Origin of the sequence: Anditalea andensis, from assembly GCF_000714815.1 — a bacterium.
Classification (GTDB): Bacteria; Bacteroidota; Bacteroidia; order Cytophagales; family Cyclobacteriaceae; genus Anditalea; species Anditalea andensis.
On record NZ_JMIH01000022.1, the window covers coordinates 230,685 to 395,493 of the forward strand.

At 40.5% G+C, this 164,809-nt stretch carries 152 protein-coding genes, 1 tRNA gene, 2 pseudogenes and 1 riboswitch (1 of these 156 running past the window's edge); of the genes and pseudogenes, 72 read left to right on the plus strand and 83 right to left on the minus strand.

From position 1 onward, the window contains the following. The 3 genes in view from EL17_RS13785 to EL17_RS13795 are tightly spaced (at most 33 nt apart) and all read right to left on the minus strand, a layout consistent with a single transcriptional unit that may run on beyond the window. A protein-coding gene (locus tag EL17_RS13785) for a dicarboxylate/amino acid:cation symporter (protein ID WP_035075114.1) crosses the window boundary here: on the minus strand, window positions 1-14 show its 5' end (the start). It extends 1,345 nt beyond the left edge of the window; only the first 14 of its 1,359 coding nucleotides appear in the window; the start codon lies at window positions 12-14; the stop codon falls past the left edge of the window. Between the two features lie 33 nt (window positions 15-47). Continuing rightward, entirely contained in the window at window positions 48-1,124 is a 1,077-nt protein-coding gene (aroC, locus tag EL17_RS13790) for a chorismate synthase (RefSeq protein ID WP_035075116.1), read from the minus strand. Window positions 1,125-1,127: 3 nt separating this feature from the next. Then, a complete protein-coding gene (locus tag EL17_RS13795; RefSeq protein ID WP_035075118.1) occupies window positions 1,128-2,561 on the minus strand; it encodes a BatD family protein in 1,434 nt (477 codons plus the stop codon). A 116-nt stretch (window positions 2,562-2,677) separates the two neighbouring features. Here EL17_RS13795 and EL17_RS13800 point away from each other — a divergent pair, with 116 nt between their 5' ends. Then, a complete protein-coding gene (locus EL17_RS13800; RefSeq protein WP_035075120.1) occupies window positions 2,678-2,869 on the plus strand; it encodes a hypothetical protein in 192 nt (63 codons plus the stop codon). Window positions 2,870-3,011: 142 nt separating this feature from the next. Here EL17_RS13800 and queG read toward each other — a convergent pair whose 3' ends face one another. Both queG and ruvB read right to left on the minus strand, forming a co-directional pair. After that, window positions 3,012-3,944: a tRNA epoxyqueuosine(34) reductase QueG gene (gene queG, locus EL17_RS13805; protein WP_035075122.1), complete on the minus strand. Its 933-nt coding sequence runs from the start codon at window positions 3,942-3,944 to the stop codon at window positions 3,012-3,014. A gap of 69 nt (window positions 3,945-4,013) precedes the next feature. Beyond that, window positions 4,014-5,054 carry a Holliday junction branch migration DNA helicase RuvB gene (ruvB, locus tag EL17_RS13810; protein WP_035075123.1) on the minus strand — a complete coding sequence of 347 codons (1,041 nt, stop codon included), beginning with the start codon at window positions 5,052-5,054 and terminating at the stop codon, window positions 4,014-4,016. A 199-nt stretch (window positions 5,055-5,253) separates the two neighbouring features. Here ruvB and EL17_RS13815 point away from each other — a divergent pair, with 199 nt between their 5' ends. The 3 genes from EL17_RS13815 to EL17_RS13825 are packed head-to-tail and all read left to right on the plus strand — an operon-like array spanning window position 5,254 to window position 7,797. Further along, window positions 5,254-6,312: an FAD:protein FMN transferase gene (locus EL17_RS13815; RefSeq protein ID WP_035075517.1), complete on the plus strand. Its 1,059-nt coding sequence runs from the start codon at window positions 5,254-5,256 to the stop codon at window positions 6,310-6,312. After that, on the plus strand, window positions 6,312-7,073 hold the full coding sequence (locus tag EL17_RS13820; RefSeq protein WP_035075125.1) for an SAM-dependent methyltransferase: 762 nt from the start codon (window positions 6,312-6,314) through the stop codon (window positions 7,071-7,073). Before EL17_RS13815 ends, EL17_RS13820 begins: the two co-directional genes overlap by 1 nt. Beyond that, window positions 7,063-7,797: a ZIP family metal transporter gene (locus EL17_RS13825; RefSeq protein WP_035075129.1), complete on the plus strand. Its 735-nt coding sequence runs from the start codon at window positions 7,063-7,065 to the stop codon at window positions 7,795-7,797. The genes EL17_RS13820 and EL17_RS13825 overlap by 11 nt, the downstream gene beginning before the upstream one ends. A gap of 101 nt (window positions 7,798-7,898) precedes the next feature. Here EL17_RS13825 and EL17_RS13830 read toward each other — a convergent pair whose 3' ends face one another. Together EL17_RS13830 and EL17_RS13835 are read right to left on the minus strand one after the other, a co-directional pair. Then, window positions 7,899-8,474, minus strand: coding sequence for a TlpA family protein disulfide reductase (locus EL17_RS13830; RefSeq protein WP_035075132.1), 576 nt, complete (start codon window positions 8,472-8,474; stop codon window positions 7,899-7,901). Then, a complete protein-coding gene (locus tag EL17_RS13835; protein ID WP_035075520.1) occupies window positions 8,475-9,866 on the minus strand; it encodes a DUF4403 family protein in 1,392 nt (463 codons plus the stop codon). It lies immediately after the preceding gene. 194 nt (window positions 9,867-10,060) lie between these two features. Here EL17_RS13835 and ytxJ point away from each other — a divergent pair, with 194 nt between their 5' ends. The 3 genes and pseudogenes from ytxJ to EL17_RS13845 all read left to right on the plus strand — a co-directional run bounded on the left by ytxJ (window position 10,061) and on the right by EL17_RS13845 (window position 13,618). Beyond that, window positions 10,061-10,396: a bacillithiol system redox-active protein YtxJ gene (gene ytxJ, locus EL17_RS13840; protein WP_035075134.1), complete on the plus strand. Its 336-nt coding sequence runs from the start codon at window positions 10,061-10,063 to the stop codon at window positions 10,394-10,396. A 435-nt stretch (window positions 10,397-10,831) separates the two neighbouring features. Next, window positions 10,832-11,125: pseudogene (locus EL17_RS24360) on the plus strand (carboxypeptidase-like regulatory domain-containing protein); the annotation flags it as partial. Between the two features lie 39 nt (window positions 11,126-11,164). Beyond that, complete coding sequence (locus tag EL17_RS13845; protein ID WP_394332167.1) at window positions 11,165-13,618, plus strand: outer membrane beta-barrel protein; 2,454 nt, start codon at window positions 11,165-11,167, stop codon at window positions 13,616-13,618. 630 nt (window positions 13,619-14,248) lie between these two features. On the opposite strand, the gene mnmD is transcribed toward EL17_RS13845, so the two are convergent. From mnmD to EL17_RS13875, 5 genes are all read right to left on the minus strand, one after another. Next, window positions 14,249-14,935, minus strand: a complete 687-nt coding sequence (gene mnmD / locus EL17_RS13855; protein WP_035075141.1) for a tRNA (5-methylaminomethyl-2-thiouridine)(34)-methyltransferase MnmD — start codon at window positions 14,933-14,935, stop codon at window positions 14,249-14,251. Continuing rightward, window positions 14,935-15,423 (minus strand): 2-C-methyl-D-erythritol 2,4-cyclodiphosphate synthase, encoded by a 489-nt coding sequence (gene ispF, locus EL17_RS13860; RefSeq protein ID WP_035075144.1) that lies wholly within the window; start codon window positions 15,421-15,423, stop codon window positions 14,935-14,937. The genes mnmD and ispF overlap by 1 nt, the downstream gene beginning before the upstream one ends. A gap of 29 nt (window positions 15,424-15,452) precedes the next feature. Next, window positions 15,453-16,694 (minus strand): M16 family metallopeptidase, encoded by a 1,242-nt coding sequence (locus EL17_RS13865; protein WP_035075146.1) that lies wholly within the window; start codon window positions 16,692-16,694, stop codon window positions 15,453-15,455. A gap of 101 nt (window positions 16,695-16,795) precedes the next feature. Further along, window positions 16,796-16,999, minus strand: a complete 204-nt coding sequence (locus tag EL17_RS13870; protein ID WP_035075148.1) for a heavy-metal-associated domain-containing protein — start codon at window positions 16,997-16,999, stop codon at window positions 16,796-16,798. Window positions 17,000-17,110: 111 nt separating this feature from the next. Continuing rightward, window positions 17,111-19,288 carry a heavy metal translocating P-type ATPase gene (locus EL17_RS13875; protein WP_035075151.1) on the minus strand — a complete coding sequence of 726 codons (2,178 nt, stop codon included), beginning with the start codon at window positions 19,286-19,288 and terminating at the stop codon, window positions 17,111-17,113. A 177-nt stretch (window positions 19,289-19,465) separates the two neighbouring features. Between EL17_RS13875 and bshC the strand changes: the two genes are divergently transcribed. The 3 genes from bshC to EL17_RS13890 are packed head-to-tail and all read left to right on the plus strand — an operon-like array spanning window position 19,466 to window position 22,102. Further along, the gene (gene bshC, locus EL17_RS13880) at window positions 19,466-21,037 is read left to right on the plus strand and encodes a bacillithiol biosynthesis cysteine-adding enzyme BshC (protein ID WP_035075153.1); all 1,572 of its coding nucleotides are present in this window, start codon (window positions 19,466-19,468) and stop codon (window positions 21,035-21,037) included. After that, a complete protein-coding gene (locus EL17_RS13885) occupies window positions 21,015-21,584 on the plus strand; it encodes a 5-formyltetrahydrofolate cyclo-ligase (RefSeq protein WP_035075155.1) in 570 nt (189 codons plus the stop codon). Before bshC ends, EL17_RS13885 begins: the two co-directional genes overlap by 23 nt. A gap of 32 nt (window positions 21,585-21,616) precedes the next feature. Next, complete coding sequence (locus EL17_RS13890) at window positions 21,617-22,102, plus strand: hypothetical protein (RefSeq protein WP_084166228.1); 486 nt, start codon at window positions 21,617-21,619, stop codon at window positions 22,100-22,102. Window positions 22,103-22,190: 88 nt separating this feature from the next. On the opposite strand, the gene EL17_RS13895 is transcribed toward EL17_RS13890, so the two are convergent. Then, window positions 22,191-23,318 (minus strand): PQQ-dependent sugar dehydrogenase, encoded by a 1,128-nt coding sequence (locus EL17_RS13895; RefSeq protein WP_035075160.1) that lies wholly within the window; start codon window positions 23,316-23,318, stop codon window positions 22,191-22,193. Window positions 23,319-23,573: 255 nt separating this feature from the next. On the opposite strand from EL17_RS13895, the gene EL17_RS13900 reads away from it, so the two are divergent. Beyond that, entirely contained in the window at window positions 23,574-24,695 is a 1,122-nt protein-coding gene (locus tag EL17_RS13900) for a sugar phosphate isomerase/epimerase family protein (RefSeq protein ID WP_035075163.1), read from the plus strand. 507 nt (window positions 24,696-25,202) lie between these two features. On the opposite strand, the gene EL17_RS13905 is transcribed toward EL17_RS13900, so the two are convergent. The 19 genes and pseudogenes from EL17_RS13905 to EL17_RS13995 form a co-directional block, all read right to left on the minus strand. After that, window positions 25,203-25,787: a precorrin-2 dehydrogenase/sirohydrochlorin ferrochelatase family protein gene (locus EL17_RS13905; protein ID WP_035075166.1), complete on the minus strand. Its 585-nt coding sequence runs from the start codon at window positions 25,785-25,787 to the stop codon at window positions 25,203-25,205. A 34-nt stretch (window positions 25,788-25,821) separates the two neighbouring features. Beyond that, complete coding sequence (gene cobA, locus EL17_RS13910; protein WP_035075168.1) at window positions 25,822-26,601, minus strand: uroporphyrinogen-III C-methyltransferase; 780 nt, start codon at window positions 26,599-26,601, stop codon at window positions 25,822-25,824. Beyond that, window positions 26,598-28,697 carry a HEPN domain-containing protein gene (locus EL17_RS13915; protein WP_035075170.1) on the minus strand — a complete coding sequence of 700 codons (2,100 nt, stop codon included), beginning with the start codon at window positions 28,695-28,697 and terminating at the stop codon, window positions 26,598-26,600. The genes cobA and EL17_RS13915 overlap by 4 nt, the downstream gene beginning before the upstream one ends. 51 nt (window positions 28,698-28,748) lie before the next feature. After that, on the minus strand, window positions 28,749-30,005 hold the full coding sequence (locus EL17_RS13920; protein ID WP_035075172.1) for a sulfate adenylyltransferase subunit 1: 1,257 nt from the start codon (window positions 30,003-30,005) through the stop codon (window positions 28,749-28,751). A gap of 52 nt (window positions 30,006-30,057) precedes the next feature. Next, window positions 30,058-30,957 carry a sulfate adenylyltransferase subunit CysD gene (gene cysD / locus EL17_RS13925; RefSeq protein WP_035075175.1) on the minus strand — a complete coding sequence of 300 codons (900 nt, stop codon included), beginning with the start codon at window positions 30,955-30,957 and terminating at the stop codon, window positions 30,058-30,060. Window positions 30,958-30,966: 9 nt separating this feature from the next. Beyond that, a complete protein-coding gene (locus tag EL17_RS13930; protein ID WP_035075178.1) occupies window positions 30,967-31,665 on the minus strand; it encodes a phosphoadenylyl-sulfate reductase in 699 nt (232 codons plus the stop codon). 233 nt (window positions 31,666-31,898) lie between these two features. Further along, window positions 31,899-32,174 carry a DUF2061 domain-containing protein gene (locus EL17_RS13935; protein ID WP_035075181.1) on the minus strand — a complete coding sequence of 92 codons (276 nt, stop codon included), beginning with the start codon at window positions 32,172-32,174 and terminating at the stop codon, window positions 31,899-31,901. Between the two features lie 76 nt (window positions 32,175-32,250). After that, window positions 32,251-32,667: an RrF2 family transcriptional regulator gene (locus EL17_RS13940; RefSeq protein ID WP_035075184.1), complete on the minus strand. Its 417-nt coding sequence runs from the start codon at window positions 32,665-32,667 to the stop codon at window positions 32,251-32,253. Between the two features lie 124 nt (window positions 32,668-32,791). Next, window positions 32,792-33,379 (minus strand): porin family protein, encoded by a 588-nt coding sequence (locus EL17_RS13945; protein WP_035075522.1) that lies wholly within the window; start codon window positions 33,377-33,379, stop codon window positions 32,792-32,794. Between the two features lie 269 nt (window positions 33,380-33,648). Beyond that, window positions 33,649-34,014 carry a response regulator gene (locus EL17_RS13950; protein ID WP_051720009.1) on the minus strand — a complete coding sequence of 122 codons (366 nt, stop codon included), beginning with the start codon at window positions 34,012-34,014 and terminating at the stop codon, window positions 33,649-33,651. A 195-nt stretch (window positions 34,015-34,209) separates the two neighbouring features. Further along, window positions 34,210-35,599, minus strand: a pseudogene (locus EL17_RS13955) (sodium-dependent transporter). Between the two features lie 35 nt (window positions 35,600-35,634). Next, the gene (locus EL17_RS13960) at window positions 35,635-36,576 is read right to left on the minus strand and encodes an SDR family oxidoreductase (RefSeq protein ID WP_035075187.1); all 942 of its coding nucleotides are present in this window, start codon (window positions 36,574-36,576) and stop codon (window positions 35,635-35,637) included. Beyond that, window positions 36,560-37,396: a peptidylprolyl isomerase gene (locus tag EL17_RS13965; protein ID WP_035075189.1), complete on the minus strand. Its 837-nt coding sequence runs from the start codon at window positions 37,394-37,396 to the stop codon at window positions 36,560-36,562. The genes EL17_RS13960 and EL17_RS13965 overlap by 17 nt, the downstream gene beginning before the upstream one ends. Window positions 37,397-37,398: 2 nt before the next feature. After that, the gene (hemC, locus tag EL17_RS13970; protein WP_035075192.1) at window positions 37,399-38,334 is read right to left on the minus strand and encodes a hydroxymethylbilane synthase; all 936 of its coding nucleotides are present in this window, start codon (window positions 38,332-38,334) and stop codon (window positions 37,399-37,401) included. Beyond that, a complete protein-coding gene (gene rimK / locus EL17_RS13975) occupies window positions 38,334-39,242 on the minus strand; it encodes a 30S ribosomal protein S6--L-glutamate ligase (protein ID WP_035075194.1) in 909 nt (302 codons plus the stop codon). Before rimK ends, hemC begins: the two co-directional genes overlap by 1 nt. Continuing rightward, complete coding sequence (locus tag EL17_RS13980; protein ID WP_035075197.1) at window positions 39,239-39,685, minus strand: ATP-dependent zinc protease family protein; 447 nt, start codon at window positions 39,683-39,685, stop codon at window positions 39,239-39,241. The genes rimK and EL17_RS13980 overlap by 4 nt, the downstream gene beginning before the upstream one ends. Further along, the gene (locus tag EL17_RS13985) at window positions 39,682-40,818 is read right to left on the minus strand and encodes a DNA polymerase III subunit (RefSeq protein WP_035075200.1); all 1,137 of its coding nucleotides are present in this window, start codon (window positions 40,816-40,818) and stop codon (window positions 39,682-39,684) included. The genes EL17_RS13980 and EL17_RS13985 overlap by 4 nt, the downstream gene beginning before the upstream one ends. A gap of 21 nt (window positions 40,819-40,839) precedes the next feature. Next, on the minus strand, window positions 40,840-42,039 hold the full coding sequence (locus EL17_RS13990) for a GlmU family protein (protein ID WP_035075202.1): 1,200 nt from the start codon (window positions 42,037-42,039) through the stop codon (window positions 40,840-40,842). A 73-nt stretch (window positions 42,040-42,112) separates the two neighbouring features. Next, window positions 42,113-42,358, minus strand: a complete 246-nt coding sequence (locus tag EL17_RS13995; RefSeq protein ID WP_035075204.1) for a type B 50S ribosomal protein L31 — start codon at window positions 42,356-42,358, stop codon at window positions 42,113-42,115. Between the two features lie 190 nt (window positions 42,359-42,548). Here EL17_RS13995 and EL17_RS14000 point away from each other — a divergent pair, with 190 nt between their 5' ends. The 8 genes from EL17_RS14000 (at window position 42,549) to hemB (ending at window position 51,372) form a co-directional block, all read left to right on the plus strand. Continuing rightward, the gene (locus EL17_RS14000; protein ID WP_035075206.1) at window positions 42,549-44,222 is read left to right on the plus strand and encodes a hypothetical protein; all 1,674 of its coding nucleotides are present in this window, start codon (window positions 42,549-42,551) and stop codon (window positions 44,220-44,222) included. Between the two features lie 151 nt (window positions 44,223-44,373). Beyond that, window positions 44,374-44,763 carry a DUF485 domain-containing protein gene (locus tag EL17_RS14005; protein WP_035075209.1) on the plus strand — a complete coding sequence of 130 codons (390 nt, stop codon included), beginning with the start codon at window positions 44,374-44,376 and terminating at the stop codon, window positions 44,761-44,763. Window positions 44,764-44,838: 75 nt separating this feature from the next. After that, window positions 44,839-46,377: a YifB family Mg chelatase-like AAA ATPase gene (locus EL17_RS14010; RefSeq protein ID WP_035075212.1), complete on the plus strand. Its 1,539-nt coding sequence runs from the start codon at window positions 44,839-44,841 to the stop codon at window positions 46,375-46,377. Window positions 46,378-46,592: 215 nt separating this feature from the next. Then, the gene (locus EL17_RS14015; RefSeq protein ID WP_035075528.1) at window positions 46,593-47,795 is read left to right on the plus strand and encodes a porin; all 1,203 of its coding nucleotides are present in this window, start codon (window positions 46,593-46,595) and stop codon (window positions 47,793-47,795) included. Between the two features lie 173 nt (window positions 47,796-47,968). Further along, the gene (locus tag EL17_RS14020; RefSeq protein ID WP_051720010.1) at window positions 47,969-48,664 is read left to right on the plus strand and encodes an ABC transporter ATP-binding protein; all 696 of its coding nucleotides are present in this window, start codon (window positions 47,969-47,971) and stop codon (window positions 48,662-48,664) included. 19 nt (window positions 48,665-48,683) lie between these two features. After that, window positions 48,684-49,235, plus strand: a complete 552-nt coding sequence (locus EL17_RS14025; protein ID WP_035075216.1) for a redoxin domain-containing protein — start codon at window positions 48,684-48,686, stop codon at window positions 49,233-49,235. 12 nt (window positions 49,236-49,247) lie between these two features. Next, on the plus strand, window positions 49,248-49,973 hold the full coding sequence (locus EL17_RS14030) for a hypothetical protein (RefSeq protein WP_035075219.1): 726 nt from the start codon (window positions 49,248-49,250) through the stop codon (window positions 49,971-49,973). 430 nt (window positions 49,974-50,403) lie between these two features. Continuing rightward, on the plus strand, window positions 50,404-51,372 hold the full coding sequence (hemB, locus tag EL17_RS14035) for a porphobilinogen synthase (protein WP_035075221.1): 969 nt from the start codon (window positions 50,404-50,406) through the stop codon (window positions 51,370-51,372). Window positions 51,373-51,612: 240 nt separating this feature from the next. On the opposite strand, the gene EL17_RS14040 is transcribed toward hemB, so the two are convergent. Together EL17_RS14040 and dnaK are read right to left on the minus strand one after the other, a co-directional pair. Then, window positions 51,613-51,987, minus strand: a complete 375-nt coding sequence (locus tag EL17_RS14040) for a co-chaperone GroES (protein ID WP_035075224.1) — start codon at window positions 51,985-51,987, stop codon at window positions 51,613-51,615. 147 nt (window positions 51,988-52,134) lie between these two features. Beyond that, window positions 52,135-54,072: a molecular chaperone DnaK gene (gene dnaK / locus EL17_RS14045; protein WP_035075226.1), complete on the minus strand. Its 1,938-nt coding sequence runs from the start codon at window positions 54,070-54,072 to the stop codon at window positions 52,135-52,137. A 296-nt stretch (window positions 54,073-54,368) separates the two neighbouring features. Between dnaK and EL17_RS14050 the strand changes: the two genes are divergently transcribed. Next, a complete protein-coding gene (locus EL17_RS14050; RefSeq protein WP_035075229.1) occupies window positions 54,369-55,178 on the plus strand; it encodes an MOSC domain-containing protein in 810 nt (269 codons plus the stop codon). A gap of 41 nt (window positions 55,179-55,219) precedes the next feature. Here the strand turns inward: EL17_RS14050 and EL17_RS14055 are convergent, their stop codons facing one another. The 7 genes from EL17_RS14055 to truA all read right to left on the minus strand — a co-directional run bounded on the left by EL17_RS14055 (window position 55,220) and on the right by truA (window position 62,184). After that, window positions 55,220-55,981, minus strand: a complete 762-nt coding sequence (locus tag EL17_RS14055) for a DUF6733 family protein (RefSeq protein WP_035075232.1) — start codon at window positions 55,979-55,981, stop codon at window positions 55,220-55,222. A gap of 454 nt (window positions 55,982-56,435) precedes the next feature. After that, the gene (gene hemE / locus EL17_RS14065; protein ID WP_035075237.1) at window positions 56,436-57,473 is read right to left on the minus strand and encodes a uroporphyrinogen decarboxylase; all 1,038 of its coding nucleotides are present in this window, start codon (window positions 57,471-57,473) and stop codon (window positions 56,436-56,438) included. Between the two features lie 112 nt (window positions 57,474-57,585). Further along, window positions 57,586-58,116 (minus strand): hypothetical protein, encoded by a 531-nt coding sequence (locus EL17_RS14070; protein ID WP_035075239.1) that lies wholly within the window; start codon window positions 58,114-58,116, stop codon window positions 57,586-57,588. A 101-nt stretch (window positions 58,117-58,217) separates the two neighbouring features. Beyond that, window positions 58,218-58,727: a hypothetical protein gene (locus tag EL17_RS14075; RefSeq protein ID WP_035075241.1), complete on the minus strand. Its 510-nt coding sequence runs from the start codon at window positions 58,725-58,727 to the stop codon at window positions 58,218-58,220. A 3-nt stretch (window positions 58,728-58,730) separates the two neighbouring features. Next, entirely contained in the window at window positions 58,731-59,312 is a 582-nt protein-coding gene (locus tag EL17_RS14080; RefSeq protein WP_035075535.1) for a hypothetical protein, read from the minus strand. 221 nt (window positions 59,313-59,533) lie between these two features. Then, window positions 59,534-61,306, minus strand: coding sequence for an ABC transporter ATP-binding protein (locus tag EL17_RS14085; protein WP_035075244.1), 1,773 nt, complete (start codon window positions 61,304-61,306; stop codon window positions 59,534-59,536). A gap of 122 nt (window positions 61,307-61,428) precedes the next feature. After that, a complete protein-coding gene (gene truA, locus EL17_RS14090) occupies window positions 61,429-62,184 on the minus strand; it encodes a tRNA pseudouridine(38-40) synthase TruA (protein ID WP_035075247.1) in 756 nt (251 codons plus the stop codon). Between the two features lie 1,149 nt (window positions 62,185-63,333). Between truA and EL17_RS14100 the strand changes: the two genes are divergently transcribed. From EL17_RS14100 to EL17_RS14110, 3 genes are all read left to right on the plus strand, one after another. Then, window positions 63,334-63,813, plus strand: a complete 480-nt coding sequence (locus EL17_RS14100; RefSeq protein ID WP_035075253.1) for a DUF4293 domain-containing protein — start codon at window positions 63,334-63,336, stop codon at window positions 63,811-63,813. A 104-nt stretch (window positions 63,814-63,917) separates the two neighbouring features. Continuing rightward, complete coding sequence (locus EL17_RS14105; RefSeq protein WP_035075256.1) at window positions 63,918-65,021, plus strand: hypothetical protein; 1,104 nt, start codon at window positions 63,918-63,920, stop codon at window positions 65,019-65,021. Between the two features lie 269 nt (window positions 65,022-65,290). Then, window positions 65,291-66,394 (plus strand): trans-sulfuration enzyme family protein, encoded by a 1,104-nt coding sequence (locus tag EL17_RS14110; protein ID WP_035075258.1) that lies wholly within the window; start codon window positions 65,291-65,293, stop codon window positions 66,392-66,394. Window positions 66,395-66,981: 587 nt separating this feature from the next. On the opposite strand, the gene rocD is transcribed toward EL17_RS14110, so the two are convergent. Continuing rightward, window positions 66,982-68,259, minus strand: coding sequence for an ornithine--oxo-acid transaminase (rocD, locus tag EL17_RS14115; protein ID WP_035075261.1), 1,278 nt, complete (start codon window positions 68,257-68,259; stop codon window positions 66,982-66,984). A 159-nt stretch (window positions 68,260-68,418) separates the two neighbouring features. Here rocD and EL17_RS24260 point away from each other — a divergent pair, with 159 nt between their 5' ends. The 5 genes from EL17_RS24260 (at window position 68,419) to ftsY (ending at window position 70,406) form a co-directional block, all read left to right on the plus strand. Then, entirely contained in the window at window positions 68,419-68,517 is a 99-nt protein-coding gene (locus tag EL17_RS24260) for a DUF5522 domain-containing protein (RefSeq protein ID WP_316932666.1), read from the plus strand. 102 nt (window positions 68,518-68,619) lie between these two features. Further along, window positions 68,620-68,862, plus strand: a complete 243-nt coding sequence (rpmB, locus tag EL17_RS14120; RefSeq protein WP_035075265.1) for a 50S ribosomal protein L28 — start codon at window positions 68,620-68,622, stop codon at window positions 68,860-68,862. A 26-nt stretch (window positions 68,863-68,888) separates the two neighbouring features. Beyond that, entirely contained in the window at window positions 68,889-69,071 is a 183-nt protein-coding gene (gene rpmG / locus EL17_RS14125; RefSeq protein WP_035075268.1) for a 50S ribosomal protein L33, read from the plus strand. A gap of 42 nt (window positions 69,072-69,113) precedes the next feature. Further along, window positions 69,114-69,266: a DUF4295 domain-containing protein gene (locus EL17_RS23140; RefSeq protein ID WP_084166229.1), complete on the plus strand. Its 153-nt coding sequence runs from the start codon at window positions 69,114-69,116 to the stop codon at window positions 69,264-69,266. Between the two features lie 180 nt (window positions 69,267-69,446). Continuing rightward, entirely contained in the window at window positions 69,447-70,406 is a 960-nt protein-coding gene (gene ftsY, locus EL17_RS14130; RefSeq protein ID WP_035075275.1) for a signal recognition particle-docking protein FtsY, read from the plus strand. A 233-nt stretch (window positions 70,407-70,639) separates the two neighbouring features. Here the strand turns inward: ftsY and EL17_RS14135 are convergent, their stop codons facing one another. From EL17_RS14135 to EL17_RS14145, 3 genes are read right to left on the minus strand one after another with little or no spacing between them, the layout of a single operon-like run. Further along, a complete protein-coding gene (locus tag EL17_RS14135; protein WP_035075278.1) occupies window positions 70,640-71,995 on the minus strand; it encodes an FAD-dependent oxidoreductase in 1,356 nt (451 codons plus the stop codon). A 20-nt stretch (window positions 71,996-72,015) separates the two neighbouring features. Continuing rightward, entirely contained in the window at window positions 72,016-73,296 is a 1,281-nt protein-coding gene (kynU, locus tag EL17_RS14140; protein WP_035075537.1) for a kynureninase, read from the minus strand. Between the two features lie 30 nt (window positions 73,297-73,326). Further along, complete coding sequence (locus EL17_RS14145) at window positions 73,327-73,839, minus strand: 3-hydroxyanthranilate 3,4-dioxygenase (RefSeq protein ID WP_035075279.1); 513 nt, start codon at window positions 73,837-73,839, stop codon at window positions 73,327-73,329. Between the two features lie 100 nt (window positions 73,840-73,939). On the opposite strand from EL17_RS14145, the gene EL17_RS14150 reads away from it, so the two are divergent. The 4 genes from EL17_RS14150 (at window position 73,940) to EL17_RS14165 (ending at window position 76,373) form a co-directional block, all read left to right on the plus strand. After that, complete coding sequence (locus EL17_RS14150; RefSeq protein WP_035075282.1) at window positions 73,940-74,923, plus strand: dipeptidase; 984 nt, start codon at window positions 73,940-73,942, stop codon at window positions 74,921-74,923. 162 nt (window positions 74,924-75,085) lie between these two features. Then, the gene (locus EL17_RS14155; protein ID WP_035075285.1) at window positions 75,086-75,274 is read left to right on the plus strand and encodes a hypothetical protein; all 189 of its coding nucleotides are present in this window, start codon (window positions 75,086-75,088) and stop codon (window positions 75,272-75,274) included. Continuing rightward, entirely contained in the window at window positions 75,271-75,642 is a 372-nt protein-coding gene (locus tag EL17_RS14160) for a hypothetical protein (protein WP_035075288.1), read from the plus strand. The genes EL17_RS14155 and EL17_RS14160 overlap by 4 nt, the downstream gene beginning before the upstream one ends. A 119-nt stretch (window positions 75,643-75,761) precedes the next feature. After that, window positions 75,762-76,373 carry a hypothetical protein gene (locus EL17_RS14165; RefSeq protein ID WP_035075291.1) on the plus strand — a complete coding sequence of 204 codons (612 nt, stop codon included), beginning with the start codon at window positions 75,762-75,764 and terminating at the stop codon, window positions 76,371-76,373. A 102-nt stretch (window positions 76,374-76,475) separates the two neighbouring features. Here EL17_RS14165 and prmC read toward each other — a convergent pair whose 3' ends face one another. The 3 genes from prmC to EL17_RS14180 form a co-directional block, all read right to left on the minus strand. After that, entirely contained in the window at window positions 76,476-77,321 is an 846-nt protein-coding gene (prmC, locus tag EL17_RS14170; RefSeq protein WP_035075294.1) for a peptide chain release factor N(5)-glutamine methyltransferase, read from the minus strand. A 63-nt stretch (window positions 77,322-77,384) separates the two neighbouring features. Beyond that, complete coding sequence (locus EL17_RS14175) at window positions 77,385-77,783, minus strand: hypothetical protein (RefSeq protein ID WP_035075298.1); 399 nt, start codon at window positions 77,781-77,783, stop codon at window positions 77,385-77,387. Further along, a complete protein-coding gene (locus EL17_RS14180) occupies window positions 77,783-78,067 on the minus strand; it encodes a hypothetical protein (protein ID WP_035075301.1) in 285 nt (94 codons plus the stop codon). The genes EL17_RS14175 and EL17_RS14180 overlap by 1 nt, the downstream gene beginning before the upstream one ends. A gap of 148 nt (window positions 78,068-78,215) precedes the next feature. Between EL17_RS14180 and EL17_RS14185 the strand changes: the two genes are divergently transcribed. The 6 genes from EL17_RS14185 to EL17_RS14210 all read left to right on the plus strand — a co-directional run bounded on the left by EL17_RS14185 (window position 78,216) and on the right by EL17_RS14210 (window position 85,798). Then, a complete protein-coding gene (locus EL17_RS14185) occupies window positions 78,216-79,403 on the plus strand; it encodes an RsmB/NOP family class I SAM-dependent RNA methyltransferase (protein WP_035075304.1) in 1,188 nt (395 codons plus the stop codon). 255 nt (window positions 79,404-79,658) lie between these two features. Beyond that, on the plus strand, window positions 79,659-80,120 hold the full coding sequence (locus EL17_RS14190; protein WP_035075307.1) for an ABA4-like family protein: 462 nt from the start codon (window positions 79,659-79,661) through the stop codon (window positions 80,118-80,120). 10 nt (window positions 80,121-80,130) lie between these two features. Further along, window positions 80,131-80,910 (plus strand): hypothetical protein, encoded by a 780-nt coding sequence (locus EL17_RS14195; RefSeq protein WP_240485999.1) that lies wholly within the window; start codon window positions 80,131-80,133, stop codon window positions 80,908-80,910. A gap of 261 nt (window positions 80,911-81,171) precedes the next feature. Then, a complete protein-coding gene (gene guaB / locus EL17_RS14200) occupies window positions 81,172-82,650 on the plus strand; it encodes an IMP dehydrogenase (RefSeq protein ID WP_035075310.1) in 1,479 nt (492 codons plus the stop codon). A 56-nt stretch (window positions 82,651-82,706) separates the two neighbouring features. Further along, a complete protein-coding gene (locus EL17_RS14205; RefSeq protein ID WP_035075540.1) occupies window positions 82,707-83,303 on the plus strand; it encodes an LOG family protein in 597 nt (198 codons plus the stop codon). A gap of 62 nt (window positions 83,304-83,365) precedes the next feature. Next, entirely contained in the window at window positions 83,366-85,798 is a 2,433-nt protein-coding gene (locus EL17_RS14210; RefSeq protein WP_035075313.1) for a DUF4982 domain-containing protein, read from the plus strand. A gap of 99 nt (window positions 85,799-85,897) precedes the next feature. On the opposite strand, the gene EL17_RS14215 is transcribed toward EL17_RS14210, so the two are convergent. From EL17_RS14215 to EL17_RS14255, 9 genes are all read right to left on the minus strand, one after another. Continuing rightward, complete coding sequence (locus EL17_RS14215) at window positions 85,898-86,524, minus strand: response regulator (RefSeq protein WP_035075316.1); 627 nt, start codon at window positions 86,522-86,524, stop codon at window positions 85,898-85,900. A 320-nt stretch (window positions 86,525-86,844) separates the two neighbouring features. Further along, complete coding sequence (gene secDF / locus EL17_RS14220) at window positions 86,845-89,814, minus strand: protein translocase subunit SecDF (RefSeq protein WP_035075319.1); 2,970 nt, start codon at window positions 89,812-89,814, stop codon at window positions 86,845-86,847. Between the two features lie 137 nt (window positions 89,815-89,951). Beyond that, window positions 89,952-90,311 carry a hypothetical protein gene (locus EL17_RS14225; RefSeq protein WP_035075322.1) on the minus strand — a complete coding sequence of 120 codons (360 nt, stop codon included), beginning with the start codon at window positions 90,309-90,311 and terminating at the stop codon, window positions 89,952-89,954. A 143-nt stretch (window positions 90,312-90,454) separates the two neighbouring features. Then, window positions 90,455-91,075: a uridine kinase gene (udk, locus tag EL17_RS14230; RefSeq protein ID WP_035075324.1), complete on the minus strand. Its 621-nt coding sequence runs from the start codon at window positions 91,073-91,075 to the stop codon at window positions 90,455-90,457. A gap of 54 nt (window positions 91,076-91,129) precedes the next feature. Further along, window positions 91,130-91,708 (minus strand): non-canonical purine NTP diphosphatase, encoded by a 579-nt coding sequence (locus EL17_RS14235; RefSeq protein WP_035075328.1) that lies wholly within the window; start codon window positions 91,706-91,708, stop codon window positions 91,130-91,132. Between the two features lie 260 nt (window positions 91,709-91,968). Next, window positions 91,969-92,511: an FKBP-type peptidyl-prolyl cis-trans isomerase gene (locus EL17_RS14240; protein ID WP_035075331.1), complete on the minus strand. Its 543-nt coding sequence runs from the start codon at window positions 92,509-92,511 to the stop codon at window positions 91,969-91,971. Beyond that, the gene (locus tag EL17_RS14245) at window positions 92,511-93,059 is read right to left on the minus strand and encodes an FKBP-type peptidyl-prolyl cis-trans isomerase (RefSeq protein ID WP_035075334.1); all 549 of its coding nucleotides are present in this window, start codon (window positions 93,057-93,059) and stop codon (window positions 92,511-92,513) included. Before EL17_RS14245 ends, EL17_RS14240 begins: the two co-directional genes overlap by 1 nt. Before the next feature lie 84 nt (window positions 93,060-93,143). Further along, the gene (locus tag EL17_RS14250; RefSeq protein ID WP_035075337.1) at window positions 93,144-94,073 is read right to left on the minus strand and encodes an FKBP-type peptidyl-prolyl cis-trans isomerase; all 930 of its coding nucleotides are present in this window, start codon (window positions 94,071-94,073) and stop codon (window positions 93,144-93,146) included. Next, window positions 94,060-95,100 carry a DHH family phosphoesterase gene (locus tag EL17_RS14255; protein ID WP_035075340.1) on the minus strand — a complete coding sequence of 347 codons (1,041 nt, stop codon included), beginning with the start codon at window positions 95,098-95,100 and terminating at the stop codon, window positions 94,060-94,062. Before EL17_RS14255 ends, EL17_RS14250 begins: the two co-directional genes overlap by 14 nt. Window positions 95,101-95,286: 186 nt before the next feature. On the opposite strand from EL17_RS14255, the gene EL17_RS14260 reads away from it, so the two are divergent. Further along, window positions 95,287-95,709: a nucleoside-diphosphate kinase gene (locus EL17_RS14260; protein WP_035075342.1), complete on the plus strand. Its 423-nt coding sequence runs from the start codon at window positions 95,287-95,289 to the stop codon at window positions 95,707-95,709. Between the two features lie 652 nt (window positions 95,710-96,361). Here EL17_RS14260 and EL17_RS14265 read toward each other — a convergent pair. From EL17_RS14265 to EL17_RS14275, 3 genes are all read right to left on the minus strand, one after another. Beyond that, complete coding sequence (locus tag EL17_RS14265) at window positions 96,362-96,598, minus strand: Kazal-type serine protease inhibitor family protein (RefSeq protein ID WP_035075344.1); 237 nt, start codon at window positions 96,596-96,598, stop codon at window positions 96,362-96,364. Between the two features lie 112 nt (window positions 96,599-96,710). After that, a complete protein-coding gene (locus EL17_RS14270; protein ID WP_035075347.1) occupies window positions 96,711-97,778 on the minus strand; it encodes a lysylphosphatidylglycerol synthase transmembrane domain-containing protein in 1,068 nt (355 codons plus the stop codon). Window position 97,779: 1 nt separating this feature from the next. After that, window positions 97,780-98,529, minus strand: coding sequence for a segregation and condensation protein A (locus tag EL17_RS14275; RefSeq protein WP_035075350.1), 750 nt, complete (start codon window positions 98,527-98,529; stop codon window positions 97,780-97,782). A 177-nt stretch (window positions 98,530-98,706) separates the two neighbouring features. Here EL17_RS14275 and dxs point away from each other — a divergent pair, with 177 nt between their 5' ends. The 4 genes from dxs to EL17_RS14295 all read left to right on the plus strand — a co-directional run bounded on the left by dxs (window position 98,707) and on the right by EL17_RS14295 (window position 102,626). Further along, the gene (gene dxs, locus EL17_RS14280) at window positions 98,707-100,629 is read left to right on the plus strand and encodes a 1-deoxy-D-xylulose-5-phosphate synthase (protein ID WP_035075353.1); all 1,923 of its coding nucleotides are present in this window, start codon (window positions 98,707-98,709) and stop codon (window positions 100,627-100,629) included. A gap of 71 nt (window positions 100,630-100,700) precedes the next feature. Beyond that, window positions 100,701-101,489: an alpha/beta fold hydrolase gene (locus tag EL17_RS14285; RefSeq protein WP_035075543.1), complete on the plus strand. Its 789-nt coding sequence runs from the start codon at window positions 100,701-100,703 to the stop codon at window positions 101,487-101,489. Between the two features lie 203 nt (window positions 101,490-101,692). Beyond that, window positions 101,693-101,977: a hypothetical protein gene (locus EL17_RS14290; protein ID WP_035075356.1), complete on the plus strand. Its 285-nt coding sequence runs from the start codon at window positions 101,693-101,695 to the stop codon at window positions 101,975-101,977. A gap of 187 nt (window positions 101,978-102,164) precedes the next feature. Further along, complete coding sequence (locus EL17_RS14295) at window positions 102,165-102,626, plus strand: IPT/TIG domain-containing protein (RefSeq protein WP_035075358.1); 462 nt, start codon at window positions 102,165-102,167, stop codon at window positions 102,624-102,626. Window positions 102,627-103,325: 699 nt separating this feature from the next. On the opposite strand, the gene EL17_RS14300 is transcribed toward EL17_RS14295, so the two are convergent. The 8 genes from EL17_RS14300 to EL17_RS14340 form a co-directional block, all read right to left on the minus strand. Further along, window positions 103,326-105,722, minus strand: coding sequence for a TonB-dependent receptor (locus EL17_RS14300; protein ID WP_035075361.1), 2,397 nt, complete (start codon window positions 105,720-105,722; stop codon window positions 103,326-103,328). Window positions 105,723-105,799: 77 nt separating this feature from the next. Next, window positions 105,800-105,897, minus strand: a riboswitch (TPP riboswitch). A 401-nt stretch (window positions 105,898-106,298) separates the two neighbouring features. After that, window positions 106,299-107,363 carry a fatty acid desaturase family protein gene (locus EL17_RS14310; RefSeq protein WP_035075366.1) on the minus strand — a complete coding sequence of 355 codons (1,065 nt, stop codon included), beginning with the start codon at window positions 107,361-107,363 and terminating at the stop codon, window positions 106,299-106,301. Between the two features lie 228 nt (window positions 107,364-107,591). Further along, window positions 107,592-108,116: an AAA family ATPase gene (locus tag EL17_RS14315; RefSeq protein WP_164675089.1), complete on the minus strand. Its 525-nt coding sequence runs from the start codon at window positions 108,114-108,116 to the stop codon at window positions 107,592-107,594. Next, window positions 108,106-108,726 (minus strand): nicotinamide riboside transporter PnuC, encoded by a 621-nt coding sequence (pnuC, locus tag EL17_RS14320; RefSeq protein WP_035075370.1) that lies wholly within the window; start codon window positions 108,724-108,726, stop codon window positions 108,106-108,108. Before pnuC ends, EL17_RS14315 begins: the two co-directional genes overlap by 11 nt. A 121-nt stretch (window positions 108,727-108,847) precedes the next feature. After that, window positions 108,848-110,791: an OmpA family protein gene (locus EL17_RS14325; RefSeq protein WP_035075372.1), complete on the minus strand. Its 1,944-nt coding sequence runs from the start codon at window positions 110,789-110,791 to the stop codon at window positions 108,848-108,850. A gap of 52 nt (window positions 110,792-110,843) precedes the next feature. Continuing rightward, window positions 110,844-111,332 carry a hypothetical protein gene (locus EL17_RS14330; RefSeq protein ID WP_035075374.1) on the minus strand — a complete coding sequence of 163 codons (489 nt, stop codon included), beginning with the start codon at window positions 111,330-111,332 and terminating at the stop codon, window positions 110,844-110,846. 113 nt (window positions 111,333-111,445) lie between these two features. Continuing rightward, a complete protein-coding gene (locus EL17_RS14335) occupies window positions 111,446-112,237 on the minus strand; it encodes a (Fe-S)-binding protein (RefSeq protein WP_035075376.1) in 792 nt (263 codons plus the stop codon). Between the two features lie 64 nt (window positions 112,238-112,301). Next, window positions 112,302-113,639: a 4Fe-4S dicluster domain-containing protein gene (locus EL17_RS14340; protein ID WP_035075378.1), complete on the minus strand. Its 1,338-nt coding sequence runs from the start codon at window positions 113,637-113,639 to the stop codon at window positions 112,302-112,304. A gap of 101 nt (window positions 113,640-113,740) precedes the next feature. Here EL17_RS14340 and EL17_RS14345 point away from each other — a divergent pair. The 6 genes from EL17_RS14345 to EL17_RS14370 all read left to right on the plus strand — a co-directional run bounded on the left by EL17_RS14345 (window position 113,741) and on the right by EL17_RS14370 (window position 117,821). After that, window positions 113,741-113,813 (plus strand) — tRNA-Phe (locus EL17_RS14345). A 288-nt stretch (window positions 113,814-114,101) separates the two neighbouring features. Continuing rightward, on the plus strand, window positions 114,102-114,599 hold the full coding sequence (locus tag EL17_RS14350; RefSeq protein WP_035075380.1) for an RNA polymerase sigma factor: 498 nt from the start codon (window positions 114,102-114,104) through the stop codon (window positions 114,597-114,599). Continuing rightward, complete coding sequence (locus EL17_RS14355; protein ID WP_035075382.1) at window positions 114,583-115,014, plus strand: hypothetical protein; 432 nt, start codon at window positions 114,583-114,585, stop codon at window positions 115,012-115,014. The genes EL17_RS14350 and EL17_RS14355 overlap by 17 nt, the downstream gene beginning before the upstream one ends. A 4-nt stretch (window positions 115,015-115,018) precedes the next feature. Then, window positions 115,019-115,552 (plus strand): DUF4252 domain-containing protein, encoded by a 534-nt coding sequence (locus tag EL17_RS14360; RefSeq protein ID WP_035075384.1) that lies wholly within the window; start codon window positions 115,019-115,021, stop codon window positions 115,550-115,552. A gap of 23 nt (window positions 115,553-115,575) precedes the next feature. Further along, window positions 115,576-116,049, plus strand: coding sequence for a DUF4252 domain-containing protein (locus EL17_RS14365; protein WP_035075386.1), 474 nt, complete (start codon window positions 115,576-115,578; stop codon window positions 116,047-116,049). A 614-nt stretch (window positions 116,050-116,663) separates the two neighbouring features. Next, entirely contained in the window at window positions 116,664-117,821 is a 1,158-nt protein-coding gene (locus EL17_RS14370) for a DUF4221 family protein (protein WP_084166230.1), read from the plus strand. Window positions 117,822-118,322: 501 nt separating this feature from the next. Here the strand turns inward: EL17_RS14370 and EL17_RS14375 are convergent. The 5 genes from EL17_RS14375 to EL17_RS14395 form a co-directional block, all read right to left on the minus strand. Beyond that, window positions 118,323-119,708, minus strand: a complete 1,386-nt coding sequence (locus EL17_RS14375) for a mercuric reductase (protein WP_035075390.1) — start codon at window positions 119,706-119,708, stop codon at window positions 118,323-118,325. 14 nt (window positions 119,709-119,722) lie between these two features. Continuing rightward, window positions 119,723-120,010 carry a DUF427 domain-containing protein gene (locus tag EL17_RS14380; RefSeq protein WP_035075392.1) on the minus strand — a complete coding sequence of 96 codons (288 nt, stop codon included), beginning with the start codon at window positions 120,008-120,010 and terminating at the stop codon, window positions 119,723-119,725. Window positions 120,011-120,145: 135 nt separating this feature from the next. Beyond that, window positions 120,146-120,856 carry an SAM-dependent methyltransferase gene (locus EL17_RS14385; RefSeq protein WP_035075394.1) on the minus strand — a complete coding sequence of 237 codons (711 nt, stop codon included), beginning with the start codon at window positions 120,854-120,856 and terminating at the stop codon, window positions 120,146-120,148. 120 nt (window positions 120,857-120,976) lie between these two features. Then, the gene (locus EL17_RS14390) at window positions 120,977-121,744 is read right to left on the minus strand and encodes an alpha/beta fold hydrolase (protein WP_035075396.1); all 768 of its coding nucleotides are present in this window, start codon (window positions 121,742-121,744) and stop codon (window positions 120,977-120,979) included. Window positions 121,745-121,937: 193 nt separating this feature from the next. Beyond that, window positions 121,938-122,654, minus strand: coding sequence for a pyridoxine 5'-phosphate synthase (locus EL17_RS14395; RefSeq protein WP_035075398.1), 717 nt, complete (start codon window positions 122,652-122,654; stop codon window positions 121,938-121,940). A 63-nt stretch (window positions 122,655-122,717) separates the two neighbouring features. Here EL17_RS14395 and EL17_RS14400 point away from each other — a divergent pair, with 63 nt between their 5' ends. From EL17_RS14400 to EL17_RS14450, 11 genes are all read left to right on the plus strand, one after another. Next, window positions 122,718-123,167: a GatB/YqeY domain-containing protein gene (locus EL17_RS14400; RefSeq protein ID WP_035075401.1), complete on the plus strand. Its 450-nt coding sequence runs from the start codon at window positions 122,718-122,720 to the stop codon at window positions 123,165-123,167. Window positions 123,168-123,173: 6 nt separating this feature from the next. Further along, window positions 123,174-123,719, plus strand: coding sequence for a CvpA family protein (locus EL17_RS14405; RefSeq protein WP_035075403.1), 546 nt, complete (start codon window positions 123,174-123,176; stop codon window positions 123,717-123,719). Further along, a complete protein-coding gene (locus EL17_RS14410) occupies window positions 123,703-124,317 on the plus strand; it encodes an anthranilate synthase component II (RefSeq protein ID WP_035075405.1) in 615 nt (204 codons plus the stop codon). Before EL17_RS14405 ends, EL17_RS14410 begins: the two co-directional genes overlap by 17 nt. A gap of 839 nt (window positions 124,318-125,156) precedes the next feature. Further along, a complete protein-coding gene (locus tag EL17_RS14415; RefSeq protein ID WP_035075544.1) occupies window positions 125,157-125,822 on the plus strand; it encodes a CBS domain-containing protein in 666 nt (221 codons plus the stop codon). Window positions 125,823-125,901: 79 nt separating this feature from the next. Beyond that, window positions 125,902-126,777, plus strand: a complete 876-nt coding sequence (locus tag EL17_RS14420; RefSeq protein ID WP_035075545.1) for an NAD kinase — start codon at window positions 125,902-125,904, stop codon at window positions 126,775-126,777. A 101-nt stretch (window positions 126,778-126,878) separates the two neighbouring features. Further along, window positions 126,879-127,640, plus strand: coding sequence for a type IX secretion system protein PorG (gene porG / locus EL17_RS14425; RefSeq protein WP_035075414.1), 762 nt, complete (start codon window positions 126,879-126,881; stop codon window positions 127,638-127,640). An 81-nt stretch (window positions 127,641-127,721) separates the two neighbouring features. Further along, a complete protein-coding gene (locus EL17_RS14430; RefSeq protein ID WP_035075416.1) occupies window positions 127,722-128,459 on the plus strand; it encodes an isoprenyl transferase in 738 nt (245 codons plus the stop codon). Window positions 128,460-128,577: 118 nt separating this feature from the next. Continuing rightward, window positions 128,578-131,310, plus strand: a complete 2,733-nt coding sequence (locus tag EL17_RS14435; RefSeq protein ID WP_035075418.1) for a BamA/OMP85 family outer membrane protein — start codon at window positions 128,578-128,580, stop codon at window positions 131,308-131,310. Between the two features lies 1 nt (window position 131,311). Continuing rightward, window positions 131,312-131,845: an OmpH family outer membrane protein gene (locus tag EL17_RS14440; protein ID WP_035075428.1), complete on the plus strand. Its 534-nt coding sequence runs from the start codon at window positions 131,312-131,314 to the stop codon at window positions 131,843-131,845. 23 nt (window positions 131,846-131,868) lie between these two features. Then, a complete protein-coding gene (locus tag EL17_RS14445; RefSeq protein WP_035075430.1) occupies window positions 131,869-132,414 on the plus strand; it encodes an OmpH family outer membrane protein in 546 nt (181 codons plus the stop codon). A gap of 239 nt (window positions 132,415-132,653) precedes the next feature. Next, window positions 132,654-132,854: a hypothetical protein gene (locus tag EL17_RS14450; protein WP_035075431.1), complete on the plus strand. Its 201-nt coding sequence runs from the start codon at window positions 132,654-132,656 to the stop codon at window positions 132,852-132,854. Window positions 132,855-133,209: 355 nt separating this feature from the next. Here EL17_RS14450 and EL17_RS14455 read toward each other — a convergent pair whose 3' ends face one another. Beyond that, a complete protein-coding gene (locus EL17_RS14455; protein ID WP_164675090.1) occupies window positions 133,210-133,632 on the minus strand; it encodes a hypothetical protein in 423 nt (140 codons plus the stop codon). 680 nt (window positions 133,633-134,312) lie between these two features. On the opposite strand from EL17_RS14455, the gene EL17_RS14465 reads away from it, so the two are divergent. Together EL17_RS14465 and EL17_RS14470 are read left to right on the plus strand one after the other, a co-directional pair. After that, on the plus strand, window positions 134,313-136,685 hold the full coding sequence (locus EL17_RS14465) for a TonB-dependent receptor (protein ID WP_035075434.1): 2,373 nt from the start codon (window positions 134,313-134,315) through the stop codon (window positions 136,683-136,685). Between the two features lie 93 nt (window positions 136,686-136,778). Further along, entirely contained in the window at window positions 136,779-137,708 is a 930-nt protein-coding gene (locus tag EL17_RS14470) for a DUF4249 domain-containing protein (protein ID WP_084166231.1), read from the plus strand. Window positions 137,709-138,141: 433 nt separating this feature from the next. Here EL17_RS14470 and EL17_RS14475 read toward each other — a convergent pair whose 3' ends face one another. From EL17_RS14475 to EL17_RS14505, 7 genes are all read right to left on the minus strand, one after another. Further along, on the minus strand, window positions 138,142-138,750 hold the full coding sequence (locus EL17_RS14475; protein WP_035075437.1) for an alpha/beta hydrolase: 609 nt from the start codon (window positions 138,748-138,750) through the stop codon (window positions 138,142-138,144). Further along, on the minus strand, window positions 138,743-139,693 hold the full coding sequence (locus EL17_RS14480) for a ring-cleaving dioxygenase (protein WP_035075438.1): 951 nt from the start codon (window positions 139,691-139,693) through the stop codon (window positions 138,743-138,745). The genes EL17_RS14475 and EL17_RS14480 overlap by 8 nt, the downstream gene beginning before the upstream one ends. A 94-nt stretch (window positions 139,694-139,787) precedes the next feature. Then, the gene (locus EL17_RS14485; RefSeq protein ID WP_035075440.1) at window positions 139,788-140,303 is read right to left on the minus strand and encodes a YceI family protein; all 516 of its coding nucleotides are present in this window, start codon (window positions 140,301-140,303) and stop codon (window positions 139,788-139,790) included. Window positions 140,304-140,385: 82 nt separating this feature from the next. Continuing rightward, the gene (locus EL17_RS14490) at window positions 140,386-140,835 is read right to left on the minus strand and encodes a MarR family winged helix-turn-helix transcriptional regulator (RefSeq protein ID WP_205623559.1); all 450 of its coding nucleotides are present in this window, start codon (window positions 140,833-140,835) and stop codon (window positions 140,386-140,388) included. 456 nt (window positions 140,836-141,291) lie between these two features. Next, window positions 141,292-142,878 (minus strand): amidohydrolase family protein, encoded by a 1,587-nt coding sequence (locus EL17_RS14495; protein WP_035075444.1) that lies wholly within the window; start codon window positions 142,876-142,878, stop codon window positions 141,292-141,294. A gap of 269 nt (window positions 142,879-143,147) precedes the next feature. Next, window positions 143,148-145,670 (minus strand): ABC transporter permease, encoded by a 2,523-nt coding sequence (locus EL17_RS14500; protein WP_035075446.1) that lies wholly within the window; start codon window positions 145,668-145,670, stop codon window positions 143,148-143,150. Beyond that, a complete protein-coding gene (locus EL17_RS14505) occupies window positions 145,663-146,340 on the minus strand; it encodes an ABC transporter ATP-binding protein (RefSeq protein WP_035075448.1) in 678 nt (225 codons plus the stop codon). The genes EL17_RS14500 and EL17_RS14505 overlap by 8 nt, the downstream gene beginning before the upstream one ends. 167 nt (window positions 146,341-146,507) lie before the next feature. Here EL17_RS14505 and EL17_RS14510 point away from each other — a divergent pair, with 167 nt between their 5' ends. From EL17_RS14510 to EL17_RS14520, 3 genes are all read left to right on the plus strand, one after another. Next, the gene (locus EL17_RS14510) at window positions 146,508-147,188 is read left to right on the plus strand and encodes an arylesterase (protein WP_035075450.1); all 681 of its coding nucleotides are present in this window, start codon (window positions 146,508-146,510) and stop codon (window positions 147,186-147,188) included. Window positions 147,189-147,394: 206 nt separating this feature from the next. Then, on the plus strand, window positions 147,395-148,273 hold the full coding sequence (locus EL17_RS14515) for an HAEPLYID family protein (RefSeq protein WP_051720012.1): 879 nt from the start codon (window positions 147,395-147,397) through the stop codon (window positions 148,271-148,273). Between the two features lie 204 nt (window positions 148,274-148,477). Continuing rightward, window positions 148,478-149,641 carry a hypothetical protein gene (locus EL17_RS14520; protein WP_035075452.1) on the plus strand — a complete coding sequence of 388 codons (1,164 nt, stop codon included), beginning with the start codon at window positions 148,478-148,480 and terminating at the stop codon, window positions 149,639-149,641. 49 nt (window positions 149,642-149,690) lie between these two features. Here EL17_RS14520 and EL17_RS14525 read toward each other — a convergent pair whose 3' ends face one another. Continuing rightward, window positions 149,691-152,726, minus strand: coding sequence for an AAA family ATPase (locus EL17_RS14525; RefSeq protein ID WP_035075455.1), 3,036 nt, complete (start codon window positions 152,724-152,726; stop codon window positions 149,691-149,693). Then, window positions 152,723-153,952: a metallophosphoesterase family protein gene (locus EL17_RS14530; RefSeq protein ID WP_035075457.1), complete on the minus strand. Its 1,230-nt coding sequence runs from the start codon at window positions 153,950-153,952 to the stop codon at window positions 152,723-152,725. The genes EL17_RS14525 and EL17_RS14530 overlap by 4 nt, the downstream gene beginning before the upstream one ends. Before the next feature lie 391 nt (window positions 153,953-154,343). Here EL17_RS14530 and EL17_RS24195 point away from each other — a divergent pair, with 391 nt between their 5' ends. The 7 genes from EL17_RS24195 to EL17_RS14565 all read left to right on the plus strand — a co-directional run. After that, window positions 154,344-154,880 carry a septal ring lytic transglycosylase RlpA family protein gene (locus EL17_RS24195; RefSeq protein WP_035075458.1) on the plus strand — a complete coding sequence of 179 codons (537 nt, stop codon included), beginning with the start codon at window positions 154,344-154,346 and terminating at the stop codon, window positions 154,878-154,880. 438 nt (window positions 154,881-155,318) lie between these two features. Further along, on the plus strand, window positions 155,319-155,513 hold the full coding sequence (locus tag EL17_RS14540) for a hypothetical protein (protein WP_035075460.1): 195 nt from the start codon (window positions 155,319-155,321) through the stop codon (window positions 155,511-155,513). 130 nt (window positions 155,514-155,643) lie between these two features. Next, window positions 155,644-156,696, plus strand: a complete 1,053-nt coding sequence (locus EL17_RS14545) for a DUF4221 family protein (protein WP_240486000.1) — start codon at window positions 155,644-155,646, stop codon at window positions 156,694-156,696. Between the two features lie 100 nt (window positions 156,697-156,796). After that, window positions 156,797-157,129, plus strand: coding sequence for a hypothetical protein (locus tag EL17_RS14550; protein ID WP_164675092.1), 333 nt, complete (start codon window positions 156,797-156,799; stop codon window positions 157,127-157,129). 349 nt (window positions 157,130-157,478) lie between these two features. Further along, on the plus strand, window positions 157,479-158,555 hold the full coding sequence (locus EL17_RS14555; protein WP_035075468.1) for an efflux RND transporter periplasmic adaptor subunit: 1,077 nt from the start codon (window positions 157,479-157,481) through the stop codon (window positions 158,553-158,555). Between the two features lie 4 nt (window positions 158,556-158,559). Then, the gene (locus tag EL17_RS14560) at window positions 158,560-161,595 is read left to right on the plus strand and encodes an efflux RND transporter permease subunit (RefSeq protein WP_035075471.1); all 3,036 of its coding nucleotides are present in this window, start codon (window positions 158,560-158,562) and stop codon (window positions 161,593-161,595) included. Next, a partial coding sequence (locus tag EL17_RS14565; protein ID WP_084166232.1) for an efflux RND transporter permease subunit occupies window positions 161,592-164,809 on the plus strand: 3,218 nt, incomplete at its 3' end. The genes EL17_RS14560 and EL17_RS14565, both read left to right, overlap by 4 nt.

Below are 164,809 nucleotides of genomic sequence, written 5' to 3' on the forward strand. Positions count from 1 at the left end.
ATTCTTTTTAACATTTTATAAGGTATTATTCTAAAAAGGTAAAGGTTCTAGAGCTTACTCGATCTATTTAATAAAAGATAATCTGCCAATACCAGTGCTGCCATGGCTTCTACTATCGGGACTGCCCGAGGTACCACACAGGGATCATGGCGACCTTTTCCAGATACGGTCACAGGATTCCCGCTTTCATCTATGGATTCCTGATCCTGCATGATGGTGGCTACTGGTTTGAAGGCTACGTTAAAGTAGATGTCCTCTCCATTTGAAATCCCTCCTTGAATACCTCCCGAATAGTTGGTCTTGGTCCTTACTTTATCCCCTTCCAAATAGAAGGCATCATTATGCTGAGAACCTCTCATTTCTATGCCTTTAAATCCACTGCCATATTCAAAGCCTTTGACGGCATTGATGCTCAGCATGGCCTTGCCCAGTTCGGCGTGTAATCTGTCAAATACTGGCTCTCCGAGTCCTGCAGGTACACCCTTGGCTACACAGCTCACGATCCCCCCTATAGTGTCCCGGTCTTTACGGACCTGGTCGATATGGGCTATCATCCGCTCTGCCACCTCCTGATCGGGACATCTTATTATATTAGATTCTGTGAGGGATAAATCTAATTCCTGATAAGATTTGGACAGCGACACTTCCCCCGCCTGGCTGACATAGGCCTGAATCGAGATATTATGGTGAAGAAGGAGAAGTTTGGCTATAGCACCAGCAGCCACCCTAGCAGCTGTTTCACGGGCACTACTTCTACCTCCTCCCCGGTAATCTCTGTTTCCGTATTTTTGGGCATAAGTATAGTCTGCATGAGAGGGACGGTAACTTTCCGCTATATGGGAATAGTCTTTGCTTTTCTGATCGGTATTTCTGATCAACATGGATATAGGCGTACCGGTAGATAAGCCATCAAAGACACCTGAAAGAATCTCTACTTCGTCCTCTTCTTTTCTTTGAGTGGTGATTTTGGACTGGCCTGGCTTACGTCTACGGAGTTCATTCTGGATAAACGTTTCCTCTATGGGCAATCCAGCCGGACAGCCGTCTATAATTACCCCCAATGCCTTTCCATGTGATTCTCCGAAAGTACTTATTCTAAATATTCTACCAAATGAATTACCCATTACCTATCTTTTCCTAGCGATCAGTACAGCCAGTAAAATTACAGCTGCGATGAGAAGTATATTTATAAAGGTGGAAAAATAATACTTATATCGCTGGTTTGAAAGTTTATTGTCCTCTACTTCTATTAAGTCGTATATTCCGCCTAGTCTAGTAGAAGATATTGCTTGGTTTACTCTGCTTTCTCCGGAAATAGCCAAAGTGGCACCTGGTCTTAAGGTATCGTATTTTTCCATGACCGGGTTAAAATAGATCCATTCGAGATGGTTGTTCATATGAATTTCCCCGGGCTCATGCAGTGTCATAAAATAACTGAAATCTTTAGAGCCTGTGATTTTGCCCCTACCTCTGTTGATCTGCTGTTTTACATTTGGGTCATAAGCATTCAGTTTTTGGAAATCTGATTTTCTCGGTGCCTGTATGGCATTAATATTTCCTTCTCCGGTAATACCGAAAGTATAAGTGATACCTTCACCTGTTTCCGCATCTTTTCGGACAAAACTTTCATTTAATCTATATACACCCACATTTACTTCATTTCTTAATGGGTGGGGCGGTAAAGGTTTTACCTGTATTCTCTTACCTGTGGTATAGAAAGTCTTAAAATCTTCCTGTCTATTGCTGCCAAAGAAAGTAGGGTTTTTGGCCACTCTGAACTTGATCATCTCCCATCCTACCTGGGGGAGGTCAATATGTCCTTCTGCAAATGGGAAAAATGAAGCCTCATATACCTTAAATTTTGTCCAATATTTGCCATTGATTTCTATCCTTTCAGGCTGGATATTGGTGATATTGAAGTTTTCCTCCCATGCATTGGTTGGTTTGATCTTACGGATAATTTCTTCAAGTTGTCTTCCAGGCTCGTGAAAACTGAAGGGCGCCTGGTTTGATTCTGACATGTAAAAAGCAAGAGAAACATTAAATCCTTCACCCACATACACAGATTCTTTGTCCAAAGTCATGGCAAAGAAGGCATCATCTTCTATTTCCACATACTCAATTTCTTCGGTAGGGCCAAAAAAATCGTCAAAAGGATCTCCCACTCTGCGTTGCGGTGCCCTGCTGTCTCCTACGGTAATCCTTTTTCCTTGTGATTTGGTTACCTGACCATTTACAGTCATTGAAAAATTTTCTAAAGTAAAGGTACCCTTTCGCGTAGGTTTATAGTATTGGATCACGCTGTTTGTACTTGTCATTTGGCCATTTATGAGGTTCATGGAGGAAGACTGGGAGATACCTTGCTTTTGAAATCCAATTATTTCTGGAAATTGGTCATATGATTTTATTTTTTCGTCAGAAATTGTTATTTTTATACTGAATGTTTCATTTAACCCTATTTCATCTGGCCCCAATTCGATGCCTATTGCCTGACCTTTGGCATTTAAATTGATAATGGAGAAAAAAGATACTAATAGGTAAAGAAATTTCGTTGTATTCATATATTGGCTTTACTCTTATAAACTGCAAATTAAGAAGTATATTTTATTCCACGAAGGATAAGGGAAAGCTAGTATGAATTTTTAATATTATTTAATATAAACCAAATTAAGTAGCCATGATAGAATACGTTAAGACCATTTTATTGAAGGTGAGTTTTGACAAAAAGCTTTTCGAAAAAGAGCTGAGAAAAGGCATAAGTTTATTGGTTCCTGGTGAAGTTCAGGAGTTTAAAGATTGGTGTTATACCCACTTCTCCAAAATTTACGAACCGGTTCTCAACAAATACTTTACAAAGCTGTCTGTTTAAATAACTCTTAGAGCCTCCCCAAAAGGGAGGCTTTTATTTAAATCTACCTTATGATGTTATTATGGAGCATACCGAAGCATAAAAGTTTATTTTTTTTTGGATCATACACTCCCCTTTAATTTTTTTCCAGGTATAAAAGTAGTCATGGTTTTAAAAAATCAATATTTCTTTTCAGCCCCTGTAACTTTGTCCTTTTTACGGCCGATTTTTGAAATATTTTTCCGAAAGTTTCAGCAGTTATTTCTTCCCAATCCTTTACTGTCATATTCTTTAAATCCGGATGGGGCAAAAATTTGGGTTCACGATTTGGTTTCGCGAATCTGTTCCAAGGGCAGACATCTTGGCAGATATCACAGCCAAACATCCAGTTTTCAAATTTACCTTTGGCTGATAATGGTAACTCTTCTTTTAATTCTATGGTAAAATAGGAGATGCATTTCGATCCGTCTACTACTCCCGCCTCTGTGATGGCATCAGTAGGGCAGGCATCCACACACCTAGTACAGCTGCCACAGTAATCTTTGGTGCTTGGGATGTCCGGTGTGACTTCCAGATCAATGATAAGTTCTGCCAGAAAGAAAAATGATCCCATGCTCCGGTTCAGTAATAAGCTGTTTTTGCCCAGCCATCCTATGCCGCTGCGCTGGGCCCACTGTCGCTCCATCACGGGAGCAGAATCTACAAATGCCCGACCACCTATCTCTCCGATCTCTTTCTGGAGTACGCTGAGCATAGCATTCAATTTTTCCTTTATTACAAAATGGTAATCTCTGCCATAGGCATATTTGGCCAGCTTGAGGTCTTCAGGACCAGAAGGCAGCTTTTCTATAGGGTAATAATTATATATGAGGCTGACTACCGTTTTTGCTCCATCTACCAGCAAAGTAGGATCCAGCCTCTTATCAAAGTGATTAGCCATATAAGCCATCTGACCATGATAGTTTTTATTTAGCCAATTTTCCAATAATGGAGCTTCCTTTTCCAAAAATTTAGCTTTTGCTATACCACAAAATTCAAATCCCAGCCCTTTGGATATAGATTTGATAATGGAGGCATATTTATCTGGCAGACTCATTTTGGGAATGGCGGTTATATCTTATTTCATTTTTTTTGAGCAGAAAATAGGTACAGAATGTTCCTGGTATCACACATTATCAAAGAGCGATCCGCTTCCTGCACCAAAATTTGGTTTTATGTTCAGGTGTTTAAAGGCCATTTCAGTAGCCATTCTTCCGCGGCTGGTTCTTTTCAAGTAGCCTTCCTGTATAAGAAAAGGCTCATATACCTCCTCTATGGTTTCTGCTTCTTCTCCGCACGCAGTGGCAATGGTGCTTAAACCCACAGGACCTCCCTTAAATTTATCTATGATGGTCATCAAAATCCTATTATCCATTTCATCTAGCCCGTTTTCATCCACATCCAATGCATTAAGTGCGATTTTGGAAATGTCAAGGGTGATTTTTCCCGTACCCTTAATTTCCGCAAAATCACGTGTTCTTCTGAGCAGGTTATTGGCTATACGTGGTGTTCCTCTGCTTCTTCTGGCTATTTCGTAGGCAGCCACCTCATCTATGGGGGTGGCCAAAATACTGGCAGATCTGATGACTATAGTGGTCAGCAGTTTGGCATCATAATATTCCAATCTGGCATTTATCCCAAACCTGGCCCGCAAGGGGGATGTAAGTAGTCCTGACCGTGTAGTAGCTCCGATGAGGGTAAATGGATTTAATGAAATCTGAACCGACCTGGCATTGGGACCAGAATCCAGCATGATGTCTATCCTGAAATCTTCCATGGCTGAATACAGATATTCTTCCACCACAGGGTTAAGTCTATGAATTTCGTCTATAAAAAGCACGTCACCATCTTCCAGGTTAGTCAGCAGTCCCGCCAGATCTGATGGTTTGTCCAATACTGGGCCTGAAGTGATTTTTATATTTGATTCCAGTTCGTTTGCTATAATATTGCTAAGGGTCGTTTTGCCCAAGCCCGGAGGGCCATGTAACAAAACATGGTCAAGAGATTCTCCCCGTTTTTTAGCTGCAGATACAAAGATTTTAAGGTTTTCAAGGATTTTATATTGGCCTGTAAAGTCATCAAAACTAAGCGGTCGTAATGCTTTCTCTACCTCTCTATCTGAAGAACTAAGGCTCTCACCATCTCCACTTAAGTAGTCTTCTCTCATTTTTACTTATTTTTAAATCCTTATCCATAGCAGATTCAGGTACCCATGCATATGGACTGGATTACAAATATAAAGAAAAGGACAGTGGTTTATTGCATTGGTTGGTAAAGGAACTTATCAGGTATCAGCTGCTTTCTATCTTACAATGATCGTCTTTATTAAAAATATAAATTAACTTTGTGAAAATTTTAAAATGAGCATGGGAGAAAATGCGAGAAAGAATATTATCTATTCTATCATCTTATTATTAATAGTATTTATTGTTTTCCTATACAGACAGAATCAACAGGATCCAAACCTTCCTGCAGATGAGGTAGCTAGTAACAAAATAGTCATCACTGGGCAGACTATGGGGACTTCCTATAGGGTAGTGTATCTGGATGATCAGCGTAGAGCGTTTAAGCAGGGCATAGATTCTGTCCTAGTGGATTTTAATCAGTCGTTATCCACTTATGTACCAGATTCTGAAATAAGTAGGTTTAACAGCAGGGATACTTTGCAGATAGAGACTAATTACTTTATTTCAGTTTTGCAAGGGAGTAAGCAGGTATTTGAGGAGACCGGGGGTGCATTTGACCCTACCATAGGTCCACTTACCAATATATGGGGATTTGGCCCAGAAGGCGCACAGTTAAAAGACAGTGTGGAGATCAGAGAAATACTTCGGACAGTCGATTATAACCTGGTTTCTTTTGATCAGGACATTGCTTTCAAATTGCGTCCAGGAGTACAGCTGGATTTCAGTGCTATAGCGAAAGGATATGGGGTAGATGTGGTGGTGGACTATTTGGAAAGCCAGGGAATAAAGAATATGCTGGTAGAGATAGGTGGGGAACTGGTAGGCAGAGGAGTAAATGAACATGGAGAACTCTGGAAAATAGGGATCAACAGACCAGATGAAGAAGGAGCAGCTGATGAAATCTTTAGCATTATCGCATTACAGGACCAAGGGTTGGCCACTTCTGGTAATTACAGAAACTTTTATGTAAGAGATGGAGTGAAATATTCTCATACCATAAGCCCATTTACAGGTTATCCGGTCAGGCATGGGCTTTTAAGTGCTACAGTACTGGCAAAGAACTGTATGATGGCAGATGCTTATGCTACAGCGTTTATGGTGATGGGCACGGAGGCATCCATTGCGCTGCAGCAGGAACTGGGTAATATAGAGATATTCTTAATATTCAATGATGAAGAAGGAAATATCAATACGTATATAAGTGAAGGCCTTAAACCATTTATCTCTACATTAAATTAATGGAAGAATTAAAAGAGGTAAAAGAAGGATGGTTTAGCACATGGTTTGACTCTCCATATTATCACCAGCTATATAAGAACAGGGATGCACAGGAGGCTAGAGATTTTATAGATAACTTAGACCGCTATTTCCAGTGGAAGCCTGAAGATGCTATTCTGGATCTGGGCTGTGGAAAAGGGAGGCACAGCATCTATCTAAATCAAAAAGGAGCCAAGGTGACGGGTATAGATCTTTCAATCCAAAATATAACTTTTGCCAATAGATTTAATAATGATAGATTGACTTTCTCTGTCCATGATATGAGAGAGGTTTTTAATAAAAACGCCTTTACACATGTGGTAAATCTTTTTACCAGTTTTGGCTATTTTACATCAGAAGAGGAAAATCTCTCGGTGTTTAATTCAGTCTATGAGAACCTCGTCCCAGGAGGATATTTTCTGATCGATTATCTAAACCCCCATAAAGTCATCAGAGAATTAATAGTAAAAGAAGTAAAAGAAATAGAAGGTATAAATTTTAATATTGGGAGGAGGATAGAAGAAGGCTATATCATTAAGGATATAGTATTTAAGGCTGGGGGACTGGCTCACTATTTTCAGGAAAGGGTTCAGATCCTCCAAGAGGAAGAGTTTAGGACTTACTTGCATCTCACAGGGTTTAGGGTAGAAGCAGTCTTTGGGGATTATAAACTAAACCCTTTTGATGTGGATAACAGTGATCGAATGATTTTTATAGCTAAAAAAACCATGCATGTTGATTAATTTTATTCTTTTATTTTTAGCAGCATTGGCTGCTGGCTTAGTAGCGCTGAATATTCCAAAATGGAATGAAAACAGCTTTAAGCTGGTGCTGGTATTTGCAGGCGCCTATCTTTTTTCCATTACTATTTTACATATTTTTCCTGAGCTGTTTGCCGATAGAGGGTCTGCTTATTATATGGGCCTTTATATCCTTTTAGGGTTCCTTCTACAGCAGATTTTGGAATTTATGTCTTCAGGTATTGAGCACGGCCATATCCACCAGCATCCGGGAGGAGAAAAGAATACTGTCTTGACATTGATGATAGGACTTTTTTTGCATGCTTTTTTGGAAGGGACCTTACTTTCAAAACAGCCAGAGCTTTCGGGGCATCACCATGGCAGCGAAACGCTTTTAATAGGGATCATTGTTCATAAAATACCGGAAGCATTTGCATTGACGGCGGTTTTGTTGACGAGAATGAAAAAGAAAATGGTGTTAGTATTATTGGTTATTTTTGCATTAGCCTCACCATTGGGCATGCTTTTTACAGGTGTGCTATATGATATAGCGCTTATAGATCAACGGACGCTAAATATTTTATATGGACTTGTAGCAGGCGGTTTTATCCATATTTCCACTACCATTATTTTTGAGAGTAGTCCCCAGCACAGGTTTCAGCTCAAAAAACTCCTTATTATAATATTTGCGGCCTTGCTGGCCATTATTTCGGAATACATCATATAATTCAACCATTATAATCCTATAAGAAGATATAGGTTCCAGGCTGCAATAAATCGGGGGGGTGATAAATGAATCAGAACATATTGGCCCAAAATTATCCTGAACTAATTTTTGAGATAATTCTTGATTTCTCTTTGCAAGCGGGGATGACTGGGGTGAATGGCCTGATTGTTTAGGATTGTTCCGTCTTTTGAAATGATCACATAGCGGGGAACAGCCGTGACGATTCCTTTAAAGTTCTTTTCCTCATATTCTGTATAGACAAAAGGATAGATAGGATTTTGTTCATCTGTACCCATCCAATAACTGCCTTTCACCCAGTTTCTGTCTGAAATGTATTTTTGCCAAAACGACTGCTGCTCATCTATGGATATCTTTAGGAAGACAACTTCATCTTCTGCAAATCTTTTAGATAGAGCTTCAAAGTAGGGGGTCTGCTGAATGCATGGACCACACCAACTGGCCCAAAAGTCCACCACTATAAGCTTACCCTGAAAATCACCAAAGCTGTATTTCTCCCCAATGTTATTTATAAAATAGCCTAACGGAACTGTTTTGCCATTTTCTACAGTGGTCATACTGGCTATTTTTTCTTCCAGATCTTTCGGGACCGACTGGCTTAAAGCTTGCTCTGAAATCATGCAACATATCAAAATGGCCAAAATAAATATGTTTTTCATTTATAAATCATTGATCCGTACGTCTAACCTGCCAGTAGAATTTAAATATAACCGGATATCCTGCTGAGTGGCATAAATTCCCAATACATCCAATTTAGGGTTTTTTATAAATATAGAAGCAAAATCAGTTTGGATTTGATTGTGTTTTTGGATTTCAGACTTGGCTTCATCCAGATATGCGCCTATGGGATAATATGCTCTTTTCTTCATCTGAGTTAGGATCTGTCCCTGTTTCAGCCATCCTGCATAGTTTGCCAGTACATTTTTTGTGTTCAAATCAAAGTCGATGTCTTCAAAATAGATAGCCTGTTTTTGTGGATCATAAGCTGGTTTACCTACTAAATATATATCTCCATTGATATCCTTTTTGCCAGATCTCTTTGCTGTAAAATTCATTTTAACCAAAGCTCTATCACCAAAACTTTGAGAGGAAAAACCCCTGGGAATGAGCTGGGTACTTTTATCTATAGTGATAGGTTCACCTACCAATTCAGCATTTAGATATTGGTCTATAGCTTCATATCCCACCCTTAAAGGAAGCGTAATGTCTATTAGGTTTTGAGTGTTATCATTGGGGCTGATTTTGGGTAATACTACTGGTCTGACTGATGGAGATTTTCCTACTTCTGAAATAACTTCTCCTTCAAGGCCCAGGTTTAAACTTAATTTGTTATTGACAGTGGATATGTTGCCTACTTTTACGGTATGAGGTCTGGTAAATACATAGCCATCGATCCCACTTTGCGCAAACCGCACAGGTTGGCTGAAATTTTTCCAGGCATCTTCCATAAAGCTTCTAAAACTAAGCCCTTTAAAGTTGCTATTATTTAACTGAGTGTTAAGCATGTTTTGAAGATGCTTTCTGATCAGGGGATCAAAATCAATGGCGTAACCTAAAAATTCGTATCTCATAGACCTTCCCCATCCGTCTATGGTGATATTTTGGAATGATAGATCATAGTTTTCTCCTATCACCGGTGTAAAGCTAATTTCTGGATTAAGGACTTCATCGTATGGAATGGCTGTGGAAATAAGCTGTCCTAATAATTTTTTCTCCACTTTCAAGCTTCCTTTCAGCCGGAGAGGGATTTGTAACTTTAAAGCATGATCTCCTTTACTGCTCAGTTTGGCATCTCCCATTTTGGTCACCTGAAGGTCAGTGTTCAGACCGCTGCCTACTGATAGGTCTTTCTCTTCAAAGAGTAACCCTTGAAATTCCTTATTCAGGTTTTTTTCTAACTGTTGGAAAGATATTTCCAATGGGAAATTAATGGAAGACGTGGCAGAAGGTAATTCTATAGGATCCCCTGAAAACTTAGGCTTATCAGGATTGATTTTTTTACAGGAAGCAAATGCAGATATAAAAACTAAGGCAATTAAAATTTTTTTCATCAATCTAGGTTTTCGATTTACAAGGATAACGAAATGCCTATAAATAAGATAGCGTAAAGGTGCATCTTTTTTCTTGTTTTTTGTTAAATGGTATAGGGGAAGTGACATGCATTTATTTTATGCTGCAAAGCATATGTAAGCACTATTTTTGTTTATAGAAACCATATATACAATAGTAATTAAAAAATAGAGATATGAATTGGGAAAAATTAGAAAGTCTTGCTCAATTAGAAGAAATAAAAAAAGAGAGCCATGATAAATCTGTGTTAATATTTAAACATTCTACCACCTGTTCTATCAGCAGCATGGCATGGGACCGGTTAAACCGCAATTGGAAAGAAGAAGATACCATTAATATTAAACCTTATTATCTTGACCTGCACTCCTATAGAGAGGTATCCAATAAGGTGGCAGAAGAGTTTGATGTGGTACACCAGTCCCCGCAGGTATTGCTTGTCCAAAAAGGTGAAGTCAAATATGCCAATAGCCATATGGGGATAAACTATAAGGAAATCTTATCTAAAGTATAATTAAAGTATAATATTTAGCCTGGTGTTTTTGCATCAGGTTTTTTTAATTATGAGCAAAAGGAGAGCTGTTGCATTTTACAATTGCTGCAGTACCTTTTGATTTAAAATAAGGGAATCAGATAAATTGTAAAGTAATTACTCTAAATCTTATGGTAGATTCTTTTTGATTAATATCAATTAAGAACCATCTAAAAAGATATTTTTCCTTTTAAAATTTCGCCCATATAGAAATTAAACTTTTTGAGGGCATTTTGGTCTAACCCCTACATTTGTGCGCTCGTAATTGTCGCAGCAGATAAATAATATGATCATTTAAAATACTATCTCTCAGCTGGATTTATAAGTCTCTGATAGACAGTTGTCATAACATAAATATATATGATTATTTCTACTATAAGGGTTTGGCTGACGTTATTTTTAATAGGGACTGTGGGCATGAGTGTAGGTCAGCAGCGTGGAGAAGGGAGGGAGATCAAGGGAAGCGTAATGGAAGGAAATACAGGCCAGCCTATGATAGGGGCAAACGTAGCAGTAAAATCCCCCGCTGACTCCATCCTGGTTTCAGGTATTACGGATGTAAACGGTAACTTTACAGTGGCCCGACCCGTAATGCTGAACGTAACTGTTGAAATTTCATATCTGGGGTTTGAAAAAATCCAAATTAACTTAAGCCGTGATGACAATCCTGACCTAGGAATACTTAAGCTAAAAGAAGACAGTAAGCTTCTGGACGAATTTGTTCTCCAGGGTCAAGTGCCGGTAGGAGAGATGAAAGGGGATACTACTTCTTTTAATGCCAATGCATTTAGGACCAGAGAGAATGCTGTAGCTGAAGATCTGGTTAGAAAAATACCAGGGGTCACTATCCAAAATGGGGAGATCCAGGCGCGTGGCGAACAGGTACAGAAAGTGTTGGTAGACGGTAGGGAATTTTTTGGAAACGACCCATTTCTTGCCTTAAGAAACCTGCCTTCTGATGTCATAGACAGAGTAGAAATCCTGGATCAGCGATCTGACCAGTCCAGGCTTACAGGATTTGATGATGGAAACTATGCCCGTACCATCAATATAGTGACTAAACAAGATAAAAGAAATGGCCAATTTGGTAGAATCTATGGTGGATATGGCACAGATGACCGTTACTCTGCAGGAGGAAACCTCAATTTTTTTAAAGGCAATAAAAGAATTTCCGTCATAGGCCTGTTCAATAATATCAACCAACAGAATTTTTCTTCCCAAGATCTAGTAGGGATTGAAGGTGGTGGTGGCCGTGGAGGTCAGGGAGGAGGTCGGCCAGGGGGCGGAAGTAATAATTTTGCTATTCCTCAGGATAATGGAATCATAACTACTAATTCACTTGGATTAAACTATAGTGATAAATGGGGAGAAAGAACCAATGTAACCGCCAGTTACTTTTTCAATTCTACTCTAAACAATGTGTCCCAGTTGACTAACCGGGAAATCATCCTTGCCGATGATAACCGACAATTGTATCAGGAGGCTTTATTGAACAATAACAGAAGTAATAATCACCGGGTAAATAGTAGAATAGAATATGACATTAACGATAAAAATGCCATCATCATAGCTCCATCATTCACAGGGCAGTCCAATACCAGTTTTAATGATCGTGATGCCATCAATCTAACCGGGGTCCTTGATCCTCTCAGTGAGGCCAGAACAATCTCTGATGCTGATTTTGATTCCTATAATTTTTCCAACAATTTTACTTATAGGTATAAATTTGACAAGATAGGAAGGACTATTTCTGCCAATATATTTACTGCCTATAATAAGCGGGATGAATATACCGCTCTCATTACTTCTACCCGAGATTATGTGCGCAATGCTTATGATACCTTAAACCAAGAAACCTTTGCTCTGAGTGATGGATTTAACTATAGGACAAATATAACCTATACAGAGCCACTTTCAGAGAGAGCTATAGGGACACTAAGCTACCAGATAGGGAACAACAAATCTTCTGCTGACCAGCGTACCTTCCAGCTGATCGCTGAACAAGGGATGATGGTACTGGATACTGCTTTGAGTAACCAGTTTGACAATAGGTTTATCACCCAGCGCGCCGGTACAGGATACCGATATAATAACAAAGGGCTCAATGTAAATCTTAGTGTGGATTACCAAAATGCTGCACTTGACAATTCAAGTATATTCCCCGTAGAAGCTACTTTCCAAAGATCATTTCATAATGTACTGCCTTCTATGAATATCATGTATCGGAAAGAAAATGGCACATCCATCCGGTTAAGGTACAGAACCAATACCAATGAACCGAATGTGCAACAATTACAGAATGTCGTCAACAATGCTAACCCACTACAGATGCGTACGGGTAACCCTAATCTGGGGCAGAGTTTCAACCACACCATTTTTGCCAATTTCTCTAAAATGAACGTTGAAAAATCAAAAACTTTCTTTGTTTTCCTTTTTGCATCTATGACGGATAATTTTATTGGCAACAGTACATTTATTGCCCAGCAGGATACTGCCATTAGTGAAGAAGTGGTTTTAAGAAGAGGGGGCCAGTTGACCTCTCCGGTAAATCTGGATGGTCAAATTAATAGTCGTTTGTTTATGACCTATGGTGTACCGGTAACCCCTTTAAGATCCACTTTTAATATGAATTCCAGCGTCAGTTTTAACAGAACACCAGGTATAATCAATGAACAATTGAACTTTAATGATAATATTGGTCTGAGTCAGGGTCTCACACTTACTAGTAATATAAGCAAGGATGTAGACTTTACCCTGACAACAACTGGTACATATAGCATCATCAACAGTTCCCTTCAAACCAATCTGAATAACAATTTTTATATTCAAAATTCTACCTTGAGAATGTATTATTCTCCTAACAATGGGAAGTTATTTATAGCCAATACGGTCAATAATGCTTTGTATAGAGGTTTGTCAGAAGGGTTAGACCAGTCAGTATGGCTATGGAACATAGAAGCAGGAATGAGGTTCCTAAAGGACAACAAAGGAGAGCTAAAGCTGAATGTGTTTGATTTGCTAAAGCAAAATAACAGCATCAGCAGAAATGTATCAGATGTGGCCATAGACGATGTCTTTACCCAGGTGCTGACCAGATATGCCATGCTAAGCTTTACCTACATCATCGGTAACTTCAAACCACAGGAAAGACAGGAAGGCGGTCCAAGCCAAAGGATGAGACCGGGTGGAGGGAGGACTTGGTAAGAACACAATAGCCACCTGGAAGTGTGATACTTTCCATTAATAATGACATTGCAGATATCATTTCATTTTTTTTTAAATATTAATTTTTACTTAAAAACAAGTTTATAGGTAAGATTTTATTTTTGAATTATGATTCTTAGTAAATTTTTTAATTGTACAATACTGAGATCAGTGGACTGTCTTTTGATGGTTAGACGCATGGATGTGCCATCAAGAGGTGCTTCAGAAGGCGGATAATCATAAAAATAGATTTGATTATTAATATTTTTCACTAAAATATAAATTTAAATAGGCAGGATTAGCTCTGAAATATTCTATACAGATGGGAGTATATAAAACTAAACCTTTCATAGATCATTTTTGACCCGAACTGTTTTAGCTGAATATTTAAATAGGATAGGTTCCCCCCCCCCAATCATATGATCCCAATTCCTTGAGTTTTTGATTAGTATAAAGGCAGTCAATGCAATTTTTAAGGTTGCGGCCACCGTATCAGCCTCAACACATCGCATGGCTTCATGGATCATTTAGTCAGATATTATGGCTTTAATTTTCATAGCTTAATTCTTTTATACTAAGATAGGATATACTATCGTGTAAAAGTTATCTGATATGAAATTATTCTATTATTTACGCCGGCTTAATTGCCCTTGTCATCTCCTTTTTGCCTGGGGGGCCTGGATGAATTTGTACCTCTAAACCTAAATCTTTTAAGTCTCTTCTTACCTGCGCTTTGGCACAGTAGGTGACCAATACCGCGCCGGGGTTCATTACCTCTACCACCTTGGAAAGCATCTCCTTAGTCCAAAGTTCGGGTTGCTTGCTGGGGGCAAAGGCATCATAAAATATGATATCAGCATCATAAAGCTGCACTTCCTCTAGGGTATTGCGGTCTTTTTTCATGTTGAAATATTGGGAAACTACAGTTCCCTGATCCCAGGAAGCATCATGGAGTAGGGCAAAAAATGGATGGAAATGAGAGAGATTTTCATCCATTCCGGTATAGTTTAATTGCTCGTAGATTCCTTTTTCAAGAGGGAAAGGCTCGATGGTATGGTATAGGACCGGTGTCTGGTTTTGCTCTGCCCATATTAGTGTAAGCCATGCATTCAGCCCAGTACCAAAGCCCACTTCAAATATCCGGATAGGCTTTTTATTTCTGTTTTGACTGGCCCAGTATTCCAGACCATACAGTAAGAATACATGGATAGATTCTCTGTAGGCTCCATGGAATGAATGGTAAGTCTCATTTAGAGAAGGCACGTAGAGAGAATTAGAACCATCTTCAGTAGTGATAATTTTAACTTCTCTTTCCATTAATTCTCTTTTGTTTGGATCAAGGCTACACAATAAGCTGACACTCCTTCTTCCCTTCCCACAAATCCGAGTTTTTCCGTAGTAGTAGCTTTTATCGAAATCTGTGAGGTTTTCACTTCCATTACATCCGCAAGGCACTGTTTCATCAAAGGAATATGAGGGTTCACCTTTGGCTGCTGAAGGCAGATGGTTGTGTCAATGTTTCCCAGTTCATACCCGTTGTTTCTAAGAAGTTTCATCACTTCTTTCAGTAGAATTTTACTGTCTATGCCTTTGTACTGTGGATCTGTATCTGAAAAGTGGAATCCTATATCACGAAGGTCTGCCGCGCCCAGTATTGCATCGCAAATCACATGGATAAGCACATCTGCATCCGAATGCCCAACAGCCCCTTTCTCGTGAGCGAGTTTAATGCCCCCCAGCCAAAATTCATAGCCTTCTTGAAGCTGATGTACATCGTATCCAAATCCTATCCTAAAATTATTCATAATGTCTTGATTGTTTGAATTACCATTAATTATTCCTTTGTTTTTTTATAATATAAAACAGAAGAATTCTCTTCTACCATTAGCTCATTAGCTACAGTAATAATGTTTTCGGCTGGGATGGCAGTTTTCTTTTCATATTCCTTTAGATAAAGATCCGTATCTCCCAAATGGGTATAGTATGCCAGGTTCATAGCCCTGTTCAATAACTGGACAGCTTCAAAAGTCTTCATGGCTTCAGCTTGGTTTTTTACTTTTTCTAGCATCGCGGGGGATATTTCACTTTTTAAAAAGTCCCCTATCACTTCATCGAGCACTTTTTCTGCTTCCTCTGCTGTATGCCCTTTTTCCATTTTCCCATTGAAGACCATCAGTCCGGGATCTACATTTCCCATCACATAGCCACTGCAGGAAGCGAAAATGTCTGTGTTTTTTACCAATTTCTGCTCCAGTATAGAGGATCTGCCAAACCCCAGAATGTCCGTAATCAGATCACATTCCAAATACTTTTCTTCCAGCCTGCCGGGTACATGATATACCTTATATAAGGCATCCGTAGGTACATCTGCGTGTATGGTAAAAATTTTTTTCTTCTGCTGGGGAAGTTCCATGGGGATGGTGTTTTTAGGAATATTCCCAGCGGGTATATCACCAAACCATTTTTCGGATAGCTCCTTCACTTGTTCTATAGTCACATCACCGGCCACTACCATGACAGCATTATCCGGACGGTAATGTGTGAGAAAAAAATCTTCCACATCCTGCCGCTGATAATTTTCTATATCTGTGATACTCTGGCCTATAGTGGGCCACCTGTAAGGATGTACATCATATGCCAAATTTCGCATCAAATGAAAGGCATTTCCATAAGGCTGATTTAGGTATCGCTGCTTAAATTCCTCTATGACTACTTTCCTTTGGGTCTCTATGGTTTTATCACTCAGATTTAGGTGAAGCATTCGGTCTGACTCTAGCCAAAAAGCCGTTTCAAGATTTATAGCAGGTAGCGAAGTATAATAATTGGTGATATCAGTATTGGTAAAGGCATTACAACTACCTCCGACCTTCTCCAAAGCTGTATCAAAGGAAGGTACATTTTTTGACCCACCGAACATCAGGTGTTCGAAGTAATGGGCGAGACCGGTTTTCCCTACTATTTCATTACGAGATCCTACTTTGTATAAAATGTTCAGTACTGCCATTTTGGTAGTATGGTCCTCATGGACTACTACTTGTAAACCATTATCCAGTACAAATTTCTCGTATGCTATCATTTATCGGTTTTAGATTAACAAAGAACTGCGCCCACAGAAGGACGCAGTTCGGTTAAAAACAAATTTAATAAAATAATGGATAATCGATAGGAATTGTTTTTCTAAATTGGCTCTGCAGTATATCCTGCCCCTTCTATTGTTTTAATTACCCGGTGTATATCAGTTTCCCCTTTTACGGTCAATATCCTATCCGGATGTTTAAGATCTACCTGCCAGGAGGTGTTATCAAGTTTATCAAGATGCGGCTTCACTGCTGTTTCACATGCTCCGCATTTAATATTGGTTTTAAAATTGAGTTCTTTCATAGCTTTATGATTTGATTTTAATTGGTTATAGGGTTAATTACATACTTATTAAAATATCCTTATAGGAGAAAATAATAGATCATGCTCGGTTTCATAGTATGGATGTTCAGATTATTTTAAACGCAAACTATTAGTGACTACCGATACCGAACTCAATGCCATAGCTGCTCCTGCTATCATTGGGTTCAGTAAAAAACCAAAGGCTGGATACAACACACCTGCAGCTATAGGAATACCTATGAGGTTATAAATAAATGCCCAAAAGAGGTTTTGGTGGATTACGGATACGGCTTTATTTGAGAGATTTAAAAACTTGGGGATCTGCATCAGGTCAGAATGGATCAGTGTGACTTTAGCCACATCCATAGCTATATCAGATCCATGGCCCATAGCTATGCTGACATTTGATAATGTAAGTGCCTCACTATCATTGATACCGTCTCCAGCCATGGCTACAAGATGCCCTTTTTTCTGTAGAGTTTTTACATACCTGGCTTTATCCTCCGGCATCATCTCCCCTTTATACTCCTTTATCCCCAGTTCATTTGCGATATGTCTAACTGTCTTTTGCTGATCACCAGAAATGATATGTACCTGTATCCCGAGGGCCTGAATTTTTTTTATCGCCGCTTTGGAGGTTTTCTTTATAGGGTCAGCTATCGTGATAAAGCCAATCATCTCATGATTACGGGCCACATAGATGATTATGTTGCCTTTATCGAGCTGTGTGCTAACATGGGTTTTAAAATTTTCATTATATCCAATACCCTGAGTCTTTAGCCATCCTGCTTTACCTATCCAGTATTTGTCTTCTTCTATTTGGGCACTTACACCATTACCGGTATGGGATTGGAAAGAGGTAATGGGCGGGGTGCTATAGGATCTATAATGATCCACTACTGCCAGAGCCAAAGGATGCTCACTCTTGGCTTCTATAGATTTGAGGATACCGCCTATCTGTTCTTCGTTTATTCCTTCAAAATGGGTGGCTATCACTTGAGGCTTTCCTTCGGTGACTGTCCCGGTCTTATCCAGGAGCAATGTATCTATCTCCTTTCCCTGCTCAAGACTTTCTGCATCTTTGATGAGCATGCCCAACTTAGCCCCTTTGCCTATAGCTGCTATGACAGCGGTGGGAGTAGCTAAACCGAGTGCACAGGGACAGGCTATCACCAGCACGGTGATCATGGACAGCATGCCCCTCAGCCAGCTGTCTTCCACCCCCGAAAAGCCCCATATCAAGAGAGTAATAACAGATATTATCAATACGATAGGAACAAAAATCCCTGCGATCTTATCCACCAGATACTGGACAGGTGCTTTGCTTCCCTGCGCCTCTTTGATTCTTTCTATTATCTGGGCGAGTAAGGTATCCTTGCCTACCTGTATAGCGGTAAATGTAAAGCTGCCCTTCTCATTAATAGTGCCTGCAAAGACTTTAGCCCCTAGAATTTTCCGTACTGGAAGGGGTTCTCCTGTGAGCATGCTTTCATTGACAAATGATTCTCCGGATACCACTTTTCCGTCGAGCGGGATTTTCTGACCAGGTCGGATGATGATTTCCTCGCCTATCTGGACCTCTTCCGTCTTTTTAATGGTCTCCTCACCGTCTTTGGTTACAGTCACCTCATGGGGCTGGAGTCCCATCAGTTTTTTTAATGCTTCACCTGTACCTGCTTTTGCCCCGGTCTCCATCAGTCTTCCGAGCAGTATAAAGAATATAATAATGGCTGCGGCTTCAAAATATACATGGGGCTCTAAGCCTCTGCTTATCAGCCATTCAGGGAAGAAGGTGTTAAATGTACTGTAAACATACGCGATACCAGTACTTAAAGCCACCAATGTATCCATATTGGCTTTAAAAATTCTGGCCTGCTTATAAGCATTGATAAAAAACAACCGACCAAAATACAGGAGGACCGGGGTGGTCAGCACCCACATGATCACATTACCAAACGGCATGTGCATCCAAAACATACCGATCACAAATACAGGAAAAGCCAAAACTCCTGCAGAAATGGTGTTGAATTTAAGTCTCTTGTATTCCTCATCTTTCATCCTTTCAAGCTCTTCTGCTTGGATGTCTTCTATGATGAGGTCATATCCTTCGTGTTGGACTACCTCTTTCATTCCTATCAGATCCAGCTCATGTACAGCCGTCACCATGACAGAGTGAGTGGCGTAATTTACTGTGGCAGAAGCCACGCCCGGATGCTGTTTCAGGGCGTTCTCTACATTGACAGCACATGCCGCACAACTCATACCGGTGATAGGAATTTCTTTTTTCATCGCTTATCTTAATTGTACAAAATTAACATTTCAGGCATCTAAATGCTTTACATAATTTTGGATATATTTAAACAGTCTTAAAACCATTGTTGTAATTACAGGAAATTTGCGAACTTTAACACGTGATCAAAAGTTAGAGGTCTCATACTCTTGGTTAATTCCTGAATTTTATAACACATGCAAAAAACTTCTATTGATCCGGACTGTACCGGACAGTTTTCTACATTTTTTCTGGACTATATTTATCAAAAGGAAAATCTTAAGCCTTTTTACAAGCTTTTCCCAAAAATTGAAAATTTTAAACAGGCTATAAGAGAAAGAAGTTTTCCCCAGCAGTACCGGGAAGTGTTAGCAGGAGTGCTTGAAAACCAATATGCAGAAGCGGGATTGGAATCTACTTCGATAGGTTTATTAAGGGAAAGCAATACCTTCACAGTTACTACAGGTCACCAGCTTAATTTGATGACCGGGCCTTTGTATTTTATATATAAAATAGTATCTACCATTAATTTGGCCGAAAGACTAAAGAGGGAGTACCCGGATTTTAATTTCGTTCCGATATACTGGATGGCCACCGAGGATCATGATTTTGCTGAGATTAATCATTTTCAGTTAGATGGGGAGAAATACATTTGGGATTCTACGCAAAAGGGCGCTGTGGGGGAATTTGAAATTGATGAGAACCTAAAGCAGTTAATTAAGAATAATCGTTTTATACCCGATTTTTTTAAAGCAGCCTACCTGGAATCTAAAAATCTAGGTGAAGCAGTATTGAGGTATGTAAATCATCTTTTTGGTGAGAAAGGCCTAGTGGTAGTAGACGGAAACCATCGAGATCTTAAGAGGCTTTTTGTGCCGGTGATCCAGTCTGATTTGCTCGAAAAAAAAGCCAATGATCTGGTGCAGAAGAGTACTGCATCACTTGAAACACTTGGCTACAAATCACAGATCCACCCACGCGAAATTAATTTTTTTTACCTAGACAAAGGTCTTAGAGAAAGAATTGTTCAACAAGACGGCCATTACCAGATTACCAATACTGATCTGAAGTTTAGTTGGGAGGAAATAGAGAGGATGATCGAATCCACTCCTGAAAAATTTAGCCCTAATGTGGTGATGAGACCGCTGTATCAAGAAACGATTCTGCCAAACCTAGCATATCTGGGGGGACCTGCAGAAGTGGTTTATTGGCTTCAGTTAAAGGAAGTTTTTGATTTCTATGGTACTGATTTTCCTATGTTGATGCCCAGAAATTTTGCTATGGTGATTGATACCAATACCAAAAGAAAAATTAAGAGTCTTGGATTGACCCATCAGGAAATTTTTCAGGACTTTGTATTGTGGAAAAAACAATATATTGAACAGCATTCCAAGCTGGATGTGTGCTTGGTATATGAAAAAGAAAAAATTAATGAAGTCATAGAGCATATGAAGAAGGATGTGGAAAAGGTAGATATGACCCTTCAGCGCAGCGTGGAAAGCATGAAAGTAAGAATAGATAAAATCATTAATCATTTTTCAAAAAAAATCCGTCGTGCAGAAGAAAGAAATTACCAAGATTCAATTTCAAAAATGATAGCTATACATGCTGCCTTGTTTCCTAAAGAAATACCTCAGGAAAGATTTTTCAATTTTTTACAGTTTTATCTTGCAGATGAAAATTTTCTGCAGCAGCTCCACGACCTGTTTGATCCTTTAGATTACCGCTATATAATATTGGAAAGCGATGGAAAGGAAAAAAGAGCTTAGGAGCTTATACCGGACTAAAAGGAAACATTTATCCTTAGATGAAAAGACTAAGTTTTCTTTATCTATAGCCCATAAAGTGATGGGATTTCTTGATGCTCATGCCCATATCACACATGTCCATATTTTCCTATCAATTAAAAAATTAAATGAAATAGATACGCTACCCCTGATAGATAATTTACTTAATAAAAACATAACTTTGTATACTTCGGTAACAGATTTTCAGATGCGGCAGATGAAGAATGTTAAACTGGGGACTCCATTGGTCATCATGGAAGATGAATTTGGGATACCAGTGCCGGGTTTAATCGAAGAAGCCGAGGTAGATGATATTCAAATGGTACTGATTCCGCTTTTGGCATATGATTTGGAAGGGAATCGGTTAGGTTATGGGAAGGGTTTTTATGACCGGTTTTTGGAAGCATTACCGCAAGAGGTTTTAAAGGCGGGAGTCTCTTTTTTTCCACCGGAGAAGGAAATACCTTCAGAGATCCATGACATTAAACTGGATATTTGTTTTACTGCCACAGAAGTTTATCAATTTTAATTACTTATTATTTTACGTTTAAATTTTATCATATGATGTTTAAGAAATTCATGTTTGCTGTCATCATGATGGCGGGATTAAGTTTAGGGCAGAAAGCCATGGCTCAGGATTACAATACCGCTTTAGGTTTAAGAGCTGGAAACAGCGGGGGAGTTACGATCAAACATTTTCTATCTGATGCAGTGGCATTTGAAGGGCTTATCCACAGTAGATGGAGAGGTCTCATGGTAACTGGGTTACTAGAGGTACATAGAGATATCCCAGAAGCCAGAGGTCTTAGATGGTATTATGGTGCAGGGGCTCACGTAGGATTTTATAACGCCAATGCCAGAAGAGATTGGGGAGATAGGAATAGGTCTTATACCACCGTGGGTATAGACGGTATCCTTGGTCTTGAATATACTTTTGTGGAGATTCCTCTTAATTTATCTTTTGATTGGAAGCCTGCTTTTGATGTTATTGGGTATACTGAATTTTGGGCCGATGGATTTGCTCTTTCTGTCAGGTATACTTTCTAATTTTTATATCCATACAAATCAAAAAGGCGGAGAATTTATCCGCCTTTTTTGTTTTGTTACACTTTTAATGTGATGGTGGGGATATTGGTCAATCCTGTGGGACTAACTTAACCAATAAACCAGGGCTTTCGGTGACGACATATATATAACCATCTGTACTCTGGGCTACATGTCTTACCCTTCCTATATCCTGAAGCAGCCTTTCTTCCGACCCAAAGGATGTTCCATCTAGGGTCACTCTGGCTACATGCTGATGAGCCAATGCTCCTATTAAAAGATTCCCCTTCCAACCAGGGTATTTATCACTGGTTACCAAAGCCATACCACAGGGCGCAATGGATGGATCCCAGTAATGAACTGGAGGTTTGATCCCCTCTTTTTCTTGTATATCCGTAATCGTACTGCCGTCGTAATCTATTCCAAAAGTCACTAGTGGCCAGCCATAGTTTTCTCCTTTCACTACTAGATTTAATTCATCACCTCCTCTTGGTCCATGCTCATGTTGCCAGATACGGTTATTTTCAGCATCATAGACCATTCCCTGAGGATTTCTGTTTCCGTATGTCCAGATGGATGTGATTGCATTGGGTTCATTTACAAAAGGGTTGTCATCCGGTATACTTCCATCCAGATTGATTCGATGTATCTTTCCATGGGAATTGGTCAGGTCTTGGGCATTTTCTTTTGTGCCTCTTTCTCCTGAACTAAAGTATAGATAATCCTCATTATCAAATACTATCCTTGAGCCAAAGTGGACCCCGGCACTAGATGCCGGGCTGGTTACAATAAGTTCTTCCTGATCTACCAGGCTGTTGCCATCTACTCTGGCCCTCATAATGGTAGTGGCGCCACCTCCTGACATAGGCTTGGCATAGGCTATATATACCCAGCCTTTGTGTAGCTGTATATCTAAAAGACCACCCTGCCCTCGAGCGTAGACGTCCGGCATACCTTGGATTTTATTACCGGTATATTCGTCATTTTCGAAGATGAGAATTTCACCTTTTCTTTCTGTTACTAGCATTCTTCCGTCTTCCAGCCATACCATTCCCCAGGGATTTTCTAATGCTGAATATAATGTGTCTACTGTAAAATTAACCTCCTCAGGTTTATTGTTTTCTTCTGTTACGGGCAGATTATTCTGATTTTCCGAACAGGATATGCTGGCCAATGATAGGCAGCCTGCTAGCAAACCTAGGTAAATATTGTGTTTCATGTTTATAGGGTTTGAATTTAAAAGGTAAATGATATCTCGCATATAGGATAAACATAATGTGTGATGTCTCTTCGTGCTTGATTTCTTCTATCTCATATTTATATATCCACAAGATAAGAAAATTTTGGCTGCGAATGTTTTAGATATTTATTTTAACCATCCTTTAATTAGGAAGAACAATAATGGTAAGAGGGATTTGACCAACGGGCAGTATTTTTTATCTTTAGGTTTTATGGCTAAAACTAATAGACTGACATGAATAACCCTATCTGGATCATGACCTCCGCATTTGATCACTTAAACCTGGATCAAGTGATAGAAAAAGCAAAGGAAGTAGGTGTGCAGGGGCTGGACGTATGCATTTTCCGCAAAGACGGGACACGTGATGATTTTGTAGCCACCCATATGGATTATGATCATTTTACTCCAGACAGCGCCAAGGAGATATTGAATAAATTTAATGCTGCCCACCTAAAGTTATCGATAGGTGCTTTTGACAATCTGATAGGTGGAAATGAACAGCAAAAGATAAATAACCAAAATCACCTACTGAAGCTGATCAGAATGGCTTATTTAATGGGAGGAAATGATAATGATGTTACCGTGGGCACTTTTGTAGGGTATAACCATGAACTGGGTATGCAGGACGGCGGTTTTGAAAAAAACCTTGAGGAATATGTAAGGGTTTTTAAGCCGATCATCCAATATGCAGAAGACCTGGGTGTCACTATCCTGTATGAAAACTGCCCCATGGAAGGATGGAATTCTGCAGGCCTCAGTAGTACATTTAATAACCTGCCGGGGGTATTGGCTGCACGTAAGCTGATGTATGAACTGATCCCAAGCGAAGCTCACGGGGAAATCTACGACCCCTCTCATGATGTATGGCAACATGTAGATCCCACTGAAGTTATTCGCCATACAGAACTCGCCCGTCTCAAAAGGATCCATGTGAAATCTACCCGGAAGGGCAACAGTGTATTTTGGGGGAATTTATATCCTATGCATAAAATTAAACAAGATCTAGCTGATCGGGCAGGAGTGCCCACCGCACAGAGCAATTGGGACCGTCACCACTATGAAGCCACTCTTCCTGGGTTTGGTGGAGGTGACAGCATGGATTGGAGGAGCTTTATCAATACCCTGAATGAAAAAGGTTATAGTGGTCCATTTGAAATAGAAAATGAAGCAGCATTAAGTAAAGGAACAGGGAATATGGGGGCTACCATGCAGGGATGTAAGGCGACGGTTTTAAATTTGGCCCCGCTGATTTGGGAATTGACTGAAGAAGGATATGCCTATAAAAATGGCAGGATGCTTTTGCAAGATCTGGATAGAAAGGATATTCCGGTGAGGAGGATGGAGGATTTTTATTAATATGATTTTCTAAATCTTTTGGAGGAGATACAGATGCTAGTGTATTAATATAATTTTCATTAATAACCGTTATAAAATCGTAAATAAGTATTCTTTATTAAATAATGATTTAGGATAATTTAATGTAGGTATTAAGGATCCCCTGTAAATTGAGTCTTCTTTTGGTGAGAATTAACATAAAAAAATCTAAATGCCCATATAAGAGGTGGAGGCTGATATAGAGAAGCGACTAATAAATTATATATTTACTGAAGATAGGGATATATGCCTTGTACATCTTTACCAAAGTCCATAATATTAGTAAAGATCAAGGACTTAAAATGCTCAGAATAATCAGAATAGAAGGGTTATATTAAATCGATCCTAATTATTTAAGAATATATTTATTGGAGAGTTTTAGGATTTAATGCTCCGGAACTTTATATGAATAAATGGTAGTCATTCATGATAAAAGGTGAGAATATATTTGCTTAATAAACTGTATGTCGAATATATTTATTAATTAAGCTATATTACCTTTCCCTTCTCTACCAAAATCTCAGTAATATCGTTCATTGCTTTTACCTTATACTCAAAATCACCTTTCAAGGTATCACGGTAGGCATTCAGATTATCCAGGAGGTCATTGATCTCTTCGGGAAGGACCTCTTCGAGCAATTGCCGAAGGCGCTTGGCCGTAGTAGGGGATTTGCCATTGGTACTGATAGCAATTTTGAGATTTCCTTTTGTGACAATACCTCCAAGGTAGAAATCACAGTATTGCGGTGTATCGGCCACATTCACCAAGAGATATCTTTCTTTGGCTTCATGATGTATCTGCTTATTGATTTCGGGAAAATTGGTAGCTGCAATGACTATGTGTTTACCGCCAAGGTATTTCTCATCATAATCATCTACTATCAAAGTAACGTTCTTTGCATGTTGGGCAAGTTCCTTCACCGGATCTGAAATTTCTTTGGAAACCACTGTTACGTGGGCGTGGGGACTGGACTTGAGCATAAAACTTAGCTTTTCAAATCCTACTAGACCCGCGCCTACCAAAAGCACGTTCAACTGGCTCACTTTTAAAAATATAGGAAACAATTCATTCATATCAATTTTCTTTAAAGGTGATTAGTTTATCTGTTCATGCAACCCTAGTTTCTGCGTAGGCTACTTCGCGGTAGACTTCCATTAGCCGTGGGCTTTCTTTCACCACTTCCCCTATGATAATGATGGCGGGAGTGCCTACCTTCGCTGCTTCGGCTTTTTCCTTAATATCATCTATCACACCTGCTACTATTTTCTCATCCCTAGTGGTACCACTTTGGATGATGGCGATGGGTGTGTCCCCCCGGTGTGCGGCGGTGAAAGAGTTTACTATTTGCTGCAGCTTATTTACACCCATCAGTACTACCACCGTAGCCGTGGACTGTGCCGCTAAGTATAGATCAGAAGACATCTTGCCTGAGGAAGTAGTCCCTGTGATTACCCAGAAGCTTTCAGAAATACCGCGCTTAGTCACTGGAATACCGGCAGCAGCGGGTACGGATATACTCGACGTAATACCCGGTACTACGGCAGTCTCTATACCAAACTGCTCAATATAATCAATTTCTTCCGCCCCCCTTCCAAAGACGAATGGATCACCACCTTTAAGCCTGACTACGTGACCATGTTTCTGTGCATGGTATACACAGAGCCTATTGGTTTCATCCTGCGGGTTTCTTTTACTGTTGTTCCTTTTGCCCACGTATATTTTCAGAGCAGAGTCGGGGGCATGGTCCAGTAGACGCTTATCTACCAGCGCATCATATAGCACCACATCCGCTTTTCCCAATGCCAATATGCCCTTAAAGGTGATCAATTCCGGGTCACCAGGCCCGGCACCTATTAATGTAACTTTTGGTTTTACTGTGTTTTTCATGCATTCACCTCCTTACCTCTATATTCATTCATATGCCTAAATACTTCCATCGCCTCTTTAAGATACGCTTGGGCAAAATTAGCACTAGGTTCATTGTCTTTCATTTGATAGGTGATCTCACTGAAAGTTTTTCCTAGGTTTAGTTTGGATGTACCTATAAAAGCCTCATCAAACTGGCTAATGATATTGGCATAAGAATTAGTACTGATGCCTTCTGATAGCAATAGGGCCTTGGCACCGTTTACTAATCCTGTGTAGGTTTGATATATGCTGTCAGCATATTTATTTTCTGCATAGCTGTCTTCAGCGTTGGCCAATTTTTCTCTGGCTTCTAGCAGAAGGGTGGATACGAGATCTATGACTACACCGGCGCACTCACCTACCCCTACTTCTTTTATATAGGTTTCATTGTTTCCCCAGTCTATAAAGTCTGATTCCACGATATCGTCAGTAGAAGATAGCGGTTTCAGAATGTCATAGAAGTACTTCTGTTCCATGTGGTCATAGTATTGGGGGAAAGTTTTTTCTGCTCCATTGGCTTCAAAATCATCTAACAGTACACGGAGTGCCTGAGGTCCTCTTTTGCTTGGGATTTTGATTACCTTATCTGCAAAGACTCCTTCTCCGTTGCCCAATATCCTTCCACCGAGCAGCACTTGAAGTGCAGGCACTACTGAGTCACCTACTTTTATAGACATGCCCTGAAATCCTATGGCAGCCATATTGTGCTGTCCACAGGCATTCATACATCCGGAGATTTTGATCGTGAGGTCTTTGTTGAAAAGATAGTCTGGATATTCTTCAATAATAACTTCCTCTAATACTTTAGCAATGCCGGTACTGCTGGCTATCCCCAAGTTACAGGTATCTGTTCCTGGACATGCGGTGATATCCCCTAGGCTATTGTATCCATGGTCTCCCATTCCTATTTTAGTCAGTTCCTGATAGAAGAATGGTATAAGTTCCTTCTTGACATCCCTGATCAATATGTTCTGCCTCAAGGTAAACCTGATTTCATTATTGGCATATTTCTTTACCAGATCAGCAAGCGCCCTTGCCTGATCCAGGTAAAAATCTCCGAGCAAAACTTTTATGCCTATACTTACAAATCCTTCTTGCTTTTGAGGAAGTACATTGGTGATCTTCCATTTTTCATACCCTAGACTGGTAGGTTCGTCTACTGCTGGTATTTGTGGATCTGGAAGGGTCTGTAGTGCTTCATAGCTGGCGTGGTCAATGGGATAAGACTTATGTGGCAATGATTTTTGCTCCTCCTTCACTAGGCCTAAAAATGCCTCTACTCCTATCTCTTTAACCAAAAACTTCATTCTGGCCTTAAGCCGTTTGGTTCTCTCTCCATGTCGGTCAAAAACTCTTAATACTCCCTCTATGAAAGGGATAAGTTGATCTACCTCCAAGAAATCCGTAATAGGATCCGCATGACGTGGTTGGGATCCTAATCCTCCACCTAACAATACTTTAAAACCCCTCTTTTCTAATCCATCTATGTTTTTTATTTTAGGAATAAAACCTAAGTCATGTAGGTAAGAAAGTGCTGAGTCATCATCACTGGAAGAAAAGGCCATTTTAAATTTTCTTCCCATTTCCTGACAGATAGGATTTCTAAGGAAATATTTAAATGTAGCTTCTGCATATGGCGTTACATCAAATGGCTCATTTGGGTCTACCCCAGCAGTTTCAGATGCCGTAACATTCCGTACTGTATTCCCGCAGGCTTCCCTGATGGTGACATCGTCCTTGGCCAGTTCCGCCCATAGCTCGGGAGTCCTGTCCAAACTTACAAAATGGATTTGAATGTCTTGTCGGGTAGTGATGTGAAGCCTGCCTATGGAATATTCTTCAGACACTTCACAGATTCTTTTAAGCTGCTCAGAGGTGGCTCTTCCATAGGGTAGTTTGATCCTCACCATCTGCACGCCGGGCTGTCGCTGTCCATAGACGCCACGTGCCAGTCTCAAGCTACGGAATTTTTCCTCATCGATCTGCCCGTTTCGGAAAAGGGCAATCTTTTTTTCTAATTCTAGTATATCTTTTTCTACTACCGGATTTTCTATTTCAGTACGGAAACTTTGCATGGTAGGTGGTTTAATAGGTTCTAAGTATGAGTATGTGGGATAAGTGCCGGCCTAATTTATAAAGCCGACACTTACCGTGTCTAAAGTAGCTTCGTCTATCAGGATAAAGCTGCCATTGTTTTTATTGTTTACATAGGAATCAAAGTGGATAGGTTTACTTAGCCTAAAATTAACTTTGCCGATATCATTCAGTGATAGCTTTTCTGTAGCCTCTTCTCCGCTAAAATCGGTATGGATTACACTCTCTATACTGTCCACTTTGGCCAGTACACTGTTAACTCCATGCTGTAAGATAAGCTTGGAACCTACGGTCAGGGGTTTTCTGTTTACCTGACAGATGATGGCCGACAGTTGTTTTTCGGATGTGGGGAGCTCATCTGATTTGACCAGCATATCGCCCCTGCTTACATTGACCTCATCTTCTAAAGTGATGGTGACTGAACTGCCTGGCAGGGCTTCATCATATTCTTGATCAAAAAACTCGATGGTTTTAATTCTGCTCTGAGTAAACGATGGCAATACCGTGATATCGTCGCCCACAGCTAATCTTCCGCCATGCAATTTTCCTGAAAAACCTCTAAAATCATGGTAGGAAGAAGTCTTTGGCCGGATCACATACTGCACCGCAAAACGAGCTGCTGTACTTTCCTGTAAGTCCGAAGGTTCCAATACCTCCAGATGATCTAGCAGGCTGTTTCCTACATACCAGGACATTTTTTCCGATTTCTGTGCGATATTGTCTCCATTAAGCGCACTGACTGGGATAAAAGAAATCTGATCGGAGGTATAATTACTTTTTTTGATAAGGACTTCAAAATCTTCTTTGATTTTTAAGTAGGTCTCTTCATCATACTCTACCAAATCCATTTTATTGATGGCAACTACTATATGACTCACCCTTAAAAGATTGTTGATAAAGAAGTGCCTATAGGTCTGCTCGATTACACCTTTTCTGGCATCTATCAGGATGATGGCCACCTGAGACGTAGATGCACCAGTGACCATGTTTCTGGTGTATTCCACATGACCTGGTGTATCTGCAATGATGTAATTGGCCTTTTCTGTAGAAAAATATATATGGGCTACATCTATAGTGATGCCCTGTTCACGTTCTGCTACCAGTCCATCTGTAGCAAGGGAGAAATCAAGGTAATCAAAACCTTTCTGCTTAGAATTACGCTGAATGGCTTCTATCTTATCAGTGGTCAAAGAATTGGTGTCGTATAACAGTCTGCCTATTAGCGTACTTTTGCCATCATCTACTGAGCCTGCGGTTGCTATTTTAATAAGTTTTCTATTATCTGTCATGGCTGGAAGGTCTTTATTTCAATAATTTATAAATCAATTGTATCAGAGGTAATTAAAAATATCCCACTTTTTTACGGTTTTCCATGGCTGACTCCGATCTTTTATCATCTATCCGGGCGCCTCTTTCAGATATAGTGGAGGCTCTTATCTCTTCTACTACTGCATCAAGTGTTTCTGCCTGAGAAAAAACAGCTGCTGTACAGGTCATATCCCCTACTGTTCTGAACCTCACCATTTCTTCCAAAACCTGTTCATGCTGTTCTCGGTAAACATGTTCATTGGCTGTCCAGATCATACCGTCTCTCATAAACACTTCGCGTTTATGGGCAAAGTAAATAGATGGTATTTTTATCTTTTCTGTTTTGATATATTCCCACACATCCAGTTCCGTCCAATTGGAAATAGGAAAAACCCTTACATTCTGTCCTTGATGGATCCTTCCATTCAGCATATCAAATAATTCTGGTCGCTGGTTTTTTTCGTCCCATTGGCCGAAATCATCCCGAACAGAAAAGATTCTTTCCTTTGCCCGGGCCTTTTCTTCGTCTCTTCTGGCACCACCTATACAGGCATCAAATTTAAACTCCTCTATAGCATCCAATAAGGTGGTGGTCTGCAGAGTGTTTCGGCTGGAGTACCTTCCTTTTTCTTCTCTTACTTTTCCCTGGTCTATAGCGTCCTGTACATTTCTTACGATTAGTTCAAGGCCTAGCTCCGCCACTAATTGATCTCGGAATTCAATTGTTTCCGGAAAATTATGCCCTGTATCTATATGAAGAAGAGGAAAGGGAATTCGCGCAGGATAAAAAGCTTTTTGAGCCAATCTGACCAAGGTAATTGAATCCTTGCCACCGGAAAAAAGTAATACAGGTTTTTCAAACTGTGCCGCTACTTCACGTATGATGTGGATGGATTCTGCTTCTTTTGGATTTGGTATGAATATGTTGCTCATTTTATTAGATTATTTTATATGTAAACCACATTCTTTTTTTGAATCTTCCCACCACCATCTTCCGGCACGAGGGTTTTCCCCGGGGGCTATTGCTCTGGTACAGGGGGCGCAGCCTATGCTGATAAAGCCTTTGTCATGAAGCGGGTTATAGGGGATTTTGTTGGTTTGGATATATTCCAGCATTGCATCATATGACCAGTCCAAAAGTGGATTGTATTTAATGACTTTATTGCTATCATCCCATTCCAGCTTATGCATCTGACTGCGGTTTGCATTTTGATCAGCCCTAAGTCCGGTTACCCATATCACCGCTCCCTGTAATGCTCTTTTAAGAGGTTCCACTTTTCTTACATAACAGCAGTTTTTTCTGTTTTCGGTTGAATCATAGAATCCATTTATACCTTGGGCGCTTACCAGATTTTCTACGGATGAAGTATTGGGGTAGTATAGTTTTATGCGTGTCTTATATTTATGTTCTGTACGGGCCAGTAGGTCAAGTGTCTCCGGAAATAGTCTGCCGGTGTCAAGTGAAAATATACGGATGTCTAATTTCTGCGTTGCGATCATCTCTGTGATGACCTGATCTTCCTGACCCAATGATGAGGAAAAAACAACATCTCCGGGAAAGAGTTCACTTAAATACTTTAACCCCTCAGCAGGGGAGAGGGTATCGATGACCGGTGCTATTGCTTCAATGTTTTTTTTCATCTGTTTATAATTTGTTTTTCAAAGGGCAGATGTAATCTCGCATTTTAAAATTCCTCCCAGAGTGTGACATTTTTTGAATGTTCGATGCTCTTTTTATAATTGGAGCTCAATGGCCATAACTTTGCCTCTACTGTAAGGTCTGGATGAAAACCTGAACATTTTGCCTGTTTGGTATCATAGCATGAGGTTATTCCGTTTTGTATTTCATCTGTGCCTACCTGTTTTACCAGATCCTAACGGTAATCTTCTTCAGTATCTGCTTCTATCTTTACCTTGGTCATTTTTTCCCAGGCTCTTTCATGTAGATAATACAAAAGTATTTTGCTGACCACTTCCACTGAGCCTATTGAAATCGCCATAGAAAGCTGCCCCGTTATAATATATGATATGATGATAGTGTCAATTGTACCCACAATTCTCCACGATACGGATTTAACAAAACTCTTAATGTTTGTGTCTTCTCCAGTGCGGTCTACAAACCACTTTTTGATGGGTTGATCTAAAATCATAGCTAAAATCGACAATGTTGAATCTGTAAAAGTATACAAATCCTATAAAAAAGATAGGGTTTGTGTAAATTTTTTTTTATTCTTTTTCGAGTATATCAGCTAAGGTTTTGTTTTCCAGTACATTAAGCATTTCGTCTCTCACTTTGATCATCACTTTATTTAACCCACATGTAGCTTCATCTTTACATTCTATACACGGTTCGTAATAATTTATGCTGACACATGGGACCAGTGCTATCGGACCGTCCAATAGGCGTATTATCTTGGATAATGCCACATCTTTAGGGTCTTTGATCAAGTAATAACCTCCTCCTTTTCCTTTTTTGCTGCCTAATATTCCGGCCTTCTTCAGTTCAAGTAATATGTTTTCTAGAAATTTATGAGATATGCCGTAAGCCTCGGATATGTCTTGTATCAAGGCAGGCTTTTTATTACCCACTTTTCCTAAAAATGTCAATGCGTGAAAAGCGTACTTGGTTTTTTTGGATAGCATGTTACAAAAATATAAATTTTATTTACTCCAGGCCGGAATTTCCTGTATAAGTAAATAGAAAAGCTATAATGTTAAAAAAAAGCCCCTTATGAAAAGAGGCTTTTTAGCATTGAGTTTCTGGTTCCTAAAATAACCTGATACCCAGTGATAGGATAATTTGGTTTTGTCTCTGGTCAGTTTGAAATCCCGCTATACTTTCTGCCGTTCTGCCCAAGGGACCTTCATATTTTAGATCAAGTATCAAATTGGCGATATCCAATCCTATTCCGGCTTGATAGCCTATTGTAGAAGTGTTGTAATCAGGGTCTATAATATTGTCCACGTTATCTTTGAGTTCTGAACTGAGCATGAAATTGGCTACCGGACCAGCCTGTATGCGGAAGATGTTAGCCAATTTTAAACCCAGCATTACCGGAACATCCAGCCTATTAAAAGATGCGGCATAAGTTACCCTGTTATTGCCGTCCATCCGGCTTATTTCACCACCTGTATTGGTATATAGTACTTCAGGCTGGATAAAGAAAGTATTTCCCCCCATTCTGATAAAGCCCCCAAGATGGTAACCTATCCTGCTGTCACCGCTGGTATATCCATTTCCGCTGACATTGACATTGCCCTGACTAATCCCTAATTTAGGTCCAATGGAGAATTCCTGAGCCTGTACGCTGCCTAAAGTGAATAGGGCGATCACTGCTATAAATAATTTTTTCATGATTTTTATATGGTATAATTTGAATCTAGTATCTCTCTTTTTCTCTTTGACAGGAGCATGAGGTCCTAATTTGATCATCAATACAACGATAGTAAGCGAAAAAAGATGCTTTATAAAGAAAAAAAATTAAATATTTTTAACAAAAAGACATTTTGAATGACGGAATTTCTTCTATTAAACTGCGTTTTGTCTTATCATATGGTGAAATCATATGAAGGTTATTTATTTCAAACAATATAAAGGATTTACCGGGAAAGCTTGATTTTAAATTAATCTTTTAAGGTTAAACTTTTGATCGTGGTTACAATTTTCTCTACCTCAAAAGGTTTTGAAAATAGGGCATCAAATTTTTTTGATGATTTTGCTTTCATGTGCTCCAAGTTTCCTTGGGTAAAACCGATGATAGGAGTAGATTTGAGAATAGGATGTGCTTTTATTTCTTCCAAAAGTTCAATTCCATTCATTTTTGGCATCATGATATCGGTCATGATAATGTCAAAATTAATATCCTCAACCAATATTTTCATAGCCTCTATACCGTCTTTAGCTAAGGTTACCTGATATTGGTTCTTTTCTAGTAGTTTTTTTAGAATAAAACGATTAATTTCTTCGTCTTCAACTATCAAAATCTTCATAAATCTATATTATAAGCCTGTTTCACGTAAAATATACCACTTGTAAAAAGTTATTTTTTAAACATAAATAATAAAATGGTAAAAATAAAAGGTGGTTTAAGTTTTATATCTAAAAAGTTTTGCATTGAAGAAAAATATACAAAAGGACCTAAAAAAGTCCTTTTGTATATGTTAATAATCATAAATTACTTTAGATCAGCCACCTTCCCCTGGTTGGCCTAATAATCCTACCATATTTAAAAGTACCAAAAGTATTACCACTGGGCATACTATTCTAATAAAAAACACCCATAGTTTTCTTAGGACACCTTTAAAGATGGGTGACCCGAGTTCGATTTCATCTGCATATGCTTTTATTTTAGATACCCACCCAGTATATAGACTCAGCATAAGACAGATCACGACTACTGCTAATGTGCCAAAGAAAAAGTCCATCATATCAAAGAATCCTGATTTGATGATTCCAAAGAAATTGATCGTCATGGTATTGAATACATTGCCTTCAATAGAAGATAATGCGGATGGAATAGACAAAAGCATAGCCGCGCCGCCTATGATCCATGTAGCTTTTTTGCGGCTCCATTTTTTTTCATCTATAAAATAGGATACAGGAACTTCTAGCATAGAGATACTGGATGTAAGAGCAGCTACCAGCAGCAATAGAAAAAATAATGCCCCTATAAAATTACCTCCTGGCATCGCATCAAAAACCTTTGGAAGCACATCGAATACCAAAGCTGGCCCTCCTGCGGGATCCTTTCCCGGTAATAAAGCAAACAGCGCAGGGAATATCATCAGTCCGCCAAGCAGTGCTACGGCACTATCCATACCTGCTATCCAGGTAGAAGATTGTACTATATTGTTAGATTTGGGAAGGTAAGAACCGTAGGTGATCATCAGGCCCCAGCCCACTGACATGGAGAAAAATGCCTGTCCCAATGCTGCCAGGACTACTTCCCCGTTAATTTTAGAAAAATCTGGCTCTAAGTAATATCTAATTCCTTCTTCAGCTCCTTCTAAGGTCACAGCTCAGCCAGCTATAAAAAGGATAATAAGAAACAGAACAGGCATAAGAAATTTTGCAGCTTTTTCTATACCGCCGGATATTCCACCCAATACTATGCCTATGGTCATCAATAAAAACATGAAGCATAACGGAACCACATACATAGGAGTGTCTTGAAACTCCGAAAAATCTATAGGAATATCAATCAGCTCTGTGAAAATATAACCTATGGTCCAACCTGCAATAACAGAGTAATAACTCAAAACGCAAAAGCAGACTAATATACAGAGCCCGCCAGCACTCTGCCAAAACTTGCTTCCCCCCTGTGGTTCTGATAGCTCCGATAGGATTTTTGCCCGATCTTCGACCTAACGCTATTTCATTTAATAAAAGCGGTAATCCTATTAGTAAAACACAAATGATATATACAAAAACAAAGGCTCCCCCGCCATTCTCACCAGTGATGTAAGGAAACCTCCAAATATTACCTAATCCAACCGCAGAACCTGCTGCAGCCATAATAAATCCAAAACTAGAGCCCCATTGGCCTCTATCTGGAGTATCAGAACTCATTGCCATAAAATTTTATATAGATTTTGTTTCAAATTGATAATTCAATTTTTGTAAGAATGAGCTAATTTAAGTTGTTTTGCTAAAATACCAATTCCTTCTGTAAAACTTTTCGGCCTAAAATCCAATTCCCGTATGGCTTTGTCTATAATTAATCCAGTTTTTAAAGGCCTTTTGCCTTTATGTTCCAAGCTAGAGGAGGGGACATTCACTATACAGGACTGATCCAAACCGAAATACTTGGCCGTTAAAACAGCCATTTGATAAGGAGTGATCCTGTCAGGGCCACTTACATTAAATATTCCGTAAGCTTTAACCATTGCGATTTTGATAATGCCATCTGCCAGGTCTTCCGCCAAAGTAGGGGATCTGAACTGGTCGTCTACCACCTGGATTGTTTTGCCTGCTTCGAGTGATGATTTTACCCAAAGGATCAGATTGGATCTGCTCATGTCATGTGATATGCCGTATACCAGCACTGTCCTGACTATGGACCATTTAGATAAGGATGAATTCATGATCGCCTTTTCTGCCAGTAACTTTGAACTACCATAGTAATTGACCGGATTTCCCGTAGCTTCTTCAGTATATGGCCCATCTTCTCCACCAAAAATAAAATCTGTAGAAACAAAGATTAAATGAGCATCTATTGACTGACAGGCCTTTAAGATCAATGATGTAGCTTCTACGTTTTGTTTATAACATTCGGCTTGGTTAACTTCGCAATCATCTACCTGTGTCATAGCTCCAGCATGAATTACGGTGGTAGGTTGAAATTGACGAAAAATTTCTCCGATTGCTTTAGGGCTGGTATGGTCCATTTCCATGTATCTGAAACCAGACCATACTGATGGCAGCCGGCTCCGGCCTTTTCCGGTAGCCAATATCTCACAATCCGCATGGCGTATCAGTTGACGAACTAACTTCTGCCCCAAAAGTCCATTGGCCCCAGTGATCAGTATTCTATAGTTAGTGGGCATATTCATAGCCGTAGTCTTTTGTGATCCGGCTTTTCGCTATTTTATCCACCTTTACCTTCATATAAACAGGTTCTCTAGGTCTATCGGATCGGTCGGTGGGTTCAGCAGCTATTTTATCCAGTACCTCTAATCCCTCTACTACCTTTCCAAAAACGGTATAGGCATTATCCAAATGGGGTGTGCCCCCGACCGTGGTGTATTGATCTATTTGTTGTTGGGTGAGTTTTTTATCTAGATTGGTGTTAAAAAACCTTTCCATTTCTTCTTTATGAGAGAGCATCAGTTGGTTGATGCCATTAAAATCACCAAATTCATATAGCTGTCGGTAATTTTCCTGAAGAGGTTTATTACTTTCCAACTGCGTATACCTCATAAAGGATTCCTGAAGCCTTTTCATATCAGTGGTCAACTCCAGTCGGTCATAAACTCTTCCCTGCACGATATAAAACTGCGTACCACTGGATCTACGGTTGGGGTTAATGTTATCCCCCTGTCTTGCAGCCGCTATATTTCCTTTTGCATGGATCCTGTCTTCCTGAATTTCGGCAGCGACGGTATATTGCTGGTCCTGAGGGGTATTATCCTTTGAAAATACATCACCCCCCTGAATCATGAAATTTTCTATTACGCGCTGAAATTCGGTAGAATCATACCGGTTGCTTTGGGCCAGGTCTATAAAGTTTTGCTTATGCTGGGGTGTATCATCAAAAAGCACTGCATACATGTTACCATGCCTGGTCTCTATGGTAATCAGATAATCTTTTTCTGTAGCACATCCGGCCACCAATAGGACCATAGCCATAAGCTGAAATAATCGTAAAGGCATGATTAATTTTTGATTATAGATTTTATTTCTTTTAATATTCTGTCCCCACCGGCATTCAGTACTTTTTCGGCCAGCATTTGACCAATTTTCTCAGCTTCATATTTACTGCCTCTAACTTTTTGTATGATTCTTTCGGTGCCGTCAAGGCTAACTATTCCGCCTTTAAGTTGCAAATCTTCTCCTGCTACTTCAGCTAAACCATATACGGGTATACTGCATCCTCCTTCCAGAATCCTTAGGTAGCTCCTTTCGGCAGCTAAACGGAAACCGGTATCTGAATGGTGACAGGCTAAAACAATCTTTTCTTTCACATAAGGGTCCATCCCAGTGGATGATTCAATAGCTATGCTACCTTGACCTACGGCTGGAGTGAATTCATCCAATGAGAGTTCGTATCTGATCATCTCATCATAATTCATACGGTGAGCTCCTGCATAGGCCAAAAGCAGTGCATCACATACTCCACTTTCCATTTTGGCTATACGGGTTTGTAGGTTGCCTCTTACCTCCACTGTTTTGATGTGGGGGTAAAAATGTTTAAGTGTAGCCACTCTTCTGGTGGAAGATGTTCCAAGTAAAAGAGGAAGGTCAGGGTTTTGATAATCTATATCTTTTCTATGACTAAGAATAATATCGTTGACTTTTTCCCTTTCAGTAAATGCGATGATCTCAAATCCTAAGGGAAGTGACGACTGCATATCTTTCGCACTGTGTACGGCGATATCTATTCGGCCATCGGCCAACTGCTCTTCCAGTTCTTCTGTAAATACACCTTTACTGCCGATTTTAGCTATCGAAACATCCAGGACTTTATCTCCTTTGGTTTCAATGATCACGATTTTGCTTTCAAGACCTGTTTTTTTTAAAAGGTCTGCTACATGATAGGCTTGGTATAGGGCTAACTTACTCCCTCTGGTACCGATTTTTATGGGTTCCATTATTCTTTTATTTTCCGTGCACTATTTTTCTTGCCAGCAAATTCCTCAATATATTCTATGATTTTACCCGCTATATTGATTCCGGTGGCTTTTTCTATACCTTCTAATCCAGGAGAACTGTTTACTTCCAGGATAAGTGGACCTCTGTCAGATTGAAGCATGTCCACACCTGCCACTGCCAAACCAAGGGCTTTAGCTGCACCTAATGCCGCCTGCTTTTCCGATTTGGACAATTTTATGAGTTCTGCTTTTCCACCGCGGTGAAGGTTGGACCTGAATTCACCTTCTGCCCCTTGTCGCTTCATAGCTCCTACCACCTTACCATTAACAATAAAGGCACGGATATCTGCGCCTTTTGCTTCTTTGATAAATTCCTGTACGATGATCCTGGCCTTCAGCCCATGAAAGGCCTCTATGACTGACTGCCCCGCTTTCTTGGTCTCTGCAAGTACCACTCCCAATCCTTGCGTTCCTTCGAGCAATTTGATGATAAGCGGTGCTCCGCCCACATGCTCTACAATCTGCTTTTCACCACCTTTAGAAAAATTAGTGAAAGCTGTTTTGGGCATGCCCAACCCAGCTTTGGATAGGATCTGTAGACTTCGAAGCTTATCCCTACTCCTGACGATCGCCTGCGATTCTACTGCAGAGAATACACCCATAAGTTCAAACTGACGAACTACAGCCGTACCATAAAAAGTAACAGATGCACCAATCCTAGGAATGATGGCATCTATGTCCGTTAACTTCTCCCCTTTGTATATAATAGAAGGTCCTTCCTGCTCTATGATGAGGTCGCATAAAGAATGATCTACGATTATGCCTGTATGCCCAGCTTCCTGGACTGCCTGCAGTAATCTTTTAGTGGAGTATAAATGTGAATTTCTGGATAATATAGCGACTTTCATGTATTGGGGTTTTTAAAGTTTTTAGAAAGATTTACCTGATCTATATCGACTAAAAACTTACCTTTTAAAGTCTTTCTTCCTATTAGAATGGCATTTCTCATTTTTGACCTGTCGGACAAGGTGAATTCGGCTTCAAATTCTTCGCCAAACATACTCACTATTGTATTCACTTTATATCGAATCTCGGCGACACCGAAAGAATTTTTAACTTTTTTTTGAGTATAATTCGCTGTTTTTATCAGCCGGTCTTTATATTTAATATGTCCGGGAGCCAAAACTTTGAATTCAAGGATGCTTATTCCATCTACTGTCTTTTCTTGTACATATTCGCAGTGGATAGAACTGGTATAGGCACCTGTATCTATTTTCCCAGATATCATGTGTAACCCCCATTCTGGAAGGGTGATTTTTTCTCTTCGGCCTATAATTCTTTTTTCTTTCATATATTTTTGTTTCTCAGCACCCTGGCTATTCCTAAAGACAGGTCAGTAAAGATGATTTTGGCACTGGCGTTTCTTTCCAAATGATAAAAAGCCTGATTTAATAGATCATATATCCGGATGATCTTTTCTTCGGTTAAGGCTTTTAAGGAAAAATTCTCAATAAATGCTCTGTCTGAGGCTGCGGTTCTCATCAGTCCGTCCAACTGGCTTCTTTTTAGCAGACTCTCTCTTAATACCGTCAGACCAGTTAGGAATAGTGCTTTTTGCGCTTCTTTGTCTATTGAAGCAAACTCCTCGCTCATGGTGAGTATTGGATTAATTTCTAATCCAAAGCAAATTCTCATCCAATCCCTGAATTTGACCGTATTTTCATCCTGTATCTGGTCTGCCAGTTGAAAAGCCTCTCTCATGCTGCCATCTGCCAAGGGGGCAATTTGGGCAGCAGCTTCGGGTGTGCTGATGCCCGAAGCAATAAAGTGATCTTTAATCTCCTCATCCCGAAAAGCCCTTACCAATACTTTCTGTGTCCTTGACAATATGGTAGTGAGCAATTTGTCCGGCTGGTTAGAAACCATGAGAAAAAGGGTTCTCTCAGGCGGTTCTTCCAGGATCTTGAGTATAGCATTAGCAGCAGTTACATGCATATATTCAGGAAACCAAATGAGCATGATTTTGTATCCCCCTTCAAAAGACTTTAAAGACAGTGTCTTTATAATCTGTTTTGCTGCATTTTTAGAAATGTTAAGCTGCTTGCCGTCAAAACCATTGTGATAGTTCCAGTCAGAGAGGTTGCCATAGGGTGAGCTAAGGACGAATGAGCGCCAGGGTGAAAGGATATCCACCTTTTTCTTATTATCATCATCTGAAATCAGGCTGCCGGGAACAGGGAAAGTGTAGCCTACATCTGGATGGATCAGTTTTCCCATCTTTAAGCAGGAATCACATTTTCCGCAAGCATCTTCCTCCTCTGGCTTTTGGCAGTTGACGTAGGTAGCCAGGGCCAAGGCCATGGCCAGATTGGCGGATCCTTCCGGACCGTGAAATAGAAGGGCATGGGCAAGGTGATTGGTTTGGATAGCCTTGATCAGCCTTTCCTTGGTTTCCCTTAATCCGGGGATGGATGAAAATAACATCTATAATGGTTTCAGTAAATCTTATAATCCTTTATCCCAGATCCTGTAAGTTTTTGTCAGTTCATAGACTTTTTGCAGGATGGCTTTTTCTGTTTCATCAAATGAGTGCCCGCGGCGTTCCATTACCTTTTCTGCCACTTCTTCAAATTTCCGAAACTGAAAGGTAGAAAAGCCGGCTGCTCCTCCCCAGGAGAAGGAAGGTACGAAATTTCTTGGAAATCCATCTCCAAATACATTGGCACCCACTCCTACCACAGTCCCGGTATTAAACATGGTGTTGATACCACACTTGGCATGGTCAGCCATCATGAGGCCGCAAAACTGAAGTCCTGTATTGGCAAATCCGCCTCTGGTATATTCCCAAAGTTTGACGGAAGCATAATTGTTTTTAAGATTAGAAGTGTTGGTATCTGCTCCCATATTACACCATTCTCCTATGACTGAGTTCCCCATAAATCCGTCATGGCCTTTATTGCTATATCCGAAAATAACAGAATTTGATACTTCACCGCCTACTTTACTGTAGGGGCCTATGGTGGTATCACCCCTCATTTTGGCACCCATGTTTACAGTAGATCCCTCGCATAGCGCAAAGGGCCCTTTGATCAGTGCCCCTTCTTGGATACTGGCATTTTTACCTATATATATAGGCCCATCTTCGGCATTCAGTACTGCTGCCCTGATGTGGGCGCCTTTTTCTACAAAGATATTTTCCTCTTTATAACAGATGGTGTGTTTATCAGCGATGCCTTCAGATGTTCTGTTTTTAGTTAGAAGACTGAAATCCGTTCTTATTTCAGCCGCATTGTGCTGAAAGATATGCCAGTTTTTACTGATTAACCTGTAATCGTTTTTAAACTGTTCAGTAGATTTTCCCTTGATGGCCTCTATAGAAAAACTCTTGGGATCTTCTATACGTGCGGCTAGTAAGGTCTGATCGTGCCATAGAGACTGTCCTTTTTCGAGCTTTTTGATATTATTGACCAATATATCATTGGGACATAAGGCACCGTTGATGAACAGGGATGGTGTATTTTTGAATGAATATTTGTCCCGTAGGTAATCTTGGGTGTAATATCCTGCCTGGACATCCCAGTACTTTTCCCATTTTTCGGCAATAGTCATTATGCCTACTCGGATAGCTGCTACCGGTCTGGTAAAAGTAAAGGGCAATAGGTTACCCCTCAGGGCGGGATCGTCAAATAATATTAAATTATCCATAGCTACAAAAATAAAAAAGTCTTTCGGAAAACAAGTTTCGAAAGACTTTTAAACTCTTTATAGAGAAAAGATTTTAGTTCTTTTTGTATCGTCTGTTGAATTTTTCAACTCTACCAGCAGTATCCAAAAGCATTTTCTTACCAGTATAGAAAGGGTGCGAATGTGAACTTACTTCTATTTTGTAAACCGGATATTCTTTACCGTCTTCCCAGGTGATCGTCTCATTCGTTTCGATCGTAGACCTGGTGATAAATTTATATTCGCTAGAGGTGTCGTAAAATACAACATCTCTGTAGTTAGGATGAATGTCTTTTTTCATGGTATTACCTATTTATAATTATCTCTTTTTCAAATTGGAGCACAAAGTTATTCTTTTTTATAAACTCGTCCAAATCTTTAACGATGAATTATTTAAGCTGCAGGAACGGAACTTTATTATTTTATGGTAAATTTAAGATAAATTGCTATATTTCTGATAAGGTATTTGGACTTTTATAAAACATTGAGATATGAAATTTTTTTCTCTACTGCTGTTTTTATTCCTTGGTATGGTAGCAAATGTACGTGCGCAAAGTGCATATCTACCTATAGATAGAGATTATTATCATATCATAGACAGGTACGTGATAAAATGCGGTCCTTTTTCAGATATGGTTTCCACGGGAATAAAACCTTACCGTAGGGATCATGTCGCTGAGTTTCTTGATAGCCTTTCCAAAAATATATTAAACTTTACCTCAGTGGATCGATTTAATATCTCTTATTTAAAAGATGATAACTGGGAATTTTCAAAGGCCGAGACGAGGGGTAACGAGAATGTATTATGGGGTCTTTACCGGAAACCTGCTGATTTTTATCACTTTAGGGATAAACATTTTGATTTTCATCTTAATCCTGTCATATCTTTTGGGGCAGGTCAGGAGTATGGAGTGGAAAACAGGCGTTTTCGCAACACGCGCGGCCTGCAAATGAGAGGAAGCATAGATAGGAAAATCGGTTTTTATACTTATTTATCCATGAATGAAGTCAGATTCCCCTCCTGGCTAGATGCCTACATCCAGCATAAGGGTGCCATACCGGGGGAAGGTTTCTGGAAGCCTTATTCTCAAGAAGGGTATAGCTATTTTTCAGCATTAGGGCATATCAGTTTTCCGGTGACCAAACATATTAATGCCCAAATGGGGCACGACCGTAATTTTGTAGGAGAAGGATACAGATCTTTGATTTTATCTGATTTTTCCAACCCATATATGTTTTTAAAACTCAATACAAAAATCTGGAGATTATACCTGACCAACTTATGGGGGCAAATGACTGCCGATGTGGTATATAACAGAGGGAGACCTACAGATGCCCGTTATCCTCAGAAGTGGTTTTCCCACCATCGATTAGCTTTTGACTTTGGCCACAAGGTGAATATAGGTGTTTTCGAATCTGTAATGGCCAATAGCTGGGACTGGAATTATTTAAATCCAGTCGTCTTTTACCGATGGGTAGAACATGGCCTCGGCTCCCCTGACAAAGTGATGCTGGGCACAGATGTAAAATGGAATATAGTACCCTCTATGCAGTTATACGGGCAGTTTGTACTGGATGAATTTTTATTTAATGAATTTTTTGGTTTAGATGGTAAGTATTCCCGTCGAAACAAACATGCCCTGCAGCTGGGATACAAATATATAGAGGTATTTGATTTACCAAATTTAGATATACAATTGGAATATAATCATGCGAGACCATATACCTATCAAGAGAAATTTGAATATAGTGCTTTCACCAATTATAGAACTCCTTTGACACATCCTCGTGGAGCTAATTTTAGGGAAGTATTGACGATCATCAGGTATCAGCCTATTTCCAGATTACAACTAAATGCTGCAGGAGTTTATCATTATTTTGGCAAGGACCCTTCCGTTCAAGAAAATTATGGTGGAGATTTACATAAAAACCATAATTTTCTGAATACCGGTATGGGATTATTCGGGCACCGGATAGGACAGGGTGTAAAACACCAGGTAGGGATAGCTTCATTTAACGCTTCCTATATGGTGAAGCATAATTTTTACTTAGATATCAGCCGGGTCCACAGAAGGCATATAGAAATGAATAGGTCCAGTCAAGCCATAAATTATACTCAAATGGGTATTCGGCTGAATATACTAAGGCACGAATATCACTTATAGAAAGTTGAAAACAATTAGCACGGTTATTGAACATCTATACTAGATATTACTTACCGGCTATTTTTTAAAGAAGTATGGGTTTAAACTTTTGTAATAATCAAGAGTTTAATATATAATTTAAGTTGGATGATTAAATAAGAATAATTAAGCTATGAAACAGATAAATACAATATTTCAACTTTTAGTGGCAGTTTTTTTTGCTATTGCATTGATATTTTTCCTTGCTTTTGATACTATCAAAGATACATTAGGTATCAGAGAGCTGACAGCCGGCACCGTGGTGGTATGGATATTAGTAGGCTTGGTCTTATATTTAATTTCATGGGCATTGGATAATGTATATATCAATGGGTTAAAGAAAGATATCCGGCGATTGGAATTAGACAAAAATGAGTTAAAAGCAAAATTATATGATATTGAGCAGGGATCAAAAATCTCCACTTCAGCGGAAAGGCCTACTGAAAAACTTCGAGATAGAAATGATAGCCTGGCTGATGAGAAGGAAAGTTCCAAAATAAAACCAAGACAGAACTATAAGTAGGAGAATATTTTTTTAATAATGATTATATTAGGAGACCGAAAAGGTTTCCTTTTTTTATCTTTAAACTAAACTAAAATGGTAGCAAAGACTTTTGGAAGTGCTGTTTCAGGTGTAGATGCCAAGGTAATAACAATAGAAGTAAATGTGGGGCAGGGTACAAAATTTTTTTTAGTGGGACTCCCGGATTCTGCAGTTAAAGAAAGTCAGCAAAGGGTAGAATCCTCACTGAAATACTTTGGATACCGTATGCCTCGGCAAAAGGTGGTAGTCAATTTAGCTCCTGCAGACATCCGTAAAGAAGGATCTTCTTATGATCTTCCTATTGCATTGGGCATACTTCAAAGCTCTGAACAGGTGGTACTTCCAACTTTATCCGAATACATTATCATGGGAGAGCTGTCTCTGGACGGAGAGCTACGTCCTGTCAAAGGGGTGCTCCCCATAGCCATAGAGGCTAGGAAAAAAGGATTTAAGGGATTTATATTACCTAATTTTAATGCTGCTGAGGCTTCTATAGTTAACAATCTTGATATTATAGGGGTAGATACACTCGAAGAAGCCATTCTTTACCTGGAAGGCAAGCTGGAGATAAAGCCTACGGTGACGGATACGAGAGATATTTTTTATAATTCATTGGATCTTTATGAATTTGATTTTTCCGATGTACAGGGACAGGAGAATATAAAGCGCGCTATGGAGATTGCCGCGGCTGGAGGACATAACGTGATTATGATAGGTCCACCGGGTGCGGGTAAGACCATGTTGGCAAAAAGACTTCCATCTATCCTGCCGCCATTGACCCTTCAGGAAGCACTTGAAACTACCAAAATTCATTCTGTAGCCGGTAAACTCAATTCAAATGCTGCCCTCATCGCCCAGAGGCCTTTCCGATCTCCACATCACACCATCAGTGATGTGGCTTTGGTAGGGGGAGGTGGAAATCCACAGCCTGGGGAAATATCGCTATCCCATAATGGTGTACTGTTTTTAGATGAGTTGCCTGAATTTAAAAGGACGGTGCTTGAAGTCATGAGGCAGCCACTGGAAGAGCGGAAGGTCACAATTTCGAGGGCTAAAGTATCAGTGGATTATCCGGCAAATTTTATGTTGATCGCCAGCATGAATCCATGCCCATGCGGATATTATAACCATCCTGAAAAAGAATGTGTCTGTGGTCCCGGCATTGTGCAGCGTTATCTTAACAAAATAAGCGGCCCACTGCTGGACAGGATTGACTTACATGTAGAGGTGACTCCGGTAAAGTTCGAGGAAATGACATCTCTAAGAAAGGCAGAATCCAGTACCAATATCAGAGATAAGGTCATAATAGGACGGAATAAGCAAACAGAAAGATTTAAAGGTAATCCAGAAATTTATTGCAATGCGATGATGCCATCCCACATGGTTAAAGAAGTATGTCAGATCAATGAAGCTGGGAAGGCCTTATTAAAGACAGCTATGGAAAGACTAGGGCTCTCTGCTCGAGCGTATGACCGGATACTCAAAGTATCCAGGACCATAGCTGATCTAGCGAATAGTGATGAAATAAGGGTAGAGCATCTGGCAGAAGCGATCCAGTACAGAAGCTTGGACAGAGAAGGGTGGGCCGGCTGATGTTAAGACATTGTTAAGCTATAAAGTGGTATTTATGTGATTGAAGGGACATTACAATGTGTTTACGTTCCTTTTTGTTAATTTTTTGTTTTCATATTTTTTAAAATATTACCAAGTAGTAATTTTTTGATAACCTGAAGTTCATCATTAGAATACATTGCCTCCCCAACTTTGTCATGCTGTACAATTATTATTTCAAAAAAACCAATTCTGGTATGCGAATTAAAATCGCTGTTGTCATGATTGGCTTGGTCATGGCTTTTTCTGATGTTTTTGCAAGGGACGCTCAGAAAGATTCTACAAGCTCAGAAAATGTAGTAGTGGAAAAAAAGCAATGGTTCCAATCGATCCAGATGAGGGGCTATGCCCAGATGAGATATAATGGATTACAATCCAATCCTGATCTTAGATGTGTGCAGTGTGACAGGTCTTGGGGCGGGAATGAGGAGTTTTTCTTCCGACGGATCCGAATGATCTTCTATGGTCAGGTGCATGAAAAGGTTTATTTTTATTTCCAGCCGGATTTTGCTTCAGGAGGAAATAATTTTGCACAGATTAGGGATATGTACTTTGACCTTGCTTTGGATGATAAGCAGGAGTTCAGATTAAGGGTAGGCCAATCAAAGGTCCCATTTGGCTTTGAGAACATGCAAAGCAGCCAAAACCGGCTACCTCTTGATCGGAATGACGGTCTGAACAGTGCCGTGGCAAATGAAAGGGATATAGGTGTATTCTTTTATTATGCACCGGAAGAAATCCGTAGGCGATTCAGTTACTTAGTTTCCAGTGGCCTCAAAGGTTCCGGTGATTATGGAATGTTTGGAATAGGCCTGTATAATGGTCAGACTGCCAATCAGCCGGAGATGAACGATAACTTTCACGTGGCCACCAGGTTCACCTATCCTTTTGAATTAAATTCAGGACAGATCATAGAAGGATCGATTCAAGGGTACACTGGTGATTTTGTTATCAACAGAACGCCACAGACAGATCTTGATCAGACAGAGTTCAGGGAATATCGTTATGGGGCCAGCTTTATTCTATACCCACAGCCATTTGGCCTTCAGGCTGAATACAATATGGGACGCGGACCCGAATTCAATCCGGAAACTATGAATGTGGAAGATGCTCCTCTAGAAGGTGGGTATGTGATGGCTTCATATTATCTGAAAAAAGGTAAAGATCTCTTTATACCCTTTACTAGATACCAATATTATAAGGGTGGTAAAAAACATGAGCTCGATGCTACACGACATAGGGTCAAAGAACTGGAGATAGGTGTAGAGTGGCAGCCCAACCGTAATTTTGAGCTCGTAGCCATGTATACGATGTCTGACAGGACTTTCGAAAATTTTACCAATCCAAATAACAGACAAAAGGGTACCTTGTTAAGGTTACAGGCTCAGGTGAATTTCTAAATCAAGTAATTAAGGTTAATAATAATGGAAAGAGCAAAGACTAAAGTTTTTGCTTTTTTTGTGTTTAATCTATGTATAATGAATCTATGGTTTTATAATCAAAAAGGTTTAAGTGGATATAACAGGATACCTAAAATATTTTTCTTAATTTCCCCTTGCATAATATTCAAAAAATGTCCCAAATCGTACTTAGAACCGTTCAGCTTACCAAAAAATACGGTAGCCAGTCCGCTGTAGATAATATCAGCTTCACAGTGGAAGAAGGGCAGATCCTCGGGGTGATAGGTCCCAACGGAAGCGGAAAGACTACCCTTTTCAGCATGCTATTGGGATTGAGAAAACCTTCCTCGGGGAGTATGGAGATCTTTGGTAAGAATAATCCTGAAGAGGTGAGAAAGGAAATGGCCGCCATTATGGATCAGGCAAATTTCTATCTGCGGATCTCGGCTAGGGAAAACCTCACCATCTCTGCTTTGACCAAAGGGGTACCATTAGACAGGGTAGATCCATTACTTTTTGATGTGGGTCTGGAGCATACTGGTAATAAAGCTTTCCAGAGTTTTAGTTATGGCATGATGAAGAGGTTGGAAATAGCAGATGCCCTGCTCACAGATCCAAAGCTCATCATCATGGATGAACCTACTAATGGTCTGGATCCTGAAGGGATACTATTTATACGACAATTGATTCTAGATCTCAAGGCAAAGGGAAAAACTGTGATTATTTCCAGTCATTATCTCGATGAGATAGAAAAAGTATGTACCCACTTTTTGATACTGGGAAATGGAAAGTGTATTTTCCATGGTTCTAAGGAAGCTGTGAAAGAGAATTACGAAACGCTGGAATCGGCATTTGTGAAGAGATTGTAAATAAATGAAAGGGTAAATTATGAAAATGATATTCACATTACTTTTTTCATTTAGCTTAATCCTGCCGGCATACCTGTATCTAGTTAATACCGATGATTTAGCAGAGGATAAAACTGAGCTATATTTAATAGAAGATGTTAGAGCTCAGCTGAATATCATGTTAAAGTTGGAAGATAAGCTAGAAGATAGTGAAATAGTGGTATTGAACCTTTGGGGGACCTGGTGTCAACCCTGTGTCGGGGAAATACCGCAGCTTAATGCTATTGCTAAGGATTATTCAGATAAGGGTTTACGTTTTCTTGCGTTTTCTGACGAGGATCCTGCGAAGTTGAAGAAATTCAATTTTGACAACTTCAAAAAGAGAAGGCCGGACTTAATATTTAATTATGAGCAATTTTTTGGCTATAGGGAAGTGACCTCTTATATCAAATCTTTGAATACGCAATATGAAGGTAATCCTGTTCCTATTCTCTTAAATTTGGATGGTTCTAAAGGGAAGGTGCTGATAGGTGCTTCTGAGGCTTATGATAAGATTATTAGAGATTTTTTAGAAAGCGAGATTAAAAATTAATATAGTTTATTTATGACTTTAAAACAACATTATCAAATAGAGATATATAAACTCAGACGGCCGGATTTTTACCTCTATGCCTTTTTAGTTATAGCTGCCTTTTTATTATTGCCAATAGTTCAAAAATCCTTTACGAGGGTAGATGTTAAAATGTTAGAACTAATAGAATCTGCCGGAAGACTGGGCAGCATATTTTTGGTTTATGGACTTATGGTAGCCTTGCCTAGAGAATTTTACAATAATGTAAACAGAAAAAGGATTTTGAACGGATACTCCAGACAGGATCTTTTCATCAGCCAAATGGTTACTGTTTCCTTATATATTGGCTTTATAATTCTTATCATTTTGGTAGTGATACCTGTACATTGGTTGTTTGGAAGCCTAAGTTTTGGGGAGTATGCAGAAGGTGTGGCTTTCTATAAGGTGATAGGGAGTTTTCTTGCATTAGTGTGCTATGGGATATTGGGATCTTTTCTGGGTGTGATTACAGGCAAACCTCATTGGGCTATTCTGATCTATTGGGGCTGGGGTTTGGTGGAGTTAGCCGGTAGGTTTATGGATATGTATAATATGTCACAGGGCAGAGCAGAGATCTATAAATACTTTATGCCTTTAAATATGTTTTCACAGGTCCAAGCCTATCAGTTGCAGGAAGTGGGACTTTTGGCAGCATTAGTTTTATTCTTAGCGCTGTTTCAGGGCTTGTCTCTTTTCAAATTTCTTAAGGCTGATTTTTAGATGAAATTACTTACGGCATCAGGCATGACAGAAGTATCACGCTTAGATGCCTTGATAACGGTCTGATCTGCGGTGCGAGAGTCCATCATACCTCTTAAAATAAATTAAAAAAGATGAAAAAAGCGATGGTATTAATATTGATTGTAAGTTCAATAGTTTTCTTACTTGGTTTCATTCTTATCAGATCCGAAGGCTATAAAGAAAATCCACCTCAGGATAATGTGGAGTTCCATTATGAGAGGAGGGAGTTTTGAAAAAGCAAAACTGAAAATAATACTTAAAATATGAGTTTGGATAAGAGGAGATTTAATGATTTGACATCATTAGATACTGGATGATTACTAGTGGTTCCTATTTCATCGGTAATCGGTCAGTGGACATCTGACAAATTTTTTTCCTACCTTTGTGCCCATAAACCTAGATCCAGATGATGTACAGAAGACCGCGCAGAAACAGAAAATCAAGTGTAATCAGAGGTATGGTGGAAGAAACCAGACTATCTACCAAAGACTTTATATTCCCACTTTTCTTACTCGGAGGTAAAAATCAGAAAACGGAGGTGAAATCTATGCCTGGTATTTTTAGGTTTTCTACTGATTTGATGCTGAAGGAAGTGGAGAGTTGTATGGAGTTAGGTATCAATGCCTTCGATATTTTTCCAGCTTATACTGAGGACCAAAAGGACAAATATGCTACAGAGAGCCATAATCCCGAAACTTTTTACCTAAAAGCCATCCAAAAAATCAAGGAAACTTTCCCCGAAGCCTGTATCATGACAGATGTGGCTATGGATCCCTATAGCTCAGACGGACATGATGGACTGGTGAAAGATGGTAAAATTCTGAACGATGAGACGCTTGAGATCCTTGGAAAAATGGCGGTGGCTCAGGCACAGGCGGGTGCCGATATCATAGGACCTTCTGATATGATGGATGGACGTGTGGGATATCTTAGGGAACAACTGGATGATCATGGTTATACTGATGTTTCCATTATGTCTTATACTGCCAAATATGCCAGTGCTTTTTACGGACCCTTTAGAGAAGCATTGGATTCTGCACCTAAAATGGGGGATAAAAAAACCTACCAGATGGATCCTGCCAACCTCTATGAAGCCATGATCGAAGCTGATCTGGATACCGAAGAAGGAGCCGATTTCCTGATGGTAAAGCCGGCTTTGGCCTATCTGGATGTCATCAGGCTTTTAAAGGATAATTATAATGTTCCTATAGCTGCATATAATGTCAGCGGGGAATATTCTATGATCAAAGCTTCTGCCGAGAGGGGATGGCTAGATGGAGAGAGGGCCATGTTAGAGTCCTTGCTCAGTATCAAAAGGTCAGGGGCAAATGTGATTTTGAGTTATTTTGCAAAAGAATTTGCTTTGTTGCAAAAATAATAAGGGAAGTGATATAGTTAAGTTTTTTATTGGATAATAAAGCAAATGCAGGTTAAATTATTAAAATTTAACCTGCATTTGCTTTTTTTGGATAAGTAGTAAATTCTCTTTGCTCACATAAATTTATAAGGACAAGACATAAATTGGTTATTGGTGCCATTCCTGATAGGTTTGGTAGCTAATAGGAAGCATCTTTCCAGAGGCAAGGTCCTATCAAGGTATTTGTTTTTGGATACTATTTTACAATTCCTCTTCCCTCTCCAGCATCAACACTGCCTGCTGGGAGACAATGTAAAATTTCTCTCCCTCATACACTATTTCATGTGCCCCGTTCAATAGAAACAGCGCCAAATCACCCTCTTTTGCCTGAAGGGGGATATAGGAAATTCTTTCTTCCTGTTTTTTCCATGGTTCGTTTTCTTCGGAATGGATGGGCAAGGGATATCCCGGGCCAACTTTGATGATATAACCCTGCTGAACCTGTTCTTTTTCTTTTACTCCTGGCGGAAGATACAGCCCACTTGAAGTCTTTTCATCCGCTTTTTTAAGCTTGATCAAAACCCGATCACCTACGATGATGATCTTTTTTAATTTATTTTCAGCTGTTAAATGCATATTGTTAGAAATTAATAAGGTACCAAAACAAATAGGTCAGGATTTTCAACAAATTGAAAAGCTCCTTTCCCCTTGTGGTGAATATAATATTAAAAAAAGGCATCCATATGATATACAGATGCCTTTTTCAATATTTCGGATCAAGAATTACTTGTTCTTGTCTTCATTTACTTCTTCATAGTCAACATCAGATACGCTGTCACCGTTACCGGACTCACCTGAAGCTTGAGCTCCCGGATCAGCACCAGGTCCACCCTGTGCACCGGCGGCGCCTTCAGCACCCTGACTGTACATTTCTTGAGACGCACCTTCCCAAGCTTTGTTCAGATCTTGAATAGCTGGTTCGATAGCTTCCAAGTTTTGGCTTTGATGCGCAGTTTTTAGCTTTTCCAACGCTCCGCTGATGTTTGCTTTGTTCCCCTCAGAAAGTTTCTCGCCGAATTCCTTCAGTTGCTTTTCAGTCTGGAAGATCAAGCTGTCAGCCTGGTTAAGCTTTTCGATTTTTTCTTTTTCAGCTTTATCAGAGGCTGCGTTTGCTTCAGCTTCCTGCTTCATTCTGTTTATTTCATCTTCAGAGAGACCGGAAGAAGCTTCTATTTTTATTTTCTGCTCTTTTCCTGTGCCTTTGTCTTTAGCTGATACATTAAGGATACCGTTGGCATCTATATCAAAGGTTACCTCAATCTGTGGTACACCTCTTGGCGCTGGCGGTATATCAGTGAGCTGGAACCTACCGATGCTTCTGTTGTCTTTAGCCATCGGTCTCTCTCCCTGAAGGACGTGGATATCCACTGCTGGCTGATTGTCAGCTGCTGTAGAGAATGTCTCAGACTTCTTAGAAGGGATTGTAGTATTTGATTCGATTAGTTTGGTAAATACACCACCCATAGTCTCAATACCAAGCGAGAGTGGAGTCACGTCAAGTAATAATACATCCTTCACTTCTCCGGTCAATACTCCACCTTGGATGGCTGCACCTATAGCCACTACCTCGTCAGGGTTCACACCTTTGGATGGTTTTTTACCAAAGAATTTTTCTACTTCTTCCTGAATTTTAGGGATTCTGGTAGATCCACCTACCAGGATTACTTCGTCTATATCAGATGGAGATAGTCCGGCATCACTCATTGCCTTTTTTACCGGATCCAATGACCTTCTTACTAAGCTTTCAGCTAACTGCTCAAACTTAGATCTTGATAGGCTTCTTACCAAATGTTTAGGTCCTGTCTGGGTAGCAGTAATATACGGCAAGTTGATCTCTGTCGAAGATGAACTGGAAAGTTCTATTTTGGCTTTCTCTGCTGCTTCTTTTAATCTCTGAAGGGCCATAGGATCCTGCCTTAAGTCTATCTGCTCTTCAGCCTGGAATTCACTAGCCAACCAGTCTATAATCACTTGGTCAAAATCATCTCCGCCTAGGTGTACGTCACCATTGGTAGATTTTACTTCAAATACACCATCACCCAATTCTAGAACAGATATATCAAATGTACCACCACCAAGGTCATACACTGCTATTTTCATGTCCCTGTTTTTCTTGTCCATACCATAAGCCAATGCTGCTGCAGTAGGCTCATTGATAATTCTTTTTACTTCTAGTCCGGCGATCTGTCCAGCTTCCTTCGTGGCCTGTCTTTCTGAATCATTGAAATATGCAGGAACGGTGATAACAGCTTCTGTTACTTCTGTACCTAAGAAATCTTCCGCAGTAGACTTCATTTTCTGAAGGATCATGGCAGAAAGTTCCTGTGGTGTATAGGATCTGTCACCTATTTTCACCACTACAGTGTCATTAGACCCTTGCTCTACTTTGTAAGAAGCATGCTTTTTCTCGTCAGATACTTCAGAGAACTTCTTACCCATAAATCTTTTTACAGAGGAAATTGTATTTGCAGGATTGGTGATGGCCTGACGTTTGGCAGGATCGCCTACTTTTCTTTCTCCGTTGCCATTGTCCAAAAATGCTACAATGGATGGGGTAGTTCTTCTACCCTCACTGTTTTGGATCACCACTGGCTCGTTACCTTCCATTACGGCAACGCAGGAGTTGGTAGTACCCAAGTCAATACCTATAATTTTTCCCATGACTGTTTATATTTTCTATTGTTAATTTCTTTTTTTATTCTTGAAATGGTAATCATCAATGGATGTGCCAAGGGAAATTGGCATTGATTTTACGTCAGATTGTCAGTCCTGCTGTCATATAATATTGATTTGACTGACAAGATATGGAGATCACCTTCAGTGCATGTCATTATCACTAAAGTTAAAGTAGTTTGAGGTCCGAGAGGCTAGACATATATTTTATTGGAGTTGGCCTTTATTAAGTATATTTGGATAGATTGGAAAAGTGTATCGGTTAAATAAAAAAATAAACAGTCATGAAGTTACGAGACATATATATATACCCTATTAAATCCCTCGGCGGCATCAGGTTAGAAGAAGCTCAAGTAGAGGAAAAAGGGCTGCAATATGACCGGAGATGGATGCTTGTAGATAAAGAAGGGAATTTTCTTACGCAAAGAAAACATGAAAATATGGCCCTCTTCCAGGTAGTATTAAATGATAAGGGTCTGAGAGTGTTTTTGAAAAATGATCAGGAGAGCAACATATTGATCCCTTATGACCTTTGTACAGGAAAGAAATTGTATGTTCAGATATGGGAGGATAAAGTAGAGGCGCAGGTTGTAGATGAGGTAATAAGTAGCTGGTTTACACAGCAGCTTGGAATACCCTGTGACCTGGTCGTAATGCCGGAGTCTACGAAGCGAAAATTAAAACCCCAATATGCTGTGAATGAAGAAACAGTCAGTTTCGCTGACGGTATGCCTTACCTGATCATTGGACAGGCATCATTGGATGATCTGAACAGCCGCTTGCAAAGCCCGGTGCCCATGAATAGGTTCAGGCCTAATTTTGTTTTCAGTGGAGGTGAGCCTTTTGATGAAGACAGGGCAGGAACTATTATGATAGGGGCCAGTCATTTTAAGATTACAAAACCATGTGCCCGCTGTGTTATGGTGACGATTGACCAGACAAGTGGGGAGAAAGGGAAAGAGCCGTTAAAAACTTTGGCTTCATATAGAACGGTAAATAAGAAGGTCATGTTTGGTCAGAACATGCTTTTACTATCTGGCAGTACAGTGAAAGTAGGCGATGAGGTGATTATGGGTTCCTGCCAAATGGATTAAATATACAAAAGGCCGGGAAGATGATCCCGGCCCATAAAAAATTAAAAACTGAATCCAGTTGTAAGTTTAAAAAAGGAATCATTTCCTTCCACTAGGTCAGTTCCAAAGGAGAATCTGGCAAATGGCCCACCGGTAGGTTTGGTGAACTGTATATAGGGACCCAACCACTGGTATGTATCTGTAGATTCGCTAATATTCGATCCGCCGGTATTAATTAAATGCTCATAATGGGCACCAAATGATAAGAAATTAGTGGCTTTGAAGCCAAAGTTTGCCCAATAATGGAGGAAGGAGAGGGTCGTCTGTGTGGGGACGGTCGTCATGTCCCTAAGTGGGGCATAAAAGCCTGCGTATATTTCACCCTCTACAACCGCTTGATCCAACCCAATTGTCAGATTTGGCACTATACCATCTCCTAATACTGAAGGACCTGTGGATCCTGAGGAAAGTAGATTTCCACCCAGGATCCCTATTTGGGGACTGATACTAAGTCCTGGAGCAGGGTTAAATCCGACTCCTATGCCGAACTCTGTCCAGTTTCCCCAGCCTCCTCCACCATCACCCTGAACGCCGCCTCTTCCGCCTGACCATAAGATTCCATAAAATGTAAAATCCACCTCATCAGAGAGGCGGTATGATCCAGTGACAAATGGATAAAATCCAAAAAATTGATCTGAATTTAGAGTTACATCAAAACTGAACCTGTCGTCATCTTGTGCCCATGAAGGTACTGCTCCCAATACCAAGACTAGTATGGATAGCCAAAATGTTTTTTTTGTAAAAAAGGTAAATGTGTGCATCATAATTTTATTTTAATGGTGTAAATAGGTGTGTTTTATAACCAAAAATCAAAGAATAAACACTTTTATTTTTAATTATGATTATAAAATTAACCATAAAAATGAAAAATGCAATAGTTTGAAGAATTTTATGATCAAAAATCAATCATCTATAAATCAGTTGGTTGTTTTTCGTCTGGATGCCTATGATTTATTTCTTTTATTAATTGGAAGCTTCAAAGTTGTAAAGTGGGCAGTATAGGATGTCTGGAGGAAGATTCGTATGATACTCCCTTTATCGTAATTTCTCGTGTGCGGTGTTTCCTAATATAGATTCCATGATATGAAAAAGGTGAGAACGTTTTGTCTAAAAATATTAAAAATCAAAAAAAGGAATGTAAAACTTAGCACCTGGCTGGATGCGCCTTTAAAAGTTAATTTCAGATCAAAAAAAAGCAGCCATTTGGCTGCTAAAGTATTAAGAAAGGCTGGGGCTATAAGATTTCACCGTCTCTATAAAAATTTTCACTTTTTCTGGGTCTATATCCGGATAGACACCATGCCCAAGGTTGGCAATATGCCGGCTCCCTCCAAACTGATCAAGCATATCTATAGTGGCTTTTTCGATTTCTTTGGCAGTGCCGTATAAGGCTGCCGGATCCAAATTGCCTTGAAGGGTTTTGTCCTCACCTATCATTTTCCGGGATTCGGCTATGCCCATGTTCCAATCTAAGCCGATAGTTTCGCAGTTTAACCTGGACATTTCCTCTCTGGCAAAAAAGGCGCCTTTGGCAAAAACAGTTTTGGGAACCTCTGAAATGGCATCGCAGATTTGACTGATATATTTTAGGGAGTATTCTTTATAATGATTGGGAGGAAGTATTCCTGCCCAGCTGTCAAATATCTGAACCAGATCCACTCCAGCAGTGATTTGGGCTTTTAAATAATTGATCGTACTGTCAGTGATCATCTGTAGCAGCTGATGGGACATTTCCGGTTGGGTATAAAGCATAGCCCTCGCTTTGGAGAAAGTCTTGGAGCCAGAACCTTCGATCATATAAGCAAAAATTGTCCAGGGTGCTCCAGCAAAACCAATCAGAGGTACCCGGCCATTGAGGTCTCTTTTAGTATTCTTAATTGCTTCAACTACATATCCTAGATCAGTATTGCCATCCGCTATCCGTAGTTTTTTTAAGTCAGCTGCAGATTTTATGGTATTAGGAAACCAAGGGCCTCGCTTTTCTACCATTTCATAGGGCAGTCCCATGGCTTCTGGGATGACCAGAATGTCTGAAAAAATAATAGCAGCATCCACTCCTAATAGATCTACGGGCTGAATAGTTACTTCAGCGGCCAGCTCTGGTGTCTGGGCCAATTCTATAAATCCACTGACACTGTCTCTTACTGCTCTATATTCGGGTAGAATTCTTCCTGCCTGTCTCATTAACCAAACAGGTGTTCTTTCCACCTTTTCGCCCCTGGCAGCTCTAAGTAATAAGTCATTTTGTAATTGCATGTGGCAAAGATAATTCAGGAAAATTTAAACTGTCTTAAAGTGTTAATTTTAATACTAAAAAAAACCGCCAGGACTATCTGGCGGAGTTATTAATGTATGTAAATTAAAGGGATTACCTTTTTTCTATTTTTTTGAAATCAGCTTCTGTTTTTCCAATAAGTTTAAGGACATCTTCAAGTGAAAGATTGGTATAATCTACCCTACCTGCCGGGTTTACAAAAACTGATGGTATAATTACTATCCTAAAATACTGATTTTCTAACCATTCACTTTCTAAAAGTTCAGGGTTAAATGTCGATTCCAAAAATAGCCTAAAGCTAGATGATGTAAAATCGATCTTATATTGAAGAACCCCTTTTTCAAAAAAGACGGTTTCTGGGAGAGGTCTCCAAATAGCACCTTGATCAGGATCTATTTCCCATCTAATGTATCCCAATACTATGTCATCATCAAAAATAGGAGGTTCAAAATCGTAAATTTCCTGAAAATCGTTAAAAGCGGTAAAATCTAACTCTACTTCAAGTGTTTCAGCCATTGTTTCAGGACCGGGAGGTCCCTGTGGGCCTTCACGTCCGATAGGGCCCTCACAAGCTTGGATGAAGAGGACAAACAAAAATAAAAAAGGAACAATAGTTTTTTTCATGATAGTATGTGTTATTGAAATTAGCTTCTTTTATAGACGAAACTATTTACAAATAGTTTTAATTATTGGTTAAATTGAAGATACTTCAAAACAATGATAACTCATCTCAGTGGGGCCATTACATCCACATGATCTTTTTCTACTACTCTATCTATATATATACCCTGAGTCACTAAGCCATTTTGTTTAGCGTATTGTTCAATTCTTTGCTTTACTTTATTAGGTCCCGGCATAACGAAGCGATGGGATTTGAGACTTGCCACGATCGCGCGCTGAGCTCCTATAATTTTCTCTTCCAAATCTCCTGCCATTTTTTCATGGTATTCTGTACCCACAAATACGGTAATGGTATCTAGCTTGCCGGCAGGTTCTACATAAAAAATAGTGTTCAGCCGGTTATCTGGGTATGACTTAAGCATACCTTCTACTTTTTGAAATGTTAATTTAAGATTCTCATCCTGTGGGGTGCCCCTGTACTCGATGCCGATCAGGTGGATATCATCCACAGGTACTACCCTTATCTCTATCTCATTGAACCCCCCCAGGACATAGTAGAAAGCCATACCTACCAGTATGACCACGATCAGAGATATTAATACCTTGCTTCTCATTCCTTAAAACATATATCTAGCACCGATAGCGCCTTGTAGTTTCAGGTGACCAGGTCTGTCTACCAATTCCATGAACAGTCCTATCTCCGCAAATACACTGATGGGCAGGTTGTCAAAATAATATTCACTGCCCACAAAGCCCTCAGGTCCCAGATCGATATTAGTGCGGGTTTCGCCTAGTAAACTGCCCGGAGCACCTAGGGTAGCGTATAGGTAATCCACCCTTACAGATCTCAGCTGGATCCCCAGTCCCCCATAAGCGACCAAAGTACCTTCTGTAATGTCAAATTCAGCGGTAATATCTTCATGATAGGCAGACCTTACGTTCAGCGAAAAACCATTATAAGTACTGTGACCATTATATACTGAATTGGGTGCAGGTCTGTTTCGGTCAAAGGCATTACGGTAATACATTCCGCTGTTTGACCCTGCCCGGCCAATCATCCCCTCTATAGATATTTTATCATCTAGGAAAGTCTTATAAGTTATACTGAGTGGCTCACCCAGTCTTAAGCCAACCGAATGTTCTTGAGAAAAACCTATCAGTGGTAGGAAAAACAGTACAAGGAAAATAATTTTTTTCATGAGTAGTATCATTACTTTTTTTAATGGTCACACAGCATCTCGCAAATAAAACCCCGATAGCTTTTTAGATTATCGGTTGTCCCGGTGTGGGTGGATTCTGATCGTGATCGATATTATAAATTGATATGGAATATGTGGTTATATGTATTCCTTGAAAACGGCACAAAAATACAGTGTATTGTTTATATATCCACTTAATCACTATAATTTTCAAAGATAACCTAACTGACCATCGACTTTAACTGCATCTGGTGCAAATTAGCGTAGTAACCACCCTGGGATAAAAGCGATTCATGTGTGCCCATTTCCTTAACTTCTCCCTGATGAAGTACGATGATCTTATCAGCTTTAATGATGGTAGATAGCCTATGGGCGATGATGATAGACGTACGGCCTTTCATCATCTTTTCTATGGCGGATTGGATAAGCACTTCTGTTTCTGTATCAACTGATGATGTGGCTTCATCCAAGATGATAATTTGCGGATTATAGACCATGGCCCTTACAAAAGATATCAGCTGTCTCTGCCCTACAGAAAGCGTAGCGCCTCTCTCCATTACATTATAATCCAATCCTCCGGGGAGTCGCTCGATAAATCTCCTGGCACCCACCAGGTCTGCTGCATAGAGCACCTGCTCCCTGGTAATATCTGGATTGCCAAGGGTTATGTTATAAAAGATGGTGTCTGAAAAAAGGAATACATCCTGAAGAACCACTCCTATATGTTTGCGGAGAGTGTTAAGTTCAAAATTCTGGATGTTCTGCCCATCCACTTCTATGCTGCCTTTGTTGATTTCGTAGAAGCGGCTGATCAAATTGATGATACTGGACTTGCCGGCTCCGGTAGCTCCCACCAAAGCGATGGTCTCTCCATGCTTCACCTCTATATTAATATTCTTAAGGACCCACTCTTCATCGTTATAGGCAAACCAGACATTTTTTAAGGATATATCACCCCTGATTTCTTCAGTTGTAAGCGTGCCATTATTGGGGATATGTTCCTCATTGTCCAAAAGTTTAAAGATACGTGAGGAACTTACCACGCCTAGCTGCAGGGTATTATACCGGTCAGCGATCATACGGATAGGCCTGAAGAAAAGCTGCAGGTACATGATGAAGGAAATCAGCACACCTACTTTAAGTTCCATATTAAACACACCCGTTGCTCCATACCATACCACCAAGCCGATGCCTATAGCCTGAATAATCTCTGCTACAGGGAAATATACGGAGTAGTACAGCACTGACTTAAGATGGGCCCTTCTATGCTCGCGGTTAATATCTTCAAACTTTTGGTATTCACGCTGTTCACGGTTGAAAATCTGTACGATGTTCATCCCGGTGATGTGCTCCTGAAGAAAAGAATTGAGATTTGATACTGCATTCCGCACATCATTAAATGCTACTTTAATTTTTTCTTTAAACACGTAAGTGGAAATGATCAGCAGTGGAAGGGTACAGAGGCTGACTAGGGTGAGCTTCCAGTCTATATAAAACATCACTGCCAATATCGTCACCAACTGAAGCAGGTCACCGATGATTGCAGCTAACCCTTCACTGAATACGTCTGCCAGTGTTTCTATGTCTGAGATATTCCGGGTAACCAACCTTCCTATGGGAGTATTATCAAAAAATTTCAGTCTCATCTTTAGCAAGTGCCGATAAAGCTTGATTCTTATGTCCCTAATGATTACCTGGCCTATCCAGCCAGAAAGGTAAGTATGTGCAAACTGGACTATTGACTGCAGTATCATCAGGCCGATCAAAAGATAAATGATCCTAAGAAGTCCTGGCTGATCGCCCATAGCGACATAGTCATCTATGGCTATCTGGATAAACAGCGGTCTGGTAGGGGCCAGTATGGCAAGGGCAAGTGTCAGGAAAATCAAAAAGTAGAATTTACCCTTATAAGGCTGCACAAACTGATACAACTTACTAAGGACCTTTGTATCTATGATTTCCCCGCTTTTTACATTTTCTTTATCTAAACTCAAAATTTTTATGTTTAATATTATCCGCTATGATAATGAGGAAAGGTAAGATTCATTTTCAAATTCTAACCTTTTCTTTTTTCGTCTTCCTGCTATTTACCCAATTATAAATTTTATAGCGAAGTTTAAATATATATATCTTCAGGATAGGTTACGCTGCTTAGAAACAATCCGTGGGCAGGAGCCGATGAACCTGCTTTGCTCCTTTTTTGGCTTTGAAGTACCAACATAAAATCCTCTTTATCCATTTTGCCCATACCCACTTTTACCAGCGTGCCCACGATGGCGCGCACCATTCCTCTTAGAAAACGATTTGCGGTAATATGGAAAATCAAATGATGATCTTTTTGTTCCCAATGTGCCACTTTTATTTTGCAATTAAAATTATTTACATTGGTCTTCACCCTGCTGAAACATTCAAAATCCGTGTGGTCCAAAAGTAATAGCGCCGCTTGGTTCATCTTGTCCAGATCTACTTGGTAGAAGCAGTACCAGGCCTGTTCTTCCAGGAAGGGCTGTTTGCGAAGGGTGATATGGTATTCATAACTTCTCCATTGCGCTTGAAACCTTGCGTGGACATCAGGTTTTACTTTTCTGATAGCATATACGGCGATATCTTTCGGAAGGATGGAATTAGCCCTCTTAAGAAAATCTGCACTGTCTATATCCAGTATCGAATCAAAATGTACAAACTGCTGTATCGCATGCACCCCAGTATCGGTCCTTCCACTTCCCATTACTTCTACCGGGCTGCGTAGGATTTTTGAAAAAGCCAAATTGACTTCTTCCTGTATGGAATGGGCATTCTGCTGGATCTGCCAGCCGTGATAGGCAGTCCCTTTGTAGGCTATTTCAACAAAGTATCGGTATTGCTCGTTCATGAGAGGACAAATATAAGAATTTGGAAGTAATAATATTATTACCGAAATAGGATCGGTATGATTCTAATTTACCAGATAAGGTCAGTATATTGGATTATAACATAAGTAAAGATTGATTTCTGCCTTTGATCCTATCACCGATGATTTTCTTTAGCTTGATGGAAGTAGAAAAGTACTGGAAGCTATGAGCAGATATGGAGAAGGTCCGTATGAATATAATACTAGCATGATAGCTGCATCCTTTAAGCACAAAGGGGAACGATATTATGTTCAAAGTTCAAGTGAATTTTTACTGTATTCCCAAAATTGGTAATTGAGCAACGACTACGTATTTCGCCGTACCATAACATTTTATTCTGGGCCTAAATATAGCGTACCTTATTATCATCTTGAGCTGAATGAGCAACCATATTCTTCTTTGCTAATTTACCTGTTCACTAATTTAAAGCTAAAAGTGATTACAGTTCTCAAAAGCTGATTGATTTTATAATGCTGAAAAAGAATTTTTTGAGTGGGTATTGCCATTCGACACAGCGTTACTTCCCAGTTCAGAATAAACCAATCTGAATTAAGGCCTACCCTATTTTTTTTTTTGGATAGAATGTCAAACTTGCTTTATCTGACATTTAATAGTGGTAAGGTCATAGGAGTATACGATTTGGCAAATGGTTTTTTGTTAGAGAAGAAAATGGATTTTGATTATCAAGAAATTTCAAACACCAATAATTCTCGAAATACGGCGCTGCTCCATTTTGGGGATCAAATGCTTGATTGTAAATTATACAGGACTCACTGAAGGTGCAGAACAGCAGAACAAATAAAAAAAGAAGAAGATCCGGATTATTTATCCTATCAGGCTCCATCACTTTATAGGGTTAATGTTTTGAAGGGAGGGCAGCAACAAAAAAAGGAGGTGATGTTTCCAGCCCATAGTTAACCCCATTCTGAGATAATCCAAATGCCATACAACCTTCTACTACTACATGATAGTGATAAAGGTGATGTGGAACCTGAATTTTACAGTTTTACTACATATGAATTGAAACAACAAAAAAATTGATTTTTTTTATTTTATAAATCCGGTAGTATTAAAGTTCAGGATTTGCGATTATAGACAGAAGGCTGTTATTTTGTCAAAAATTATAAAAAATGATACAACGCGTTCAGACTATTTTCCTATTTCTAGTGGCCGTATTTATGTTAATGGTCTTGTATTTTCCCATTTGGACTCAGATCAACCCTACGATGACTGAGACGGTTACCCTGACAGCCTGGTCGCTTACGGTAACGGACATAGCAGAACAGGGAGTGGTCAACACTACCTCCACCATCTATATAGCTCTGTTGTCACTTATAGCGGCTGTTATTGCTATCTATAGCCTTAGCCAATTTAAAAACAGGAAAAAGCAGATGAAATTTAATATGATCAATTCACTCGTCATGGTCATTACATTGGGAACTATTGTATTTATCTCTATGAATGCCAATGAGGAATTTAATGGGCAGGATACGGGTGCTTATATGGCCGGTTTTTATGTCATTATCTTTGCCATGCTAATGAACATCGTGTCCAACAGATATATCCGAAAAGATGAAATGCTGGTAAGATCTGTAGATAGGATCAGATAAAAAAATAATGATTGGCTTCCATCTGGGAGCCTTTTTTTGTGGCCAGAAGTAGTTATGAAACGTCTAGTCTTATAATGAATGAACACTAGTTTCAACTCTTTATCATGAACATGGATATAAAAGCAAGCAAAGGCAGGATAATAGAGGCAGTGAATGCCTGCGATAATCCTTACCTGCTGCTGCAGATGGAAAAACTGTTGAAAAGGGAGGGTATGCTGGGACCTATAGGGGAAATGGTAGCTGAATTCCCTGTGCTGCTGGAGGAAGAACCTCCCCGTGATAAAATCATCCAGACACACCTTTCTGCACCTGATCAAAACAAACTCAGTAGGTATGACAGTATAGCTACTCCCATATTCTTTTTTTTAGGGCTGATCATGCTGATGCTCGCAGCGGCGATACTGAATGCTATATCACAGGCGGATGTCAATCTTAATGTAGCTATTTTTCAGGGTACAGTGGTGAGGATGTACCTCTTTGGCTGGCTGGTATATGTGGGGGATTTTATTGTCCTTTTGGTCCTGGCCCGCCAGACTCATAGAAAATTGGCCACGGGTGAGTTCATCTTTAGAGTAGCTGCTCTACTTTTCCCCCCGATGCGAATGGCCTCCCGTCATATCCAACAGGTGGAATTGATTTGGATTCCATTATATGGATGGTCGCTAAGCAATGAGGGGCTTCTCAAGCTGATCAAGAGAAAATTTTCTATACCGATGATCGTCATAGCGCTGCTGATCATCCCGGTGCTGCTCATCGAATGGCAGTTTTATGATCAGGTGTCTGCCTATTTAAATACAGACCTGACTTTCCTGCTGGACCTGGTACAGGCCTTTATATGGATGGCCTTTGCTTCTGAGTTTATCCTGATGATATCCATCAGTAATGAAAAGGTAGAATATGCCCAGAAGAACTGGATAGACATTGCCATTATCCTGCTGCCATTTATCTCCTTTGTCCGAACGATCCGGATATTTAAAATAGCCAGGCTTACTCAGTTGGCACGGGGCTACAAACTCCGGGGCCTGCTTATGAAAGCCAGACAGGGATTTGTATTTGCCAGTTTCTTTTATAGAATACTGACGATCAAACCTGATTTTCAGATCAACCGCCTGAGAAAACAACTGGTAAAAAATCAAAAAGAGCGCGAGATGATCGAAGAAGATCTTATCGAACTGTACAAAGCGCTGAAAATGGAAAATAAGATTTAATATTGATGTTCTACTACGGAGATCTCAGAGTTTCACTGAGTATTTTATCAGAATATAAAAATCAACTCAAGTACTTATGCCCACTCCAAATATAGAATCAAAAGAAAAATCATAAGAGGAAATATTTGCCGATATTTGAAAAAAAAATCCAATATAATTGTACCTGGCCCTTTTTAAACGCTGTAGTTAAAAAATGATTGAAATAATCTTATTGATTATAAGAAGCTTTGTGCGAACTTTAGAACACACACAGAAAAAATATTCTTATTATGAAGTTTGAAACCGCAGCCATACATGGCGGCCAGATCAATACCGACAGCCATCAGCCGGTAGTCCAGCCCCTTACTCTTTCCACCAATTTTGTGCACCATGAAGGGTCACTGATATATAGCCGAGCAGCTAATCCAAACCGACTTGCCCTGGAAGCGCTATTGGCCAAACTCGAAAAAGGAGTATCGGCAGCTGCTTTTTCTTCCGGCAATGCAGCAGGAATGGCCGTCTTTCAGGCACTTGCACCAGGCAGCCATATCATAGCCCCGGATGATATGTACCATGGTCTGCGGAAGCAATTGACTACGATATTTGATAGGATTTTGGAAGTATCTTTTGTAGACATGACTGAGGTGGATAATATCAGGAGTGTGATAAAAGAAAATACCAAGCTTCTTTGGCTGGAAACCCCTTCCAACCCTCTTTTAAAGATCACCGATATCAGAGGAGCTTGTGCTCAAGTGGATAGTAAGGAAATCAAAATAGTGGTGGACAATACTTTTGCCAGCCCCGTATTCCAAAACCCCTTGGATCTGGGGGCAGATATCGTCATGCACAGTGCTACCAAATATTTTGGTGGACACAGTGATATCTTGGGTGGGGCTTTAATTACAGGATCTAAGGATGCTTTCTGGGAAAAAATTAAAAATGTACATGAAACAGGTGGGGCAGTACTTTCTCCATTTGACTGCTATTACTTGGTCAGAAGCATAAAGACCCTGGCTTACCGCATGAAGGGACATGCGGAGCACGCCGGGATCATCGCCACTTATCTGGATCTTCACGATAAGGTGGAGGCGGTATATTATCCCGGACTGGTCACCCATCCGGGGCATGAGATAGCCACTACGCAGATGACAGGATTTGGAGGAATGCTATCATTCCTGTTTAAAGGATCGGCTGAAGAAACGGATAGGTTTATTGCCAAACTAAAATTCTTTACCAATGCTACCAGTCTCGGTGGGGTGGAAAGCCTGATAGAAAGAAGGGCAGCTGTAGAAGGCCCCGACAGCAAAACCCCTCCTAACCTGGTCCGCATGTCAGTGGGGTTGGAACACCTCGATGATTTGCTGGAAGATCTGGATCAGGCTTTAATGGGTTAGCGGAAATTTTAAGCACCACCTGGCCAGAGCATCGGGAATTTGGATAGACATATTTGATTTTTAATTTTAAATAATTTAAATCAGGCATAAATATTTCAGTCAGGTAATCAATCACTTAGTTTATGTGGGAATTATTTATAGTATTCGGATGAATTGTTTTTTTATCACTTCCTGCTTTTGCACAGGAGTCTAAAAAACACGCCGAGATTCCTCGAAATTTTCTTGATCAGTGTAATGAGTGGCCTGCCTTGGGAGATTTGCCCAATTTTTGGAGAGAAAAATAGCATAGCCATTCAAAATCTACTCTTTGGACTCGATAAAGTAGAGCGTATGCCCATAGCCAAAGACCCTTGGGAAATTTAATTCTACCATGCCCTTATCCAGTATTGACTTTATTAGCATAACTCAAACCCCTTGATTCAGACCATTAAATTAATAACGATACCTCCTTCAAAAATAAAATTAAAAAGTTGATAAGGTAAGGTTTGTTTACCACAGAGTTATCAGTGCATCACGGATTTAAAGGAGTCATTTTATTAAAAATAACTCTGCCCCCTCTGTATTTAACTCTGTGGTAAAACTCACCCTTATCTCTCAAAATTTGCTATCGTCCGCTCTATGATATCGCAACAATCAAGAATTTGCTCTTCGGTGATGACCAGGGGAGGGGCGAAGCGGATAATGTTGCCATGTGTGGGCTTGGCAAGGAGACCATTTTCTTTAAGGGCTACACAAATGTCCCAAGCGGTGCTGCTGTCCTCGCTGTCATTGATCACCACAGCATTGAGCAGACCTTTGCCTCTTACCAGGTTTAAAATATCAAATTTATCTACCAGTTCCTGCATTTTTTGTCTGAAAAGACTGCCAAGTCTGCGGGCATTCTGAGCCAGGTTTTCATCCCTTATTACTTCCAAAGCCGTCATTGCTATTTTCGCTCCCAAAGGATTGCCGCCAAAAGTGGATCCGTGCTGGCCAGGTTTGATCACACTCATGATAGCATCATTGGCCAAAACGGCAGATACAGGAAAGAAGCCACCCGATATGGCCTTGCCTAATATCAGCATGTCCGGCTGCACATAGGAGTCCTGCTTTTCACAGTGACCCTGGCAGGTACAATTGCCGCAGACGGCCAATAAGGATCCCGTACGGGCAATGCCTGTCTGGATTTCATCGGCTATGAATAGGATGTTATTTTCTTTACAGATAGCAGCCACTTCTCTTAGGTAGTCTTGTGCCGGTGTATAAACGCCAGCCTCGCCTTGAATAGGTTCTACCAGAAAGGCCACCACTTTTTTATTTTCGGACAATACCTCTTTAAGGGAATTTATATCATCATAAGGTATTTTAGTAAAGCCTGGTGTGTAGGGACCAAAATTCTTTTTGGCATTCTCATCATTGGAAAAGGAAATCACTGTGGTAGTCCTGCCATGGAAATTGTTCTCGGCTACTATGATCGTAGCTTCATTTTCAGCGACGCCTTTTCTCTCATATCCCCATTTTCTGGCGATCTTGATGGCAGTTTCCACCCCTTCAGCACCAGTGTTCATAGGGAGCACCTTGTCAAAGCCAAAATATTCAGTGATGTATTTTTCAAATGGCCCGAGCACATCATTATGAAAAGCCCTGGAAGTCAGGGTAAGTGTACCTGCCTGCTCTACTAGGCTTTGAAGGATGCGGGGATGGCAGTGCCCCTGGTTTACGGCAGAATAAGCCGAAAGAAAGTCATAATATTTTTTACCTTCCACATCCCATAAATATACACCTTCGCCTCTGGATAGTACCACTGGGAGAGGGTGATAATTATGTGCGCCATATTTGTCTTCCAATGCTATGGCCTGCTGGCTAGAAGTTATTGTATCCATCATAAATTTTGTAGTTTTGCCCTCAGATACGAGGGAATAAGAATATGCTTAATAAACAAATATAGCCAATCCCCTCTGGATAACTCAATGAATAAGCAAAAGAAGCCCATAAAGCCACAGGAAATTTTGCCTGGGGATTATTATTTTAACGAAAACGGTTTGATGGTTTTTACTGAGCAGTATCATCTCCGACGGGGATTCTGCTGTGGGAGCGGCTGCAGGCATTGCGCATACCGATCAAAGGAGGATGAAAGACAGTAGATTAGCAAATAAATTTTGGATGCTCTTTTGGTAATTCAACAAAAGTTCCGATATTTGCAGACTCAATTATAAAAACGTCTTAAATAATACGAATTATATATCATGGCAAAAGTTTGTGACATCACCGGTAAAAGACCTCGAGTAGGTAATAATGTATCGCACGCGAACAACAAGACCAAGCGTAAGTTCTACCCGAACCTTCATAAGAAATCTTTTTTCATTCCAGAGGAAGATGCTTGGATCACGTTGAAAGTTTCTACGAAGGCGTTGAGAACCATCAATAAAAAAGGTATCTCTGCGGTGTTGAAAGAAGCTCAGCAAAAAGGTAACATTATCATTAAATAAAGATTTACTCTTAAAGATACAGAGCGATGGCTAAGAAAGGTAACAGAGTACAGGTAATCATGGAGTGTACAGAACACAAGACCAGTGGTCTTCCAGGTACTTCCAGATATATCACTACCAAAAACAGAAAAAACACTACCGAAAGATTGGAATTGAAAAAATTCAACCCTATCATGAAGAAGGTGACTGTTCATAAAGAAATTAAATAATTAAAGAGTGTCTTAACCAGACCTCTTTTAAACTATACTCATATGGCTAAGAAAGTAGTAGCAACCCTGAAAAAAGAAGGTGGCGTCACTTATACCAAAGTGATCAAAGCGGTAAAGTCTGACAAGACTGGCGCGTATACCTTCAGAGAAGAAATGGTACCAACCTTGATGCTTCAGGACGCCCTGAAAAAATAAGCTTCTCTCGAACAAGCACTTTGAAAGTCCCATCTGGTTAGCATCGGAATTGGGACTTTTTTGCTATATTCATGCGCGTAATTATTATCCTTCAATTTCACCGGACTATCGGAATTGGAAAATAGGTAAGCTTTTTTGTACTGCTTTCTTTTTCTGTAAAGTTCATCAGTATATAACACTATGGGAATTTTTGGTTTCTTTTCGAAAGAGAAAAAGGAGAGCCTTGACAAAGGCCTTCAAAAATCTAATGAAAATCTTTTTTCAAAACTAGGCAAAGCGGTAGTCGGTAAATCAAAGGTCGATGAGGAGATCCTCGATGAACTGGAGGAAATCCTGATCACCTCTGATGTGGGAGTGGATACGACTATTAAAGTAATAAAGCGCATAGAAGAACGTGTAGCCAGGGACAAATATGTAGGTACAGCGGAATTGGATGAAATTCTTAGAGAAGAAATAGCAAAACTCCTGGAAGAGAACAATACAGACGACCTTGCAGACTTTGACTTACCTGCAGATAAAAAACCTTACGTGATCATGGTAGTAGGTGTGAATGGTGTAGGTAAGACCACTACCATAGGCAAACTGGCTCACCAATTCAAACAGGCTGGCAAATCAGTGGTGCTTGGAGCTGCAGATACTTTTAGGGCAGCAGCAGTGGATCAGCTGATTTTATGGGGAGATAGAGTAGGGGTACCGGTGATATCTCATGGCATGAATACAGACCCTGCTTCGGTGGCTTTTGATGCCGTAAAAAAAGCGGTGGACATGCAGGCTGATGTGGTCATTATAGATACGGCAGGAAGGCTACATACGAAAGTCAATCTGATGAACGAGCTGGGAAAAATCAAGCGGGTAATGCAGAAGTTCATTGATGATTCTCCACATGAAATCCTGCTGGTACTGGATGGCTCTACAGGGCAGAATGCATTTATCCAGGCAAAGGAATTTACAAAAGCTACTGAAATCACTGCGCTGGCTATTACCAAACTTGATGGCACTGCAAAAGGGGGGGTAGTGATCGGCATCTCCGACCAGTTCAAAATTCCGGTTAAATACATAGGAGTGGGAGAAAAAATGACCGATCTTCAGGTTTTTCATCGCAAGGAATTTGTGGATTCGCTCTTCAAAAAGAAAAAATAGATGCCCCGTTTACCGATGAGGTGTTTACGGTACACCATATCGATAATTAATCGATAGAGGCATAAAAAAACCTCCTCTTAAAAGAGAAGGTTTTTTTATGCCTCGGAAAAAAATTAAATGAACTAAGCACTTGTATTATCATCCGTATGATAATGTAATAGATTCCATCACCCTTGTCTGCCACGGTTTATAATGGGGATTTGATTTTTATAATAGGATGGTGACCTGGATATCTATACCATTCTTGCAGTTTCCACTTGGTCTATAATATCTTCATAGTCAAGTTTATCCCATTTATGTGTGATCAGGGGGTCTGCCATTACCTTATCCATGATCCTTTCCTGAATTTTTCCCTGTGCATATGCTTCTGCATAGGGAATATTAGAAAAGGTAACCATGGTATATAAAGGTATCCATTCCTTGGGATAGAGTTCATGAAGTCGTGCCTCTATTTTTTTACGTATGGCAAATTTCGGGTCCGAAACCGCATCCCTCATTTCTACGAAATTTTCCAGCGCCAATTGACTTATGGCATCTGTATCGGGTTTTCTCATTTTTTGGAATTTTTCAAAAATAAGGTCCCATGAAGTAGTGCCAAATTTATCTATCAGCCCATCCAGGACAAAACAATCTTCAAATCCACAGTTCATACCCTGGCCATAAAATGGAACCATGGCATGTGAGGCATCACCTATCAGTAAACACTGATTTTTAACCCATGGAAAGCAATTTATGGTAATTAATGCAGAAGTGGGATTCTGAAAATACTCTTCCTGAAGATGGGGCATCATGCCATAAGCATCATCAAAGTATGTCCTGAATACACTGTCTACATCTTTTTTATCATGGATTTTTTCAAAGCAAACCTTGGTGCCTTCAAACGGCAAAAAGAGGGTACAGGTAAAGGACTTATCTGGATTTGGTAAAGCGATAAGCATAAATTTCCCGCGGGGCCATATATGCAGCGCATTTGGATCCATGGCAAATTCTCCATCTGCAGTAGGGGGTATAGAAAGTTCTTTATACCCATGGGTAATGTAATTTTGGGTAAAATCAAACCGCTCCTGCTTTTGCATAGACCCTCTCAAGGAAGAGTATGCACCATCAGCACCTATGATGACAGATGAACTGATTTTTTTCCTTTCCCATCCTGGGATAGAGAATTTAATCTGCCTTTTATTAATATTGACTTCATCACATCGGTGGTCAAAAAATAGGTTTACACCTAATTTTTCTGCTTCATCTATCAATATCTCATTAAACTTGCCACGTGAAATGGAATAGATAGCCTCACCTTCTTTTCCATAAGGGATAAAGGTGGTATGGCCATGCTCATCATGGATCCTTCTTCCGTACATGGGTATGGCCAGGTCTTTGACCTTATTTTTTAACCCGACTTTTTCTAATGCTTTCCACCCTCTATCACTAAGTGCCATATTTATAGAACGTCCTTCTTCTCGGGTAGTCTGGCCTCGCTTATCCTTTCTTTTTTCAAAAATCGAAACATCCAGCCCTCTTTTTTTAAGGTATATTCCCAGTAGTGACCCTATAAGTCCGGCTCCTAAGATACTGATATTGTTATTTTCCATTTATTCTTTTCTTAATTCGCCTAAACGAACTTGTTTAAAGCTTGTTCAAGGATTTTTGCAAAATTATAAACATCCATGAAGCTATTATATAGAGGCGTGGGTGCCACCCGGATCACGTTAGGATGTCTCCAATCACCGACTATTCCATGCATATAAAACTCATCAAAGACCTCTTTTCCTCCTTTATGAACCAGCAAAGATAACTGACAACCTCTTTCTTTTGGGTTTTCAGGTGTTATTATTTCCAAAACATCCGAATTTGTCTGCTTTATTAAAAACTCCAAGTAGCCGGTTAATAGTTCACTTTTTTTTCTCAGTTTAGCCATTCCAGCTTCTCCAAATAATTCCAGAGCAGCCTGATGTGCTGCCAAAGCTAATATATTTGTATTGGCGAGTTGCCATCCATCTGCACCATACATAGGTTTAAAGCCTCTTTCCATTTTAAACCGCTCCTTTTCATCGTGACCCCACCATCCCGCAAATCGGGGAAGATAGGGGTTGTCGGCATGCTTTTCATGCACAAATATTCCGGAGATATTCCCCGGACCGCTGTTTAGGTACTTATAACTGCACCATGCAGCAAAATCCACACCCCAATCATGCAGGTTAAGTGGCGCATTACCAGCTGCATGCGCCAGATCAAATCCCACATAGGCTCCTGCTTCCTGCCCGGCCTTGGTGATGGACTCCATATCAAAGACCTGTCCCGTGTAATACTGAAGCCCCGCCATCATTACAAGTGCCAGGTCCTCCTGATGCGCGCTGATATGAGCGAGTATGTCCTCAGTTCTCAAGGTATGCTCTCCGTCCCGGGGATAGATTTCTATTATCGCCTCCTTGGGGTCATAACCATGAAATCTGACCTGGGTTTCCAGCGTATACATATCGGAAGGAAATGCCCCTCCTTCTGTGATGATTTTAAACTTTTTTTCAGTGGGCTGATAAAAGGATACCAATAAGAAATGAAGGTTGCTAGTTAGGTTATTCATAGCCACCACCTCATGTTCTTTCGCTCCTACAATGTGTGCAAGAATCGGTTTTGATTTCATACGGGCGCCATACCATGGGTCCTCTCCATGAAAATGACCATCTACAGCCATATCAGCCCAGTTGATTAATTCTTTTTGTAGATGGTCTATAACATTTTTTGGCTGGAGCCCAAGGGAATTCCCGCAGAGATATATGGCTGGGATGCCATTTACTTTAGGGTGATAGAAGCGCTCTTTAAAATGGTTTAATGGATCATTTCGATCCATGTAATGGGCATATGCTTCGGTATATTCGTACTGGGTAGATTCCATGTAGGGCATTTAAAGATTGATCAGACAAAACTATTTTTCCATTACTGTACCGCACGCTGAACAGGTTCGTCGCTGTATATGGGACCAAAACCTTTCCATGATAGGAGGAAGCTGGTGCACGATGTCGGTGACCTCTGCATATTCCTCATGCAGCTTATTGCCGCAGTTTTCACAGTGCCAGATAAACCCGTCCATTTCACCTTTTCGCCTATATCTTTCAAATACCAACCCAATCGTATTGGCGGGGCGTCTGGGACTGTGAGGTACTTTGCCGGGCAAGAGGAACATTTCACCTTCTTTGATAACAATGTCTGTAGGCTTTTCCCCGTCCACTACTTTAAGGGTAATATCCCCTTCAATCTGGAAAAAAACCTCTTCACCTTCATTTACATGGTAATCCTTTCTGGAGTTGGGACCACCCACTACCATGACAATAAAATCCTTATTGTCATGGAACACCTGCCGATTTCCTATAGGCGGTTTTAGAAGGTGACGGTTTTCATCGATCCACTTGGAGAAATTAATAGGTTGAAGTAAGGGCATAATATCGGATTTTTACTTTAAACAAATTCAAGCGCTAAATGTATAAAAATAATGTCATTTTTTGACTTTCTTTGCTATTTGCTCACCTAAACCCGTAAATATGACTTATCCTATTATCGACACCCACTGTGATTTACTTTCTTACCTGGCCAAAGTGCAAGGAGCCGCTCCGGATAGCAGGGACATCCCCTGTGGACTTCCCTATTTGAAAGAAGGAAATGTGAAAATGCAGGTGCTGGCCATCTATACGGATGTGAGGCCGGAAAGTATGGATATAGCTTACAGGCAGGTAGGTGAATTTAAAGCACTGTTGGAAAATCATAAAGAAGAAGTATGTTTGGCAGACAGGGGATTTTTAGCAACCATAGAACAGCAAAAGAAAATAGGTCTAGTCTGTGCTATTGAGAATGCTGCAGGTTTAGCAAATGAAACCGCAAAATGGTCTGACATTTATCAGCTTTTGGATAAAATCATAGCTGACACCGGCAGGCTGGCCTATATCAGTCTTACCCATCATACCGAAAACCGTTTTGGAGGTGGAAATTACACAGATGTAGGGCTGAAAGATGACGGGCGTAAGCTTTTGGATTATATAGATGGCAAGAAGATAGCCATTGATCTTTCCCATACTTCCGACTTATTGGCAGAGGGCATATTGGAACATTTGACTACCAATTCGCTAGATATACCGGTGATAGCAAGTCATTCAAATTTCCGGACTATATGGGACCATAAAAGGAATATCACTGATGAGTTTGCAAAAGAAATCATCCATCGAAAGGGGATAGTGGGGGTCAATTTCCTACGTGCTTTCTTGGACGATGCCACTCCTGAAAGGTTATTTGACCACATCAAACACGGCTTTGCCATAGGAGCAGAAGATTGCATCTGCTTCGGTGCAGATTTCTTTTATACTAAGGATTTTCCGGATAAAAGCCGCCATCCGTTCTATTTTCCGCTTGCAGAAAATGCTTCCAATTATCCGTCACTCATGGAAAGTCTTTCTAATGACCTTCCTGACATGCAGCTCCAAAAATTAGCTTATAAAAACTGTCAGAGGTTTTTTAAGGAGACATGGGTTTGATATATTATCTCCAATATGGCCCTATTTATATGGACTTAAAGATATCACGGTATAAAAAGATAATAATTTACAGTCTTTGTGGCAAAAAAAGCAACGATATATTTATCCAAAAAATGACAATTCTTTAAAGGGTTGTCTATAGTAATATAGGCGCTATATGAAATGAAACAGATTTACAATATATATCCATTACTGTTACTACTAGTGCTGGGGGCTTGTGTAGAGGAAGAACTCCTGACATTAGGCTCACCATTATTGAGGAACAGCAATATGTCTTTATATCCTAATTCGGCTTTACCTTGGAAAGCAAACAATACTGAAGGTATGGGGGTGAGCAAAGAGTTTTTATGACCGGAAATCTATCCTTATATATACAAAATCCGGAGAATTTAGACTTCCAGATTAGGGCTTGGCGCCAATCATATATCGGTCCGATGCCGGTACCAGGTAGCCGCATAGAGCTCAAAGGCTTCCTTAAGGGAGAAAATGTAAAAAATACAAGGATTCCCGAAAGGAATATTTGTTTTTCTTTGAAAGTTTATCCTCATAAAGAAGGAGTCCATCCTGAAAGATATGTTCATTTCGAAAATTCATTCTTAGAGGGGGGGACTCCCATTACCATAGCAATAGAAAGCCTACCTTCAGATGTAAGTTCATTATCAGTGAGTTTAAATTTTCCTATCAGCTTTTCCGGTAAAATTTATTTACACTCAGGGTAGAATAAAATATATATTTGGTTAACCTCCCCTCAGGCCATTTATCCTGCAAAATGAAAGAATGAACAAAAGATTAATAATTATCTTTGCGGTTTCTATCGTTTATAAACTATAAGCTATTCATGTCCTCCCACCACTTTGTAAAAGAGCAGCAAGAACCTGCTTTATTGATTTTGGATACATCAGCTACTTATGAAAGCATCAGTCCCCTGCTGGAGTGGTCTCCCACGGTATTGGTGGCGGAGATGGCCGTAGATACAGTGCTGTCTTGGGGTATTAAGGTGGATGTGATCTTGGCTACATTTGATTATCAGAAAACTAATCTTCATCTTTTAGAAGAACAGTATCCAGTCAAGTTTATGGCAGTGCAGGAATGCCGATATCTGGAAGAAGGGCTACATTACCTGGTAGCTTCCAAACATAGTGCAGTGAACATAATCGGATATGACCATCTCAAGGTATTGGAATTGGAGCAATTTTTAGATTTAATTGATCTGGTGGTAATTGATGGTACGATGAGGTATTTTCCGGTTAAACAGCGTGGATTCAGAAAATGGTATGCTGGTGTTTCCCTACACCTACTTGCTCCAGAAGGGACGCTCGTGGAGATCACCTCGGATGAAAGGATCCAGCATATATATATTACCCGCGATACTTTTGTAAGAGCTCATGGACAAGTGTCATTTCTTGCAGAAAATATGTTTTGGATTGGGGAGATGATGACTGATAATTAAATGCATAATGATGTCTCTATGATGGTAAGGGCAGATCAGGCTATACTATGATTAGCCCATTTGTAAATATTGGCTTTATTCAGGAATTTAATAACTGATCTGCTATGCTTCCCTGCTACCCGACACTATCCTAAATTTGCCATTCAGGTCTTGTAGTGCTTTTACATTTTTAAACCCTAAATTTTCCATTGTCTGTCTGGTTTCTTCTACAAAAGCTTCATTGATTTCAAAATAGAGTTTGCCCCCTGTTTTAAGTGATCCAATAGCCTTTTTGGAGATTTCTCTGTAAAAAAGCAGTGGATCCTCATCTGTTACAAAAAGGGCCAAATGGGGTTCATGATCGAGTACATTGCGGTGCATGAGCTTTTTTTCTGACTCCCTTACATAAGGAGGATTGCTTATGATCAGGTCCAAATCTTGGAAAGGCAGGTCTTCTGATAAAATATCGAGTTGATAAAATTGTACCGCAGCTTTTAATAAAAGAGCATTCTCTTTTGCTACTTTAATAGCTCCTGGACTAATATCAACAGCAAACAGCTTTGCATCGGGAATTTCAAGTGCCAAGGTGATTGGTATGCAACCCGAACCAGTACCAATATCGAGTATTCGGGGTTCAGAGAGTTTAGTTTCTTGGATGATGAAATGGACCAGTTCCTCGGTTTCATTTCGAGGGATCAATACCTGAGGATTTATATTGAACTCCCTTCCGTAGAAAGGGGCCCATCCTAGAACCTGCTGAATAGGTACACCGGTTAAAACTTTTTGAAAAGCCCCTTCTATGGCGGACTCCCCTAGATCATAATATTTGTTTACCAATATATCCTTTCGCGTTGCGCCCAGATATTGTTCCAATAGCCAAAACGTAATGCTGTTTGCCTCCTGCTCCGAATATAAAGGTTTAAGCTGTTCAGAATAATTTTTAAATAATTCTCTGGAGGATGTTGTCATCAAAATAGCATATTAGAAAACAAAGGTATAATAATTTCCCCGATCAAGTCTGTGATTTAATGGTCAGCCCTGGTTTTTTAATTTTTTAACGGTTTCTGTTTTATCGGTTTCCTTTTTGTTAATCCAAAAATAAAATGCCATTGCACCTAACCCATAACATAAAACATCCCACCAATCTTGGGTATAGGTGTCAGATTTCATAGGTAAGATGATTTCGAATATCAGACTGAAATATACCACTGCTATGATTATATGTGTTTTGTTAAATACAAAGTCCGTTTTTAACGGATGAAACCAACGAAATGCCTGCAGGGTAATACCCAAAACAACAGGCATAGCTAAAAGATCATCCAAATAAGCATGAACATAGGGTAGAAAAATTCCCAGGATTCTTTCATTAAATTGGTTGATCCAAAAAAGCAGGCAACAGATTAAAAAAAAAGGGTTTTTAAATATACTCATTAACCTGGAAGGGCTGCGATAACCCACGCTATAAAGGATAGGATAGACATATAAATGACATAGGCCGTATTGCCTATTTTTTTTAATAAGATCATGAGATCACTGTCCTCTTCCCGTATATAAAAGATCCATTTTTCGGCTCTGTCTTGGGCATCCTGCTCTACTTTTTGCTTGTGGAGGAGATCTTCGCCACCTAGGGGTTTGCCACAGTGATCACATGGATCATCCAGTTTCTGGTTCCAGGTGGACCAATTTCCGCAGTGTGGACATTTTTTTTCTCCCATTGATAATTTGCTTTATTAAGATTTCATTGTATTAGGGATACAAATAAGCAATAAACATACCTTTCTGACTCCAAATATCAGGAAGCTTGGTATTGCCCTATTATCGGCATTCATATTTTCCTATCTTTGTACCACAAAAAAGAAATACATGAAGCTTCATTCCAATACTGTATACGGCGTAATCAATGCCATAGATGAGATATTTAATAATGGTAAATACGCAGACAAGGTAATTGAAAAGACCTTAAGGTCAAATCCCAAATGGGGCGCCAGGGACAGGGGATTTATTGCAGAAAGTGTATATGAAATAGTACGTTGGTGGAGATTGGTAAATGTGGTGAGTCCTTCTGAAGACCTCTTCCATGTTTTTGGCACATATTGGTTAATGCAGGGGCATGAGCTGCCTACTTGGAGAGAATTTCAGGGTATTGATCCTTTAGAAGTAAAAGCCAGGTATAAGGCCATTGAAGATAGGCCTACATTGCAATCTATTCCGGATTGGTTGGACCAAATGGGCGAAGAACTTCTCGGAGGCAAATGGGACAGGGAACTGAACACACTTAATGAGCAGGCACCGGTGGTGATACGGGTGAATACGCTTAAAATATCCCGAGAAGACCTAATGAACAGGCTCGAAACAGAAGGCATTCATACCTATGCGCCAAAAGGCTATAAAGATGCTCTGGTCCTTGGCAAAAGGCAGAATATGTTCCGTTCTCCTACTTTTAAAGAGGGCCTATTTGAAGTACAGGATGCTTCTTCCCAGTTAGTAGCGGCTGCACTGGATGTGGAGCCGGGCATGCGGGTGATAGACGCATGTGCGGGTGCTGGTGGCAAATCCCTCCACTTGGCAGCCATAATGGAAAACAAAGGCAGAATACTGTCTATGGATGTGGAAGAGTGGAAACTAAAAAACACCAAACTGAGAGCAAGGCGTGCAGGGGTAAGCATCATAGAGCCTAAAGTCATAGAAAACAACAAAACCATTAAAAGGCTTAAGGAAACTGCCGATAGGGTACTGTTAGATGTGCCCTGTTCCGGCCTGGGTGTATTAAAGAGAAACCCTGATACCAAATGGAAGTTAAGTCCTGAATCGATAGAAAAAGTAATCCAAATTCAGCAGGAGATCATCCAAAATTATGGGGTCATGCTAAAATCTGGGGGGATTATGGTATACGCTACTTGCAGCATCCTGCCCTCCGAAAATAGCCAGCAGGTGGAAAAATTTCTTTCAAGTGAAAAAGGTCAGGGTTTTGAACTTTTAGAAGAGCAAAAAGTATTGGCGCATGAAAGCGGCTTTGATGGGTTCTACATAGCAAAACTCAGGAAAAAATAGTTAATAGAAGCCCTATTGGTAATACAAAGGAATACCTTTTTTGAAAAAATGTTGGTCTTTATACCCTTCATTTTGCGGGATAAACAATCCGAATATATATTGTTCTTTTGAAATTAAAGATAGCGTGCATGTATATGTACGCTATCTTTGTTTCTAGGGGTAAAAATTTTGCGTCCTTATGATCAAATTATTTTTTGGTGTTTTAAGAAGATATTTCATTCCATATCTTTATATTTATTTTAAAAAAAATTGGTCATGGATTTGGATCTGGTTTTTTCTATTGCCAGTGCTTTGGCACTGATTAGCTGGGTAGTCTTGTTTGTTTTTTATGAGAATCCTGTCATTTATCCGGTCCTATTATCCGGTGTAATCTTTTTTTTAGCGGTTCTATACCTTTATTTTATTTCTGTGGGTTTAACGGAGGGTGGAGAAGGGGGCTTTGGAAGTTTGGATGATGTTCGTCAGCTATTTGACAGTGACCATGCCCTTCTAGCAGGATGGATACATTATCTGGTCTTTGATTTATTTGTCGGCATGTGGATGGCTAATGATACTTTTATTCTAAAAATAAATAAATGGCTCCTCCTGCCATGTCTGTTTTTTACTTTTATGATGGGGCCTGTAGGACTATTGTTATACCTGATCGTCAGGGCCATCAGAATCGGAAAGTTTACCCAATATCCTTTTTTCAGGAAATCCAAGAAACAGTTAATTTAAACATATGTTTATGCTATTTCTAGAAAAGAATGCTGCTAGTATATTTATGGGCAAACTATTCTGGAGAAACCGGTTACTTGCTTATTTTGGAGCGGTAAATTTTATGGTTTTTGGGCTATTGCTTATGATTGCTCTCCTGGATCACCGGACTTTTCTAGGTGTCAATTTATGGATCAAGCCCCTAAAATTCAGTTTATCTATAGGTGTTTTTAGCTGGACAATGGCTTGGCTGCTGCATTACCTCCCCCAAAAAAAGGTGAGGCTTATGGCATGGGGGATAGTGGTAGTATTGGGCCTAGAGCAGCTGATCATTACTTTTCAAGCCGCTTTGGGCAAAGCCTCTCATTTCAATGAATCCACTCTCTTTGATGGAGTATTGTTTGGAGTCATGGGTGTGGCAATAGTCATAAACACATTGATCATATTTTGGGCTTTTCTGCTTTTTTTAAAACGCGACCAGCTCCCAAAAGGGTATCTATGGAGTATTAGGTTGGGTTTAGTCATATTCCTATTTGCCGGTTTAGAAGGGGTTATCATGATTGCAGTTGGAGGACATACAGTGGGAGCGCCTGATGGTGCGGAGGGGATTTTTTTTTTTAATTGGGCTCGAAAATACGGGGATCTGAGGGTTTCGCATTTTCTGGGGCTTCATGCCATACAGATTTTACCGCTATTTGCATGGAATTTTAGTCGGCATAAGGTGAGGTTAGTAGCAGTGTTTGCGTTGATTTATTTTTTGCTGTCTGCGGGTACGCTTTGGCAGGCTTTGGCAGGCATGCCATTCATATAGTTTTTATGCTTTGAGGATAATAGGCAATAGCTGTTCCGTATATTTCTAATTTAGCGATGGCTTTGGATTCCCAGCCTCACTTTTTAAGCTTGAAAATATCGGCATCGTATCCATAGTCATCAGCGTGTAGCAGCCAAATTTTATTCCCTTTTCCCCCATTGGGTACAGACTACATGTAATTAATTTTTTAACCCATTGAATTTGATATGAAAAAGTTTGTATATTTGACGGGCAAATAGGGTTACCTAACCAATATTTGCTATGAACAGAAACTCAGATAAATTTATCTACGAAGCACTTACCTACGATGATGTGCTTTTGGTTCCCGGATACTCCGAAGTATTGCCGAGAGACACCAATACCTCCACCCAACTTACGAAAAATATCAGGCTGAACATACCCTTGGTTTCAGCTGCTATGGATACCGTGACAGAAGCCGAACTCGCCATTGCCATTGCCTTGGAAGGTGGATTGGGCTTTATCCATAAAAATATGTCTATAGAGCAACAAGCTGCTCAGGTCAGGAAAGTGAAGCGTTCCCAAAGTGGAATGATACTGGATCCCATTACTTTGAATATAGATGCCAAAGTTCGTGATGCACAGCACATCATGAATGAGTACAGCATTGGGGGTATTCCTGTAGTGGACAGTGAACGGTTTTTAAAAGGTATCATTACCAATAGAGATTTAAGGTTTATCAAGGACCCAAACCGGAATATCAAAGAGATTATGACGGTAAACAATCTGGTCACGGCAAAAGGTGGCATTACTTTAGAAGAGGCTGAAGAGATTCTACAGGAATATAAAATAGAGAAACTTCCTATTATAGATGAAGAAAACCGCTTATTGGGCCTGATCACATATAAGGACATCCTGAAAAGAAAAGATAAACCTCATGCCTGTAAGGATGAGTATGGCAGATTGAGAGTGGGGGCTGCCGTCGGGGTAACAGCTGATATCGCAGAGAGAATAGAAGCCCTGAAAAATGCAGGTGTGGATGTCATCAGTATAGATACCGCTCATGGACATTCTAAAGGAGTAATAGATACACTTAAAAAAATAAAAAGTTTATTTCCTGACCTAGATGTAATCGTAGGGAATATTGCTACTGCCGAAGCTGCCAAAGCGCTGGCTGAAGCCGGGGCTGATGCCGTTAAAGTAGGAGTGGGGCCAGGAAGTATATGTACCACTCGGGTGATCGCAGGTGTAGGTGTGCCTCAGTTATCCGCTGTATTTGAATGTGCTGAAGCCTTGAAAGGTACTTATGTATCTGTTATTGCTGATGGCGGGATCAGGTATTCCGGTGATGTAGTGAAGGCCATAGCGGCTGGAGCAGATTCCATTATGGTGGGGTCATTACTCGCCGGTACAGATGAGGCGCCGGGTGAAATGATCATATTTGAGGGCCGGAAGTTTAAATCCTATCGGGGTATGGGTTCTTTGGAGGCTATGGAATCAGGGTCCAAAGACCGCTATTTTCAGGACGCTGAAGAGAATGTCAAAAAACTCGTGCCGGAAGGAATTGTGGGGAGAGTGGCTTTTAAAGGTCTTGTGGCAGAAGTACTCTATCAGCTGGTAGGGGGGCTTCAGGCAGGAATGGGATACTGCGGTACACAGACGATAGAAGAACTGCAAAAGAATGGGAAATTTGTAAAAATAACCGCTGCAGGTGTTCGTGAATCACATCCCCATGACATCAATATTACCAGAGAAGCTCCTAATTATAGCGCCAAAATGTAATGACCAACAGCTACAGTCAAGTCTTGGCTGTAGCCTGTTCAATTTTATCCTATATTATGAAAAAAGTTACGGTTTACTGCGGTTCCAATAAGGGCAAGAATTCCATATACGAAGAAGGAGCAAAGTGTTTGGCCACTGAAATGATCAGTAGGGATATGGCACTGGTCTATGGTGCTGGCAACGTGGGGCTGATGGGAATCATAGCTGACGAAATGCTAATGGCCGGTAAAACAGTATATGGCATTATACCGCAGAAACTAGTAGATATAGAAGTGGCTCATGTAGGCTGTACAGAGCTTACCGTAGTAGAAACCATGCGTGACCGAAAATGGCTAATGGCAGAGAAAGGAGATGGTTTTATCGCTATGCCAGGAGGTATAGGGACTTTTGAAGAGCTTTTTGAAATCATGACCCTAAATCAGCTTGCATATATCACCAAACCTCTGGCTTTGTATAACGTAGGAGGTTATTATGACAAATTATTGGCTTTCCTACAGTTTGCAGTAGATGAAGGATTTCTCAAACAGGCCCAGCTGGATATGATTATCGTCTCGGATGATCCGGTGGCATTATTGGATAGGATGAATAATTTCCAACCGGTGTATGTAGAAAAGTGGGAAGATCTAGATTTTATCAATAAAAAAGCCGTTTAATCAAAATTCATATAGGATATCGATTCCCGTATCCTTCACTTTAATCACCACAAAAATATCATATGCACTTAAAGCAGTTAGCTGTTTTCTTGGTAATGTTTATGCTTCTGTCTCAACATACAAAAGCGCAGGTGCGAACAGTCACCGAGTTAAATGACCATTGGAAATTTTTTAAAGGAAAGAATGATCAGGCATACCAAAAAGACTTTAATGATAAAAAATGGGAAGAGGTAACAGTACCCCATGACTGGGCCATATACGGTCCTTTTGATAAGGAGATAGATAAGCAGGTGGTCGCGATAGAACAAAACCAGGAAAAAATCCCTACAGAGAAAACTGGTAGGACGGGGGCTTTACCTTACATAGGAGAAGGCTGGTATCGGCAACATTTTGATCTCCCCCATTATAAGGAAGGGCAGAAAGTTATTCTACTGTTTGAGGGAGCCATGAGTGAACCCAAGATTTATTTAAACGGGGAAAAAGTAGGCGAATGGAATTATGGATACAACTATTTCTATTTTGACGTCACTGATCAGTTCGTAGGTGGAAAATCAAATACCCTGGCTGTTCACCTAAGTAATTTAGGACTGTCATCCCGATGGTATCCTGGTGCCGGTCTATACCGTAAAGTCAGTGTGATCGTAAAGAACCAAGAAAGCATAGACCAATGGGGGACCTACATTACTACTCCTCTGGTCAGTGATGAACTCGCCAAAGTTAACATAAAAACAAAAGTATCAGGGGAATCACTTCGGCTATTGACCCATATCCTGGATGCCACTGGGGATACGGTAGCATCTCAGGCATCCACCACTCCATTTTTGAATGAGTTTGATCAGAATATTGCTGTAGAGCGCCCACATCTGTGGAGCCCGGAATCACCCTACCTGTACAGTGCCATATCACAGGTTTATGTAGGTGAAGAACTGAAAGATGAGGTCACTACCCGTTTTGGGATAAGGGAGATTAAATATGAGCGTAACATTGGCTTCAGTCTAAATGGAGAAGTTAGGAAGTTTAAAGGGGTATGTCTGCACCATGATTTGGGACCTTTAGGTACTGCTATAAATATAGCTGCCTTAAGGAGACAAATGGTGATATTGAAAGACTTGGGAGTGGATGCTATCCGTAGCGCGCACAATATGCCGTCGTTAGAACAGCTGGAACTAGCGGATGAATTGGGATTCATGTTTGTAGCAGAGAGCTTCGATGAGTGGGCGAAACCAAAAGTTAAGAACGGTTACAACCGTTTTTTTGAAACCGATGCCGAAAAGGATGTGGTAAATTTAGTTCATGCTACACGCAACCACCCAAGTATCGTGATGTGGAGTTCTGGTAATGAAGTGCCGGACCAATGGGGATCTGAAGGGGTAAAAAGGGCTAAGTGGCTGCAGGAAATTTTTCACCGGGAAGATGGAACCCGTCCGGTCACAGTAGGTATGGACCAAGTTAAAGCCACGATGGAATCGGGATTTGGAGCCGTACTGGATATCCCAGGGCTTAATTATCGAACCCATCTTTATGAAGAGGCATTTGAAACTTTTCCTCAAGGCTTTATTTTAGGTTCTGAAACTGCATCCACTGTTAGTTCCCGTGGAGTATATAAGTTTCCTGTGGAAAAAGGCATAGAAAAGCAATATGATGATTTTCAAAGTTCCTCATATGATTTGGAGTATTGCAGCTGGTCTAACCTACCCGAAGATGATTTTATATTGCAGGATGATAAGCCTTGGGTAATAGGAGAATTTGTCTGGACTGGTTTTGATTATCTGGGAGAACCCACGCCTTATGATGAAAAATGGCCTTCCCGAAGTTCATATTTCGGAATCAGCGATCTGGCCGGTCTGCCCAAGGACCGGTATTACCTCTACCGTAGCAGATGGAATACCCAGGATGAAACCCTTCACCTGCTTCCACACTGGAACTGGGAAGGAAAGGAAGGGGAAAATGTTCCTGTTTTTGTATATACGAGTTATGACAGTGCGGAGCTATTTGTCAATGGTAAAAGCCTGGGAATTCAGAAAAAACATCACGAAACACCACAGACCAGGTACCGGCTGATGTGGATGGATGTAAATTACGAGCCAGGAACTTTAAAAGTGGTAGCCTTTGGAAAAGATGGGAAGCCAGCTGCTGAAAAAGCCATTCATACTGCAGGTAAGCCTTATCAGATAGTAATGGAAGCAGATAGGACTTCCATCAAAGCAGATGGCAAAGATATTTCATTTGTAACTGTTTCTGTGGTAGACAAAGATGGCCATCCGTGCCCTACTGCTACTGATCAGCTTACATTCAAAGTGAAGGGTAAAGGAAAGTATCGGGCTGCCAGTAATGGAGATGCCACTTCTCTGGAAATGTTTCACCTGCCTACCATGAAGCTCTTTAGCGGTAAGCTAGTGGTACTCGTACAGTCCACTACCGAGCCAGGCGATATAACCCTATCAGTCGATGGGAATAACCTGAAATCTGGCACGGTTAAGTTAATTTCAGAATAAAGGTCTCTTTACATAAAAATGGCCGGCATATTTATGGTAGGAGGATAATGGCCTAGAGTAGATTAGTTGACAATTAGGGCAGAAAGCATCTGCCTATATTTACAGATTCATATCCATCGCTTTCTTGAGCAATTCTACACCAGAATTCACGTCAAGTTTGAGATGGATATTTTTTCGGTGGGTTTCCACTGTAAAGATACTAAGGTTCAGGTTTTCAGCGATTTTTTTATTTCCTTCCCCATTTTTGATCATCTTTAGGATCTGCAGTTCTCTACGGGAAAGTTTATACTTTTCTTTGTATACATCCGTATAAAAGTCATCGGTAACTTGCTTGAGGGTGTTATGAAAATTCATCACATGGCGGTTTTCAAATACTTCCTTTATGGTATAAACGAGTTCATCAGGATCAGCATCTTTGAGCACGTAAGCTTTGGCTCCTGCTTTTTGACACTTTTTATATATTTGCTTTTCCTCATACATAGTAAGTACGATGACTTTACACTTGGGACAGACTAGTGTGATTTGTTCAATCAAATCTAAGCCATCCATTCCTGGCATATTGAGGTCAGTCAGTAGGATATCAGGATCATTTGATTGGACAAAGGAAAGTACATCCTCACCATTCTGGAATATTCCGGCTATATGGAAATTTGTTTCTATTTCTAAAAGATGGGCGATACCGCTGGCAAACATCTTGTGATCATCCACCATTACAATCTTGATCATCCTAAAAATTTATAAAATTAGTGCTCGTTTACAAGCAATATTAGTTTGATTTTATTGGCTATCCCAATATGGCTTAATAAAATTTCTTACATACATGACTATCTGTTGTGCTTTGACCCACCCCACAGTAAGAGCTGTCTTATTAGTGATGGTAGACGTATATAGCTTTCTTCAGAAGAAAGCTTACAGTCATTCGTGTCATTATATAACTTATTAAAATGGTGTTCAGTTGGGCCTGGCATCTAAAAGCAAAAATCAACATGCTAAAAAAAAGGCGCTGATAAATCAGCGCCCTTATATAATTTGTCTAAATAGAATATTTAAGCTACTTTTTGAGCTTCTTCAGCAGCTAATTTTTCCTGAGCTATTTCTCTTTTCATCAGATCCACGACGATAGGGGATGCTATATATATGGACGAGTAAGTACCCACCAATACACCGATCAATAAAGCAAAGGCAAATCCTGCCAATACTTCACCGCCAAAGATCAATAGCACTAGGACCACGATCAGCGTGGTCGCTGAGGTGATCAAAGTACGGGACATGGTCTGGTTGATGGCGTCATTGAACATGGTCACCAGTTTGGAAGTACCCCTGTTGGAAATATTTTCCCTGATCCTGTCAAATACGATCACAGTATCATTTATAGAGTAACCTACCACCGTCAACATGGCTGCGATGAATACCTGGTCTATCTCAAAGGTAGCACCCAAGGCTGTAGCGATGGCAAATGCAGCTACCACAAATAGCGTATCATGAATCAATGCTATGATAGAAGCAAGGGAGAACTGCCATTTTCTGAATCGCAATAAGATATATAAGAAAATCGCAACCAGTGCAAAGAACATAGCTTCCAATGAGGAGTTTTTGATATCATCTGCTACCGTAGCCCCTACTTTGGAAGAGCCGATGATGGAGAAAGATTCAGCACCTATTCTTCTGCCATCTTCCACAAAAGTAAACCCTGTGATTTCAGCGATACCTTCTCTCACGCTTCTTTCTACTTCTCTATTGGCTTCATCAGAATCCTCATTGATCAGATAAGAAGTAGTGACTTTGATGATATTATTGCCACCAAATGTTTTGGCTTCCACAGATCCGTCAAATTTAGCATCCAGCCCGGTTTTCAGTTCAGTAGGGGTCACAGGCTCACTAAATTCTACTGTATAGGTACGGCCACCGGTAAAGTCTACACCGAATTTTAATCCATTGATAGCAGCTATGGCCAAACCTACCACTATAATACCTGTAGATACCAGATAGGCCACTTTTCTTTTGCTCATGAAGTCGATGTTCAGATCGCTTAATAAGTTTCTGGAGAAAGGAGTGGAAAAGGATATGGAGCTCTTATCACCTTTTTTGCTCATCCAGTAAACGATCACTCTTGTGATGAATACAGCTGAGAAGAAGGAAGAGGCTATACCTATCATCAATACGATAGCAAAACCTTTTACCGGACCCTGGCCCAAGGCATAAAGAATCGCTCCTACCAGAAAGGTAGTGACATTGGAATCGAGGATGGCACTGAAGGCTTTATTATAACCGCTGCTGATAGCCTGTAGCAGTCCAGCACCATTGCGCAACTCCTCTTTGATACGTTCAAATATCAGCACGTTAGCGTCAATCGACATACCTATGGTCAATACGATACCGGCTATACCAGGAAGGGTAAGTGATGCTCCCAGTTGGGCGAGGATACCCAGGATAAAGAAGATGTTAAACACAAGTGCTGCAATGGCGACAAATCCGCCCTTAGCAAAGTAAGCGATCATAAATAGGACTACAAGCACCAATCCTGCTACCATAGAGTAAATACCCTGCTGCTGAGCTTCAGCACCTAATGTAGCACCGATCATAGCTTCTTCTACTATACGGGTAGGAGCTGGAAGGGTACCTGACTTGAGTATATTAGCTAAATCTTTGGCTTCTTCTATGGTAAAGTTACCGGTGATTTCTGATTGTCCGGAAGGAATTTCGCCTTGTACGTTTGGAGCTGTATAGACATAATCATCCAATACTACCGCTATTCTTCTGCCTACGTTATCACTGGTCAGTTTTCTCCATTTTCTGGCCCCGTCAGCATTCATCTGCATACTGACTGCCGGACGGGAATTCTGATCATAAGACTGGCGCGCATCTGTGATAACATCACCTTCCAGCGGCGCCATATCTGTGCCTCTCGGGGCTTTGATTGCATGAAGTTCTAATAATTCCTGACCGTCTGCACGCTGAGCTTTTACCGACCACATAAACCTGACATCTCTTGGCAAGACTGATCTAATATCGTCTCTGGCAAGGATTCTATTGATGGTCACGGTATCTCTAAGATCGTAAACCAATCCATAATTAGCTTTTAACAAAGATAGCAGGGGAGAAACGTCTGAAGAGAAGTCATCCCCGTCAGCTCCCTGTGCCAATTGTCTCGCCAGGTCACTTTCTTCTTCATCACCTTCTACTTCAGTGGTGTCCGCTGGAGCCGGCTGAGTTGCCCGCTGCCCCTGTGCTTCAGCTACCAGGATAGCATTTGCTCTTTCGATGGCGTCTCCGAATTCGTTGATTTCAGCTACTTCCCAAAACTGTAATTTGGCTACACCCTGAAGTAGGTTTCTGACCCTCTCAGGGTTATCTACACCCGGCAGTTCTATCTGAATTCTACCAGAACCCTGTATTCTCTGAATGTTAGGCTGTGCTGTACCAAACCTGTCCACACGGGTACGAAGGATATTGAAGGAACGCTCTATGGCATTTTCTACTTCAGTATCGATAAGGCTAAGTACCTCTGCATCCGTAGTCTCAAGGGATACCCGGCCTCTATTGGCGGCAGTGGCATATACGGAATTTAATTTCCTATCTCCCGCTGTTTCATTCCAGGCACTGTAAAAGATGTCTACGAACTTATCATTGCTGGTTTTGGCTCTTTCCTGTGCCAAATTTACAGCTGTATTAAATGCAGCATCTTGGCTGTTTCCAGCTAAACCTCTTACGATCTCTACCGGAGAGACTTCCAAAGTAACGTGCATACCGCCCTGAAGGTCAAGACCCAGGCCAAGTTCTGTTTCTTTTACTTCTTGATAGGTATAGTCGGCTCCCAAAAACCTATATACCGGCAGCCTCCATACAGAGTCTAGATATGACTGCTTCTTACTGAAATCTACATTGCCCACTTCATCTGTGGCATAGGCCTCAGCGTCTCTTTGGACATTGTTTGATACAAATGTGAATGACAGATAGTACAGGCAAAGCACTGTAATGATCACTGTCAAAAACACAATGACACCTTTGTTACGCATAGTAATAAATTAAAGAAAATAATAAATTGATTGTGTGTTTTGATATATAGGTCAGAGACCTTTTTGTAAAGCGCCTATATTCAGCGCTGATAAGATGACCATCTATTGGTGTAAAAATGGTCGGGTATGTGCTGGTGTTAGGGAGCGTTCGGGGAAATGATCCTGGTCAAAAGGATTTCCAAAAAATAACTTGAATAGGACGTGATAGGCTCCTCATGTGCCAATTTCTCCGTTTCAAACCCCAGTATTTCATAGATCAAATAGAAAGTATTTTGAGCTACAGTAGTGGCAAACGGAACTACAGCACTTACCGCTACATTGACAAAGGTTTGCTCATCAGAAGAGTGGTCTCCTCCTGCATTTTGCTCTATCTTGGTGTCGGTATTCTGTGTATTGAAAAAACGCTCAGAACCTGAAATCAGCATACAGAAGAACACCACTAATAGGATGGTGAGTCTTTCTCTGTAAAGGGCTTTATTTTTTTGGGTCCTGTTCATTTGGTTGCAAATATAAAGATATTTTTAAACTATCAGTCCTTTTTAAAAAAAAAGACACCAGAAAAGTTCCCGCTATCTAATTTTTTATGAATGAGGCAGTTATAAATATATTCAAGTCAGTTTAAACCATATTATATTTTGTCTTAAAGACTTGTTTTGACCCTCAAATAGGATTTTACAAGGTCCAGTGCCCTGTCAAAGTTATGATTATTTGGGATAATGATATCTGCATCGTGTTTGAACGGCTCTATATATTTTTCGTATGTCGGCATTACATGTTTTTCATACCTATAAAGGACATCATCCAGTTCATATCCTCGCTCCACCTTATCACGGACTATTCGCCGTTTCAACTTGATATAGTCTTTGGCGTCTATAAACACTTTTAAATCCAATAGGTGGGCCAGTTCTGGATAATACAATACAAAAATACCCTCTACTACCACTACAGGAGCAGGTGTAAACTTTAGGATATTAGGAATTTTATTGGGGTTATTGAATGTGTACTCTGGCCTGGTGACCGTTTCTCCGCTTTGAATTTTTCTGATATCATCAGCGTATTGTTCAAAATCTATGGAATGGGGCGTATCAAAGTTATGTATGCCTTTGTCATCAATAGGTTGTTGGTGACGGGGGCGGTAATAATTGTCCTGGGAGATCAGACAGACTTGGTGTGGCTCGAAAGCGTTAAGGAGCTTTTCAAGGAACAAGGTTTTCCCTGATGCGCTGCCTCCGGTAATCCCCACGATATAAGGCTTATTCATGGGGGACAAAATTAGAAAAAATATTCTGATTTATAAGGGTGGAGTACAAATTGGTCAATAATAAGCCTGTAAAAATCTGATTAATTGCTGAACTGCTTTGCCCCTATGGCTGATACGGTTTTTATCTTCCATCTTCATTTCTGCAAATGTCTCTTCCTGACCGTCGGGTCTGAAGATAGGATCATATCCGAAACCTGACTGCCCGGATTTGGTTTTGGTAATAGTGCCGGCTGCTATTCCCTCAAACCGGTGTTCCTCCCCTTCCAGTATTAAGGCTATTACTGTCCTAAACCTGGCTTTGCGGTTGACTTTTCCTTCCATCTTTTCTAATAGCAAAGAGACATTGCGCTCATCACTTCTGGGTTCTCCGGCAAATCTCCCGGAATATACACCTGGAGCGAGATCCAATGCTTCTACCTCCAGCCCTGTGTCATCTGCAAAACAGCTTACCCCGTAATTATCGTATACATATCTGGCTTTTTCGAAAGCATTGTGCTCCAGGGTATCTCCCGTTTCAGGCAGTTCCTCTGTACAGCCAATGTCTGCCAGTGATACCAGCGTAAAATCCACCCCAAGTGTAGCTTTTACTTCTGCTATTTTCTTTTCATTATTGGTAGCAAAACAGATTTTCATAGAATAATCAGGATTGGTTTAATGATGCAAAATAGAAGATTGTAATCAGTAATAAAAATCAGAGATGACTATTTTGAGCAGGCTCCCGTAACCGACGGCGTGGTTATATTTTATGTATGATCTAATAAATGTACACCCAGTAGCTTATAGAATGAAAGAAAGGATACCTCTACAGGTATCCTTTCTTTCTATATGATCTATGCCCTTTTTTCTATTCATTTATCCGAAATCTCAATGATTTATAGCCAAGAGCATTTCCTCTAATCCATCCCCAAAAAATCAACTTCAAATACAAGGATAGAATTAGCCGGTATTCTTTCTCCCCTCGCTTGATTCTGGTAGGCATAAGGGGAGGGAATAATGAGTATGGCTTTGGAGCCGCTTCTTAAATATTTAAAACCTATGCTGAATCCCTGGATCGCCCCTCCTTGATTCAGCGAAAAATTAAGAGGAGCATAAGTCCTCCCTTCTGTATCTAGACCATGTTCTTCCGCTACCGCTCTAATATTGGTATCGAAGACAGAACCGTCCAGTAGTTTGCCTACATAGTTGTAATATACAATGGTGCTGGTGGTAGGTTTGGCCCCTGCACCTTCCTCCTGCACGATAACCACTACTCCTGTGGTAGTGTCCTGGACGGTATATAGCCCGTCGTACGCCGCCTCTTCCAGATGTCTGGCTATTATAGGTCGTTCCCGTTCACGGTTTTGTTCAACACTGTATTGCTCGCCAAACTGGAAATTTTCACAGCTAAACAGCAATACCGCAAAGGCTGAGAATAATATGGATTTTAAAACTTTCATTATATTTCTATTTCTGCCTCAGACTTTATTTCTATCATTTCCAGGTCAAATCTAAGTGGTGTGTTTGGAGGGATACTGCCGCGGTGTCCACTAGTGCCATAGGCATATCTGGAAGGAATCAATATGATGGCCTTATCCCCTTCTTTCATACTGTTTACACCAAGAATAAAACCGCGTATATAATTTTCATCTCCAATTATCATTTGCATGGGCTTATATTCTCTAGAAGGATGGTGTATGTTATTTGCCCGGGCTACAGAATCCAAAGAGGTGTCAAAAACCCTTGCATCAAAAAAGCTCCCAGTATAATTTAATTTGACATAGTCGCCTACTTCTGGACTTCTTCCGTTAATATTTTCCTTTGTCCATATTATTACTACACCTGTGGCGCCATCCTGTTCAGATCTTACGCCCTGCAATGAATTGTCCCGCATATAATCAGCGATAGCCTGTAGATCCCTGTTATGGATGTTTTGAAGGGATTCCTGATCATTGATACAGGAGGCCATCAAAATGATGAATGAGCAGCTGAGTAATATTCTTTTCATAATTCTGATGTTTTAATGGACCGGAAAATATTCCCGGATAATCAAAGGAAAATGAAAGTCTCCCATAGCGGGAGACTTTTTCAATTAATTTACATCTGTAACCTCTACGTCAAATACAAGTACAGAATTAGCGGTGATCACCTCGCTTGCCTGTCTGTTGCCATAGGCTAAAGGAGAAGGGATGATCAGTTTGGCTACAGAACCTTTTCTCAATAGCTGAAGACCTTCGTCCCATCCCTGGATCACTTGTCCCTGGCCCACTGGAAACTCTATAGGGGTATATCCTCCAGGCCTTCCTTCCTGAAACGTATTGTTTTCCCTTGCCACACTTTCCCGGCTGGTGTCAAATACTGTCCCATCGAGTACATATCCGGTATAGTGTACGGACACCATATCCCCTTGATTAACCTCCGGTCCAGTGCCTTCTTTTTCTATGACGTAGAATAGACCCGATTCCGTCCTCTGGGCATTCAAATTATTTTCAGCTACATATTTTTCTATGATCTGAATGTCTTCCTCAGTCTGTCTGGAAGCCTGCTGTTGCTGCTTTTCCTGCTGTCTCATGGAAAGATTGTTGAAATATTCCTGGAAATTCTCTTCATTCAGCACATCCACCACTCCAATTCTCAGGGTAATAGTTTCTTCGTTTTTCAAAAATGGAGGAACACCAAATCCGCCGAACATCTTCTCAGCAGTAGTCTGAACCATGATGCTGTCGCCATTTCTGAGGTTTAAAAATATTTCATCTATACCTGTTTGAGATTCTGCAACGGAATCGTACTGAAGGTATGCAGGGAAATCCTGATCATAGCTGTTGATAAATAGGGAATCGTTTTCATTGACTGCAGTAAAATGATATAGGACATAATCACCTTGTTCGGGCTGATTGTTTCCTTCTCTTACATAGGTATATTCTATACCATCAGCAGTAGTCTCTGTTCTTTGGTTATCACAAGCCGTCATCGCTACAGCAAGAACTCCTCCTGCCAACATGAAATTTTTAAGATTTTTCATCTACTAGTTCTAATTGATTAAATAGTAATTTTTTGTTTTCTTTTATTAATTTTTCAAATTTTTCTGCTGTCTCTTCCAAGCTAAGGTCCGATTTACCACCGGAGGCATTTTTATGCCCCCCGCCCTGAAAGAATTTGGCAGCAAATTTATTTACTGAAACGTCTTCCGTAGAGCGAAATGATATCTTAATGGCATCTTTTCTTTCGGTAAACAGCGCGGCGATTTTTATGCCGTCCAAAGATAAGGCATAATTTACCAATCCTTCCGTATCACCTGTCTGGGAATTGTATTTTTTTAGATCTTTTTTACTGATAGTAAAATATGCCGTCTGTAATTCTGGCAATATGACCAACCTTCTGGAAAGAGCAAAACCTAGAAACTTCAGCTTGTCCACAGAGTTGGTATCATAGATCAGCCGGGAAATTTTTGAATTATCAGCTCCTAAATCTATAAGGTCTGCTGTAACCAAATGTACATTCTTGGTGGTGTTAGGATGTCTGAATCCTCCTGTATCGGTCATGATCCCAGAGTATAAGCATTCAGCAATATCACTGTCCAGGAGAAATTTATCACCTACTTTGACGATCAGGTCATAGACCAGCTCACATGTGGCTGCCGCAGCAGTGCTCAGGTAGGTAAAATCCGCAAAATCTTCCGGGTCCTGGTGATGGTCGATATTCACTTTATATGCTGAGGAGTTCCTTATCAAAGGTTCCATATCCTGTGTCCTACTTAAGGCGCTGAAGTCCAGACACATGATGATTTCAGCATGCTCAATTTTCTTAGTGGCATCTTCTTTGTGCTTCTCATCCTCAAAATTCAGGACTTCTTCATTGCCTTTCATCCAGGCAATAAAAGAAGGATAGTCAGAAGGCGTGATTACCGTCACCTCGTGTCCTTTCTTTTTCAAATAGTTGGCCATCCCCAACGATGAGCCCAGTGCATCAGCATCTGGTTTATGGTGGGTGGTTATGACTATTTTTTTTGGGGTGGAAATCTGTTTTCTAAATGACTCTAATTCTTGCATCTGTAGTAATTATTGCTGCAAATTTCAGCACATAGTCTGCAAAGGTCAGGATAATTTTTCAAAAATCCCAATATGTCTTATGGTCTATAAATTAATCGGTTATGGTTTATTTATAGATGATTGTATGGAGTTTAGATGAAAAGCCGTAAATTTGCAGCCTAATTAAACGTAGAAAATATTATCGCAATGGCAACAAATAGAACATTTACAATGGTGAAACCTGACGCATTTGGCGCAGGAAATGCAGGTGCAATTCTGAAAATGATCGAAGAGGCTGGTTTTAAAATCGTAGCATTGAAGGCTACTAAGCTTTCTTCTGATCTGGCAGGTAAATTTTATGAAGTACATAAAGAAAGACCTTTTTACAATGACCTTGTAAGCTACATGTCTTCTGGACCGATCATCGCTGCTATTCTTGAAAAAGACAATGCTGTAGAAGATTTCAGAAAACTGATCGGTGCTACCAATCCTGCTGATGCAGCTGAAGGAACCATCAGAAAGATTTTTGCTAAATCTATAGAAGCAAATGCTGTTCACGGATCGGATTCTGATGAAAATGCTGCCATTGAAGGAAGCTTTTTCTTCAGCCAGGCTGAGAGAGTGATCTAAATAAAAAATTATTCTAAGCATACATAAGCACCCTTTTATGGGTGCTTTTTCTATTTATAGCCTACATTTTTTAGACTGGGTAAGCATAGATTTTTGTAAAAGGATGGTTAGTTTAATGGGTTCCTAAATAGATCCCACACTTGTATGAGTCCCACACGTGGTATTAATCATTAATCCATATGGGAATACGTTTTTACTCAATCACCGGTAGTTAAGATTAATGACGTTCCTGTTTTTCTAAAAAACCCTCAGCATAAAGCAAATACTCGTATGATGGGCCAAAACTTCAGGTATTTGAATGAATACTGGTGATAGATTTGGTCATAGTTTTTATTTTCACAGATATTGAAAAAGCTATCGAAGGACTTGAATGGTATGAAAATTATGAACAATGGAAACTTGACATTTATTAATACCTATCTCCATGGATAGAAGAGGTAAAAATGGAAACTGCCTTCAGTGCTTACAGATGGGAAAATAACCGATTTTTATTTGAATGGAGGAGATACAATTTTGCAGAATGCCGTAGTCACACATAGCCTATATAAAAATGCATGGAAATCTAGGATATTGGTCAGGATTTACCTGGCATTATCCTAGACCTTGTTTGCTAAACTTTTGCCTGAGCAGAATGATAATCGACAGCTAGTGATTATTTACATGCTCCTTTTTCCCATGAAAGTAGCCCGGCATTGCCAGCTTCACAGGCATTGCCATAGGTTTTGCCATCGCAGCCGCATACCGGATCATATTGCATGGTGCACATGCCGTCTGGATTTTTTTTGTCCGGATCTATACAGTTGTTTTCTACTGTGGTTTGGGGCTGCTGTGTGGTGCACTGGAATCCCATTGCCATACTGATCGTTATAATGCTCAAAATTTTTTTCATTACCAAAGGATATATTTAAATCAAAACCTAGATTAAGTGAATAATAACTGGATCAAATCGTTTTCTCACTGTACGTATAAAACGTGAATGATGCTACAATCATGATTCCATATCATTTTTTTTTAACCTTCTTCTTTTTCTTAAAGAATACCTGTTTGATCCATCGCGGAAGAAAAATTGCCCCGAGTATCAGATAAGGATAATAGGAAAGTAATCTCCAAACTATACTGGTGACAAAGGTATAACCGGTAAGGAATTCACTGAAAAACTGGGCAAAGAAAAACTCGGCCGTACCGCTACTGCCCGGCGTAGGTGAAATCATCATCACGATCCACATGATGATCTGCCTGGCAAATACGATGATGTGCTGGTTGAATGACAATGACTCATATGCTGTAATCAGGGCATTCAGCATAAAATACCTGGATGACCAGATGAATACAGTGGCCAATCCGATAGAAACCCAGTAATTTATATTTTTATCTTTAAATTCCCTGCTGGCCGTTATGATCTGGTTACCGTATTCATTGGCATTTGATTTCCATTTTCTTATCCAACGGATAGAAAAAAGCTTTAATAATAACCATTTAAATACCCTCGGCCTATAAAACAGCGCTGCGGCCATGATGAGAGAATATATGGCATATAGAGCATAGCTTACCCAAAACAGATACTGTAGGCTGTTTCCCAATCTCAATTCCATGGACCTGGCATCTGGGAAGATATGCCCTTGGGCAAAGAATAGGATGATAGGTGCGCCTATGACAAAAAACAAATTATCCAGTATAGCGGTTACCATGACAAAAGCCAGGGCTTTGCCCAGTTTGATGCCTTCCTTATTTAATATAAATACGGCTACTGCGGTGCCCCCCACGATGGAAGGTGTCACTGCGGAAGCGAATTCCCATAGTATGATGACATAGATAGCCCTTATCCATGTGAGGTGTTTATCTGTGATCTCCCTGATCCTGTACACATAGCCGGCATCCCGCATCAGGATAAACAGTAAAGCTAATAATATAGAACCGGCAGAAGCATCGAATACGCCGCGCAGGGTACGGGCATTGACGGTGGGATCCAAGTAAAACATCAAAAACACTATAACCAGCCCAATAGCTACAGGCACCCAGATTTTATTTGGGTTTAGTGTTTCAAAAATTTTTTTGTTGTCTAATTTCATTCTAAAGTACTGGTGCCTCCCCTGATATTTCTACCCAAAAATTATTGAATCCTTCTCCGATTTTTATGGTAACCAAAGATAGCTGTAATAATTCCAATATGGCCAAAAAGGTATAAATGACAAAAATTTTGTCCGGATTGTAATCAATAAACTCAGTGAAAGGAATTCGGTTTTTCTGACCCACTTTTTCTAACACCATATTCTTTTGTTGGTCTATTGAATAAGGATATTGGATGACAGTATGGGTGGTCTCGTCCGTACGTGAGGCAAACTTTGACATGACCTTTTGATAAACTTTTAATAACTTATAAAGGTCCAAATCCTGTATCTCAGATTCTACATTATCTATTTTGCTCAATTCTTTGAGTTCTTCCAGGACATTTCCCCGGGTGTTCATCGCCATCCTGTTGGTCTCCAGATTGGACAGTTCATTGATGACTGATTTGTATTTTTTATATTCTAACAGGTGACGTATCAGTTCTTCTCTGGGGTCAATTTCTTCCCCTTCATCATTCAGGTCGGGACGGGGGATCAGCATTTTGGATTTGATCTTCATCAAGGTGGCGGCCACCAGTATAAACTCGCTGGCCACTTCGATCTCCATCTTCTCCAGATGGTGTAGATAATCAAGAAATTCCATGGTGATCCTGGAGATTGGAATATCATAGATATCCAACTCATCTCTTTCTATGAAAAAGAGCAATAGATCAAATGGTCCTTCGAATAATGGTAATTTGATTTCGAAACTCACTGATAATATTAAATTTATCGTATTTTTGCCAATCGTATTGAATTCAAAGATATTACATAAAAAGATAAATCAATATTTGGCCAATGAAAATGCTGAAAAATCTTATCTAATGGAAAGTTTTAGTATATTAAACAATATTTGAAAGCCAATGTTATTTATTTTTAAAAGACAAAGTACATGTTGATAGAACCCGGAAAATTACTTGCCCAGATAGATTCCCCTGCCGATCTGAAAAAATTCAACAAGGAAGAATTAGTAATTATCTGTGATGAACTCAGACAATTTATAATAGATAATGTATCTGTCTATGGGGGGCATTTTGGGGCAAGTTTGGGGGTGGTGGAGCTCACGGTAGCCATTCATTATGTAATGAACACACCTTACGACCAGCTGGTATGGGATGTAGGGCACCAAGCTTATGGGCATAAGATCCTTACCGGAAGACGGGATATTTTTCATACCAACAGGCTGTATAAAGGCCTGTCCGGATTTCCCAAGAGAAAAGAAAGCGAATATGATACTTTTGGTGTAGGGCATTCCAGCACCTCTATTTCCGCTGCTTTGGGAATGGCAGCTGCTTCTAAATATAAAGGAGATAAACTTCGGCAGCATATAGCCGTAATCGGTGACGGATCTATGACGGGGGGAATGGCATTTGAAGCTATGAACCATGCAGGTGTTTCGGATACCAATATGATTATCATTTTGAATGATAACTGTATGTCTATAGATCCCAATGTGGGAGCGCTTAAAGATTACCTAACTGATATCACTACCTCTCATACTTATAATAAAGTAAAAGATGATATCTGGAAACTGCTGGGCAAGTTCAGTAAATTTGGCACAAGTGCACAGGAAGTGATATCCAAAGTGGAAGGCGCTATTAAATCAGCACTTTTAAAGCAAAGTAATCTTTTTGAATCACTAAACCTGCGGTATTTTGGTCCGGTAGATGGGCATGATGTAGATCATCTGGTAGAGGTCTTGAATGACCTAAAAGGCATACCGGGTCCAAAAATCCTTCACTGTATCACGGTAAAAGGTAAAGGTTATGCATTGGCAGAAAAAGACCAAACGAAATGGCATGCCCCTGGAAAGTTTGATAAAATTACTGGCGAAATAGCCAAAAAAATATATGATACGCCTCAGGCACCTAAATATCAGGATGTCTTTGGGCATACTTTGGTAGAGCTGGCGGAAAAAGATGACACTATCATGGGGGTGACACCGGCTATGCCGTCTGGCTCTTCTATGAATATCATGATGGATGCCATGCCGGACAGGGCGTATGATGTAGGCATAGCAGAACAGCATGCGGTTACTTTTTCAGCAGGTCTGGCTACACAGGGTTTAAGGCCTTTCTGCAATATTTACAGTACATTCATGCAGCGGGCTTATGATCAGGTTTTACATGATGTTTGCCTTCAAAACCTTCCTGTAGTATTCTGCCTGGACAGGGCGGGCTTTGCGGGAGCAGATGGTCCTACACATCATGGGGCCTATGATTTAGCATTTTTTAGGTGCATACCTAATCTGGTGGTCAGTGCGCCGATGAACGAGGAAGAACTGCGAAATCTCATGTATTCTGCTACTAAATACGAAGGGCCATACTCTATACGATATCCCCGTGGTCAGGGTACTATGCCGAACTGGAGATTGCCGATGAGGGAAATCCCTGTCGGTCAGGGCAGAATTGTGAAAGAAGGTGAGAAAGTGGCTATATTGACCATAGGCCATATTGGTAACTATGCTGTCGAAGCCAGTGAGATGTTGAAAAGTGATGGACTAAGCCCTGCACATTATGATATGAGATTTGTAAAGCCACTAGATGGAGTATTGCTTCATGAAGTGTTTACTAAATTTGATAAAGTAGTGACCGTAGAGGATGGCTGTCTGATGGGGGGATTTGGAAGTGCTGTATTAGAATGGATGATGGATCATGGCTATAGTGCTCAGGTTAAAAGGCTTGGCATACCTGACGAGGTGATCGAGCACGGAGAACAGATAGAGCTGCACAGGGAGTGCGGGTTTGATCCAGTGGGCATTGCCGATGCGGTAAGAAGCTTTGTGACGCTCCCTGAACTTATGGCATTAAAATAAAGGAGTAATTATATACAGTGAAAGGGCTGCGTTCTGAGGATGCAGCTTTTTTTATTTTAAATAGGAGCAATATGAACAAGCATGAAATCAGTTATAATGATAAAGGGCATGGACAGCCCATTATATTTATTCACGGATTTTGCGAAAGCAAGGAAATGTGGTTGGCTTATGAAGACGCCCTGTCTCCTTATTACAGAATACTGACCCCCGATCTTCCCGGTCATGGAGAGAGCATGTGGATGGATGAAGAGATCACCTTAGAAGAAGTGGCCGTCATATTGGGGGTATGGATAGATGAACTGGCTTTGGAAAAACCTATCGTAATTGGTCATTCATTAGGAGGATATGTCACCCTGGCACTGGCAGAAATCATGGGGGATGAGCTTGGTGGTATTGGCCTATTTCACTCAACTGCATTTGCAGATGACCAGGATAAAATCAACACGCGGAACAAAACATTGGACTTTGTGAACAAGCACGGAGTGGAAAAATTTGTAAAATCCTTTGTACCTCCTCTATTTCAGGATAACCCTGATGCGGAGCTTCAGGAAAAAATGGATTATATCTTAAAACTGGCACAGAAGACCTCCTTCCCCGGCTTGGTAGCATTTACTAAAGCCATGCGTGACAGGAAGGACCGTTCTAATGTACTTTCCAACTTTAAAGGTAAAAAAATGATGATAGCGGGACAGACAGATACGGCCATTAAAATTGGAGACAGCAGGCAGCATGAGAAGTTGGTGGATTTTTATTTTGAACTTACCGGGACAGGGCACATGGGGATGATTGAAAGGGAAGCAAAATGCCTTGAGGTAATCGGAAAGTTCATGGATCGCTATGTAAATGAGAAGCTGGTGTAATTTATTCTATCATAGCAAAGTGAAACGCCGGGGTAATAAGGGGAAGAAACATGGGAGCGAAACTATAATCATTAGTTTAAACTTATAGCTTCTAAGACAAAGGTTTGTTCCTGTTATGCTGAAAAAAAGATGGTTTATATCAAGCTGTCCCTGACTCTGATAAGTAGGGCGCCATGTATTACTACGCAATATAATTCTAAGTGATGAAAAATTTTAGAGAATATGAGGATGAAAAGTTTGTAAAGCAATGGAAAGGGTATCACGGTAATTTTATTCATTACTGGATAAGGATAGTCTTGCCGATTTACTTTCCCGCTGCTGTCCTGATCAGAATTATTGTTTATGGTTTTCAGGATATAATAGCCATGAGTATGCTGGTTTGGTTGATCTTGTTTGTAGGGATGGCCACAGTAGTGGCTTATCATTTCAATTATAAATATCACGTCAAGCGGTATGAGGGCCTGAAGGATAAAAGGGAAGTGGTATAGGAAATTGGGGACATGAACCATAATTCCCTGATTTGGGACTATAAAATCGGGGATTTTCAGATTTTGTATTTTCTTTGAACCGCGTACTTATAAAATCAGTAGCGCCGTAGGATTAAGTTAATCGTCTCGTATAGAATAAAAAAGTATTTCTATGTAGTAATATAGGACAGTACCCGATTTTAGTGTGATGGTTTTCCTTTATTTAATCTCTATTAGCTGCACTATCAAAGAGGAACCGCCTCTCGGCCTGATAGTCTTCTCAGGCATAGAACCTATCCATGCTGTACCTGGAGAAAAGGTTCAAATATATGGAGAAGGTTTCAGTACCGACATCAACGATCTCGACGTAAATCTCTACGGTTACAAGTTGCGTATTGAAAATTTAACCGATACACTTGTCTCTGTATTTATACCTGAAGATATAGGACATGGTAACTTTAGGATGTCCTTATTTCGTCAAAATTATAAAATGTCTTCCAGAGAATATGAGATTAAAGATTATAATGCTCCCCGGATTTTTGGGGTTGAACCTTTTGGTGCATCTCCAGGAGATACTTTAACGGTTTTTGGGGAATATTTTCCCTCTGATCCAGATGAATTCAAACATTTTTTTCCTGGATATGGAAGGTCAGACTATTATATACCCTGATAATTATTTGATAGCATTAAGTGAAACCAAGATAGTGATACGCATTCCTGAAAATATCCCTAAACACACTGAAGGTAATGCTACTGGGGATTTTGTTTACTTCATATTAGGGCCACTTGGAAATCATGTAGAGTTCTTCCCTATGCACATACGCTTTCGGTAAATAATGTATTATTTCTTCCTATTTATTTTTTGACATGACTTTTATTTCAATGATAAAGGTAAATTAAAGTGGGACCAATGCTACACTAGGACTACATCTGTTCATACTTGCTTTTAAAGAAAACGAACTTTTAAAGTTTAGACCAGTACCAAAATGAGGTTTTATCAAAAAGTGTTATCCTATATAAGATTTTGGGATGATGTTATTTATAATTCCTGGGCCTTGGATGTTTTTATATCTACATTAAGGAAGTTCTTAGAATCTAATTTAAAATTGAACGACTGACATGAGTGGGATCTGTATATGCTCATATCATTAAATGAAGAACGGGAAAAGTAGAATTGGTGAAATGTTCCGGAAAGATCATAAAGTATTGAAACAAGATCTGTATTAATAGTTTAATATAAGCAAAAAAGATCCTCTGCCATGAAGCAGAGGATCTTATATTTAATAAAAATCTTTCATTTATAAGCTTGTCGTGACTTTTCTAACAGTATCCATTTAGCATTATGGTCATGCGTACTGTTTTCAGTCTTTTAAAACCGCAGGCTTACCCCAGCCATAAAATTAGTACCGGCCATAGGGTAGTAGAAGTTCTCCGTTACCAGTTCCCTTCCTCCTGTAGCAGTGGGGTTGAAGTAGCTAAAGGTATAGCCGTTTGGCTCGTACATTTCATTAAAGATATTATTGATCAACAGGGTAAATTCCATCTCTTTGACAAACCTTGGGCTGAGCTTATAGATAAACCTCAGGTCATTGGTAAAGAAGGCATCCAGTTTCCTGTTTTCATTTTGGGTATTGTCAAGGTACTGGCTGTCCACATATTTAGATAGAAGGGAAATTTCCAGTCCTTTCACAGGTCTGAAATCGATCATGGCGGATCCCACTACATTTGGAGAGAAAGCGATGTCAGTATCTGTATAGGTGAAAGTCTCCTGTTGGAATACTTCGGCAGCATAGTCATCTATGAATTCTGTAAACTCGGCTATCTTGTTTCTGCTTAAAGCAATATTGCCTCCCAGTGTCCATTTAGGAGATAGTAAGACAGCTCCATCGAGTTCTATGCCTGCCCTATAACTGTTATCCACATTTTCACGGATATTTGCACCTACATCATTTAATTGGCCCGTCAGGATAAGCTGATCGTTATATTTCATATAATATAGATTTGCGCCATATTGAAAGTTTAGGTGTTTGGTCCGGATACCGGCTTCAATGTTTTGTAGGTTTTCTGGCCTTGGTACTTCTATAATGGGAGAATCTGTAAAGTCTCGCCTTACGGGTTCCCGATTGGCTACAGCATAGGAAGCATACCAGGTCCTTCCTGCTCCCCCTTCATAGCTCAAACCAAACTTAGGATTGAAAAAATTATAGTTTTGGGCACCGCTGATGTCCCTTAGGTCATTATTGATTCCTTCGAAAGTATAATCTATCTGTCTGACCTGAAGGTCAGCAAACACATAAAAATTGTCTATGGCTTCGTAAGTAGCCTTTAAATAGATGTTTCGGTCATCTTTGATCGCAATATTATCATAGTAGCGGTCTCTGATGTCATTTGGACCCGCATAGCGCATCCAGATCACTTCACCATAGTGATCACCATCATACCTGTTGGCCCCGCCTCCTATTACCGCATCCAATTTGCCATTATCAGAGACATAATTCAGGGAAAATACCCCTCCATAGAAATGGTTGTCCAACCATCTTCTTCTGATGATATCCGTCCTTTCTATAATCTGGTCCCCGATTACGATAGGCTGAAAGCCATAGTTTCTGACCAACCTGTCATTTGGCCTGAACTGTTCATAATATCCTCTTCCATAAGTATAATGTAGGGCAGCATTGGCCTTCCAGTTTTGCCCCAGTTTACCTGCGTAGATAAACTGATAGTTGTCCTGCTGGTAATTATCGGTCTCATTTTCGTAGGTATAGCTGTTGTAAGTCCGGTTGGTTTCCAGCAGGTTTTCCGGTACACCGTTCCATGCCTGGTAGGTCTGCTCAGTTCCGGAGAAGATATTTACTTTAAAAAGGTGATTGTCTCCATAGTAGCCACCTGACACAAAATAAGACCTTAGATCTGAAAATGCACGGTCAATATATCCGTCCGAAGTAATTTGTGAAAGCCTGGCATCTACGGCCCATCGGTCATTTAAAAGTCCGGTTCCGGCTTTGATAGTATGTCTTTGTGTATTGAAAGATCCGAAGGAATTGTCCACTTCCGCATATGCTTCTTCTCTTTTGGTATCTGTCTGGATATTGATCGAGGCGCCAAATGTGGCAGCCCCATTGGTGGAGGTACCTACTCCCCGCTGGATCTGTATATTTTCTACAGATGAAGCAAAGTCGGGCATATTGACCCAGAATACACCATGTGATTCTGCGTCGTTCATAGGTATGCCGTTTACTGTGACATTGATCCGGGTCTGGTCAGATCCTCTTATGCGCAGACCGGTATAGCCCACACCTGCTCCTGCATCGGAGTGGGTGACTACGGAAGGCGTATAATTGAGCAGAAATGGTAAATCCTGTCCAAGGTTGTTTTTGCGAAGCTCCTCTTTGCTGATGGTCTTAAAGGTAGTCGGAGTAGTGGTCCCCGCCCGGGTAGCAGACACGATGATTTCTTCTGTAGAAAGGATGGCTTTTTCCAGCTGAAAATCAGCTTCAGTGTCCCCAACGATACCGACAGACCTTTTTAAGGTTTGATAACCCACAAAGGATACCATGACCGTATAGGTGCCGGAATTAATGTTTCTGAATTCGAATCTTCCGGATGGATCGGAAATACTCCCTGTGCCAGATCCTTCTAAAATGATGTTGGCACCAGGTAATGTTTCTCCCGTTTCTGCGTCCCGAACGGTACCGCTCAGACGGTTCTGTGCCATCAATGAGACGCTTATCAGCGCCATGGCAAGCATTAGTATAGCTTTTTTCATTAGTAAATAATGGAATAAAATTGCCGTATGGCAGTTGGTTAAACATAGAAGCTACCAAAGGGGAGGTAGCTCCACTTCTTGTAAACCGCTCATTTCCCTTCGCCGGTATTACCCGTATCAGGTTCAATGGGTATGATCTCAGCCCGTCATATTTCAGGCACCCCTTACATAAATCTTCCGCAAAAGTAAGCATATTACGGGGAATGGCAAGGAAGTGTGGAAAAAGGGTATGATTACGGGAAGGATTCTTATTTTAATAATTAAACCTTAAAAATTGAACTTATAGCTCCACCAATAGTGAATGCTGTTTTTTAAACCCCATAAGTTATGAAGTTTATCAAAGATATTAATCCTTAATCAAGTTGAAAGTATGCTCACGTTCTATTTATATACACACTTATAAGTATCATTAAACTATGCCTTTATGCTTGATAATGAGTGCTTTTTAAGTTTGGCGGTTCTTTTTTGAATCATAGTAGCATATAAAATATATTTGACTCCTTAGCAGCAAGTTTTTAGCTTTCCTTCATCATGTAAGGCATAAAAAAGCCCCGCAGGTGATGCGAGGCTGTACCTTTAGGCTTTGCCAAGGTTCTTTAGATGATGAACATGGGAGGCAAAAGCATGACTGAGTTTGGCATGTTCCAGATACGGTACCTTATATTCATTACATACCTCCTTTATTATTTTACTAATAGCGGGATAGTGGATATGGGAAACCTTTGGGAAAAGATGGTGTTCCACCTGAAAATTAAGTCCTCCGACCAGCCAGGTCAGGAGCTTGTTTTTTGTGGCAAAATTAGTAGTGGTCCTTAATTGGTGGGTAGCCCAGTCATCCTCCAGTTTGATACCATTGATTTCTGGAAGAGGGAATATGGTCTCTTCTACAGAGTGTGCCATCTGAAAGATCACACTTAAGCAGATGCCAGTGGCGAACCCAAAGACAAGAAATCCTACCAACCATGGTAAAAATCCTACCATAAAAATGGGCAAAGCGATGAATAAAAGTGCATGTATGACCTTAAATGCCCAAAATGACAGGTGATCTTTTACTTTCATCCTGGCAATAGGCGTGATGCCTACTCTTCGAGTGACATATTTTTTATAATCCGTCACAAATACCCAATAATGGTAGAGGAGAGAGTATGTTAATAGGAAATAATAATGCTGAAAACGGTGCATTTTATATCTTTTCTGGGCGGGGCAGAGTCTTAAGAATGGTCTGGCATTCATATCATCATCCACACCTTCTATATTTGTATAGGTATGATGTACCACATTGTGCTTGGTTTTCCACATAAATACATTGGCCCCCAAAAAGTTGATCGACATTCCGGCTAGATTATTCACCCATTGGTGCCTGCTGAAGCTGCCATGGGCACCATCATGCATTACATTGAAACCAATCGATGCGGCAAGGCTTCCCATCAAAATACATTCTACGATGGCAATGGCCCAATGCGGGGTGCCTAACAATAAATGCAGGTAAACCCCTATAAAAGCAGTCGTTAATAAGATGGCTTTGGTATAAAGATGAATATTACCCGTCTGTTCCAGGTTTCTTTCATTAAAATAACCGTGTATGCGGCTTTTTAATACCTGATGAAATGGGGTGGATTTTTTAAATTTTGGTTTGGTCATACTGGATTGGTAAAGAGGAATAGAAGCGTAGTGGTACGGAGGAATTTCCAAATTTAGGAAAAACACAGTTTGCAGAACAAATATACTATTAATAAGGCGACTTCAAAGCGACAGCAGGTTTATCGTGCCGGTAATGGAAATAGGGGGTAATCGATGGTGAGCGAAATGAATAAATGGGTGATAGGATATAAACGCTTTTTTACTTTAAATAATTCAATTTATTAATGATTATAGTTTAAAATTTTTTCGTATAAAATTTATAGCATCTTTTACCCTTTTAGTAGGGTTGCCTGACAAAATTATATATGGAATATTAGTGTGGGCTATAGTGGTTCGGTATATATCCATAAAATATTGCCTCATTTCTTGATCAGGATGCTCCCTCTGCGGATCGTCCTCCCATGGTATATCTATATCTGTAAGGAGGTAAAGGTCATATTTTCTTCGATTGATATGTTCCAAAATCCACGGATGGGTCTTACCATACTTATGCTGACTCCATATTTTCAATACGTGCAGATCTGTGTCGCAAAACAAAAAACGATCTGCATGGGCTTCACCATCATCCTCTAAAGCGAGTTGGCCCTGAGCGATCAGCAGTAGATCTTCATATTCATATGGACGCTGTAACCCATCGATATAATCTCTTGCATATTCCTTTACCCATGGTTCTTGGTAGTGGCTGGCCAAAGCTGCAGACAAAGTGCTTTTACCTGTGGATTCAGGACCTATTATGACAATCTTAAAGGGCATGGACATTTACTTTTGCAGCATTTTTCCAAGCTATCAGGCCCATAATGGCCAATATAGTAAATACTAGAAACTGAAAGGAGGTAAGGATCAATCCTTTATGAAAATAAAGAGGGACAGACACAATATCAGTGACGATCCAGGCTATCCAGTTTTCTACTTTTTTCTTGGCCATCAGCCACATCCCTACAAAGGCTGTGGAGGTGGTAAATGAATCCCAATGCGAAACGGTACTGTCAGTAAAATTAGACAATACCAAATACAGTATTATATATGAAGCTCCGAATATGAGCAAAGCATATATCAAGCCTTTTTTATTCAGCCAGGTTACCGGTCTTTCTTCCCCTTTTTTGGTGGGTTTACTCCACAGCCACCAGCCGTAGATAGACATAGAAACGTAGTATGCATTGATTCCCATATCCGCATATAGTCCCACTTGGATAGTGATATACACATAGATCATCGTACTGATGATACCGGTAGGAAATACCAGAATGTTTTCTTTCATCGAAAAAATTACGCTGGCAAGGCCAAAAATTACTGCCACCAGTTCCAGAAAGCTCATCTGTTGAAGACCTTCCTGAAACCCATCTATTAACCACTGAAAATCCATGGGGGCGAATTTCTTTTAATTGTCTGTAAAATAAAATTTATTGTCCATTCTTTTTTGGAAATAGAGCACTACTTAGAAAATGAAAAAGCCTCCGCATGATCAGCAGAGGCTTTAAATAAAATTATTCTGTAATTTCTATGACTTTAAATTCCGTTCGCCGGTTCATCTGCCGTCCTTCAGGATTGTCGGAGCCATCAGGGTTTTCATTTGGCGCTATTGGCCTGGATTCTCCATAACCTCTGGCTACTAGCCTGTCTTCTGCTATGCCCTGACTGATGATGTATTGTACGGCAGACTCCGCTCTTCTTTGGGAAAGGTCCTGATTATATGTGTCAGAACCCCTACTATCAGTATGGGAACTTAATTCGATTCGGATATTTGGATTGTCTTTAAGTATTTTGACCAATGCATTTAATTTCTCAGCTGCATCAGGGCGGATCTCAGCACGGTCAAAATCATAATATATGTCTTCCAGTACGATGGCTTTTTCTAATACGAGCTGCTCCAGTACGATAGTAGTGTCTAAGGTGACATTAGTGACATCCTGAATGAGGGTGGTCGGATCAGGTGTTTTTCCTACTGTAGAATAGGTTATACTCTGGGTAAAATATCCACTTTTGGATGCGATGATCGAAAATTCTTCATCGGGAGCCAGTCTAAAACGGGTTTGTCCCCTTGTATTGGTATTGTCTCCACCTGCCATTTTATTATTGACATCATATAGTGTTACCCTGGTTTGGGGAAGAATTTCTTCTGAACCATCATCCCTTCGTTCTTTGGTAGTCACGTTTAAAAAAACATTGATCACCTTGGGTTTGGGTGTACGGTCTTCGAAATAATAGATGTCATCATCTCCTACACCACCTTCACGGTTGGATGCTAAGAAACCATCCTTAGGAAAATTGGTAAAGAAAATACCAAAATCATCAGCCACTGAATTGATGTTTGGTCCAAGGTTTTTGATATTGAAGCCATTTCCGTCTGTCTCTGCCACGAAGATGTCCAGTTTACCAAAGCCCGGGTGTCCATCTGATGAAAAGAACAAATGGCCATTAGCTTCCTGTCTCGGGAAAAGTTCATTGCCGGGTGTATTGATATCAGGACCCAGGTTTTGAACATCTCCAAAATCCCCATTGGCCATTACAGTGGCTCTGTAAAGGTCTATGCCGCCATATCCCCCAGGTCTATTGGAAGAAAAGTAGAGGGTGCTGCCATCAGGACTAAAGGCAGGTGTAGAGTTCCAGTAGCTAACGTCGCCGTTTACGGCCATGTATACCGGTTCTGTAAAGGCAGCACCCCGAAAATAAGAGGCATAGAGGCTTACTTCCGGATTATCTCTTTTGGAAGTGGAATTTCCTCTGGCATATATGATCGTATTGCCATCTGGACTGATTGCAATTGCACCTTGGTTCAATCCTTCTTCATTTCTGAATTCCGGCAGTGCCTGTACATTCTGCACATCTACCTTTACACCATCAGCACGCGCTCTGAACAGTTTTGTATAGGATTGTCCGGTAGCAGCATAGATGCCGCCACCGCCCCTGGAGCTGGTAAAGTATAGAAAATTTTCACTGACGATAGGAGCATAATCTATTCCCCTGGAATTAAGCAGTTCGTAATTTTCCAGTGTATGGTTTGGCCAGTAAGGGGTGATTTGTTCTATCTGCTTAAGGTTAGCTATCTGTCTTTCAGAGCTTATCTGGATGGTGTCGTTTAGTGATAGTTGTTTGGCCTGTTCAAAGGCTGCTATGGCTTCTTTATAATTGCCTTGGTCCCTGAGACTAAGACCTTTGTAATAATAGGTCTCTCCACTCCTATCTATTTCTATAAGCCTATCATAATAGGGTGTGGCTTTTTCCACTCTGTTTGATAGTCTGTAGCTTTCAGCTACTATGTGGTTGGCCTGTTGGTCGCTGGGATCTTTTTCCAAAATTTTTGAAAAAGTATTGATTGCCAGCTGGTATTCACCGGATTCAAACTGGGCCATGCCGCGCTGGCTGAGGCTGGTGCATGATCCTGTTAGAATGCATATAAAAAGTATAAATAAGAAATGATACTTCGTCATTGAATTAGCGAGATTATTATTTACCAATCCTAATATAGAACATAAATTAAAATTAATTATTAAAATATTTATTTAACCAACTTTCTTCGGCACTTATCATCCATTTTTTCTCTAGATCCTGCTTCTTTTCCACTACAGGATTAAAAATATAAGTATCGCGTACCAGCTTACCGGAGGTGATATGGTTTTTAATGTCCGGAAGGGTGGTGGTGGCCACTTCTTCTCCGTCCATATAGGAAACTTTGCCCCGGTTGAGCAGATTCAGCCCCAGTTCATCCTCGATAGTCTTTAGTGTTTTGACAGAACTGTCTATGGAACATCCACTTGCACCTAGTTGGGATTCGTCCACGGCCAGTATTATAAATTTCCCCAATTTAATATCATATGATGTAGGCATCAATGTACCGTGTGTATTCCATTTTTGGCAAAAATCCCTGAGTTTTTCGGATACGCTTTTTTCCTCTTCAGGAGTCAGTTTACGGTCTGATTGATACACCCATATTCGGGCATGATCGGGCATTTCTTCGAAAGGTAAATACATAAATTGTGTAGTTAGAAATAGCGCATATAAAAAGCCTCTTTTTCGTAACGTCAAAAGAGGCTTTTAGGATACTAAATATGAATAAAATTTTGATCTGAATAAATACCTGCTGATTAAAGTCCCTGGTCTTTGGCTATCATTTCGGCTATATCGTATACCTGCACGTCGTTTTCTCTGTTCTTGTTCTTGATACCGTCCGTCATCATGGTAAGGCAGAAAGGGCACCCCACCGCAATAGCTGAAGCACCTGTGTCCAATGCCTCTTCGGTGCGTTCTATGTTGATGTCTTTTTTGCCTGGCTCGGGCTCTTTGTACATCTGAGCGCCTCCGGCGCCACAGCACAGTCCTTTAGTCCTGCATCTTTTCATCTCTACCAGTTCCACATCCAGCGCTTTGATAACTTCCCTTGGGGCTTCATATACATTATTGGCCCTGCCCAGGAAGCAGCTGTCGTGGAAGGTAATTTTTTTACCTTTAAATCCTCCACCACCCTGCATGGTGACTTTTCCTTCATTGATAAGTTGCTGTAGAAAAGTGGAATGGTGGATCACCTCATAGTGACCTCCCAGAGCAGGGTATTCGTTTTTGATCGTATTAAAGCAGTGCGGACAGGCCGTTACTACTTTTTTAATGTTGTATCCGTTTAGTACCTGTATGTTGCTTACGGCCTGCATTTGAAAGAGGAATTCATTTCCTGCTCTCCTTGCAGGATCTCCGGTGCAGGTTTCCTCAGGTCCCAAGACGGCGAAGCTAACGCCTACTTTATTCAGTATTTTTACGAATGCCTGAGTTACGGCTTTATATCGGTCATCAAATGAACCGGCACATCCTACCCAAAAAAGTATTTCAGGAGATTCGCCAGACGCGGCCATTTCGGCCATAGTGGGTACTTTATATGTTGACATGTTGGTTGTTTTAAGTTTTAAATCGTCCACGGTCGACAGTCGACTTTTGGTCGCGGACTTATGTTTATTTCGTTTCCTCCGCCTTAAGCTTATCCGCCCAGTTGAAGCGGTCGGAGGGCGAGAATTTCCATGGCGAGAAACTAGTTTCTATGTTTTGGAACATGGCATTCCACTGCTGAGGGGTACCGCTTTCTTCCATGGCTATATATCTTCTCATTTCTATGATGATAGCTAGTGGATCAATATTTACCGGGCAAGCTTCCACACAGGCATTACAGCTGGTGCAGGCAAAAATTTCTTCTTTAGTGATATAGTCTCCAAGTAGGGATTTGCCGTCTTCCAGTCCTGGACCTCCTTTGTCTATGCTGATGGCTACTTCCTCAGCCCTGTCACGGGTATCCATCATAATTTTACGTGGAGAGAGGAGCTTGCCGGTCATATTGGCTGGGCACTGGTCAGTACATCTACCACATTCTGTACAGGAAAAGGCATTCAGTACATTCACCCATGATAGATCATTAACATCTTTAGCTCCAAATCGAGCTATTTCCGCAGGAGCTTCGCCTTCAGGGGTATTCGCTGGAAGACCCAACATCATGTTCACCTCATTGGTAACCGCTTCCATATTGTCCATCTGACCTTTTGGCTTCAGGTTGGAGTAGTAGACGTTCGGAAATGCCAAAAATATGTGAAGGTGCTTAGAGTAGGTCACATATACAGCAAAGGCCAGTATACCAATGATATGGAACCACCAGGCGACTCTCTCGATGATAAAGAGCGTTTCTGCTCCCATATCTATAAACAGGGGTTTGATTAAGCTACTAAAAAATAGTCCGTCTATCTGCGTATAATAACCGAATCCTTTATCTGCTAGGGCCTGGTCCGTCGCATTCATCACTAAGATCGCGATCATCAGCGTAATTTCCGCCATCAGGATGATGTTGGCATCCAGTCCTGGCCAGCCTTTTAATTCCCTTGCTGTAAATCTTTTTATAGCTATAGCATTTCTCCTTATCAGGAAAATAATAGAAGCCACCAAAGTACCTACAGCCAGAAATTCAAATATATTCAAGGCGACTACGTACCATGTGCCTGTAAACGGAGCAAAGAATCTGTGCTGCCCCGAAAGACCATCGATGACGAATTCCAGTATTTCAAGGTTAATAATAATAAAGCCGATATACAGAAACAGGTGGAGAATGGCTGGTACTATGCGTTTGAACATTTTTTTCTGGCCAAAAGCCACCAAGCCCATCACCTTTAGACGTTCGCTGGGATTATCGGTTCTGTCGGACTCCTTGCCCAGCAAAATGGCCCTTCTCAGAAAGCTCACCCTTCTGTACAATATATATCCTGCTATTATGAAAATGAGCAGAAAAATTAATCTGGATAAAATACTCATATTGAAATGATTAAATTATTTGGGTTGGTTTTCTTATTATTTTTTTCTTTAAATGATTTGGAGGAAAAGAACATTTACCTACCTTTGCATCACTTTACAACGGTGATGTAGCTCAGTTGGTAGAGCATCGGACTGAAAATCCGTGAGTCGATGGTTCGAATCCATTCATCACCACAAGCCCTTGAGAAATCAAGGGCTTTTTTTATTGCCATGCTTGGTGTAAAGGTGTGTATTAAATTGTCCATATTTTTCCTGTATAATATCCTGCAAAATAATAAATTGTAAGCATGCATACTATTTGCGCCCACAATTTAAAATGAGTCTAAGTTGCCGGCATTTAAAGATAGGCAATCAGGTGCTAACCGGAAACTTATTTTAGGCTTTTTAGTATCCTTTTAAATATTTTTAAATTTTTCCTCATCTTTCTGTAACATTACCTCAATGAGATCATCACCTACATAAATGAAGACTTTTTTTGAAGCACATATCTGGCCCCTGAAAAGCAAACTGTACAGGATGGCGTTCCTCTGGCTAAAGGACCGGGATGAAGCCAATGATGCTGTCCAGGAAGTGATGGAGAAAGCATGGATACGAAGAGTTGAACTTCAGAAAATGAACAATCATGTAGGCTGGCTGGTGAGGGCGCTGAAAAACCAGAGCATGCAGCATTTCAGGTCAGGGAAAAAGATAGAACCTATGGGCGGACAGGATTTTGCAGAACCTGAAATGGAAGAATCAGATTCGGGAGAGGCATACCGGAGAGTTTTCAGTTTTCTGGAACAGCTGCCCGAAAAGCAGAAAGAAGTATTTGTTCTCCGGGAAGTGGAGGGGCTCACTTATGAGGAAATAGCGGAATATCTGGAGATCAGCATGGACCAGGTTAAGGTGAACATCTTCAGAGCCAGAAAGATCCTGCGGGAATATTTATTAAATCAAGTGACACATGGCAGAAAGAATTGAATATTTACTAGAGAAATATTGGGCAGGGGAAAGTAGCCTAGAGGAAGAGAAAGAATTGAAGGGTCTTTTAAATACATCGGATCAGTTTTCTGTAGAGAAGGAATTCTTTGAAGAAGTTGGCCTGCTGAAAGACGAAGAGCCGGCTCGGCTTAAAAAACCCGCCTACCGCAGCTTTGGTCCTGAATGGCTAAAAATGGCAGCAGTCTTTGCGCTTTTTATGGCTGTGACCGCCATCGTATTCCAGTACCAAAAGTATCAGGAGCGGAAGGAAGAAGCGTTGGCCTATGCGCAGGTGATGGAAGCCTTCACACTGATCAATGACCATATGCTGAAAGGCACAAATAAATTGGAGGCCATGGAGGAATTCAGGCATTTAAAAACAGCTCAAGAAATATTTGAACTAAGACAAGATTAAAGTTATGAAAAAATATATAGTAGCAATCCTTATGTGCCTGGTAGTCAGCGGCGCGAAGGCACAGGATGATGCCATAGTGAAGTTTTTTTCCAAATACATGGAAGATGACCGCTTCTCAAGGGTTTATATCAGCCCAAAGATGATGCAGATGGCAGGGGGCTTCATGAAAAGTGAAGCAGATAAGCTAAAAAAAGATGAAAAGGATCTAGGTGAGCTCATCACGAAAGTCAGGGGGATCAGGATTTTAAGTGCGGATAAGGTAAACGGTAAAAGCTTTTATAACGAGGCCATGGGCACCTTGACCCGAAACAAATACGAGGATCTCATGGACGTTCAGGACAAATCCTCCAGCGTAAAATTTATGGTCCGTGAAGAAGGGGGGCGTGTCAAAGAACTTTTGATGATCACGGGATCAGCAGATGGATTTACGCTTCTTAGCATGCTGGGTGATTTTACTTATCAGGATTTAAACATCCTGGCAGAAAACACCAATATGCCCGGTATGCAGGAATATCAAAGCGGTCAGAAAAGAAAATAATTAAATCTATATATATGTCAATTATGAAAAAACTATTCTTAGCGGCCCTGTTTCTGGCCATAAATATTTCTGTATTTGCCCAAAGCAAAAGTGTAGAGTCCCTTTATAATAAGTATAAAAACGACAAAGATTTCTTCCATATGGATCTAGGGGGCAATTTTATGAATTTTGCCAAAGGGCTGAATATTTCGCTGGATGAAGATAACATGCAGACCATAGCCAAATCTGTAGAAAGGGTTAAGTTCTTTAAGTTGCCAACCGGAGGAACCGCTAAATCTGATTTTACCGCTTTGCAGAAAGGTCTTGTAAAAGAGCGATTCGAACTGATGATGGAAGTATCAGAAAAGAAAAGCGGGGTAACGATGTACTCCAAAGGCGGAAATAAAATCCAGGACATTATTATCCTGATTGCCGGTGAGGGTTCGGATTATATCGTGTTGGAGCTAAAGGGGGATTTTGATGCCAAGACGCTGGCGAAAGCTGGTTCTTCTTATTGAATTAGGATTTTAGATTCATGATTTCAGAATTGAAATCATGAATTTCTTAACTCTCTGCTTTTCTGTTACTGATGTACTTTAATTTAAAATATAAAAACTATAAATAGCGAACAAAGCCAAAAGAAGAATCGAATTTAAATTTAAAAGACTATAATATTGTTATTTTTAAAGAGTATTAAATTAATTAAACAAAAAAACGTTCAGGCAAAAATGAGATTAGAAAGCACTTTCTAAAATTAAAACAATTTGATGCCTATAAATATAGTGGAGAGGTAAAATTGATAAATGTTGCTCTGGATATTAAGTAATGAATGAGAAATATGTGGGAATAGTATTTTGGTTGACACTTATATTGTTCTTTACTTATTATCTGGTAATGAAACTATTGCAGATGTTTTAAATGAAAATGTAATTTTTCTTTCTTTTATCGCAGAATTAAAAAACATTTGGATAAAAAGACTTAGTATTGAAGAATTAATAAAAACTGATATTTCGTTTCTCACCAGACAATTCGAGATCAGACGATTAAGAAACTTTAATTTTAATGTTATCACATAATCTCTAAATGTGCATACTTGTAGGAAGTTATATTATTTGCATTACTAAAAATATTTATGAAACATTTTTTCATCCTATTAATAGCATTTAGCTTAATCGTATCTTGTCATAACACATCAAAAAATGAGTCGGTTACAAAGGGTTTACAATTAGTGCAAACAGGAGAATATACAATACCAATCGATTTGGAAACTTCGAACGCTCATTTGTTGGCATATGTAGACACTTGGAATGGGAAAGATTATTTACATTTTGTAAACCCGAAAAACCACACTTATTATTTTTATGATTTTGAGACGAGATCGATAGTGAATAAAATTTTAATTGAACGGGAAGGTCCCAATGGAATAGATGAAGTATGGTCAACTCAGGCTATTTCGCAGGATACTTTAATAAGTTCCACCTATAAAGGTTTGTTTTTTATAAATGATAATAGTGAAATAATTTTTAGGGCGCTATCAAATGATTCTGATATAAACGAAAACCATATTCCATCATTTGCATATTCTGGGATAAATGATTTAAAAGAAAATGTTTATCAGACAGCGCTGAACCCTCCCATTGAAAATGAAAACCCTTATCTGTTTTGTGACTTTAATTTGGATTTTCGGGTACAGAATCCTTTTATAAGATACAAGGATTTCTGGGAGGAGTATACCATTTATAGGCAGCTAAGTTTACAAAATTTAGTGGAATACGGTATGTATATTTCGCATGAGCCCCAATCTTGTAGAATAGGGGATAAAATAATAGTAAGCCACAAATTTTCAGATGATGTAGCGATAATAGAAAATCAAAAAATCGTAAATAAGAAAAAGCTAGTAGGTGAACATTTGGAAAGCATAGATCTTAAAGCCTATTTTAACTCTTACGTAATCGGTGAAAGAGGACCTGAATTTAAAAAAGATAGAGTTACCCAGTATGAAGGTATATTTTATGATGATAATAGTGAGTTAGTATACCGTTTTGTGCTAAATGCAGGAGAAAGTGTTTTAGAGGATAAAGTTAAAGGTATAAAACCCGTTTATCAAGATTCTTATTTATTAGTTGCCAATAAAAATTTGGATAAATTAGGACAGTTAAAAGTTCCAAATGTTCTTGTGAATGATAACCCAACTTTCATTCACCAAGGAAGACTGTATTTTTTAAAAAGAGATCAAGAATTCGAAGATAAGTGTCAATTTTTGGTTTTTGAATTAAAGGGGGTTGAATAGCAATAAAATTGTTTGTTGAATGGTTTATGAATATTTTATGGGTATTATATATATATATATAACATAAAAAATAAATAGTAATATTTACTAGAGCCGTATATGCTTGTTCCTATTTAATTCACCCATATTTTAAAAATAAACTTTTTTTCCGCTATCAACTTAGCTTCAATTGATATCTCTACATTCGATCCTGATGGGATCAATTTCTTTAAACATCTTTGCTATAAACATGTGATCTATTCAGGGTATTAACTCCTTTTATGCTCTTGGATGATGGTCCGTAAATACCTCTTTTTTTTATGCGGTTTTTTATATTTTTATCATCTAGGATGAAAAATTTTCTGGAAATGGATGATGTTTCATGAAACTTTCATTCTATTTCATTACCATTGTTAGCACAAAGATTAATATTTACACAAAGATTAATCTTTTGTAGGTAAGGGGAGTTTGATGTTTTATCTTTTCACTTATTAGACCTTACTTTTCACTTAATTTTAAAAACTACTCTTTTCCCACCTGCCCCATCAGATTATTCAGATTCTCTGCCAGCGTAGGATGGGCGATAGGTAAATATCGAATGACATCAGTGGTAAGGCCACCCAGCATGATCATTTGGATGATTGTCATGATCTCTCCGCCGTCGATGCTTAAGATAGTAGCTCCCAAGATCTGATTGTTTTTTGGATTGACCAGAATCTTAAAAAAACCACTCGTCTCATCGATCTCAAGGGGACGGCCTGCATGCTTCATCCAGTGCTTGCCTACAACATAATCTATGCCCTGTTCTTTGGCCTGACGTTCATTCAGCCCCACTCTGGCCAGCTGGGGGTCTATAAAAATGCAGTAGGGCACCAGTCTGTCTTTTTTGGAAATCCAGGTATTCTCATATACACACTTAAATACCACATGGGCATCATGATAGGCCATGTGCGTAAAAGGAGTTTCTCCCAATACATCCCCAAGGGCATACACGCCCTTACAGCTGGTTTCGTAATGTTCGTTAACAAGAATATACCCCTTTTCATCTGTATCTATTTGGCTATCTGATAACTGAAGCTTTTCAGTGGATGGTTTTCTGCCTATCGCTATCAGTAGGTGCGTGCCTATTACTGTCTTTAAAATCCCTTCCTGCAAATAAGTGATGTGAATGCCATTCCCAGCTTTTTCTAGCTTTTCTACTTGGGCTTTAAAAACAGTACCTATGCCCTCTTCCTTAAATATTTTACTTACCGCTTCACATACATCTTCATCCTCTTTAGGTACCAGTTGGGACCCTTTGTCCAGTATGGTCACCTGGCTGCCAAACCTGCTGAACATCTGGGCAAACTCGAGACCGATATACCCTCCGCCTATTATGATAAGGTGTTCAGGAGTTTCTTCCAGTTCCATGATAGTGGTGGAGGTAAGATAAGGGATATCTTCAATACCTTCAATGGGAGGAATAACAGGTTGTGCACCTGTATCTATGAAAATGTTCTCAGCTTCCAGCTGAAGAACTCCTCCATCTTGCTGCACTACTTCTACTTGCTTAGGACCAGTGAACCTTCCAAGGCCTTGCAGAACAGTGACACCTTCAGCCTTTTCTAACCCTTTGATGGCACCTTTCCGAAAGAGCTGGACTATTTTTTCTTTCCTTGACCTGATTTTTTTTTGGTCAATAGAATAATCCGAAACATTGACACCATAATCAGCTGCCCTGCTTACCATATGGGCCACCCTTGCTGAGGCTATCATGGTTTTGGTAGGCGAGCAGCCATCATTGATGCAGGTGCCGCCTATTACGCGTTTTTCTATCAAGGCGACTTGTAGTCCGATTCCACTGATTTTTTTGGCCAGGGGCATTCCTGATTGGCCTGCACCTATGATGATTGCATCGAATTTTTGCATGAAGAGGGTTTAACTTAATCGTCCGATTCTATTTCTACGCCGTTGTAAAATGCAATATGGCCTTTTATTTCCTTGGCTGCTGATGAAGGTTCTGCATAAAACCAGGCTGCATTTTCATTGAGCTCTCCGTTCACTTCCACATGGTAATAGTTGGCTTTGCCTTTCCATGGGCAGGTGCTGGTATTGGCTGACTCTTTAAGGTATTGTTTTTTGACGGCTTCATCCGGAAAATAATGATTGTTTTCCAATAGTATAGTGTCATGTGAATCTGCTATGACGGTTCCATTCCAAATTGCTTTCATAATGATTCTGTTTTAATTAATGGTTAGCTAATTAAACCCAAATTACCAATAAGTGTTTGATGGAATGATCTGTAATTTAAAACATCAAAAGAGATAGGCCATATTATTTGCTATTATTGTTTCATGATGAGAGCATCACAGCGCATATAGTAAAAAGACAGTGGGTATTTTATGTAGATCCAGCGCTGTTTTTTTCCATTCAGCTACTGTTTTGGTCACGATAAACTCATCCTTTCCGGTTATGTTTTTTGCTATGCAAAGTTTGGTGGATGGATGGAGGGTGTTTTTTAGGTCCTCAAATAGGTGGTTGTTCCTAAAAGGGGTTTCCATAAAAATCTGAGTTCTATAATGGCTGGCAGACTCATTTTCCAGTTTTTTGATCGCATCTATCCTCATTTTCTTATCTATGGGGATGTAGCCATGGAAGGCAAAAGATTGTCCATTGAACCCGGAAGCCATCAAGGCTAAAAACATAGACGAGGGACCTGTTAGAGGTACCGTCTTTATCGCCTTAGAATGGGCAAATGCAGCAGCCAATGCCCCAGGATCAGCAATGCCCGGACATCCAGCTTCCGATATTATCCCCAAATCATGGCCTTCCAGCAGAGGGGACAGCAGGGCTGCCATTTGGTCTGGTTTGGATTTTTTATCCAAAACCTGCATCTGAAGCTCCTCAATTGGAATCCCCAGCTTCAGACTGCTGATATACCGTCTGGCCGTACGCAGGTTTTCTACTGCATAATATTTGGTATGGCGAACCACCTCTTTGATCTGAGGGGAGATCACCTGCTCTGCAGTGCCTTCTGCCAGAACACTGGGTATGAGATAAAGTATGCCTTTTTTCATGTATTTATAATTGTTTTTTAAAGGTCATAACTTGTCAGGTGACAAAGAAAACGGAACCGAATCTCGCTTGGGCCGATAATCATCTCAGTGTGTGAGGTTTTTGTCATGCTAGATTTCTTCTTATTGTCCTTTTCCCAAAAAAGCCTTAACTGTTTCTACTACAGCAGTAGGTTGCTCTGCATGAAGCCAGTGTCCTGCGTTTTTTATAAAGATGGTATGGCTGTTTGGGAAATACATTTCAATATCCTCCTTATCCTTGTCTTGTATATAATTGGAGTTGGCACCTCCCATAAATAAAGTCGGTTTACCAAAGGCATGATCAAAGGACAATGCCTCGCCCACGTTTTCGATTTTTTCGGTGATGACCTTCAGGTTAATCTTCCACACGAATTTTTGATCTTTTCTACTGAGGTTCTTAAGCAGAAACTGCCTTACAGTAGGTATAGGCTCATACTCTGCCAATATATCATCGGCTTCTTTTCGCGAGCTGATCCGGTCCAGCCCTATGGCATTTAATCCCTCCAATATGCTCTGGTGGTGTACAGGATATTCCCGCGGTGCTATATCCACTACTATCAGTTTATCTATTCTTTCCGGGTATAGCATGGCTAGGTTCATCACGGTCTTGCCGCCCATCGAATGCCCCATAAAATGTGCAGAAGCTAGGTTTTCATCATCCAATAGTGCTACCAAATCGGCTGCCATCACTTTATAGTTCCATTCTTCATGGTGGGGAGAATCCCCATGATTTCGCTGATCCACCAGGTATAAGGTGTAGTCGTTTTCTAAATCCCGGGCTATGCTCAGCCAATTGTCAGCTGAACCAAAAAGACCGTGCAGAATAACCAGGGCAGGCCCTTGTCCTATTTTTTTATAATTTAATTTCATTTGTTTATAATTGTTCTTTAAAGGCCATTATTTGTCCCGTTCCGAAGGTCGGGATGGAATCTCGCTAGTGCCGGCAATCATCCCAGAATGTGATGCTCAACGTCATGTTCGATTTCACGGTTTGTCAATCTGGCAAGCAATAGTATAGAATATTTTAGGCCAATGCTACTTTCCATCTGTCTTCGGACTATTTTTAAAACTCCAGCTGTCTTCTATACATCTGTATGGTATTCTCCAATCCGTAATACAGTGCATCACAGATCAGGGCATGTCCTATGCTGACTTCATCCAGAAACGGTATGCTTTCTTTTAAAAACCGGAGGTTATGCAGGTCCAGGTCATGGCCGGCATTCAGACCCAGATCCAGTTTTTTGGCCAGATGTGCCGCTTCTACAAATGGCTTGACGGCTGCATGTTTGCTTTTAGGGAAAAGCGCTGCATAAGGTTCTGTATATAGTTCCACCCTATCCGTACCGATTTCTTTTGCCGGTTCAAAATACTTTAACTCTGGATTGATAAAAATAGATACCCGGGCGCCATAGGTATGCAGTTCAGCAATGATATCTTTTAGTTGGATCTGGTGAGTGATGGTGTCCCAGCCTGCATTGGACGTCAGTACATGCGGGGGGTCGGGTACCAGGGTAACCTGTTCAGGTCTCACAGTTCTGATCAGCTCCATCAACCTTTTGTCAGGATAGCCTTCTATATTAAATTCAGTGGTTACGGCTTCTTTCAGATCCAGCACATCCTGATAGCGGATATGCCTTTCATCCGGTCTAGGGTGTACCGTGATCCCCTGGGCACCGAATCTTTCGGCATCCAGCGCTACCTTTACCACATCAGGATTATTACCGCCCCTAGCATTTCTTAAAGTGGCGATTTTGTTAATATTTACACTGAGTTTGGTCATTTTCAAGAATTAATGGCTTAATTTTGCTTTAAATTTACACATTATAACACAAACAAAAGACCAATGAGTTTAAAGCTACGTGTAGAAAGTGAAATTAAACAGGCGATGCTGGCCAAAGATAAGGATAGACTGAGAGCGCTACGCTCCATTAAATCCCTGATTATGCTCGAAGAGACCAAAACAGGAGGCGATAAGGGGATTTCTGAAGAGGAGGAATTAAAGCTGCTTACCAAAGCATCCAAACAAAGAAAAGATTCAGCAGAAATATACCAGCAACAGAACCGGGAAGACCTGGCAGGTGTTGAACTGGCTGAACTGGAAATCATCAGTGAATTTATGCCAAAGCAACTGACAGAAGAGGAGGTAGAGGCTGTGCTTAAGCAGATTATTACCCAGGTAGGGGCCGATGGTCCTAAGGATATGGGCAAGGTAATGGGTGTGGCTACTAAGCAGCTGGCCGGCAAGGCTGACGGTAAGTTGATTTCCCAGAAAGTCAAAACCTTACTAGCATAAATATAATTGAGCCCGATAGACATTATTATTCTTATTTTACTGGCTATAGGTACCTTTAGTGGATACCGAAAGGGATTATTTATAGGGTTACTGTCTATCGTGGCTTTTTTTATAGCGATCATATTTAGTTTCAGATTTATGCATTGGGGTGCAGAGGTACTGTCCCGTAACGTGGAGAGCCTTACCTTTATGTTGCCTTTTGTGGCCTTTATCATTATATTTCTCATAGTCACGGTTTCGCTGCGGTTGATAGCTTTTGCTATTAAAAAAGCTATGGACCTTACGATCTTAGGCGCATTCGATAATTTTGCAGGAGCCATATTGGGCCTGTTTAAGTGGGCATTTATGATCAGTTTACTGCTATGGGTAGCGCATTCCTTTGATTTCAATGTGCCCAAAGAAGTAACGGAGGATTCGGTAGTTTACCCTGTGATCACTCCTTTGGCTCCTTCTGCAGTGGCATTTCTGGATTCCTACACACCGATAATTGACCAATCTGTAAATTCTATTCGTAAACTTGTAGACATAGGACCCAGTGTTACTGCTGATTGATAATTTCGATTCTTTCTCCCATATGCTGGCGGACTATCTCCGGCAGGCTGGTGCACACCTGAAGATCGTGCGCAACGATGTTTTGCTGTCAGATCTGATCGAGCAAGAGTATGAAGGCATAATTTTATCTCCGGGTCCAGAGGTCCCTGGCAAAGCAGGTAATTTGATGCATATATTATCTTATTACCATGATAAGCTACCTGTACTTGGAATCTGCCTTGGCCATCAGGCTATTGGAGAATTTTTTGGTGCAGCTCTGGTGAGGGGAGAAAAACCCGTCCACGGTAAAGTGCATAGGGTCAATAAAACTATGGAACACCCCGTATTGCAAGGACTTCCTGCTAATTTTAAAGTTACCCGCTACCATTCTTTAGAACTGAGAAATCTTCCGGATGTGTTGGAAGTCATATTAGAAACCGATAATAAAGAGATCATGGGAATCGTCCATAGCTACCTTCCCGTTGTAGGCATCCAGTTTCACCCAGAAGCCTATTTAACCGAGTATGGATTAGAACTTATTACAAATTGGGTCAATAGCTATATTAAACAGTCTGAAGTGGCGTATATACCTGCAAAAAAGGTAAATATAGCGCTCTAGCGCATAAGCTTGTTTTCATCTGTTTGTAATTGTTTTTTAATGGCCAAGACTTGTCCCGTGACGAAGGAAGCGGAATAACCTGTTCCTAATTTATTCAGGAGAATCTTGCATTATTATAATCATCCCAGTGTGTGCGCTAATCTTCATGCTGGAGTTCGTTTTATTATAATTTTTTGTTTTCGATCCTCTTGGGTTGCCGGGCAGGATGATTTCTTGGCTTTTGTATAACAGGCCTCCCAGGACGATATGACTTAGTTAACCAACTTATTTAATAAACAGCCCCTGCATGATGTCAATACATTGAAAGTATAAGCATTTCCCATAAAACTGGGTTGACTGCAAGGTACAAAAAATCCCGAAGGTGGAAGTTATTTCTCGCTTTTGTTAGCCTTCTGTTATAAAGCAATATCCCCAATCGGGCAGTGCAATATCCCTCTTTTCGTTTGGGGCGGGCATTATTTTGGTGAAAAGTTTTTAGGGCAATTGTTATGAATGCTGTAATAAATCAAATAGATACCTGAACTCTCATCTTGGGCTATTTATTACTTTTAGGGTAGTGACGGACCCTTATGGAAGGATGTTAATGTCAAAGGGCATGTATTGGCTGGATTTTATTAAAAAAAAACAGCTTACTTCCTGCATTGGCAAAAATTCATTTTATGATAGTAAAAAGGAGAACATTTGATGAAAAGGCTCTGCTAAGTGGGAACCAATTATTTTTTTGAAGATATTATTGATACTTTTTGTTTTTAAACGTACGGCGTTTGAATGAAATAGTGAACATCACCAGACATAATCCCGTTTTATATTTTGGAAACTATTTAATACCTTTAAACAATATGCAGGCATACGAATATATCAATAACCTTATTCCCCCTCTAAAATATACAGACAAGGTAAGTATGGCGCTTACTTGGATGGAAAGTATCAGAACCAATACATTGCCCGTGGTGGATGCCGGCTTCTTTAAGGGTTTGGTAACAGATGAAATGATCTATAACCTCAATGATGGCGAACTAACCATAAAAGACATGGATCTGGAGGCAGAGGCCTGTTATGTATTTAAGGACAAGCACATCTATGATGTCCTGAGAGTGGCTTCAGAGCATCATGCCGTGATGGTGGCGGTAATAGACCGGGAAAGTGTATATCATGGCGTCATTACCTTGGAAGATGCTGTTTCGGCTTTTGCAGATACCTTATCCATCCAGTCGCAGGGAGGGGTTTTGATTCTATCCATGTATATGACCGATTATAGCCTGTTTGAAATTTCCAGGGTCATCGAATCCGAAAATGCCAAAGTACTCAGTAGTTTCATCAGTAATGACCCCCTTGATGCCAGCAAGATTAAAGTTACCATAAAAGTGGATAAAACCGAACTTAGGCATATCAAAGCTACTTTAGAGCGCTTTGGATACAGGATAATTGACCAATACCAGGAAGAAACAGGCATCAGTTCAGAACATGACCGGCTGGGGAATCTGATGCGTTTCCTGGATATTTAATTTAGGTTTCTGAAGGTTCTAATGATTGATTTATAACATTTCTGATCCATTTTTAAAAGAGAAGATACAAATTTCCAAAATGAATATAACTGTCCATGGTTTAAGTTTTCAAAAAGAATTTATTCCATACATAGAGCAATTACTGTCGGTTTTGCACCATCACGGTGCAAAGATTTTTTTCACAGAGCCATTTTATAAGTTTCTAAAAAAAACAGGTGTAGAGTCATCTGAATCAGAAATTCTAACTCAAAGGGAAGGGCTTTCGGTTATGGATTTTGTCATATCCGTAGGAGGGGATGGTACCTTTTTGGATACTGTGGCCCTTGTCGGTGAATATGAAGTCCCTATAGTCGGCATCAATACCGGTAGATTGGGCTTTCTGGCTACTATAGCTAAAGAAGAGGTAGAAAAAGCCATACAGGTCCTGTTTGATAAGCAGTTTACGGTCGAAGACAGGGCTTTGATAGGGCTGGATGCTGATAGGACGCTTTTTAACGGGATTTCATACGGTCTGAATGAATTTACCATCCATAAAAGGGACACCTCTTCTATGATCACTGTGCACACATATATAGATGGAGAATACCTGAATAGTTACTGGGCTGACGGCCTTATTATATCTACGCCCACAGGTAGCACGGGGTATTCACTCAGTTGTGGAGGCCCCTTAATATCTCCGGTGGCCAAAAATTTTGTACTCACCCCGGTAAGCCCGCACAATCTTAATGTGCGTCCCATGATCGTGTCCGACGACAGCAAGATCACCTTTAAGATAGAAGGTAGGAGCAAGAAATTTTTGGTATCGCTGGACTCAAGATCTACTGCGGTAGACGCCAAAATCCAGCTTACGGTCAGGAAAGAAAAGTTTGTAGCCAAGTTGGTAAAGTTTTATGACTATAATTTTTTTGATACCTTACGTCAGAAATTGAACTGGGGATTTGATATGCGGAATTGATGAGGAGACATCAGTCACCGGTCATCCTCTTAACATATATTAACCCTGAAAATACCAATGTGTGTTTTTAATTCGTTTACTACTTTATAAATTGCGATGCCTTGAAAAAAGCCAGATTTCTCAACCTGTGTTTCGGGATACTGTTTGGATCCCTATTGCTACTGTCCATGACTGATGCATCTGCACAACAATACGAGGTGGGCTTGGGTCTTGGAGGCGCTACATATACCGGGGATATCATCCGGCATGTAGATCCTACTCAGATCGGTATTCAAGGTACGTTATTTGGCAGACGAAATTTTGACAATGTATGGAGTGTAAGGGGTGGTCTTGCATTTGCCCGTTTAAACGGGGCAGATGAGAAGCGTCCTATAGATGCCATGGCCATCCAAAGAGATGCCTATTTCCAAGGCTCTGCATTGGAAGCACATATCCTGGCCGAATACCATTTTCTAGATTACCTGTCTCCGCAGTCCGCCTTTAGGTTCTCGCCATTTGCTATGTTTGGGCTGGGTTATACCTTTTTTTCCGGAAGAGGGAATGGTGGTCCTGAACCAGATGGCCGCTATAGTGTAGGAACTCCGGTCATCCCTATTGGGGCGGGGGTGAAATACAAGCTTAGAGATAGGCTGTTTATGACCGTGGAGGCGGGCATAAGGGCTACCTTTACCGACTATTTGGATAAGATCGAGCACAACACAGTATATCTGGAAAGATTTATTCCTGACCCAGATAATCCTGGAATGAATATGGTAAATCCGGCAGGCTTAAATTACGGATCTAGGGACGATAAGGACTGGTATTATTTTTTGGGCGTGACACTCAGCTATTCCTTCCATCAGGTGAAATGCTTTAGTTATTAATTAATTGGCTATTAGAATAGATAATTAAAAAAGAAATGGCATTTTTGTACCTCTAAAATTTACAGTTCGGATTAAGAAAGAATGATCGAAGCGATAGACAAGGACAGAATCCCCCGTCATATAGCGGTAATCATGGATGGCAACGGGCGCTGGGCGCAAAACAAAGGAGCCATGCGTGTATTTGGGCATAAAAATGCACTCACAGCAGTGAGGGATACCATAGAAGGGGCTGCCAGCCTGGGCGTGGAGTACCTTACCATGTATGCCTTTTCCACTGAAAACTGGGCAAGGCCCCAAGATGAAATCAGTGCACTGATGGAAATACTGATTAACAGTATAGCCAGCGAGGCACCCACCATGATGAACAATAATATCCAGCTATCTGCTATAGGAGACATCTCAAGCTTACCAATAAAGTGCCAAAAGAACCTAAGGGCTGTCATGAAACAGACTTCTGTAAACACGGGCCTGACAGTTATACTGGCGCTGAGCTATAGTGGAAGATGGGAGATAGAGCAGGCTATAAAGCACATCGTCAAAAAAGTAGTCAACCAAGAACTGTCAGAGGGAGATATCAACCAAGAACTGATTGCTGCCCATCTGACTACAAAGCATATACCTGATCCAGAATTGCTGATCAGGACCAGCGGAGAGTTGCGCATTAGCAATTTTCTAATTTGGCAAATGGCTTATACGGAGCTGTATTTTACAGATGTCCTGTGGCCGGACTTTAGAAAAGAGCACTTGTTTGAAGCAATACTCGATTATCAGAAAAGAGAGAGGCGCTTCGGAAAGACAGGTGCGCAGATTAAATCATAATTTGGTGAAATCGAGCATGAGCAAAAGCTCACACACCGGGATGATTATATCAATTGTGAGATTTCATCCCGACAGTCGGTACGGGACAAGTTATGACCTTTGAAAAGAAAATTTACAGATGAAAAGAATTTTAGTAGTGCTATTTTTCCTTCTTTATGCAGGAATGACCGAAGGCCAGATCCGCTTGGGCCAGAGCAGGTATTCCAGCGCAAAGCCGGTAGATATTTTAGAACTGGATTATAGTAAGCCCCGATCCTTTAGGATAGCGGAGATATCTGCAGTAGGATTGGCCACCTTAGATGAAAATGCTATAGTTTCTTTATCGGGCTTAAGGGTAGATGATAAAATTACAGTGCCAGGTGACCAGATATCCAATGCCCTTAAAAAATTGTGGGGACAGGGTATTATAGGTGATGTGAAGATTTTGGTCACCAAGATAGAAGGAGATGATATCCATCTTCTTTTAGACCTGACAGAAAGACCCCGCTTTAGTCGGGTAGAATTTACAGGGGTAAATAAGACCCAGGAAAGTGAACTCAGAGACAAAGTTAAAATCCGCGGACGGGTAGTAAGGGATGATGTGCTGAACAACGCCCAGCGGACCATCAGGCAATATTTCGTAGATAAAGGATTTTTAAACACCGAAGTAAAAGTAGTACAGGTACGGGATACCACCCTTCCAAATTCCGTATTGCTGCGTTTTGATGTAGCCCGTAATTCCAAGGTAAGGATCAATGAGATCGCTATTTCCGGAAATGAGAACATCTCTGATCGTAGGATCAAGGGCAAAATGAAAAATACCAATGAGCATGCACGTGTTCATTTCTTCAAAGACCTTTATTCTAGATTGACCAATGCCAGAGCAAGGGATGTGAAAGAAGCCATCGTCTATAGGAATCCTGTAAGCGATGAGGATGTCAAGACTTATATCAATAAAAATTTCAAGCTCAACTTTTTTAATTCTTCTAAATATGTAGGCAGGGAGTTCAGAGAGGACCAGGATAATGTGGTGAACTTTTATCAGACCAGGGGCTATAGAGATGCGGAAATCCTTCGGGATTCTGTCTATGCGTTTGGCCAAAATACCATCAATATCAACATGGATATTTCCGAAGGGAACCAGTATTATTACAGAAACATAACATTTCAGGGTAATTATATACATAGTGATGATGTGCTCATGGCCAAACTTGGGATCAGTAAAGGGGACATCTATAATAAAGAGAGATTAGAGAAACGTTTAAATTATGACCCGCAGCGCGGGGATGATGTGAGTTCACTTTATCAGGATGATGGTTATCTATTCTTTAATATAGATCCAGTAGAGGTCAATGTGCAGGGAGATTCCATTGATATGGAAATGAGAATATTTGAAGGCCCTCAGGTTACGGTAAACAGTGTTTCGATAGAAGGTAACGAAAGAACCAGTGACCATGTGGTCATGAGGGAGATCAAAATTTTGCCTGGGCAAAAGTTTAACAGGGCAGCTTTGGTAAGGACGATCAGAGAACTATCCCAGTTGGGCTATTTCGATCCCGAGAACATTGATCCTGACATGAGGCCTAATTTTGAAGACGCTACTGTAGACATTATTTTTAAACTGGAAGAAAGACCCAATGATCAGATTGAACTTTCCGGTGGTTGGGGCGGGTTTATGGGTTTTGTGGGTACTGTTGGATTGGTTTTCAATAACTTTTCTATTAAAAATATCGGAAAGTTTGATAAATGGAGACCCCTCCCGGTAGGTGATGGCCAAAAGCTTTCCCTGCGGGTCCAGGCCAATGGACGTTTCTTCCAAAACTACAGTATGTCGCTGACAGAGCCTTGGTTTGGTGGGAAAAAGCCCAATGCACTTAGCATCAGTATTAACCATTCGGTTCAGAGACAAATCAACAGGGGCATTGGAGGATTAGGCCTTGGAGGTATGGGCCTTGGAGGCGGCATGCAGGGAAATATAGGTGACGAACTTGGGTTCTTTAAAATTACTGGAGCGACACTTGGCCTGGCCAGAAGGGTTACCTGGCCGGATGATTACTTCTTTTTCAGTAATTCCCTCCAGTTTCAGATTTATGAATTTAATAATTATGGCAATTTTTTTGGACTTTCTTATAATACCGGTAGAGCGAACAGCTTAGCCTGGAATACTACTGTCTCAAGAAATAACGTAGATAGCCCCATATTCCCTAGGTTTGGATCTAATATATCACTTAGTACCAGCTTTACCCCACCTTACGCTACTTTAAATCCAAACATAGACCGGGAGTCACCTGATGAGGAACGCTTCAAATGGCTGGAATACCATAAGTGGATGTTTGACGCCTCATTTTATACCCCAGTACTGGGGATGAACAAACTTGTGGTCAGTGCAAGGACCCATATGGGCTATCTGGGCTCTTATGGAAGTGGGGTGGGGATGATTCCACTAGAACGATTTGTAATGGGGGGTGACGGAATGACCTTTAATAACTTTGCACTTGGACGTGAGATCATAGGACTGAGAGGATATGAAAACCAAGTCATACAAGGTGGGGATACCCCTGGCTCTCAGGGGGGCGGCGGAGGCGGTGTCGCCTATAACAAGCATGTCATGGAATTAAGGTTCCTGGTATCGCCTAATCCATCAGCTACGATATTCCTGTTGGGCTTTGCTGAGGCAGGGAATGTCTGGGACAGTTATGCTAATTTCAATCCTTACAACCTGAGAAAGTCCGCTGGATTAGGGGCTAGGATATTTATGCCGGCCTTTGGTTTATTGGGTATTGATTGGGGTTATGGATTCGATCCGGCACCGGGCTCAAGAACACCAAGTGGTGCGCAGTTCCACTTTACCATCGGACAGCAGTTTAGATAATATGTTAAATCGTCTAAAATTATTACTTTTGTTCAGTGTATTGTCGTATACTTCGATAAATATATCATTGGCTCAAAAGATAGGTTATGTAGACTCGGAGTATATATTGAACAAACATCCTGAATACAAAACCATACAGGAGGAGATCACTGCCATAGGGGCAGAGTGGAGAAAAGAGGCACAAAGTTTGACAAAGGAGATCCAGGAAATGTACAATGCATTAAAGGCAGAAGAAGTTTTGCTGACAGAGGAAATGTACGAAGAAAGAACTGCCAAGATCAGGGAGAAAGAAACGGCCGCCAATGCTTTCAATAACAGGGTATTTGGGACCAACGGCCAGTATTACCAAAAGCAGGCAGAACTCCTACAACCTTTGCAGTCCAAGATATTTGACGCCATAGAGCGGGTTTCCCGTAAAAACAATTTGGCCATCTTATTTGATAAGGCATCTGGTCTGTCGATGATCTATACCGATCCAAGGCATGATTATTCTGACTTTGTCATAGAAGAATTAGGAATAGAAGAAAACAAATAAACAATTAAATTAAAAACCAGATTATGAAAGCAAGAATTATCCTTTCAGCAATTGCTATATTTTGCTTAGGATTCGTAGCCCAGGCTCAGACAAATGTTAAGATCGGCTATACCAATATCGATTACATCATGGACTTGATGCCTGAAATGGAGCAGATAGGTGCCGATATCCAAGATTACAGTGGTCAGTTGCGAACTCAGGTACAGACTAAATCTCAGGATTTTCAAAGACAGGTACAATCTTATCAGCAGTCTGCCCCTACCATGACAGATGAAGCAAGGACTCAAAAGGAACAACAGTTGCAAAAATTACAGGAAGATATCCAGCAGTTTGAGCAGGATGCGCAGACTTCTTACCAAAGAAAACTTCAGGAGCTATTAGAGCCTGTTCAGACTAAAGTTTTCAATGCAATCAACGCTGTGGCTGCTGAAAACAATTATACCCATGTATTCTCAGAAACAGCAGGACAGGCACCTGTATTGCTTTATACCAAAGATGATGACAACTTTACAGATTTGGTATTGGCTAAATTGGGCGTAACGCCTCCTGCCAGACCAGCTGCTAATTAATAGGTAATAAAATATATATTTATAAAAAAAAGCCTGATTTATACGGATCAGGCTTTTTTTAATTAATAGACTCTTTTAAATTATTATAATATTTATTATTTGCACACCACACCACTGATATTCGCTTTATGTATTTTTTAGATATACTAAAGGTTATGGTGATTAAGCATAAAAGTAATAATTCATGATTTAAGCACTGCAGCCTGATCAGATGGTCCACATCTTAAAACCATCCACTCATGGAAACTTGGAAAAGAGCGGATAGATGCAGGCTAAGAATTTTTTCAACAGACCGATATAATCTTCCAGGAACAGGGATTTATACCAGAGCCATTTCAGCTATAAATGTAGCGGCGATTTATTCTCTGCTCATGTATGGCAGCACTGGGAACGGTAATTTTTGTGGTATTGACCTGAAGACGGAAGAAATCAGATCATGAAAGTAGTAAACAGGATCAACAAGATTATTATATTATAAAACAATAATGCTATAAAAACTTTAAGAATAGTAAGCCTATTGGCTTTAATTATATTGTTTTTCTTCCTGTGATCTCGGTACCATGAATTAACCACCAGAGTCTATTTGATATAATTTATACTTGAGCTTTCAGGATGTTTCAGGAAATGATCTGGTAAAAGGAATTGATTACACTACTTCATTAGAAACTGTGATGGATTCATAATATACATTGGATATTATTGTTTGCTGCTTTTCAAAAACCCATTCACAGCATTACCAGAGCAATTTGACATCTGTTGGGTATCTGATGTATGATTCGTAACAAGAGGCATCCATCAGAAGTACATGGCTGTTGTTGACATCATGCTACCAGTGACTGATAAGAACCTCCTGTATTTTTTTCCATTCACAGTGTTTTTCAATAGGATTCTGGTCATGTTGGTCATTTCCTTTATCTGCTGGTTATCGGCAAGCACCTTACCGCAGAAGTACTGCAGGGACCAGTCCGGATTGTAACGCCCCAGCAGCTGTCGGTCACTGACGTTAAGATAGGCTTTCAGAAACATGAGTGCAAAAATTCCTTTGCCACCGAACCAGCAGGCGCCCCTTCGGGAAGGTTTCGTCTTAAGACAGGCCACAAGGTCGTCCCATGGTATGGGATCATGTACCTGTCCCAGCAATATACTCTTGAAAAAGTGATATTTTGGAGAATATCTATCGAAATCTTTGAAAAGTGGAAGCGGGTATATACCTTTCATAGTATTGTTGTTTTGCAACATTAAAATACAAAAAAGAAAACCCCGAAAAAAGCCTTAAACAGCTGATTCCGGGGTTTTTGTGTTATTATTTTTTTAAGAATTTATCTGAAAATCAAGAACTTGTAATTATATCAAGAATCCCTAGGTATACTACCAGGTAATACAAATGAATTTTAGCTCGGAGTATTGGATCAAAATACAATGCCGCACTCGCAGGTTTTAATCAAATTGTAATTCCATTATTACCGATGTAATCGGTAACTTTTACTGATCGCTATTTTAAAAAGTTACCATGCTTTTATATTGATTGCAATATGCAAAACTATATATATAAGGCAACCGTCATTTTCAAATTACATTACACTAATCTTTTTTTTCATTATGATATTTAGTTGAGGGAAAATTACCGTAATATATTAGCCCTACCTATACGACATTAATAAACAAAATTCTGGGTTATAATTGACTATTGATGAATTATTTATTTAAAGTATTTAAGGGTTTTAATTTTTTTTCAGTTGGAACAATTATTTTTGATTTTTCTATTCCCCTCTTTAAACATTCTATGAAATCAAGCATGATAAAAACTTCCCAAACTGTGATGATTATAATCATGTGCGATATCACCCCGGCCTCCGCTACAGGACAAATTATGGCCTTTGAAAAACAATTATAAACAGATGAAAAGAACTATATTTTTTTACTTTTTTTGTTTTATCTATTTTAATTCTTCAGCCCAAAAAGTGACGGTGAGTGGCACTGTCAAAGATGCTGAAAACGGTGAAAACCTAATAGGAGTAACCATATTTGATAAAACGAATCAAAAGGGGGCTGTAACCAATAACTACGGTTTTTTTAGTTATTCTCCTTCAGATAAAGAGGTAAATCTAATTTTTAGCTATGTAGGCTATGAACCTATAAGTATATTCATTAACGTGGCCAAAGACACCATCCTCAATATAGAACTACGTCCGTCCGGTCTTCTAAGCGAGGTGGTCATAGAAGGACAAAAGTCAGATCCCATACAGGAAAGCACCCAGATGGGTATGGTGAATGTCCCGCTCAGAGAGATCAAGAATCTGCCGGCGCTGATGGGTGAGGTAGATATCTTTAAAGTTATCCAGTTACTACCGGGAATTCAGTCCGGATCGGAAGGTGCGTCGGGATTATATGTGCGTGGAGGAAGCCCTGACCAGAATCTTGTCCTGCTGGATGGTGTTCCTGTTTACAATGCCTCCCATCTGTTTGGATTTTTCTCGGTGTTCAATGCGGATGCGATAAACAACGTGGAAGTGATCAAAGGTGGATTCCCTGCCAGATATGGAGGCAGGCTTTCCTCAGTGATCGATATCAGCATGAAGGAAGGGAATATGAAAAAGTTTCAGGGTGAAGGCAGTGTGGGTTTGATAGCTTCCAAACTTACCCTTGAGGGACCTATAGTCAAAGATAAAACCTCCTTTTTATTGTCGGGCAGAAGGACCTACCTCGATATGATTGCTAGACCTATCATCAGGAATTCTACCGGTGGACAGGAAGATGTTGGGTATTATTTCTATGATGTCAATGCCAAAATCAATCATATATTCAATCTAAATAATAGACTTTATCTAAGCTATTATGGCGGGGATGATAAGGGTTTTTCTTCCTACAACAATTCTTGGGAAAGAGGGGGAAATTCAGGAACAATGACCAGCAAAGAAGAAGCTGGACTTGGTTGGGGAAATAATATTGCTGCACTGCGAGGGAACCATATTTTCAACCAAAGACTTTTCGCAAATTTTACAGGGACATTTACCAGATATCGGTTCAATCTTTTTACAGAATACGAAGATATCTTTAAAGAAAATATGGACGGCAACATCGCCCGTAATTTTTACTCAGCCAATTATACTTCCAGCATCAGGGATTTAGCTTTTAAGGCAGATTTTGATTATATACCTAACCCCCAGCATTATATCCGCTGGGGAGCAATGTTGATAGGCCATAGGTTTGCACCCGGCGTGTATGTATCGCAGGATAATCAGAGACCCGAAACAAGGGAGGGTGCCATCCAATCTGATTCGCGGGAATTGTCCATTTATTTAGAGGACGATTTTAGTTTAGGTGATAGGTTAAAATTCAATGTGGGAGCACATTTTTCGGGTTTTAAAGCTGATACTCGAACTTACACTTTCTTCCAGCCACGAATGGCCATGAGATACCTTTTGGACCCCGGCTCCTCTCTGAAATTTTCTTATGTGCAGATGGCGCAATTTGTCCATCTCCTCACCAATGCAGGACTGGGACTTCCTACAGACCTTTGGGTGCCGTCAACTGACAGGATCGGTCCACAGGAAAGCTGGCAGGTGGCTGCCGGATATTTTAAAAACCTTGGTTATGGACTCGAATTTTCGGCAGAGGCTTATTACAAAAATATGGAAGGTGTCATCGAATATCAGGATGGGGCATCTTTCCTCAATACCTCAGAAGATTGGCAGTCAAAGGTTACTTCAGGGGAAGGCAGAAGTTATGGTCTGGAAATTTTGTTACAGAAAAAGTCAGGAAGGACCACTGGATGGATAGGATACACGCTTTCAAAGACGGAAAGGAGATTTGATGATATCAATTATGGTGAATGGTTTCCTTTTCGGTATGACCGAAGACATGACATCAGTGTGACTGCTGTTCACAAATTATCCGAAAGGATTGACTTCTCCGGTACCTGGGTCTTTGGAAGTGGCAGTTTTATAACGGTGCCGGAACAAAGGTATCAACATTCTATTTCCGTAATAAAAGATTCTAATGATGGATATGCAGACCTTTACGTTGACCATTTCGAATCCAGAAATAATTTTCAGATGCGGCATTACCACAGGATGGATGTAGGCATTAATTTCAACAAAACAAAAAGATGGGGAGAGCGGACATGGAATGTATCGGTGTACAATGTATACAGCAGGTTAAATCCGTTTTATATGGATATCAGCTATAACTATGAAAAGGAGCGCAATATGCTCAGGCAGTTCAGCCTTTTCCCAATATTACCCTCAGCTTCCTACAGATTTACCTTTTAATTATGAAATCGAGCATGAGCAAAAGCTCACACACTGGGATGATTATAACCCTTGCGAGATTCCATATGACCGTTGAAAAGAAATTATAAACATATGAAAATCAAGTACTTTTTACTATATCTCATCAGCATGGTTACTTTGGTTTCCTGCGAGCGGTTTCTTGAGGTGGAACTGCCGGGGCAGGAGCCAAGAATGGTATTGAATGCGCTTTTGGAACCCTCAGATTCGCTGACTGTTTTTCTGACCAAAAGTAAAGGTGTATTGGAGGGTAGAGCTTCAAATGGAGAATTTGAACTGGTTGAAGGGGCAAATGTATATTTAAAAGATCAGGAAGGCCGGATTTATCCTTTGGAGTACATCAATAGGAGCAGTCCATATGAAACCAATGCCTATTATTATCTCAGTGGCCATGAGTTCTTGGCAGGCCAGACCTATGAGATAATAGCAGAAAAAGAGGGTTTCCCTACTATCACCAGTGAACAGAAACTGCCGGATAGAATTCAGTTGAAATCAATAGACATTATCAACCTGGGACCGGTAGATGGAAACGGAAACAATAATGAACTTGAAATAACGGTAAAATTTGATGATCCTCCCGGCAGTAATTTCTATGAGATTTCAGGTTCATTTTTCGCAAGTGACACTGTTATTATTGAAGGTATACCTTATGTAAATAATTATTTCTTAGATCCTTCCCTCATTCCCGTCAACCCGGTGTATAAAAAAGATTATTTGATGAGGCCAGTACTTCTTTTCAGTGATAACTTATTTAACGGATCAGTATCAGAAATGGTGTTCAGGACTACGATCCCGAGAAATGTGGAATTCCAATTTACCATTAAATTCTCCCATATTTCTGAATCCTACTACAGGTTTTATGATACTGCAGATTTACAGCGGTCCAATCGGGGGGATATACTTTCCCAGCCTGTACTTGTATATAATAATATCAATAATGGCATGGGGATTTTTAAATCCAGAAATACAGATCAAAAGGTAATTAAGATTAGGGTAGGAGATTGAAAGAGGGCCTCTGTGAAAATTCACACACTGGGATGATTAAAACCATGCGAGATACCATTCCGATTCCTTTTTCACGGAACAAGGTTTTTTTTGAAAAACAAATTATACACAGCTGAAATTAATGGTCTAACATTACACCATATTAATAATATAATACGGTATGATTAAGGTTAAAAAACAAATATTCAGACGTATATACTATGTTTATTCCTATTTTTCCATTGGTTATCATAATTAACTTACTTCCTATGTATACGGAGTGGGTATGGAGAGAAACAGGAGTGATAAGGAACAGGAATGGGAGTAAACCTGAGTTTTAGTAATTGATATGACATAGGTGATGTATAATCTTTCAAAGCGGAACAAATGAAGCCGAAGTCGCCAGCGTATAAGCCGTTGATTGGGAGTTAGCCTTATATTTGAATGCTTCTCCTTATAAAATATGTTGATTAACCCAATCAATCTCCTCCTGTCTGATCGTGTGCTGCGGATCATCGAAAATAAGGGTGTTTACATTGGCTCCTAACTTTCGCAATAGATCAGCAGTGGTTTTTATTCTGCTTAAGGGTACGTGCATGTCCCGGTTGCTGCTGCCGATAAACACCGGTGTTTCCGCAAAGTCCCCCTTGTATTTGTCAGCATTGATTATTTCTCCTATGAGTCCTCCGGTGAAAGCAATGACTCCTCCGTATTTTCTTGCATGTAAGGCAGCATATTCCAGTGTTAAACAGGCCCCTTGGGAAAACCCGATGAAATATAACTTCTCTGGGTTGATGCCTTCCTTCTGGCACCCTTTCACTAATGCATCTATTGTACTGATTGCCTTGGTATAGGCAGGTTCGTTTTGGGCTTCGGGAGCCATGAAACTATAGGGATACCAGGTACTGCCCTCAGCCTGTGGGGCCAGTAAGGCAAAGCCTTTTAAATTCAGATGGTCTGATAGTGTCAGGATACTTTCAGCGCTTGCCCCACGGCCATGAATCAATATGGCTACTTTATCAGCTCTGTGCAAGGAAACGCCTTTTATTACGGTATTAGTCATATTTTCCGGGGTTTAGTTTGAGTGAAGGGAGGCTGGATGTTATTTTCGCACGCTGTGGCTCTACCCAATCCGGTAGTTTTAAGGCTTCACCCAGGTTGGCCTTCTCTTCGTCAATGGCAAAACCTGGCTCATCTGTTGCAATTTCAAAAAGTACACCTCCTGGCTCACGGTAATACACGGATTTGAAATAATTCCTGTCTTTGACCTCAGTCACTTGTACACCATTTTCCATCAGTTTTCGCTGAATGGCCGCCTGTGTTTCATCATTGGCTGTTCTGAAAGCTATATGATGTACGGTGCCGGCACTCTGCATACCGGGTCTTCCCGCCGGGTCTACCAGTATATCAATAATATCCCCTGGATTCCCGTCAATACCGTAACGAAAACGGTTTTTTTCTTTTCCTATAAACTTATAATCCATCAGTTCTGTAAGCAACTTTTCTGTTAGCTCCTTTGATTTCAGGTTTAAGGTAGCACTGTGAAAGCCTAATATGGCATGTTCCTGGGGAATGTGCCCATAGGTCCATCCTTTTCTAAGATCATCTGCTGCAGCTACCAGTTCTATGCCCATCCCGTCATGGTCTTCAAATCTGATCAATAACTCGCCAAACCGCTCTAATGTGGTGGAGGTGGTGATTCCCAGTGAAGATAACCTTGATGTCCAGTAATCCAGTGAATGCTCTGGGATGGAGAAGGCAGTGTAGGTGAGTTCGCCAGTGCCTTTAGTGCCCCTTCTTGCCCCTTCAAAAGGGAAAAAGGTAAGTATAGATCCCGGTGAGCCTACTTCATCTCCATAGTAAAGATGGTAGACACCCGGAGCATCAAAGTTGATGGTTTTTTTTACCAGCCTTAGTCCTAATACACTGGTATAAAAGTCTACATTTTTTTGGGCATTTCCAGCCAGGGCTGTGATGTGATGGATGCCTGAGATTAATGGGGCCATGGTTATGTTTGTTTAGGTTGCTTTGTAAAAAAAAAGTAAGCAGTGAGGTTTAATCCCTACTACTTACTTTTCAGATGCAAATAATAAGGATTTATTAGTTTTTTACTAGCTGTACGCTGGCCAATAGTTTGATTTGGTCACCTACCACTACACTTCCTGCTTCCGTAACCGGCGACCAGGTAAGTCCGAATTCTTTTCTGCTGATCTTGCCTTCTAATTCAAATCCTGCCTTGGTATTGCCATATGGGTCGTCTGCTATACCACCAAATTCAACTTCAAGCTCTACCGGTTTGGTGACATCTTTGATCGTCAAATCTCCTTTTAGGACACTTCCTTCTAATGTCCCGTTGGTAAATTTGATTTGAGGATACTTTTCAGCATCAAAAAAGTCGGCTGATTTTAAATGGGTATCACGGTCGGCCTGATTGGTGCTGATGCTGTTTATATCAGCAGAAAATTCTATTTTAGCTCCTTTAAAGTCATCGCCCGTAGTTTCTGCATGTCCTTCGAAAGTAGTGAAGTTACCTGTCACCGTGGAGATCACCAGGTGCTTTACTTTAAAAGATACTTCAGAGTGCGTAGGGTCGATGGTCCATTTTGTAGTGCTCATAATTTGTAGTTTTTGTTTGTTTTATAAAATAGTAAAATGTTAATACACTGTATGTCTATACACTTAAATATAGAAATTTTTTTCAGCTCCTAAGTTTATCCAGGAGCTCATTTAATAGATCCAACTCCGGTTCATCTAAATGGAGGATTTCCCTGTTGAACTTATTTACTTGCTCTTCCAGCTTTTCCAATGTAGACAGTCCCATCTCAGTGATCGTAATGTCTACCTGCCTTCTGTCAGAGGGACATTCTAACCGGCTGACCAGGTCCTTTTGCTTTAGCTTTTCTACCAGCCTGGAGGCATTGCTCATTTTGTTAAGCATCCTATCCTGTATGCTCGAGACCGTGATAGGCTCAGGATGTTTGCCCCTTAATATACGGAGTACATTATACTGCTCGGGAGACAAACCATAAGGCTTGAACAGTTTGCCCTGCTGGGCTACTATGTAACTATTGGTATACAAAAGGTTTACCAGTGCCTTATTATAAGGATCCTTGAACTTCTTTTGCTTTATGGCCTCTTCTATTTTCATCAGATTAATATTTGTTTTTTAAAGGCCATAACTTTTTCCGTACCAGAGGTCGGGATAGCCTGTCCAGCATATACTCGGGTGAATCTTGTATTTTCCCCGATAACTATCAGGGGCGAAGACATCCCAATTGGATAGGATTTCCTCATGCCCGATTTTATCGCTGTTTTCATTGTATTTAATGTATATACATTTAATACGGCTGTAAAGTTTCAAAATACTTTAAATATTTCAAAATATTTTTTAAAAGAATTGGCCTAACAGAGACAAGACACTAAAGGAAATTGATGAAAGGTAGGATCCGGCACTTAAAAATAAGGCCTTAGCGGCAAAATCAATTACCGTTAAAAACCTGTGTGCCTTGGTGCTTAGTATGATTGTAATGGTGGAGCTATCATCTTTTGCATATCATATCTGTAAAATATGGGCCCTTTGGGGTATAATAATTATTGTTTTTTATCAATCAAGTCCCGGCTGTTTGATCCTGGCATTCTCCCTAGCCTTATGTTGAAGTACGATCTGATGTACATCTTCAAGCAGTTTTTTGGCATCATATACTATACCGTCTTTAACGGTGTATTTCACCCCGCCCACACGGGTGGGTTCATTATTGTTGTCTATCCGTATAGCACCGGTACCATATAGTACTTTTAGATTCTGGAGGGGATTCTCTTCTACAATGACAAAGTCTGCCAGTTTACCTACTTCTACTGAACCAATTCTGTCTGACATGCCCAATGCTTCCGCTCCGTTTAAAGTAGCCGACCTGATGACTTCTATTGGATGGAAACCTGCTTCCTGGAGGAGTTCCAGTTCACGTATAAAGGCAAATCCGTAAAGCTGATAGATAAATCCTGAATCAGATCCTGCAGTCACCCTTCCGCCCCTATTCTTGTATTCGTTGACAAAAGTCATCCATAGCCTATAGTTTTCTTTCCACTGTATTTCGTGGTCCGTCGTCCAGTCAAACCAATAGCTGCCATGTGATTCACGGCTGGGCTGATAGAACTTCCATAGTGAGGGCAGGGTATATTCATCATGCCACTCAGCCCTTCTGGTCCTCATCAGGTCACGGTTGGCTTCATAGATGTTAAAGGTAGGATCTATGGTGAAATCCAGTTCAATGAGCTCGTCCATGACTTTGTTCCATTTTTCGGAATAAGGTTCAGCCGCCTGTTTCCAAAGTTTGCCTGCTTCAGAAAAACGGTGCTGTTCATTTTGATAGTTATAATCCGTACGGTAATCCTGTATGGTGCGGCCGGTAAACAATGCCTCGGGCAGTCCGTACCAGTGTTCCATAGATGTCAATCCGGCCCGGGCCGAATGCAGTACATTCCAGCGGGCTACATCCATCTGGGCATGGTGCATGGCAGAACGCAAGCCTATACGTTTGTTTTCTTCCATGGCTGCCTGCATGACTTCCGGTTTGGCGCCAAAGAATTTGATACCGTCAGCGCCTTTATTGGCATTGGCATTTACCCAATCCTTGGCTTCTTTTGCGGTTGCGATGGTCTTACCGGCACCCTGCCCAAAGCTAGTGTAAGCTAATATTCTTGGCGCTGTGATGGTATTATTGGCTGATCTGCTTTTCTGGTCGAGCACCCAGTCCAGGCCGTTTCCTGCAGATGGATCTCTGATGGTGGTGATGCCATGTGCCATCCACAGTTTGAAAACATACTCTGCCGGAGTGCCCTGTCCGGATCCTCCTATGTGACCATGCATATCTATAAAGCCGGGCAATAGGTAATGTCCTTCCAGTTCGAGCACCTGGTCATTTGGTCCTGCCTGGGGTCTTCGGTTTTCTTTGATGGCAAGACCGGGGTAGCCTACCGTCCTGATCTCCGTAATAATATTCTTTTCTATTATTATGTCCACCGGACCTATAGGCGGTGCACCTGTTCCGTCCAGTAGGGTGACACCTCTTATAATCAATCTATCATAAGGACCATCTCCCTCTGCTCTGTTCGGAGCAGGCATGATCTGGCTTTTGGCCTGGAAGACCATAACAGATAGCAAGCAAAGGAGTATCAGTATTTTTTTTTTCATATGTGCTGAAGTATAGAAAAGGTAATTTAAAATTATTTTATCCAACAAAAAAACAGCTTTTATATAAGGTGAAAATAATAGCCCCTAAGGAGTATTTTTCCACAATATAAATAGAACCAATAAGGTAAGAAACGCAAAGAATACTGTTTTATGTGGAAGGCAGCAGCTAAGAGGCGAAGTCACTATAAATTAACCCAGTTACCACGTCGAAACAGATGATGTTGTCAAATTGTTCCTTATCGCAATTTAATTCCAAGTACTGCCAGCAACTAACCTCTCAAAATCTCCATTGGCGGCTGCTGGATGATCTTGCGGCCATTGAGCCACCCTAGGATTACCGTCAGGGCGGTGATGCATACATACACGATCAGTGCCTCCTCCCATACCGGCCTGAATGGAATATTGAACACAAATGCACTCAACAGGCCTGCAGCTATAAAGGAAAGACCTATTCCACAGATAGAGGCCAGACTGCCCAAAAATAAATATTCCAATGTATTGATCCGGGTGACTATAGCACTGCTGGCTCCCAATGTCCTTAGCAGTATGCTTTCGCGCATCCTCTGATATTTACTAATAATCAACGAACTGATTAGCACCAGAAAACCCGTCACTATACTGAACAGGGCCATAAACTGGATCACAAAACTTATTTTGCCCAGAATATTCTCCAGTGTTTCTGTGATGGTGCCCAGGTTGATTACGGATATATTCGGGAAAATGCGTACGACTTCCGCCTGAAGATCCGCAGCTTGTCTGTCAGTGGGGGTTTTGGTCATGATGACGTGAAACTTGGGGGCATTATCCAGCACATTTTCCGGAAAGAGCACAAGGAAATTAGTCGATACCTGATTGAATTTAATATCTCTAAAGCTACCGACATAAGTGGTAATCGGTCTTCCCTGTACATTGAAGACGATCTGATCTCCTAAACTAATGCCAGTCCGGTCCGCATATCCTTGGTCAAAACTCACAAAAATACTATCTCCCTGATTTTCTACTTTTCGAAGATTTCCTTTGACCATCCTTTCTGAAGCGATAAGCGTATCGCGATAGGTGACTCTGAATTCACGGTTGTATAGAGATCTGGATCTTTTGGTATCTTCGTCCAGTTCTTCATTTTCTTTTTTGGAGATGCCATTGATTTCCGCCAGTGACATGGTGACGATGGGTACCTGCTGTATGATCGGGAAATTTTTATTCTGTATTCTGCTCTTGACATCTTCTAACTGTTGTGTCTGGATATCAAACATCAGCATATTAGGCTGGTCTTCTTTGTCGGCAAACTTAGCTTCGGCCAGCAACTGGTTTTGGACAAAGAATAAGGTGCTGATCATTGCCGTGCCCAGACCTATTGTAGCAATAAGGGAAATGGTTTGATTGTTAGGTCGGTATAAGTTAGCCAGTGACTGTCTAAGTGGGTAATTGAGCGATATGGGTAGGAATCTGCGGATGGCCCACATGATGCCCATGCCCACCAGCCACAGCGCAGCAAAAGCAAACAGCACAAATCCTGTGAAGCCCAAAGCCTCTTTCCAGCCACTCATCAGATAGAAGCTAAATGAGAAGATGAAGAGGACGATGGCAAACATGACCAGCCATCTTAAAGGATCTTGGCTAAGTTTCATATCTCCTGACTCTGGTCGTAAAGTCATCATAGGTGATACCTTCCTGATCTTCAGCAGGGGCAGAAGGGCAAATAAGATAGATATGAACAGACCTGTCAAAATACCCAACAAAACAGCTTTCCAGGAAATGGCCATAGAAACATCCACTGGAAGGAAATCACTGAATACAGTAGGAAGGGCTATCTGAAGCAGCGATCCTAATCCGGCCCCTATCAAAGAGCCTATTAATCCCATGATGACGATCTGGGAGAGGTAGATCATAAATGTCAATTTGGACGATACCCCAAGGCACCTTAAGACCGCTACGGCAGCCATTTTTTCTTTGACAAAGACATTTACTGCACTGGCCACGCCTACAGAACCCAAAAGCAATGCAATAAACGCTACCAAACTTAGAAAGCTGCTAAGGTTATCAAATGAGCGTCCGGTAGATCTTTTTCTGGATGCTACCGTCTCATGTCTGATGTTTTCTTCTTCCCAGTTTTCTTTGTGGTCGGCTATCGTCTGCTCTACCTCCACCTTTGGGCCCAGCTCAAAGTAGGAGACATAATTTATTCTGGAACCTACCTGGATCAGGCCTGTGGCTTCCGCATAAGCCATGGGGATGTAAACTGCCGGGGCCACGGTGGCGGTTATGCCGGTCTGACCAGGCACTTTATCCAGTTCTCCCTCGATCAGGAAAGTAAGTTCGCCGACTTTGATCGAATCACCCACTTGGGCATTGAACTGTGCCATTAGGATTTTTTCTACCAAAGCCCTTCTCCCCCCCTGTCTGAAAGTCTTTTCTGCGTCTGCGGGGATCGTTTCCAGTATTCCATAAAAGGGGAAATCACCTTCCAAAGCCCTCACCTGCGTAAGCCTGCTTTCGCCTGAAGCAGGAAAAACAACCATGGAAGCAAAATTGATTTCATTGCTTCTACCACTGGCTACTGTATCCACAAATAGGTCTTCTGGAAGTGGCTGGTTATTACTCAGTACTAAATCAGCTCCTAGGAGGTCTTTGGCTTGGTTATCGATAGCCTTACTTAAGTTATCGCCAAAAGAACTGATGCCTACCAGAGCAGCTATTCCTATGACAATGGAAGAAATGAATAGGATGAGCTTTGATTTGTTTTGCCGAAAATCCCTGAAGGCCATCTTCAGGGTCCACATGATGTTATACATACTGACCCTCCTGTATGATGCCCCCTTTTATTTGGATGATTTTATTGGTTTTCTTTGCCAGCTCGGGGTCATGGGTGACCAGGACCAGTGTGGTTCCGTTCTGTTTGTTCAGGTCAAAGATCATATCTTCTATGATGGTACCCGTTTCAGTATCCAGGTTACCGGTAGGTTCATCTGCAAATAGTATTTTAGGTTCATTGGCAAATGCCCGGGCTATAGAAACCCGCTGCTGTTCCCCGCCGGATAGCTGCGTCGGATAGTGGGTGGACCGGTCAGCCAGGCCTACCATTTTGAGCAGCTCCTGCGCTTTTGTTTTGGCATCCTTTCTTTTTTTAAGCTCTAGCGGCACCATTACATTTTCCAAAGCTGTCAATGTGGGGAGCAGCTGGAAATTTTGAAAAATAAAACCTACTTCTTTATTCCTTACAGCAGCCCTTTGATCTTCTGATAGCTTTTCCAACGCATGTCCGTTGAGGATGACACTGCCAGAGGTAGCATAGTCCAAACCTGCGCAAAGACCTAGTAGCGTGGTCTTACCGCTTCCAGAAGGGCCTACTATGGCGACACTTTCCCCTTCATCAATGGAAAAATGTACGTTGTCCAGCACTGTTAATTTTCGGGAACCGCTTTGATAGGTTTTCGTGACGTTTTCTACGGAAAGAATTTGCATGTTGAAAGAATAAGGTATAGATCTGATTTAGCCTAAACGTATATGGCGGGATAAACGTTTGTTTAAAAGTAAGCTCTTTTAACATAAAGCAAAAACAACTTTTAAAGAAGTATGCTTATAATGTGAAAGGTTTATCATATTTATATTTAATATCATCGATAGAGCACATGAAAAAAAATAATTATCCGCATTTGATTATAATTTTATTTTTATTGTTGGGCTTTGCTTGTGGGACCAATGAGGTGGACACGGACGAAACTGAGGTGGTCAGAGAGGAAGGTGCCAAGCCATCAATTGAGCCCAAGACCATATTGTTTTTCGGAAACAGCCTCACAGCAGGATATGGAATAGATCCGGAAGATGCTTTTCCAGGGATTATCCAACAAAAAATAGACAGTCTAGGCCTGGACTATAAAATAATCAATGGCGGTTTGAGTGGTGAAACTACTGCCAGTGGGCTTAACAGACTGGACTGGTTCCTGGAAGAGGAGCCGGATATTTTTATCTTAGAACTAGGAGGAAATGACGGACTGAGGGGCATTGCGGTGGATGAAACCAGAAAAAATCTGGAAATGATGATAGAGTTGGTTCAAACCAGGTATCCTGATACGGAGATCGTTTTGGCAGGTATGCAAATCCCGCCGAATATGGGCCGGGACTATGCAGAGAATTTCCGGAACATGTATCTGGATATAGCAGGTGATTATGATCTTGTTTTGATACCGTTTCTTTTGGAAGGAGTGGGAGGAGAAGCTTCATTGAACTTGCCCGATGGTATACATCCTACTGAAGAGGGCCATAAGATCGTGGCTGAGACAGTGTGGGAGTATCTTTATCCCATTTTATAAATTGGGTATAAGGCTGTGTCCTCTGCCCGGCGAAGGGTAAAGCCTATTCTCATATACCATTGGTAATCTCTTTGAGAATCAGCTATATCTTCTGTAGATCAGGGGGTATGGCCTTAGGTCTACCATATATGGGTTTATTATCATTTTAGGCAATAAGGCTAACAATCTGGAGCAGGTGGTTATTTAGTAAATATAAATTCTTAAACATGAAATACTCCCTTTTGATTTTTTATTTTTTTCCTGTTTTGGTCTTTGCCCAGTCTTTGCCTGGAGCTGAATTTCAGAATAGACAAGAGGTAGATAGTCTTGTTATCGAAGAGGAAGAAAAAGGCAAGCCCCCCAAAATTTTTCACGCAGAGCCAGTTTTTATAGACCTGATCACTGATCTGGGCGCCAGAAAGGGAGAAAGCGCTTTAGAGCTTGGAGCAGGATTTAATGATTATCTTGGATATACGAGATACAACGTGCTGTTGGAATATGAATTTGTACCTGTAGATCGGTTGGGCTTTGAGATTGAAATTCCTATAAATCTTTTTAGTGATAACAGTACTGATCAAATGTTTCTCCAAAGTGGAGCAAAAGAAGATAGGGATGGCAGCAGGATCAATGCCCTTAGGACTGCCGTACAGTATACATTTTTGGTGTCAGAAAAATGGCAGACCTCATTGGCGATAGGGTATTTGAATGAATTAAAGTTGCCAGACTTTAAAGATTATGGAAGAGAGACTGCCCTACAGGGAAACAATTACAATCCTTTCCTGGTGGCTGCTAAAAGATTTGGGTTGAATTACCACACTTTGATATTAGGGGGTCCATTGATAAAGCAGGGGTTTGGTGAAGAGGAAGTTGATGTTATCTGGCAGGTGAATTCAAATTTTCACTATATGATCCCCGGTACCCGGAATTTTCTTGGGATCGAATTGAACAAAGAAATAGAAGATGGGGATTTCAGCATGGTCATCCGCCCGCAGATTATCATCAATTTAGCCCAAAACTTAAACCTCGGCTTTACATCAGGTATTCCTGTCAACAAAGAATACCAGAGGATGAGTACATTTTTTAGAGTGATGTATGATTTTAATTAGGTAGATTTTTTAAAACTCATAGGAAGGATTTGACATATGTTGAAGTAAATTTTGGCTATATTTACAATAAGGTGCAAAGTAGAAAATGCCATGTCTATTTTTTAACTCATACAGTATATCTGAAAGGCTATTAGTAGTTTTTACAAAATTAATGAGTAAATTAAAGTGTTGATTCATAATTTGTAACTTGTAGATCATGTTTTAATGCTCAAATTTTTATACCTATACCTGATTTTAGGGGCAATATTAGTTTTATCCTGCAGTACCAATCAGGAGGAAGCTGTACAGGATGAAAGTCAAGCATACGAGTTGGTTATTATAGATTCAGTGATGGTGGATCACATAGGCAGGATGATGTTCACAGACATCAGCCCGGATGAATCCAAATATCTGGGTTATGATCAAAATACATTTGATTTTATCATTACTGATAGGGAGGGAAATATTACTCATCAGTTTAATAAATCCGGAGATAAACCGGATGGGATCGGTGCTTCTCTGATAGCCAGACCTAAGTTCATCAATAATACTCAATTTGCAGTGTCTTCGAGAAATGGCGTTTTTATTTATAATCTTGACGGAGAGTTAGAAAAAGTGATTGCTCCAAATTATGAAATACAATTAAATGTAACTTTCATTGGCGCTGATCATCTACACCTAGTAGATGAAAACCATGTGGTCACCAGGCTAGAGGGCAGAGCAAGACAGGACGGTGGTATAGTAGAAGATGTGAATGGTCCGCGGTTGGAACTGGTAAATTTAGAGAGGAACGATTTTCAGGGGATAGTGAGAATGCCCCGGGCATCCAGGTTGGCAGATGGCAAAATTTTCCCGCTGGTCAATACTATGCCTTTTTTTACTGTGTCAGGGAACATGCTTTATCTTTTCTTTAAAAATGATGATCAGTTTCATGTTTATGATTTACATGATCTGGAAAAGCCTGAAGAGAGTTATATAATACCTTTTGAGAAATTTCATTTAATAACCGGGAAAGATCCATCGAATGTGGATAATGCTGAATTTCAATTTGAATTAAGAGATATTTTCTATGGTGGTATTCAAAATATAATAGCATTGGATGATAAATTGATTGTAGCATATACCCCTGGGCTAAGTGATCAGGAATTTGTATCAGCTACTGCTGGGATAGATAATTCCGTTGAAATGTTTGAAGCAATCGAAAAGGTAAATAAGGTAGCCGCTATTTTGATGAGGAATGATGGTCTTCCTTTGAATTTAATTTATCCGGATAATTTTAGCACTTTTCAATTTAGAGATGCTCAGGGGAACATATACATAAATCTGGAATCTGAACAAGAAAAAGATTATGAAGTGGTTTATATCTCTAGGTTGGAAAGATTGAATTGAGGCACAGCCTTATGGTTAGTCGTCCTAAAGCAGAGCCTTAGGACAACACTTAGTACGAATACCGCACTACACTGCCCTTCTCTCCATCCAGTTCCACTTCGGCATATACTCCGATCTCCTGCTGCAGTTCCTCTACATGGGAGATGATGCCCACTATGCGGTTTTCTTGATGTAGGGATTTGAGGGTTTCGAAGACTACGCGCAGTGAGTTTTTGTCAAGGGAACCGAAGCCTTCATCCAGGAAGAAGAAGCTCTGGTCGGCTCGGTTCAAGGATTTTACTTTTTCTGCCAGTGCCAGAGCCAGACAGAGAGATGCCTGGAAAGTCTGACCCCCCGAAAGCGTTTTTAACAGACGCCGCTTTCCTCCATTCAGATGGTCCAGTACCCAGAAGGTATTGTCACTGTCGATCTCCATGCTCAGGTTGTTATTGGTCAGTTTCATAAAGCGGAGATTGGCAGCGTGGCTCAAATCTTTTAAATAGATACTGCTGACATATTTGACAAATCCACTGCCCTGGAATAACCTGTCCAGCTCTCTCAATTGGCTTTCCCGCTTTTCCACTGTATCCAAATTCTTATTCAGTTTGGCCTTTTCTTCCAGTTTTAGCAGGGTGGTCTCCATGTGGTTATGGGTTAGGGTAAGCTGGCTTTTGATGTTTCCCAGGATTGTTTTCGCCGATCTTAAATTATCATTCAACTGTTCAAATGCCGCTTCATTAAATTGGTTTACTGCTTTGTTCTGTTGTAATGCTTCTAATTTGTCCTTAGTGATGTCCCACTGCCGCTCGAATTCTCTGATGCTGTTTTCCAATTGTGCCACATCCAGATTTTGGTCCAGAATGGCTTTAAGCTCATGCTCCATCTCAAAACCCATCTCCTGCATCTTGGATTGCAGGTCATCTTTAAGTTTTAACTGACGATCTTCGCAGCCTTTGAGGAGTTCGGTATACTGATTTAGGTTTGCTAGGTTGGTGGATTGCTTGCCTCTGGATTCTATGAGTACATCCTTATTTCGCTGGATTTTAATTTCAAGCTGATCTATGGCCTGCTGTACTTTGTTGATTGCATCTTGAATCACATCATTAGTCTGGCTGAAATAAGCTTCGCAAAATACTTTATACTGAAGATCCTCTTTTTTGGAAGCAATCGCAGAAAGCTGTGCTGTATATTCATTTTGGATGCTTTGTAGTTTTTCTTCGTCAGATTTGGAATTAATCGTAAGCTGGCCACATTCCAGACGTAGGGTTTTTATGGATTGGAAAAGCTGTTGTTGCTTTACAGTAATAGCAGCTGATTCATTAAGGAAATCTTCTACAGCCTTGAGGGAATCAAAGCCTTTTTCGTTTATTTTACTAAATACATTTTGTCTTTTGCTTTGTACTTCCTTGAGCTGTTTTTCTTTGTCTTCTATCTTATTTACGACATCGCTATGGCTAAACACGATTTTATCCAAAGTACTGGCCAATCTACGGATTCCTGCCAGTGCTGTTTGATTATCCTTTATAGCCATTTCATTTGTCTGAAGGTCTACGGTATCAAATTCTGCTTCTATAGGGTTAGGATGGTCATCAGAGCCGCAGAGCGGGCATGGCTGTCCATCATGAAGGTGTGGTGCATATCGAGATAAACCCTGTTGCTGGATTAACTTTTCTCGGACGGTCAGGAGGTGATTTCCTTTATTTTCTTCAAATGTCATCCAGTTTTCTAAACTGTGCAAACCTTCAGGAATTTGACCTTTGATAGCCTTGATTTCTTCTGTAACTGAGGTTAGATGCCCCTGAAGTGACTGGAGTTCTTTTACAGTTTGGTCTATAACCAATTGGTTATCCCTTATTTCTCTAATGTAGGTTTTCAGATCTGCCAGTTCATTGGGGTCCGGTGTTTTTAACAAATCCATTTGCTTTTCCTGCGCTTCGATTTGCTCGGTCAGGTGGATGATTTTTTCTCTGCACCCTTCGATGGAAGGTCTCAGCTGCTCAATGGTTTTTTTATAGTCTCTGGATTTAAGCTGTAGGGCATTGATCTCCATCACCTTTTTAAGATCGCGGATTTTTGCCTCCCTTTCTCCCTTTTTGGCAAACTCTTTTTGAAGGGCTGTTTCGGTGTGGATAAGTTCAGCTACTTTCTCCTCATATTCTGTTTTCCAACGTTTACAATTTGTGACAGAAACACTATATTTTTCCAGATCAACCTTCAATTCATCCAATTGGGTAATAAGAGGTTTGAAATGTTGGGTTGCTGTTTGGTATTGTTGGAGATTTGATCTGGACCTTTCGATCTGAGGAAGATGTTTTTGCAGTTCATCATATTGAATCTGCAGCTCCTTTAATTCCAAAAACCGCTCTCTAACTAACTTGGCTTTGCTTAATTCCTCCTCTATTAGTGTATATTTTTTTTCCTCTATACCTTCTTTTTCCTTTAAAGCTGACAGTTGTTTACCCTGTTCCTGGAGCAGATCTTCTGTGAATTCCGCCATTCCTTCCAGTTGCGTTTTAAGGGTGAGTTTTTTAGTATTCACCTCCGAAAGAAGGTTTTTTGTCTGAGAGCTCAGCTCAAAACGTTCCAGTCCAAATAAGTCTTTCATCATATCCGCCCTGTCCTTTGGCTTAAGTTCTATGAAATCTTTGAACTTACCCTGGGGAATGATTACAGTCTGACGGAAATGGTCCATCTTCATGCCCAATATTTCTTCCGCCCCCTGATCCAAAGGTTCCCATGAAGAAGTATTTGTGGCCCTATAGAATGTATGCACCGCAGGCCGTACATCTTCCCAATTGTTTTTATTACGGGAAGCGACATATTCAGCTTTATATTGGTACTGGTTGTTTTTTCCTGCCTTAAATTGGAAAGTGATGGCTACCCTGTTGCTTTGAAGATTGAGCATGCTGCTTTTTTCTCCACGGGAGGAGAGCCTTTCCGTATTCCCATATAGGGCTAAGAGAATAGCTTCGAGTATGGAAGACTTCCCACTGCCTACTGCACCGAAGATACCGAACAATCCTGCTGATGTGAGTTTGTTAAAATCTATGGTCTGCTTTTCTTTATAGGAGTAAAGACCCTCTATATCTAATGTAACCGGTATCATGAGGTGTAGTTTTGACTGGTGATTTCCCTGAAAAGTGACATCAGCTCTTCATTGGGCTCCAATCCTTTCTGGGTTTTAAAAAATTTCTTGAATAGGGTTTCCATGTCCTGATTCAGGTCATCTGCATGTAGGGCATTATTTCCAGTTCCTATGCCTGCCGACAGTTGTGGAATCAAATTCACTATACCGTCATGAGCCTGCATGATGGCCTTCCTCGTTTGGGAGTCGATGGATTCTTCTGTTACATACGTCAGCTCTACAAAGCAGTAGGGGTTTGCTTCCAGCCAATTCAGTGTTTCCTCCAAGTTATCAAATTTTTTACGGTAAAGTGGTCTTCCACTTTTTAGAGGGATAGGATCATAACTAACCCGTTGAGCCGGCTGTGCTTCTATTTTGATCACCTGCTTCACCTGATCGGCTTCACTGAAGGAATAGGCCAGGGGCGAACTGCTGTAGATCACGGGACACCGCAACTTATCCACTGCATGGTAGCGATGAAGGTGGCCTAAAGCAGCGTATTGGATCTGTCGGGGAATATTGTTAGTAAAAAGGGCCTGAGCACCCCCTACATGAAGGATAGACCTTTCGCTTTCCGGTTCTGGCTCGGGTTTTTCTCCTTCTTTCACAAAAAAGAAATGCCCTATAAATATGTTTACCCCTTTATCATCACAATAAGTATCGGCTATGTTTTTCCATTTTTCAGATAAGAGGTTCCTAAGCGATTGTTCTTTGTCACTTTCTCCGAGATAGGTTTTTAGTAAAACTTCATTGGCATAAGGGGCCATCAATATCCTAACCGGAAAGCCTAAATACGGCAATTTTGCTTCTATGAACCCGGGTTCACTTTGGGTAATGACTATCCCAGACCCCACCGGACCGGTCCGGACCACTGAGTCATATTTACTATAGAATATGATCCCCAGCTCCCTGGCCAGAGGATCAGGTGCCTCTACGAACTGGGTACTGTCATGGTTGCCGGAGATGGCGATGACGAGCCTTTTACCGTTATTGGACAGCTTCTTGAGTGTCTTAAATAACAGCTCCACGGCTTCATGGTTGGGATTGAAGCTGTCAAATATATCTCCTGCCAATAAGACTAAATCTATTTGTTCTTTATCGCAGACTTGTCCGATCTCTTCCAGAACAAGCCTTTGCTCTTCAAGTCGTGAAAATTCCTGAAGCTTCTTGCCCAAATGCCAGTCAGCGGTATGTAATATTTTAAGCATAAAGGATGAACCTTATAAAGGAACTATTGGTGTAATTTTAAATTTAGAACCTTATTTTTATTTGGCCAAAAGTAGTGTAGATAATTGTCGTAAAAGAAGAAATATTTCAGATCAAGATAAATTTAAACATTGGTGACCTGACATCTGGATTAAGCAGAATTTCTTATTATGTGGCTTTTATGTGAAATAATAAATATGGTATAACTCCACATAATGTGGAAATGTTTAATGAAAAATTCCACATGTTTGTATAAGAAGTTGATGACATTGAAATGTTAAAAAGATAATTTTTTCTTGCTTTCAATTAATTTTTACGGCTTATTTGGGGTACTGTTGTGTGGAAGTTGGTGATTGTGAGGCTGTGGCATTGTATTTGTCTTTAGCAAAAATTATGAAAAAGTGGATTTTATTTAGTTGTATATTGTGTTTAATCCTTGGGACTCAGTCAGTGAGCGAAGCTTCGACATCATTCCATGAACAGGATACCCTGCTTACGATACAGAAAGGTACAGCAAGTTTTTACGGAAAACTTTTTCATAAGAAGAAAACCGCCAGCGGCGAGACTTTTGACATGAACGAAATGACTGCTGCGCATAAACACCTTCCTTTTGGCACACGGATCAAAGTGACCAACCTCACCAATGGCAAACAGGTAATCGTAAAAGTCAACGATAGACTACCTCCCTCCAGCAGCCGTGTAATAGACCTTTCCAGAGGCGCTGCAAGACAATTGGAAATGATAGGAGATGGTTTAGCCCCGGTAAAATTAGATGCATTAAGCTTTAGAATGATCTCCACTTTGATCAATTATTATGAGGAGATTCCCTCGGAATTAAGATTGAGAAGGTTTTTTGAACCTATCCAGCATATTCAAAATTATCAATATATATTTCAGGCACCTTTCTTAAGTTCAAGATCGATTAAATAATCATTAATTGACGATATTTTAATATATAAGCCCGTATAGAAATCATTACGGTGAAAGTGATTAGTTACGAAGCCTATATATCTTTTTTTTTTATTTGTAAAGGTTGTTGAACTTACATTTTAAGTTTTACTGTGTTTTATCTATTGAATGGTTACATTTTATCATGTGATTCTTCGTAGGGAAAAACCTTCTTAGTAAGTTGTTCTTCTTTGTACGGGAAGGAGTGAATTAATAATGTAAAGATAAAAATATATCTATTCTTTGCTGCTTCCATCCTCTTTTTATATGTATTAATAAAAAGTTCTATTCTTTATGGTTATAGTCAACAAGGAGTAGAAGAAGAAATTTTTTTCAAAATAAATATAAAGATTTTTGTAAATAAAAAAAAGTAATGTAAGTTTGGTTCACTAAATTTAACCACTTTAAATGTATTTAATCATGACAATCAAAAAAATCCAAATTGTCTCAATTCTTAGCTTTACATTAATAGGTGGTGGCTTTATGTTATCTATTCAGCAGGATGCTAATGCTGAAGTTTCTATTAATGCAACTTGCCAATATGATGATGCAGGTTGTGTCAATACAGTAACAACCAACATGTGTTATTGTGAAGTTCAGCCAGTTGTTCATTAACAAGTTTACATCAACGCCACAGAAATTTATGTGGCGTTTTTATTTTTATTTTATGAAAATCTCTGGTGCTTTATTAGTGGTTTTATTGAATTTCTCCTCATGTAATGGTCCGGAAACTAAAAAGTTGTCCATGGAAAAAGTAGGATTCGTAAAAATCCCTATATCTGGGAATACCTCATCTAGGTCTTCCAGGACCCATTTAGTTTCACTTGATTCCGGAGAGTATCTTGCTAGGCATAGTCGCATTAGTCAGTCGATCCAGCTCTACCATTTAGATGAAGAGCGCTTAGCATATGAATTGTTTTTGGCCAAGGACGGGCCAAACCCTATAAATTTTTATTATGGTTTTAGCTTTATCAGCCCTGATTCAATTTACATTTCTTCTGTCCCTCCTGAAATCATAATGGTAAATCATACGGGGGAAGTCAAAAGCAGGTTTAAAGTAAATAGTCCTGATTTAAAGCTGACATCTTTAAGTGCTTTCAATGGCACCCCTTTAATAAAACACGAAAATATACTATACGGAGCTCAGCCCCTTTTCATGGGGCATCATACAATTGATGTGAGCGAATTTAAGGATCATTACCATATCTTTAAATATCATATTTTAGCGGATACGATTGAATGGTTGCCGATACATTTTAGAGAAGAACATTGGAGTAGAGGTAAAAAAATGGATAATTTTTCTTATTTGATAAAAGGAGATTCCATAATTGTTTCTCCACATCATGATCATGATCTTTGGATCTATCGGCTAAATAGCGGCGAATTAATTGATTACAAAGAAACAAAATCAGCTTATGTTAAAGACTTTCTCTATTTGAATTCTATGCCCACTGGCCATATGGAGGGCCCAGAACTTGTGTTATCACATCCACAATATGAAAATTTTCTTTATGATCGTTTTAGAAATATTTATTACCGATTTTATTATTTGCCATACCATTTTTCAAAGGGAGAGGCATTAATGGATTTACAAAATGATCGGCCATTGATCGGTATTATGGTACTTAACGATCAGCTAGAAATTATAGGTGAATATCATTTTGATAAATTTGAAATAGAAGCAGGTAATTATTTTGTTGGTAAACATGGACTATATCTTTCAAACAACAATTTAAACCATGCTGATTTTTCTGATGATTTTCTTAATTATTCTATAGTTAGATTTAATTATGAATAAAATTTGGTATAGCTGGTTAATAGTCTTAATATGCTTGTCTAGTATAAGCTGTGAAAATACAGAGAAACAGAATTATAATAAATTAATAAATTATTTTAATTTGAAGCAAACTGATCTTCCGATTCTTTTAAATCCAAATGGATGTTCTACTTGTCAAATTTTTTTGTTTAATTATCTGGATAGTATGATAAATGTAAAAGAAAATTTGAAAATTATTGTATTATCAGATAAAAACAAAGAGATTCAACATAAATTAGATAAATTGTCAAATAATTCAGCTGTTATATTTGATAAGGAAAAATATGTTGTATCAAATGACATAGTCAAAAATGAAGAAGAAATTGTTTTTTTAATTAATAATGAAAAGTTTGTATTTACTTATATTGAATATGAAAAAGTAATGCATATGTTGGAAATAGCTTATTTACGATAAGTTATCAAGCATAGTAAATAGTTAATGGCAATGAAATTTTATTTAGGATATAGATAACTATTTGATATAGATAATCATTTAGATGATGTTATTGTGCTAATGTTATGAATTTTATTTTAGATTAAACAACGTTTTTATTCAATATTTATAGGTTTTCAATTTGATTTCTGAGTTTACTATGATTGATTAAGTTTTCCAATGACATATGTATTTCTTGCTAAATAAGCATAATTAACATATGTATTATTATTGGATGTCAAGAAATTTTTGAAAATAAAAAATTTAATACGTATCATTTTTATTTAATATTTTAGTTTATTAGCTTGTCCTAAGGTTAATCTGTTAAGCAATGATCTCAATCTATCGTATAGTCTTACTCTCAATGCTTTTCCCTCTTTTTAGCTCCTGTAAGGAGGAGGATACAGGAAATAAAGAAGAGCCCATTTCTTCCTTCCGTCAGGAAGTATCTGCGACCCAGGTAAGGGTGGCCAAATCAGAACAGCGTTCTTTTGATTATCTCATCAATGCTTCCGGCAAAGTAGAGGCCAGCAGTCAGTTAAAGGTGATCGTAGAAAGGAGTGGCTATTTATCAGAGCTACTTATCAGTGAGGGCCAATACGTGAATCAGGGGCAGGTTATTGCCCGATTGGATAATGCTGATAATGAGTTTAGACTGGAAAAAGCTGTGATCCAATTAAGGATAGCAGAGGCAGATCTGGAAGATAGGAAAATGGGATTTGGAAGAATTTTGTCCGGACAGGATACAAGTGTAAATGCCAGAGAATTTGAGGAAAGGCTACGGGCCAACTCAGGTATCTTATCGGCAGAACTGGAAGTAAGGGAGGCAAAAATGGATCTGGAAAAGGCCATCATCAAAGCACCTATCTCCGGCAAAGTGGCGGATCTGGGCATAAGGAAGGGTAGCCTGGTCAATAGTGGCGATGAACTCTGCGAACTGATCAGTTCGGATCTTTTGGAACTGAAAGTAAAAGTACTGGAATCTGACATCAGCTATATCTCAGGTGGTCAAAATGTAGAAGTATATCCTGTCTCAGGCAGTACAGAAGGACTCAGCGGAAAAGTTAAAAGCATTAACCCAAAAGTGGATGAAAATGGTCTGGTACAGGTAACTATTATACTTTCTAAAGCAGGAAACCTATTACCGGGAATGAATGCCAGGGCAGTTATACGCGCTCCCCAGAACAATAGTATAGTAGTGCCCAAGCAGGCGCTGGTATACAGATCAGGTAGGCCGGTGGTATTTACCCTGGCAGGGAATGAGTCTAAATGGAATTATGTAGAGGTGGGCAAGGACAATGGCCAAGAGGTAGAAATCCTCAAAGGCATAGAACCCAATGAGACCGTGATCACCACCAACAATCTACAGCTCGCTCATCAGGCCCCCGTCCAAATAGTAGAAAATTAAGCTTATGGTAAGATTTCTGCTCACCCGGCCCATAGCGGTTACTATGACTTTTCTGGCACTGATCATATTCAGTGTTATCGTCTTTAGGACCCTGCCGATCAGCCTATTGCCTCCTATAGATGTGCCACAGATCGTGGTAAAGGTAAATTATGCCAATGCCTCCCCTGACGCCATAGAGCAGAATGTGCTCCGTCCGATACGGGAAGGCCTCATTACGCTGAACGGACTGGAAGGAATGGAAAGTAAGGCTGGAAGTGAAGTGGGCACCGTAAGGCTTACCTTTGAGTACGGCACCAAGATGGAGCTGGCTTACATAGACGTCAATGAAAAAATAGACCGGCTTACCAATTCCCTCCCCGCAGGTCTCACACGCCCGCAGGTCATTCGGATCAATACGAATGATATTCCTGTAGTACGCATGCAGGTAATTCCCAAATCAGGAGTAGACCATGCAGAAGTCACTTTACTGACAGAAAATATTCTTAAAAAACGCCTGGAGCAGCTGGAGGGAGTATCTCTGGTGGATATCAACGGTAAGAAAAGCCGGGTCATCACAGTTAATACCGACAAAGCTGCCCTGAATGCGCTTAAGATGACGGAAGAAAATGTCATCAATGCCATCCAATCCGGCAACAGTGACCTGCCCGGTATCAGCGTGGAGGACGGCCAGTTCAGGTATTATTTGAGGTTGGCTACGCGGGTGGACCATCCTGATGATATCAAAAGGTTACCTGTTCGGTCAGAAGATGGCAGCGTTATCGATCTTGGCAGGGTGGCTTCTGTACAGTATGAAATGGAAAAGGCCATGGGTTTTCATCTTTATGAGGAAAAGGAAGCCCTGGTGGTCACAGTCCATAAGCAGGCAGCAGCCAAGATGAATGAACTTCTTCCGCGGATTTATGATGCGGTGGAGCTATTCAGAGATGATTATCCACAAGTGGATTTTGACCTGACCCAGGACCAGTCCACCCTGCTCAATGCCGGTATCAGTAACCTGCAGACCAGCCTTGTATTCGGGGGGCTTTTTGCCTTTGGGGTCCTTTTCATTTTTATGGGTAACTATAGAACGCCCATTATTATCGGTATTAGCTTGCCCACTTCCCTCATCATCAGCTTTCTGGTATTTTACTTTTTTGATATCTCCATCAATGTCATATCGCTAAGCGGATTGGCACTGGGCCTGGGCATGCTGATTGACAATGCCATCATTGTTCTGGATAACATCACCCGCAAGCGGAAAGAAGGGCTTCCCCTTTTTGAGGCATGTGTAGAGGGGGTAAATGAGGTGATGTCCGCTCTGATCAGTTCGGTACTCACCACCCTGGCCGTATTCATTCCATTGATTTTCCTTAGCGGTATATCCGGCGCCCTGTTTTATGATCAGGCGGTATCGGTAGCTGCTATTTTATTTGTGTCCCTAATGGTGGCTTTTATCCTGCTTCCCCTGCTTTACTGGTTGTTCTTCAGAAGCAGAGCGCTTGAGGAGATCAAGGAAGACAGCCGTTTGTTTGTATGGGTATTGGCTGGATATAAAAAGGTGTATAAAAGAATATTTAAGAGAAGAAAACTCAGCCTTGGAATTCTTATCTTAATGATTCCAGTATTGCTTTTGGTCAGCCAGTTATTGGCCGTAGAAGGTTTGCCTCCTATAGAAAAGCTGGATGCCATCGTGGAGATTGACTGGAACGAACCCATAGGTGCCCAGCAAAATAGGGACAGGATAGTGGAAATCTTGTCTTCTATGGAAGGTACTTACCTAAAGTCCGAAAGTGATGTGGGGGTAAGGCAGTTTCTGCTTTATGATGGAGAAAATTCGCTTCAGCAGGCTACGCTATATTTTTTGTTTGAAGACCAAAATGAAAAAAAAAGCAGGATGGAGGGGTTGCGTCAGCTCCTGACAGGAAACTATCCCGAGGCTGCTGTGAATATTGTGGACGCCCCAAATGCTTTTGACCAGCTTTTCAGCTCCGATATGCCTTTCTATGAAGTGAGGTGGAAAGACCTGAAAAGCAAAAAGCCAATTCCCGGTGCCCAGATGGATGATTATCTGAAAGCCTTTCCAGTCACCCAATGGGAAGATGGTCCGGGTCTACAGAAAGAGTCTTCAGTAATCTTTAAACTGAACCTGGAGAAGCTGGCACTTTACGGCGTCAATCCTGCCCATTTTCAGGATAAGTTGCAGAAGCTCTTCGGGAATTTCAATATCACCGATATCAAGCGTTTTGGTGAGATTACACCTATCCTGCTAAAAGAAGACCAAACCAACTTTGAGCAATTGCTCACCTCAAACAGCGTGAGAGGCAAAGATGGTTTGGAGTATGGGTTGCATAACTTTATAGAGTTTACCTATGAAGATCAATTCAAGTTTATCACTGCTGACAAGACCGGTGTTTATCAATCAGTATCGCTTGCAGGAAGCAACCTGACAGGTTATAACCAGGATATCAGAAACTGGGGCAATAATAACCAGCTTAGCATTGATTTCTCGGGGCAGTATTTTCGTGACAGAGAAACCATTCAGCAGCTGATAGGTATACTGATGGTAGCTGTATTGTTGCTGTATTTTATTTTGGCTGCGCAATTTGAAAATTTCGTCCAACCACTGATCGTTATCTTTACCTTACCTCTGGGAATAGGTGGAGCCTTTTTGGTATTGCTGTTTACAGGAACCTCCCTGAATGTGATGTCTGCCATAGGACTGGTTGTGATGCTAGGGATTATGGTAAATGATGCTATCCTAAAAATTGATACGGTTAATAGATTAAGGGCTAAACATATAACAACGACATCTCTTTCTCGGTCAGATATTTTAGAAAGAGCGCTTTATGAAGCTGGTGAGATCAGGCTAAAGCCTATTCTAATGACTTCTATTACTACGATATTGGCTCTTTTGCCGGTTGTATTCAGTGCGGGATTGGGAGCAGATCTGCAGCGTCCGCTTGTATTCAGTGTGATAGGCGGACTGACCATTGGAACATTTACCGCGCTTTATTTTGTGCCCCTGGCATATTGGTTTGTTACTCCAAAAACTAGCAAGTGACCCCATTCAGGATCATCATATCGTTTATTGTCCTGTCCGTCATCGGCTTTGCCCTGGTGCCCAGACTTTCTGTGGACCTGAATCCCAGAGAGCGGGAGCCTGTGCTCCGCATCACCTATAATGTGCCCGGATCCAGTCCAGAGCTGGTGGAGAAGCTTGGGACCTCTCCCCTTGAGGGGACTTTTTCGCAGCTGGCTGACCTGAAAACCATTAACAGTTCCTCTCATTACGACCGGGGTGTGATTACAATGCGTTTTGATAAGCATACTGATATGGAATTCAAGCAGTTTGAGGTGGCATCACTGATCCGCCAGGTGTATCCCTCTATGGATGCTAAAGTGACCTACCCACTGATCTACCAGACTGCCCAGACCCAAAACCAGCAGGTTCCGATCCTTACCTATAGCATTAACGGGCCATTTGCTTCATTTGAGATCAAGAAAATCACCGAGGACGTACTCCTGTCTGCCCTAAACCGATTTGCTGAAATAGAGGAAGTATCAGTTCAGGGTGCCAATGACCTTCAGCTGTACATTACCTATGACATCCAAAAGCTGCAGGCCTTTCAGATCAGTAGAGGGGAACTGATGGAAGCTATCACTTCTTCATTTGGTACCAAATATCCCGGCAATATCATAAACAGTCGGGACCAGACCCTCTTTGTCCAGGTAGACCAGACGCTGACCCATATGAGCCAATTGGAAAATCTACTCATCAGCTCCCGCTTTGGCAAAGAAATTTACCTGAGGGATCTTGCTCAGATTACCCTGGAGGAAGCAGAGGCACAGCGCTACTATAGGATCAATGGCAATAATTCGGTGACTCTATCTGTGACCAATAGGGAAGGCGTAAATAAAGTGCTACTGGCCTCTCAGGTAAAAAAAGCTATTAACGAGGCGAGTCTACTGCTGCCTCCGGGTTTTGAAGTCAGGCTGGAAAATGACGATACCGAGTTTCTGGATAAAGAACTGAATAAAATTTATAAGCGGTCGGGTCTCTCCATTTTGATTTTGATCGTTTTTATTTTTCTTATCAATAGAAACTTAAAATACCTGGCGGTGCTTTTTTTAGGTATAGTGGTAAATATCAGCATCACCGGCATCATCCTGTACCTGATGAAGGTGGATATCCATCTGTATTCTTTGGCAGGTCTGACCATTTCCTTCGGTCTTATTGTGGATAATGCCATCATCATGATCGACCATCTGCACAAGCACAAAAATAGAAAGGTCTTCTTGGCACTGTTGGCAGCTTCACTGACGACGATAGTTGCCCTGCTGATGGTGCTGCTCTTGCCGGAAGAGGATAGAAAAAACCTGACAGAATTTTCACAAGTGGTGGCAGTAATGCTTGCTGTTTCACTGGGTGTGGCACTACTCTTTACGCCCGCTATGTATTCCATGCTCTTTAGGGACAAAAATAAAACGGGACGATCTCTATCTATAAAGCAGCTTCGCAAAAGGCTGAAATATTTTGGGTTATATAATAGGCTTATAAGTTTTTCGGCAAAATATAGAAAAGCATACATCCTGCTTTTAATACTATTATTTGGTATTCCCATATTTTACCTTCCTGCCAAGTGGGAAGGGCAGGAATGGTACAATGAGACTATAGGGAATACGGTTTATCAAGAAGATATCCGGCCTCACGTGGATAAGCTTTTGGGAGGATCCTTCCGCATGTTTGTGCGGGGAGTATATGAAAAATCATCTTATCGCGAGATGGAGAAAACCAGGTTATATGTCAATGCGCGCTTACCCTTTGGCAATACCCTGGATCAGATGGATTTTTTGATCAGGGAATTTGAACAGTATCTAAAAGGCGTGGAGGGAATAGATCAGTTTGTATCCAATGTCTCATCAGGACAGCAGGCCAGCATTACGATCACCTTCAAAGAAGAATATGAACGGGGAGCCTTGCCCTATCAGTTAAAAGGCAGACTTGCGGTAAAGTCGACAGACTGGAGCGGGGCTAACTGGAGCATTTATGGCGTGGGACAGGGGTTTACTGCAGGTGCCGGGGGAGAGGGAATACCGTCTTTTAAGGTCACTATGATGGGCTATAATTTTGACGAGCTGGAGAAGCAGTCAGAGATACTGGCTGAAAAGCTGCTGGAGCATAAAAGAATCCAGGAAGTCAACACCAATGAACGGATGGGCTATAACGAGCGGAAAACAGAGGAATTTGTACTCCGTTTTGACCAGAACCAGCTCGCGCTGAACAATACCGACCAATATGAAGTGGTCAATGCATTATTAGATGTTTCTAAACCTTCCGGACCTGGAGCCATGGTAGCGCTTGATGAAAAGAACTATGGCGTCATGGTCAAGGAGCGAAATGCAGAAAACTATTCAAAGTTTGACCTTGAGAAACGTGGCCTTATAGGTGGCCGGGACAATCTTTTTAAAGTCGGTGATTTTGGATCCCTGACCAAGGAGATTACTACTAATGCCCTGCATAAGGAAAACAGACAGTATATACGGTTAGTGTCTTTTGACTATATGGGTTCTGCAAAATTTGGAAACGAGTACCTGGATCAGGTGCTGGAGGATATGAAGATGAACATGCCGATAGGTTACACCGCTAAAAAGCAGACCTGGAGCTGGGACAGTGAGAAAGCTCAACGACAGTACAGCTTGCTTTTACTGCTAATGGTAGGCATTTATTTCATTTGTAGTGTACTTTTTGAGAACCTTAAGCAGCCCTTTTACATCATTGCCATAGTGCCAATATCCTTTATAGGCTTGTTTTTGATATTTTCTCTTTTTGATTTTTACTTTGACCAGGGGGGCTATGCCGCCTTTGTGCTGCTGGGCGGTTTGGCTGTAAATGCTGCTATTTTCATTGTAAATGACCTGAATAATAGGGTCAGTCGCACCTATAACCGCAATGTCCTTAAAAGTGTCGGTGGTAAGGCCGTCCCCATACTGCTCACCATCATGTCCACCTGCTTTGGCCTGATCCCCTTTATCATGGAAGGACAAAATGAGATCTTCTGGTTTTCTTTGGCGATAGGTACGATAGGGGGGTTGGTTTTTTCTATTGTGGGGGTATTTTGGGCGTTGCCTGTATTTTTGTGGAGGCGTTCTCGCAAGTCTCTGACTAGGGAGTGCTGTTATAGAGTCTCTGACTCAAGTGTAATGGAGTCTCAGACTCTGGAACAAGGTGCCGCATCGGAGATGCTTGCACAACTAACTGCATGCGGTTCTCGCAA

Excerpts from the sequence above, each read along its gene's own strand:
- aroC (WP_035075116.1), bottom strand. The coding sequence starts at position 1,124 with ATGGGTAATTCATTTGGTAGAATATTTAGAATAAGTACTTTCGGAGAA.
- EL17_RS13795 (WP_035075118.1), bottom strand. The coding sequence starts at position 2,561 with ATGAATACAACGAAATTTCTTTACCTATTAGTATCTTTTTTCTCCATT.
- EL17_RS13800 (WP_035075120.1), top strand. The coding sequence starts at position 2,678 with ATGATAGAATACGTTAAGACCATTTTATTGAAGGTGAGTTTTGACAAA.
- queG (WP_035075122.1), bottom strand. The coding sequence starts at position 3,944 with ATGAGTCTGCCAGATAAATATGCCTCCATTATCAAATCTATATCCAAA.
- ruvB (WP_035075123.1), bottom strand. The coding sequence starts at position 5,054 with ATGAGAGAAGACTACTTAAGTGGAGATGGTGAGAGCCTTAGTTCTTCA.
- EL17_RS13815 (WP_035075517.1), top strand. The coding sequence starts at position 5,254 with ATGGGAGAAAATGCGAGAAAGAATATTATCTATTCTATCATCTTATTA.
- EL17_RS13820 (WP_035075125.1), top strand. The coding sequence starts at position 6,312 with ATGGAAGAATTAAAAGAGGTAAAAGAAGGATGGTTTAGCACATGGTTT.
- EL17_RS13825 (WP_035075129.1), top strand. The coding sequence starts at position 7,063 with ATGTTGATTAATTTTATTCTTTTATTTTTAGCAGCATTGGCTGCTGGC.
- EL17_RS13830 (WP_035075132.1), bottom strand. The coding sequence starts at position 8,474 with ATGAAAAACATATTTATTTTGGCCATTTTGATATGTTGCATGATTTCA.
- EL17_RS13835 (WP_035075520.1), bottom strand. The coding sequence starts at position 9,866 with ATGAAAAAAATTTTAATTGCCTTAGTTTTTATATCTGCATTTGCTTCC.
- ytxJ (WP_035075134.1), top strand. The coding sequence starts at position 10,061 with ATGAATTGGGAAAAATTAGAAAGTCTTGCTCAATTAGAAGAAATAAAA.
- EL17_RS13845 (WP_394332167.1), top strand. The coding sequence starts at position 11,165 with ATGAAAGGGGATACTACTTCTTTTAATGCCAATGCATTTAGGACCAGA.
- mnmD (WP_035075141.1), bottom strand. The coding sequence starts at position 14,935 with ATGGAAAGAGAAGTTAAAATTATCACTACTGAAGATGGTTCTAATTCT.
- ispF (WP_035075144.1), bottom strand. The coding sequence starts at position 15,423 with ATGAATAATTTTAGGATAGGATTTGGATACGATGTACATCAGCTTCAA.
- EL17_RS13865 (WP_035075146.1), bottom strand. The coding sequence starts at position 16,694 with ATGATAGCATACGAGAAATTTGTACTGGATAATGGTTTACAAGTAGTA.
- EL17_RS13870 (WP_035075148.1), bottom strand. The coding sequence starts at position 16,999 with ATGAAAGAACTCAATTTTAAAACCAATATTAAATGCGGAGCATGTGAA.
- EL17_RS13875 (WP_035075151.1), bottom strand. The coding sequence starts at position 19,288 with ATGAAAAAAGAAATTCCTATCACCGGTATGAGTTGTGCGGCATGTGCT.
- bshC (WP_035075153.1), top strand. The coding sequence starts at position 19,466 with ATGCAAAAAACTTCTATTGATCCGGACTGTACCGGACAGTTTTCTACA.
- EL17_RS13885 (WP_035075155.1), top strand. The coding sequence starts at position 21,015 with ATGGAAAGGAAAAAAGAGCTTAGGAGCTTATACCGGACTAAAAGGAAA.
- EL17_RS13890 (WP_084166228.1), top strand. The coding sequence starts at position 21,617 with ATGATGTTTAAGAAATTCATGTTTGCTGTCATCATGATGGCGGGATTA.
- EL17_RS13895 (WP_035075160.1), bottom strand. The coding sequence starts at position 23,318 with ATGAAACACAATATTTACCTAGGTTTGCTAGCAGGCTGCCTATCATTG.
- EL17_RS13900 (WP_035075163.1), top strand. The coding sequence starts at position 23,574 with ATGAATAACCCTATCTGGATCATGACCTCCGCATTTGATCACTTAAAC.
- EL17_RS13905 (WP_035075166.1), bottom strand. The coding sequence starts at position 25,787 with ATGAATGAATTGTTTCCTATATTTTTAAAAGTGAGCCAGTTGAACGTG.
- cobA (WP_035075168.1), bottom strand. The coding sequence starts at position 26,601 with ATGAAAAACACAGTAAAACCAAAAGTTACATTAATAGGTGCCGGGCCT.
- EL17_RS13915 (WP_035075170.1), bottom strand. The coding sequence starts at position 28,697 with ATGCAAAGTTTCCGTACTGAAATAGAAAATCCGGTAGTAGAAAAAGAT.
- EL17_RS13920 (WP_035075172.1), bottom strand. The coding sequence starts at position 30,005 with ATGACAGATAATAGAAAACTTATTAAAATAGCAACCGCAGGCTCAGTA.
- cysD (WP_035075175.1), bottom strand. The coding sequence starts at position 30,957 with ATGAGCAACATATTCATACCAAATCCAAAAGAAGCAGAATCCATCCAC.
- EL17_RS13930 (WP_035075178.1), bottom strand. The coding sequence starts at position 31,665 with ATGAAAAAAAACATTGAAGCAATAGCACCGGTCATCGATACCCTCTCC.
- EL17_RS13935 (WP_035075181.1), bottom strand. The coding sequence starts at position 32,174 with ATGATTTTAGATCAACCCATCAAAAAGTGGTTTGTAGACCGCACTGGA.
- EL17_RS13940 (WP_035075184.1), bottom strand. The coding sequence starts at position 32,667 with ATGCTATCCAAAAAAACCAAGTACGCTTTTCACGCATTGACATTTTTA.
- EL17_RS13945 (WP_035075522.1), bottom strand. The coding sequence starts at position 33,379 with ATGAAAAAATTATTTATAGCAGTGATCGCCCTATTCACTTTAGGCAGC.
- EL17_RS13950 (WP_051720009.1), bottom strand. The coding sequence starts at position 34,014 with ATGAAGATTTTGATAGTTGAAGACGAAGAAATTAATCGTTTTATTCTA.
- EL17_RS13960 (WP_035075187.1), bottom strand. The coding sequence starts at position 36,576 with ATGAATATGCCCACTAACTATAGAATACTGATCACTGGGGCCAATGGA.
- EL17_RS13965 (WP_035075189.1), bottom strand. The coding sequence starts at position 37,396 with ATGCCTTTACGATTATTTCAGCTTATGGCTATGGTCCTATTGGTGGCC.
- hemC (WP_035075192.1), bottom strand. The coding sequence starts at position 38,334 with ATGGAACCCATAAAAATCGGTACCAGAGGGAGTAAGTTAGCCCTATAC.
- rimK (WP_035075194.1), bottom strand. The coding sequence starts at position 39,242 with ATGAAAGTCGCTATATTATCCAGAAATTCACATTTATACTCCACTAAA.
- EL17_RS13980 (WP_035075197.1), bottom strand. The coding sequence starts at position 39,685 with ATGAAAGAAAAAAGAATTATAGGCCGAAGAGAAAAAATCACCCTTCCA.
- EL17_RS13985 (WP_035075200.1), bottom strand. The coding sequence starts at position 40,818 with ATGTTATTTTCATCCATCCCCGGATTAAGGGAAACCAAGGAAAGGCTG.
- EL17_RS13990 (WP_035075202.1), bottom strand. The coding sequence starts at position 42,039 with ATGGATAATTTAATATTATTTGACGATCCCGCCCTGAGGGGTAACCTA.
- EL17_RS13995 (WP_035075204.1), bottom strand. The coding sequence starts at position 42,358 with ATGAAAAAAGACATTCATCCTAACTACAGAGATGTTGTATTTTACGAC.
- EL17_RS14000 (WP_035075206.1), top strand. The coding sequence starts at position 42,549 with ATGAAATTTTTTTCTCTACTGCTGTTTTTATTCCTTGGTATGGTAGCA.
- EL17_RS14005 (WP_035075209.1), top strand. The coding sequence starts at position 44,374 with ATGAAACAGATAAATACAATATTTCAACTTTTAGTGGCAGTTTTTTTT.
- EL17_RS14010 (WP_035075212.1), top strand. The coding sequence starts at position 44,839 with ATGGTAGCAAAGACTTTTGGAAGTGCTGTTTCAGGTGTAGATGCCAAG.
- EL17_RS14015 (WP_035075528.1), top strand. The coding sequence starts at position 46,593 with ATGCGAATTAAAATCGCTGTTGTCATGATTGGCTTGGTCATGGCTTTT.
- EL17_RS14020 (WP_051720010.1), top strand. The coding sequence starts at position 47,969 with ATGTCCCAAATCGTACTTAGAACCGTTCAGCTTACCAAAAAATACGGT.
- EL17_RS14025 (WP_035075216.1), top strand. The coding sequence starts at position 48,684 with ATGAAAATGATATTCACATTACTTTTTTCATTTAGCTTAATCCTGCCG.
- EL17_RS14030 (WP_035075219.1), top strand. The coding sequence starts at position 49,248 with ATGACTTTAAAACAACATTATCAAATAGAGATATATAAACTCAGACGG.
- hemB (WP_035075221.1), top strand. The coding sequence starts at position 50,404 with ATGTACAGAAGACCGCGCAGAAACAGAAAATCAAGTGTAATCAGAGGT.
- EL17_RS14040 (WP_035075224.1), bottom strand. The coding sequence starts at position 51,987 with ATGCATTTAACAGCTGAAAATAAATTAAAAAAGATCATCATCGTAGGT.
- dnaK (WP_035075226.1), bottom strand. The coding sequence starts at position 54,072 with ATGGGAAAAATTATAGGTATTGACTTGGGTACTACCAACTCCTGCGTT.
- EL17_RS14050 (WP_035075229.1), top strand. The coding sequence starts at position 54,369 with ATGAAGTTACGAGACATATATATATACCCTATTAAATCCCTCGGCGGC.
- EL17_RS14055 (WP_035075232.1), bottom strand. The coding sequence starts at position 55,981 with ATGATGCACACATTTACCTTTTTTACAAAAAAAACATTTTGGCTATCC.
- hemE (WP_035075237.1), bottom strand. The coding sequence starts at position 57,473 with ATGCAATTACAAAATGACTTATTACTTAGAGCTGCCAGGGGCGAAAAG.
- EL17_RS14070 (WP_035075239.1), bottom strand. The coding sequence starts at position 58,116 with ATGAAAAAAACTATTGTTCCTTTTTTATTTTTGTTTGTCCTCTTCATC.
- EL17_RS14075 (WP_035075241.1), bottom strand. The coding sequence starts at position 58,727 with ATGAGAAGCAAGGTATTAATATCTCTGATCGTGGTCATACTGGTAGGT.
- EL17_RS14080 (WP_035075535.1), bottom strand. The coding sequence starts at position 59,312 with ATGAAAAAAATTATTTTCCTTGTACTGTTTTTCCTACCACTGATAGGT.
- truA (WP_035075247.1), bottom strand. The coding sequence starts at position 62,184 with ATGAACGAGCAATACCGATACTTTGTTGAAATAGCCTACAAAGGGACT.
- EL17_RS14100 (WP_035075253.1), top strand. The coding sequence starts at position 63,334 with ATGATACAACGCGTTCAGACTATTTTCCTATTTCTAGTGGCCGTATTT.
- EL17_RS14105 (WP_035075256.1), top strand. The coding sequence starts at position 63,918 with ATGAACATGGATATAAAAGCAAGCAAAGGCAGGATAATAGAGGCAGTG.
- EL17_RS14110 (WP_035075258.1), top strand. The coding sequence starts at position 65,291 with ATGAAGTTTGAAACCGCAGCCATACATGGCGGCCAGATCAATACCGAC.
- rocD (WP_035075261.1), bottom strand. The coding sequence starts at position 68,259 with ATGATGGATACAATAACTTCTAGCCAGCAGGCCATAGCATTGGAAGAC.
- EL17_RS24260 (WP_316932666.1), top strand. The coding sequence starts at position 68,419 with ATGGTTTTTACTGAGCAGTATCATCTCCGACGGGGATTCTGCTGTGGG.
- rpmB (WP_035075265.1), top strand. The coding sequence starts at position 68,620 with ATGGCAAAAGTTTGTGACATCACCGGTAAAAGACCTCGAGTAGGTAAT.
- rpmG (WP_035075268.1), top strand. The coding sequence starts at position 68,889 with ATGGCTAAGAAAGGTAACAGAGTACAGGTAATCATGGAGTGTACAGAA.
- EL17_RS23140 (WP_084166229.1), top strand. The coding sequence starts at position 69,114 with ATGGCTAAGAAAGTAGTAGCAACCCTGAAAAAAGAAGGTGGCGTCACT.
- ftsY (WP_035075275.1), top strand. The coding sequence starts at position 69,447 with ATGGGAATTTTTGGTTTCTTTTCGAAAGAGAAAAAGGAGAGCCTTGAC.
- EL17_RS14135 (WP_035075278.1), bottom strand. The coding sequence starts at position 71,995 with ATGGAAAATAACAATATCAGTATCTTAGGAGCCGGACTTATAGGGTCA.
- kynU (WP_035075537.1), bottom strand. The coding sequence starts at position 73,296 with ATGGAATCTACCCAGTACGAATATACCGAAGCATATGCCCATTACATG.
- EL17_RS14145 (WP_035075279.1), bottom strand. The coding sequence starts at position 73,839 with ATGCCCTTACTTCAACCTATTAATTTCTCCAAGTGGATCGATGAAAAC.
- EL17_RS14150 (WP_035075282.1), top strand. The coding sequence starts at position 73,940 with ATGACTTATCCTATTATCGACACCCACTGTGATTTACTTTCTTACCTG.
- EL17_RS14155 (WP_035075285.1), top strand. The coding sequence starts at position 75,086 with ATGAAACAGATTTACAATATATATCCATTACTGTTACTACTAGTGCTG.
- EL17_RS14160 (WP_035075288.1), top strand. The coding sequence starts at position 75,271 with ATGACCGGAAATCTATCCTTATATATACAAAATCCGGAGAATTTAGAC.
- EL17_RS14165 (WP_035075291.1), top strand. The coding sequence starts at position 75,762 with ATGTCCTCCCACCACTTTGTAAAAGAGCAGCAAGAACCTGCTTTATTG.
- prmC (WP_035075294.1), bottom strand. The coding sequence starts at position 77,321 with ATGACAACATCCTCCAGAGAATTATTTAAAAATTATTCTGAACAGCTT.
- EL17_RS14175 (WP_035075298.1), bottom strand. The coding sequence starts at position 77,783 with ATGAGTATATTTAAAAACCCTTTTTTTTTAATCTGTTGCCTGCTTTTT.
- EL17_RS14180 (WP_035075301.1), bottom strand. The coding sequence starts at position 78,067 with ATGGGAGAAAAAAAATGTCCACACTGCGGAAATTGGTCCACCTGGAAC.
- EL17_RS14185 (WP_035075304.1), top strand. The coding sequence starts at position 78,216 with ATGAAGCTTCATTCCAATACTGTATACGGCGTAATCAATGCCATAGAT.
- EL17_RS14190 (WP_035075307.1), top strand. The coding sequence starts at position 79,659 with ATGGATTTGGATCTGGTTTTTTCTATTGCCAGTGCTTTGGCACTGATT.
- EL17_RS14195 (WP_240485999.1), top strand. The coding sequence starts at position 80,131 with ATGCTATTTCTAGAAAAGAATGCTGCTAGTATATTTATGGGCAAACTA.
- guaB (WP_035075310.1), top strand. The coding sequence starts at position 81,172 with ATGAACAGAAACTCAGATAAATTTATCTACGAAGCACTTACCTACGAT.
- EL17_RS14205 (WP_035075540.1), top strand. The coding sequence starts at position 82,707 with ATGAAAAAAGTTACGGTTTACTGCGGTTCCAATAAGGGCAAGAATTCC.
- EL17_RS14210 (WP_035075313.1), top strand. The coding sequence starts at position 83,366 with ATGCACTTAAAGCAGTTAGCTGTTTTCTTGGTAATGTTTATGCTTCTG.
- EL17_RS14215 (WP_035075316.1), bottom strand. The coding sequence starts at position 86,524 with ATGATCAAGATTGTAATGGTGGATGATCACAAGATGTTTGCCAGCGGT.
- secDF (WP_035075319.1), bottom strand. The coding sequence starts at position 89,814 with ATGCGTAACAAAGGTGTCATTGTGTTTTTGACAGTGATCATTACAGTG.
- EL17_RS14225 (WP_035075322.1), bottom strand. The coding sequence starts at position 90,311 with ATGAACAGGACCCAAAAAAATAAAGCCCTTTACAGAGAAAGACTCACC.
- udk (WP_035075324.1), bottom strand. The coding sequence starts at position 91,075 with ATGAATAAGCCTTATATCGTGGGGATTACCGGAGGCAGCGCATCAGGG.
- EL17_RS14235 (WP_035075328.1), bottom strand. The coding sequence starts at position 91,708 with ATGAAAATCTGTTTTGCTACCAATAATGAAAAGAAAATAGCAGAAGTA.
- EL17_RS14240 (WP_035075331.1), bottom strand. The coding sequence starts at position 92,511 with ATGAAAGTTTTAAAATCCATATTATTCTCAGCCTTTGCGGTATTGCTG.
- EL17_RS14245 (WP_035075334.1), bottom strand. The coding sequence starts at position 93,059 with ATGAAAAGAATATTACTCAGCTGCTCATTCATCATTTTGATGGCCTCC.
- EL17_RS14250 (WP_035075337.1), bottom strand. The coding sequence starts at position 94,073 with ATGAAAAATCTTAAAAATTTCATGTTGGCAGGAGGAGTTCTTGCTGTA.
- EL17_RS14255 (WP_035075340.1), bottom strand. The coding sequence starts at position 95,100 with ATGCAAGAATTAGAGTCATTTAGAAAACAGATTTCCACCCCAAAAAAA.
- EL17_RS14260 (WP_035075342.1), top strand. The coding sequence starts at position 95,287 with ATGGCAACAAATAGAACATTTACAATGGTGAAACCTGACGCATTTGGC.
- EL17_RS14265 (WP_035075344.1), bottom strand. The coding sequence starts at position 96,598 with ATGAAAAAAATTTTGAGCATTATAACGATCAGTATGGCAATGGGATTC.
- EL17_RS14270 (WP_035075347.1), bottom strand. The coding sequence starts at position 97,778 with ATGAAATTAGACAACAAAAAAATTTTTGAAACACTAAACCCAAATAAA.
- dxs (WP_035075353.1), top strand. The coding sequence starts at position 98,707 with ATGTTGATAGAACCCGGAAAATTACTTGCCCAGATAGATTCCCCTGCC.
- EL17_RS14285 (WP_035075543.1), top strand. The coding sequence starts at position 100,701 with ATGAACAAGCATGAAATCAGTTATAATGATAAAGGGCATGGACAGCCC.
- EL17_RS14290 (WP_035075356.1), top strand. The coding sequence starts at position 101,693 with ATGAAAAATTTTAGAGAATATGAGGATGAAAAGTTTGTAAAGCAATGG.
- EL17_RS14295 (WP_035075358.1), top strand. The coding sequence starts at position 102,165 with ATGGTTTTCCTTTATTTAATCTCTATTAGCTGCACTATCAAAGAGGAA.
- EL17_RS14300 (WP_035075361.1), bottom strand. The coding sequence starts at position 105,722 with ATGAAAAAAGCTATACTAATGCTTGCCATGGCGCTGATAAGCGTCTCA.
- EL17_RS14310 (WP_035075366.1), bottom strand. The coding sequence starts at position 107,363 with ATGACCAAACCAAAATTTAAAAAATCCACCCCATTTCATCAGGTATTA.
- EL17_RS14315 (WP_164675089.1), bottom strand. The coding sequence starts at position 108,116 with ATGCCCTTTAAGATTGTCATAATAGGTCCTGAATCCACAGGTAAAAGC.
- pnuC (WP_035075370.1), bottom strand. The coding sequence starts at position 108,726 with ATGGATTTTCAGTGGTTAATAGATGGGTTTCAGGAAGGTCTTCAACAG.
- EL17_RS14325 (WP_035075372.1), bottom strand. The coding sequence starts at position 110,791 with ATGACGAAGTATCATTTCTTATTTATACTTTTTATATGCATTCTAACA.
- EL17_RS14330 (WP_035075374.1), bottom strand. The coding sequence starts at position 111,332 with ATGTATTTACCTTTCGAAGAAATGCCCGATCATGCCCGAATATGGGTG.
- EL17_RS14335 (WP_035075376.1), bottom strand. The coding sequence starts at position 112,237 with ATGTCAACATATAAAGTACCCACTATGGCCGAAATGGCCGCGTCTGGC.
- EL17_RS14340 (WP_035075378.1), bottom strand. The coding sequence starts at position 113,639 with ATGAGTATTTTATCCAGATTAATTTTTCTGCTCATTTTCATAATAGCA.
- EL17_RS14350 (WP_035075380.1), top strand. The coding sequence starts at position 114,102 with ATGAAGACTTTTTTTGAAGCACATATCTGGCCCCTGAAAAGCAAACTG.
- EL17_RS14355 (WP_035075382.1), top strand. The coding sequence starts at position 114,583 with ATGGCAGAAAGAATTGAATATTTACTAGAGAAATATTGGGCAGGGGAA.
- EL17_RS14360 (WP_035075384.1), top strand. The coding sequence starts at position 115,019 with ATGAAAAAATATATAGTAGCAATCCTTATGTGCCTGGTAGTCAGCGGC.
- EL17_RS14365 (WP_035075386.1), top strand. The coding sequence starts at position 115,576 with ATGAAAAAACTATTCTTAGCGGCCCTGTTTCTGGCCATAAATATTTCT.
- EL17_RS14370 (WP_084166230.1), top strand. The coding sequence starts at position 116,664 with ATGAAACATTTTTTCATCCTATTAATAGCATTTAGCTTAATCGTATCT.
- EL17_RS14375 (WP_035075390.1), bottom strand. The coding sequence starts at position 119,708 with ATGCAAAAATTCGATGCAATCATCATAGGTGCAGGCCAATCAGGAATG.
- EL17_RS14380 (WP_035075392.1), bottom strand. The coding sequence starts at position 120,010 with ATGAAAGCAATTTGGAATGGAACCGTCATAGCAGATTCACATGACACT.
- EL17_RS14385 (WP_035075394.1), bottom strand. The coding sequence starts at position 120,856 with ATGAAAAAAGGCATACTTTATCTCATACCCAGTGTTCTGGCAGAAGGC.
- EL17_RS14390 (WP_035075396.1), bottom strand. The coding sequence starts at position 121,744 with ATGAAATTAAATTATAAAAAAATAGGACAAGGGCCTGCCCTGGTTATT.
- EL17_RS14395 (WP_035075398.1), bottom strand. The coding sequence starts at position 122,654 with ATGACCAAACTCAGTGTAAATATTAACAAAATCGCCACTTTAAGAAAT.
- EL17_RS14400 (WP_035075401.1), top strand. The coding sequence starts at position 122,718 with ATGAGTTTAAAGCTACGTGTAGAAAGTGAAATTAAACAGGCGATGCTG.
- EL17_RS14415 (WP_035075544.1), top strand. The coding sequence starts at position 125,157 with ATGCAGGCATACGAATATATCAATAACCTTATTCCCCCTCTAAAATAT.
- EL17_RS14420 (WP_035075545.1), top strand. The coding sequence starts at position 125,902 with ATGAATATAACTGTCCATGGTTTAAGTTTTCAAAAAGAATTTATTCCA.
- EL17_RS14430 (WP_035075416.1), top strand. The coding sequence starts at position 127,722 with ATGATCGAAGCGATAGACAAGGACAGAATCCCCCGTCATATAGCGGTA.
- EL17_RS14435 (WP_035075418.1), top strand. The coding sequence starts at position 128,578 with ATGAAAAGAATTTTAGTAGTGCTATTTTTCCTTCTTTATGCAGGAATG.
- EL17_RS14440 (WP_035075428.1), top strand. The coding sequence starts at position 131,312 with ATGTTAAATCGTCTAAAATTATTACTTTTGTTCAGTGTATTGTCGTAT.
- EL17_RS14445 (WP_035075430.1), top strand. The coding sequence starts at position 131,869 with ATGAAAGCAAGAATTATCCTTTCAGCAATTGCTATATTTTGCTTAGGA.
- EL17_RS14450 (WP_035075431.1), top strand. The coding sequence starts at position 132,654 with ATGGAAACTTGGAAAAGAGCGGATAGATGCAGGCTAAGAATTTTTTCA.
- EL17_RS14455 (WP_164675090.1), bottom strand. The coding sequence starts at position 133,632 with ATGAAAGGTATATACCCGCTTCCACTTTTCAAAGATTTCGATAGATAT.
- EL17_RS14465 (WP_035075434.1), top strand. The coding sequence starts at position 134,313 with ATGAAAAGAACTATATTTTTTTACTTTTTTTGTTTTATCTATTTTAAT.
- EL17_RS14470 (WP_084166231.1), top strand. The coding sequence starts at position 136,779 with ATGAAAATCAAGTACTTTTTACTATATCTCATCAGCATGGTTACTTTG.
- EL17_RS14475 (WP_035075437.1), bottom strand. The coding sequence starts at position 138,750 with ATGACTAATACCGTAATAAAAGGCGTTTCCTTGCACAGAGCTGATAAA.
- EL17_RS14480 (WP_035075438.1), bottom strand. The coding sequence starts at position 139,693 with ATGGCCCCATTAATCTCAGGCATCCATCACATCACAGCCCTGGCTGGA.
- EL17_RS14485 (WP_035075440.1), bottom strand. The coding sequence starts at position 140,303 with ATGAGCACTACAAAATGGACCATCGACCCTACGCACTCTGAAGTATCT.
- EL17_RS14490 (WP_205623559.1), bottom strand. The coding sequence starts at position 140,835 with ATGAAAATAGAAGAGGCCATAAAGCAAAAGAAGTTCAAGGATCCTTAT.
- EL17_RS14495 (WP_035075444.1), bottom strand. The coding sequence starts at position 142,878 with ATGAAAAAAAAAATACTGATACTCCTTTGCTTGCTATCTGTTATGGTC.
- EL17_RS14500 (WP_035075446.1), bottom strand. The coding sequence starts at position 145,670 with ATGTATAACATCATGTGGACCCTGAAGATGGCCTTCAGGGATTTTCGG.
- EL17_RS14505 (WP_035075448.1), bottom strand. The coding sequence starts at position 146,340 with ATGCAAATTCTTTCCGTAGAAAACGTCACGAAAACCTATCAAAGCGGT.
- EL17_RS14510 (WP_035075450.1), top strand. The coding sequence starts at position 146,508 with ATGAAAAAAAATAATTATCCGCATTTGATTATAATTTTATTTTTATTG.
- EL17_RS14515 (WP_051720012.1), top strand. The coding sequence starts at position 147,395 with ATGAAATACTCCCTTTTGATTTTTTATTTTTTTCCTGTTTTGGTCTTT.
- EL17_RS14520 (WP_035075452.1), top strand. The coding sequence starts at position 148,478 with ATGCTCAAATTTTTATACCTATACCTGATTTTAGGGGCAATATTAGTT.
- EL17_RS14525 (WP_035075455.1), bottom strand. The coding sequence starts at position 152,726 with ATGATACCGGTTACATTAGATATAGAGGGTCTTTACTCCTATAAAGAA.
- EL17_RS14530 (WP_035075457.1), bottom strand. The coding sequence starts at position 153,952 with ATGCTTAAAATATTACATACCGCTGACTGGCATTTGGGCAAGAAGCTT.
- EL17_RS24195 (WP_035075458.1), top strand. The coding sequence starts at position 154,344 with ATGAAAAAGTGGATTTTATTTAGTTGTATATTGTGTTTAATCCTTGGG.
- EL17_RS14540 (WP_035075460.1), top strand. The coding sequence starts at position 155,319 with ATGACAATCAAAAAAATCCAAATTGTCTCAATTCTTAGCTTTACATTA.
- EL17_RS14545 (WP_240486000.1), top strand. The coding sequence starts at position 155,644 with ATGGAAAAAGTAGGATTCGTAAAAATCCCTATATCTGGGAATACCTCA.
- EL17_RS14555 (WP_035075468.1), top strand. The coding sequence starts at position 157,479 with ATGATCTCAATCTATCGTATAGTCTTACTCTCAATGCTTTTCCCTCTT.
- EL17_RS14560 (WP_035075471.1), top strand. The coding sequence starts at position 158,560 with ATGGTAAGATTTCTGCTCACCCGGCCCATAGCGGTTACTATGACTTTT.